This window comes from Billgrantia hypersalina, from assembly GCF_052584175.1.
Genome location: NZ_JBMIQI010000011.1, coordinates 168,808 through 392,045, shown reverse-complemented (window position 1 = coordinate 392,045; position 223,238 = coordinate 168,808). Strand labels below are relative to the sequence as shown.

The window sequence follows — 223,238 nt, the reverse complement described above, 5'->3', positions numbered from 1 at the left end:
GTAGGGAGACGCCATGTCCATGCGCACGTAACCCGGGGCCCGGTAACTGTAGCGAATGACCTCCTCGCCCCCGTCACCCTGGCTGCGCAGGGTGAGACGATAACTTCGCAGCGCATCGACGCGCGCGAGCGACGCGGCAACCGGGTCTTCCTCCACGGTACCGCTCATGGCAACCAGTAGCAGTGGCAGCATGCTGAGTCTCCTCGCCCATCCCTCTCTGAGCCTAGCAGGGCCACGGCGGCAGGCGAGGAGTGGTGCATGCTATCGTAATGGTATTTCCCACCATGGAGAGGACAGATGAAATACCTCGGTGCCCATGTGAGTGCCGCCGGCGGGCCCGACCAGGCCGTGCTCCGCGCCGTCGAGATCGGCGCCGACGCCTTCGCCCTGTTCACCAAGAACCAGCGCCAGTGGCGCGCCAAGCCCCTCGACGACGCTACCATCGAAGCCTTTCGCAGCGCCTGTCGGGAGCACGGCTTCGGCCCAGGGCAGATCCTCCCCCACGACAGTTACCTGATCAATCTCGGCCACCCGGACAAGGCGGGGCTGGAGAAGTCGCGCACCGCCTTCCTCGACGAGATGCAACGCTGCGAACAGCTCAACCTCAGCCTGCTCAATTTCCACCCGGGCAGTCATCTCAGAAAGATCAGCGAAAGCGAATGCCTGACTCGCATTGCCGACTCGATCAACCATGCCCTTGCCGAGACGCGTGGCGTCACGGCGGTGATAGAGAACACCGCCGGTCAAGGCACTAACCTGGGTTGGCGCTTCGAGCATCTGGCCGAGATCATCGAGCAGGTCGACGACAAGTCGCGGGTCGGCGTGTGCATCGACACTTGCCACGCCTTCGCTGCCGGCTACGACCTGCGCACTCCCGAGGCCTGCACCGCCACGCTCGACGAGTTCGGCAAGGTGGTCGGCTTCGAGTACTTGCGCGGCATGCACCTCAACGATGCCAAGAGCGAATACGCCAGCCGTGTCGACCGCCACCACAGCCTGGGCCAGGGCAATATCGGCCTCGATGCCTTCACCACCCTGATGCGCGACCCGCGCATCGACGACATCCCCCTGATATTGGAGACCATCGAACCCGAGATCTGGGCCGAGGAGATCGCATGGCTGCGCGCCCAGGCGGCAGGCGATTGAATGTACGCCGACAGGCAGGGGAGGTTGCACTCCCCTCTCCTTCCGGCCACTCAATCCAGCGCAACCGCTTGCGCATAGTCCCGGGCGGTACGCCCCTGGCGCAGCGTTTCGGCCCACCAGGCGAGCCTCGCCAGCAGGGTCCGCATCCCCCGCTCGTATCGGGCGGCCTGCAGCGGCTGGCCCTGCTCGTCGAACTGCTCCCAGGCGTTGGGGAACATCACCCCGTCGCGAATGCCTACCGCATGCAGCTCGGCAAAGACATTGCGCAGATGCTCCACCGCTCGTAGCCCGCCCGAGGCGCCACCGTAGGAGACGAAGGCCACCGGCTTGGCCTGCCACTGCGCCTTGTAGCCATCGATCAGCGTCTTGAGCGCAGCGGGATAAGAGTGGTTGTACTCGGGCGTGACCACCACGAAGGCATCCGCCTCGGCGAGGCGCTCGGCAAACGCCGAGGCAGCTTCTGCGGCGGGGTCGATTACTACTACGTCGAACGTCTCCCGACGCCGAATCTGGTTCACGGTCCACTGCCCGACGGTATCGCAGAACCGTCCTTCCCTCACGCTGCCATAGATCACGGCCACCTTGAGCGTATCGTGCATCGTCTGTCCTCCTTCGGTATGCGATGCCGTGACAATACGACCTCAAGCTAAGTTGAGGTCAAAAGGAAGCGTTTCGATGCCCTCGATAGGCTGCGGCTATTGTCAATCGCAACGAGACCCACCCGGCCAGGAGTCGGCGAAACAGACGACACCAGCTTATAGCGAAGCGTTAAAACTTAATCGCTGCCATTGGGTCAAAGCATTTGTCGGCCAGCGAGAAAGCTGCCACCCTCATTTCATCGGCCGCCTCTCGTAGGGACAGTGACGTCCCGAGGGTCGCCCCATCCACCCGCAGGAGGACATGCGCATGGGTATCATCGAATTGCTGACCGTGAGCGTGGCCGCAGTGGCGCTGTTGGCTGTGGCCTACGCCCGGAGCGAGAAGCAGAGGCACCCCGTTCGCAAGGAAGTGCGTATCGAGGATCATGAGCGCGAACCTTACCGGAATCGCAGGCGGCGCTAACCACCAACGCATGCAGATCGCAGCCCCCGGCGCCTCAGGCGCCGGGGGCTGATTCATTTGGACTCTGCCATACGGCCCTGCGCGCCCGGGCGAGTATCGTCGCTGGCGGATGGTGCCGAGGCAGGGAGAAGATGGCCGGGCCCGCGACGCAGCAGTTGCTGTACCTGCCACTTCTCCTCGGCGGGCAAGGTTTCCAGAAAATGCACTTCGCCGTTCTGCAGTACCGCCTCCGGCACGCCGTCGCGATAAAGGAGGCGATTGCCCGATACCGCCGGCAGGCGCGTGCCGGGTGCAAGGATGCCCACCAGATTGAGCGGATCGGCGGCGGAAACGGCTACACGGGTGCCGTCGGGCTCGTGCCGGCGCATGGCCTTGAGCGCGCCCACGGCTTCGGCCAGGGCAAACTGCTCACCGGCGAACTGCTGTACGAAGCGGCCGCCGCGAATCTCGCCCCGCGCCTCCAGCCGTCGATAGACGTAAAGCAGCTCGCGCCACGGCGGTAGCGCCGGCTCGCGCTCCAACACGCGGCGGAACACCACGCCGTAGCGCTCCAGCAGTATCCAGGCGATGTGCTCCAGGCTTTCGAGGTCGGTACTGATGCGGCGCTTCGCGACAGGCTCATCTCGTTCAGGTGCGGGCAGCCATGACCAGCGCCCGGCGGCATCCACCCCCGGTGCGTAACGCCGCCGCCGCCTACCGCTCGCGGCGATCGGCGGACGCTTGCTGGCCGGGGCGATCAGCGCGCGCAGGCCGGTGAAGCTGTCGGAAGTGACCAGGCCCCATGAAGCCAACTCACCCAGCGCCTCCTCGACTTGTGTGCGCAGCATGCGCGTGGGGCCGAGCAGGTCGGCGAAGAACATCGCTCCGCCGCCTTGCAGCGCCTCGAGGACACGGCGTGCGCCGCCGGAGAGCGGCAGCGCCTCGACATCCGGTGCCGGGGCGGCCTGCCGCCAGTCAGCCAGCGCCTGACGTTCGATGAGCGCCACCGGCGTATTGCGCAGCGGCCCCGGGCGCTGGCGCTCATCGCCTTCGGCAAGCCGCGGCGGCAGCAGGCGAAGCCAGATGAAGCGCCCGCTAGCGAGCAACTGATCGAGCATATGAGGGGTAAAGTCGGCCACCCGCGCCGGCAGTACCTCGCTCTCCCAGGCGCCTGCCGCCACCGGAAAGCCCTCCAGGCGCTCCACTGCCCCGGCCAGCGCCTCGGGGCCTTCAGTACGCTCGACGAGCCCGTGCCAGTCGAGCAGGAAACGCAGGTAGTGCTGGATGCTCACCGGTTCGATCTCGGCACGGCGGCGATCGATGGCGTAACGGTGCATGCGCGCCAGCAGGCGCCGCTCGCACCAAGCCACCTCGCTGCGGCCCAGGAACGCACCCTGCAGCACGAAGCCTTCCACTTCGAGAAGCGCCAGCGCGGCCATGGTGCGCTCCAGTGTGACGCCAAGGGGCGCAGCCAGGCTTGCCGCCGTGACCGGTCCCAGCGTTTCCAGGCGTGAGCGCACCAGTTCAAGCAACGCTTCGTCGGGGGTTGCCGGGCCCTCGCCCACGGCTTCAACAGGTGGCTCGAAGGGGGCCTCGGGATGGAGCGCCAGCAGCTCGCCCAACCGCTCCGCCGCCACCCACAGCGGCTCACCGCCGGGTGGTCTGATGACAGTGGTGCGCCGGGTGGCGGCAAGGGTGTCGAACCAGGGCCGCCAGTCGTCTTCGGTCTCGTGCTCAGCGATGAAGCCGCTCATGACCAGCGCGTCATGCAGCTCGTCGGCATCGCGCGGTACAGGCCAGGCCTCCTCGCGCACCCGGGCCACCACCTCGGGGGCGTAACGCGCTGAAGCCGCAGCATCGGCCACGTCGAGCATATCTCCGGTGCGCACGCTGAGGGTGCGCCGCTCCTCCTGGGCGCCGTCGTCGAGGAAGGCGTAGGGGCGTGCGTTGACCACCTCTTCCGACAGCGGCGAAGGCACCGCCAGGTCGCGCCCGCTGACGGCGATCTCGCCGGCTTCCAGGCGAGCCAGCAGCCGCTCCAGGGCGTCGATGTCCATGGCGTCGGTCAGGCAGTCATGCAGGGTCTGGTTGACCAGCGGGTGGTCGGGCAGCTCGCGTGCCCCGGCCAGGTTCTCGGCGCAGGCGAGCTGATCGGGGAACACCACCGAGAGCAGGTCCTCGGAATCCTGGCGCTGCAATTGCGGCGGTCGGCGCCTGCCATTGCGCGTGCGCGGCACGGCGAGCCCCACCGAGGCGTTCCAGCGCCAGCGCAGTCCGAACATCGGCGCGTCGAGTAGCGCCTGGATCAGCACCTCGCGCACCGTCTTGCTGTTGAGGTAGGTCCACACCTCGTCGAGGGGAAAGCTGTGGGTCGGGCCCAGCGACAGCACGATGCTGTCCTCCAGCGCCGCCGCCTGCAGCTCGAAGTTGAACTTGCGACAGAAACGCTTGCGCAGCGCCAGGCCCCAGGCGCGGTTGAGCTTGGAGCCGAACGGCGAGTGCAGCACCAGGTGCATGTCGCCGGCCTCGTCGAAGAAGCGCTCCAGCACCAGGTGCTGCTGGGAAGGGATAACGCCTAGCGCAGCCCGTGCCACGGCCAGATAGCGCACCAACTGCTCGGCCGCGGCGGGCACCAGGGCGTACTCGTTTTCCAGCCACGCTTGGGCATCGCTCTCGTCGCCCTCGGCCAGCTGCCGATCGATACCCTCACGCAGCCGCGACACCGCCTGCGAGAGCTCCGCGGTTCGCGCCGGCGCCTCGCCGAACCAGAACGGAATGCTCGGCGGTGCCCCGCGGGCATCCTCCACGAAGAGCTTGCCGGTGGCGAGCTTCAGGATGCGGTAGGCCTGGTTGCCGAGCTGGAAGATGTCGCCCGGCATACTCTCGAAGGCGAAGTCCTCGTTGACGGTACCGACACGAATCTCCTCGGGCTGCAGGATCACGTCGTAGTCGAAGTGGTCGGGAATCGCCCCGCCATTGGTCAGTGCCACCAGCCGCGCATTGCGTCGTGGGCGCAGGCGGCCGTTGACCCGGTCGCGGTGCAGGTAGGCGCCGCGCCGCCCGCGTCGGGTGGTGTAGCCGTCGGCGAGCATCTGCACCACGTTATCGAAGCTCTCCTGAGTCAGCGCGCGGTAAGGCCAGGCCGCCTTTATCCGCCCGAACAGTTCAGCCTCGTCGGTCTCCCCCGCCCCGGCAACCTCGGCGACGATCTGCTGGGCCAACACGTCGAGCGGCCCTTCGGGGATGTGTAGCCGGTCGAGCTCGCCTGCCTGCACCGCACCCATGAGGGCCGTGCATTCCACCAGGTCGTCGCGGGTCAGCGGGAACAGCCGCCCCTTGGGCACACGCCCCACCCCGTGGCCGGAGCGCCCCACGCGCTGCAGGAAAGCCGACATCGAGCGCGGCGAGCCGAGCTGACTGACCAGGTCCACCTCGCCGATGTCGATGCCGAGTTCCAGCGAGGCGGTGGCCACCAGCGCGCGCAACTCACCCTGCTTGAGACGCTGTTCCGCCGCCAGGCGGTGCTCGCGGGCCAGGCTACCGTGGTGCGAGGTCACCCACGCCTCGCCCAGGCGGTCGGCCAGATAGCGCGCCACCCGCTCGCAGACCCGCCGGGTATTGGCGAAGATCAGCGTAGTGCGATGCTCGCGCACCAGCGCCGCCAGGCGGTCGTAGACCTCCTCCCACACCTCGTTGGCCATGATCGCGGTAAGCGGCGAGCCGGTGACTTCGATGGCCAGGTCGCGCTCGCGTACGTGGCCGGTGTCAATGATGGTGCAGTCGGCGCCGCCAGCGAGAAATGCCGCCACCGCCTCGACCGGCTTCTGCGTCGCCGAGAGCCCGATGCGTTGTGGCGGCGTTGCCGTCAGCCCGGCCAGACGCTCCAGCGACAGCGCCAGGTGCGAGCCGCGCTTGGTACCGGCCACCGCATGGATCTCGTCGACGATCACCGTGCGCACGCTCGTCAGCATGCGACGCCCCGACTCGGACGTCAGCAACACGTAGAGCGATTCCGGCGTGGTGACCACAATATGCGGCGGGCGCTTGCGCATGCGCTCACGCTCCGACGACGAGGTATCGCCGGTGCGCACCCAGGCACGAATCTCTGGGGCTTCCTGACCCTCGGCCTTCAGCCCCTCGCCGATACCGGCGATGGGCAGCTGCAGGTTGCGCTGAATGTCGTTGGAAAGCGCGCGCAACGGCGACACGTAGAGCACCACCGTTTCATCGGACAGTTCGCTCTCGAGCCCGCGGCGCACCAGGGCATCGATGGCGGCAAGAAACGCTGCCAACGTCTTGCCCGAACCGGTTGGCGCGGCGATCAGCACGTGGCCGCCCGCGCCAATGGCCGGCCAGGCGCGCGCCTGGACCTCGGTGGGCGCACCGAGATCGCGTTCGAACCAGTCACTAACAGCGGGATGAAAGACATCGAGCGGCATGGGCGCTCCGGACTATCGCTTTCCTACAACGTAATCGAGGGACGGTCGAAACGCGATGATCTTCCCGGGGAGAGGTCACTTACAGCGACAAGAGCATGTCGCCGAGCTCACGTTTGAGCCACTGGATGAGCCGCTCGCTGCGCCGCCGGTCGCCACCTGAAGAATGCCACAGGCACAGCCGAGCGGGTGTCTCGACGAACCCCCACGGGGCAACGAGCCGCCCCATACGCAGGTCATCCTCGACCAACAGCCGGGGTGCGATCGCTATGCCCAACCCCGCCACCGCCGCCTCGATCAGATAATAGAGATGATCGAAGCCCTGCCCCTCGGCCAGCGCCCGGTCGAGACGCGCCTGATCGAGTGCCTGAGCGCCGGCCCACTGCGGCCAGGCCTGCGGCCGCGAGGCGGTATGCAGCAGCTTGGCGTTGAACAGCGTCGCCGGCTGCGCCGGATCGAATCGAGTGGCCAGCTGCGGGCTCGCTACCGCGCAGATGTGCTCCGCGGCCAGCTCGACCACCTCCACACCGGCCGGCCAAGGCGGTTCCGCAAAAGTCAGCGTCGCGCTGACCTCGTCCCTTCCAGGGGTAGCTTCGCTCTCGCTGGAGACGACATGCAGCTTGAGTTCGGGCAGTTCACGATTCAGATGATCGAGCCGGGGAATGAGCCAGCGTGCCAGGAGACTGCCCGGGCAGGCCAGGATGAATGGCGCCCCCTCGACGTCACGCTTCAACTGCGCGCAACTGTCTCGCAAGCGGGCAAATGCCTCGCCAACGCCGTGCTGTAGCCGCTCCCCGTGACTCGTGAGCTCCAGGCCTCGTCCCGCCTTGGCAAACAGCGCTACGCCGAAGTGTTCTTCCAGGCTACGCAGCTGACGACTGACCGCGCCGTGCGTCACGCTGAGTTCATGCGCAGCAGCCGTGACGCTGCCCAACCGCGCGGTGGCCTCGAAGGCGCGCAGGGCGCTGAGGGAAGGCATGGAATGAAGCATCGACCTGTGACTCTGGCTCACATATAGCAGCCATCATATCGATTTTCCGTGCCGCCTGTCTGCGCTAGCTTCGTCGAATGTTCCCTGACACTTCGAGGCTCTCCATGACCGACCCTTCGATGCTGCCCGATGCCCAAGGCATGTTCGGCCGCTTCGGCGGACGCTTCGTCCCCGAGACGCTGATGCCGCTGATTACCGAGCTTCAGACCGAATACGATACGGCCCGGCAGGACAGCGAATTTCAGCGCCAGCTCGCCTACTTCCAGCGCGATTACGTTGGCCGGCCCAGCCCGCTCTACCTGGCCGAGCGCCTGACCGAGCACTTTGGCGGCGCGAAAATCTATCTCAAACGCGAAGAGCTCAACCATACGGGCGCGCACAAGATCAACAGTTGCATCGGCCAGATCCTGCTCGCCAGGCGTATGGGAAAGACGCGCATCATTGCCGAAACGGGTGCCGGCATGCACGGCGTCGCCACCGCCACTGTCGCGGCACGCTTCGGCATGCCCTGTGTCGTCTACATGGGCTCGGCCGATATCGAACGCCAGCAACCCAACGTGTTCCGCATGAAGCTGCTTGGCGCCGAGGTCATCCCGGTCACCACGGGTACCGGCACGCTCAAGGATGCAATGAACGAGGCGCTGCGCGACTGGGTCACCCATATCGATGACACCTTCTACATCATCGGCACCGTGGCCGGGCCGCACCCCTATCCCGCCATGGTGCGTGACTTCCAGGCGGTGATCGGGCGCGAAACCCGCGCGCAGATCCTCGAGAAGGAGGGGCGTCTGCCCGACTCCCTCGTTGCCTGCATCGGCGGTGGCTCGAACTCCATGGGATTGTTCCACCCCTTTCTTGCCGACGAAACGGTCAAGATGGTCGGTGTCGAAGCCGGCGGGAAGGGCCTCGACACCGGCCTGCACGCGGCGAGCCTCATCGGCGGCGTACCCGGCGTACTGCATGGCAACCGCACCTACCTGCTGCAGGATGAGGATGGCCAGATCATCGATGCCCACTCGATATCCGCCGGGCTCGATTACCCCGGTATCGGCCCGGAACATGCCTGGCTGCATGAACGGGGACGCGTCGAGTACGTCTCGATCACCGACGACGAAGCGCTCGAGGCGTTCCAGAGCTGCTGCCGTCAGGAGGGAATCATCCCGGCACTGGAATCGGCCCACGCCCTGGCGGAGGTCGCCAAGCGCGCACCGACGTTGCCCGGCGACCATCTCATGGTGGTCAACCTGAGCGGACGTGGCGACAAGGACATGATGAGCGTCGCCCAGCGTCTCGGTGAGAATTTTCAATGAACGCCGCCAAGGAAATTCCCATGAATAACGCCACTCGCCTCGACCAGTGCTTTGCCGCGCTCGAGGCGGCCAAGAGGCCTGCCCTGGTGACCTACGTCACCGCTGGCGATCCCGACGTCGAGACCTCGCTTGAAATCCTGAAAGGACTGCCGGCGGCTGGCGCCGACATGATTGAGCTCGGTATGCCGTTCAGCGATCCCATGGCCGACGGCCCCACGATCCAGAAGGCAGCGCTACGCGCCCTCGAGGGCGGGCAGAACATGACCCGAACGCTCGAGCTGGTCCACGCCTTCCGCCGTCAGGATACGCAAACGCCGCTGGTGCTGATGGGCTATTACAACCCCATCCACCGCTACGGCGTGGCGCGCTTCCTGAAGGATGCCGCCCGCGCCGGTGTCGATGGCTTGATCGTCGTCGACCTGCCGCCCGAGCATAACGACGAGCTGTGCCTGCCCGCCAGGGAGCACGGTAGTGCCTTCATTCGCCTCGCCACGCCGACCACCGACGCCAAGCGGCTCCCCCGGGTGCTGGAGAGTGCCTCGGGCTTCCTGTATTGCGTTTCGGTGAATGGCATTACCGGTGGGCTCGCCCCGGCACTTCACGATGTCGAGCGCATGGTAGGCCGCCTACGCGAGCATAGCCGCTTGCCGATTGCCGTCGGCTTCGGCATTCGCAACGCCGAACAGGCGGCAGCGATCGGCCGGTTCAGCGACGCCGTGGTCGTCGGCTCGGCCCTGGTAGAGCGCATTGAAAGCGCCGAGACCCGGCGTGGCGCTGTTGAAGGGGTTCATGGCCTGGTGCGTGAACTGGCCGAAGGCATCCGTCGGATTAGCTGATGTGACGCGGCTCCGCAGCCAGTTTGGCTGCCATGCCGGCCAGTACGCCGCCCATGACGTAGCGCTGCACGGCCAACCAGGTGGGGCGCTGCTGGAACCAAGTGGCGATGCCCGCCGCCGACAAGGCAATCCCTAGGTTGACCGTGAAGCTCACGCCGATCTGGGTGAAGCCCAGCACCAGGCTCTGGAGAAAGACGGGGCCATGCTCGGGCGAGACGAACTGCGGGAAGATCGCCAGGTAGAAGACGGCGATCTTGGGGTTGAGCAAGTTGGTCAGAAAACCCATCAGGAACAGCTTGCGAGGCCGATCCACAGGAAGCGTGCGCGCCTCGAAGGGTGAACGCGCACCGGGCCTGACGGCCTGCCACGCCAGAAAGAGCAGGTACAAGGCACCGAGCCACTTGAGAATCTCGTAGGCCAGGGGGATGGCCAGGAATAGTGCGGTCAGACCGACGGCCGCCGCCAGCATGTGTACCAGGAAGCCGGCCAGCACACCAAAAAGTGAGATCACGCCCGCCGCTCTCCCCTGGCAGATCGAGCGCGAGATCAGGTAGATCATGTTCGGACCCGGCGTCAGCACCACGACCAGGGCGGCCATGGCGAAAAGCAGCAGATCGGAAAGCGGTATCACGGCGTTCTCCTTATCGAGCGGAGCATTCGGCTCCGGCTATTGCTCAGGCCGGCCGTCTGGCCAACAGCGCCCACACCCCGGCGGCCGAAAGCAGCGATCCGCCCGCCAGATGAAAGCCGCGCTGGGCACGCGGCGTGGACAACAGGCGACGGGCGGAAGCGGCAAAGAGGGCGTAGAGGGCGGCATTCAGCGTGGCCAGTGTGACAAAGGTCGCGGCCAGCACCCACAATTGCGGCGTGACCGGCATCTGCGGATTGAGAAACTGCGGCAGGAAGGCCACGAAGAACACGATGCCCTTCGGATTGAGCGCCGTGACCAAGTAAGTGTTGCCGAATAGCTTCCAGCGCGAGACGGCCTCCGGCGGAGTCAGCACGACGCTCGTACTCGCCCCGGCACGCAACAGCTTGATCCCCAGGTAGAGCAGGTAGAGACCCCCGACCCATTTGACCGCGGTAAACCAGAACGCCGAGGTGGCCAGCAGGGCACCCAAGCCCAGGAGTGACATCGCCAGGGCCGTGGAATCACCCAGGGCGACGGCGGCAACCAGCGGCAAATTGGCGCGCCGCCCCGAGGCCAGCGAGTAGCTCATCACGGTGAGGATCGTCGGCCCAGGAATCGCCAGCATCACGGCGGAAGCGGCCACGAAGGCCAGCCATAGCTCGATATTCATTTGCGTTGCCTCTCATTGGCGGGGCCGGATCGACGTCACGCGAGCTGTCATGCCGGCACATTTAACACGATGCCCGGTCCCGTCCTACCCGGCAAGTGCGAGCATGCGAACAGGCTCCACGGAGGACACTCAGCCCATAGCCCCCTGATTAGCAAAGGCCCCCCGCAGCCATTCGGCCACCCGTTCAAGGGCGGCGTGATCGGCGAAGCGGCCATGCCGAACCAGTTGATAGCGCAGCCCCGGCAGCCTTGGCCCTAAGGGCACCTGCAGCACGCCGCGTTCGAGCTCCGCCTTCACCAGGGTCAGGCTCAGCAACGCCACACCCTGGCCGGCGATGGCGGCCTGGATGGCATGGCTCTCGTCGGAGAAGGTCAGGCTCACTCCCAAGTCGACGATATTGAAACCCGCGGCTTGGCACCAGTGATGCCACGACGGCAGGCCCAGCGTGGAGCAGTGCCAGTCGAAGACGATATGTCGAACCGTCTTGAGGTCTTCATAACCGGTTAGCCCCAACTGCGGACTGGCTACCAGGGCAAAGCTGTCCTCGGCCAGCACTTCCGCCTCATGCTCCGGATAAGGTCCCATGCCGTAGCGAATCGCCAGCGAAGCACCGCGCGATAGATCCAGTGGCGCCTCGCTGGCGTGGATGCGCAGGTCGATATCGGGACACTGGGCATGAAAGTCGGCCAGCCGCGGCAACAGCCACTGGCTGGCGAAGGCCGAGGTGCAGGAGAGCGTGACACTGCCGCCATCGCCCTGCTCACGCAGCGCCTCGAGCGCGTCACCGAAGGCATCGAAGCCGCGATGCAGCACCGGGTAAAGACGCTCCGCCGCTGGCGTCGGCATCACCTGACGGATACGCCGCTCGAACAGGGCTACACCCAGCAACGCTTCCAGCTCGCGCACTTGATGGCTAATGGCCGCCGGTGTCACGGCCAGCTCCTCGGCGGCCTGCTTGAAGCTTTGGTGGCGCGCTGCTGCTTCGAAGGCGCGCAACTGGGAGAGCGGCAACGTGCGTCGGTTCACGGCATCTCCTCATGAAAATGCTTTCATGGACAAGCTCAGCTTTTTCATTCCACTAAAAATGTTCGTTTGTCAGCCTTTGCATCATGGACCGATCCTCTCTTCTACGCAGCATTCAAGTTGAATTTTTCTTGCCAGGAGACGTTCATGATCACACTACTGCATCTCGACGCCAGCGCCCGCCCCGGTCGTTCCGGAATCGATCCTCATGGCTCGCATTCCCGTCGCCTCAGTGCTTACTTCGTCGAGCAATGGCGACAGGCGCGCCCCGACGATCGCATTCTCTACCGCGACGTGGGACAGCACCCGCCACGCCCCGTGACCGGAGAGTGGATTCACGCCGCCTTCACCAAGCCGGTAGATCGCGAGCCCTGGATGCATGACATCCTGGCCGAGAGCGACGCCCTGGTCGACGAACTGCTGGAGGCCGATGTGATCGTCGCCGGCGTGCCGATGTACAACTTCGGCGTACCGGCTGGCTTCAAGGCGTATATCGACAATATCGTACGCGTCGGTCGCACCTTCGGCTTCGACCGCTCGCGTGCCGGCCTGCCCTACTGGCCGATGCTGACGGACATGCACAAGCGGCTGGTGGTGCTAAGCGCCCGGGGCGACTACGGCTACGAGCCGGGCGAACGCATGGCAGAGGCCAACCATGTCGAGCCACACATCCGCACCGTGTTCAGCTACCTAGGTATCGAGGACGTGCACGGTATCGCCGTGGAGTACGACGAGTTCGGCGACGAACGCCTGCAGCATTCGCTGGCCCAGGCCGAACGGCGTATCGGTTCTCTGGTAGCGGAACTGGCGGAAAGCCTAGCAATACCCGCTCGCCTTCCCGATCCTGCCTGATGAACCGCGTGCCGGCCCGCAGGTCGGCACGCAAGTGAGGCGTGTCACTATATATTGGCACCGCCGTCGATAGTGAACTCCGCCCCGGTCACCGAGCGCCCTTCGGGGCCTGCCAGCCAGGCCACCAGGCCGGCCACGTCGTCGGCTTCGTTATAGCGCGGAATGGCCATCAAGCTGCGCTGGGGGTCGGAGAGTTCGCCATCGGCCGGGTTCATGTCGGTATCGGTGGAGCCCGGATGCACGACATTGACGTTGATCCCGCGCGGCCCGAGATCCCTGGCCATGCCCTTGGTCAGCCCGACCAGGCCCGCCTTGCTCATGGCATACAGGCTGATGCCAGACCGGGGCACCCGCTGGGCGAGGTTGCTGCCGATGGTGATGATGCGTCCACCCGCCGGCAGATGTGCCGCTGCCGCCATCACCGCCACGGCCGGGGCACGCAAGTTGATCGCGATGGTGCGATCCAGCTCCTCCAGCGTGGCTTCTTCGATCGTCCCGCTCGGAAAGATTCCCGCATTGTTGACCAGAATATCGAGCCCGCCCAGTTCGGCTACCGTGCGTTCGACGGCGGCCTTAAGCGCCGCGTCGTCACGATTGTCGGCGCGAATGGCTATTGCCCGTCCGCCTGCTGAGGCGACTCCGTCCACCACCGACTGCGCCTGGGCCTCTCCGTTGACGTAGGTCACTGCCACGCTTGCCCCTTCCGCCGCCAGACGACGGGCAATGGCGGCACCGATGCCGCGGCTGCCACCGGTGACCATCGCCACCTTTCCGTTGAGTTGCTGCATGTCTCGCTCCAATTATGTAGTGAATGATACAAAAACAAGATGGCTAGACATCCGAGCGGTTGTCAAGATATTTTGTAGTCATCGATACAAAAAAGGAGTGCGACATGCCCCAGCGTGGCAGGCCCCGCCGCTTCGACAGGGAAGAAGCTCTGCGCCGAGCCATGGAGGTGTTCTGGACTCAGGGCTACGACAATGCCTCGCTCGCCGACCTGACCCGGGCCATGGGCATCAACGCGCCCAGCCTCTACGCCACCTTCGGCAGCAAGGAGGCGCTGTTCCAGGAAGCGGTGGAGCTCTATGTGAGCACGGAAGGCAGCGGTATCTGGGAGCAGGTGGAAACGGCACCGACGGCCCGCGCCGCCATCGAACAGGTACTGTGTGCTACGGCAGAAGCCTTCACCCGCGGCCTCGCTCCACGCGGCTGCATGATCGTGCTTGCCGCCCCGCAGATGCATGGTGCCAACCCTAAGGTCTGCGATGTCTTGAAAGCGCATCGTCAGGCCAACGGCTGCCTGCTGGAGCGGCGCCTCAAACGAGCCGTCGAGGAAGGCGAGCTACCCGCCTCGACGGAATGCCGGGCACTGGCCAACTACGTCGTCACCCTGCAGCACGGCATGTCGATCCAGGCCCGCGACGGCGCCTCGCGCGAAACACTGCTGGCGATCGCCGACTGCGCCATGGCGGGCTGGGACGCGCTTACCGGCTCTGCACAGAACGCCTAGTGCCTCAGCGGCACGGATACCTGATGCCCTCTTTGTGCCGTTCCCAGGGCGGCACAGGTTCCCATTGCTCGACGAGGAAATCGATAAAGGCCCGCACCCTCGGCGGCACTAGGCGGCGCTGCGGCATGACGGCATGAATGCCCGCTTCAGGAAGTGTGCAGTCCGGCAGAACCTGCTGCAGCCGACCGGCCCGCAGGTCATCGCATACATGCCAGATGGAGTGCTGCACGATGCCCAGCCCGGCCACCGCGGCGTCGCGCAGGAGTTCGCCCTGGCTGCAGCGGATGCGTCCGCTCACTTTGACAGTACACCGCTCACCGTTGGCATCCCTAAGGCGCCAGGTGCCAGTCTCCCCTTCCCCATCGGTCAATACCAGGCACTCATGTTGGGGCAGCTCCTCGGGGGTGCGCGGCGTGCCGTGGCGCTTCAGATAGGCGGGAGAGGCGCATAGCACCCGGCGATTCGTGGCCAAGCGGCGCGCCACCATGGTGGAATCGGTTAGCGAGCCGATGCGAATGGCCAGATCGAACCCCGACCCCACGATGTCCCGGCGTTGATCGTCCAGGTCGAGATCGAGACGTAGCCTGGGATACCGGCTCAAGAATCGGGGTAGCAGCGGTGAGACATAGAGGCGACCAAACGTGGGCGGCATCGTCAGGCGTAGGGTGCCGGTGACCTCGCGCGTCGATTGGTGCAGCCCGCTCATCAGCGCCTCGAGATCCTCCACTGCCTCCCGCCCCTGCTCGGCCAGGCTCCTTCCTTCTGGCGTCGGCCGCAGTTGCCGGGTGGTGCGTTGCAGTAGACGTACGCCGAGCTCCCGTTCGAGGCGCTTCAAGCGCTGGCTGGCGACGGCCGCGGAGATATCCAGACTGCGCGCCGCTTCACTGATCGACCCCAGGTCGAGGATACGCAGGAACAGCGAGAGGTCGTCGATTCGGCTCATTATCAATACTTCATTGAATGTCCTTGTCGTTTTAAGCCGGTTCACTTGAAAGCGCAACGCTCTATGCTTCGTCGGCCACCCATCGACAGGAGTTGAACATGGAATATCGCTTTCTCGGCCAATCGGGGTTCAAGGTGTCGTCACTCGGACTGGGCACGGGCACTTTCGGCGGCAAGGGTCCGCTGTTCAGTGCCTGGGGCAATACCGATGTCAAGGAGGCGGCCCGCCTCATCGACATCTGCCTCGAGGCCGGCGTCAATCTGTTCGATACCGCCGACGTCTACTCCGACGGCGCTTCCGAGTCGATTCTCGGGGCCGCCATCAAGGGCAGGCGCGATCGCGTCGTACTCTCCACCAAGCTGACGCTGCGCATGAGCGATGAGCCGAATGACGTCGGCGCCTCTCGTCATCATCTACTCAAGGCGACGGACCAGGCGCTGAAGCGGCTCGATACCGACCATATCGATATCCTTCAGCTGCATCACTTCGATGCGATGACCCCTGTGGAAAGCGTAATGGCGACGCTGGACGACCTGGTGCGCGTCGGCAAGGTGCGCTACCTCGGCGTCTCGAACTTTTCCGGCTGGCAGATCATGAAGTCACAGGCGGTAGCTGAACGCTACGGCTATTCCCGCTTCGTCGCCAACCAGGCCTACTATTCGCTGGTGGGGCGCGACTACGAGTGGGAGCTGATGCCGCTGGGGCAAGACCAGGGCCTGGGAGCGATCGTTTGGAGCCCGCTCGGGTGGGGGCGCCTGACCGGCAAGCTTCGACGCGGTCATGCGCTTCCCGACCACAGCCGGCTACATGAAACCGCCGGCTTCGCGCCGCCGGTGGACGACGAGCGCCTGTACCGGATCGTCGATACCCTCGACGGCATCGCCGAAGAGACGGGCAAGTCGATCCCGCAGGTTGCCATTAACTGGCTGCTCGGCCGCCCCACGGTCTCGAGCGTGCTGATCGGGGCGCGCAACGAGGCTCAACTGCGCGAGAACCTGGGCGCCAGTGGATGGCGGCTCGACGAGGAGCAGGCGAGGCGGCTCGATAACGCCAGTCGCGTGACGCCGCCTTATCCTTACTACCCTTACTGGAATGGCCAGTTCGCCGAGCGCAATCCTACGCCTGTCTGACCGTCGCTCAAGTCAAGCCATGAGGTGCCCACATGTCAGCGCTATCGATGACCCGCAAATGGCGTCGCCTGGATGAGCCGGGCCTGGAGGTTCTGCACGTTCAACCCGACAACGATGGCATTCTAGCCCTCTCCTCGGTCGTGCATGCAGGCGCCGAGGCCTTCGGCTTGTCCTATCTGTGGCAACTCGACCACGGTTGGCGTACCCATCGCCTGGAGCTTCACCTGGCAAGCCCCTCGGTAGCGACCCTGCAGATCGAGCGGAGTGACGAAGGCTGGTGGGTGAATGGCCAACTCCGCTCCGATCTCGCGAAATGCGATGAAATCGACCTATCGGCGACGCCATTCTGCAATACGCTGGCCATGCGACGGCTCCAGGGTTCGGGCGAGTTGACCACGCTCTACGTGGACTTGCCCTCCCTTCAGCTGTTGCCTTCTCGCCAGCGCTATACGGCTCTTGGCAAGAACCGCTGGCGATACACCGATCTGGGTATCGCCAAGGGTTTCGAGGCTGACCTGGAGGTCGACGACGCTCAGGTGGTCGTCACCTACGAGGGCCTGTTCGAGACGATCGACTAGCCGGCCGCTATGGTGTAGAGCAAGACGAACCACACCCATCCGCGGATTCACCGGGGGCGGTTTTACCTATTGCCCCGACATGGCGCAGGCTGACGATCGACACCACCGCCAACGCCAGGATGACGACGCCGCTCACCATGGCGGTCAGATTCAGCCCGGCCGTAAAGGCCTGCTGGGCTTCCCGCAGCAGCCCCACCGGAAGACGCTCACCAGCCGAAACGGTGGCCCATAGGCTCTCTCCTACGACGCCGGCTACATCGGCAGCGACGCCATCGGTCATCATCGCACTGACCTGCGCGCGATAGACGAAAGTGGCCAGGCTGCCCAGCATGGCCACACCCAGCGCCACACCCAGCTCCTGGACCATTTCCGACATGGCCGAGGCCGAGCCGGCCTTATCCGCCGGCGCCGCACCCACCACCAGGTCCGTACCCAGTGCGGCGATGGTGCCCAGGCCAAGATAGACCAGCGAGAACCCGGCTATCGCCACCCCTACCCCACTGGCATTCACTCCGACGGCTGCCAACAGCCAGTAGCCTACCGCCGAGAGCGCCAGCGCGGCCCCCACGACATAACCGGGACGGATACGCCGAGCAAGCAGCGGCGCCACGATACCCGCCAGCACCATCATCAGGGCCGGCGGCCCCATCCATAGCCCCGCCGCCAATGGCGAAAGACCGGCCACCAGTTGCAGGTACTGGGTCACCAGCAGCATGACGCCGGAAACACCGACAAGACCAACCAGCAACACGATCAGGGCTGCGCTGAAGGTGCGGCTTTCGAACAACCGCATGTCGAGCAGCGGGTCGGTCAGGCGCTGCTGGCGTCGTACGAAAGCGATCGTCAGCAGGCCACCCAGCAGCAGGGCCAATACGGGTACGGGCTCGAGCCCCGCCTTGGCCATTTCCTTGACGCCATAGACCGCCGGCAGCACGGCAGCTAGAGAGAGCAGTACGCTGGCGAAATCCAGCGGGCCGCTACGCGGGGCACGGTATTCCGGTAGCAGCAGCGGCGCCGCAATCAACAATACAGCCACCACGGGTACCGCCACCAGAAAGGCCGAGCCCCACCAGAAGCGCTCCAGCAGCAGGCCGCCCACTACCGGCCCCAGCGCCATCCCCAGCGCGAACATAGTGGCCCACACGCCGATGGCCAGGGCACGCTGACGTGCATCACCGAACATGTTGCTGATCAGCGCCAGGGTGGACGGCATCAACGTTGCACCGGCCACACCAAGCACCGCTCGGGCCGCAATCAGCATGGCCGCACTGGTGGAGTAGGCCGCCATCACCGAGGTGATGCCGAAAGCCAGGGCACCGATCGTCAACAGCCGACGGCGGCCGATGCGGTCGCCCAGCGTACCCATGGTGATCAGAAAGCCCGCAATCATGAAGCCGTAGGTATCCATGATCCACAGCGCCTGGGTACTGCTCGGCTGCAAGTCCGCCGCCAGGGCGGGCAGGGCCAGATAGAGAAGCGTGACGTCGAGGCCGAGTAGCGCAGTAGGCAACGCCAACACCGCCAGGCCGGCCCACTCCTTCATACCCGCCCGCTGCTGGACGTAATGTGAACTCGCAGCCTTCTCAATGGCAGAAGCCATGCCATACCTCCTGTTCCATAGGGTTGGCATGGTAGTCTTGGCGCAACTTGGTAGGGTTACAATATAGCCAGTTATCCTATTACTCGCGGTACTATCTAGCGATACTCTTTGGAGCCATCCCATGGCCGGACGCAGCCTCGACAGGACCCGCAGCGAGCTCACCGACTTCCTGATCCATCACCGCAACAAGCTGACGCCGGCCGATGTTGGCCTGCCTTCCACCGGGCGCAGGCGCACGCCAGGGCTGCGGCGGGAGGAAGTGGCCACCCTCGCCGGGGTAGGACTGACCTGGTACACCTGGTTCGAGCAGGGGCGCGACATCAACGTCTCGGAGAACTTTCTGCTCAGCGTCTCCAAGGCGCTCAAGCTTGACGACGCCGAATGCTGCCACCTTTTCCTGCTCGCCCATCGCCGCCCACCGCCGGTGGAAGCCTACCAGTGGCAGGAAATTCCGCCCCTGGTGCAGATGCTGATGGACGACATGCCAAGGCCCGCCTACGTGATGAACCTGCGCTGGGACGTCATCGCCTGGAACGCCGCTGCCGATGCCCTGCTTGGCTTCAGCGACAGGGAGCTCGGCGAGCGCAACATGATGCGCCTGCTGTTCGCCGATCCGGCACTGCGCAAGCGCCTCCCCGGATGGCGGCAAGACGCTTCTCGCCTGCTGGCCCAGTTCCGCTGCGACCTGGCCGCCGCCCCCGAGGACCCGGCCATGCAGGAATTGATCGATGCGCTCGCCAAGCTCTCACCGGATTTTCGCCGCTGGTGGAATCAGCCCAATCTTGAAGCCTACCGCTACGGCATCGGCACCATCCTCGACGCCGATTCGAATCCAAGGGAATACGAACACGCCACGCTGCTGGTGGACGAGCATCGTCACCTCAGGATGGTGGTTTATGTCGCCTCGGCCTGATCCCGCGATGGCCCGACATCATCGTGATCTCTACTCCAGCGCCGCCTGCTTCCTGCGCCGCTGCCCCAGCGCCCAGCCCAGCGAGGGCAGCACGAGCATTGCCGAGGCCCAAGCGCAGGCAGCAAAGCCGAAATGCAGGAAGATCGGCCGATAGAGCAACGCGCCAACAAAGACGCAGAGGTAGGTGATGGCACTATACAGCCCCATGATGGCACCGCGCTGATTGGGATCAAGCTCCCCCAGGCGGCGCAGGAGCAGGTTGAGGCCGACATGATTGCCCACCCCCCAGCCGAAGCAAAAAAGCAGCAGGAGCAGGGGAAGCATGGCCGCCGCCATCAAGCCGAGATAGATGAGAATCAAGCCGGCAAACGCGACGCACGCCACCGTGCTCATCGCATGACGATCGACCCAGCGACCCAAGGGAGCGGCTATGCCGAAACCGACACCGTAAACGGCGATGGCCAGCCCGGCGAAAGAGGCCGAAGCCTGCAGCGTTTCGCTGATATGCGGACCAAGATAGCTGTACAGGCCATAGAACGCCGTCATGAAGGCCGCCACATTGCCCAGCACGACGGGAACTCCGGAAACACGCAGCGCCGTGAGGGGCGACGTCGGCATGACGGCACGCACACTGCCCCACTCACGGCAGCGTGCCACGCCCGATGCCAGGATGAGGGACGCCATCGCCAGTGATGTAAAAACGGCGCGCCAGTGCACGATATCGGCCAGTACCGCCGACAGGCTGACACCCGCCACCAGACTCAGCGTCCAGCCGGTGAGCACGAAACTCAGGGTTTCGCTCTCGCGCCCCTTCACCGCCACCTGGGCGGCCAGCGTATAGACGGCCGGCAGCGCCACGCCCGCCGCCAGCCCGGCCAGCGCTTGGGCGCCAATCAGGACCACCAGTGACGGCGCGGTTCCCGCCAGCACCAGCGCCGCCGCCAGCACCAGCAGGGCTCGCACCAGTGCGCGCTCGGCGCCGATGCGGTCCGCCATCGATGCCAGGAAGAGCGCACTACAAGCCGTGGCCAGGCCGTAGAAGGCCGCCGCCGTCATCACATCGGCCGCGCTGTGACCAGAGAACGCCTCCGCCACCGAGGCGGCAATGGGACTCAGCGCCAGCGAATTGGCACCGATTACGGCAATGGCTGCAGTCAACAGAAGAAGGCGACGCGTAATCACGGCTAGCTCCATATGTGATTCAACACTAGCATTGAATAAAGGAATCTCATTCGGAGCAATCGCCAAAATGCCGAACCTGGAAAAAACAGAAGCCATTCGGGACAGGGGGCAGGAGACACGCCCGCTTGACGCCTTCGACCGAAAAATATTAGGTGAACTGGGAGTGGACGCCGGGCTCAGCTACGCCGAGCTGGGCAACCGCGTCGGGCTTTCGGCACCGGCCGTGCACGAGCGGGTCAAGCGGCTACGCGCCACAGGGCGCATCCGCGGCACGGTGGCGATGCTGGACGGCCCCGAGATGGGCAAGCCCTTCCTGGCCTTCGTGCATGTCGATTCCACGGGATGGGGCAAGACCAAGGAACTGTTGGCGCTCTCTGAGTTGCCTGAGGTCGAGGAGATCCATTCCGTCGCTGGCGACGCCTGCATGCTGCTCAAGGTTCGCTGCGCCAGCAGTCGAGCACTCGAGGGACTGCTCGCTCGGCTCTATGCCCTACCGTGCGTAAAAGCCACGCGCAGCTATGTCGTGCTGTCGACGTTCCTCGAGCGCACCCCGCAAGCGGGAATCACCGAAGCATTGGAGGAATCGGTGCACGAGTCGCCGACGAGTTCGTGATTTTTCTCCCGCTCGAGCAGGGCACGCTTTCTCTCGACGCCCCAGCGATAACCCGAGAGCCCCCCGTCGCTGCGCCCGACCCGGTGGCAGGGAATGGCCAGCGCAATGGAATTGGTGGCGCAGGCCCTGGCCACGGCACGCACCGACGTGGCAGAGCCGATACGCTCCGCCAACTCTGCATAACTGATCGTAGCGCCCACGGGAATCTCGACCAGCGCCTGCCAGACCCGCTGCTGAAAGGCAGTGCCACGAATATCCAGCGGCAGCGATAGCCCAAGGCCAGGCGCTTCGACGAAGCCCACCACCTGGGCCACCCAGGCATCGAAATCCTTGCCTCCGGGAATCAAGGTGGCGCTGACAAAACGATCCTGGAACTCCTGCAAGAGCTGCTCCGGATCGTTGCCCAGGGAAATGGCACAGATGCCCTTTTCGCTGGCCGCGACCAGAATCGTGCCTAGCGAGCATTCTCCCAGAGCAAAGCGAATCTCCATGCCCTCTCCTCCCGCACGGTAGCGCTTCGGCGTCATACCGAGCATCTGTGACGAAGCGGCATAGAAACGTCCGCTGGAGCTGAAGCCCGCCTCGTACATCGCCTCGGTCACCGTCTCGTTGCGCAACAGCTCGGCACGTACCCTCTCTGCGCGCCGCGCCACGGCATAGGCCTTGGGTGTCAGGCCCGTGATCGACTTGAATACGCGATGAAAATGGAAGCGGCTCAGCCCTGCGGCTTGCGCCAGTTCGTCGAGCGAAGGAAGTTCGTCGGAGGTTTCGATCAGCCGACAGGCACGGGCAACGCTCTCGGCATGGCGGCGAGTCAGGGAGAGTTCCTGAGGCCGGCAACGCTGGCAGGGACGATAGCCGGCCCGTTCGGCCGCCGTCGCATCGTCATGGAACTCGGCGTTTTCACGGCGCGGCCGGCGCGACGGGCAGGTGGGGCGGCAATAGATCCCGGTGGTACGCACCGCATAGACGAAAGCGTCGTCCGCTGCGGCGTCGCGGGCCAGCACCGCCGCCCATTTCGCTTCATCGGAATCGAAAGCGGCAAGTAATTCGCTCGTTGTCTCGCTCATGACGGGCCTCCACTGTGGATTCGGCGTTCACCATGAGTACAGGATGGCCCCCGAGCCTACCTGCCACACTCCGTCCCTTGCTTTCAAAGCGAACCCACCTCTTCACAACATTCGCAGCATAGCATTGCAAGTTTTTTCGATTCAGCGGCAATAAGCGGAGTGAGCCTGCCGGCTCCCTCCCTCAGGGTTCGACAAGGGGCCGCGATCGGTGTCCCCAGCCAACCTGGAGAGAGGATAACCCTATGAACACACTTGCCGGAAAAGTCGCCATCGTCACCGGGGCCAGTTCGGGCATCGGCCGTGCCGCCGCGCGTCTCTTCGCCAGCGCAGGCGCCAAGGTCGTAGTGAGCGCTCGCCGTCGGGACGAACTCGATGCGCTGGTCGAAGCCATCGCATGCGACGGTGGCATTGCCGTCGCCGTAAGCGGAGACGTGCGCGACGAGAGTTTGGCTGAGCGCCTGGTCGTCACCGCCATCGAGCGCTTCGGTGGGCTTGATATCGCCTTCAACAATGCCGGCGTCGTGGGGCCCATGGCACCCATACAGGATATGTCGCCGAGTGACTGGCACGATGTCATGGAGACCAATCTGACCGCCGCCTTCCTGGGCGCCAAATACCAAGTCCCCGCGCTGCTGCAGCGAGGTGGTGGCAGCCTGCTATTCACCTCGAGCTTCGTTGGCCATACTGTCGGTATGCCCGGCATGGCGGCCTATGCTGCCAGCAAGGCCGGCATCCTGGGCCTGGTGAAATGCCTTGCCGCCGAGCTCGGCGCCAACGGTATCCGCGCCAACGCGCTGCTACCTGGCGGCACCGATACGCCGGCCAGCATCACCAACTCCCCAGACGCCGGACCGGAAGTGCTGGCCTTCGTCGAGAAGCTGCACGCCCTCAAGCGCATGGCCACGCCGGAGGAAATCGCCCAGGCGGCGCTCTATCTGGCCAGCGATGGATCCAGCTTCGTCACCGGCACGGCAATGCTGGTCGATGGCGGCGTCTCCATCAATCGCACCTTATGACCGGAAAACGGCGCTGCCTGTCTGGCAGCGCCGTTGACGTTCGGGCAACCACCCACTCGCCCTGCTACCCTGCACACAATGCAGCGCCCCGGTAAGCGCTTACGAGATCGCCACCTGAAGCCAGCACGAGTAGTATCGGACGCGCATTACAACGACAACACGGAACCACCATGATCGCCGTCATCTTCGAAGTCATTCCCAAGTCCGGTCGCCGCGACCACTACCTCGATATTGCCGCCAGCCTTCGCCCGCTGCTCGATGAGATCGATGGCTTCATTTCCATCGAACGCTTCGAAAGCCTGACCCAGCCGGGCAAGATCCTCTCGCTCTCATTCTGGCGAGATGAAGAGGCCGTGGCCCAGTGGCGCCAGCTAGAACGCCACCGCGCGGCTCAGGCCCAAGGTCGCGAAGTGGTCTTCGACGACTACCGTCTGCGCGTCGCCACAGTGACGCGCGACTACGGCATGCACGAACGCGAGCAAGCGCCTGCCGACAGCCGCGAGCGCCACGACAGGACCTGACGAACAGCAGCAAAGTCAGCGCCCCGGTTAGCTTTTTCTAACCGCAAAAGCTCGACTGCACAGCTTTTCGATGCACGGCTAACGGGGTATGTGCTCGATATGGGCATGATCAACCAGGCTCCATTCGCCACTGTTGCGATATAGCCGTTTGGCCAGGCGCGGGTAGTCGACAGCGTCGTGCATCAGGCGCTGGCCCACCACCAGACACACCAGCGGCTCGTCGCCGTCGTTATACAAGTCGTGCGCCACACCATTGATGGGGAAGCCGATGAAATCGCCGGGAGCGATCGGTTGCCTGCGCTCGCCCAAGGTCGCCACGCCGGTACCGGAGAGCACGTAGAGGGCCTCCTCCTCGTAGCGATGACAGTGGTACTCGGTGGAGAAGTGGCCGGGCGGCACGCTGATCTGATGAATGCCGAGCTGGGTCATGCCCACGGCGTCGCCCAGCGACTTGTTGACGCGTACGGCATCGGCATTGAGGAAGTGCACCTTCCTTACGCCTTCCAGGGCTTCGATATCCTGTGACGATAGATACATACCGTTTCTCCTTCGTGTCGAGACGCCGCCGGGGCATCGCCCGATCTTAGCGTGCCCGGCGGCGTAGAGTTTCCTCGGCTTGTGCTTGTTTCACGCAGCCAGACGCGGCTCCAATTCCCCCAGGCTTACGTGCCCCTTGAAGTGGCCCCGTCCCACCGGCTGCTCGCCGCGTTCGATTGACTCGGCGAACTGTATGGCCGGGTCTTTCCTGAGTTTCGCCATATGCCGGGCCAGGTTCGGATAATCACTCTCGAGATCGAACAGCCGGTGGTACTCGGCCCAGCGTGCGATGCCGATGAAGTAGGCGTCCGCCATGCTATGCGCATCGCCCAGCAGCCACTCGCGCTCCGCCAACAGTCCATCGAGATGAGCACACCCTTTGGCAACCTGCTCACGCCCCAACCGGCGCAGCAATTCCTGCTCCACCCCCTTCAACCCTTGGGTTTCGTAGAGCGCCCACAAGGGATTGAAGGCTGAGAAGAAGTCGGTATTGAGATAGGCCAGCATCTGGTTCAGCCGGTCATACTCCCGGCTTCCCTGTTTGAAGCCTAGCCGCGTTTCGAGGTCGCCTGCTGCCAGGTGCTGCAGGATCGCCAGGCTCTCGCTGAGAGGCTCGCCATCCTCCAGCAACAGCGCCGGTGTCTGGAACAGCGGATTGACCTTGGCATAGAGCGGGTCCCAGGGCTGCTCCAGCATCTCGATGCGGCACAGGCGATAGGGCTTGCCCAGCCACTCGAGCGCCACGATCGAGCCGAACGAGCAGCCCTGCGGTACGCCATAGAAGAGAACGGGTTCCATTGTCTTGCTCCTTGCAGTGAGAAACGCCAGCGCCCTCTGCGCCTGGCCTCGCCAGCAAGGTAATGGCTATATAGGGCAAAACGGGTCCTATTTAAACGGGAGAATCCAACGTGGCCAATCCCACCGTTCGCATTCTGACATTGCTGGAACTGCTGCAGACCCACCGCCACCTGAGCGGCCGGGAGCTGGCCGACCGGCTGGGCATCGACCGCCGTACACTGCGGCGCGACATCCAGGCCCTGGAAGAGCTCGGCATTCCCGTCACCACCGAACGCGGACGGCACGGCGGCTATCATCTGATGCCGGGCTTCAAGCTGCCGCCGCTGATGTTCACCAGCGAAGAGGCACTGGCCGTCTCGCTGGGACTGCTCGCCGCCCAGGCACTGGGCATTGCCGAAACGGCCCCCGCGCTGGAAACCGCTCGGGCCAAGCTCGAGCGGATCATGCCCACCAGGTTGCAACGGCAGGCGCAGGCCCTGAGCGAGAGCGCCCGGCTGGAACTCCCTCCGGCGAAGGTGCCAGGCGATGAACGCCTGCTGGGTCTGTTCGCTACCGCTACCCAGGCACGCCAACGAGTCCGGCTCGACTACCGGGACGACCGGGACCAGCTTACCCAGCGTGTGCTCAACCCCTACGGCCTGGTTTATCGGGGCGGTCGCTGGTATGTCAGCGGCTGGTGCCATCTACGCCGTGATCTACGAAGTTTCCGCCTGGATCGAATTGCCAAGGCCACGCCGCTCCAGGCCAGCTTCGACAGGCCGGCAGACTTCGATCCGGCAGAGCATCTGGCACGAAGCATCGTCAGCCTGCCCCGTGCTACCGCCGTCAGCGTGCGCCTGCACACCGACGTTGCCCATGCCGTATCAGAGCTGGGCCGCAATATCGGCGTCTTCACGCCCGACGGAAGCGCCGTGATACTGCATGCCCGCACCGATAGCCTGACCTGGTTCGCTCGCCAGTTGGCTCACCAGCCCTTCGACTTCGATATCCTCGACCCACCGGAACTGTGCGACGCCCTCTTGGCGCAGGCTGCCCGGTTGCAACGGTTGGCAGCAAGAAAATAAATGAATGGGTGTCGAAATCGTCTACGTTGAATCGACGAAGGGAAGTAGAACCAACAACAATCCTCCAGGAGACCCACCATGCAGCTTTCCACCTACCTGATCTTCGACGGCAACTGCCGCGAGGCCTTCGAGTTCTATCAGCACTGCTTCGATGCCAAGCTCGAGGCCATGGCCACCTACGGCGAAATGCCTGACAGCGAAGGCATGGAAATCCCCGAGGAAGCGCGCAACCTTGTCATGCACGCCCGGCTGCGCATCGGCGACCAGACGCTGATGGCGTCGGACAACTCCCCCTGCAGCCCGGCGCCGTACGAGGGTATCAAGGGCGCGAGCATCGCGGTTGGCGTCGATTCGGTGCAGCAGGCCGAGCAGCTCTTCAATGCGCTAGCCGACAATGGCAGTGTGCATATGCCGCTCGAGGAAACTTTCTGGGCCCATCGCTTCGGCATGCTGGTGGATAAATTCGGTGTCGCCTGGATGATCAACTACGACAAGGAGCAGCAGGCCGCTGCCTAGCGCAGCACCGCTTCCCTCCTGAGCCGCTCGGCGAGCCGGTCGATGAAGGTCCTCACCTTGGCCGCCGGGCGGCGCCCTTCCCGATGTACGATGTGCACGGGCAACGGCGGCGCCTCGAATTCCTCGAGTACAGTGACCAGCTCGCCGCGTTCGAGCTGGGGAGCGATCTGATAGGAAAGCAGGCGGGTCACGCCCCAGCCTGCGGCCGCCGCCTGCACGGCGCCGTCGTTGACGTTGATGACCAGGCGCGGCGCCACCCGATACGACACCCCCTTTCCCTCGGCTTGCGGGAAGAAACTCCATTCCGGCTGCAACGAAATGCCGCTGGCCATGACGATACGATGCCGGCTAAGGTCGTGCGGGTGTACGGGCCGCCCATGTTGCGCAAAATACTCCGGTGAACCGCAAACCACACGCCTTACCTGCCCGACGCGCACGGCGCGTAGCGAGGAATCGGGCAAATCGCCAATTCGCACCGCTACATCGAACCCCTCGTCGACGAGGTTCACCACTCGGTCGAGGAGCACCGCATTGGCGTTGACCTCAGGATACTCATCCAGGTAATCCAGCAGCGTCGGCAGCACGAACAGCCTGCCGAACAATACCGGTGCGGTCACGTTGAGCTGTCCCCGTGGTGTGGCAGCGAGTCCTGCCGCAGACTCATCGGCTTCCTTTACGTCGTGCAGAATGCGCCGGCAGTCCTCGAGGTAGCGTGCGCCGGCTTCGGTCACCCGTACCACCCGGGTCGTACGCGTCAACAAGCGCACGCTCAGCCGCTCCTCCAGCTCGGCGATCGCTCGCGTCACCGTGGGCGGCGAAAGCCCCAGACGGCGCGCCGCCCCGGCAAAGCTTTGCGCCTCTGCCACGGCCACGTATACCGACATCAAGTGAAAGCGGTCCATGCATCCTTCCAAGTATTGAAACAGTCAATTGCATGCTACGGCGATTCTTTACCGAAAGGGAATACGGCAAGGTGACGTACGCAGCCTGTGCTGCGATCCGCTGAACCAGCGGCATACGAGCCAAGAGGAGCTTTTGCCATGAGCCGTATCAACGTCGTGACCCCGCATACCGCCGATCCCGAGCAGAAAGCACTGCTCGAGTCCGTTCAAGCCCAGCTCGGCATGGTGCCGAATTTCCTGAAGGTATTGGCCAACTCACCGGCAGCGCTGCAAGCTTTTCTCGGCCTGTATGGGATCGCTGACTCGGGCAGCCTCGACCTGCCGACACGGGAGCGCATCGCCCTGGCATTGGCACAACAGAACAGCTGCGAATATTGTCTTTCCGCCCACGCCACCCTGGGCCAGAGTGCGGGACTCTCGCCTCAGGAAATCGCCGCCAATCGCCGCGGCACCAGCCAGGACGCCAAGGCTGCCGCCGCCGTGTCCTTCGCCCGCGCCCTGGTCGAACATACGGGGGACGTCACCACGGCCGAGCTTCAGGCTGTCCGCAATGCCGGCTACGACGATGGCGAAATTGTCGAGATCATCACCCATGTCGGGCTGAACCTGCTGACCAACATCCTCGGCAAGGCCAGCCGCGTGGAGATCGACTTCGACCGGGTCGCCGTCGACTCGGTCGCCTGATCTCGAACCGCCCCGGCGCCGTTCAGTCCGAATGGCGCCCCATCGAGGAGCCCACCATGACACGCGCTTTCAAGACGATTGCCTATACGCCATCGGTCCGCGCCGCCCAGGCTCGCTACGGCAGCCGGGAAGCCACCAAGCCCATCGATGCCGCCTCGACCGAACGCGACACCCTGACCGAGCCGGTGCAAGCTTTCATCGCCGCGCAGGATCACTTCTTCATGGCCAGCGTCGGCGAAAACGGCTGGCCGTATGTGCAGCATCGTGGTGGGCCGCCAGGCTTTCTGAAGTGCCTCGACAATCACACCCTCGGCTTCGCCGATTTCGCCGGCAACCGACAATACATCAGCGCCGGCAATATCACGCATGACGATCGCGTGGTGCTGTTCCTGATCGACTATGCCAACCGGCGCCGGCTGAAGCTCTGGGGACGGGCGCGCATCGTTCAAGAAGGCGACGACCCGGTGACCATCGCCAGGCTCGAAGTCCCCACCTACCGCGCCCGAGTGGAAAGGGGCTTCATGATTTCCATCGAGGCGTTGGATTTCAACTGTCCGCAGCACATCACGCCGCGCTTCACCGAAGCGGAAGTCGCGGAGCGGTTCCTGCCCGCCGGCAGTCATGGTCCCGCTTTTTGAGGGCAATAAGCGGAGTGTGCCCGGCAATGGGAGCCGGCAAGTTGCCAAGACGGATAGCTTCGGAGGGAAACATCATGCTGAACAAGGTCGTGACTTGGCTGAAGAGAAGCCGGCAACGCGCTGCCGCACATCGCAACCAGGCCGCATTGTTGGAATGCGACTCCCGCATGCTGCGCGACATCGGGTTGTATCGCGAGCGTGGTCGGCTGATGCCGCTAAATGATCCCGACGACCGACACGCCTGACATTATGGATGTCGCTCGACGATTGAACGGCAGGCGCGATCTCTGGACAGCGGGTCCAACAAGCCAATAACCCAATCGCGCACGGCGGCGATGGCCGACTCCTCAAGCCGCTCGGGAGGGTAGACGAGCTGGAAGGGGGCAGCCTTGATTTCGGGGCCGAACGGCTGGACCAGGCGGCCCTGACGCAGCTCCTCCTCGATCAGGTACCGGCTCATCAGGGCTACGCCCTGCCCGTCCAGGGCAGCGGTGATGCCGTGGGTCTCGTCGGAGAACAACAAGCTGGCGCTGATATCGAGCCCTGGCACCTGGACCTGGCGCTGCCAGGCTGCCCAGTCCACCGGCGTGGGCGAAGAGAAGTGGAGCAGCGTATGGCGCACCAGTTCGGCGGGCTCACGCAGCTTTAGCGCTGGACTGCAGGCCGGCACGAAAACGTTGTCGAACAGCTTCTCGTTGACCAGCCCCGGCCAGGGTCCCTCACCATAGCGAATCGCCATATCGGCGGTGACACCATCCAGGGCGACCGCTTCGTGGGAGACCTGAATGCTCAGGTCGATCTGCGGATGCGCATCGCGCAGCAGGCACACCCAGGGCAGCAGCCAGCGCGCGGCGACGGCCGGCGTGGTGGAGAGCGTTACCGCCTGCCGCACCGGCGGCCGGCGCAGCTTGGCCACCGTCTCGGCGATGGTATCGAAGGAGTCGCTCAATACCGTCAACAGGGCCTGCCCCTGAGCCGTCAGTATCAACTGGCGCGGCCGTCGTACGAACAGGGTGACTCCCAGGCTCTCCTCGAGTTGGCGGATCTGATGGCTGATCGCCGTCGGCGTGACCGAGAGCTCCTCGGCCGCCCGCTTGGCGCTGAGATGCCGCGCCGCCGCCTCGAAGGCGCGCAGGGCGGAAAGGGAGGGCAGTCGTCGCGGCAACATGGCTGAATTTTATTTTCCATTAGTGAAAAAGAATTGTCGGTTGTCGACCCGCAACAATTGAGGCTTATATGAAACAAGCCGGCAAGCACGGCTGAGAACAATTCACCCAATTAATCCTACACCCAGCGAAGGAGAAAGCCCATGACACGTCTACTTCACCTCGATGCCAGCCCACGGCCCGGACGTGCCGGCACGCACGACCACGGCTCGCATAGCCGCCGCCTGACCCATCATTTCGTCTCCCGCTGGCAAGCGCTGGAGCCCGCTGTCGAGATCGTTTATCGCGACATCGGTGCCACCCCGCCGCCGCTGACCAGCGTCGAATGGATCGAAGCCGAATTCACCCCCGCTGAGCAAAAGACGGAATCGATGCAGGCCGCGCTTGCCGAAAGCAATGCGCTTGTCGATGAAGTCCTTCAGGCCGATATCCTGGTGCTCGGCGTGCCCATGTACAACTTCGGGCCGCCAGCCGCCTTCAAGGCCTGGATCGACAATATCGTTCGCATCGGCCGTACCGTCGATTTCGACATGGCGTACGGCGCCCACCCCTACGTGCCGCTGGAACACTACGTACCGCTGCTGGCCGACCGCCCCCGTCATGCGGTACTGCTCTCAGCACGCGGTGGATTCGGTTTCGATCGACAGGGCCCGCTAGCTGCCTTCAACCACCTGGAACCGAGCGTGCGCACCGCCTTGCAATTCATCGGCATCGGCGGCTTTCACGACATTGCCATTGAGAATCAAGAGGAAGGTGGCGAGGCGCTGACGGCCTCGACGAAAAGCGCCCTGGCGCGCATCGACCGGCTGGTCGAGGGCTTGCACGCCGAAGTGACTAGCGTTCCGCTGCCAGCATGAGGAGATCGTCTCGAAGCGCTCGGCCGCTTTGAAGCAGTTGAGCGCTCCGCTCCGCTCCTCTCCCAGCATGGTAAAGCGCTTGGGGAAAATACGGCTGAGCAAATTGATGATAGGTGGGTTCGCTCTTTCCGGGCTCGCTTCAGAGCAAGGTTGATCAGTCTGTTATTGAGCCACACGTAGCCTAACATACCCGTGTAGGCAGCCAGCTGAGTGTACTGAGCCAAGTGGGAGAGCGTGCTGGGCGGCACACCGTGGGTCATAGGCGAGAGGTCTTGTTAGTCAACACGGCATTGTGCTGTCACATGGCCAAGGGATATACATCACTGCGCATATAGAGTTACATGAAGACCCCATGATTCTCCGCTCTGATCGTTACCTGAGAAGTCTAGGCGAAACATGCATCTGTTTCTTGGCACTTTTTAGCCGTGATATACAGCTTGAGAGACCGCATTTTGGTAACCACGTATTATGAGAAAAGAAAATTATTACCTGTACCTTAGTTCAGGTGCAAAACATGCTTTACTAGGTTAAAACACTATTACAAATCCTGCAACAGTGACGCCATGTTATGAATAGCTACGATGTAGAGCTTTACAGATATTGCGAAACCCCCTCGAGAATTAAAAACACTTTGTACAAGCAAAGAAAAAGCCAATTTATAGATAGACTTAACTGGTCCATTGAAAGCTATAATGGAAGCGAAGCAGAATCCGACCAATTCGATACGAACGGAACATACTATCTGTTGATTAGAGACTCGGTTGACATACAGGGGAGTGTACGATTGCGTCCATCGCAACTTAAGAATTTGAGTAGCGTTCATTTTTCTTGGCTTACAGATAGCGTACGTGTTCGCAGCACCTACACTTGGGAAGCAAGTAGGTTTACAATCAATCCAATTTACAAAAAGTCGAGAAAGCATAAGAAATGATCAGGTATAGTTGATGACAGAACTATTTCTCTTTTTATTTTTATGCTCAGCTTCGCCCTCCAAAAAGAAATTAAAAATTATGAGGTAATAGTGAATAAACAAATGAAAAAAATACTCATGCTAGCTGGATGGGAGCTGGAGGTATTATCGACAGGAAAAACGGAAACAAAAGAAAAAATATACTACGGCTTGCTTCCATGTACAAAAGCATGCTACAAATCAATATCCTCTAAATACTATGCGAGCCAATCTACAAGCTAATCTTCGATTAACAGATTCATAGCCAAGGCCTTCGCGATCAGCTGCTTTGCATTGGCTGCATTAAGTTTTTTGGCCATGTTATTCATATGAAATTTTATAGTCCTTTCGGATACACCAAGAATGGCAGCAGTTTCCCAATATGTCTTCTCTTGTGAAACCCATAAAAGACACTCTTTCTCGCGAGAACTTAAGCGCACCGTGTTAAACTGCTGCACGTCTTGAGAAAAATAATTGTGCGCCATAATAGAGAGCAATCTCAACAAGAGACAATTTTGCGATATGCGCGCCTCAAAATCTGTATCGCTGCGGCCCACAGAAAGGTGGAGTGAACCAAAGCTGCACCCTGGATTATGCATGGGGATGGAATACCCTTTTTCAATACCATAGTCTTGAGCCAGCTCGAATATTTCCGACTTACTCTTTACATGCGCTGGTATATCTCCCCAAAAAAAAGGTAAGGAAGATCGAGATGAAAGTAGCATGACCGGATCAGCTCTATAATATTTCTCGTCTTTGTAAATATCTACCCAGGCACGATCATAATTTCCAAAAATATAAATATCGCTCACTTGCCCAAGAGATAGAGATGTGTAAACATAAGCATACTTATTCACACCGCAGCTCTGCAATATTTCTTCAAAGAGAGAAAAAAAATCAGATTTCTTAGTAATGCTATTTAACTGCTCAATTTCGTAAAGCATACACCCTCCTTTCCACAGTAGCATATCATCGCATGTATCCATATGGACAACAACTATGCCATCGAAGCTCGGCATAATAAATCTAAGCTGCTTAGGCTATAGCCTATGGTGCAGCCAATAGAATGAAAGAACATGACAAAGCTCTGTCTCTAGCCTTCCCAAGAAACGCCGCCTCAAGTCGGGGTGGAGCTCATCAATCCACTTTCCAAGCATCTCGACACGCGAATACCCCAGCGCCCTTGTGGTTCTGGTGAGGCAACGACCAAGGCTGAGTTAGCGATCAACCGCCCTTTGCTTCTGTTGGATCGAGCACTTCGGCTTAGGACGAGGTTTCTTCGACAGACCACCGGTTTCTAGGAGCACTACCATCGTCATAGGCTTTCCCTCATGGCACTCCAACTAGCGGACAGTTGCGGCCGCGCTTTTGCCGTACGTGATGTTGAGCTGCACAGCTCTCATGCGGTCTTTGGATAGTTGAGCTTTCTCCGATATAGCTCAAGACTCCGTCCGCACCATCTCTACGGACTTATAGCTCCGGCGCTGACATGGACGGGCCCGGCCTACAGATATCGCAGACTGCCAACGGGTGAGAACCCTAAGACGCGACAGCGCATCCTGCGGCTGTGAGGCTGCCAGATACGCAAGCGAACCCTGGGTTGCCCGCCTCTCGCCAGGAGTATGCCAGTGATCGCCTCATGCCGGTAATAGCGCTGAACCACCTATCCGAGACAAGGTTGGAGCGGCAAGGTTCGGCGAGCAAGCTTGCCGCGGAGCATGGACTGTCCACATGGAAGTACTTGGCTGCCATATATCATCAATTGACAACAAGACCTCAGAAGCTGTGCTGGACGAAGCCCTAATGAATCAATTAGGAACCCAGAACAAATTCACCGGGCTGTGGCGCTGACAACAGAAACTCAAGGGCGATTTCTAATATTAATTTCATGTTATCACTCATATACTAAGAATCATCCCAGTAAAACACAAAACAATATCTATGATAGCAATACCAATTCGCCTATCCTTTCGTCAACCTCCTCAATCGCTTACAGTCCAAAACAAAAAATTAGCGTCCTGCTGTCCATAAACTCTCATCCCACTGTACTATAGGACAGTTTTCTAAACATATCCAATTTGATATAAATGCATAAACAATAAGTGAAGCTAAAGCTATTGTCACGAATCAGGAAGGGGCAAAACAAAAATGAAGCCACAGGAGGATCCAAATGACAAAACCGCTTATTGACTTTTAACATCCACACCACGACCAACGTGTATTGACGAATATTATTTTAAAAATAAAACATGAAATTAAAAATCTATTTATTGCGCCCGAAACTCGGTTAAATAAATAAGTATAAATAACATAACTACGGATTGTTCAAATTATTTCATGAAGCTTATACAACGCATAAGCTCAAGGATGAAAAATGGAAACCTCTTCAAAATCCAGCCATACAAGAATCGGTTTGATCGGCGGTATCGGGTCTAGAGCCTCGATAGCTACATATAGCTTACTTATGGAGAAACTTTCTGAAGATTCGCGTGATGTTGTTATTGTCAACCTTCCGATTGAAAACATCTTCGAGTATATGTCAGATCAAATTATGGAGACTGTATATCATTCTGTAGAACAATTGGCAAATGTCGGGGCTAAGCTGATCGGCATTCCATGCAACACCATACACAAACATGCAGAAAAAATCTCCAAACAATGTTCGACACATGATGTGACTTTTGTTGATATAGTTAATGAGTCAGCATCAATGATACTAAAAAGGGGGTATAAAACTGCTGGAATAATCGGAACACCAATAGGCATAGATTTATACATGGCATCTTTAGAGTCAGCAGGAATAGAAGTATCAACACCGAGTTACCAGCAACAAGAAGTGGTCAATGACATCATTAGAATGGCGCTAACAGATGATTTTCATCAGAGCAAGGGACAAAGAAGAATAGAGTTAGAAAAAATTGCTACTGACTTTTTGTCAAGGGGAGCAGATTGTATCTTACTAGGATGCATAGAGCTCCCACTTTATTTCGAGAATGAGATTCCTGAAGGATATGTCTCAACTATTCATGCCCTAGTGAGTGGGCTGGTCGAACGTATACAAAATAGGGAGGATGTATGCGCGTAGGATTGTTATTCGGTGGCTGGTCTTATGAGGCTTTTTTGTCAGCGACACCAGCAATTGAGAAATCACTAGTTAGAAATGGGCATGAAGTTGTTTTGATTAACTGTGCCAACGAAATGTTACCCGCAATATTAAATGACAGCAAAATTGATGTAGCTTTTCTTTCTAGCCATGGATATTATCATGAAGATGGCAGACTGCAAAGTTTATGCGAATGGATCAACATGCCATATACAGGTGCAAACCATTTTGCTTCTGCATTATGTATGAACAAAGAGCTATTTAAGCATGCCGTCGAGAAATTCTCGACTTTCAAACCGCTGTACTTAAATATTAGTTCTTTAGAAGATTTAAATAATCCCGATATTGATCAAGTCCTCTCCCTAGGCAAAGCTATAATTAAACCACTTTTATCTGGTGCCTCGATAGGAATCAGAATAATAGAAAACAAATCTCAGCTTGAGCAGGGCCTAATAGAAGCGCTATCTAATTACGGCGAGTTTATTTTTGAACCTTTTATTGAAGCTGGGAGAGAGTACTCAGTTGTAGTACATGACCTACATGGCGAAGTTGAGGTTATGGATATTTGTGAGATATTAACTAACGGAGTTTTTTTTGACTTTGAAATGAAAAAACGGATATAAGGGAATAACAAAGGAAATTCCAGCAAAGCTCGATAATAAGTTAGAAAATGAGATGAAGGATCTATCTAAAACCATTTACGAAAGAATGGGAATTGACAGTGTGGCACGGGTAGACCTCATTGTTGATTCTTACAATAGAATCAATGTGCTAGAGGTAAATACGTTGCCAGGATTAATGCCTCAATCAGTGGTTCCAGCCGTGTTCGATAAGCAGGGTATGTGCTACGATCACCTAATTGAAATGATACTAATGCGATCCTTTTTGCCCAAAAGGTTTAATTCAATAAAATTATATGATAAACAGCCTGAACTGTCTAACGATGTTGTGATGTGAAATATGAGTTTTCCTCACGCAACAAGCTCTCAAATGAAATGCGCGAATTGTTAATGGTTCGGATCCTATCCATGTTCCGTCCGGCGTGGATCGGATCCGTCTCTAAACGTAAAAGCCCTTATACGGGAAAACAAGATGTATAGAAATACAATCACTGAATTATTAAGTGCCGGATGTTTTCAAGTGACACCCTAAACTCCCTGAAGGATTTAATAACTATAAATTCTTACCCAAAAATTGATTTAACCTTGAGATTGAAATGAAACGGATAACGTTTGGCAACTTTCTCTCAAAACATAATGTCAGCAGAGCCAAATTGACGAGTCTAAAAAAAATACTCATTCCTGGAATGCTTGTTGTGTTATGGGCTGGCAACTGGCCCGCCTCACAAATTGCACTTACTGAGATGCCACCTATTACCTTTCGGCTGGTGACACTTTGGGGTGGCGCCATGGTTATGGTAATTATTTGCTTTAAGGCAGACGAGAAAATTTTTGTCCCATTAAAAGAGTGGCCTCTTCTTTCTTTGCTAGCATTTTTAAATGTTGGGTTGTTCAACATACTGTCGGCATTTTCAATAGCCGTTCTGGAGGGTGGCCGAGCCGCGCTGATAGCTTTTACCATGCCAGTATGGGTTACCATTATCCAATTACTACTGGGTGAAAGGTATCCGACTTATCAACTAGTAGCACTGGGAGCGGGAATCGCTGGCATTTCTCTAATTACATATTCGGTACTTGTAGACCCTGGGTTTAGCGCAACTGCCGCAGGTCTCATGACAATTGCTGCCCTCTCATGGGCGACTGGCTCAGTTATGTTGGCTCGGAGTCACCTTACTGTAAACGGGAAAGCTTTGACCATGTGGATGTTGCTTATCAGTGGATTTATGACGATATTCCTGCTGCCAATTCAAACTCAGCCACTATTAAGCTTCCCGGCAGACACTAAGGGTTGGCTAGGACTTGCCTATGGCACCCTGATAGGCATGGCAGTATGTCAAGGTTTATGGTTCTATTTACTAGCACAGATCGAAACGGCTAGGGCTGCCCTAATCTTGCTTGCCATACCTCCGGTTGGCACACTATTGAGTTGGTATGTGCTTGGCGCGGCTCTAAGTGCTCTGGATGCGCTAGCCTTACTTTTGTTACTTATTTCAGCCTTACTGACTGTCGGGCTCGTAAAGCCAGCCAAAGCCTAGATCTCTTATACAGTCAATTTTGATAAAACCGCTCTTGAATTTGTCTGCCGGAGAGTAAGGCAAAGGAAGATCGACATGCTCATCAAACAAGTCCCCAGCACCGCTGCTCCTCTCAGGCTGCTGCTGGAAGCAGACCCTTCGATAGATACCATCAAGCGCTACCTCGAACACTCGACTTGCCATGTCGCGACACTCGAGGGGGAAAACGTCGGCACTTACGTTGTCCAGCCCATAGGCGAAGGCGTTCACGAACTCATGAACATTGCCGTCGCCCCGGCACACCAGCGCAAGGGCATCGGCAAGCGGTTACTGGATCACGCCGTCGCAACGGCTCGGGAAGCGGGTGCTCAGCGCCTCGAGCTTGGCACCGGCACTTTCGGTTACCAGCTCACGTTCTATCAGCGTGCGGGGTTCCGGGTCGTTGCCGTGGAGCGGGACTATTTCCTCGCTCACTACCACGAACCGATCTACGAGAATGGCATCCAGCACAAGGACAGGCTGCGGCTGGCTCTCGAGTATTAAGGCAGGAGGCCGCCACTCTCAAAGGCCGGTGGGGATATCCACATAGTTGACGATCATTTTTTCCTCATCGAACAACAGCACGCCATATCCGGGCGATTCATCACTGCGTAAAAGGCGCTCGGCCTGCATATCGAAAGCGAACTGCGTGTTGGTGCTCTTCAAGGTCGCGAAGGGATGGCCGAACCATCGGCCCGAAACGTTGCGGTGCACATGACCGCAGAAGAGATATATTGGCGCACGCCGTGTTTGTAGCAGCGCTTTTAGCCCCTCACTATCCAGCAGCCTCAGCCGATCGAGCGCAGGCACACCGACTTCCATCGGGGGGTGGTGCAGGAAGATTGCCACCGAGCGATCTGCTGCCGACTCGAGCTGAGCTGCCAGCCAGTCGAGCCGGAAGGAGCAGAGTTCGCCATGGTGCCCCTGGCCTGCCTGGGTATCGAGATAGATCAGGCGAGTCTCACCGATATCGTCGCCGCCCTGAACGAAGCCCCCTGCCATGGGTACATCAGGAAACGCCTCATGCAACGCAGTGCGATCGTCATGGTTGCCCACCAGTAACCGACAAGGTATAGGCAACGTTTCCAGCTCTTCGCGCAGCAGCGCATAGGCACCAGTATTGTTCAGGTGAACGAGATCGCCGGTCAGCACGAGCAGCTCCGCATCCGCATGTTTGTGGCGTATTTCGTCCAGGCAGTACCTGAACCGCCGCCAGGAGTCGGCTGATGCCGAAGCTGGCGGCATTTCAAGTTCGACGAGGTGAGGGTCCGTCAACCACAGCACTTTGTGCATGGTGTTACTCCGATGCCTGGGCCACCGCCGCCTTGTCCGTCAGCGGGTCGGCCTTGGCGCCGGCCGCCTCTCGGCGCTCCGAATAGCGATCCACCAATGTTTCGGCGTGGGGCCGCAGCAACAGGGTGAAGCGCACCAGCTCTTCCATCACGTCGACGATACGGTCGTAGAGCGGCGAGGGACGCATGCGCCCGGCCTCGTCGAACTCCTGGTAGGCCTTGGGCACGCTGGACTGGTTGGGGATGGTGAACATGCGCATCCAGCGCCCCAGCAGGCGCAGGGTGTTCACCGCATTGAACGACTGCGAGCCGCCGCTGACCTGCATCACCGCCAGGGTGCGCCCCTGGGTGGGCCGCACCGCGCCCATGCTCAGCGGCAAGTGATCGATCTGCGTCTTCATCACACCGGTGATCTGCCCATGGCGCTCGGGGCTGCACCACACCTGCCCCTCCGACCAGATGGCCAGCTCGCGCAGTTCACGCACGGCGGGGTGATCGTCGCCCGCCACCTGGTCCGGCAGCGGCAAGTCGGAGGGATCGAAGATCCGCGTCTCGGCGCCGAAATGACGTAACAGCCGCGCCGCCTCCTCCACCGCCAGCCGCGAGTAGGATCGCTCGCGCAGCGAGCCGTAGAGCAGCAGGATGCGCGGTGGATGGCCTAGCGGATCGGGCAGGCCCTGCCCGGGCCACTGGCGAGCGAAGCGCGCATCGAGCGCCGGCAAATGGTCGGGATCGTTCAGCGTGCGCAGTCTCATGTGGCAGTCCTCATGGAGCGGTGTTGAAGCACGTGCAGCGCCCCCAGGGCGGCGAGCCCCAGCGCGGCGGAAAAGAGTAGCGCCTGGGTACCGAAGCGCTCGATCAGCAGGGCAAAGGCCAGCGGTGCCAATGCCTGGCCGAAGCGCGCCGGCACCATCAGCACACCCTGGCGCAGCCCGTAGCCCTGCGGGCCGAAGATGGCCAACGGCAGCGTGCCCTTGGCGATGGTGAGAATGCCGTTGCCGGCGCCGTGCAGCAGTACGAACAGCGTGGCCAGCGGTGCCCCCAGCGTCATCATGCCAAGCGCGCCCAGGGGATGGGCGACCACGGCCAGCTTGGCCGAGAACAGCGGATGAAAGCGCTGCAACAGCGAAAACTCGAGCAGGCGAGCCGCCACCTGGGCCGGCCCCACCAGCGCCGCAGCGGCGATGGCCCCGGCCGGCGACAAGCCGGCGATCTGCAAAAGCCAAGGCAAGTGCGCTGCCATGCCGGTACTGACGAACCAGGTCACGGCGAAGACGAAGGCCAGCAGTGCCATGGGCAGCAGGGTCGATTCCGCTTCGCCGGTCGCGGACTCGGCGTGAGGAGCAGAGGGTTGAATGCCGAAGGGTATCAATAGGCGATTGAGCGGCAAGCCCAGCACGAGGTGCACTATCGCCCAGGTGAAGCAGGCGTTCTGCCAGCCGAATTCCGCATTGAGCCAACCCGTTATCGGCCAGCATACGGTGCTGGCAAAACCGGCCAGCAGGGTAATGCCGGTAATCGGGCCGCGCGCCCCGCGGCCGTAGAGCCCCGCCAGGGTCGAGAAGGCCGATTCGTACAATCCCATGCCCATGCCGACGCCGATCACCAGCCACCCGGCCCACAGCATCACGGGACCCGCGGCCAGCCCCAGCAGCACCAGGCCCATCGCGAAGACAAGGCTCGAAACCGTCAGCACGTCGCGCCCGCCGAAGCGGTCGATGCGCCGCCCTACCGCCGGCCCCAGCAGCGCCGACACCACCAGCGCCGAGGAGAACGCCGCGAATACCGTACCCGTAGACAAACCGAGATCCTGTGCCATGGGCACGGCCAGAATGGCCGGCAGGTAGTAGGTCGAGCCCCAGGCAAGCGTCTGGGAAACGCCCAAGGCAATGACCACTCGATTACGTGAGTTCATTGCATACCTCGGTCATCGAGGTATTCGGAGCTGAAAAAGCTCATTGCGCTCATCCCTTCCCCTCCTCCCGCTTCGACGAGGCCCCACTTGCCATGCGACGGCTCTCGACAATGCAATCCGTGGCCTCGAGCCAGGCATCCACCGCGACCTGGAAGGCGTCCCGCCCCTTGGCCGTCAGGGCATAGACCTTGCGCGAGCGGCCCTGCACCACCTCTGCGGTCGAACTCAGGTAGCCACCCGCCTCGAACTCGTTGAGCATCGGATAGACCGTTCCCTCCGACGGGCTGCAGCAGCCCTTGGTGCTCCGCTCCACGGCCTGCACCACTTCATAGCCGTGCATCGGCTTGCGATGCAGCACGCTGAGCACGAAGAATTTCGACAGCGACATTTTGATCGTGCCGCGCCAGTACGAAGGGTCGCTGTAGTCGGGGATCCTGCGGCCGGGGGCCGCTTCGGTTTTCGCCTTGGTCATGGCAGAAACGTATACCTCGATGATCGAGGCGTCAAGTGCATTGGCAATCACCCTATAATTTCCCTTGACCCTCACGCGACGTGAGCCTCCAGCCTGTATCTCGCCTGGACGAGAGGAGCCCTTGATGTTGTTACGTATCGGTGAACTGGCCAAGCGCAGCGGCCTTACCGTAAGAACCCTTCACCACTACGACGACATCGGTCTGCTCGTGCCGTCCACGCGCTCCGAAGCCGGCTATCGGCTGTACAGCCGTCGGGACATTGCGCGCCTGCACCATATTCAGGCGCTGCGTTCCCTGGGCATGTCGCTGGCCGACATTGGAGATCTACTGGGCCGGCCGGAACCGCCCCTGGCGAATATCGTCGAGCGACAGATCGGCATGCTGGAAGAGCGGATCGCGCAGCAGAACCGGCTGCGAGATCGCCTTCAGCGGCTGCATCGCCAGCTCGTCGACGCCGAAGAACCGGATCTGGCCGAATGGCTGAATACACTGGAGTTGATGACGATGTACGACCGATATTTCTCGCGTGACGAACTCGACCGCCTATCCCTTTATCAGGCCGATACCGATCGTCAGGCGGAGTGGAACGCCCTGATACAGCAGGCCGAAGACCTGCTGCAGCGAGGTGTCTCTCCTGCCACCGCCGAGGCTCGGGACCTGGCGACGCGCTGGATGGCCAAGCTCGAGCGAGACACCGCTGGGGATCCAACGCTGCTCGATAAGCTGAATATCATGCACGCCAACGAACCCAGGGCTCAGGAACAACTGGGTATCTCGACCCAAGTCTCGGATTACGTGCTGCAAGCCTTTGCCGAGAGTAAGCTGGTCATTTACCAACGGCATCTCTCGGATGAAGAGTTCGCATTCATGCGTGAGCGCTATCCGCAGTGTATGCAGGAATGGCCGCCGTTGATGGCCCGCCTGCGGCAGCAACTAGAGAAGGGCTCGGCCCCCGAGGATCCAGCCGTTCAACGGCTTGCCCAAGAATGGCTGGAGTTGCTGCGCCGTTTTGCCGGCGACGACCCGGCAACCCACCGCAAGATCCGCCAGGCCAACGAGCAAGAACCGGCACTGAAGGACAGCATCTGGATGGACGAACGCATGAAGGCATATCTGGAGCGGGCGATCGCCCACCTGACGTCGACTTGACCCACTCGCGGCCGGCGCCTTTGGCGCTGGCTGCATATCGTTCTCGTGCCCTACTACAGCTCACGCTTCCAGCCCTGGCCCACAAGATCCTTGCCCTTTTGCCAAACAAGTCAACGACGCCTGGCGCAGTGATTTCCCACTCTGTCGAATCCAGCCCCTTCAGGACGACTATCTCGTGCAGCAATAAATAACAGGAGAAGTCCTCATGTCAGCGCACGATGAAACATCCCACCCCGTCGTTCCCCGAGAAGAATGGCTCGCCGCCCGCAAGGAGCTACTGAAAAGGGAAAAGGCGCTCACCCGCTTGCGCGACGACCTGAACGCCAAGCGCCGCACCTTGCCGTGGGTGATAGTCGAGAAGGAGTACACCTTCGATACGCTCGAAGGCCGCAAGACCCTCGCCGAACTGTTCAAAGGGCGCAGCCAGTTGATCGTCCATCACTTCATGTTCGGCCCCGGCTGGGGAGCGGGCTGCATCGGTTGCTCCTTCACGGCCGACCACATCGAAGGCACACTGGTGCACCTCGAGAATCATGACGTCAGCCTAGTGCGAGTCTCGCGTGCTCCATTGGCCGAGATCGAAGCCTATCGCCAGCGCATGGGCTGGCAGGTGAAGTGGGTCTCCTCGCATGGCAGCGACTTCAACTACGATTATCAGGTCGCGTTCCGGCCCGAGGAGATCGCCAAGGGCGAGGTCACCTACAACTACGCCACGAGCAACGTCTCGATCGAGGATCTGAGCGGCCTCAGCGTGTTCTACCGCGATGCCAGCGGCGACATCTTCCATACCTATTCGATCTACGGACGCGGCGACGAACTCGTCGACAGCACCTATATGCTGCTCGACATGACGCCCAAGGGCCGTAACGAAACAGACCCATCGCAACCTGATGGACTGGGTGAAACGCCACGACGAGTACGAATTGGCAGATCAACCAAGAGCGTAATGCCGCTGCACGTGGCCCCAGATACCCCATAGCGCCGCTGAGCTATCGGAGCCCTCATAAATGGTATTGAAATGTCAAGATATGGCTTTGGGTTGCCTAAACACCATAACGATGAGGGTCAATGCCAGGAGGGTGGTGATTACCAACGTATAGCCGAAAGCGGCTTGAAACCCCTGGTTAAGAAGAGCCTCATCAGAAAAAGCTTGGAGAAAAACAATACCGACTGCCACCGTACCTAGTGCGTATCCTAACTCAAAACTGGTATTGAGCAAGCCCGAAGCGGACCCGACTTCGCCCTGAGAAACATTGCGCAAGCTGAGATAATTAATACTTGGTTGAACTAAGCCCATGCCAATTCCTGAAAGAATGGAACCAGGAATCAACCACCAGATATTGCTTTCGACTCCTCCCATTGCAACAACGATAAACAAGAAACCATACGCTAAAATCAACATGCTATTGCCTATCAGGATCAAGCGTTCGGTACGCTGCGAGACGAATTTCCCGACCCTCAGTGCTGTGACTGAAAAAGCCAACGCAAGAGGCATAAAGATAAGACCGGAGGTCAAAGCCGAATGACCAAAACCATCTTGAATGGTTAGTGGAAGAGCCAAGAAGAGAGCCGCATTGCTTGCATAAAATGCCAACGCCATGATATTGCCACGAACGAAGCTTCCGTTGCGAATAAGCGAAAGCGTGACCAGCGGTGTCAGCCCACTTGCTTCTCGAAGGCCTTGCCAGCGTATGAATACCCACATCATGATAGGAGATAGCATAATTCCCAGGGATGCCCACCACGGCCACCCCTGCTCCGCACCAAACGTTAGCGGAGCGACCACCAACATCAAGGTGAATGTCAGCAGAGCAACACCAATGAGGTCGAGTCCGGGCCTCGCCCCTGCAGGCGCCTTGCTTTCAGGGACAAAACGCCTAGCCACAGCCAGGGCTATCACGCCCACAGGCACATTGATGAGAAAGATAGTTCGCCATCCGAGGTCAAGCGGATCCAGTGCAATGAGAGCACCACCGGCCAACTGAGCACCAGTGGCCGCGACTCCTGAAACGAAAGCGAAGGCACCAAACGCCTTGCCGCGCCCCATATCATCAAAGCAGACCTGGATGATTGAAAAGACCTGAGGCATCATCAAACCGGCTCCAAGGCCCTGCGCGATGCGCATCGAAATGAGAGTATCGGCATTGGGCGCAAGGCTTGCGACAAGTGAAGCCATCGTAAACAGCAAAACTCCTCCCATAAAGACCCGCCGCCTACCATAGAGGTCACCAAGGCGACCGCCAGTGATCAACGTTAAGCCAAAGGTCAGATTGTAAGCGGCAAGGATGAGCTGTATATCGGCGGTACTGGCGCCAAGCTCTCCACGTATGGTTGGCGCGGCTACGACGACTATGAAGACATCGAGGATGGCCATGAAGGCCGCTGAGAGGATAACCCAAAGTCCCATCCATGGATTTTGCACGGTTGGCTGCTCAATAGTCATTGATGTCCGTTCCATTCGAATACTCCCGAATTGCCTGAACTCAAGCCTTAACGTATTCTTTCAGGAAGAGAGTAATAAGGTGTTTGTTATCAGGGAATAAAGTATCCCCCCATGGAGTACTACAACTGAAAGCTGAAGATAGATATCAACTTGCTCAGTTCCTCAAGAACCGACGAGCCAGGGTTAGCCCCGAGGATGTAGGACTTGCCTGGGGGAGTCGCAGACGCACGCCCGGCTTGCGGCGCGAGGAGGTTGCCCTGCTCGCTGATATTTCAGTGGAATGGTACAAGTGGCTAGAGCAGGCCCGTGACGTGAGGGCATCCGCGAAGACCTTGGAGCGGATCGGGGTCGCGTTGCGTCTCGAACCTACCGAGATACGCCACATGTTGCATCTCTCCGGGCACATGCCGGACGAAAATTCTTCACTTGCTGAAAGCGAGGGGGTAAGCAAACGGCTCCAGCGAGTCCTGGACGAACTATTGCCCTGCCCAGCCTATATCCACGGCAGACGGTGGGATGTGCTAGCGTGGAACGACGCCACTGAACTGGTTCTAGGAGACCTTCGTGCCCTAAAGGGTGTTGAGAGAAACTGCTTACATATGGGCTTGGTGGGGCCTGTCCGAAGCAGAATTCCAGACTGGGAAGAGCACGCCAAAGGGCTTATCGCAGCATTTCGAGCTGATTATGCGCGCCATCGAGACGTGTCATGGTTCGACGAACTTATATCGACTCTTTCGCACCAGAGCGCTGAATTCGCGAGCTGGTGGTCCGAACCCACGGTCCGCGGTTGGCAAGATGGAATCAAACTCTTTCTTCATCCACGTCTTGGAGAGCTCGCATTTGAATACTCAGGCTTTGACCTTGCCGACGAGCGGTTGAAAAACCTGCGCCTTGTTACCATGCTTCCTGCCGAAGGAACTGATACGCGCGCACGGCTCATTTCGGCTCTCCAGGATCAACACACTTGAAAACATCATCACACCTCTCTCTAAAATCCTGCTAGCAAAGCGAGCCTCCATAACGCCGCCGCACGTGGTCGAGATAGCCACCCGGCGTCAGCCCGGTCACAGCCTTGAAGTCGTGGATGAAGTGCGATTGGTCGAAGTAGCCCGCCGCCAAGGCGGTATCGGTCAGTGAGACGGCTGTCCCGCCCTGCTTGATCAGCTCGCGGCTATGGGCAACGCGCAGCAGCCGAGCATAGCGCTTTGGCGTGAGCCCCACGCGCTGTAGGAATAGCCTCTCCAGGCGGCGCTGGCCGAAGGGTAACTCTGCTGCCAGCTCGGCGATGCTGGCCTGGCCGTGGCGCAGCTGCAGCCAGTCCAGCGAAGCCGCCAGCGCCGGCTCCTCCTGCGCCCCGTGCCGCCACAATCGTTTCAGCAGATAGCGTTCGAGCAGCGCGATGCGCCCTGCCAGGTCGGGCCACTGCCATAGCTGCTCGTGCAGCGCCTCGAGCTGGAGCCGACGCAGGACGTCGCCTGGTATCAGCTCCGCCCCAGCCAGGCGGGATAACGCCTCGCCGACAAAGGTAAATCCCCTGCCAGGATGGAAACGCACGCCGAGCAGATCGAGATTCGCCTCTGTCTGCATTTGCGCCGTGCGCAGCTTGGGACCGTCGACCCAACAGGCGCCGGAGATGCTTTTACCGTCGCGTTCTAGCGACCCACCAAAGCTGAACAAGAGCCCCATGCCGCCGTCCGGATGCAGCAGCTCCACCCCCGATGCCTCGCTGCCGATCCGCCCCTTGGCCTGCCAGAAACACTGCACGTAGGGACGCAACGCCGCACAGGGGGCGAAGCGCTTCAGCGTCAGGCCGCCAAGTGCCGGCGAAGCAGGCCGAAAATCTCCAATGCCGCTGCTGTCGGCCCGGTCAGGCTTGAGGTCTTTTCTCATATTCGTAACCGTTCAACGAAAGGAAAGCGCGCCTGGAGGTAGCGTTGCCGCGGGCATCGCGGGCAAAAGCACCGAACTGATATCAGCAGAAAGTCGAACGATTCGCTGATTCTCGCTGTACAGTAGAGTCACCCATTTCTCAATTACTCATTCATCATACTAGCGGAGCAGCATATGGATACAACGCGGATACTGGTTGTCGGCGGCGGCGCCGGCGGGTTGGAACTGGTCACTCGCCTCGGCCGGCGCCTTGGGCGACGCGGCAAGGCCGATATCACACTGATAGACCGCAACAGCACACACATCTGGAAGCCGCTGCTCCACGAGGTCGCTACCGGGGCACTCGATTCCAGCATCGACGAGATTTCCTACCAAAGCCATGCCCAGCTCAACGGCTACCGCTTCCAACGCGGCACGCTCGAAGGTCTCGACCGCGAGGCCCGCCAACTGCGCCTGGCCCCGGTGCTCGACGATCATGGCTACGAGGTGCTGCCGGCGCGTACGCTGGACTACGACCTGCTGGTACTGGCATTGGGTAGCGTCAGCAACGACTTCGGCACTCCCGGTGTCGCCGAGCACTGCCATTTCCTCGACAGCCCAGCCCAGGCCGAGGCCTTCCGCCACGACATGCTCAATACCTTCCTGCGCTACAGCGATCCCGAGCGGCGCCAGCATCCGCGTTTAACCGTCGGCATTGTCGGTGCCGGCGCCACCGGCGTGGAGCTGGCGGCAGAGCTCTACGATGCCTCGCGCATGCTGCACAGCTATGGGTTCACCGAGATGGACAGCCGCCAACTCGAAGTGCACCTGATCGAAGCGGCCCCGGACGTGCTGCCGGCCCTGCCCGAGCGCATTCGCGGCGCCGTGCGTACCGAGCTGGAGCGCCTCGGCGTACAGGTACACACTGGCACTCGTGTGGTATGCGTGGAAGAAGGTGCCATCGCCACCGCCGATGAGCGGCGCATCGAGACGGATCTCAACGTATGGGCTGCGGGCATCAAGGCACCGGACATGCTGCACGAACTCGGGCTGACGCTGGAGCGCAACCAGCGGATCAAGGTCGAACCGACGCTACAGAGCGTCGACGACCCCAACATCTTCGCTTTCGGTGATTGCGCCAGTTGCCCGCAGCCGGACGGCAGCGTGGTACCGCCGCGGGCGCAGGCCGCCCATCAGCAGGCGCAGCGGCTTTACAAGAACCTGCTCGCCCGGATCGACAACGGCACGCTCAAGCCGTTCCGCTATCGCGATCGCGGCTCGCTCATCTCGTTGGCTCACTTCGAAGCGATCGGCAGCCTGATGCGTGGCGCCTCGGCACGTAGCCTGTTTATCGAGGGGCGTCTGGCCAAGTTCTTCTACGCCTCGCTCTATCGCATGCACCAGCGCGCCATCCACGGCACGGCCAAGACGGCACTTATTCTGCTCTCGGACGGACTCAACCGCTTCATCCGTCCACGCATGAAGCTGCACTGAGTCGGTACGTAGAAAAACTACAATGCCGCCGCTGGCAGTAAAGCTAGGGTGGGACTCCTACCTCCCTGGGAGACCCACCTGCTTACTAAGGTGTCTGACCATTTCTATAGCTTCCAAGCTGTAATCTCAGGTCCTGACGATACATGGCGCAGTATCGGACCGGGTACGATGGTCGAGCCACCAACTCCATAAAGCCACGGCAAGGCCGGAAAGTGTTACCAGTGCTGCCACCCAGCCCAGAGCAAGTAGTCCAAGGGATGTCTCGATCACGAAGCCGCCCAAGGCTGCACCGCCAGCATTACCGACATTGAAGGCTGCGATATTCGCCGCCGAGGCTAAGCTTGGCGCACCCTCTGCCGACTTCAAGACACGCATTTGGAGTGGCGGCACTGTACCAAAAGCCGCAGCACCCAAGAGAAAGACGGCGACCGCCATGAAAGCGTTTTGATGCTGGGCGACCGACAGAAAGGCTAGCACTATTGCCAAGAATCCCAAGGAGCCAACCACGGTTGGCATGAGTCGGCTATCAGCAAGTCGACCACCTACCAAGTTGCCAAGGATGAGACCGGCACCGAACAGGATCAACAATGGTCCTACTGAAGTTTCGGCAAAGCCCGTAACACGCGTCAGAATGGGAGCGATATAAGTAAAGACGGTGAAGACTCCCCCATAGCCGAGTACGGTCATCGCTAGACCCAGCCAAACTTGTTTGCGCTTGAGCGCACCTAGCTCCGCACGAAGCCCCTTATGTGATTCTTGCTTCGTTGCGGGCACGAGCAAGGCAGTAGCGATGAAGGCAACAATCGCAATGCCAGTAATGGCCCAAAAAGTTGCCCGCCAACCAAACGCCTGGCCAATATACGTTCCGAGAGGCACCCCTAGAATGTTTGCAAGCGTGGCGCCTGTAAACATGACGGCAATCGCAGACGCTTGCTTCTCCTTTGGTACCAGGCTCGTAGCCACCACCGCACCAACACCGAAAAAAGCGCCATGAGCGAAGGCAGTTACTATGCGCGCAGACATGAGGGTCCAATAATCCGGCGCGATCGCGCAGCTGAGATTTCCGAAGGTGAACAGCGCCGTCAGTCCAAGCAGTAGCTGCTTTCTAGGCAGGCCTGCCGTAAGTGCTGTCAGCAATGGCGCACCAACAACGACCCCCAAGGCGTAGCCTGTGATTAGGAGCCCAGCCGCTGAGATTGATACACCTAGGTCTCGGCCAACTTCCAGCAGTAGTCCCATAATAACGAATTCCGTCGTGCCGATACCGAACGCAGTGGTCGTCAAAGCGTAAAGAGCGATAGGAAGGCTGGAATTCTGCGATGCCATACTGAGATCCTCTCTTGTAAAGCTTGGCCCTCAGGAAAGGAGGGATTCGGCCCAAGCATGCTGCGAGAGAGGAGGATTGACTATATGGCACTTTGGAATAGCATATGTGAATTTCTTTCATAGATGGTAGCCCATGAACTACAGCAATCGCAGCGGCGAAATGGAAGTTTTCGTACGAGTTATCGAAGCGGGAAGTTTTTCCGCAGCGGCACGCGAATTGAGGCTCACCCCATCGGCCGTCAGCAAGTTGATTGCACGAATGGAAGTACGCCTTGGTATACGCCTTCTCACCCGCACCGCAAGGACCCTGGCACCGACACCAGAAGGGGAAGCCTATTATGAACGCAGCGTGCGCATCCTGGCTGATATGGATGAGGGAGACCGTGCCGCGACGGAAGGCACGGCACCCAGCGGCAGATTGCGCGTATACGCTTCAATCCCGTTCGGCAACAACCTGCTCGCGCCGCTGCTACCACGTTTCTTGGCTCAGTACCCCCGGATAAAGCTCGATCTCAGCTTTTCAGATGAAACAGCAAACTTGGTGGAAGAACGAGCCGATATTGCCATCCGCATGGGGCCTCTGCCGGACTCCGACCTGAGGGCGAGGCGGCTCGGCACGACTCGTCTTTGTATGGTCGCCTCACCCGACTATCTAGCGCAATACGGCACGCCGGCCAGGCCGGCCGACCTGGCGCTTCATAACTGTCTCAATTTTAACTTCCGGCGCACTATCGGACCGTGGCGTTTTGTCGAAGACAGAATCGATATGCCTATCACAGGCAATGCAGAAGCAAACAACGGCGAAACTGTACGTCAGCTCGTACTGGCAGGACTCGGCCTGGGCAGGTTAGCCGCATTCCATATCGCCGACGACATTGCTAGCGGCAGGCTCCTCCGGGTACTGGCCAATTATGATCCCAATCACACAGAAGACATCCATGTGGTTTATATCAACCGGCGTCACATGGCGGGTCGAATACGAGCCCTCATCGATTTCCTGATCGAAGAGGTCGGTCCAGTGCTTCGGGAAACGGAAGAGCGATGCAGCTTAAGAAAGATATGAAGCAGTCGATGGATTGGCTCATATTTCAGCTTCTTATCATAAGGAACCTCCCGTCGTACAAGACTGCTCATCACAGGGTATCTGAGACACCGAGCAGTCGGGTCGCTGTCATTCACCCAACGAACCCATACCTCTCGCTCATGCCACATGGTATTCCTACAAGATCACCTGCACGTCGAAAATCTACAATCCCACACTGAACGGTCGGGCTAGGGTGGGGCTCCCTTCACTTCAGGAGCCCCATCCATGCGCATGAACTACTACACTACCAGCCCCGACGGCCTCAAGGCTATGCTCGGCCTGCAGGGTTATGTCCATAAGACCGAGAAGAACGGCGAACTGGGCGATGGCCTGCTGGCGCTGGTCTATACCCGCGTTTCCCAGATCAACGGCTGCGCCTTTTGCATCGACATGCACACCAAGGACGCACGCAAGGCCGGCGAAACCGAGCAACGGCTATACGCATTGAGCGCTTGGCGAGAGACACCCTTCTATTCCGAGCGTGAACGTGCCGCCCTGGCATGGGCCGAGGCCAATACGCTGGTTGCCGGCAACGGCATCGACGACGCCCTGTTCGAAGCTACCCGTGAGCACTTCTCCGAAAAGGGCCTGGCCGACCTCACCCTGGCGATCTGCACCATCAATGCCTGGAACCGGTTGTCGATCAGCTTTGCCGCCGATGCCGGCAGCTACGAGCCTGATTGATGATCAGGCGTTGAGCCCCACCGCCTGCCCGGTCACGACGATACCGCCGGTCAGCGGGATGTCCACCTGCAGGCGGCTGGGCCGGCCCATCGCCTCGCCCTGAAGAATGATCAACTGGGCGGGCGCCTGGAGCAGCCCGGCATCGCGCAGGTAACCTCCCAGCGCCGCGGCCGCCGCACCGGTGGCCGGGTCTTCGACTACGCCGCCGACCGGGAACGGATCGCGGGCGTGGTAGCGCTCCGCACCCTCGCGCCACACCAGCTGCAGCGTGGTCAGGCCCTCGCGCTGCATCAGCGCCTTGAGCCGTGCGAAGTCGTAATCGAGCCGCTCGAGGCGTGCCTTCTCCTTGCACGCCAGCACCAGATGCCAAGCCCCGGCATAGGCTCGCGCCGGTGGAATATCGAGATCGAGCTCCTCCGCCTGCCAGCCGAGCAATTCGCGCACTTCCTGCACCAGTTCAGGTTCGGCGGGTCGAAACTCCGGCTTCACCGAGACCAGCGAGGCCTGCCATTCCCCTTCCACCTGGTTGACCGTGACCATTACCTCACCCACTGCGGTATCCAGCATGTAACTGCCGGCTCCGTCCAATTGGCCTAGCACCACCCCACTGGCTACCGTGGCATGGCCGCAGAAGCTCACCTCAGCCTCGGGGCTGTAATAACGCACCGTACGCCGCTCACCCTCCCCCGCTATAAAGGCAGTTTCGGAATAGCCCACCTCGGCGGCAATGCGCTGCATCTCCGCTGGCTCGGGCAATGACTCGCCCAGCCACACCCCGGCTGGGTTGCCGCCGCTAGGATCATCGGTAAAGGCAGCAAGGCGATAGAGGGTGCCGCTCATGGAAGTCTCCTTGGGTGCGATGCGCTCCCTACCATTTTGGGGCGACCCGGGGCGAACGCAATGGAGAGGCGTAACCTCGCCTTGCCGTGCCAAAGCGATTTCTTGAAACTACGCTCCTCAAAAGGAACTGGACCGTTAGGCAAAGGGAGTCGTGTTATGGCAGATCATCATTCGCCTCATGTCAGTGAGGATTCGCCTGGGGGCCCCGCGTCCGGTGGACGTTCCGCCAGGCTGACGTGGGGCTTGCGTGCCTTCGGGCTGCTCCTGGCACTGATTGTCTGGGTTGCCATGGGCAACGCTGATGGGCTCTCGTCGGATGCGCGATGGGTCGCCACGATCGCGACCCTGATGGCGGTCTGGTGGATGACGGAGGCGATACCGCTCTCGGCCACCGCCCTGCTGCCGATCGTGCTGATCCCGATGCTGACGGAGCGAACCGTCGGACAAACTACGGCGCCCTACGCCAGCTCCATCGTGTTTCTCTTCCTCGGTGGCTTCCTGATTGCCATCGCAATGGAAAAGTGGAATCTCCATCGCCGCATCGCCCTCTTGACGCTGGCTCGCGTCGGGGTCGAGCCAAGGCGGATCGTGCTCGGCATGATGCTTGCCACGGGGTTTCTGTCGATGTGGGTTTCCAATACCGCCACGACACTGATGATGCTGCCGATCGGGCTCTCCGTGCTTCGCCTGGTGGCAGAGCGCAGCGGCGAAACCACGGAAACGGCCGCCCCCGGCCAAGACCATCACCGGGCCGGCCACGTTGACTTCATTCATGACGAAAACATCCAACGGTTCGGACTCTGCCTGCTCCTTGCGATCGCCTGGTCGGCGAGTATGGGCGGTCTCGGTACCCTTCTGGGCAGTCCGCCTAATGCCATTGTCGCCGGCTACGCCGCCGACGAGCTGGGCCGCACCATTGGTTTTCTCGAATGGATGATACTCGGCATACCGCTGGCCTTTACCTTCATCCTGGTAGGCTGGGTGTTGATGACCCGCGTGCTCTACCGATTCAACATCGCGGAGATTCCCGGCGGCAAGGAGATGATCGACGGCGAGATCCGCAAGCTCGGCCCGCTCAGTCAGGGCGAAAAAATGGTGATGATGGTCTTCGGCTCGGCCGCGTTCCTGTGGGTCGTGCCCGGTGTACTGGCCAACATCCCGGGGGTGGGCGAGCGGTTGGGTCTGTTCGGTGAGCTCGACGATACCGCTATTGCCATTGCTGCCGGCATCGCAATGTTCATCCTGCCCGGTAGAGGCCGTAGCGAGATGGTGCTGAACTGGCAGGATGCCGAGGATGGGCTGCCCTGGGGCGTGCTGCTGCTGTTCGGCGGTGGCCTCAGCCTTGCCGGCGCAGTCGCGGCGAGCGGCCTGGACAGCTGGTTCGGGGAGCAGATCACCGGGCTGGAAGTGCTGCCGATCCTGCTTCTGGTCGCTGCGGTGGCCGCTCTCGTGCTCTTTCTCACCGAGGTGACCAGCAACACGGCGACGGCCGCGACCTTCATCCCCGTGCTCGGCGGGGTGGCGGTCGGTATCGGCGCCGACCCGATGACGCTGCTCATACCCGCGGCCTTCGCTGCAACCTGCGCCTTCATGCTGCCGGTCGGCACGCCGCCCAATGCCATCGTCTTCGGTACCGGTGCGGTTTCCATCGCCCAGATGGCGCGCGGCGGCGTCATTCTCAACATCATCGGGGTGATCCTGATCACCTTCTTCTGCTACCTGCTTGGCGGCTTTGCGCTTGGCCTGCAGTTCTGATGAGGAAGAGGGCAATCGCGATCCGCTCCGAGACGCCTACCTGATAGAGACATGAAAGCTGGCAGGCAATAACAACGGAGAAGGGAGGCGCCTGGCCTCCCTTTTTCATGTGCAAATCATCCCGCGTGCTGAGCGATCAACGCTCGCGATAGTTGAACTCTTGGCGGGTAAGCGCCCCGTCATGGTTTCGGTCCATGAACAAGAAAATTTCCGGCAGGGTACCCGCCTGAGCCTCTTCCCGTGAGAGCCGGCCGTCGCCGTCTCGGTCCAGCTGCTCGAAGCCATGCTGGGCGGAGTAGCTTGAAGAAGCTGCCGGCGGAATCGGCTCTTCTGCGCCCCTCTCGGCAAGGGCAATGCCAGAGGAAAGGGCAAGCGCCAGGAACAGTGCAGTTTTCTGGGTTCTCATGTCAGTCTCCCAATTCGTTGCGGTATGAGGGCGCACTCGCTCGTGAAATGTTCCGCGGGTGCCGACCCGATGGGTGTATTCTAGAGAACACCAATCACCTGACTAGCCCGCAAATTTCTAACTTTGCGTTTCGCTGGGGAAACGACTAATGTACGGCTGTCTCTCGCCGGTACCGATGCGATGCATGATCTAAACGACCTCTATTACTTCCATGCCGTGGTGACATATCACGGCTTTTCAGCCGCTTCGCGTCATATCGGCGTGCCCAAGGGAACCCTCAGCAAGCGCATCGCACGCCTAGAAGAACGGCTCAAGGTTCGCCTGCTGGAGCGTTCGACTCGTAAAATACGCACCACAGACGTAGGGCACGCCTTCTATGAGCACTGTCAGACCGTGCTCGCCGGCGCCGAAGCGGCGGAGACGGTAGCGGCGCAGGCATACGCGGAGCCCAACGGCGTCGTTCGGCTCAGCTGCCCGCAAGGTTTGATCCAGAACCTGATCGAAGAGGTTTTGCCGGCATTCATGAAGACCTACCCCAAGGTTCGGGTGCATATGCAGGTCTTCGACCGACGTGCCGACCTGATCGAAGATCGGCTCGATATCGCCATACGCGTTCGCAGCAAGCCGGATATGGCCGATTCCTCGCTGATCATGCGCCCGCTGGGCCAGAATCACCTGGTAATGGCGGTAAGCCCGGCCGTGCACGCCGCCTGCAAGCGGGGGCTTACCATTGATGAGCTCGCGCAGGTGCCGACGCTTTCGATGGGGAGCGATACGGACGAGGTTCGCTGGGAGCTGACGGGGCCGAACGACGAGACGCGCGTCATCAATCTGCGACCCCGACTCATGTGCAGCAACTTCGACATGCTGCTGGCGGCGGCGTGCCAGGGGCTGGGCGTGGCACAGCTTCCCATACACATCTGCCGCAGAAGCTTTGCCAAGGGGGAGCTGGTGCACGTACTGCCCGACTGGCGCTCACCCTTTGGCACGATTCAGGCAGTCTTCTCCTCGCGCAAGGGGCTCGTGCCCGCGGTGCGGGCCCTGATCGACTTCCTCGCCCAAGCCGTTCCCTGCAAGCTCTCGGTCGATGCCTGACGGGTAAGACGCTTACCTCTCTTTCCTCGGTAATGGAATGGAGAACTGAATACTTGTCGTCTATAAGAAAGAGTGTTCTCAGACATTCGTTTCTTAAGTTTGATGACTTATTGCGTCGAGAAAATAAAACCGCCGAATCGAGGTAAAGCATGAAGGTCACAAGAATCATGGCCAATACGCCGACTTCCGATATCAACGCGGCTGAAGCCTTCTACGGTGAGATTCTGGGCCTCGAACGATTGATGGATCACGGCTGGTTTCGAACTTACGGCTCGGACGAAAAGATGACGATTCAGGTGAGCTTCGGCACGGAGGGCGGCTCCGGCACGCCGGTGCCCGACCTCTCCATCGAAGTCGACGACCTCGAAACTGCCCTGGTACGCTGTCGAGAGGCGAACATACCCATCGAATACGGGCCTGCCAGCGAGCCCTGGGGCGTGAGGCGCTTCTACGTGCGTGATCCATTCGGCAAGTTGGTCAATATTCTGCAGCACGAGTGAATCAGAACGAGAAAAGCGGCTTTGCACCATGCATTTTTCATTCAGTCCTGCTCCGTCAACCTGGCGAACAGCGGCATCAGTAGCGCGAATAATTCCGCCTGAGAGGAGATATTGCACTTGGCATAAAGCTGACGGCGGAAGACCTTTACCGTCTGGGCACTGACATCCAGGTGCAAGCCGATGGAAAGCGAGGAGTGGCCGCGCAGGATGTAGAGGGCCACTTCCGCCTGGCGCGGGCTCAGCCGGATGCCATGCTCCTTTTCGAGCACTGCGCGCAGACGCTCTCCAAGCGGCGCCGGCGCCGCCTTGGCGGCACTTTCAGGACGATAGTCTCGCCAATGCGCCTCCAAAAGTGCACTGAGAGTCATCTCGTTTTGCCGCAGGGCCTGAAGTTCACGCTTGCCGAAAGGCTTGCCGCTGGAGCGATCCCTGCCGAAACAGGCGGTCAGCGTTACGTTCTCGGTAATGCTGGCGAAGATCGCTACTTCATCGAGTAGTGTGGTCTGCTTGTAGTAGTTGTTGTAGTAATGCGTGCGTCGGAAGTGATCCGGCGCCACGTCCATCAGTCGTCGCATTCCCCGCACGCTTCCCTTGAGGTGCTCGCGGTAGAAAGGATCCAGCAGGTAGGCACCACCCAGGTATTGATTGTCCATCGGAAGGTAAACCACTGGGTCCGTGAACTCGCGGTAGAGCACCGCTGGCCGCTGTTCACCGTGATAAGCAATGACGATCAGGTTGTCGAAAGCCGCCAGGCCTTTCACCAGGCACGAGAAGTATCGTGGCAGTTCTGGCGTCGCCAAGGCCTTGATGGCATTGGCCAGTATTTCGTCGCGTTCGCTGTGTGTCACCAATTCCACATCCGCTGGACCATACCACGCTGGGGTTATGTACCTTCCCGGGACCGGCCAATACGGTAATAAACCGAGCGGTGACCGAATGTCGCAGTCTAGCCGGGCCCTTCGAACGCCGGCAACTCGCGGGTGAGCCGTTCGCCTGTGGGGACAAGGCCCCGCACCTCATTGCGTCGTACCGGCCTGGTGAAAGCCCGGCGTCGGCGTCAACGTGTCCTGGAGACGGATCATGACGGAAAACAATATCAAACTGGAAAGAACACTATCCCTGAAGGCCGTGGTGCTGTTCGGCCTGGCCTACATGACCCCGCTGATCGTGCTGGGCACCTTCGGCGTGATCGCCAGCGCCAGCGAAGGTGCCGTACCCACCGCCTATCTCATTACCACGGTGGCCATGCTGTTTACGGCATACAGCTACGGCATCATGGCGCGTACTTATCCGGTTTCGGGCTCCGCCTATACCTATGCGCGCAAGGCTATCGACTCGCGGGTCGGCTTCATGGTGGGCTGGAGCGTACTGCTCGACTACTTCTTCCTGCCCATGGTGATCTGGCTGATCGGGGCCGCCTACCTGAATGCACGCTTCCCCGAAGTGCCGGGCTGGATCTTCCTGCTGGGCTTCATCGGCATTACCACCTTTCTCAACGTCTACGGCCTCAAGCTGGCCTCCAAGGTGAACTCGCTCTTGATGACGTTCCAGATACTCGTCATCGCCTTCTTCGTGCTGCTGTCGGTTCGGCATGTGCTCTCCACCGGCGGTGCCGAGGCGCTGTTCAGCCTGGGGCCGTTCGTCGGCGACGATGCCGGCTTCACAGCCATTGCCGCGGGCGCCGCGGTGGCGGCCTACGCCTTCCTCGGTTTCGACGCTGTCACCACCTTGACCGAAGAAACCATCGAGCCCAAGCGCAACATCCCCCGGGCCATCATGCTGACCGCCCTGATCGGCGGCGGCATCTACGTGCTGGTGGGTTACACCACCCAATTGGCGCATCCTGGCAGCAACTTCGCCAATGCCGACTCCGCCGCCTTCGAGATCGCCAGGATGATCGGCGCAGACCTGTTCGGGGCCATCTTCCTGGCCGGCATGGTGCTGGCACAGTTCACTTCCGGCCTGGCGGCCCAGGCCAGCGCCTCGCGCCTGCTGTTCGCCATGGGCCGCGACTCGGTGCTGCCGCGCAAGCTGTTCGGCGCCCTGCATCCGCGCTTCCATACCCCGGTGTTCAGCATCGCGCTGACCGGTGCCATCGGCATCGTGGCCTTGTTCCTCGACGTGCTATCGGCCGCCTCTTTCATCAACTTCGGCGCCTTCATCGCCTTCACCATGGTCAACCTCTCGGTCATCTTCCTGGTCAACCGGGATCCGGAGGCAAGGCGCCGATACGGTGTACTCAGGGGCATGGTGGTGCCGCTGATCGGCGCGCTGGTCAACCTCTGGCTGATGAGCAAACTGGATATCAACGCGGTGATCCTAGGGCTGATCTGGCTGTCGATCGGGCTGCTGCAGCTGATCAACCTGACGCATTTCTTCCGTCGCGAACCGCCCGAGGTCGACTTCGACGAATCGGAGCCCGAGCCGGCGCCCGCCTCGGTGGAAGCCAATCTGTAAATGGAGCGTTCCATGCCTAGATACTTGCCCGTCCTGGTCGTCCAGGAACCCTCACGACAGCCCGGCACGGACGCCGAGCTTCGTGACTTCGAGGCTGAGCTGGCCGTCTACCTGAGCGACTTCGGTGCCGAGTTCGAGCAGCCAAGAATGGTGGTCTATCCGGAGTTTTATCTCAGCGGATCCAGCGGCACGCCGGAGCAGCGCAGCGCCCAGCTGGAAGCCGCCGCCGAGCCGATCGACGGTCCGCGCAGCCGTCATTTGTCGCGCATCGCCCGCCATCTGGGTATTTGGCTGTTGCCGGGCACGGTCTGCGAACGGGGCGAAGATGGCCACCTGTACAACACCGCACCGGTTTACTCGCCCCAGGGCGAGCGTGTGGCCGCCTACCGCAAGTGCTTCCCCTGGCGCCCCTACGAGCCCTTCCAGCCGGGCAATCGCTTCGAGGTGTTCGATATCCCCGGGGTGGGCAGGATCGGCCTGGCCGTCTGCTACGACATCTGGTTTCCCGAAGTGGCGCGGCAACTGGCCTGGCTGGGGGCAGAAGTGATCGTCAACCAGGCCGCCACCTCCACCTGCGACCGTGCCCAGGAGCAGGTTCTGGTGCAAGCCAATGCCATCTTCAATCAGGTCTTCATGGTCAGCGCCAACGCGGCCACGCCGACGGGAGAAGGCCAAAGCCTGATCGTCGACCCCGAAGGCCAGGTCCGCACGCGCATGCCGGGGGCCACTTCAGGCATCCTCACCGACGTGCTGAATCTGGATGAGGTGGAGCGAGTGCGTACCTTCGGTACTGCGGGCCTGAATCGCATGTGGTCCCAGTTCCGGGATAGTGACCCGGTGCTGGAACTGCCCATGTACGAAGGGCAGATTGACCCGCGCCGGTGGCGACGGATGGGACACTGAACGAAGGTCAATAACAGCACGAGGAAGGTTCGCTTCTCGGTCTGTCACCTACCGGTTTGTAGCAGACCGAGCGCGAGCTGCCGGAACGCCTCGACGGCCTTCGGCAGAACGGAACGAGGATCGTCGGAGGCGGCGATCCACAGCGCGGCGTTGAGCGCCGCGCCATTGAACAGCCGGGCGGCAGCTTCCGCATCCACCGGCTTGGCCGTGCCCTCATCGATGAGTGCCTGGATGGTCTGGGTCGTCGTGAGAAGGCATGCGTTCTGGTTGGGCCATTGCGATGGGTCGCCGAGCACGGCCGGCCCGTCCAGCAGCATGATGCGCTGAATTTCGGGCTCCAGCGCCATCTCGATATAAGCGACACCTTCGTCGAGCAGCCCCTCCCATCGGCTGGGTGCCTGATGTTGGGCAGCTCGCATCCGTGCCACCATCTCGCTGTCGATCTGATCGACCACGGCCTGCAGCAAGCCTTTCTTGCCACCGAAGTTGTGGTAAAGCGCCCCACGCGTCAGCCCTGCCTCGGCAGTGATGTCATCCATCGATGCGGCCGCGTAGCCCTTGGCCGCGAACGCCTTCCGAGCGGCTCGAATGAGCTTGGCGCGGGTTTCCGCCATCATTTCCGCACGTTTCGTCGCCACTGCCCTCTCCTGGCTCAAACTCCCCTCATGCATCGCCAAGTGTCGCATGCCTGCACTTGCATACATAGCGTATGCCAATTGACATACGCACCGTATGTGCCAGTATTCACATACGCGGTGTATATCAATGCCGCTTCAACCGGAGCACAACGATGGCCAAACGCGATGCAGTCTTCCCTGCCGGCCGGCAGGCGCTGTACGAGATCAACCGCTACTCGGCGGCAATTCGCTCGGGCGATTTCCTGTTCGTCTCGGGCCAGGTCGGCAGCCGCGAGGACGGCTCTCCTGAACCCGAGTTCGACAAGCAGGTCCAGCTTGCCTTCGACAATCTTGCCGCCGTGCTCGACGCCGCCGGCTGTACCTTTGACGACATCGTCGACGTGACCACCTTTCACACCGACCCCGCCGCCCAGTGGGAAGCGATCGACAGAGTTCGAACAAAAGCAATCGGCGAGCCGCCCTACCCCAACTGGACGGCCGTAGGCGTGAACTGGCTGGCGGGGTTCGATTTCGAGATCAAGGTGATCGCGCGGATTCCGCAAGCGACAGCGTAATACCACAAGAGCACACCGCCGCCTAATCAACGGCGGTGTGCAACAACCGACATTGACCTCAACTTACCTTCAGGTCCTATGGTTCTTACATGCAGAGCGATGGAGGGTCTGACCTTGCGTTCGCTATGTAAAAAGTGATTTCAACCGTCAGCCAGGAGTCTACCCGTGGCCATGAGTTCCCCCATCTTCCGCGTCGACAAGTTTTCTGTACCTGAAGCCGCTCGCGAAGAATTCCTTAGAAGGGTCCACGATACCCATCAATTGCTACGACGCCAGCCAGGATTCATTAGAGATTCCCTTTTAGAGCAAGTGGCGGGCCCTGGAAGATTCAACATCGTGACGATAGCGGAATGGGAAAGCCAAGAGGCAATCGACACCGCCCGTATGGCAATCAACAAGGCTCACAGAGAAAGCGGTTTTGACCCGCAAGAAACGATGGCTCGACTGGGAATCGAAGCCGATATGGCCAATTATCAGCTTATCGAGCCCTGAGCTCGAGTCGATAATGCGTGACATCAGGACATGACAGGCTGAAGCGATGTTGCCCACCAGCATAGTAACGACACGACTTTCCCTCCGTCAGCCGCGCAGCTCAGACGCCTCCCGCCTTTTTCGCGCATATACCATGGATGCGGAAGTGACTCGCTACTTGGTGTGGCGCCCGCACAAAGCGATAACCGAAGCCGAGGCTTTCATTGCAACTTGCATCGAAGCCTGGGAAAACCGCACGCGTTTTCCTTACATCATCACGCTGACAAGCCATGAGCAAGAGCCCATCGGCATGGTAGAGGCACGCCCCAATGGCCATACGGTCGATATGGGATATGTCCTGGCGCGCCAATTCTGGGGGCAAGGCATCATGCGCGAAGCGTTGATCGAGCTGACCGAGCGCTGCCTGGCACTACCCGAATATTACCGGGTTCAGGCCACATGTGATGTCGAGAACCTAGCCTCCATTCGCCTACTGGAAAAAGCGGGCTTCTCGAGAGAAGGGCGACTCGAGCGATACGCCCTGCATCCGAATATCAGTCCAGAGCCCAGGGCATGCTTGATGTATGCCCGCTGCCGGTAGCTAGGCCATACTGCAGCGGATGGTGCGGCCAAGCCAGGCGAGACAACCAGGGAGCGGCTCATGGACGAAGACCTTGACCGGATGACCCGCGAACAGCTGATCGTGGAGACCAGGCGTCTTCGCCAGGGCATCCGCGAACACCGCGACTGCAGCCGGCACGACCTGTGCTGGCATCACCCGGACTTGTGGGAGCTGCTGCCCGACAAGACCGATCCGGTACCCGTGGTACCGGAATGGCCGGAATTCCTCAGGGGCTGCATCAAGTACCGACAGTCGCTGGACAAGCAACTGCCCAACGCACCGCGTACAGATGAACCATACGAAGAGTAAGCAACCTCGAGGCTACTGATAATGGCCGACGAATTCATCGATACTCCCCGCTCCCCTCTCGTGCTCGCCCCGGGAGCTGGCCGCACCTACCCAATGGGCCGTATTCCCGCCGTCTTCAAGGCCGATGGCAGCGAAACCGTCAACCGATACTCCATCTCGGACTAATGGCTCGAGTCCAACATGCCAGCCATCAGTCAGTGGTTCGTACAACACCCGCCCGGAAACACCGACAAGTGAGAATACTCGCGAACCGAGCCCTGACTGTCGGTGAACAGCACGACGGCCGGAAGGGGACCTTCGGCACTTACGGTGTGAAGACATGAGCGTCGATGGTGCCATCGGGGGCTGAGATTTCGATAACGCGAGACATGAGCAGGCGCCGGGTGTCGAGGGGAAACATCTCGTCAGGGTAAAAGACACCCAGGCGCATCTAAGCAGAGACAGGCCCCCTCGACGAGACGGGCGGGGCCGAAAGTGGCCCGGAGCGAATCCAAGCCGGCATTGACGGTCCTTTCTCCCCTGTTCGATATTGTACTGATCGGCCGGTCGATTCGGTGCGCCTGTGCTTGTCCGAAGCCTCCTGGGCAAGCTGCGTTCCCCTGCTTGCGAATCGTCCCGGCGTGCCGTCAACGAGGTTGGGCTGCCTTCGTGCCTGGCTCGAGTGAACCGGAGGATGACCATGAGACCCGGAAACGCCGGGATGAATACCAGGAGCGATTCGTGGCCCGTGGCGACGATTGCCATTGCCCAGTTGTTCGGCACGTCACTCTGGTTCAGCGCCAACAGCGCGGCGGACGACCTGATGCGCACCTGGCACGTGAGTGCAGCAGATATCGGCTGGCTGACCAGCTCGGTACAGGGTGGCTTCATCCTTGGCACGCTGGTCATGGCCCTTGGGGGCCTGGCGGATCGCTATCGCGCCAGCCGGATCTTCGTCTGCTGCGCGATGGCCGGCGCCCTGTTCAATGCCTGTTTCGCTCTGTACTCGGAGGGACTTGCCAGTGCCGTGGTGTTTCGCTTCCTGGTCGGCGTGTCGTTGGCGGGCATCTATCCGGTAGGCATGAAGTTGATCGTCAGCTGGGCGCCACAGCGCACCGGCCAGGCGTTGGCACAGCTGGTCGCCATGCTGACACTCGGCACGGCGCTGCCTCATGGGCTGCGGGAGGTGGGGGCCGCCCTCCCCTGGCAAATCATCATTCTCGCTTCGTCAGGGCTCGCTCTGCTGGGGGCGCTACTGATCCACTGGCTGGGGGATGGGCCTCACCTGCCGGACGCTCGCCAGCGCAAGGCGGCCGCCCATGCGACAACGAAGCGACGCGCGACTGTGCTCGATGCGTTCCGAATAAACCGGTTTCGGGCAGCCGCGTTGGGATACTTCGGCCACATGTGGGAACTGTACGCCTTCTGGACGGTAGTGCCGCTGCTGGTGTCGCAGACGGTTCTGGCCAGCGAGTACAGCGCGCTCGGCGTCTCCGGCATGGCGTTCGGCATCATCGGCGTCGGGGCGCTGGGCTGCGTGGTCGGCGGGCAGCTGTCTCGGCGGATCGGCAGTGCCAAGGTGGCGCTGGGCGCCCTGGCCTCTTCCGGCGTTTGCGCTGTGGTGTTTGCGCTGTTCTGGCAGAACCTGCCTGCCATCGCGCTGGGCCTGCTGCTGCTGGTGTGGGGTGCGACCGTCGTCGCGGATTCCCCCCAGTTTTCCGCCCTGTCGGCACAAGCCTGCCCACGGGAGCTGGTCGGGGCCGCGCTGGCCATTCAGAACTCCATCGGCTTTGCCATCACCGTCGTCTCTATTGCCGCTACCACGGCGCTGTTCGAGCACGTGGGCTTGAACGCCGCCTGGCTGCTCGTCCCTGGTCCGATCGTGGGCCTGCTCGGCTTCGCGTGGGCCTCCCGGCACGCCGTCGATGCGGGAGCCGCGCCACAGGGTACGCCGTAGCACGCAATGAGGCGGCATGTCCTACTCTGCCGGCCACCACCAGCCCTGCCAAATCACGGCGCATCCGGACATATCTAACTCAGCGTCTTACTCAGAAATTCCAGGAAGCGGTAGTCATTGGCGTAGGCGACGTTGATGCGCATGGCGGTGCCGTCGATGCCGTCGGGGCGCAGCGAGAAGATGGCGCCGGGGGCGATGAAGATGCCCTCCTCCGTGGCGCGTGTCGCCAGCTCGAGCGTATTGATGCCGGCGGGTAGCCGGGCCCACAGGTAGTAGCCGCCGCCGGGGCCGCTGACGTCGTCGATACCCACTTCCCCCAGTGCGCGCCGGGCACTGGCGCTGGCCTTGCTGACCCGCTCGCGCAGTTGCACCAGGTGGCGACGATAGCGCCCCTTGACGATCAGGTCGTGAATGATCGATTCGATGAAGGTGGAGGAGTTGACCACCGTGAGCATCTTGATGTCGGTGAGCGAGTGGATCAGCGCACGGCTTCCGGCGATATAACCCGAGCGTAGGCCGGTGGAGAGGGTTTTGGAGAAGGTGCCCACGTAGATGACGTTCTCCAGCCCATCCAGGGCGGCTAAGTGGGCGCTTCCCTGGGGCAGCAGGTCGGCGAACACGTCGTCCTCCACCAGTACCACGCCGTACTGCTCGGCGATCTTCAGCAACTGGTGCATGTTACTCAACGACATGCTGGTACCGGTGGGGTTGTGGGCGTTGGGCTGCAAAAAGAACAGCCTTGGCCGGTACTGCCTTACCTTGCGCTCGAACTCCTCCAGGTCGGGCCCTTCCGGGGTACGCGACACCCCCACCAGCTTGGCCCGTGCCAGGCGCAGCTTGCCGAACAGCGGGTAGTAGCCCGGCGTTTCCACCATCACGCTGTCGCCGGCATCGACGAAGTGGCGAATGATTAAATCGAAGGCGTGGTTGGCACCGAAGGTGAGCAGTATCTGTTCCTGGGCGGCGTGGATGGAGCGCCCGGCCAGTACCCTGGCGATGGCGTCGCGCAGCGGTTCGAAGCCCTGCGGCATGCCGTATTCGAAGTGCGCTTCCTGGTAGTCCGTTCCCCGCCGCTTCAGCGCGCGGGTCAGATCGAGCCCTCCCATCCAGGCTGCCGGGGCGCGGCCGTCGCCGGCACGAACCGCGAAGCTGCCGACCAGTTGCTCACGCAGCAGCGAAACGCTGTCGAGCGCCTCGCTCAGGCTCTCGCGCTCTTCCACCGTGGCCTGCGGCCGCGCCTGGGTGACGAAGAAGCCCGAGCCGTGTCGGGCCTGCAGTCGTCCCATGGCGACGAGCTGGTCGTAGGCATCGATGATGGTGTTCTTGGCCACGCCGAACTGCCGGGCCGCCTCGCGGATGGAGGCCACCTTGGCCCCGGGCGCCAGCCGGCCTTCGTCCATGGCCTTGAGCAGGCTTGTGGCGATCTGACCCGATTTGGACATATGCCTCTCACAGCGAGCTGTACCCTTCGATAGGACGGTACAGTACTTGGAACAATTCCACCAACTGTACCTTATGCTGTCGGTCCGTTTTGCCCGAAGCTGGCATCGCCGGCAACGGCTCATAACACCAATAACGACACAATCTGGAGTTACGCATGCCAGCCAAAGACAGGGCTTACCTGAATGTCTGGGACGACACGGTCTCTGGCAGGGATCTGCTCATCTCGCTTTCGCTAGCCACGCTGTTGAGCCTGGGCGGCTTTCTGCTCGCGCCGTGGCCGGCGCCCGGCCCGCTGGTGCTGGGCCTTTCCGGCGCCATTCTCGGCTTTTTCCTCAGCGCACTGCTGTTCCGGCCCAAGCGCCGCCTCGACATCGAAGAGGAGGCGTGAGCATGGACCCGATGCTGCTGTTGCAGATGCTGCTCGCCGCGGTGATCGCGGTGGTGGTCTATACCGCCATTGGCGTGGCCCCCGGCACTGACGAGACCGCCGTGCTGGCGCCCGTCACGCTGGCGCTGGTGGTGGCGGGTATTCCGCTGCCGGTGGTGCTGGCCTTCTTCATGGCGGCCATCGTGGCCAAGAAGCTAACCGATTCCATCCCGGTATCCGTCGCGGGGATACCTGGCGGCGTGATGTCGGCGCCCATGGTGGAACATGCTATGACGCTGAAGCGTGAGGGCCAGGCCACCCTGGCGATCCGCAAGATGGCCTCTGGCTCGGTGATCGGCACCCTGGTCGCGGTGCCGATCAGCCTGTTCCTCGCCTTCCTGCTCACGCCGCTGGCCGACGTGCTGGGCCAGTACGCCAGCCAGATCTTCTTCGGCGGCGCGGTGTTCCTGGCGCTGATGAGCCGCGAGAAGGTCATCAGCCTGGTCAGCATCGTGGTGCTGGCGGCGCTGATCCAGGCGCTGCGCCACTTCTACTGGGGCATGGGCGTGATTCCCGAAGGGCGCGTGGTGTTCATCTCGTTCTTCCTCGGTATCACCATCGGCCCGATGATGTTCAACCTGGCGCAGTTGCTGGTGAATCGCGAGCGCAAGGCCATGATGGTGGCCGAACCCAAGACGATCCAGATCAACAAGACGGAAGACGATCACAAGCTGCCCAACCCGTTCCGCATTCTCAGCCGCCAGGAAACGGCCTCCGCTGCCGCCAGCTCGGTATTGGGCTCGGTCACCTTCTTCATGAGCCCGGTGGGTATCACCATCTTCCTCGGCGAGGTGATGTCGAGCTGGGTGAAGGGTACCGTCGAGAAGGCCAGCCGGGCGCTCTCTTCCATGGACGCGGTCACGAACGCCGCCTATATCGCCGGCATCCTGATCCCACTGGCGGCGCTGGGCATTCCCATGAGCCCGATGGCCATCGGCCCTGGCAACGCCTTCTTCAACGCCCCACCGGTGCTGACCCTGGAGCAGAACGCCCATCATCTGATGAGCTTCTCGGAAATCGCCATCGCCAGCATCCTCGGTGCCGCCGTCGCGCTGCTGATCACCTACCCCATCGCGGTTCGCTACGCGCGCCAGATCTGTGTCTTCGTGTTCCGCCACATTCCCCATGAAGCCTTCCTCGCCATGTTCTTCGCCCTGGTGATGCTGCTGGCGTACATGGATGCCGGTCTGATGGGCATTCTCGGGGTGATGGTGCTGGCCCTCGTGGCCGGCCTGCTGAACCGCTGGGGCGTGAACTACGGCGTGCAGTTCATGACGCTCTATGCCGCCCCCTGGCTGATGGGGCTGCTGGCGTGAAGCTCTCATCCTCTCTTTCGTTTCATACGTTCTTACTGATCAGTGACAGGTATCGACATGGCTCATAGCACTTCCCGGATTGCCGGTTTCTACCAGCTCTCGCCCCAGGAGCGGCTCGCCAAGGTGGCCGAGATCGCCGGCCTCGACGACGCGGGTGTGGCTCACCTCGGCAACATGGGCAACGTCGACCCGGAGGCCGCCGACTCGATGATCGAGAACGTGATCGGCACCCTGAACATTCCGCTGGGCATCGCCACGAACCTGATCATCGATGGCGAGGAGCAGCTGGTGCCGATGGCCACGGAGGAGTCCTCGGTGGTGGCCGCGGTGTGCAACGCGGCGCGCCAGTGCCGCGATTCCGGCGGCTTCGTCACTGATGCCACTTCACCGGTGATGATCGCCCAGGTACAGCTCGTCGAGGTGCCCAACCCGGAGTTCGCCCGCATCAAGCTGCTCGAGGCGCGGGAGCGGATCAGGCAGATCTGCGACGCCACCGACCCCGTGCTGCTCAAGCACGGCGGCGGCTTCCGCGATCTCGAGGTGCGCGTGCTGGATGACATGCTGATCGTGCACCTGCTGGTGGACGTGCGCGATGCCATGGGTGCCAACGCGGTGAACTCCATGGCCGAGGCGGTCGCCCCGTCGCTGGCGGAGTGGAGCGGCGGCAAAAGCCGGCTGCGTATCCTCTCCAACCTGGCCGACCGGCGGCTGGTGCGGGCAAGGGCCATCTGGCGGCTGGACCAGATTGGTGGCGAGGAGGTGCGCGATGGCATGCTCTCGGCCTACCGCTTCGCCGATCTCGACCCCTACCGGGCAGCCACGCACAACAAGGGCATCATGAACGGCGTGAGCGCCGTGGTGCTGGCCACCGGCAACGACACCCGTGCGGTGGAGGCCGGCGCCCATGCGTTCGCCGCGCGCACGGGGCGCTACCGCTCGCTGACCCATTGGGAGCAAGACGCCGAAGGCAACCTCACCGGCACATTGGAGATGCCGATGCCGGTCGGCCTGATCGGCGGCGCCACCCGCTCGCACCCCACCGCACGCTACTGCCTGGAGATTCTCGGTGTCAGCCAGGCCGAGCGATTAGCGCGCATCATCGTGGCGGTGGGCCTGGCCCAGAACTTCGCCGCCATGAAGGCGCTGGCCACCACCGGTATCCAGAAGGGGCACATGGCGCTGCATGCCAAGAACATCGCCCTGATGGCCGGTGCCCAGGGCGACGAAGTGGCCGTCATCGCCGATATCCTGGTGAAGAAGGGCACCGTGCGGGTGGATGTTGCCGAACGTGAGCTGGCCAAGCTACGCCAGTCCTGAGTCGTACCTGACGCCTCACGCACCTGACGCCTGGCCGAGTCCTGCTTTACCAAGCGTCCCGTAAATCATGATTTCCACCATGCCAAAATGGAGTACGCTTAGCTCAGAGCCGGGCCAGAGGGAGCGAGCCGATGAAGCTGTGTGCCGTGCAGTACGCCTGCGTAACTGGCGAGTTCGAGCGCAACGTGGAACACCACGTCGAATACGTCGAGCTGGCGGCGGCCCACGACGCCGAGCTGATTCTGTTTCCCGAACTCTCGCTGACCGGCTACGAGCCTTCGAAGGCCAAGGCGCTCGCCACCCACGTGGAGGACCCACGGCTGGATGTGTTCCAGCGCCTGAGCGATACCCATGACATCGTGATCGCTGCCGGCTTGCCGCTGGTCACCTCTCGCAAGCCGCAGATCGGCATGGTGGTGTTCCAGCCTCATACGGGACGCCAGGCCTACGCCAAGCAGCGCCTGCACGACGACGAGCTGCCCTACTTCTCCCCCGGCGATCGGCCCATGGTGATCGAAACCCGCGAGCACCGCCTGGGACTGGCGATCTGCTACGAGTCGCTGCAGCCCGACCACGTCGCCACGGCGGCCAGCCAGGGGGCTGACGTCTACTTGTGCAGCGTGGCCAAACTGGCGCCAGGCATGGACGAAGCCTACGCCTACTATGCGACCTTCGCTCGCGAGCACGCCATGACGATTCTGATGGCCAACTGCGTTGGTCCCTGCGACGAGGCTGTCGGCGGGGGCCGCTCGGCGGCGTGGAACGATCGCGGCTCCTTCATCGCCGCGCTTGACGGCATGCAGGAAGCGATGCTGCAGCTCGACACTGCCACGCTGAGCACGCGCGTGCTGGCTCTCGCTTCATCGGCTGCGTAGGCGGCTAGCTTTCGACAGGCGTCCGGCCCGGTCGGACGCCTGTCGCTCTTCCCACTAGTTAAGGATCTCATCTCAATGCTGACATTGCTGTTGCTGTTGGTCGGTCTAGCGCTCTTGATCGCCGGCGCGGAAGGCCTGGTTCAGGGGGCCTCTCGTCTGGCGGCACGTATCGGAATCTCGCCACTGATCATTGGGTTGACCGTGGTGGCCTTCGGCACCAGCGCCCCGGAACTCGTCGTCAGCATCAAGGCGGCCCTCGACGACCAGGCGGGTATCGCCATCGGTAACGTGGTGGGCAGCAACATTTTCAACGTGCTGTTCATCCTCGGCATTTCGGCGCTGATCGTGCCGCTGGCGGTGGCCCAGCAGCTGATCCGCCTGGATATTCCGCTGATGATCGCCCTTTCGCTGACCGTGCTGTTGTTGGCGCTGGATGGCAGTATCGGACGGCTCGATGGCGGGCTGCTGTTCCTCGGCCTGGTCACCTATACCGGCTTCCTGCTGTGGCAGGGTAAGCGTCAGGTCGTTCCTGCCGAGCCTGAGGCCAGCGAGCAGAAGCGTCGCCACTGGGGCATCGATGTGGTGTTCGTCGCGGCCGGGCTCGCCATGCTGGTGGCCGGCTCTCGACTGTTCGTCGATTCGGCGGTCGTGATGGCGACTTGGCTCGGTGTCAGCGATCAAGTCATCGGCCTGACCGTTATCGCTGCCGGTACCTCGCTGCCCGAAGTCGTCACGTCGATCGTCGCGGCGCTGCGCGGCCAGCGCGATATCGCCATCGGCAACGTGGTCGGCAGCAACATTTTTAACCTGCTCGGCGTCCTCGGCGTGGCCGGGCTGATCGCCCCAACCGGCATTGCCGTGACCGACGCCATGCTCAGCCTCGATCTGCCAGTGATGGTCGCCGTGGCGGTTGCCTGCTTGCCGATCTGCTTCACCGCCAGCGCCATCAGCCGCTGGGAAGGTGCCGTGCTGATGAGCTATTACGTGGCCTATACCGCTTACCTGATCCTGGCTGCCACCCACCATGATGCCCTGGCGGGGTTCAGTACGCTGATGCTCTACTTCGTGCTGCCGATCACCGCTCTGACCCTTGCCGTGCTGGTGATGCCCGAACTGCGCCGAGGCCAGGGGCAAAGATGACCGTACCCAGACAGCCACTACGACGGCCCGGGCAGAGCGCTCTCAGCCCATATCCATCGCCGGCTTCGGTGAAACGCCCTGGGCCAGCGCGGCCACGCGCTCCGCGGCCTGGGCGCGCTGGAAGGCGTCGTGCGCTTGCAGCCGCTGCCAGTAATCGGCCACGGCGGGCTTGAAGCGCTCACTCAGGCCGATATAGCTCGCCAGCAGCAGGGCATAGCCCACCGATACGTCGGCAGCGGTGAAACGTCCGGCACAGAGAAAAGCATCGCGCTCGAGGCGCGGCTCCAGGGTACGCAGCCGGGATAGGAACCAGCGCGAGTAATCTTCCACCACCTGGGGCAGACGCCGTGCTTCGGGCTCGAAGCGGCCGTAGCGCAGCACCAGGGTCTGGGGGAAGGTAAGCGTCGCTTCGCCGAAGTGAAGAAGATTGAGGTAGTCGCCGTAGGCGGGCTCGCCCGGCGCCACCTCAAGGCCTGCCTCGGGATAGCGCCCGGCGAGATACTGGCAGATGGCGGCCGATTCGGTCATGCTCACTGCGCCGTCGAACAGCGCCGGTACCGTACCCAGCGGGTTGATTTCCAGAAAGGCCTCGTCGCGTACGCGGGGCGGAAAGGCATGCATCACCAGCTCATAGGGCGTGCCAATCTCCTCCAGCAGCCACAAGGGACGAAACGAGCGGGCGCTGACGCAGTGATGCAGTCTCATCATGGCTGGGCTCCTTGCGGTAGCTTCACTTGGGTGCTTTACAGGCTCGCGGCGGCTACGCGATGCTGGGCCGCCCTTGCTCGGGAGAACGTTACCTTGCCACGCCAGACGCTCGAGAAGTATCAGGTGTTGGTCTACTTGGCGGCGATAGGCATGGGCCTCGCCCTCGGCACGGCGCTCCCGGATCGGGTTGGCGTGCTGGAAACACTGCTGTGGCCGCTGCTTGGCACGCTGCTCTATGTCACCTTTACGCAAGTACCGCTGACGCAGCTGCACGGTGCCTGGCGCGATATTCGCTTTCTCGCCGCCGCCGTGCTGGGCAATTTCGTCCTGTTACCCCTTGTCGCCTGGGGCATGGCCAGTTTGTTTGGTCATGAGCCGTCTATTCGCCTGGGCATTCTGCTGGTACTGCTGGTGCCGTGCACGGATTGGTTCATTACCTTTTCCCATCTGGGCGGAGGCAAGACGCAGCATGCCATCGCCTTCACGCCGGTCAGTCTGCTGCTTCAGCTAATGCTACTGCCCTTGTACTTATGGCTGTTCCTGGACGCAGACCTGCTGGTTGCCGTGGTGCAAAAAGAACTGCTGCTCGCCTTTTCGTGGCTGATTTTTCTCCCCCTGTTGTTGGCCTTCATCACGGAAAAGTGGGCCCAAGGGAGACGCAACCGAGAACGGCGTGTCGAACGGCTGAGCTGGCTGCCGGTGCCAATTCTAGCCAGCGTGATTTTTTCCATTGCCGCCACCCAGGTCGGTGTCGTTACCGAGTCACTGCCCATGCTCGGTTGGCTATTGCTGATCTTCTCCCTTTTCCTGCTTGCCGCGGCGCTGCTCGCCCGTCTACTGGCCCATGTGTTCAAGCTTCCCGTCCCCCAGGGTCGCGTACTCGCTTTCAGCCTGGGCACGCGAAACTCCTTCGTCGTACTGCCGCTGGCGCTCTCTCTTCCCGCTTCTTACGAGCCGGCGGTTGTCACCATCGTATTTCAATCACTGATTGAACTCCTCGGCATGACGTTCTTCCTGTGGTGGGTACCACAGCGACTGTTTCCTTCCGCGGGATAAAAACCATACCCAGGCATCGATGGCCGAAACTGCCTGATAGCTATACTTTTCTCGTTCCGTATCGATTCGTTTCAACGCTAAACGGCACCGAACCAAAACAAGACAAGAAAGGTTCATCATGCTCTCATTACGGTCGATCGGATGGCTCCTCCTCGCCTTGCCTGTGGCGGCGAGTGCCGTCCTCAACGAGGCACCGCAAGCCGACGTGGCCATCCGCAAGGCAGAAGTGCTGGAGCAGGTTATAGCGCCCGACGTCAAGGTCAATGGACTCATTGAGACGCTGAGTGAAGAGGAAGTCGAGGCCGTCGACCCGCAGGGCAACGACCCGTTGGAAGAACCGCTCACCTGCCTGGCACGCTCGATCTATTGGGAGGCGAAGGGTGCACCGCGGCTGGATATGGAATCGGTGGCCAATGTCGTCATGAATCGCCTGGCCAGCGAGGAATTCCCCAACACCATTTGCGCCGTGGTGAAACAAGGCTTCGAACAGAGCCCCTGCCAATTCTCATGGTGGTGCGATGGCCGGCCCGACGAGGTGGTCGAAGGCGAGGCCTACGAAACCGTCAAGGAGGTAGCGCGCCAAGCGCTCAATCAGGAACTACCCGACCATACCGATGGGGCACTCTATTTTCACGACCGCACCGTTCACCCTCCCTGGGCAGATCGATTTTCGGTCAGCGCCGAGACCGAAGCTTTTATCTTTTATCGTCCCAGCCATGTTGCAGCGGAGTGATGCGAGGAGGTGAAGGTGTTTTTGCCCAATCAGGTGTTATTGACGATGCTACAAGCAAGGCTCGGTGCGGCTTGGTGGGCGTCTGGACGCGATTTGACTCACCTCGCCGCAAGGGCTCACCATGTACTTACACAACAAATACCAAAACACCCCTGAATATCACAATCTGAAACAAACAGGGCAGCTTTGGAGGTACGCACCCATGATCGTCTCACTGATCCCCAGCACCGTTTCCGTACCCGATACCCAGCACGAAAGGGATATCGAGACACTTCTCGACGGCCTGATGAGTGATGAAGGCCTTAGCCGACAAGAGCGTGACGAACTGCTCGACCTGTTGATTCTCGAGCGTGCCGAAATCAAGCGTCAGCTCAATCGCATCCGCGCTGAACGCGGCTGATCCCTATCGAACGCATTTGCCAGGTCTGCAGCGGCTCTGCCACTCTCGGTGTCAATTGACACTCATGACGCCAGCGAGACACGGAGAGCCGCACCATGTGTACCGCAAGGATCGCGGGCTGCCTGGCCTTGTTGCTGGGCAGCCTTCCCATCTTGGCCGATCAGGATCGGTCCGAGGCCATCGATCAGGCAGAAGCCCTGGAGCAGGCCGCCCGTCGTGGCGAAGCCCCACCTTCCCCGCTCACGCACGAGCAGGCCGAGGCCATCGATCCGTCAGGTCAGGCCGCACTGGACAATCCGCTCGGCTGCCTTTCACGAACGCTCTACTGGGAAGCCAAGGGCAAGACCGAAGCGGAGAAAGAGGCCGTGGCGAATGTCGTGCTGAATCGCCTCGAACACGAAGCGCATCCCGATACGATCTGCGAGGTGGTCACCGAAGGCTCCGAGCAGGGTGCCTGCCAGTTTTCCTGGTGGTGCGACGGCCGCACCGATGAAGTCACGGAAGAAGACGCCTTCGATACCGCCAGGAAGGTCGCCCGCCGGGCACTCAACCAGGAGCTGGACGATCGCACCCAAGGCGCTCGCTTCTTCCACGACCGCAGCGTCATGCCCGGCTGGAGCCAAGAATTCCGACAGACAGGCGAGACCGAACACTTTCTGCTGTATCGCCCTGAAGAATCATAGCCATCCGGCTCGGCGTGCTGCCAGTGCCGGGTTCAGTAGTCTCGAAACGCCGCCATCACATGCCCTACCAGCGTTTCGCAGGGTTGGCCGGCACCGGGCCGCTTGATCAACGTTAACTGATATTCCCCCAGCGGAGGCAACAGACTCGGATCGATGCGCCGCAACGGGGGCCGCACCAGGCTTTGCGGGAACGGGGAAACCGCCAGGTCGGCGATCATGGCGGCTTCCTGCCCGGCGCAGTGCTCACAGGAATAGGCGATACGGTAGCTCCGGCCGGCCCGATTCAGCGCTTCCAGCGCCATGCCGCGCCAGGCACACCCCTGGTGCGCCAGGGCCACCGGTAGCGGCGAGCGCTGGGCAGCCACGCCGCCTTCCCGCCCAGCCCACACCAGCGGCTCGCTGTGCACGATCTCGCCACGCATCTCCTGGCCCGGGTTGCCGGCCGTGATAAGTATCAGGTCTAGTTCGCCGGCGTCCAGCCGGTCGAGCATCTCCCGACTCTTACCCACCACCACGTCGACCTGAACCGCCGGATGCGAACGGGCGAACTGCGCCAGCACGCCGGGCAGGATGCGTGTGCCCACGTCGTCGGTGGTACCGAAGCCCAGCCGGCCCGATACGTCCGGCGCCAGGAATTGCGCGACGGCCTCCTCATTGAGCGAGAGCAGGCGTCGTCCATAGCCGAGCAGCACCTCGCCCTCCGGAGTCAGCCGCACTTGGCGAGCCTCGCGTACGAACAGCGCCTGGCCGAGCGTTTCTTCCAGTCGCTTGATCTGCATGCTAAGCGCTGAAGGAGTGCGAAACACCTGACGGGAGGCTTTGGTGAAGCTACCGCACTCGGCGATCGCGACGAAGCTGCGCAGCACGTCGGTATCGAGCAAGGGTATAGCAGCCTGGATGGCGGAAGCATGGGGAATGGCGGCGTGGGTCATGTCTCGACCTTTCAATTTATCTTAAAGGACAATGTAGACCTTTTCGTTTGATTGATGCAACAGGCCAGGCCAAGCTCTCCTGCAAGAGGTCGCGACCCTCCTTTCCTCAACTGAATTGACGCGGCACCGCCCACGGCGGCTGCCCGTCAGGAGGTGCGACATGAGCCAGCACGAACCGCTACGCCGGCCCCAGCCAGCCACCCGGAAACGCCCTGACCCACCGCCCCAGCCGGACTTCTACATGCCCGCCATGCCGCCGCTGAGGTTGATCCACGCGCTCGAGACCAAGTGGCAGGACTACCTGCGCCGGCGTCGCTTTCGCCAGCGCTTCCTGCCGCTACTTGCCTACGATGATCATATGCTTGAGGACATGGGCCACTGCCGCGACGACATCCTCTGGGCCTCGCGCCTGCCGCTGAGGGAAGATGCCGAACAGGCACTGATGCAGCGTCGGTCAATGCGCAAGGCGGCGCAGCAGAAGCGCCGACGCTTCTCCTCAGGTTCCCAGCGGCTCCCCTTCGGATGAGGTTTCCGCAAGCGTCTCGGCCCGTCGGAGCAGGAGGCGCTCCTGCTCCGGCGCCAGTTTCAACCCGAAGCGAGTGTGCAGCACTGCGGGGAGTGCCTCGGCAGCGATCCGGTACAGCTCCGGCTCACTCCCCGGCCGCAAGACTTTCAACTCCAGGTCGGTGAGTGCAAGGCGCACCTCCGCGCCATTGTGTTGCGCCACGATTCGGCGCACGAAGGGAGATGCCGGGTGATGGGACACGAGGTAGTTGTATTCAGCGAAGTCTGCACGGTAGTAAGGCTCGTCGCTGAACTGGTAGATGTTGAACCAGCCTGTGGGGCGCCTGTGGCGCAGCAGCCAGTGCCCCAGCGCGGTGCGCTCCAGGCGGTACTCCCAGAGGCCGTGACTCACCTCGTTGCCGGCCTCGAGCAGGATCGGTTCTCGCGGCCCGATATTGCCCACTCCGACATCGACCAGCCAGTCGCGACCTGCCACTTTCGCCACCAGCATCGTATGGCCGAGCGGCGTGATCGTGCGCTCGTCGTCACCCATCAACATTCTTGCGCTGCGCCCCTGAACCTTGAAACCCAGCCGATCCAGCACCGTGGCAAACAGCGTGTTCTGCTCATGGCAATAACCGCCGCGGCGACGACGTACCAGCTTGTCCTGAAGGCTTTCCAGATCGAGGCGAATCTCGCCGCCGGTGACGATCTCCAGATTCTCGAACGGCACCGCGGCGAGATGGGCCTGCTGAAGGGCACGCAACGTTTCCAGGCTAGGTGCCAGGTCACCGTGGTAACCGATACGGGACAGATAAGCCTCGAGATCGAGCACGGAGGCCTCCCACCGGGCAGACTCATGGAGCGGATGAGCGAACGTATCAGCCTGCATGAAAATTCTCCTTGTACCGAGCGGCCTATGGCCCGTGATGGATGTTTCAGTCCCAAGCAGGCTATTACCTCAAGCTAACTTCAGGTAAAGAGGTGAAATCTCGATCGTTCTGATAGCCAATGCCAATGTCAGGCTTGCCGCGAATATTATTCAACCAGCTGGTTGACAATACGCTCCTTCGCCACTATATAAACCAAATGGTTGAATATGACGCAACGATCCTGGACCGGGTGTTCCACGCCCTGGCCGACCCCACCCGCCGCTTGATGCTCGAGCGGCTGGCGGCCGGCGAGCGCAAGGTCGGCGAACTGGCCGCGCCGTTCGCCATCTCGCTGGCCGCCGTGTCCAAGCACGTGCGCGTGCTGGAGCAGGCGGGGCTGGTGGAGCGGCGCATCGAAGGGCGTGCTCACTATTGCCGTCTGCGGCCGGAGCCGCTGGCCGAGGCGGAGCAGTGGCTAAGCTTCTACGAAGGGTTCTGGAGCCAGCGCCTGAATACCTTGGAAGCGGCACTCAAGGCCGATCCCCGTGGCAAATCGGCGAAGGAGAGGCAAGATGGATGACAGCGGCTACGGCGAGAAGATGGCCGAAGACAGCATTCGCTTCGAACGCCTGCTGCCCGGCCCCATCGGACGGGTCTGGTCCTTCCTCACCGAATCCGACAAGCGCGGCCTGTGGCTCGCTCCTGGCACCATGGAACCGCGCCAGGGTGCCTCCTTCGCCCTGCACTTCCATAATACCGAGCTGACTCCCGACCGAACGCCGCCCTCCGAGCGCTTCCGCCAGTATGATGGCAGCTTCACGACGCCGCACCGGGTGCTGCGCTGCGAGCCGCCGCATCTACTGGCCTGGACCTGGGGCGGGGGCAGCGAAGCTCCCTCGGAAGTCTCTTTCGAGCTCAGCGAAGAGGGCGATCAGGTGCGCCTGGTCGTCACGCATCGTCGCCTCATCGACGACGATACCAGGGTCACCGTGGCCAGCGGCTGGCATACCCATCTCACCATCCTCGCGAACGTGCTGCAGGGACGCCGCCCCGTCCCCTTCTGGCCCACGTTCGAATGTCTGGAGGAGGAGTACCGATGGCGCATCATGTCACCCCACACCTGATGTTCGACGGCAACGCCGAGCGGGCCTTGATGTTCTATGTCTCGCTGTTCAAGCAAGCCGAGCTCGTGGGGCTCGAGCGCTATGGCCCCGGCGAGCCAGGCGCGGAAGGCAGCGTCAGGTTGGCCGAGTTCACCCTGGCGGGCCGGCGCTATTACTGCATCGACAGCCCGGTGAAGCATGACTTCACGTTTACACCGTCGTTGTCGCTATTCGTCGAATGCGAGGGCCCCGCAGAGTTCGAGCACCTGTACGAGCAGCTAGCGGCGGGTGGCGAGACACTGATGCCGCCCGATGACTACGGTTTCAGCTTTCGTTTCGCCTGGCTAAACGACCGCTTCGGCGTGTCGTGGCAGCTCAACCTGGCCTGATGAGGACAAGCCCCATGGGAACCTTGCCACTGCCCCCTATCGTGTCCGAAGCGGAGTGGCGCACCGCCTTGGCAGAACAGATCGAGCGCGAGAAGGCCCATACGCGCGAGCGCGACCGGTTGAGTGCCGCGCGCCGCCGCCTGCCGATGGTGGAAGTGAGGGCCGATTATGGCTTCGAGGGCCCACAGGGTCAGGCCGGCCTTCTGGACCTGTTCGAGGGACGCCGCCAGCTGATCGTCTACCATTTCATGTTCGGACCCGACTGGGAGGCCGGCTGCGACGGCTGCTCCTGGGTGGTGGACGCCATGACCCACCCCGCCCACCTGAACGCCCGGGATACCACCCTGGTGCTGGTCTCCCGGGCACCGCGGGAGAAGCTCGTAAGCTACCAGGCGCGTATGGGCTGGCAGCACCCGACGTGGTACTCGTCGCTCGGCAGCGACTTCAACCAGGACATGGGCGTGACGAGCTGTTGCGACGCCCCCGGCACCGACCGCGGCGAACGGCACGGTATCAGCGTCTTCCTGCGTGACGGTGACCGGGTCTTTCGCACCTACTTCAGTGGCAGGCGCGGCGTCGAATATCTCGGCAGCCTGTGGACCTACCTGGACCTGACGCCCTTCGGCCGCCAAGAAAGCTGGGAGGACTCTCCCCCGGGCTGGCCGCAGACGCCGCCCTACGAGTGGAACCGGCGACACGACGAGTACGATACCTGAGCCAACGCCACATTAAGTTGGCAAACGGCAACAACAAGAGGCGACCCATGACCATGAAGACCATCGGCCTGCTCGGCGGCATGAGCTGGGAATCCACCGCCAGCTACTACCGCGCACTCAACGAAGGCGTAAAGGCTGCCCTGGGCGGGTTGCATTCGGCCAAGCTGTGCCTGTACAGCGTCGACTTCGCCGAGATAGAACGGCTGCAGCATGCCGGCGACTGGGACGCCACCGCCGAGATCCTGAGCCGTGCCGCCCGCAGCGTAGAGGCCGGCGGTGCGGATTTCCTGATGATTGGCACCAACACCATGCACAAGGTTGCGCCACAGATCGCCGAGGCAGTCTCGATTCCCTTGCTGCATATCGCCGATGCCACGGCGCGGCGCCTGGCCGCCGACGGCATGCGCCGTGTCGGCCTGCTCGGTACCCGCTTCACCATGGAGCAGGATTTCTACAAGGGGCGTATCACCGAAAACTTCGGCATCGAGGTCATGGTGCCCGACGAGGCTCAGCGAGACCTCGTGCACGAAGTGATCTACACCGAGCTGTGCCAGGGAGAGGTGAAGGAGGCATCGCGGCAGCGCTACTTGGAGATCATCGCAACGCTACGCGAGCGGGGCGCCGAGGCGGTAATTCTCGGCTGCACCGAAATCGCCCTGCTGGTGCAGCAGCGCCATACCGAGGTGCCGCTCTACGACACCACGGCCATCCACGCCGAAGAGGCAGTGAAGTGGGCATTGGGAAAATGAGGGCAGGTAAAATTAGCGTACAGAAAGTCGACGAGCGAAGATCAGAGCTAGGCCCGTTCCCTACGGCCCAACGCACTTCCCACATCCATGTGGGTCGCAAGGCAAAAACCGGAGAAAAAGCGGAGTTTACGTTCTGTAAATGAGCATTATGATCCGGTTTTTAACGCCGTATGATCGAGCGCAGTCACTTTCTGTCAGGCGTAGGTATTGATCTGGGTCCCCACCATCCCCTCATTGGCCAGTTGCGGTGCGACCGACACCGAGGCCATCACGGCGGCGACCTGGTCCTTCTGCATGTCCAGGGCGTCCTTGTAGACCTCGAGCTGCACCTGCTGCGCGGCCTGGGCCTGCTGCATGACCAGCGATTGGCCTACGATGGCGTTGACGGCTGAATCCATGTTAATTGCTCCCTTTTATTTCTTCTGTTCAACCACGCTAACAGCCCATCGGGGCGATGGCAAAGAACGCAGCCCACCGAAGCGGGCCGCATTCTTTCGACAGCCCTCAGGCAGCGGCCAGCGGCCGGGTCTTGATGCCCGTCACAATCATCAACGCGGCCAGCAGCAGGACGGCAGCGCTGGCGGCGAATACGTTGAGGGCGCCACCCAGGTCGAAGATCAACCCGCCCACGGCAGCGCCGGTAGCAATCGCCATGTTGATGGCCGCCACCAGCAGGCCGCTCGCGCTCTCGGCCTCGTCCGGCACCGTGCGGGTGAGCCAGGTCGACCACGCCACGGGAATGGCGCCGAAGGCCATCCCCCACAACGCCACCAGCGCAGCATCGGTGGCCGGCGTACTCTCCAGCACCACCAGCGCCACCCCGAGCGCTCCCATCAATAGCGGCATCGCGATCATGGTGAGGCGCAGGCTGCGTTCCACCATCCAGCCACCCAGGTAATTGCCGAGGAAGTTGGCCACGCCGAAGCCCAGCAGAATGATGGCCACGCCGCTGACGCCCACACCGGTTACCGTTTCGAGGAACGGGCGAATGTAGGTGAAGAAGGCAAAGTGGCCCGTGAAGACCAGGGCCGCGGCCAGCATGCCCACGCCGACCCGGGGGCGCAACAGAACATCGAATAGGGTACGCAGGCGTGTCTGGCCACTCGGCGCCATGCGCGGCAAGGTGATGAACTGCACCACCAGTGCCAGTAGACCGAGCAGCGCGGCCATGCGGAACACGTCGCGCCAGCCGAGCAGGTCGCCGAAATAGCTGCCCAGTGGCGCGGCGGCAATGGTGGCCGCAGAAACCCCGCTGAACATGATCGAAAGCCCCCGCGGCACCAGGTTCTCGGGCACCAGGCGCATCATGGTGGCGATGGACATGGTCCAGAACCCGCCCAGGGCCAGCCCCAGCAGCACACGCCCGAACAGCAGTACCGTCAGGTTGGGGGCGAAGGCCACCAGCAGATTCGAGGCCACCAGCAACATCGAGAACCCCAGCAGGACGTGGCGCCGATCGATACGCCGGGTAGCGGTGGAGATCAGCAAGCTGGTCAGAAGCGCCACTGCCGCTGTGGCAGTCACGGCCTGGCCCGCCATGCCTTCCGTCACACCCAGATCCGCCGCCATCGGCGTCAGTAGGCTGGCGGGCAGAAACTCCGCCGTGACCAGCCCGAAGACGCCGAGGGCCATCGAAACGACTGCCCCCCAAGCGGGCTTGGCCCGCTGTGCCATCTCGTTCATCTCGTTCTCCTATCCTAGAGAAGCATTCATCAGGAACAAGAAGAGTAGAGCGGGCGATTCGGACGATCTATGCTAAAGGCTCTCGAATAATTGATCATTCATCCGAATCAGATACGAAATCGAAACGAGGACGCAAGATGCCCAAACCGGAACTGCCCGGCGACCTGGTCAGCGAGCTGCTGCTCGGCATGCGGCTTCGCGGTATCGCTTATCGCCGTATCCAGTTATCGCCCCCGCTGGGGGTCGAGTTCGGCAAGGTGGAGGGCTGGGCCCAGTTCCACTTCGTGGCGCGCGGTCCCGTCTACCTGCGCAGCCCAAGCGGCGGTATTCATGCCCTCGCTACAGGCGATGCGCTGCTGCTGCCGCGCGGTGGCGCCCATGCCTTGCTTTCCACGCCCGACCAGCCAGCACAGGACATCACGGCCTTTGAGAGCGCCAGGCTGTGCGAGGCGGTCAGCTCGATCCGCGCTTGTCCAAAGGGCTGCACGCTAGACGGCGCCCTGATCTTCAGCGGCTGCATGGAGTTCGACCTGGGCAGCATGCATGCCTTGGTTTCGCTGATGCCCGAGGTGATGTATGTCGGCACCCTGCTCGAGCGCCAGCCCGAGATCCTGCCCATGCTAGAGGCGATGGAGCGCGAGGCAAGCAGCGAACGGGCGGGCTTCGCTGCCATTCTGGCGCGGCTCGCCGACGTCATGGCGGCTTTCATCGTGCGCGGCTGGGTGGAGTGCGGTTGCGGCGATGCCACCGGCTGGATCGAGGCGTTGCGCGACCCGCGCCTGGGCCGGGTCATTGCCGCGCTCCACCGCGAACCGGGGCGCAACTGGACGGTGGCGGAACTCGCCGCCGAGATGGGCAGCTCGCGTTCGGTGTTCGCCGAACGCTTCCTGGCGGTAACCGGCATGACGCCGCACCGCTACGTCACTGAACTGCGCATGCGCCTGGCGGCCCAGTGGATCGGCAGGGAGCGTCAACCGATCGAGACGGTGGCCTATCGCCTGGGCTACGGCAGCGCAGCCGCCTTCAGCCGCGCCTTCAAGCGCGTTCACGGCTACCCGCCCGGGGCCCTGCGCCAGCAACGTGAAACAGGTGCAGCGGCTGCCACGCCGGCTTCCGCTGCACCTACACCCCAAACGGCCTAAAGATGCCTAACGATCAAACCAGGATATCGACGCCCCGGTGCCCTTCCTCGACGCCTTCCACCAGAATGACGTCGCCCATGGCGTTGGCGGTACGCAGCGGCAGAATGCGCCGGTAAGCATCGGAGCGATACCAGGCCCTGGCCTGCTCCAGGCTGGGGAAGCCGAGCATGATCGTGTCCCCCTGCCAGTGGCCTTCCAGCACCTCAGTGGGGCCGCCGTGGACCAGGTAGTGGCCGCCATAAGGCGCCAGGGTGGCATCGATCTTTTCCAGGTACTCGACGATTTCCGGCCCCATGGCGACGTCCTGCAGGCGGGCGATGGCGTAGGCGGTCATGGCAATGCTCCTTGTGGTGGGTTACCTCCACAGCTTCGCTCCGCTCGTGCGGCCTGGCGATTACCCGGGAGGTAATGGCCAGGCGTATCGCTTGGCGCTAATCTGAGCTCATGGACACGACCTCCCCCACCGTCGGGCAGATATTGAAGACGTGGCGCCAGCGGCGACGGCTGAGCCAGCTGGCACTTGCCACCGAAGCCGACATCTCCCAGCGCCATTTGAGCTTCGTCGAATCCGGGCGGGCCACACCCAGCCGGGAAATGCTGCTGCGCCTGGCAGAGCAGCTCGGCGTTCCCCTGCGCGAGCGAAACCGGATGCTGCTCGCCGCCGGTTTCGCCCCGGCCTTCGGCGAGCGTGGCATTGATGCACCTGGACTCGAGGCAGTCCGCAGCGTGATCGAACGGCTGCTGGCGAGTCACGCTCCCTACCCGGCGCTGGCCGTCGATCGCCATTGGCAACTGCTAATGGCCAACCGCCCGCTCGAGACGCTGCTCGCCGGCATCGCTCCGGCACTGCTCGAGCCGCCGATCAACGTGCTGCGGCTCTCGCTGCATCCCCAAGGGCTGGCGTCCCGTATTCGCAACTTCCGAGAGTGGCGCGGCCACATTCTCGAGCGTCTGGCCCGACAGGCCGACAGCACCGGCGACCCGGACCTCGCCTCGCTCGGCGAGGAACTGAAAGGCTATCCGGTACCACCCGGGGCACGTTCCCACCTGGCCAGTGTGCATTCGCGCCACGCCGGTATCGTCGTGCCGCTGGAACTGGCCCTGCCGGATGGCCGGGTGCTGTCATTGCTGAGTACCACCACGGTGTTTGGTACGCCGCTCGACATTAGCCTGGAAGAGCTGGCCATCGAGTCGTTCTTTCCCGCAGAAGCGACCACCCAGACAACATTGCAGCAGCTGGCCTCGGCAGCACCGCCTCGCTAATAGGCGAGGCAGATCTTGCCGAAGTGCCGCCCCGCCTCCTCATGGCGGAAGGCGTCGGCGATCTCCTCGAGCGGGAAGGTGCTGTCGATGATCGGGCGCACGCCGCTGGCCTCGATGCCGCGCACCATCTCCTGCTGGTGGATGCGGCTGCCGACGATGAGCCCCTGCAGGCGCGCCTGCTTGGCCATCAACTTGGCGGTGGGAACCTCGCCGCCGCGACCCGTCAGTACGCCGATCAGCGAGATGTGGCCGCCGATGCGCACGGCATCGATGGACTGCGGCAGGGTACCGGGGCCGCCGACCTCGATGACATGGTCGACACCCTTCCCGTCGGTCAGGGACTTCACCTTCTTGCCCCACTCCGGCTCGGCCTTGTAGTTGATGGTGTGGTCGGCGCCGAGCTGCTGCAGGCGCTCGATCTTGGCGTCGGATGACGACGTGGCAATCACTCGCGCCCCCATGGCCTTGGCGAACTGCAGGGCGAAGATCGAGACACCGCCGGTGCCCAGGGTCAGCACGGTGTCGCCGGCCTTGAGATTGCCGTCCACCACCAGGGCGCGCCAGGCTGTGAGGCCCGCCGTGGTCAGCGTGGCGGCCTCCTCGTGGCTGTACCCCACCGGAGCATGGGTGAACCAGGTGGCAGGGCGTACCACCTGCTCCCGCGCATAGCCATCGACGCCGTCGCCGGGCGTGGTCTTGAAATCCCCGACCCGCGCCGGGCCGTCGAGCCAGTAGGGGAAGAAGGTGGAAACCACCGAGTCGCCCACCGCGAACTCCTCGACCCCTTCACCGACGGCCTCGACCACGCCCGCGCCGTCGGACATGGGGATGCGCCCGTCCTCGGTCGGCATCTTGCCGGACACTACGCCGTAATCGTGGAAATTGAGCGAGCTGGCATGTACGCGTACGCGGATCTCGCCCGGCCCTGGCTCACCCGGCGCTTCCCCATCGACGATCTCCAGGTTGTCCAACCCACCGGGGCTGTGCAGCGTTACGACCTTCATCTCTGCCTCCTTACCTTTCAACGAGAGTGCCAAGAGGTTAGCCCAACATCCCACGGGAAGGGCAAGCGATGACTCGCCGCAGGAAGCCCACCAGCGCTTCTACCTGGACCATGCACGACGCCCAGTCGTCGCCGCCTCCCTCGAGATAGGCCCGTCTCGCCAACGTCATCGCAGCCCGGTGCTCCGGCGGCAGGCGCGCCAGGGCCCAGGCGGCAGCCACGTCCTTGGGCGCGACCTCCCCCGTTTCCCGGGTCATCCACATCCGCGCCAGAGTCAGCAGTACGTTACGCTCATCCCCTCGTAAACCGTCGATCAGGCCAGGCAGTGAATCGATGATAGCCCGTCGCAGGTCCGCCTCGGGTACCGGCGGAATCAGCTCCGTCAGCTCAGGCCCGTGCAGGGCCAGGCTCGCCTGCCTGGCGGTGGTCAATACGACGGCCAGGTCGGGGTCGGCTGCCGCTGGCGGAATGTGGCCCTGCTCGAAGTCTGACCGCAGCCATTCGCCATAGACCAGCTCGCTTCTCGGCGGATATTGCCAGGGCGCCAGCGCACGGCGACAGAGCACCGTCACTTCCAGCGGCCTGGGCGTGCCGTCGTCTTCAGGGCTGCCGGATACCTGCATCAGCGCCTCGACCAGGCGCCGTCGAGCCTGACCGGCGGGCGCCCGGCCAACGATTGCCAGCACATCCACGTCGCTGTTGGGGCGCAGGCCGCCAACGAGTGCCGAGCCGAACAGGTAAATGCCGATTACGGTCTCGCCAAGCTCGCGCAGCAGGATATCGCAAGCGGCCTCAGCTTCCTTCGGCAGCGTCTGCCCTGCTGCCCGTGAAGAGAATGTCATGACAACCTCCGTTCTGCCCATAGGCGATTCGCGGGTTACCGAGCGCCTGCAGCATGGGCCTTTTCGAACTTAACGAACCCTCGCGGCGCCGTTCATCATTAACTCGTCGAAAAGGTTGGAATCAATGCCGCTTGGCACCCCGCTTCGGTGTGACCTAGGGTTAAATGAGCTCCTTACGAATAGCCCCCTCGACCCTGACCACGAGTATTGCCATGGATGCGCACTCCTCACGAGGTATGGCCGGCTGGGCCGTCACCGTTCTTGCCTACGTTCTGCTGTTGCTCGGCCTGGCCATGGCGCTGGGGGGCGGTTACCTCGTCTACCTCGGCGGCACGCTCTATTTTCTCCTGGCCGGCATTGCCACGCTGGCGGCTTCCGTCATGCTCATGCTTGGTTTGCCCTCAGGAGTATGGCTCTATGCCGCCACCGTGGCGGGCACCTTCGTCTGGTCGCTATGGGAGATCGCGAGCAAGGGCTGGATGCCAGTCTGGCATATCGACCTGATGGCACGTACCGGGTTAATGGCAGTCCTGCTGGCTGTCGCCCTGCTGTTGCTGCCCGTGCTGTACCGCCGCGGTTTTTACCAGCCCACCCTGCCCTATGCCGGCCCGCTGCTCGGCGTGCTGATCCTGGTCGGCTACGCCGGCAGCGTGATATGGCTCGTCTTCGACTCCGGTCCCGACGACCCGACCACGGCGGCGGCCGAGGAGATCCACCAGCAGAGCGCTCCCGATTCAACCGACTGGGTCGCCTATGGCGGCACCAACCTGGCCCAGCGCTTTTCGGAGGCCGACCAGATCACGCCACACAACGCCGACCGGCTAGAGGTGGCCTGGGAGTTCCATACCGGCGACGAGCCGCCTAGCGACGCCGCCCCTTATGCCTTCCAGAACACCCCGTTGAAGGTCGGCGATAGCCTGTACGTCTGCACGCAGAGCAACCAGGTCTTCGCCCTCGACCCGGGCACCGGCGAGCCGCAGTGGCACTTCGACCCGGAAGTGGCGGAGGAAGCGCAAGAGCATGTCTTCTCGGCCGCCTGTCGCGCGGTGGCCTACTTCGAGGCCCCCGAGCCGGTGGAAGATTGCCCGCGCCGGCTGCTGCTGGGCACGCTGGACGGCCGCCTGATGGCATTGGACGCCGAGGACGGCACGCCATGCAGCGAATTCGGCGATAACGGCACGGTCGACTTGAAGGATCGCATGGATCCGCAGGCCCTGGGGCTGCTCTCCAACACCTCGGGGCCGACCGTCGTGAACGGCATGGTGGTGGTCGGCCACCAGGTCACCGATAACCAGCGCCGCGACGCCCCTTCCGGGGCAGTGCGCGCCTACGATGCGATCACTGGCGAATGGCAATGGACCTGGGACGCCGTATGGACCACGCCGGACAGCCAGCCTCCGGAGGACGAGGTCTATCCGCGCGGCACGCCCAACGTGTGGTCGGCCATCTCGGCCGACGAGGAGCTGGGCCTGGTGTACCTGCCTACCGGCAACCCCACCAACGACCAGTTCGGCGGCGACCGCCGCCCCGGCGACGAGGCGTTTACCGCCACGCTGGTGGCCGTGGAGGCCGACAGCGGCGAAGTACGCTGGAAATTCACCACAGTGCAGCACGACCTATGGGATTATGACCTGGGTGCCCAGCCGGCGCTGATCGACTTCCCTACGGAGGAGGGACCGCGCCCCGCCGTGGTTCAGGCCACCAAGTACGGCCAGGTATTCGTTTTCGACCGGGCCACCGGCGAGCCGCTGCTGCCCGTCGACGAGCGTCCGGTACCGCAGGGCACCATCGAGGGCGACTGGACGGCGGAGAGCCAGCGCTTCTCTCCGGGCATGCCCGACTTCGGCTCGCTGCCGGGACAGCCGGTAGAGGCGTTCACCGGCGCCCATACCTGGGGCACCACGCCCCTCGACCATCTCTACTGTCGCATCCAGTTCGAACGCATGCGCTACGAAGGCATGTTCACCCCGCCGACCCTCGATCATCCCGAGGGCATGCTGCAGTTCCCGGGTATTCTCGGCGGCATCAACTGGGGTAGCGCGGCCTTCGATCTCGAGAACGACCTGATGATCGTCAACAACAACCGAATGCCGTCGCGGGTGGCGCTCTACCCGCGCGAGGAAGCCGACGAGATGGAGAACATCGCGCCGATCGGCGAGGACGATGCCAGCTATATCGACCAGGAGGCACAGCCCATGCTCGGTGCACCGGTGGCCGCGGAGCGCGGTGCCTGGCTCTCGCCGCTCGACATGCCCTGCGCTGCACCGCCCTGGGGTTTTTTGAGCGCGACCGACCTGGGCAGTGGCGAGATCGTCTGGTCACGCCCGATCGGCACCAGCTTCGACCAGGGGCCCTGGGGGGTTCCCACGCGCCTGAAGATGACCGTAGGCGCGCCCACCAGTGCCGGCCCGGTCACTACCGCCGGCGGTGTGACCTTCATCGGCGCCACCATGGACGACTATATTCGCGGCTTCGACAACGCCACCGGCAATATGCTGTGGGAAGCGCGACTGCCCGCCGGGGGGCAGGCAACGCCGATGACCTACATGCACGAAGGTCGCCAATACGTCGTCATCGCCGCTGGCGGCGCCTTCCAGGCCGAGACTCGCCTGGGAGACAGCGTCATGGCTTATGCCCTGCCCGAGGAGCCAGAGGAGGAGTAGGCCGGCTCGCCTGCGAGGCGAGCCTCACTCGTGTTTATCGCCTCGGCCAAGAAAGCCATGAAGGTGCGGATACGCGTCACTCGGCGCAGGTCGGGGTGGGTCAGCAGCCACAGGTCGGTCGCGAGTTCGGGAATTGGCTCGCCGAGTCGTGCCAGGGCCGGCTCGGCATCGGCGAGATAGCAAGGCAGCACGGCACGACCCAGGCCGTCGCGGGCCGCGGCCAGCATGCCGAACATGGTATCGACGCGATAACGGCATGGCTCGTTTGCCCCTTGCTCGGCCATCCAGGCGTCGAGCGCCGCATAGCCCAGGTGACGGTCCGGTCCGACCCAGGCATCGTCGCCCTTCGCCGCGCCGCGCCGAACATAGGCGGCCTGGGCAATGACCCCGACCCGCCGCCCCACCAAGTGCTCCGGCGGCGACATCGAGGGGCGAATCGCCACATCGGCGTCGCGCTGGGAAAGATTGAACAACTGGTTGGAAACCGCCACCTCGAGAACGATATCCGGATGAGTGCGTTGGAAATCGGCAAAGATCGGCGACAGCAGCCCCATCAGCAGCGTATCGGTCGTGGTGACGCGAATCGTGCCGGAGAGACGCAAATCGCGCCCCACCACGCGCCGCTCGGCGCCCAGCACTTCGGCTTCGACACGGGCGGCGACCGCTGCCAGGTCCTCTCCCGCCGGCGTCGGTGCATAGCCTGAGCGCGAACGCTCGAACAGCGCCACGCCCAGGCGCCGTTCGATGGCATTCAGACGCCTGAATACCGTGGCATGGCTAGCCCCAAGCCGCCGTCCGGCGCCGGAGAGCGAGCCCGCCACGGCAATGGCTTGAATGACGCGCAGGTCGTCCCAGTGCAGCGACTGTTCGGTCACGTTCCCCCTCATCGACTCTCGGCAAGGCTTGTTTCCAGCCCCTGCTCAGAATTCGGTCACCACGGTCACGCCAACGCCCTGGAATTTGTCCATGTTCGTCAGCGCCTCGATCGACTGCTCAAGGTTGACCCTTTGGCCGACCAGCTTTTCGGGCGCCAGCTTCCCGGTCTGGATCATCTCGAGCATGGCGCCGTAGCGGTAGGCTTGCATGCCGTGGCTGCCCAATATTTCGAGTTCATTCGCAATGACCTTGCTCATCGGTATGGCCGGAGTACTGTGTTCGGCCAGCATGAGCCCGACCTGTACGTGCCTGCCACGCCTGCGCAGATTGCTGATCGAATTGAAACAGGTGCTGGGGTGCCCGAGCGCATCCAGCGACACGTGAGCACCGCCGCGCGTCAGGTCGATGACCGCCTCGGGAACACTTGCTACCTCGGAGGCATTGACGGTCGCGACCGCACCCAGTTCACGGGCCAGGTGGAGTCTGTCGTCCGCAATATCGATCGCCACGACGTTGGCGCCCACCGCATTGGCGATCATGATGGCGGACAGCCCGACCCCGCCGCAGCCGTGGACCGCCACCCATTGCCCTGCGAAGGCCTTGCCCTGGTCGACGACGGCGCGAAACGAAGTCGCGAAGCGACAGCCCAAGCTGGCTGCCGTGGCGAAGTCCAGCGTTTCCGGCAATGCCACCAAATTAATGTCAGCATGGTGAATGGCCACGTACTGGGCAAACGAGCCCCAGTGGGTGAAGCCAGGCTGGAACTGGTTATCGCAGACTTGGTGATTCCCCGAGTAGCATTCGGGACACGTGCCGCATCCACCGACGAAGGGGACGGTCACGCGATCCCCTATCTTCCATTTCCTCACGCCCTTGCCCACCGCCTCGACGACGCCCGCCAGTTCATGACCCGGCACATGGGGAAGCGGGATATCGGTGTCATGACCGACCCAGCCATGCCAGTCGCTGCGGCAAACCCCCGTTGCCATCACCTTGACCACGACGCCATGCGCTTCGGGGGTGGGATCGGGAACGTGCCGGATTTGCGGTGGAGCGGAAAAGGCCTCGTACACCACGGCTTTCATGCGAGTTCCTCTCTGGCAGACTGTTCAGTTATGCAAAGTCGGTTGTCATTTTTCGGGAATTTCGGATCGCCAGCGTACAGCATAGCCTGAAGACATGCACAGTACGCCAACGAACCGGAGCCCCGCCATGCATGCCCTGATCGTGTTCTGCCACCCCGAGTCCCATTCCTTCAACGGCGCCCTCAAGGACGTCGCCGTCGAGACCCTGCAGCGCCAGGGCTACAGCGTCGAGGTTTCCGACCTCTACGCCGAGGGTTTCGATCCGGTGGAAGGGCCGGCGCACTACGCCGAGCGGGCCGAGCCCGATACGTTCTTTCCGCTGACCGAGCAGCGTAGCGCCTTCGAGTGCGGCGCCCTGCCCGCCGACGTGAAGCGCGAGGTCGAGCGCCTGGAGCGCGCCGACTTGGTGATCCTGCAGTTTCCACTGTGGTGGCACGCCCAACCGGCCATGCTCAAGGGCTGGTTCGATCGGGTGTTCGTCTACGGCGGGCTCTACTCCGGCAGGATGCGCTACGACCGCGGCCGTTTTCCCGGCAAGCGCGCCATGCTCTCGGTGACGACCGGCGCCCCGGCGCCGACCTTCACCCGCCACGGCAGGAGCGGCCATATCGTGGCCTTGCTATGGCCGATCCACTACTCACTCTACTACCTCGGCGTCAGCGTGCTGCCGCCCCAGGTCACCTACGGCGTTCAGGGCGGCGGGCTGAGCTACCAGGACGAGGCGGCGTTTCGCAAGCGCCTGGAGGAGGAAAAGGCCGCCTGGTCACAGCGCCTGGAAGCACTCGACCACGAAACACCGATTCCCTTCGCCGGCTGGGATGATTGGGACGAACGGGGCGCGCTCAAGGAGGGCCACCCCGCGCGTTGGCAAGGGTGAGTCGGCCGGTTACCGCTGGGACAGGCGCTCGCGTAGTGGCTCGATTGCCACATCGCGCGGCTCGCCGTCGAAGTCGTCCCGGACCACTTCCTCCACACGTCGCTCGAGGTAATGCGCGGCACCATCGACCGCTTCAATGCGCTCGATATCTCCCAGCGACTCGATCAGCTGCGGCGTCAGGCGATCAAGCACTGGGCGCACCTCCTCGGCGAGATCGGGCGGGTCGGCGAAGGGCGAGCGCCCTTCCTGCAACCACTGGTGGTGCAGACGGCGCTGAACCTGCTTGCTGGCCTCGAACTGCTTTTCGAAGAAGCGGCGGGCGAAATCCTCGTCGACGCCGGCCGCTTCGGCATCTTCCGCGACCTGATCGAGAATTTCGGCTTCACGCTCCGGTGCCTCGATGGGCGCGCCGGAGTTCCACTTGGCCTGAGCCACCACTGGCGCCACGTCGAGCCGTTCGTCGATCAACACCAACATGCGGTCAATGGCCGCCTTATCCTCATCGGGCGGCTCCGGCGGCTGGGTCTGGCATCCCACCAGCAGCAGCATGATCAGCAGGAAAGGGCTCAATGGCCAGGCAGGTCGCCTACCGATGCTTGTCATCGATGTCTCCTCGTTTCGATGGATGGGGCAACGAAGGAGTGTGGCAGGAAATTGCGCCGCTGGCCTCCCCTTGGCAAGCCGGCTCTCAGGGCAAGTTAATCACAACAGGACTCAGCTGAGGCTCGCCTTCAGCCAGGCCTCGAAATCGTCCACTTCCAGGGGCCTGGCCATGTGGAACCCTTGCGCTTCGTGGCAACCCAGCAATTCCAGATAGTCGAGGGCCTGCTGCGTCTCCACGCCCTCGGCCACCACACGGTAGCCGAGGTCGTGCGCCATCCTCAGCATCGACTTGACCAGGATTCGGCTGCGTGGGCCCTCGTCGAGCCCCCTGATGAAACAGCGATCGAGCTTGACGATCTGTGCGGGAATGTCCTGCAAGTAGGCCAGGCTGCTGTAGCCGGTGCCGAAGTCGTCGATGGCGATACGAATGCCCGCCTGGCTCAGCGTGTCGAGCTGTTGCCAAGCGGCCCGCCCCTGGTCGAAAAGCGCGGTTTCCGTCAACTCCAGCTCGATGGCCGATTTCGGCAGGCCCGCCTGCTTCAGGCACGAGAGCAGGCGGGTGGTAAAATCCTCTTCGTCGAGATTGCAGGCCGAGACGTTGAGCGAGACGGTAAGGAACAGCCCCTGACGATGCCAGGACTGCGTCTGGGTGATCGAGGTATGCATCACCCACTCGGTGAGCGATCTGGCCAGCGGCGTATTCTCGATCAAGGGAATGAACTCGGTGGGCGAAACCTCGCCGAGTTCCGGATGGCACCAACGCAGCAGAGCCTCCGCGCCGAGACAGCGCCGTGTACTCAGCTCGATGCGAGGCTGATAGACAAGGCGCAGTTGATCGCTGGCCATGAGTGCAGCACGAAAATCGGAAAGCAGCCTGAAGCGTCGTCGATAAGCGGCATCCAACTCCTGGGAATAGACGCCCGCTCCGGCCTCGGTCTGGCGGGCATCCTGGCAGGCACTATGGGCGGTACGCAGGATATCGATAGCGGCCTCTTCTCCCCGCTGCAACGGCGCCACGCCGATGACCGGCCGCACCAGCACCGGCGCTTCACGAATGCACTCAAGCGACACAAGGGCCTGGCGCAGACGTAGCGCTTCCGCCAGCATTTCCTGCTCCTCGCCACCCTCCATCAGGTGGACGAACTGGCCTGGGCCGACACTGTAGAGCCGCCGCGTTTCACCCAACGCCTCCTGGAGGCCGCGTCCCGCGATCCGCACGATGTCGTCGAAGTAAGCGGGTCCCATGACCCGGTTCAAGGTGCTCACCTGGGCCACGTCGAGCACTTCGGTAAACAGGGCATAGCGCGGTTGACCGGAGGCGTCGCGGATCCTGTCTTCAAGGTCTTCTACGAACTGGCTACGATTCGGTAGCCCCGTGAGCGGATCGACACGGCCAATGGCGTGCTGCAGCTCGATCTGGGCCATGACCATGGCAGCCAGGTCTTGCAGTACCGCCAGGCCTTCCTCACTGATGTCGCGTGGCCGGGTATCCAGCACGCACATCGCCCCGAGGGTATAGCCCTCGGGGGTCTGCAGCGGGGCGCCAGCATAAAAGCGGATGCCTGACTGGGCCAACAGGCTGTCACGATAGGTTGGGGATTCGAGCAGATCGGGCACCACGAGCACCTGGGACTCGTCTGCCACCTCGCCGCAGCAGGCCTTGTAGCGAGGGATCTCCCAGTGTTCGACGCCTACCCGCGACTTGAACCACTGGCGGTCGGCGTCGGTCAGCGAAACCGCCGCGATGGGCATGCCGAAGAACTTGCTGGCCATGCGCGTGATGCGATCGAAGCTCTCGCTCGGCGGCGTGTCCAACAGGTTGAGCTGGCGCAGCGCATAAAGCCGCTCCTGCTCCTGGTCGCGAGTGTGAGGAATGGAAGGCATCGAGGGGTCCCTGCCAATTCGTGCCGGCGCCTCATCGGTCGGCGTTCCTTCGAGCCTAGTCAAATCCGGCTATCGCAACCATAACGTGGATCCCGCCGCTACCTGCCGGATCTGACGGCGCCGCCATTGGCCTCAACGCTCCCGCTGGGACTCCCGCCACTCCTCGGCCGCCTCCTCGACTCCGGGTTCATCACCCCGGTTGCGGGCTCCCTGGCGGTAGGCTTCCTCTTCGCGTACGTCATCGATAACGGACATCAGCTCGTGCATGTCCACGGTGCTGGTGTCATGTTCGAAGCAGCCCGTCAGCGGGCTCTCCGGGTGCAGCTCACCGGACTCATACAGCGCCCAGATTTCCTTGCCGTAATCGGTGGTAAGCAGCTCGGGAGCGAAGCGGCCGAAATAGCGGCGCATGTTGTCGACGTCCCGCTCGAACATCATCTCGGCGCTGTTGTTGCCGGCCGCATCCACCGCCTGGGGAAGGTCGATGATCACGGGGCCGTCGGCCGCCAGCAGCACGTTGAACTCGGAAAGGTCGCCGTGCACCAGGCCCGCGCACAGCATCTTCACTACGTCGCGGATGATCTTGGTGTAGTAATCGCGGGCCTGAACGGGACTCAGGGTCACGTCGTCCAGGCGCGGGGCGGTCAGCCCCTCGGCATCGCGGATCATCTCCATCAGCAGTACGCCGTCGATGAATCCGAAAGGCTGCGGTACCCGGACATCCGCCGCCGCCAGCCGGTAGAGCGCATCGACCTCGGCATTGAGCCAGGCCTGCTCCTGCTCCTTCTGGCCGTATTTCGTCTTCTTGGCCATGGCCCGTGAGCGGCGGCTGTTGCGCTCGCGGCGCCCCTCCTGGTACTGCACCGCCTGCTTGAAACTGCGCTGCTTCGCCTCCTTGAAGACCTTGGCGCAGCGACGCTCCCCGTGGGAACGCACGACGTAGACCTGGGCCTCCTTGCCGCTCATCAGCTGACTCTCGACTGATTCGATCAGGCCGTCGTCGATCAGTGGTTGCAATCGCTTGGGTACCTTCACCTATTCTCCTCTTCTCTTTTTCTGCGACCTACCAGCGGCCGATCAGCGGCTGACGCGCCGGGCGCGGAACGAGCGCCCCTTGAGTTTGCCGGTGCCGAGCTGGGCGAGGGCCACCTTGGCGACCTCGCGCTGTACGGCCACGTAGGCGCTGCGCTCCAGCACCTTGATCTTGCCGACCTGACCGCCAGCAATGCCGCCGTCGCCGGTCAAAGCGCCCAAGATATCGCCGGGACGCACCTTCTGCTTCTTGCCACCGTCGAGCTGCAGCGTGGCCATGGCCGGCTTGAGGGGCTCTCGAGCCAGCACGTCGCCCGGCGGCAGCGGCGCTTCCTCGAGCGGCTCGCCCAGGTATTCGGCCAGTCGCGCCAGCCGGTAAGTCTCCTGCTCGGTCACCAGGGTACAGGCCAGACCGGAGCCGCCGGCGCGTCCGGTACGCCCGACACGATGCACATGCACTTCGAGGTCACGGGCAATCTGGTAGTTGAACACCGCATCCAGCGCTTCGATGTCCAGCCCACGTGCCGCCACGTCGGTGGCCACCAGGATCGAGGCACTGTGGTTGGCGAACAGTATCAGGATACGGTCGCGGTCGCGCTGTTCCAGGTCGCCATGCAGCGCCAGGGCACTGAAGCCCGCCTGGCAAAGCGCATCGGCGACCTCCTGGGTCTCGCGCCGGGTATTGCAGAACACCACGCTGGAGCGCGGCCGATGATGCAGCAGCAACAGGCGCAGCGCGAAGAAGCGCTCCGCTTCGTCCGCCACCCGGTAGAAGCGCTGGCGGATGGTAGTGTGATCATGGGTTTCGGCCACCGCCACCTCGACCGGGTCGCGCATCATCCGCGCGGCAACGGGCCGGATGTCATCGCGATAGGTCGCGCTAAAAAGCAGCGTCTGGCGGCTGGCCGGCGTCTCGGCGACGATCGCTTCCATCGCCGCCTGAAATCCCATGTCGAGCATGCGGTCGGCTTCGTCCAGCACCAGGGTCTCGAGTGAACTCAGGTCGAGCGACCCCTTGCGCAGGTGCTCCTCTACCCGTCCCGGGGTGCCCACGACGACATGCGCGCCATGGGCCAGCGAGGCGAGCTGCGGGCCGAAGGGGGCCCCGCCGCACAGCGCCAGCACCTTGACGTTGGGCAGGGTGCGCGCCAGCCGCCGAATCTCGCCGGCGACCTGGTCGGCCAGCTCGCGAGTGGGGCAAAGCACCAGCGCCTGGACCCGGAAGCGCGTCACGACGAGGCGCGAGAGCAGCCCCAGGCCGAAGGCCGCGGTCTTGCCCGAGCCGGTTTTTGCCTGGGCAAGCACGTCGCGCTCCGCCAGCATCAGCGGCAGGCTCTGGGCCTGGATGGGCGTCATGCTGTGGTAGCCGAGCGAATCGAGATTGGCCAACAGCTCTGGCGCCAGCGGCAACGAGGCAAAGGCCTCAACGTTGGGAGAATCGGACACGAAATGAACCTGCGACAGAGTGAGGCGATTGCCGAGGCGGCAAGCAAACGAAGGGATGCCGGGAGGCATGAGCCGAGGGGATCAGAAGACAGGCAGAATAGCAGAAGTGTCGGGCGATGTCGTCCTGCCGACTGCGACAAGTCGTTGCAGGTCGCCATGGCCGCTAGCGCCGGCACGGCACGTGGCGCCATGCCAGCACATCACCCAGGCGTGCGGTAGCCTGGTCCGCCCCCGCTAGGAAGACGAAAGCGTGGGTTCGGTCGCCGCCTGCCGGGGCTCATCCATGCGCTCCTCCCAGCCGCCGGCCAACGCCCGGTAAAGTCCCACCAGCGCGGTGGCGGCACGCACGCTGCTCTGCACCAGGCCATCCTCGGCTTCCAGTCGCGAGCGCTCGGCGTCGATCACCTCGAGGAAATCGATCACCCCGACCTCGAAACGCACCCGTGCCTGGCGGGCCGCCTCGGCGCTGGCCTCAGCGGCCGCTTGCAGATGCTCGCGCTCGAGCAGCGCCTTGGCGTAGCGGGCAAACGCCGTCTCGGCCTCCTCAAGCGCCTGCAGCACGGTCTGCTCATAGCGCGCCAGGTTGGCTTCGGCATCAGCATCGGCCGCCGCCATGCGCGCCCGGACCCGGCCGCGGTCGAGGAACGACCAATCCACCCCCAGCGCCACCAGGCGGGTCTCGCTGTCGCGGCCGAAGAGATCGCCGGTGCTGGCGGCCTGGGTACCGAGCAGGCCGTTCAGGGTGAAGCGTGGGTAGAGGTCGGCAGTCGCCACGCCGATGCTGGCGGTGGCGGCGTGCAGCCGCCGCTCCGCCGCGGCGATATCGGGCCGTCGACGCAGTAGCTCACCAGGCAACCCGGTAGCCACCTTCTCGTGCAGTACCGGTAGCGGCGCGGGCGCCTCCAACCGGGCGATCAACGCCGCGGGCTCACGGCCGGTCAGTACCGCCAGGCGATGGGTGATGGCGGCGATCTCCCCTTCCAGCGTTGGAATGCGCGAGAGCGTGCTTTCCAGCTGCGCCCGGGCGCGTACGCTGTCGAATTCGGTGCCGCGCCCCGCCTCTAGCCTTGCATCGACCAACGCCAGCGATTCGCGCTGGTTGTCGGCGTTGGCTCGGGCCACGCGCAGCTGTTCCTGCAGGCCGCGCAGGCGCACGTACTGGTCGACCAGTTCACCGACGACGACCACCTGCATCGCGCGCACATCGGCGGCGGAGGCTTCCGCCTCGGCCTGCTGGGATTCCACGGCGCGCCGTACACGACCGAAGAAGTCGAGTTCCCACAGCGCCGCGACGCCGGCATCAAAGCTCTCGAAATCGCGCTGCGAACGCGTGGCTTCGGGCATCTGGTCGGCGCTGGCACGCTGATGGGCGGCACCCGCCTGGGCGGTGACGCTGGGCGCCAGCTCGCGGCGCGACTGGCGCAGCAGCGCCAGGCTGCGGTCGTGGCGTGCCAAGGCAATGCGCAGGTCGTGGTTGGCCTCGAAGGCCTCCTCGACCAGCTCGCTCAGCAGCGCATCGTCGAAACTGCGCCAGAACTCCCGCTCAGCGGCTTGCGTGGTGACGAGGTCCGGTTCGGCACGTACCAGGGCGGCGGGTTCGGGAAGAGCCGGCGCACGGTAGTCGGGTCCCACCGCACAGGCGGCCAGTGCCAGGATCAGCGGCAATAGTAGCAAATTACGCATGATAGGAGCTCTCCGTGGGCAGCGCTTCCGCGGGTTCGGCCCGGCCGCGCGTGGCCAGCTTGCGCAGGGCGACATAGAACACCGGGGTCAGGAACAGGCCGAACAAGGTCACGCCAAGCATGCCGGCAAACACCGCCGTGCCCAGCGCCTGGCGCACCTCGGCGCCAGCGCCCCCGGCCAGCATCAACGGCACCACCGCCGCAGTGAAGGTGATCGAGGTCATGATGATCGGACGCAGCCGCAGGCGGCACGCTTCCAGCGCCGCCTCGACGATGCCACGGCCCTGCATCTCCAGCTCGCGGGCGAACTCGACGATCAAAATGGCGTTCTTGCACGCCAGGCCGATCAGCACCACCAGACCGACCTGGACGAAAATATTGTTGTCTCCGCCGGTGAGCTTCACGCCGATCAGCGCCGAGAGCATGCACATCGGCACGATCAAGATGACGGCCAGCGGCAGCGTCCAGCTCTCGTAGAGCGCAGCCAGCGCCAGGAACACCAGCAGGATGGCGAGCGGGAACACCACCAGCGCCGCCCCGCCCTGGTTGACCTGTTGGTAGCTCAGGTCGGTCCATTCGAACGTCATGCCGGCGGGAAGCACGGCCGGAGCGAGGTGTTCGACCACGTCGATCGCCTGGCTCGAGGACAGGACGCGCGGGTCGGCCTCGCCCATCAGGTCGGCCGCCGGGTAGCCGTTGTAACGGATCACCGGGTCGGGGCCGAAGGACTGGTCGACGCGGATCATGCTGCCGATCGGCACCATCTCGCCATAGGCGTTGCGGGTACGCAGGCGTTCGATGTTGGCCACGTCCAGGCGGTAGTCGCCATCGGCCTGGGCGATGACCTGCCAGGTGCGGCCGAACCGGTTGAAGTCGTTGACATAGACCGAGCCAAGGTAGACCTGCAGGGTCTCGAACAGGTCGGTCAGCGCCACGCCCTGGGTCTTGGCCTTGACCCGGTCGACGTGCAGGTCGAGCTGCGGCACGTTGGATTGGTACGACGTGATCGGGTAGCCCATTCCCGGCGCCTGCATCAGCGCGCCGCTGAAGTCATCCACGGCCTGTTGCAGCTCGCCGTAGCCGAGCCCGGCACGATCCTGCACGAACAGCGAGAAACCCGAGCCCGAGCCGATACCGAGGATGGCCGGCGGGGTGAAAGCGAAGCTGAACGCCTCCTGCATGGCACCCAGCTTGCCGTTGAGCTCGCCGACGATCTCTTCGGCGCTGCGCGAACGCACCTCGAACGGATCGAGACCGAAGAATACCGTGCCGGTGTTGGGGGTATTGGTGAACTGCAGCGGGTTGAGCCCGGGGAAGGCCACCGCCGAACTTACCCCTTCGGTCTCCAGCGCCAGGTCTGTCATGTGCCGGATCACCGCCTCGGTGCGGTCGAGCGAGGCGCCTTCGGGCAGCTTGGCCCCGCCGATCAGGTACATCTTGTCCTGGGTGGGAATGAAGCCGCCCGGCACCAGCTGGAACATCACGCCGGTGCCCGCCAGCAACAGCGCATAGACGGCGAACACCGCGCCGCGCCGGCGAAGGCTGCGCGCCACGCCGTTCTGGTAACCCTTGGAGCTGGCATTGAAGAAGCGGTTGAAGGGACGAAACACCCAACCGAACAGCAAATCGATCAGTCGCGACAGCCGGTCCTTCGGTGCATCGTGGGGCTTGAGCAGCATTGCCGCGAGCGCCGGCGACAATGACAGCGAGTTGATCGCCGAGATGACCGTGGAGATGGCGATGGTCACCGCAAACTGGCGGTAGAACTGCCCTGTGACGCCCTCGAGAAAAGCCATCGGCACGAACACCGCGCACAGCACCACCGAAATAGCGATGATCGGCCCGCTCACCTCGCGCATGGCCTGGTGAGCCGCCGCCAGCGGAGCCAGCCCCTCCTCGATGTTACGCTCGACGTTCTCCACCACCACGATGGCGTCGTCGACCACGATCCCGATGGCCAGCACCAGGCCGAACAGGGTCAGGGTATTGATCGAGAAGCCGAGCAGGTAGAGCACGGCGAAGGTACCCACGATTGATACCGGCACCGCCAGCAGCGGAATCACCGAGGCACGCCAGGTCTGCAGGAACAGCGTGACCACCAGCACCACCAGCAGCACCGCCTCGAGCAGGGTCTTGATCACCGACTCGATGGAGTCGCGCACGAACACCGTGGGGTCGTAGACGATCTCGTACTCCACCCCATCGGGGAAGCGTTCGGCCAGCTCTTCCATCTTGTCGCGAACCGCATCGGAGAGCGCAATGGCGTTGGAGCCGGGCGCCTGAAAGATGCCGATGGCCACCGCCTGCTGGTTGTCGAGCAGCGCGCGCAGCGAATACTCGGCGGCGCCGAGCTCGATGCGCGCCACGTCGGAGAGATAGGTGATCTGGCCGTCGCTGCCGGCCTTGACCACGATGTCACCGAATTCTTCCTCGGTGGTCAGGCGCCCCTGGGCGTTGATCGAGACGAGGAAATCGGAGGTGGACGGAGTGGGTGGCGCGCCGAGCTGGCCGGCCGAGACCTGCACGTTCTGCTCACGGATCGCCGCGAGTACGTCGCCGGCCGTCAAGCCTCGGGCAGCGGCGCGGTCGGGGTCGATCCACACGCGCATGGCATAGTCACCAGCGCCGAACAGCATCGCCTGGCCCACGCCGGGCAGCCGGGCCAGTTCGTCACGCACGTGCAGTGCCGCGTAGTTGCGCAAGTAGGTACTGTCATAGCGGCCATCGGGCGAGATCAGCTGCGGCACCATGGTCAGATCGGGCGACTGCTTGTCGGTGGTCACCCCCTGGCGGCGTACCGCCTCGGGCAACCGCGCCAGCGCCTGGCTGACCCGATTCTGCACCTGCACCTGGGCCTCGTCCGGGTCGGTACCGGGGTGGAAGGTCAGCGTCATCGCCAGTACCCCGTCGGAGCCGGCCACCGACTTCATGTACATCAGATTCTCGACCCCGGTGATCGCCTCCTCCAGCGGCGTGGCCACCGTGTCGGCAATTTCCTTGGGGTTGGCGCCAGGATAGACCGCCCGTACCTGCACGGTCGGCGGCACCACGTCGGGGTATTCACTGACCGGCAGCAGCGGGATGGTAATCGCCCCGGCAATGAAGATAAGGATCGACAGCACCGCGGCGAAGATCGGCCGGTCGACGAAGAACTTGGCGAAATTCATGACAAGACTCCCTTCCGGGGCGGACGGTGAAGTCCGCCCCGAACACGTCGTTCAGGGGTTATGGTTATCCTTGGAGTCGGATTCGCTCAGCGCATCGCGGCATACTCGCCGGCCGTGCTACCCGAGCCGCGCATATCGACGCTCTCCGCCGCTACCGGCATGCCCGGGAAGAAGATGCGCTGGGCACCGCTCACCACCACCTGATCGCTCGGCTCGAGGCCGGCCGTCACCACCCTCAGCCCTTCGACCTTGCGCCCGAGTTGCACGTCGCGACGCATGGCCCGGCCCTCTTCGTCGACCACGTAGACGTACTTGCGATCCTGGTCGGTAAGTACTGCCTTGTCATCGATCAGCAAGGTATCTTCGGCGCTTCCCGCCAACAGCTGCACGCGGGCGTACATGCCGGGGGCGAAGCGCCCCTCGCTGTTGTCGAGCACGGCCCGGGTGAGGATGGTGCCGGCCTCGGCATCGAGCCGGTTGTCGACGAAGTCGACCACGCCGCGGTAGGGATAGCCCTCGTCACTGGCCAGGCCGACACGCACCGGCACGCCGCCATCGCGAAGGCTGGCCTGGCCGGCGCTGCGCGCCAGGGCGTCGTAGTGCAGGTAGGCCCGCTCGTCACTGTGGAAATGCACATGGACGCGATCCAGGGCGACGAGGCGGGTCAGCGGCGTGGCCTCGGAGACGAGGTTGCCCGCCGTGACCAGGGCCCTGCCAGCACGCCCGGAAATGGGTGCGCGGACCTCGGTGAACGCCATGTTGAGCCTGGCGGTCTCGGCACTGGCCTGGGCAGCGAGGATGTCGGCTTCCGCCGTGGCCGCCGCTGCCCGCCGCTGGTCAAGCTCCTCCCTGGAGATCGAGCGGCTCTGCGCCAGCGCTTCGGCACGAGCGGCCTCGCTGCGGGCCAGCTCGGCCCGGGCGCGGGCCCGCTGCAGCTCGGCCTCGGCCCGCTCCAGTTCGGCGCGGTAGGGGCGCGGGTCGATGGTGAACAGCACGTCGCCCTTCTCGATCTCCTGCCCTTCGGTGTAGTTGACGCTATCGATGTAGCCCGAGACGCGCGGGCGCAGGTCGACCGTCTCCACCGCTTCGATGCGGCCGGTGAAGGCATCCCACAGTTCTACATCCTCGACCAGCACCTGGGCCACGCTGACCTGGGGCGGTGGCGGACCCTGCTGAGCCCCCTCCTCCTGGTCGCCATCCGCCAGGCTATCGCAACCCGCCAGCACCATGAGTCCGGCAACCATGGCGGTAACCATGAGCGCTCGCCGGCCTTCTCGAATCGCGAACATCTTGTGGACGTTCATGTTTTCCCTCTCCCAAATACCCATTAGCGGTTTGCTGTGTCGTTCTTGATTCGCCGGCAAAGTACATCCAACGACTCATTTTTCTTAATTCTTCTTCCCTATCGTTATTGGTGTCGTTTGACGGCGTAATAAATCGACAACGGCAAACTTTGCCGAACGCCACCATATAGTGTTACCGGTCACTTGATTAGTCGGGTCGTTAGGGAAATACTGTCCCATTGGCGGGACAGTTTCCGTGCAGCCGTTCTCGTCTTCTTCGCAATTCCTTTCTCCCTCGACATGGCTTGCACGGCACAGGACAACAACCATGCTGCAAGACCTCAACGACGCCCTGATCTTTGCCAAGGTCGTGGAGCAAGGCAGTTTCATTGCCGCTGCCAAGCAGCTTCACCTTTCCAAGACCACCGTCAGCCGCCGGGTGCAGACTCTGGAACAACGCCTGGGAGCACGGCTGCTAAACCGCACCACCCGCAGGCTGAGCCTCACCGAGGCGGGCTCGATCTACTTCGACTATTGCAACCGCATCGCCCACGACCTGGGCGAGGCGGAAAAGGCCGTGCACCAGCTCGAGGAAAGTCCTCGCGGCTGGCTCAGGGTCACGGCGCCCTTCACCATGTGCACCGAGTTCACTTCGGTACTGATACGCGACTTCCGCCAGCTGCATCCCCAGGTGCGCATCGAGCTGGTGCTCTCCAATGAGCGCCTGGATCTGGTTGCCAACCAGATCGACGTGGCGCTGCGGGTAGGAGCCCTGCCGGACTCCAGCCTGGTCGCGCGCCCCCTGGCCCGCTTTCGCTCGTTCGTCTATGCCAGCGAGGCCTACCTCGCTCGCTACGGCGAACCCCGAGCCCCGTCGGACCTCGCCTCGCACCCGGTGCTGGCCAAGGCCATGGACCAGCGCGGTCAACGCTACGTCTGGCAGCTGTACAACAGCGCGAGCCAGGAAGCCGTCGAAGTGGAAGTCGATCCGGTGGCCATCGCCAACGACCCCTTCGCCCTGCGTGGCATGCTTGAAGATGGACAGGGCATCATGCTCGCCAACGAATTCGTCGTCTGCCTCGGTGCGGAAGCCACGCGGCCACGGCGCATCCTGGAGGGCTGGGAGGGCCCCGAGATCGAACTGAACGCCGTCTTCCCGGGAGGCAGCCTGATCTCACCCAAGGTACGAACCTTCGTCGACTTCGTGGTCACGCGCATGGAAATGCAGATGAGCGCTCCCAGCGATGCCTGGCAGCCACCGGTGCATGCCGCCGAGCCCGAGGAAGAGAAAGCGCTGGCCTAGGGCGGCACTCGCTCAGCTTTCCACCCCCAGCGGCCGGTCATGCTTGCGTTCTCCCTCTTCCTCGGTATCCAGCCCCAGGAAGCCGCCCGACTGGCGACGCCACAGCGAGGCGTAGAGGCCGTCGCGGGCCAGCAGCTCCTGGTGGGTGCCGCTCTCGACGATGCGTCCCTCGTCGATCACCACCAGCCGGTCGAGCATGGCGATGGTGGAGAGCCGATGGGCAATGGCGATCACCGTCTTGCCCACCATCAGCGCGTCGAGCTGCTCCTGGATAGCCGCCTCGACTTCGGAGTCGAGCGCCGAGGTGGCCTCGTCGAGCACCAGGATCGGCGCGTTCTTGAGCAATACCCTGGCGATGGCGATGCGCTGGCGCTGACCGCCCGAGAGCTTGACGCCTCGCTCGCCGACATGCGCGTCAAGGCCGCGGCGTCCCTGCGGATCGACCAGCTCGTCGATGAAAGTATCGGCATGGGCCCGGCGCACGGCCTCCATCACCTCGGCATCGGTCGCCTCGGGGCTGCCATAGCGAATGTTGTCGCGCACCGAACGATGCAGCAGCGAGGTATCCTGAGTGACCATGCCGATCTTGCGACGCAGCGACTCCTGGGTCACTTCGGCGATGTCCTGCCCGTCGATCAGGATGCGCCCGCCCTCCAGGTCATAGAAGCGCAGCAGCAGGTTGGCCAGGGTCGACTTGCCGGCGCCGGAGCGCCCGATCAGGCCGACCTTCTCGCCCGGCTCGATGGTCAGGCTCATGCCGTCGAAGACGCGTTTCTTCTCGCCTTCTGCCTCATCACCGGGGCGCGCATAGCCGAAGCGCAGCGCCTCGAAGCGTATTTCGCCGCGCGGTACGTGCAGCGTCGCCGCTCCTGGCAAGTCCTTCACTGCGGGTTCGCGAGCAATGGTGTTGATGCCGTCCTGTACCGTGCCGATGTTCTCGAACAGCCCCGCCACTTCCCACAGGATCCAGTTGGACATGAAGCGAATGCGCATTACCAGGGCGATGGCGACGGCAATGATGCCCAGCGACACGGCTTCCAGGTACCAGGCGCCGATGGCCACGGCCGCCACACCGGCCAGCAGCAGCGAGTTCAGCAGCGTCAGGCTCACGGTGAGCCCCGTGGCCAGGCGCATCTGGCGATGCACCGTGACCATGAACTGCTCCATGGCTTCGCGGGCGTAGGCCTGCTCGCGCTGGGTATCGGCGAACAGCTTGATGGTCTGGATGTTGCTGTAGCTGTCGACGATGCGGCCGGTCATCATCGCTCGGGCATCGGCCTGCTCCATGGAAACCCGGCGCAGCCGCGGCACATAGTGCCAGAGAATCGCCACGTAGCCGACGAGCCACAGCATCAGCGGAAGCATCAGCCAGGGCTCGGCCTGGCCCATAAGCAGCATGGCGCCAGCGAAGTAGACGAGCACGTAGACCATCAGATCCAGCAGCTTGGTGACCGTCTCGCGGATGGCCAGTGCCGTCTGCATCACCTTCTGCGAGACGCGCCCGGCGAACTCGTCCTGGTAGAAGGCCAGGCTCTGGCCAAGCATGTGCCGATGCGCCAGCCAGCGGCCGATCATCGGATAGTTGCCGAAGATGCCCTGGTGCATCACCAGAGACTGCATCAGCGTCAGCAGCGGCAGGCCTACCGCCACCAGAGCCCCCATACCGGCCAGGCGCCAACCGTACTCGGCGAAGAAATCTTCGCGCTCCGCGCGGGAGAGCCAATCCACCAACTCGCCCATGTAGCTGAAGAATACGACCTCGGCGGCCGAGACCAATGCCGTGAGCAGCGCCAGCATGGCCAGCAGCGGCAGCATCGGACGCGAGAAGTGCAGGATGAAGGCCAACAGCCCCTTGGGTGGCGTTCCGGCCTGCCCCGAAGGGTAGGGGTTCACCAATGTCTCGAAGTAGCGGAACATGACAACTCCATCGTCAAGGAAACTTAAGATCTATTCTCCTGAAAACCCTATTAGACTTTTCAAGCGAACTGACAGGATGAAGGCTAAAACCTGAACTTAAATTGAGGTCAAGCGTTAATGAAGTAAGGGAAGCAGGACACCATACAAACCTTCTTCACGCGAACGAAATCAATCTTGGTGATAGTCCTCATCAGCGCTTGTTATAAAACCGGGCAGAAGTAAAGAAATGGCGAACGAGGCCATGCATCATGACATGCGAGACACCCGACGAAACTTTGAAATCTCCTGAAGAGATATCCCGGCCACGCAGCAAGCCGGCTCCCCTCCCGCGTGACCTCAGCGTCGGCGAGGTCGCCAGGCGAAGCGGTCTGGCCGTTTCCGCCATCCACTTCTACGAGGCCAAGGGGTTGATCAAGAGCCGGCGCAACGCCGGCAACCAGCGTCGCTTCTCCCGTGACGTGCTGCGCCGCGTCGCGATCATCAAGGTCGCCCAGCGTACCGGCATCACCCTGGCCGAGATTCGTGCCGCCTTCGATACCCTGCCGGCGTCGCGAGCACCGACCGCCGCCGACTGGCAGCGTCTCTCGGCGAGCTGGCGGCATGCGCTCGACGAGCGGATCGGCCGGCTCACAAAACTGCGCGACCAGCTCGACCACTGTATCGGCTGCGGCTGCCTGTCGATGGAGGAGTGTCCGCTACGCAACCCCGGGGACACCCTGGCAGACGAAGGCGCAGGCCCGCGCCTGCTCGACCCCGATTGAACTATCGTTTAACCGTTCAGTTACGTTAAGGACGGGAGCTGCTATCTTGTGCTAAGCGCGCCTGGAGGGACCCGCCATGAACGATTCGCTGATTCTCTATACGAACCCCAAGTCACGCGGGCGAATCGCCCGCTGGATGCTGGAAGAAGTCGGCGCGCCTTATCGCACCGAAATCGTCGAGTTCGGCCCGGCCATGAAGTCGCCGGAATTTCTGGCCATCAATCCCATGGGCAAGGTGCCGGCCATACGACACGGCAGCGCGGTCGTGACCGAGTGCGCCGCTATCTGCGCCTACCTGGCCGACGCCTTTCCCGATGCCGGCCTGGCTCCGCCCCTCGCCGAACGCGACGCCTACTATCGCTGGCTGTTCTTCGCGGCCGGTCCGCTCGAGGCGGCCATGACGGACCGCGACCTGGGCATGGAGCCCAACGTCGACCAGCAGGGGCGTGTCGGCTACGGCACCATCGAAGCGGTACTGGAGACACTGGAAGTGGCCGTCAGCGAAAACGCTTTCATCGCCGGCCCCCGCTTCACCGCGGCTGACGTCTATCTCGGGGCGCACATCGGCTGGGGGCTGCAGTTCGGCGGGCTGGATCCCTGCCCCGCTTTTGCCGATTACTGGGCCCGTGTCAGCGATAGGGAGGCTTATCGGCGTGCCAGCACGCTCGATGACCAGATCGCACGTCAACGCCAGGCCGCTCTCTGAGCCTGGGCACGCCACCGGCACGCCCTAGCCGTGGTTGCGGGTCAGTGCGTATCGAAGGGCCGGGCCCATAGATCGTCCGGCTGATGGCGGCTGAGGATCTTCTCCGCTTCCGGCTTGGACTCGTCCGGAACGATCACCTTGACCTGGCCGGCCTCCTTGTCGAAATGGAGCTTCTCGCGCGGGAATCCTTGCGAAATCAGTTCGTCGTAGGCATTGGTGGCCTTCATGAGATCCTGATAGGTTGCCGTTACGGTCTGCGTCATGACCTTCTCCTTCCCGTTGCGGTGGCGACTGCGAGCCGCCAGGCTCGCTCCTTGCTTACCTCAGTATAGTGAACCTGGCGGCCAGGCTCAGGAAGCGCCGCACTCGGTCAACTGCCAGTCGTTGTCGGTAAGCGGTTCAGCCCCCTTTGGCGTGACCCGCACGGTATCGCTGAGCCCGATGCCCCACTGCCCCGGGACGCGCAGGCAGAGCGGCAGATGGAAGACCATGCCGGCCTCGAATTCGCGCCTCTGCCCTCGGGCGATATAGCCGCTGCCCTCGACCCAGCTGGGCGGAAACTGGGCGCCCACGGCATAGCCGAACACGCCCGAGAAGAACAGCCGCTCGGCATGGGGTTCAAGCACCGCCGATGCGGCGCGGGCAGCGTCGTCGAAGGTGGCGCCGGGTCGCATGGCTGCGGTCAACGCGTCGAAGACGTCGCGGCAGGCATCGCGCAGCGTCAGCATTTCGGCACTGGCCCGACCCGCCACGGCGGTCTTCATCATTGGCGCGGTATAACGCCGGTAGGCGGCGCCGAACTCGAGGAACACCGGCTCGTCGGGGGCGATGCGGTGACGCTGGTGGTTCAGGTGGATCACGCTGATGCGCCGGCCCGTCGTGACGATGGGCTGCATGCTCATGAATTCACTGCCGGCCGCCAGCATGGCCCGCGCACCTTCCGCGGCCACATCGCCGTCGGTCATGCCTGCCGCGATGACCCGCGTGGCCGCCTTGAGGCCCAGCGAGGTGATCCGGGCGCTCTCACGCAGGCAGGCGAGCTCCGCCTCGCTCTTGACGATGCGAATGCGGTCGAGCAGCTCTCCGCCATCGTCGCGGAAGCGTTCGACGCCCAGGCGCGCCTGTAGCTCACGCAGCACGCCATGTCGCAGCCCGGCCCCGTAAAGATCCAGGCCAATGGTGCGAAAGGGAGCCAGGGTCTCGGCCAAGGGCTCGATCACCTCGCCGATGCCCTCCCAGCGGTACCCCAGCAGTTCATCGACCCGCGCGGTGACCACGGCCGGGCCGGTCTCGATGGAGGGTACCTGAAGCACCAGCCGCTCGGCCGAACAGACCAGACAGGTATGCACCGACACCTCGAAGGTGTTGTAGCCGGTCAGGTAGTAGATGTCGGCAGGGTCGGTCAGCAGCAGGGCATCCAGGCCGGCCTCGCTCATGGCGCCACGCACACGGGCCAGGCGGGCATCGAATTCGCTGAGGGGAAAAGCCAGCTCGCTGGCCTCGAGCTTTGCCGCCAGGGCGTGGCGGTACTGGTGGTGATCCATGATGGCCTCCGGCAAAGGGGAACCTGCCGGTCAGTGTAGCCATGACGCGCATCATGTCAGCGAAAGCCGGGACGAAATAGGGCTGTTCCGAGAGTGGCCGGTTTCGTAGAATCCAGCCTCGTATCCGATTCGACAGGACAACGTTATGGGCAGGGCCTTTCAGAACCGCAAGGAATCCATGGCCAAGACGGCCGCCGCCAAGACCAAGGTGTACAGCAAGTACGGACGCGAGATCTACGTTTGCGCCAAGCAGGGCGGCACCGACCCCAACGGCAACCTGGCGCTGCGCGGGCTGATGGAGCGCGCCAAGAAGGACCAGGTGCCCAGCCACGTGATCGAGAAGGCGCTGGACAAGGCCAGCGGCGTAGGCGGAGAGGACTACTCGCCGGCCCGCTACGAGGGCTTCGGCCCGGGCAATTGCATGATCATCGTCGATTGTCTCACCGACAATCCCAATCGCACCTTCGGCGACGTGCGCGCCTGCTTCAACAAGGCCAAGAGCAAGCTCGGTACCCCGGGCAGCGTCAGCCACCTGTTTGACCACTGCGCCATCCTCTCCTTCGCCGGCAGTGACGAGGAAGCGACGCTGGAAGCGCTGATGGAAGCCGATGTCGATGTGACCGACATCGAGAACGAAGAAGGTCGCATCACGGTCTTCGCCCCGCACACCGAGTATGCGAAGACCAAGCAGGCGCTGATCGACGCCTTCGGTGAGATCGAGTTCGAGGTCGACGAGATCCAGTTCGTGCCTCAGACCACCACCACGATCGAGGGCGACGATGTCGCCATGTTCGAAAAGCTGCTCGACGCCCTCAACGATCTGGACGACGTACAGAACGTCTTTCACAACGCCGAAGTGGCATCCTGACGCAGCGCGCCGCGCCGGATTTCTCCGGCGCGGCGCATTCCTGGGTTGGACTCGAGAGGGTTCAACGGCCCTTGGTGGGCGATGATGAGCCACCGTTCGGCGGCTTGGAGCCGGGCGTGTTGGAGCCGCCCTTCCTGGCCGCTTCGCTACCGGGCTTCTGCGTATTGCCCGAATCGGTAGCGCCTGCCTTGGCATAACGCTCCTCGCTGGAGGGGTTCTCCACATAGCTGGAAGCATTCGACGACGAACCGCTCGTGTTCGAGCCGCTCATGGGCGAACCGCTGGACGGCGAACCGCTCATGGACGAACCGCTGGACGCCGAACCGCTTGCGGTCGAGCCGCTCATGGGGGAACCGCTGGACGGCGAACCGCTTGTGGTCGAGCTGCTCATGGGCGAACCGCTCGTCGATGAGGTGCTGGAGCGGCTCGACGAAGACGCATTCGAGGTCTGCGTCGAACGCGCCTCCTCCTTGACCCGCTCGGCAGTCTCGTGGATCTTCTCCTCGGCACGTTCGAGCTGTTCATGGCCGGCCTCTTCGGCGCGGTGCATGGCTCGGTTGCGTATTTCACCCAGATGGCGGTTTTCCATACGGGTCGGCGAGAACAGGCTGCCCAGCACCGCCCCCACGGCAACGCCCAGCGCACCCGCAACGAGCGGATGATCCTGTACGAAGTGGCTGGCTTGGGAGCCGGCTTCGCGTGCGCGATGGGTCATGGACTGCCCACCTTGCTGGGAGTGCATCCGATCGCCCATGTGCTGGGTGCGCTCGCGCATCTGGCCGCTGACGTGCTGGGCGCGCTCACGCACTTGGCTTCCCATGTGCTGGGCGCGCTCTTTCATGCTGCTGGCCATCTGCTGTGCCTTCTGGGTCATGCCACCTCCGTGGCCATGCGCTTCGTCGCCGTGCTGAGTCGTTGCGCCCAGCGCCGCCGGATCATGGCCCAGGGTCGTGGTGCCTGCCCCGCTGAAGGTTTCGCGGCTACCGCTACCTGGCATGTCATCCCCATTGGGCATGCGAGTGCTCGGCATGGTGCTGCCCGGGTAACCCCCTTGGTAGGCCGTATCCGATCCGTAGTCGTGGTGCGAATTGCGCTGCGCCAGAAGCAGCCAACCCAGGCCGATGCCGGTCACCATGACGGGTAGGGGATTTTCACGTATCGCTCTACCAATTGAAGTGAGAGCATTTTCGGCCCCGCCGTGACGTAGGTAATCATAGGTAGTATTCATAAGCTTTTGGGGAGAGAATCTCTCTTCGATTTCGTGAAGGGTTTCATCAAGACGCGCCCGCGTTTGATGAATCTCGTGTTCGATCTCGTCCGATGTGCGCCGGTCATCCTGCTGGCTCATTTAAGCTCCTCCTTGACTGCCTCTTCATGCTCTTGGGTCAGCTCCTTGTCACGACGCAAGCTGGCCATGGTGCGCGTCGGCATCAGGCTCTCCTTCTTGAGCTTATTGCGCCCTGCCTGCAGCATAATGAAGCCGATCACGACAACCACAACGCCCACGATCAGGGCGGAGAGCCAAGGTGTCGTTTCCGGAGGAAGTACAGTATTGAGACCAAAGACCGCAGCCGCTAGAAGTACAAGAAAACCGCTGAACAGCACTGCTCCGGCCGTGGCGATAGAGGCAATGGCTGTCAACATCTGGCTGGTCTTCTCGCTCATCTCGACCTTGGCCAGCTCGGACTCCTTGCGCACCAGGGCCGTCACTTCACGGGCCAATTCAGTGAACAGCGAGCCGATCGAAGCACTTTCCGTCCTGATTCTGTTATCCGCTTCCATGAGATTATGCCTCCCTTAGCGTTACCGACTTTGGCAAACTTCAACGGCGTGTCTCTGTACACTCAGTAGCGCGACGAATTGCCCTGGTTGTAGCGCGACGAGTCACCCTGGTTGTAGCGCGAGGATTCGCCTTGGTTGGAGCTACGCAAGAAGCGGGATAGCATGAAGCCTGCAGCAACCGCCCCCCCGAAGAACACAGCCGGGTGCTGACGGCTGTAATAGCGGGTCTGCTCCATCAGTGTGGAAAGATCACGCTCTCGCAGGGTCTGCGAGAAAGCATCAGAGCGCTTAGCCAATTCGTTGACGCAACCGGAGAAATAGGGCTGTTCCTGCTTGTCGAACTCGTCGGCCATCTTATGCAGTACCGTCGAGACTCTTTCCGCTTGGTCAGCCGCCGCGGCTTTCTGCCGGTCGAGCAGGCTCTCGGCCTGCTGGCGTGCGGCATCCCGCAGCTCATCCTTGGCTTCGCTCGCCTCTCGCTTGATCTCCTCACGGTTCAGTCCGTGATCGCGGCCGCCGCTGGCACCGGAGTTCGCAGAGCTCGCGGTTCCGGAATTGTCGCGGCTATGGGTATCGCTCATTACGCCACCTCCTTGTTTCGCCTTCTAACAAAGCACGCCAATACCAGCGTGACTTACCCATTCATGAATTTTTGGCTAACACTCGAAAAATAGTCCCCATGCCCCCGCTGTCAATGCAGGGCGGCCGCTTCACTTGAAAAGAGTTAAAACGCTGCAAAAAATAAAAATTAGGTAACGATTTGCCTCATTTAGACCAACAGAAAGATACGCAATCGAGCCATGTTTCTTGATGACCCGCTCAGGTATCGAATCCTGCTTTACTACGACTAAACCCATGAAACCGCACAGGCTCAAGACCATGAGGTTTCTTCAGGCCGAAAGAGCACACTTACTGCACCGCTTTCACCAGGCCATCGAGCAGCTCACGGATCTCGGCGGCATCCAGGGGCGGCTCCTGTAAATGCCCGATAGGCCTCCCATACGTCGGCTATGCCGGCCTCGAAGAGGCGCTCGCCGTGCTCCTCGCTGGCCAGGCTCGGGTCCGACCCCATGCGACCGTCGGGGAAGCGACGGCGGAACTCGTCGGCGTCGCACTGGGCGCTGCCGCGAGGAGCGATACGCGGCGACATGTCTACGTGCTTGATCGCCTCGGGACGGGCAAACCAGGAAAGCGACACCTCAGAGGCGGTGGCATGGGTGCCCTCGACATCGCCGTAGAGCGATTCGGCCAACTCGCGTACCCGTGGTCCGGCAAACCAGTTATTAGCGGTAAGGTGCAGCTCACCGGCAGGCTGGGAGCCGAAACGCATGCTGCGCTCGGTGTAGATTTCGGCAAAGGCCGCGCTCATGGTGCCTATGTTGCCGCCGTGTCCGTTGAGGAAGAAGACATGGGTGAAGCCATGCCGCGCGAGCGACGTGACGGTATCCCTCAGAACGGCGACAAGCGTACTGGGACGCAAGCTGATGGTGCCGGGAAAGGCCAGGTGGTGCTGAGCCATACCCAGGTTCTGGGTGGGAGCCACCAGGACGCCGTAACGTTCTCCGAGCGCCCAGGCGATGGTTTCGGGACAGATGGCATCGGTGCCCAGCAGGCCGTTGGGCCCATGTTGCTCGGTGGAGCCGATCGGCACGATGATGCCGGTTTCGCGTTGCAGGTAGGCCTCGACCTCCTGCCAGGTAGCATGTTGCAGCCGCATGTCGCCTCTCCTGGTCAGCCCTGGCCGCGATTGCGGTCGCAGCCCATCGTGCCCGCCTTGGCCCAGTTCTCGCCGTTCACCTCGCTGAAGAACACCTGCACGCTCTCGGCGGGGACCTCATACACCTCGACGAAGGCTTGGGTGATGCGGCGCGCCAGCTCGCGCTTCTGCGCCAGGTCACGCGGGAACTGCTGGACGGTCACAATGGGCATGTCGGCTCCTGTCGGTACATGGCAAGAAAAGGCTCATGTTCGACCCAAAGCGGCGCTACCGCAACTGCAACTAGTCGGGCTGCGGTACCGGTTCGCTGTACTCCATGCGTGACCATAAGCTGCCCTGCAGCAGGTCACACTCCTGCTGGCGCAGGAAGTCGGCCTGCTGGCGCGAACTGACGCCGCTCGCCGCCACGTTGATCTCGAGTTCGTGCGCCATGCCGATGACGGAGCGAATGATGGCCTGATGACGCGGGTTGTCGAGGCAATGATTGACGAACAGCGCATCGAGCTTGAGCGTATCGATGGGAAACAGGCTGAGATGGCCGAGGCTTGAGTGCCCGCTGCCGAAACCGTCGATAGCGAGCCGCACCCCCATCACCTTGAGTCGTTCGAGTACGCCAATCGCATGGTGAGGATCGCGCATCAGGCCGCCCTCGGTCAGCTCGATCTCGAGAAGTCCCGCCGGCAGTTGGCTCTGGGCGAGGGCCTCGCCGACACGCTCGACCAGGAGATCGCCCGCCATGCCCTCTGCCGGCACGCTGACGACCACTCTCAGCCCCGAGCCGGCTTCATGCCAGGACCGGGCATGGCGGCAGGCATTCGCCAGCACCCAGTGGCAGATATCCGCCAGCTGGCCGTTATCCCGGGCGGCGGGAAGCCACTTGGCCACCTCCAGCACACCAAAACGGGGCGAATGCCAGCGCGGCTGGGCCGATATCGCCACGACCTGGCCGCTGCGGGCGCAGAGCAGCGGTCGGTAGACAAGCGCCATTTCGCGCCGAACCAGCACGTCGCGGAGGTCACAACGCAGTTGGATGCGGTCGGGGCCTTCATCGAGAAGGTCCGGCGAGAAGACGCAGTATTGGGCGCTTCCCCGCGCTTGGGCCCTGCGCCTGGCCAGGTTGGCATGGCGCATCAGCTCGGTGACCGTGGTGCCGTGGTCGGGATACAGGGCGACACCGATACAGCAACTGGCCAAGAGGGTTTGCCCAGACAGCTCGAGCGGCCGACGGGTGCGTGCCAGGAGACGCTCGATGACGGGAATGACGTCGTCCATGCTCGTTACGCCAGGCAGCTCGGCCATCATCTCGTCGCTGTCCATCCGGCATACACTGCCCTGGTGGCCGAGGGCATCGCTGATGCGTTCCGCCATCCGTCTCAGGCAGGCATCGCCGATAGGGCGACCGAGAGAATGGTTGACCTCCTTCAGCCGATCGATGTCGATATGCAGAATGGCCACGCGCTTGTCCTGCGCAGCGGCCTGCACCAGAGACGCAGCCAACTGGCGCTCGCCCTGACGTCGAGTGGCCAGGCCAGTGACATCATCATGCCGGGCCGAGCCGGCCGAACCCTGAGATCGGCTGTGAAAGACGAGCTGGCGCATGAGACTCCCTTCCCCACATGAAGCTATAGACCCTATCGCAAGGGTTGATTCGAGTGGTCCCTTGAATCGACTGAATTCACGCCAGGCCGTTATCGTTATCGGTATTAAACACTCAGATACCACGCTGCCAGCCCACAGTCAAAAGTAACTTATATATTGTTTTTCCTTGTTTTACTTATGTTCGCTAGTAATGCATGTCTTTGTTCAATAACGACGTTTACGGTATGAATTAGCGAACAATATTTGTAACTTTAAGAAACGGCAGGTTTCATGACACCGATACGGTTTTTCAACAAGCATCAACGGTACTAGCCTACAAGGCAGCTCCTCCGGCCAAGAACGCATCAGATCCAGGATGCTGAGGGAAAGCACATCGATCAAGGAGACAACCATGCCAGCCAAATCGGAAGCTCAGCAAATGGCGGCCGGCGCCGCTCTTGCCGCCAAGCGCGGAGAGAAGAAGGTCAGCGAACTCGAAGGTGCGTCGAAGCAGATGTACGAATCCATGGACGAAAAGGAGCTCGAGAAAATGGCTTCGACCAGTCAGAACGACAAACCTGCCCATAACCGCAAGTCATGAGTCCGGTTTCCCGCATTGGCCGCTCCCGGCATCCTGCGTCTAGGCTTTAGTCATTCATGCCATTCATGCCATTCATGCCCAAACCAGGATGCCAGGGAGGCGGGAGATGCAGGCTCGGGACGTCGACATCGCCATCATCGGAGCCGGTACGGCCGGCCTGAGCGCCTGGCAGACCGCCAGGCAGTACAGTGACTCGGTGGTCCTTATCGAAGGTGGGGAGCCCGGCACGACCTGTGCCCGGGTAGGCTGCATGCCTTCCAAGCTGCTGATCGCAGCCGCCGACTCGGCTCACCATGCCCGCGAAGCGGCCGGTTTCGGCATCACGACGGGGCCTGTCGAAATCAACGGCGGCGAGGTCATGGCCCGTGTCAGGCGGCAACGCGATGCCTTCGTGGAAAACGTGCTCGAATCCATGCAGCGCATCGAGCCGCATAATTGCATCGAAGGGTATGCCCGCTTCGAGGCGCCGCATACGCTGCGCATTGGCAACGACCTGCGCTTGCACGCCCGCGCCATCGTGATCGCTACCGGCTCTCGCCCTCACTGGCCAGACGCCTTGGCTCCGGCCGGTGACCGCCTGCTCGACAGCGATGCGGTGTTCGACTGGCAAGACCTGCCGGACTCGGTTGCCGTTTTCGGCGCCGGCAGCGTCGGCCTTGAGCTCGGCCAGGCACTTGCCCGCCTGGGGGTGCGCCTGCGCCTATTCGGAAAAAGCGGCTCGCTCGGTCCCTTCAAGGAGACGGCGCTGCGCAAGTATGCCGAGCGCACCTTCAACGAAACGTTCTACCTCGACTCGTCTGCACAGGTCGAAGACATCGCGCGCAACGGCGCCCAGGTAGTGATCACTTTTATCGAGCGCGGTAGCGGTAGACGCCTGACCGAGCGCTTCGACTATCTACTGGCCGCTACCGGCAGGCGCCCCAATATCGACCGCCTCGACCTGGAAAACGCCGGCCTGGCGTTGGATGACAAGGGGATGCCCCATTACAACCGCTTCACCATGCAGTGCCGCGGCAACAGCGACCAGGGCGAAGCCGGGCATATCTTCATTGCCGGCGATTCAAGCCAGGAGCTGCCATTGCTGCATGAGGCGAACCAGCAGGGTCGCATCGCCGGGCATAACGCCGGGCGCTATCCCGAACGTCGTGCCGGTCGTCGCAGCACACCGCTGACGATTGCCTTCACCGACCCGCAGATGGCCACCGTCGGCCTGAGCCGCGATGAAGCGGCCAGCCGCTTCGGCTGCGACAACGTTGCCGAAGGCGGCGCCTGCTTCGAGGATCAGGGCCGGGCCGTGGTGATGCGCCAGAATCGTGGCCTGGTGCGGCTGTATGCCGAGCATGGCTCGGGGCTGTTTCTCGGTGCCGAGCTGTTCGGTCCGCAAATGGAGCATATCGCCCACCTGCTGGCCTGGGCGCTGGAGCAGAAGATGGGCGTCGAACGGATGCTGGAGATGCCCTTCTACCACCCGGTACTGGAAGAAGGGCTGCGCAGCGCACTTCGCGACCTCAGCAGCGCGCTGCTGCAGGGCCCCGCCATGACCGAGCGCTGCATGGAATACGGCCCTGGAGGGTAGCGAACCACGACCGGATTACGCTGAGGCCTGCACCCAGCGTGCCCGCCCCGCCTCCTTGGCCTGGTAAAGCGCCTGATCGGCATAGCTGTAGATCCGGTTGGCACTGGTGTCGTGCCCCTGGGCCACGAGGTAGAGCCCGGCAGAGACGGTCACGCTTGGGTGAGGCCCGGCAGGCGCCGGCTCGCCCATGGCTTCGATGGCGGCCAGCAGCCGGTCGGCCATCTCCGCAGCCTGTTCGGGCGTCTGGGTATGGAACACCACGCCGAACTCCTCGCCACCGAGGCGAAATATCACGTCCTCACGACGCGAAAAGACCTCGGTGGTGACGGCCGCGAGTCGCTTGAGCAACTCGTCGCCCTGGGGATGGCCGTGAAGATCGTTGTAGGCCTTGAAGCGGTCGACGTCGAATAGCAAAAAGGCCAACTGGCGGCCGTCGCTGTCTCGCCGGGCGAGTTCGCGCTCGAGCACTTCGATGAATGTGCGCCGATTGTAGAGTCCCGTCAGGGGGTCGTGGCTGGCCAGCTCGTTGAGCCGCGAGCTGGCAACGCGCAGCATGGTGATCGCCTGCTTGCGGTGGTGAACGTAGAGCGCCATCACGGCGGCCTGGAACAGCATTACCACGGTAATGGTCAGCGCGCCATCGAGCAGCATGGCGCTATCCCGCAGGTTGGGGCCATAGCCCGAGGAGAGCAGGATGTTGAGGCCCGCCGTCATCAGCAGCGTGCCGGCCAGGCCGCGGCGAATGTCGTCGAGCAGCAGGAAGGCCAGGGCGGGATAGATCAAGGGCAGGGTTAGTGTCAGCGGGTTCCCGGCGCGGGTAATCGAGAGCCCGAGCAGACACAGGAAGAGAAACGCGTGGGTGGCGTGCACCGCCCAGGAGACGGGCACCCCCATGCGCAGCCCGGCGACGACGCCTACCCCTATCACCAACCCGGTCGCATCGATGAGCAGGCGTCCTGGTGTAAGCTCCAGCACGCCGAAGAGAATCAGGACCAGGAACAGCGACCACACCAGCACGGCGGTCGTCTGCGTCAGATTGAGCAGGGTGATGCGCAAGTAGTCGGGGCAGCTCTCCGAGGTGCGTCCGCCCGATGTCATCAGGTTGCGCCAGAAGCGCTGGAGAAAACCCTTCGCACCCTTTGACGGATCGCTCTCGGCTGGGGAAGGGGGCTTCTCCACCAGGATCTGCTCTGGCCTGTTCATTCACTTCTCACCCGTATCGCTCTTTGCTCAGCGCGCTGAGCTGCGCCGAGATCGATACAGCGTACCGTAATGAAGCGTTAACAGGTTAATGCAAATGAGCCTGGCTCAATCCTCGAATTCCGCGAGCGCCTGCTCGCAGCCCATGCCGACCTGCTCGCCGGTACCCGGGTCGACCCAGGGCAGGATGGCAAGCGGTGGTGCCGCGATGGCCCCCAGCAGGGACAGTGCACCGCGTGCAAGCAATTCCTGAGTGATGACGTTCACCTCCGGATCGCGCAGCGAACCCTTCAGCTCCACCGGCGAGTTGCCGGTAAACAGGGTGGGGTCGAGGTTATGGCCCTGAAAGGCCATGTCCATCCGTTCCGTCTCCAGATTGATGGCGCCGGCCCCCTCGAAGTGGGCGATTTCCGTGGCCATGAAGAACTCCGCCAAGTCGACCAGGCCATCATCGGCCACGAACTGCACGTAGGTGCACTCCAACTGGACCTGCTCCTCCCCCGCCAGCGCTGCCACCAGAGCATTGGCCACGTTGAGCGGCAGCAGCTCGGCGGCGATGATGTCCAGCCAGCCCTGGGACATGGCGAGTTCCAGCTCGCCATCGAGCCCGGCCATGACCTCGTGCATGGAGCGGCCGGAATAGCGCAGCTCACCGCGCCCGCCGATCACGCCAAGCGTGTCCTGAGCCACCTCGGGCAGCCCGGCCTCGTCCAGCAGGGCATCGAGATTGACCTGGTCGAGCGCCAACTGCATGTCCCCATCCAGTGCCGCCTGGCGGGCATCCATCCTCCAGCTTGCCCTGACCTGTCCCCCGCCGAGCCCCAACTGCAGCGGATCGACCGTCATCACGCCCTGCTCCAGCTCCAGCGAGAGCGCCATATCCTCGAACGGCACATGCTCGGCCTGCACATTGGCCGCCTCGTATTCCACCACCATGTCGGTGTTACGCAGCGCCTCCAGGTCCCACTCCCGATCGGGGAAGAGCATCTCGGCGCGCTGCTCCTCCGCTTCCCACTCCTGCTGCTCGGCGGACTCCGTTTCATCCGGGCCTGTTTCCGGGGACATCCCGAACATCGGCAACAGGTCGTCCGACTCGAGCCGCTGCGACTCCAGAGTCGCCCATAGCTTGGGCTGTTCGCCGAAGCGGATGCGCACATCGCCCGCCACGTCGCTGTCGCCGAAGCCGCCTTCCAACCCATCGATGTTGAGCAGGTCGTCCCGGTAGCGAAGGTAGCCGCTGACCTCGTAGGGCGGCAGCTCCGGCAAGTTGAGGCCCGTCAGGTCGGTGAGCTCCGCCGGGCTCGGCCCCTCGAGACGCGCGCTGCCCTCCAGCGACTCGAGCGCGAAGGGTTGTACCGCGCTACCGTCGATCCACAACCGAGTCTCGCCGCTGGCCAGCTCGCCGGATACCGGATAGGCCTTGTCGGGATCCGTGAGGTCCAGCAACGGCCCCACCAAGAGGTCGAAGGCAAAGGGCTCCTGCTCGTAGCTGCCGTTACCGACAAGATGCACCCGCTGCCCCTCCACGCCCTCGGTGCGGGTGTCCGCGGTGAACGAGAGCGCAAGCCCCCAATGCGGGGCGCGGTAATCCAGCTCGGTATCCTCGAACAGCAACCCGCCGTCGACCACCCGGGTATTGAGGTTGCCGTCCAGCGTGCCCAGCGGCCCGAACCCGAGCGGCGCGAGCGCCGCGGTCAGGTCGATGCGATCCAGCTCCGCCTGCAGGTCGGCAACCAGGCGCTGCTCGTCCACCTCGAGCCAACCCTGTACGTTCAACGAGCGCGGCTGCTCCTCATCGAGCTGCTGCCGGGCCTGCAGGCGGGCGATGGAGAGCCGGCCCTCTTCGAGCGACGCGTCGACGGCCAGGTCATGCAGGGTCTGATCGGCATAGTGCAGGCGCCCGAGCGCCAAATCGAGTTCGCCCTCGAAGTCCTCCAGCCGCTCCAGCACCCGCGCCGCGCGCCTGTCCCACTCTTCCTGCTGTTGCGCTTCTTCCTGCGATTCGTCCTGTCGTGGCGCGTCCTGCGGCGAGGCGGTCTCGTCCTGCCCTTCCTCGAACAGCCCCCAGCGGTCGAGGTCGAGGGCATCGGCTTCGAGCTCGGCCGCAAACCAGGGGGTGTCACGCCCCAGGTCGAACGCCAGGCTGCCCTCGAGGTGGCTGTCGCCGATGCTCGCCTGGAGACCTTCGATACCGCCCTGCCATGCTTCCATGTCGAGGTGGAGCGCACCCTGGAACGCCACGCGATCCTCCTGAAGCCGTCCCTCGCCCTGCACGTCCAGGCGTTGCCCGGCCTCGGCAGCGTCCGCAGACCCGCCAGGCGCCTCGAAGCTCGCCTCGATCTCGATTCCCCGTGCCGTGTCCCGGTAGGCCAAGCGCCCCCGTTCGACGCTTGCCGCCTCGCTCTCGTCAGCCGCATCCAGCCGCCCCTGTACCTGCAACAGGCGCTCCTCGCCCTCGCCCAGCGGCTCCCGCGCATGGAATCGATCCAAGGCAAGCTCGCCTTCCTGCAGTGCCGCACGGAGTTCGACATCGTGAAATGCACGCTCGGCGACAAGCAGCCGGCCGATGGCCATGTCGACCTCGGCCTCGAAGGCGCGCAGCACTTCCAGCCGCTCCCTCAAGGGTCGATCGGCGTTGTCCTGGCCTTCGCGACGCGGCGCCTGGGCATCATCCGCCAGTAGCGCGCGCCAGCGATCCACGTCGAGGACATCGGCTTCGAGGTCGGCCTGCAGGCGCGGTACGTCGCGGCCCAGGTCCAGCGCGAGGTCGCCGCGCAGGCGACTTTCTCCGATGCGCCCCTGAAACGACTCGATGGCACCACGCCGCTCCTCCACCTCCAGGTGCACCACGCCCTGAAACGCGACGGCATCATCCTGTGCGCGACCCTCTCCACGGACATCCACGCTCAGCTCGTCGGCGCTCTCCCCGGGCGTGTCGAAGGCCAATTCGAGCTCGATGTCCCGGCCGGCATCACGCAGTACCAGCCGCCCCCGGTCGATATTGAAGGCCTTTGGCCATAGCGGGGTTTCCTCCTCCTCGGTGGGTTCCTCTTCGAGCAGGTCATCGATATTGGTCGTGCCGTCCTCACGACGCAGCAGGACGACCTCAGGGCGGTCGATACCGACCCGCTCCAACTCGATCCTTCCTCGCAGCAGAGCGCCCACGTCCAGGGTCACCGACAGTTCCTCGAGGCGGGCCATGGGGTCGTCGGCCCACGGCGCATTGGCAACACGCACCTCGTGGAGTCGAAGGGTCAGCGGCAATCCCCAGTCGATACCGTGATCGCCGATCGTCACCTTGCGCTCCAGCTGCTCACTGGCCTGATCCTCCAGCCAGCCACGAAACCAGGCGGATTCGAGAACCAGCGCTGCCACCAGCAGTAACAGCAGCAGTCCCCCCACCGCAACGGCGACCCAACGAGCTACCTTGTTCACTGTTCCATCCATGTATTCCGCACAGGTCGATTACCCTAACCTTGGACAGAGAGCGGGTATTGGTCCAATCCGAGATGAAACGTCCACGTACGGGTTGCTCACACTCGCTAACCTGCCCCAAGCGAGCAGAGCTTCTATGCTGAGATCATGGACGTCTCCACCGCTCAGGCGGAAGCAAGGAAAGACAACGGGATGTTCCCAGCCGGAACGGGAGGTTCGCATGAAAATCTACAAGCCGGAGTGGCGCTGCAATTTTACCGTCAACGAAGCTGCCCGAGAGGAGGCGAGTTGGCGCGAGAGATTCGCCTGGCGGTTGCGTCGATGGGCCGACAGGTTCGACAGAAAGGGGCGTACGGTGACGATCGAATGCCATATCGAGCCGGAAGTGACCGCGGAAGAGATCGACACCTGCCTGGTCAAGGGTTTCGAGGTGACTCACTCCCTGCTCAATCAACTGGCTCAGCAGGCCGCTTGCGAGGACATCATGCGCGACGCCAAGGCCGAACTCTACGAGCAGGGACCGCCACGCTGATCATGCCGACAATACCGGCCGGAAGCACGCCAAGGAGGCAACATGCAGGCACGCTACTTCGCCATTAGCGATTATCCGCAGGGATTGCCGCCCAGGGAGCTGTTCACGCTTCATCATCAGGATCTCCCCGAGCTAAAGGAAGACGAGGTTCGCATACGCAACACCTGGCTCTCGGTAGATCCGTATATGCGCGGCCGCATGAGCGGGATCAAAACCTATGTCGCCCCGTTCGAGCTCAACGCCCCCCTCGAAGGGGCCGCCATCGGCGAAGTGATCGAGTCGCGCCACGAACGCTTCAAGTCCGGCGACAAGGTACGACACATGGCGGGCTGGCGAGACATCGCCCAGCTCAAGGGCGACGTACTCGAGCCCCTGCCCGATATCGCCGTACCCGAGCAAGCCTACCTCGGGGTACTCGGCATGCCGGGGATGACGGCCTGGACGGGGCTGCATCGTATCGCCAACCTGCGCGAAGGCGACAACGTACTGGTCAGCGCCGCCAGCGGCGCCGTGGGTTCGCTCGCCGTCCAACTGGCCAAGGCGAAGGGGGGAACGGTGGTCGGCATCGCGGGCGCCGCGGACAAGCTCCAGTGGCTGGAGGAGCGCGGCATCCGGGCCGTGAGCTACAGGGACAAGGATACCCGCCAGCTCAGCGCCGATCTCGACGAAGCCTGCCCCGATGGCTTCGATGTCTATTTCGAGAACGTCGGCGGCATCTGTCTGGAAGCGGCACTCGACAATCTCAAGGTCGGCGCCCGCATCGCCGTGTGCGGGTTCATCTCGCGCTACAACGACGAGACCCAGGAGCAGGGCCCGAGCAACCTGGCCAACCTGCTGGTCAAGCGCGCCCGCATGCAGGGCTTCATCGTCGCCGATCACTGGACCGAGTATCCGCACTTCATCGAGGAGGTGGGCCCGCGGGTGGCACGGGGTGAAATCGACTACGAGGAAACCATCGAAGAGGGGTTGGAGCGCACACCCGATGCCTTCCTGAAACTCTTCGAAGGGGCCAACCGGGGCAAGATGCTGGTAAGGCTGTAAATCCTGGTAGGGGACTGTACATTCCGCTCCTGCTGTAACCGAAAGCCGGCCGTTGGTTACGCTACCCGCTTGGCTCGAGTCTAGCCGGCCTGACCGACAAGCGGCGCCACGCCTGTCGCCCCGACCCAAGCCCACAGCGGCGTTCAAACCGCTTCCATGCGTCCTGCAACATTCAAGTTTTCACCCTCCGCACCGATATAAGGGGTGAACACTCTCCTGAAGCTCGGCGCAACGGTAGGCCCCTTTAAAGGAACCGATATGGGCCGATCAAACGTAGCGAAACGGCACAGTCCGTGAAAGCTCGGTACAAGTTTGATATGCTGGGAGGGTAGTTTTCGTCAAAGAAGCGGAGCGAACATCACGATCGATCATTCATAATCCAAGCCAGTGCAGGAGGTACTCATGCGAGTCTACAAACCTGAATGGCAGTGCACGTTCAGCGTAAGCGAAGGATTCGAAGGCAAAACCGGTTGGCGTGAGCGCCTCGCCTGGTTCATCCGCAGCCTTGCAGACAAACTGGACGGCAGCGGCAGAACGATCAAGATCGACTACGAAGTCACTCCCACCGTCAGCCGTGATGACGTGGACACCTGCCTGGGCAAGGGTTTCGCCGTCACACAGAGCCTGCTGACCCAGCTCGCCCACCAAGCCGCGTGCGAAAACGTCATGCGCGAAGCCAAGGCCGAGCTGTTCGAGGAAGATTCACAGCCCTGAAATAAATCTTACTTGTAGCTACCTACGCCTCATCGGCCCTGCCGATGGGGCGTCTTGCTGTGGGGGCCTAGTCGACGATAAGAGTTACAAAAATTTTATGCTGCGACGCAACAAAGCCACCTATGCTGAGAATTGAGAATCCCGAGGAGGACCATCTCATGACTCAGGTACATCCGATCTCTACAGGCTATGATGACGAGGTCCTGCGAGTCTGGGGACATCAAGCCAGCCAACTTCAGGCTGCCTATGAGGCCGCCTGGTACTATCTTGAAGATGCAACCTGTGAAGCGCTCCGACACAGGCGCGAAGAAGAAGAATCGAGTCGTTAAACCTTTCATTGCGCCCGGTTGCAAATACAATAACGCTATTAAAACGACTTGTTCTCTCTGGCATTTTTTGTCTGATTCCTCGCCAGCCAATATGCTGGCTGCCAGACTTGACTGGGTCCGACGTGCCAGGCTCAGGGAGTGATCGTGTCAAAAGAGCGCCATCGCGCTATCGCGTATACCACGAGAATCGACGGGTTTACGGCCATGAGCCTGGCCTCGGATCGTGTCTTTCCGCGCCATTCCCATGACCAGTACGGCATCGGCCTCATCACCGCCGGTGGTCACCGCTCCTGGAGCGGTGCCGGCCAGGTGGATGCCGTGGCGGGCGACATCATCACGGTGAATCCCGGCGAGATCCACGACGGCGCCCCACTCTCCGGCGCCCAGCGCTCGTGGTACATGCTCTATTTCAACCCTGAACTGGTTCGACAGGTCATCGGCAGTGAAGCGTTCGTCGAACTGACCCGTCCGGCTCTCGACGACCCCCTCCTCTGCCGGCTCATGGGACAGCTGTTTCATCGCCTCACCACGACGCCAGGCGATATCCTGGGCCTTGAAGAGTGCTGTTCCCGGTTGCTCGGAGCGGCGTTCTCCCGCCATGGTTCGCAACGCCTCTCAGCCGACCCTGGCATACCGAGTGCCATCGTCAAGGTACGCCAACGCCTCGATGATATGCCGCACCGGACCGTTACCCTGGGCGAGTTAGCCGATATGGCGGGGCTGAGCCGCTATCGGCTGCTGCGCTGCTTTGCGCAGGCGCTGGGAATCACGCCCCACGCCTACCTGATACAGCGGCGAATCCAGCTGGCCAGGCGCTTGATAGCGGCAGGCGAGCCCTTGAGCCAAGCGGCCATCATTGCCGGTTTCTCCGACCAGAGCCACATGAGCCGGGCCTTCAGCCGCCAGTTCGGGCTCTCCCCAGGGCGCTACCGTCGCGCGCTCCACTCCTCCTGAGCTGCAATTTCATTCAAGATTCATCGGCTCGTTAGCGCCACGATGGCGTCGAAACGCTATCGGAGCCTGACCATGACCCCGGAATTCCTGCTCACCTCACTGCTAGTCGTCGCCTCCCCCGGCACCGGTGTGCTCTACACCCTCGCCACTGGCCTCGCACACGGCACGCGCGCCAGCACTCTGGCAGCGCTGGGCTGTACGTTTGGCATCGTGCCGCACATGCTCGCCGCCATCACCGGGCTGGCTTCGCTGTTGCACGCCAGTGCCACGGCCTTCCAACTGCTCAAGCTGGCGGGCGTCGCTTACCTGCTCGTCCTTGCCTGGAGCATGTTGCGAGCACGGGAAGGCGCGTTGCCCATTGCCGGGCCGACACCCCCGATGGCCAGTCGGCTGATCGTTACCGGCGTATTCGTTAACCTGCTCAATCCCAAGCTCACCCTATTCTTCTTCGCCTTCCTGCCGCAGTTCGTCGAGGCCGGGGATGCGCCGCTCGCACGAATGGCCGAGCTGAGCCTGGCCTTCATGCTCATGACGCTTGCGGTATTCATCGTCTACGGCGCCAGCGCTGCCGTTGTACGCCCACGGTTGCAGGCAAGCCCATCCGCACTGACCTGGCTGCGACGCGGGCTCGCGGTGGGCTTCCTTGCCATGGCGGTACGTCTGGCAATGGCGGAGCGTTAGCCTGGCTGCTACCGCTGCGCCTGGCTACGCTCAAAACTGGCCGCTGGCGTCAGCCGTGGCCCACGCCAACAACGAAGAAGCGAGACACGCCATGAACAAGACACTCCCCATCCTGGCCTGCCTGGCTGTGCTGGCCACCGACCCGGCTCAGGCCGGAGCGGACGAGAATGCACCCGAGTGGGACGATGCCCTGCTGGAAGCCGCCAGCCAGGTGACGCTCGGTCCGCGCCCGCTGTTTCTGGTCAATGACATGAGCGAGGAGACCGAGCGTGAGCGCGAACTCAAGGCCGAGCTGCTCGAATGCGCCGCCCAGCACACCGACTGGCAGCCATCGGATCTCGTCATCGGCCACCGCGGCGCGCCGCTGCAGTTTCCCGAGCATACCCTCGAAGGGTACCTGGCCGCGGTTCAGGGCGGTGCCGGAATCGTCGAATGCGACGTAACCTTTACCAGCGACAAGGAACTGGTATGCCGGCACTCCCAATGCGACCTGCACGCCACCACCAACATCGTCGAGACAGAACTCGCCGAGAAGTGCAGCGTACCTCCCGAGATCGACCCCGAGAGCGGCGAGCTGACCAACGCTGCCGAGATTCGCTGCTGTACCAGCGACATCTCGTTGGCCGAGTTTCGTTCACTGCGTGGCACCATGGAAGGTGCCAACCAGGAGGCAACCAGCCTGGAGGAGTACCTGGACGGAACGCCCGGCTGGCGCACCGACCTCTACGCCACCCGCGGCACCCTGATGAGCCATGCCGACACCATCGACTTGTTCAAGCGCCTTGACGTAAAGATGACCCCGGAGCTCAAGGCGCCCGAAGTGGAAATGCCGTTCGACGGCATGAGCCAGGAGGATTACGCGCAAAAGCTGGTCGACGAATACAAGCAGGCCGACGTGTCACCCGGCGACGTTTTCGCCCAGTCTTTCAGTCTCGAGGACGTGCTCTATTGGATCGAGAACGAACCGGAGTTCGGCGAACAGGCCGTTTTCCTGGACGGGCGCTACGAGGACGAAGCATTCGACCATACCGATCCTGACAGCTGGTCGCCGAGCATGGAGGAACTGGCGGAACGGGGGGTTCGTATCGTGGCGCCCCCCATGTGGATGCTCTTGGCCGCCAACCCCGACTTCGGTGAACAGGACAGCCGCATCGTGCCTTCAGCGTATGCCGAACGCGCTAAACAAGCAGGGCTGGAGCTGATCACATGGACCCTGGAGCGCTCGGGCCCGCTGGCCGAAGGGGGGCAGTGGTATCACCAGACGACGGAAGAAGCCATTCGGCGGGAGGGCGACAAGCTGATCACCCTCGACGCCCTGGTACGGGATGTCGGGGTCATCGGGGTCTTCAGCGACTGGCCCGCGACCGTGGGCTTCTATGCCAATTGCATCAGCACTGACTAGCCTTACGCCGGTGGCCAAGGCTGCCGGCGTAGCCAGCCCACTGGCCATCAGCTCGATGTCGTCGTGGCGGTAGTGAAATGCAGCGACACCACGCTCCACTGCCCGTCGAGCTTTTGCCACAGCTCACTGAAATAAAGGCCGGGACGCGCCAGGCCGTCACCGACGATCCGCCCCTGCCCATGGATCGACACCAGGTTGCCGTAAGGGAGCAGCTTCACCACGTCATCCTCGGCACGACAGCCTCGGGAAAACCACTGGTCTGCCGCCACAGCCTCGGCAATGTTACCGAGCTGGTCCAGCTTTCCCTGCAGCCCCGCCTCATTGATCACCACGAGATCGTCGCTCTCGATGTGATCCAGACGACCGACGTTGCCTTCGATATAGGCGGCGTACCACTGACGGCGGGTTTCCAGCAGTAGTGTCTCGTCCACATGTCCTCCATGTCACCCGCACTCTGACGGGATAGCCCCACCGTGAACTACAGCAGGCTTAGGAAAACATCCATACTAGACCAGCAACCTGGAAGCGCCATCAGACAAAAACGCCGAAACCTGTAAGCTATCGCCTACGCGGGAAGGCGGGCGTCACCGGGCCTGGAAGGCCCCGCGGATGCGGTCGGCATTCTCCGCCAATTCCTCGCTACTCGCCTGGGGCAACCCTTCCAGACGGATATCCTGCATGGCATCGATCGGTACCAGATGCAGATGGACGTGCGGAACCTCGAGCCCCACGATCATCATTCCTACTCGCTCACAGGGAAAGGCCCGCTTGAGCGCCTTGGCGAGTTGTTGCGACACGGCCATGAGATGCGCGCTCAAGTCCACCGGGAGGTCATCCCAGTGATCGATTTCCTCGCGGGGAATCACGAGCAGGTGGCCGGGCTTCATAGGGTTGAGCGTCATGATAGCGACGCATTGCTCATCGGACCAGACGAACTCGGCCGGTAACTCGCCATGAATGATGCGGGAAAAGATGCTTGCCATTGCGATACTCCCCAGACGAAAAACACCACGATGCCCCACCAGGCAGAGCCGTCAGTTTCGTCTCTAAAACGGCACCGGTCCACCCCACTGGCTCGCCAAATCCGCGCCGGGCACCATTTCCGGCTTGGCGCACCCGCTCGCCTGTTGCCCACCTGGCGCCAGTCCTCCATTTAGCCCTGTCGCCAAAAGCAGACGAATAAGCCAATGTTTTCATTGGCTATTAGCTCACCTGTAACGTTTGCGTCTCCCATTGGGAACACTTTGGCAGGTTCAAGTGGACCGAAACGACTTCACGAGTCATGCCCGGGCATGAATGTTTAGCGCACTTCGTTGATGAAAAAGAATTTTTTATAAACATGGCACTATTTTCGCTTAACCAAGGCATAGCGGTGCGTAGCCAGACATAGCGGTTTCGTACCCAGAGGCTCGCCAAGCCAGGACGGTTGCAGACGGGAAGGACCCCGACGAGCTTTACCTGCTTAACTGGCCGATGGCACGCTCTTGCGATGAGTTAGCACTATCCTTTAGTTCCCTGCGTACTTGGGCCGCTTTGCGGCCCTTTTTTTTCGCAACACCCGCAGGTGCCGAGGGACAGACCTGAAACAGCAGCCCAGCTACGAGACGAACGCCATGCGCACGAAGCCAAAGTCTCCACTGAGCAATATCCCGAGCCTGTTCGGTATCGCCCTGGCCGTTGCCTTGCTGCTCGATGCCACCCTTGCGTTCAATGGCCTGGTTCCCGAGCAGGCCAGCCTGTACCCCACCGCCGCCCGTTCCCTGGAAAAACTGGCTACCGATATTCTGCATAGCGGCATCGCCCTAGTCGCCTTTGCCGGCGGCATCGTGTTGGCGGTTTCGCTGGTTCTGCTTCCCATGCAACACGTCTATCGCGCCCGCGAAGCCCGGCTACTACAGGAGCGCAAGCGACTCGAAGCCTGCAATGCAAGGCTGGCCCGCCAGGCCGCCAGCGACGGTTTGCTGGGCATAGCCAATCGCCGCGAGTTCGAGCGCGTGCTGAAGATGGAGTGGCGGCGTGCGGCGCGGGAGCGTCAGCCGCTCAGCCTGCTGATGATCGACATCGATTGCTTCAAATGCTTCAACGACAGCTACGGCCACCAACGCGGTGATACCTGCCTGCGTGAAGTTGCCGGCATCCTGCGGGGCGCCGCCGCCCGGCCAGGCGACCTGGTGGCTCGCTATGGCGGAGAGGAGATGGTGGTGCTGATGCCTCATACCGGCACGGAAGGTGCCGAACGCATGGCCGAGCGCATCCATGCCATGCTGGCTGAGCGAGCCCTCCCCTTCCCCGACTCCCCGGTGGCCCCTCGTGTCACCGTCAGTATCGGCATTTCTTCGATGCTGCCCGTACGCGATGCCAACCGCAGCATCCTGGTCCAGCAGGCCGACGAGGGCCTCTACGCGGCCAAGGAGAGCGGACGCAACCGGACGGCGACGGTGCCGCACCTGCGCCCCATTCCTTCGCAGGGGGAAGCCCCGCTCCGCTCCGGCCACGCCCAGCGGGCGTGAGGCTGCCCGAGGTTTCGTGTCGCCAAGCCAGGCGAGACTGAACGACACGCAACCTTGCTGCCAACGTCGCCAAGCGTCTCCCATCGTGCTGCCTTCGTGGTTTACACGGTTGCCCTGTGTGCCTTCGGCAGGTACTATCCATAACGCTCACCGGCACCTCATCGATGAAAGCGATAACCGCCACACGACTACCCTGAGGTAATACCATGGGAGCTCTACCCAAGACATTGCTCGCTTATTGCCTGGCAGGTGCGTTCGCGGTACTCGCAGTCAACGCCACGGCGCACGAAGCCGAGGTCCAGGAGGAAGGCATCGCCTCCTTCTACAGCGACAGCTTGCAGGGCGCCATTACCGCCAGCGGCGAGCCATTCGATCAGCAGGCCCTGACCGCCGCCCACCCCAGCCTGCCCCTGGGCACCAAGGTGGTCGTTACCCGAGCGGACACCGGCCAGGAGGTCGAAGTGCTGATCAATGATCGTGGCCCCTACGTCAAAGGGCGCATCATCGATCTCTCCAAGCGCGCGGCACGCGAACTCGGCATGCTGAGACGTGGTGTCGCCCCCGTCATGGTCACTGCCATTCAGTAACCCGCTAGCCGCCTCGTACGCGTGAGTCTCTCTCCGAGCGACACGTTTCTCCCCTGTGCCTTCAGTTTGGCCCGCCCGGGCCGATATGACTCTCAAGCGACCAACCAGAGTCGCCGTGACGCTCTTTCGTAACCGAATGGCGCAGGGAGAAGAAACCAATGAACATGCTGCACGAGCCGGTAGAGTTGCTTGGCGAAATAGAGGAAGTGGCCACGAATGCGGCGCTGTGCAAGCGCCTCGTCATGGCCAAGACAAAACTGGATCGCCTGGAGCGGGACGGTACCTGCAAGGACCTGAGCGCACTCAGCGCTGCGCGGGTGGAATTCGCCCTCGCTTCGCGGGCGCTGGCCGACGCCCTGATCGCCCAGGAGCTGGCTGAGGAAGTTGACCTGTCTTGAATTTCCGCCCTTTAGCCAGGGGCCGACGTAGCCGGCCCCTGGCGATTTCGGTGCGCTCAGGGGCGTTCCGGCATCCATGACGCTGCAGTGCCCGTTGTGCTCCGCCACCCAGCATCAGCGCCAGCCCGGCGATGGCAAGGAAAAACAGGCTACCTGAAAAGAAATGTCCCCAGTTAGCCGGCTCCATGTCGCCGAAAGCGGAGAAGAGCAGCGCTGTCACGAGGGGAAAGACCATGACGATAGCCAGGCCAAACCCCAGCAGGAAGAGCACCGTTCCCAGTCGTTCCAACATAAGGCAACTCCATCACTGTTCGAGAGTTCTCCTACAGTGTATGCCTCATAGCGGATGGGTAATGCTATCGGCTCGATAGTTTCTCTTTATCCCTAGGAACGATCAGTCAGGAATCTCCGCCTCGACCAGCTTCGCCAGCAAGATGAGCGATTCCTGCCAGCCCAGGTAGCAGGCTTCGGCGGGTATCACGTCGGGCACGCCCTCTTGCACCAGGCGCAGCTCGGTCCCGCAGGAGATCTCCTCGAACGTGACGAGGATGTCCATGGTGCCGGGCAGGCCGGGGTCGTCGAAACGATCGGCATAGCGCAACCGCTCAGCGGGCACCAATTCGAGGAACTCGCCGCTGAACGCATGGCTCTGGCCGGAAGTGAAATTGGTGAAGGACATGCGATAGCCGCCTCCCACGCGAGCGTCCATTTCGTGAATGCTGCCGACAAATCCGTTGGGCGGCATCCACTTGACCATGGCGGCGGGGTCGATGAAGGCGCGGTATACCCGCTCGGGCGTGGCGCGCAGAATGCGATGAAGACGAATGGTACTGGGCATGCTCGTTCTCCTGATGATCACAATGGCCGGATGGCATCGTGTCATCGTGCGAGCGAGCGCATTTTCGACATCGTCGACGAAACCGTCATAGCCGATCGTTCACGAAGCGCCTCAGGTCCAGTGCGTTACGCGGCGCATGGGCCTTCTGATCGTTGTTGAAGAAGGCATAGACGTCGCACCCCTCGTGCAGCAGCTCAGCGACCCGGTTCGCCTCGGCCACCAGGTACTGGCGTGAATAGCTGCCGGCATAGTGGTGGCCGTGAAAGCGCAGGTAAGTCCAGTCGGTAGTGAACACGCGCGGGTGACGCTCCAGCATGTCGTGGAGGCACAGCGCGGCGCGGTGACCTCGCAGCACGTCGTACACCTCATCGTTCAGCCAGTCGGCGTCGCGCAGCTCGACAGCCCAGCGGTACGAATTGGGCGCTTCGGCCAGGAAGGCGTCCAGCCGCTCCGGTCGCGACTTCCAGTTAGGCGGCAACTGCACCAGTATCGGCCCCAGGTGCTCTCCCAGCCGCTGGGCCACCTCGAGGAATGCGTCGAGACTCTGCTCGGGATCCTTGAGACGCTTCATGTGGCTACCGTAGCGACTGAACTTCAGCGCGTATTCGAAACTAGAAGGCGCCGCCTCCTTCCACTTGTCGAAGGTAGCGGCCTGGGGCAGGTTGTAGAAGGTATTGTTGATTTCCACCGTATCGAACTGCTCGGCGTAGTAGCCGAACCACTCCTTCTGGGCCAGCACGCCCGGATAGAAGCGATCCTTCCAGTGGCGATACTGATAGCCGGACGTGCCGATGCGCAACCGGCCCTGCCGCTTGTTCTGCGTCGCCTGGCTCATGGGACTCTCCTTGCCGCGCAGAGGGATGTCCCTTCAGTGTGGCAGCTACACGGCACCCGTCACGCCGCGTGACGAACCCCAACTCATCGAGATAGCGCGATCAAAGCGCTCTACCTGCCAGCCCAGCAAGCCGGGACGGACCAGATACGGGGTCGCGTTAGCCAGCCGGGGGCCGTTGGGGGTACCGATCAGGTGGGTACGAATTACCCGGAACACGCCTGAGTGGGCCACGACCAGCGGCATCTCCTCGCTTGCCAGCACGCCGTTGAGCGCGGCCAGCACTCGCGCCTGGAAATCCGCCCAGCTCTCGCCACCGGGCGGTGTGGCCTCGTAGGGCGGCTGCTGCGCCAGCGGCAGTTGATCCAGCTGCCCCCAGTCGCGCTCGTCAAGCCCGCTCATCCGGGTAGCCTGCTGGCCGGGCACCGCCAGCTCGGCGGTGCGCCAGGCGCGTTGCAGCGTACTGGTCACGACCCGACTCCAGGGCCTTTCGAGCAGCGTAGCGGCACGCCTGGCCTGTGCCTCGCCGAGATCCGTCAGCGGCTCATCGCTACGCCCGCCGATACGCTGCTCACGATTCAGCCGGGTTTCGCCGTGGCGCATGAAAACGAAGGGTTTAGCCAGCAGCATCGCTGCTCTCCTCGGCTAGTGCCATGCCGCCCGGCGCCGTCAGGGAATCCTTCACTGCCTCCACCTGCCTGGTGAAGAGAGGAATGACTCGCTCGGCTCCCAAGCGATTGGTCAGCCACCGCATGTGCGACAACCGCAAGTGAACGTTCCAGCGCCGCCAGTCGACCTCGCCGCCCGCCCGCTGGCGCTGCCGCCGGGGCGTAAGATAGCCCGTATGCAGGATCCTGTGATCCGGCCAGTCTAGCGGGTCGTCATCGCGGTCTGCCACCAGCCATAGCGTCGGCGATGCCGGGCGCGCGGCGTCCAGCAGTCGGCGCACGGCGGCGTCATGCCCCTCGCGGCGCAGCGTCGAGGGGAGCCGCAACAGCTGCCCCAGCCCTTCGCGACAGGCATCGTCCAGGTTCCAGCCGAACCCCAGCCGCTCGGCCCGGGCCTCGAGCCAGAGCGCCATTTCCAATGCCCGGCCCGTTGGCGGAACCGGCAGCACACGCGGCTCGGCCAGGCACTGCGCAATGGCCATGCGGCATTCCGCCTGAGGCGTGTCGTAGACCCCATAAGAGGCGTCAAGCAGCGCAACGCGGGCAGGCGGCGGTTCGTCGAAGGGAAAAAGCTGCGATTCCAGGCAGGCATCGCCACTGTAGAACACCCCGCCCTCGCTGCCGATATGCAGCCACACACCGCCCAGCGAATGGCCTGCCTGGCCCGTGGTGACGGGTACGCCTGCGACCCGGCACTGGCCTCGCTCGGGCAGTGGGCGCCATTCGCGACCGCTCGGCAGGGCTGTCGCCACCACGTCGGTACAGTAGAGCGGCAGCTCCGCGGGAAGCGCCGACACGCCACCGATATGATCGAAGTGGTCGTGGCTGATCAGCACGGCGTCGACATCCAGCCCGCGAGCCCAGTCGGCGGACTGTCCCGGATGCAGCGCGCCACCGGCGTCAAGCAGCAGGCGCCTGCCCTGAGCCTCGACCAGGATGGCGGCAGGCGCCTTGTCACCCAACCCGCTGAGCACCTCGATGCGCAAGGTCATGCCTCGGGCTCCAGGCACCAGCCTTCGCGCAGGGTCAACGCCACCTGCTGCCCTTCGGCAAGCGCGACGTGGTGGTAGGCCAGCAGCGTTTCGCCGTCCGCCAGGCGCAGGTGCAGCTCGTAGCGTTCGCCGCGGAAGGTCACGCTCTCCACCCGCGCCGTCAAGGCGTGGGGGGAAGGCGCATCGGGCAGCACGGTCACGTTCTCAGGACGCACCAGCACCGGCTGGATGCGCTCAGAGGCAACGGCGCTGAGCCCGCGCATCAACGTCGTTTCTTCCAGACGCTGGCCCGGCCGACCGGCGGCCACGTTGAGCAGGCTGCCCTGGCCGATAAAGCCGGCGACCCAGGCGGTGCGCGGCCGGCGGTAGAGGGTCTCGGGCGCGGCCCACTGCTCCAGCCGGCCGTGGCGCATGACCGCGATCCGGTCCGCCAGCGCCATCGCCTCGCTCTGGTCATGGGTCACGTAGACCAAGGTGGCCCGGGTACGCCGATGAAACTCGCGAAAGCCCTGTTCCATCGAGGCGCGCAGATGACGGTCGAGGTTGGCCAGCGGCTCATCCAGCAGCACGACGTCGGGATCGGTGACGAGGCACCGCGCCAGCGCCACGCGCTGGCGCTGGCCACCGCTGAGCTCCTGCGGCGTACGCTGGGCGTAAGGCTCCAGGGCCACCATGGCCAGCGCCTTTGCCACCTGGCGCTGATACGCCTCGCCGCTCAAGCGGCGCAGCTTGAGGGGATAGCCGACGTTGTCGGCAACGCTCATGTGCGGCCACAGGGCGTAGGACTGAAACACCATGGCCATGTTGCGCTGCTCCGGCGGCACGTGCCGATCCCGGCTGGCCAGGGTACGCTCCCCCATCCGAATCTCGCCCTCGCTGAGCGACTCGAAGCCGGCCAGCATGCGCAGCATGGTGGTCTTGCCGCAGCCGCTGGGGCCGAGCAGAGCGACGAATTCCCCTGGTTCGATATCCAGGGAGAGCGCATCGACGGCCCGATGCTCGCCGAAGCGCTTGGTGACACGATCGATCATCAACCCTGCCATGGCACCACCCCCTTGGGCAGACGCGGCGCCAGCAGGCTCAAGCCAAGCATCAGCGCGGCCACCATCGCCACCACCAGCACGGAAACCGCGGCGGCCAGCACGCTCTCGCCGCCCTCGTCCAGATTGAAGATCAGCACGCCCAGGGTCTCGTTGCCCGCACTCCACAGCAGCGCCGAGACGGTCAATTCGTTGACCGCCAGCAGGAATACCAGCAGCCCGCCGGCGAACAGCGCCGGCGCCACCAGAGGCAGCACGATGTCGCCCAGGCGCCGCCAAGGGCCTGCCCCCGCCAGCTGGGCAGCCTCCTCCAGCGAGGGGTCAAGCTGGGAAAGGCCAGCTGCCACCGGCTTGAGGCACACCACCAGGAAACGCGCCAGATAGGCGACGAAGATCAAGCCCAGGGTGCCGTAGAGCGCCACATCGAGCAGCGGTATGGGACGCACAAAAAGAAGGATACAAGCCACTGCCAGCACCACGCCTGGCAGTGCATAGGGCAGTTCGATGGCACTCAGTGCCATGCCCTGCCAGCGTGGGGGCAAGCGTTGCAGTCGATAGGCCAGCGGCAGGCTGCACAGCATCAGCACCACGGCAGCACCGCCCGCCAGCCAGAGGCTGTTGCGCACCGCACGCCAGGTCGTTCCCTGGCGGCTTATCACCTCGTGGTAGGCGTTCAGGGTGACGGTTTCCCAGGTGAGCGGCACGCCCATGGCAGGCACCAGCGAACTCACCACTAGAGCCGCCAGCGGCGCGACGAGAATCGCCACCAACAGCGCCACCAGCAGAGCGGTGACGCCGCCGCGCCAACGTCCCAGCGAGAAGTCGTGGGCACGCCCGCCGTGCCCCACCAGGCCGAAGCGACTGCGGCCCATCCAGGCCTGCTGCAGTGCCACGCCGGCCAGCGCCAGGGCGCCGATCAGCAACGAGAGCGACGCCATCTCCGCCAGCACCCCGGTGCCGAAGCTGGCCATACGCTGATAGATAAGGGTCGGCAGCACGTAGTAGCCTGCCGGAATGCCTAGCATGGCGGGTATGCCGAAATTGCCCAGGCTCGAGATGAACGCCATGGCACCACCGGCGATCATGCCGCTACGGGTGATGGGCAGGATGATCTGCCCCCATACCTGAATCTGGCGCGCACCGCTGATACGCGCCGCCTCGACCAGTTCCCTGGGCAACGAGAGCAGGGAGGTGCGCAGCGCCAGGAACACCAGCGGTGCACTCTGGATGCCCAGCAGCAGCGCAATGCCCTGTGCCGAATAAAGCGGCTGTGGGCTGCCCAGCGGGGGCGCCATGCCCAGGCTCTTCAGCAGGGGGCTGGCGGGCCCGAAAAGCTGCAGCCAGCTGAGCGCGGTGACCTGCGGCGGAATCATCATCGGCAGCATGAAGCAGAACACCAGCCAGGCCTTGCCGCGAATATCGGTCAAGGTGATCACGAAGGCGAACAGGCTACCCAGCGCCAGCGCGATCAGCATGCCCAGCCCCGAGGTATAGAGGCTGCGCCACAGGGCCCGCCAAGTGGCCTCGGCTTGCAGCACCCGCCACAGCGGTGCCTCGCTGCCCTGGGCCAGGTCGCCCAGCGCTTCCATCAGCAAGCGCAGGCTGGGCGCGAGGCTGAGCACCACGATGCCGATCGTCAGCAGGGTGAGCAGCCAGCGGTGCTGGCTGCCTGCGGTGAGGCTCGGCGACATGATCAACTGCCGAACAGGTCGCTGAAGCGCTGCTTGAGTTCTTCCTCTCGCGCCAGAGCGGCCTCGATATCCAGCGGCATCAGCGCGATGCTGTCACGAGCGGGGAAGCCTTCCGGCGGGGTTACCTCGGGGTGAGCCGGGAGATACCCCTGCTGGCTGACCAGCTCCTGCCCCTCGCGGGAGAGTACGAAATCGACGAACTTCTGTGCCGCCTCGAGGTTGTCGGCTTCCTGCATGATGGCCACCGGCTCGGTCACTGCGCTCACGCCCTCCTCGGGAAAGACGAACGCCACCGGCGAGCCCTTGGCTGCCTCGCGAATCGGCAGGAAGTCCACCACGATGCCGTAGGGCTTGGTGCCCGCCGCCACCGCATTGAACACGCCGCCATTGCCGCCCTGGGCTTCGGTGCGGTTGGCCTGCAGCGCATCGTAGTAGTCTTCACCGAGTTCGGGGTGGGCACCGATCGCCGCCATGTGGATCAGCGCGGCACCGGAGTAGAGCGGGCTCGGCATGGTGACCTGCCCTTCGTATTGCGGCTGGGTGAGTTCCTGCCAGCTCTGCGGCTGATGCTCGGCGCCGGTGTTGTACACGATGCCGGTGGTGATCAGCTTGGTGCCGTAGTAGTAGCCTTCCGGGTCGTACAGCTCGGCGGCGTACGCTTCGCGCTCGGGGCTCAGGTAGGGCTGCAGGTGTCCCTCCTGCTTGAGCGACTCCAGGGTCATGCTGTCGGCAATCAGCAGCACATCGGGGTTGCTGACCCCGGCGGAAAGCTCGGAGCGCAGACGTGTCATCAGGCGGGTGGTGCCGTCGCGCACCCACTCCACCTCGATATCGGGATAGGCGGCCTGAAAGGCATCGACGGTCTGCTGGGCGTCGCTGTTGGGCTGGCTGGTGTATAGCACCAGCGTCTCGTTGCCAAGAACCGGCAAGGCCAGGCCGGCGAGGACAATCGAGACAGAAAGAGCGGTGAGTCCGGGGCGCTTCGACATGAGAGATATCTCCGATGAGTGAGCGCACTCACATTACCGCCATTGGCTTACAACTCGGTGACAACTCAGGCCTACGGTTTATCGCGCTTCAGCCGATAATAGTTGCGGGAGCGGTACGAGCAGGGAGTGAACGAGGGGATCGATCCCGCACGGGGTGGTGGAGAACGAGACATGAACGCGCCGGCAGCGTCGAGTGATCAAGCCGTGGTGGAAACCGAGCTCTCCCGCTCGGTGTTGGACGAGGGGCTATGCCGACGCCTGGCACTGGCCAAGATCAAGCTGGACCGGCTGGAACGCGATGTCGGCTCGAAGGATCAGGGCGCCCTATCCGCGTCCCGTATCGAGTTCGCGCTGGCTTCACGAGCGCTGGCCGATGCCTTGATAGCCCAGGGGTACGCGCAGCCGGAGCAGGAGTGGGCAACCGGGGCCGAACGGTAGGCTGGCCCTCTAGCCCTGTAGCCCCTTGGCGTAGAACGCCATGCTCTCGCTGCAGCGAAAGCCGAGTCCCTGGTAGAACCCGGCCGCGGGGATACCGCGGCTCGTGGCCAGGTACACCGCTCGTACGTCATGCGCGGCCAGCTCTCCCTCCAGAGTACGGTAGAGCGCCGAGCCGATGCCCTGACCCTGCCAGCGGCAATCGACGCACATCTCCCTGAGATAGAAGAGCTGGCCTGCCAGATAGGGTTCGCGATTACCCAGCAGGAAACCCACGACGTCGTCCCGGTCGTTCGTCATCAACACCCCCTCGAAGCCGGGAGAGTCGTGAAAGTGCCCCAGCCGCGCCAGGGCGCGTTCGTTGCTCCACGACTCGCTCCAGGGCTCCGAGGAGAAAACCTGCGCAAACAGCGAGGCGCAGGCCTCCAGGTCGCGGCACTCGAGTCGTCTGGGCGGCGTGTCCGGCCCCGTCACCTAGCGCTTGTCCTCGGTGTTGCGTTCGAAGTCGCTGGCATCGTGGCGCTCATGCAGCTGCTCTTCCGGCTCACCGAAGGTGCGGTTGACCATCCGCCCGCGCTTCACCGCCGGGCGGGCGTCGATTTCCCTTGCCCAGCGCTGCACGTGCTCGTACTCCTGTGCCTGCAGGAACTCCGCCGCCTCGTAGACCCGGTCGAGCACCAGCTGCCCGTACCAGGGCCAGGTGGCGATATCGGCGATGGTGTATTCATCACCCCCCAGGTAACGGGTTTCGGCCAGGCGGCGATCCAATACGTCGAGCTGACGCTTGGCCTCCATGGTAAAGCGGTCGATGGCGTACTCGATCTTGGTCGGCGCATAGGCGTAGAAGTGGCCGAAACCACCGCCCAGGTACGGTGCACTGCCCATCTGCCAGAACAGCCAGTTCAGCGTTTCGGTGCGCCCCGCCGGGTCGCGAGGCAGGAACTCGCCGAATTTCTCGGCCAGATAAAGCAGGATCGAACCGGACTCGAAAACCCGCGTCGGCGGCGTGGTGCTATGGTCCCTCAGCGCCGGGATCTTGGAGTTCGGATTGACCTCGACGAAGCCGCTGCCGAACTGATCCCCCTCGCCGATGCTAATCAGCCAGGCATCGTACTCGGCGTCGGCGTGACCCAGCGCCAACAGCTCCTCGAGCATGATGGCGGCCTTCACCCCGTTGGGCGTGGCCAGCGAATAGAGTTGCAGCGGGTGCTTGCCCACCGGCAGCGCTTTCTCGTGGGTGGGGCCGGCAACGGGCCGGTTGATGCTGGCGAACTGGCCGCCGCTCTCCTTCTCCCATTTCCATACCCTCGGCGGCACGTACTCGTTTTCCTGGCTCATGCAAGCTCCCTTACGCTAGTGACGAAGTCTCCGGCTCACCTTGGTGAGCGGGAGGCACGCAATAGCCACAAGATAGCGGGATAACGTTCGAGCTTCGAGCCAGGCATATCGCTGCCAACGATTACCGGGCGAAACAGAGTGAACCGCACGCATCTGCTAGGTTTGTGACATGGTTCATTGCCTGTCGCATCGATGCGCAACCCGCAAGGAGTCCTCATGGCCAACGACTGGCACGCCGACCCACTCATCTGGGGCCAAGGCCCACGTCTGCTCGAGGTCTTTCTGGAGCCGACCTGTCCCTTCTCGGTGAAGACCTTCCGCAAGCTGGACGACTTCCTGGCTCAGGCCGGAGAATCGCAGGTGCGGGTGCGAATCTGGTTGCACTCCCAGCCCTGGCATTTGCTCTCTCCCATCGTCATACGCGCCATCGCGGCTGCCTCCACCCTAGAGGGTGGCAAGGAGACGGCAAAGCGGGTCATGGCCGCCGTGGCCGACCATCGCGAAGCGTTCGTCTTCGAGAATCACAGCACCGGGCCGAACCGCGACGCCACGCCCAACGACATCCTCAAACGCCTGGAGCAGATCAGCGGCCTGTCGCTCATCCCGGCCTTCGAGCAGGAAGGCTTGGAAAGCGTGGTGAAGCATCACGCCAAGTACGCCCGCCAGAACGGTATCCATAGCACGCCGACCTTCATGGTCGACGGCCTGATTGACCCTGGCATGGGCAGTGGCGATGAAGTGTCGGAGTGGGTCAAACGATTATCCTGAGACTCAGCCCGCCCCATGAAAGCGCAAGTGCAACTCGCGTACTTGCTCCGCCAAGTCAGGCACCGGCCCCTCAACGATAACGTCCGGCGCGACCTCCTGAATGGGTAAAGGACGCACGGGAGGCGCCGGAACTCCCAGTTCACTAAGCCAGCGTGTCAGCTGCTCGGAGGAGCTGGCATAGACGATACGCCCCAGCCCGACCCAACCATGCGCCGCCGCACACATGGGGCAATGTTCGCCTGAGGTGTAAACGGTGGCGGCATGACGCGCTTCCGGGGTCATGTGGGTAGCTGCCCAGCGTGCCAGCGCGAATTCCGGGTGGCGGGTCCGGTCTCCGGAGGCCACGCGATTATGATCCTCGGCAAGAACTCGACCATCGCCATCGACAAGCACGGAGCCGAACGGTTCATCGCCCAGCTCGAGTGCTTCAGTGGCCAGCTCCACGCAGCGGCGAAGATGGCGCAGATCGTCAGTACTCAGCATGTCGCTCCCCTGTTCGCAACGAACTTTTCAGGCTTCGCCTGCCACCTCGTTGGATAGCAGCGTGCGGTGGGCCGCTTCGATGTCGTGTTGGCTGAAAACGGCGATGCCATGCTCTCGCAAGAGGGCAGTCGTCACTCCCACGCCGAACACTTTCGTGCCGGAAAAGTGCCCATCGTAGATAGAAGTGCTTCCGCAGGAGGGGCTGTGTTCCGTCAGCACCGCCACACGGATACCGTGCCGCTGACACATCGCCAGTGCCGTTTCCGCCCCGGATCGGAATGCGCTCGTCACATCTTGACCGCTTATCTCCAATACTCGCGCCTGTCCGTCGAGTACGTTGCGCCCATCTCCAGCGTAAATTTCCGCGGGCGGGCGTGGAATGCTCATATCAGCACTCACTTCAGGGCAAACCGACACCACGCGGCCCTCGCCAACCCAGCGCTCGAGGATAGTGGAGGTAATCGTCAGCGCCCCAGCATCATAGCGAACTCGATTGCCCAGCAAGCATGCACTGACCAGTACTTTTTGCACGTTCAGCCTCTACAGGCGCGAAAGGGATTAACGGCTCGAGGCGATCAGCGTGCCTCCCGCCCCCAGGAATAACCCACCGGTAGTCCGGTGAAACGTGCGCATCCGGCCGGGGCTATCGAACCAGCGACCCAGGCCCGAGCCCAGGGTGGCGTAAAGCGTCATTAGGGTCGTGTCGATGATCAGCCAGGTCAGCGCCAGAATGACGAACTGAATCAACTGCGGCTCGCCTAGGGTGATGAAATTGGGAAACAGGGCAGCGAAGAACAGCAGGTCCTTGGGATTGCCGATCCCCACCAGGAAACCCTGGCGAAACATGGCGGGTACGGACTGCCGATTAGACGGTCCCGCTTCGGGCGACGCGTCCATCGGTGAGCGGGGTACGGTCAACCAGGCCTGCAGCCCCAGGTAGATCAGGTAGGCGCCGCCGACCATCTTCAGGACGAAGAAAGCCGTTTCCGAGGTGGCCAGAATGGCGCCAAGGCCCAGGGCGGAAAGCGCCATCAGCACCAGCGACGCCATCCCCCCGCCCAAGACGGTCGCGAAGGCCCTGTGCCGCCCGAATCGCAGACCATGCGTGGTGCAGAGCAGTGCCACCGGCCCCGGGAAGAGGATCAGTGCCGTTATCACACCCACATAGGTTATCCAGGTCCACCACTCCACGGGCCATCTCCTTTTAGATTCACTATGTTCGCTTGTCGCCGACAGCAAAGCTCGAGCTTACCGCAAAGGGTTATTGCTGCGCCTGAGTAGACAGTTGCTTCCGAGGCGTTCGCAGTAGATATGCGAGGTGGAAAAAAGGCACCAGCAGCGGGCTGGCAAATACGCCCAAGGCAATGATGATCACCCATTCCGGCGAATCCCAGCCCGAGACGCGCAGGCAGAACAGTATCAGAGAAACGGCTACCAGCCCCGCCCCAACACAGGCCGCGCGCCACCACCAAGTGGACTGTTGCCGGCGCGCCAGGTAGATCGCCGCCACGCGCCATAACCCCACGATACCCAGAAACCCGGCGAATACGAAGAGCATGATAGCCAGTTCTTTCACGCCCCAGTAAAACCCTACCGTGCTCAGCAAGGCCAACCCGAAGAACAGGCAAAACAGGCTCACCGGCAAAGCCAGAACGAACATCTCGACGACAATCAGGATTCGGTGAATCAACTCCCCGTTCATGTTTCTTCCCGGTATGTTCTTTGGCTCAAACCACCCTGCGCAGCGCCTAGACATCATTTGCCACGATAAGAGAAAGGTTCCGAGTAATCTTGTCTACCGGCCAGTCCCACCAGGCGATGGACTGCAGTGTCTCGACAACCTCCGACGAAAAGCGCTGCTTGATAGGGCGAGCCGGGTTGCCGCCTACCACGGTATAGGGCGCCACGTCGTTTACCACCACCGAGCGCGACGACACGATGGCCCCATTGCCGATTTGCACTCCGGGCATGATGAGGGCGTCGTAGCCTATCCACACATCATGCCCTACGACCGTGTCTCCCTTGTAGGGGAGCTCGTGCATCTCCGGCATGACCTTTTCCCATCCGTTGCCGAAGATCTGGAATGGGTAGGTGGAGATCCCCGAGAGCTTGTGGTTTGCCCCGTTCATGATGAATTTCACCCCACGCGCAATGGCGCAGAATTTGCCGATGATCAGTTTGTCGCCAATGAACGGGTAATGGTAGAGCACGTTGCGCTCGAAGTTTTCCGAATCTTCCGGGTCGTCGTAGTAGGTGTAGTCGCCAATTACGATATTCGGGTTCTTGACCACGTTCTTGATAAAGCACACTTGGGGGAACCCTGCGATGGGATGCTGGGTAGTGGGGTCAGGTCCGTGCACTGGAGCCCTCCTTACAATTGGCGACTTCACCCCGATGATTCTGTTTTCGGCAGGGTTAATCAACTAGCTTCAGAAGCGAATACCCATCGCGGATGGCTGCCATGGCATATGACCGTAAAGATCTCGAGCCCGAACATCATCCCGATGCAGTGAAGGAGCGCTTGTCCCAGCCGCCGCAAGCAAGCACCGTCCCCGATGCGATACTCGGGGGCATCGATGGGTGCGTAACGACCTTCGCCGTCGTTTCAGGCGCATTTGGTGCTGGCTTCTCCGCTACGGTCGCGTTGGTGCTTGGTTTCGCCAATCTTCTTGCCGACGGCTTCAGCATGGCCGTCAGCAATTACGAGGCTTCCCAGGCGCAGCAGGAGCACATCGACAGCGTCACACGTAGCGAATATCACCATATTCAGCTCATCCCCGATGGGGAGAGAGAAGAAATACGCCAGATTTTCCGAGCGAAGGGCTTCGAGGGTGACTTGTTGGAAAGAGTGGTAGAAACCCTGACCGACAATCAAGACGTCTGGGTCGATACCATGCTCAAGGAGGAGCATTCCTTGCAGCCTGTCGGTCTGAATCCCCTGCGCGCCGCGCTAACGACCTTCCTTGCGTTTGTCATTGTCGGTGCCATGCCACTACTACCCTATGCGCTACCGGGTCTGGATGTCGTCACCCAGTTCCTGGCCAGCCTCTTTATCGCCGGTGTGATGTTCTTCGGTATCGGCATGCTCAAAAGCCTGGTCTACGAGCGACCGATGTTGCGCTCGGGGTTTCGTACCCTGTTGATGGGCGGCGCTGCCGCTGGCCTTGCCTTTCTCAGCGGGCACCTGGCACATGCACTGTTCGACCTTAGCTAGATCGTGGAAAACGCCGGCGCCTTCGAGCGTCATGATCAGTGAACCCCTATTACCGCTCCATCTCCCCGAGCAACTCCAGCTCGGCATCGTGCAGGGAAACGAGCAAGGGCTCGCCGCGCTCATTGACACGAAACTCCCCGTAGCGCGCGAGTTCGTAGCGCTCGGCATGGCCTTCCTGAAAGAAGAAGGCGTCGGTGGCAAAGCGCACGCGGCCGTTACGCATCCGGTAGCGTAGGCGCATTTCGTCGGCGGCGAGGGAAGCGTTGCTCGCGCCCAGGCGCTGGAAGTGCGCCACGCGCTGCGAATCCAGCCGCACGACGACATGCCCATCGGTGGCATGGGGCTCCCCGTTTTCGAAGCGCCGTTCAAACAACGCATCCTGGATCCGGTTGCCGATCACGAAGTTCAGCGCCATGTAGTCACCTTGCATCAGCGAGAGCGGGTCCACCGGCGCCAGCTCCAGGTAAACCACCTCGCCCTCGGCCAGGTGGCGCTCCTTGGCCCAGATGCTCCAGTTGACCAGCGCCAGGATCAGCACGGTGGCGACGACCACCACGAGCCTATTGAACTTGGCTGTCACGCTCATTGGCTCGCTCCCTCTCCCGCTTCGGCCCTTCCGTCGATTGGCCGCCAGCGGCGCAGCGCCCAGCGAATCGCCAGCAGCAGCCCGCCCAGGGCGAACAAGGTCAAGGCCTTGTGCAGCAGGCTCACCTCGAGCCAGTAGTAGTAATTCGCGATGGAAAGCAGCAACAGCAGCACTCCGCTCGCCATCACCAGCCGATGGCCGATGGCAAAGCCCAACAGCACCACCACGGCGCCCTGGATCAAGCCATGGGCTTGCAGGGAGAGCAGCAACAGGAGCGCCACCGCCCCATAGGCGGCCATGCGAACGCTCGGTTTCGTGGCCTGGGCATGGCGCAGGAAGAGCTGCCGGAGCAGCAGCAAGAGCGTCAGCGCACTCAGCGCCTCCCCGGCCCAGGGCTCCAGCCAGGCCAAGCCGGCACCGGAATCGTGACGCCAGCTGAGCAGCGGCTGAGCCAGGTAAGCCATGGCCTGGATGGTCACCAGGCCAAGCAGCAGGCCGAGGCCTAAGGCCTCCACTGACCGCACACGGTCCGGCCAACGAAACTCGTTGAGGAAGAGTAAGACCAGCGCCAACAGCACCAAGCCAATGGCCAGGGAGGGTACGGCGACGCCCTCGGCCAGGGCCAGAGTGAGTGCCAGGCTGGCGGCAAAAGCGGAAAAGGCACGATGCGTGAGACTCGGCATCGTCAGGGCCAGTGCAACCTGCAGCACCAGCAGCGACCACCAAAGGCCGACGGTCGTGCCCTCCAGCAGGGATGCCATTGCCCAGGCCACCAATAGTTGCCCCGCCAGGCTCGCGGCCAGCGCCAGGTGTGCCAGGAAGTCACTCCTGGCCTTCTGCAGCGCCATGAAAGCACCGGCAATCATGACCAGCCCCAGCGTCGCGGCGGCAATGCCGCTCTCGAGCACGAAGGCGACGCCCACGGCGATGAAGCTCAGCAGGAACACGGCAGCCAACCAGCCCGAAGCCGCCTGCAAGGCGCGCACGAACCAGGGCGTTTCGAGGGCTGGCGAGCCTTCGTCTTGCGTAACCTCGATACCGGCCTGGGCGAGCCTGTCCCTGAGCGTCATGACGCCATCTCCGCATGGAGGCGCTTGAGCCAGAACACAGCCCCAGCCCCAAGCGCCAGTACAAGCACGGCGAGGAAAAGCAGGCCTCCCGCTTCGCCCTGCATCAGCGAGTGCCTGGCGAAGAAGGCGGTGACGACGATGATGACCGACAGGCAGCCGCCCGCCAGCATGAACAGTTCCGGCCGCCAGTAGCGATAGACGGCGAAGAGCGCTGCCAGCCACAGCGGATACACGAGCAGCACCGGCGTGAACACCACAGGCTCGTCGAAGAGAAGCGTCAGCACCAGCAGCGTGAGCGGCACACCGCTGCCCAATGCCAACAAGCAAGGCGCCCAGCGTGCCGACAGCCATCGCCAGCGCCGCGCACCCAGCTCCCATAGGGCCAGCGCCACGGTATTGAGCGCGAACAGGCCCCACAGGGCGGAGCCATCATCGGCGAACACTACACCGAACGCCCCGCCCCAGGTACGGCAATAGAGCGCCAGGGCAACGTTGAGCAACCCCAGCCAGAGTACCCAGAGCGCATCGAAACGCGCGACTAGGGTCCAGGGCAGCATCAGCACGGCCTAGAAGAAGAACAGCTGCCAGGGATCGGCACCGGTCTGGTACACCTGGCCGAACAGTGCCAGCAAGACGCCCAGCAGCAGCGAAGCCGCCGTCAATGCCGCCCGGGCCACCGGGCCGCCCTCCTCGCTACACCAGTAGACGCCGATGGCCGCGACCAGGGCCGCCTGCACCAGCCCGAAGCGCAGCCAGCGTCCCATCTCGCTCCAGTTGTAGGCGATGAGAAAGAGTATCCCGCAAGCCAACACCAGGCTCCCCAGCCACAGCAGCAGACGATCGAGAAACACGCCCCAGGCCAGCCCGGAGGGATAAAGCCCCGACAGTGTCACGGCTTGCGACACCTGTTCGCGGGGTATCGCGCCGCGCTCGATCAATGCCGTCAGCTCACGGCGAATGGAGGCCATGTCGTTCCCCTGCGTAATGATTCACACGTGGTATCCGCTCATTATCGGACTATGCTTCAGAAACCGTTTCATTCCTGCTCATCAAGCGTTGAACTCCCTCACGGCTGGCATCGTGAGGCGGCAGGTGAGCCCAGGAACGGGGCGGCCGCGACCGTGGCGCTCGATCACCGAGGCCGCGGCCTGGCAAGGAGCAGAGCGGCTAACACAGCTCAGCCGCTCGCATTCCGGACATGATGTCCAAGGAGTCATACCATGTTGTCGCGTGACGTACTCAAACGCATCGGAGTGTTGGGAGTGGCGCTGGGCCTGGTTGCCAGCCCGTTCGCTTGGTCGACCGATAGCGACTCGGAAACGGATGCCACCGGTGAGCAGAGCGGTACCTCCACCATGACGGAAGGCGCCTCCGATACCGCGGGTTCTTCCGGATCGAGTGAGATGGATGCCGAGAAGGGAGACGAGTGGGACAAGGAGAAGGACAAGAAGCGCGAGAAGGACTCGGAAAGCGGCAGTGGCACTTCCGATAACGTGAGCAGCGACCCAGGGGCGCCGGGCGTAGAGGGAGGGCAAGGCACGCAAGGAGGCGAAGAGCCTGAGCCGAGCGACACCGACGATGCCCAGGAAACCGAAGATATGGAGACAGGCGAGAGCCAGACCTGAAATCGAGGAAACGGGAGACTGTCGGGCCCGGCCATTGCCGGGCCCTTTTCGTATCAACGCATCTCGCTGCGGGCCGGGCCATGGCCAAGCGAACTCACGCGGAAGACCCTTCGTCGGGATCGTTCGTTTCTGCCGACGAGCGGGCATCCACCCGCTTGCCCTTGGCAATATCGCGCTGGCTGAGCACCACCACATCCCTCGGCCACCACTCGGGATGTTCATCGCGGATGAAGGCCATCATCCTCTCGAGCACATTCATCTCCGCGACCCAGCCGGAGAAGGGGTCGGAGGCCATGAGATAACAGGTAACCGTCTGGGCCGTCTCGGTTTGCCCCGTCACGTAGCAGCACAGCTTGTGATGCTCGACGACGCTATCCTCCTCCTTGGCAAACTCCAGGAACTTCTCGCGGATGACAGTGATATCGGCGCTCAAGTGCAGCTTCATGTCGAAGTAGCGGTACATCTTGGCGCTCTTGACCGAAAGGTTCTCGAAGGGCTGGGAGACGAAGTAGGTCACCGGCACGATGAGGCGCCGCTCGTCCCAGCTTCTCAGCCGGATGAAGGTGTAGAAGATGCCTTCCACATAGCACCACTGCCCCTCGAACATCACCAGATCACCGATGCGGATGGGCTTCGCCAGCGACACCTGGAACGACGAGAGAATGTTGCCGAGCACCGCCTGGCCTGCGATACCCACCAGCACCGCCAATACGCTGGCCGAGGCCAGCAGCGTCATGCCCAACGTCTCGAACAGCTGGATCTGGCTCAGCACGTAGACCGAGACGGCGGTCACCGTGATCAGGATGATCACCCGGCGCAGTGCGTAGAGCGAGGTGAGCAGCTTGCGCTCGTCCTTGGGCTTGGTGTCGTCGATCTCGCCCACGATGCGCCGCGTCACCTTGAGCAGAATGGTGTCCACCAGGCGCAGCGCGATCGTGCCCACCCCCCAGGCGATGAGGAGGATCAGCAGTACGCGAATGAACGTGGTCGCCACGGCCGAGAAGGAGACCACGTAGTCGAGCAGCGCACGGGCCACGAACGCCATGGCGAGCAGCGCCACGGGCCCACCGATCTTGCCTGCGAAGATGCTCGGTGCGCCATTGGGGAACCACTTCGCCAGCAACCCGACCAGCGAGTAGACGCCCCACCCCACCAGGCCGATCAGCAGCAGGAAGATCGGGATGGTAATCCATTCCCAGACCTCGAGACGGCCGAAGGAGGTCTTGAGGCGCTCCGGTATGTACTCCTCCAGCAGCGAAGGGCCGTACTCCTGATAGAGCAAGGGGATCGACGACACGCTATCCGGCGTAATCAGCCAGACCGGCTCCTCATCGTCCTCTCGATAGCGGCCCAGGCGGATGTCATAGGCGTCGCCCTCGACCTCGAGGGTAGCCAACTCGATATCCCGGCGCGGCTCGCCAGTCAGGGGATGCTGGCCCGAAGGGTCTTCGATGGCGGCATCCTGCCTGCCGGAAAGATTGGAAACGTTGAGCCATTCGCCCCGCCTGAGCACCTCGACCAATTGCCGAGCCAACTCGGGGCCTCTCTGCTGCTGCTCCGCTTCGTCCAGGTCGGAAAGGTTGAGGACATGGGCCGCTGCCGCATAGTCATTCTCTTCGGCAAGCTCCATGAAACTGCGGATCGCTTCTCGCGGCGTCAGCCGCTTGACCTCGTCAGGTGGCTCGTCAAGCCCCTCGTTCAGCGAATCGACTTCGAACCACTGCTCCCTCTCCTCACTATCACTATCGCCATCGCTTTCACCGCCGTCATCCGCCATCTGCGCCATGCACAGGCCGGAAAAAAAGAGAAGCGCCACCGCCAGAAGCTGCGACAGCCGCCGTGAGCCGTTTGCCTTCATACCTGTCTTCCTGATCGCTGCCAGTCCGCTGCCGATTCCTTGCGGCAGTGCCGTGCCGCCCGGTAGGCCTATCCTCTTCACCCGGCGACACGGATCGTAAGTACTTGGGAGTACAGCTTAGCGGATGCCGCCCCGTCCAGCTCGGGAGAGTGCAGCTGGCCGAGGCATGAGAAAAATAAACCCGAAAGGCTTTGACCCAGGGCGGGCGGACGTGACACGGTGGGAAAGCTGGTAGCAAGCGGTAGGGTTTCAGAAGCGCTCGGATTCTTTCGGCAGTCTGGTATCGATCCTTGTTCTACCCGCGATACACCTGGGTAACCAGAAACATGACAAGGCGCCATGGCGCGAAAGGATTCTCAAATGACGACTGGTACAGTCAAGTGGTTCAACGATTCCAAGGGCTTCGGCTTCATCTCTCCGTCAGACGGCGGCGATGACGTGTTCGCCCACTTCTCCGAGATTCAGGCTGACGGCTTCAAGTCCCTGCAGGAAGGTCAAACCGTCGAATTCGACGTGACCCAGGGCAAGAAGGGCCTTCAGGCTTCGAACATCAAGCAGCTCGCCTGACCGAACGGTCACACGAGTTCCCGAACCCCTCGGTTCGGTACAGGGCCCGCTTCGGCGGGCCCTGTTGCGTTGCGCCCACTGCGAGGGATGGCGTTCCCAGGCAAACCAAAGCCCTGCAGTGGCTGCACTACGCGGCGGAAGCCGTTCCAAGAAAAGTTCCAGCAAAATTAAAAAATATAGCCTTTGACCCACGACGCCATGCATGACATCGTGTGCTCAGTTGGTAGGCAAGCAGCATAGTTTCAGTAGCGTTCGGATTCATTCGGCAGCCCTGTGATTAATTCTTGTTTTACCCGCTACTCATCTGGGTAACACCAGAAATATTGCAAGGCGCAAATAGCGCGAAGGAATTCGATTATGTCAACTGGCACAGTTAAGTGGTTCAACGACTCCAAAGGTTTCGGTTTCATTACTCCTACCGATGGTGGCGATGATCTCTTTGCCCACTTCTCCGAAATTCAGGCTGACGGCTTCAAGTCCCTGCAGGAAGGTCAGAGCGTCTCTTTTGACGTGACCCAGGGCAAGAAGGGCCTTCAGGCTTCGAACATCAAGCAAATCGCATAACTCAGGGTTTACGATTTTTCGAACCTCACGGTTCGATAGCAGGGCCCGCTTCGGCGGGCCCTGTTGCGTTAGAGCACCAGCGCCCTACCCCCCTTCGCATTTGCCACACGGAACCTTAGCCCCGGTTCGGCCTGCTCGGCAGTGAGCTGCCAGCCATGCGCCAAGGCAATCTCCTTGCAGATTGTCAGGCCGAGACCTGCGCCGTGGTCGCGTCGATGCGGTGCACGCCAGAAACGCTCGAATAGCATGGATAACTGTTCTGGCTCGACACCGGGGCCTTTGTCCCGCACGGTCAGCGTTTCGCCCTCGATCTCTACGCAAACGGTTGTCCTGGCGGGTGAGTGTTGGATGGCGTTTTCAAGCAAGTTTTTCAGCAGGGTAAAACAGGCAGCGTGGTCCGCCCGCCAGATCACGTCGCCGGCGGCACGCACTACCAGGCGTACATCGACAGCTTCCGCCATGCTATCCAGAAAGGAGACGACCTCGCGGGCAACCTCCTGCATCGGTACCTCAGCGAAGTGATAGTTGTACACCTCGCTCGTCTCCACCAGTAGCAGCAGCTGCTGCACCTGGCGGGTCATGTATTCGACGTCGCTCAATAGCGAGTCGTGTTCGTCCTTGCCATCCTCTCTCAACTCAATTTGAGCACGGATCAATGCGAGCGGTGTCTTCAACTCATGCGCCGCCTGGCCGAGAAACTCCTGCTGCACGCGATAGCCGCGTTCGAGACATTCCAGGGCACGATTGAAACTATCCACGAGAGGGGTAATCTCGGCGGGAACCACGTCTGACTTCAGCCGGGCGTCAATAGAGTGCGGAGAAATGGCCGCTGCAGACTCCGATACGTCTCGCAACGGTTTCAGGGTATAGCGCAAGGTGATAAACGCACATAAGCCGAAAGTGACGCATAGCACGAAGCCAAAAGCGGCAACACCCGCCACCACGAGCGGTAACGCAGCGCTATGAAGGAGATCCACTAATCGGGCGCTGGCGGCGAATTGCAGGTACCAGGTTCGCCCGGCATGCTCGAAGGACTCCGTGGCGCAGTAGAAGATGATCCCCTCGTGTTCGAAGGTGAAATTGTCGTGCCCCATCCAGAGATGATCGTCGGCCGGCCAGAACGCCTCCCCCATGCTCGAAAAGGCAGCCACGTTGCCGGCGTTATCCAGAATCCGATAAGCCGTTTCGCGCTGTGGGCCATCGAACAACCAGGCGAGATCTTCCAGGCGGCGCGAATCGATTCCCACCGGTCTACCCTCGCTGTCGTACTCGATATCGTTCACCAGCCCCTCAGCGGCATCGGCCAGGTCCATTCGCTTCAGTACATCGCTCTGAAGCAACACGAACGCCGCCAGCATGAGCAGCGTGATGCTGAGCACCATGCCAGTTACATAAGCCAGCAGAACCTTCAGGCTGATGCTATTCAGCGGCATCTTCGCGAAGCGCATATCCCAGCCCCCTGATGTTGACGATTCGTTGCCGCGAACCGATGGCGAGCAGCTTGCGTCGCAAGCGGTGCAGGGCAACATCCAGGGCGTTCGGCGTGACCGCCTCGCTCAGCCCCCAAGCCGCCGCTTCCAGCGCAGTACGACGGACGACTTCATCATGCTTGTGCAAGAGCAGCTGCATGATATGCAGCTCCGCCGGTGCAAGGGTGACGCTTTCGTTTCCCCTGCACAGAACCCCCGCTTCGGGACGCAGCGTCAGGTCGCCGTGACTGGGATCGAGCGGGTGAAACTCCACCGGGCGACGAAGCAGCGCGCGGACACGCGCCACCATCTCGTCCATGGCGAACGGCTTGGGCAAGTAGTCGTCGGCGCCGGCTTCGAGACCCTCCACCCGGTCATGCAGGGCATCGCGGGCCGTCAACACCAGGCAAGGCACACCAAGACCGGCCTTGCGCAGCTTCGGCAGCAGCGTGAGCCCATCCCCGTCCGGCAGCCCCCGGTCGAGCACCAGGGCCTGGTAGGGCATCTGCTGAATGGCAGCCCACGCCGTGTCGATGCGGTCGGCGATATCAGCGGCGATACCGGCGGCCACCAACCCTTGGCGCATCAGCCCCGCCAGTCGTTCGTGGTCCTCGACCAGGAGTATTCGGCTCATCAGAAGCGGTAAAGATAGCCAAGGTACACGCTATTAGTGGTCGAGCGATCCACCAGCGGACTGTCCTTGATCTCATCCGCCAGGCGCGTCACTTCGGCGCCCATGAGCACCGAGTGGTGCTGATCGAACATGTAGACACCACGCACTCCTGCCTCGATGTTGGTCGCGCTTTCCCCTGTATAGGCGGGGCGGCCGATACGTGCCTCACTGTCGCGAACGCCGAAGTAGTAATCGATCGTTTTAGCGTCCTGCCAGCTCGCGCCCACGTGCGGCGTAAGCAGGAAATGTTCTCCAAAGTACCAGGTTCTCTCCAGACCGACATTGATGAGTTGGCCCTTGCTATTGCCCGACACGTCGGCAAGCCATTCGGCACCGACATCAACAAAGTCATTGCCCCATTCCACCTTGGCACCCGCCCAGAAGCCATCCTTGCGCTCGCTCATGCCATCGAGGATATCAGCGTCGCTTTCTTCATAGCCGCTGCCGTCGTACTGGACGACGATACCGAAATCGAGCTCTTGGGAATCGCTGATATCGAGGCTCGGCAGCTTGAGTTCGATCTGCGGGCCAAAGAGATGAATGTAACGGTTCTCGACCTCAAGCAACGGCAGGGGCTGGTTGTCCCGATCCATACCTGCGTAGGGCTCCTGCTCGCTCATTACGCCGAGCCCCAGCCCCCAGGTCGTGGAGGACGACTCGGCGTCGTTCGGCTCTTGGGCCAGGGCCGCCGCCGAGGTGCAGAGGCCAACGGCGAGCACGGGAACGGCCGCCATGCGTAACACAGAAGCTTGGAAGATCGAGACAAGCGGGGATATTAGAGACATGAGCGTTTCTCGCGAGTTGTTAAAAGAAGCCCACTTTCGCAGCCGCCTACTTACCGAAAACTTACCGAAACACCCCTTCGATCCAAAGCACCAGTAAGTCTTCTGAAAGACGCCTTGCAGGAAAGTCTCGCCCCATGAGACGAGGACACCGCATGTTCCCAGCCACCGATGTCATTCCTGTTGACTTCATCCCCCGCCGGCGACGGGTGGCGGACACGAAGACTCTTCCTGGCCGCAAACCATCGCCGCTTGCGGCCTGGTGCGTCTTTGCCACCGCCGCGCTACTCGCCGGCTGTGCATCGACTCAGCCCGAAACCAAGCCCGGCAGCGCCATAGCGCCCGTTGCCGCGCAATGGCACGCTCCGTTGCCCCACGGCGGGCAGTTGGGGGATCTGAGCCGCTGGTGGGCGCAATTCGACGACCCCTTGATGCTGCGCCTCATCGAGGCCGGTCAGCAGGTCAGCCCGACAGTGGCGCAGGCGGCCGCGCGCATCGCCGATGCCCAGGCCGCACGCGTGGCGCAAAGCGCCGCCCTGCTGCCCTCGCTGGACGCCAGCGTGAGCGCGAGTCGCGGAAGACCGGACCTGGACACGCCGGTCGGCACCGAAACATCGGCAAGCTTGCAGCTCGGCTGGGAGCTGGACCTGTTCGGCGCAGGCCGTGCCGCTGCTGACGCCGCGCGTGCCCGGCTCGAATCCAGCCAGGCCGGTTGGCATGACGCCCGGGTGTCGGTCGCTGCCGAAATTGCCACGACCTACGTCGAGCTGCGTGCCTGCGAGGCCTTGGTCCAACAGGCCGAAATCGATACCCAATCGCGAGTGCAGACGGCGCAGGTCACCCGCCTGGCTGCGGACAAGGGCTTCCGTCCCCCGGCTGAGGCGGACCTGGCGAATGCCAGCGCAGCGCAAGGCAACGTAACGTTGATTCAGCAGCGTACGCAATGCGAACTTCTTATCAAGGCCCTGACGGCCCTTGCGTCCCAGGACGAGGCAGCGCTGCGGCGCATGCTCGATCCACGAACGGGCGTACTGCCACGGCCGGCCGAAATCAGTGTCACGACGATGCCGGCCGAGGTGCTGGCACAGCGGTGCCGAGTCGGATCAGGCGCGTGCGCAACGCTGGCCCCGGATAACGCTGGCCGGAAGCATCGGCACGACACGCATCGCCAGCGGGGGCATCAGCACCAATGGCAGCGTGTGGAGTATCGGCCCCGTGACGGTAACGCTGCCGCTGTTCGACGGCGGAACGCGACGCGCCAACGCGGAGGCGGCCCGCGCTCGCTACGGGGCCGCCACCACCGTTTATGCCGCCCGCCTGCGTGAAGCGATCCGCGATGTCGAGGAAGCCCTCGTCACACTGGACGGCACGGCGAAACGCAGCGAGGACGCGTCCATCGCCGCCGAGGGATTCGAACGCTCCTACCAAGCCATCGAAGCAAGCTACCACGCCGGTACCGCCAGCCTGTTCGAGCTCGAGGATTCACGCCGCAGCATGGTTGCCGCCCAGAGTGCGGCGATCGAACTGCAGCGTGAGCGAATCGTCGCCTGGATCCGGCTGTACCGCGCGCTAGGCGGCGACTGGCCAGCTACCGAACTCGAAGATGAATAAGCCTCGTTCGTTCACAGCCGCAGCGGTCATGGCGTTGGGCTCTGCCGCAGCGATCGCATGGGTCATGCAAGCCTCAGTAGGCAGGCAGATATCACTGGATATCAATGTGTCCATTTTCTTTAGCAGTCGAAAAGTTTGACTATCGAGCCGCCCGGAAAGGGAAGTGGTGGATAGTGTTCTTAACGGTAAAATTGTGACAGTGCCTTGAGCACCTCGCTCGACACCTGCGGTTGTAGCTCTACGTCCTTGAGTTCGTTCATGCGGTAATCATAAACCTCGAAAGTACCCGCTGGATCAACGACGACCTGATAATCTGGCATCAGGATGCCAAAGCCCATATAGCTACCGGATAGCATCCAATCACGAGACGGCTCGCTGTCCAGCAAGCTCTTGCCTAAGGTATAACGCTGGGGTGCCGATTCGCAGCCCAGAAGCTCTTCAAGCAGCGTCGGTGGAATATCGGCATGATGCGTTCGCCTTTCCAGTACACCGCCGGGCTGGCCCGCCAGGTGCATAACCAATGGAACCTGAACCTGCTCGGGGGTGTAATTGCTACCATGGCCCCAATAGTTCTTGCCGTGCTCGTTGAAAGACTCGCCGTGGTCAGAGGTGATGACAACCGCTGTGTTTTCGAGCTGCCCTCGGCTAGCCAAGTCATTAAGCACACGCCCCAGTTGCTCGTCCACGTAGCGTACTGCCGTACGGTAGCGATTCCAGTAGGGAGTGGGGTCAAACTCCGGTCCTAATGACATAGGGTTGATATTTTCCCAATACGGCGTGAAGCGAGGCGAATCGGGTGGATGGCTATAGCCATGCACCGCATCGTAGAAGAGGAAACCGAAGAATGGAGTCTCTTTTTTTATCTCGCTCTCTTTCGATATCCAAGCCAGCCAGTCATCTGTGATTTTTTGGTCTCGCTCCCAGGGAGCTCCCTGGGCGGGCTCTAGTGAAACATTCTTGAGCCCGGCGAAGACGTTACGATCGAAGGCTGGGCTTACCAGTGTCGCCGACGAAAGCACTTGGAAGCGATATTTAGCTGCCTTGAATTTTTCCATCAGTATGGGCGGTGTTTGGCTGGTGGTGAAGGCATCCCAGTAGGTGACGGGCAAACCATAGAAGAGGCTAAATACGCCGGCCTTGGTGGAGTTTCCACCACTAATATGCTCACTCGCACGATACCAGCCAGGTCGATCGGCATAGCGGCTGAGGTTGGGCATTACCTCGGGGTTTAGCATGTCGTGACGTAAGGCATCCACCACCACCAGTAGCAGGTTTTGAGATGAACCAGGCGGTTGACAGCTAAGAGACGCTTGCGGATAGGCAAGATCCTGATTACTGCTCTCCGTGATTTCGAGATCGACCCTATCGCGCACCGCTTGGGGATCTACCCACCCCTGCTTGACGAAGAAACGCTTGGCAGTCGCTGGATAAAACATTGGCACATGGCGTGACATGCTGGTGATATCGCGATCGTAATGGGCATCCGCCCAGGCATGCCAGCCGTGAACACCTGCTAAAGACAAGATGCTGAAAGCCAGCGCGGGGCCTACCAGGTTGCCCAAGGGGCGCTTCCGGAGCAGCCAACCCATACCGCTCTGTAATAACAGCATCAGTAGCACAACTCCGATGGCCAACATCCAGGCGACCCAAGAAAAACTAAATACGTCGCCGCCGGCGTTGAGCAACAGGTCGAGGATGAAGCCGGTTAAATGGAAGCGATACTGAGCGTATACGAAGGTGTCCAGAAGGAGCAGCAGTTGCAGGGCGCTCGCCCATAAGGTGGTCACCAGTCCCAGCCAAGGGCCGCGGAACAGGATAGCAAGCAGGAACAACGGCAAGGCCCCCAGCCACACCAGCAATGAGATGTGTCCGAGGAAAACAAGCAGCAGGTAGACCCCTTGCTCAATTCCTTCAGGCTGAATATAGCCGACATAGCGCAGCGAGATTAGCCAGGCAAGCAGCAGGTTGCCCAGGGTCCAGGCACCAAGCCAGCGCCAATGATCCGTAAGCGATCTCAGCATATTCATCATCGTGTTCCTTGCTTCGGCCGCGGGCCAGCCGCCTAGCGCAGTACAGCCGGATTCAGGCGGCGGTTCGCTCACGCTGCAGTTCAATCACGGCGCTGTGCGTGGCCACCATGCTGCGGCGTGCATCCGCGATCTCGGCTTATGGGACGAGAGTTTCCGGCAATGAGACTTTCAGAAGTCTTACCGATGGATCTGGCGGATGAGAGCAAGCGCACGGCCATCACCTTTAATGAGTGTAGGTGTCCGGCTTCAAGTGCTGCGGTAGTAGCTCGTGGATATGACTGGCTTTTGCATCGGCTGGCGAGCCAGCACGCCTTTCAGGTAGGCGTGCGGTTAATCACAATTCAGCTTGGCGGTCCGGATCAGGCTCATGATGTTGGCGGCGCGCTGGCCGCTACGTAGCGAGCCGGCGAACAGCCAGTTCGAGCGACCCAGCGCCCAAGGCCGAATCAGGTTCTCGATCCGATTGTTGTCCCGGTAAGACTTCCGAAAGACGCATTGCAGGAAACTCTCGTTCCATAAGGCGCGGATGCACGCCCGCGCTAGGCGGCTGGCCCGCGGTCGAAAACAAGGAACACGATGATGAATAAACCCTGCTCATTCGCAGTCGCCGCGGTCATGGCGGTGGGTATCGCCGCAGCAATCGCATGGGTCATGCATGCTTCCAGCAGCGCCGCGGACGTTGAAGCCAGCACGGTCGTGCAACCCGCACTGACCGTGGCCGTCACCACACCTCGCCCCGCCATGCTGCCCATCAGGATAGCCGCGAACGGAAACATCATGGCCTGGCAGGAGGCCAGTGTCGGCAGCGAGGCAAACGGACTGCGCCTGGCCAGCGTGGAGGTCAACGTTGGCGACGTGGTCCAGCGCGGCCAGGTCCTCGCCTCGTTCGCTTCCGATACGGTGAGCGCGGAACTCGCGCAAAGCCGCGCCGCGGTCGCCGAGGCCGAGGCGGCCCTCGCCGAAGCCGAGGACAACGCGCAGCGCGCCCGCGAGTTGCAAACGACAGGCGCGATGGCCACACAGCAGATATTCCAGTACATCACAGCGGAACGTACCGCGCGGGCCCGGCTGGAAGCGGCGCGAGCCGCCGAGAACACGCAGCAACTCCGCCTGGCCCAGGCCCAGGTGCTCGCCCCCGACGATGGGGTGATCTCGGCGCGCAGTGCCACGCTCGGCGCGGTGCTTCCCGCGGGCCAGGAACTGTTCCGCCTGATCCGGCGCGGTCGGCTGGAATGGCGGGCCGAGGTCGCCGCTTCCGACCTGGAGAAGCTGCAGCCCCATCAGGTCGCCAAGGTCACCTTGCCGGGAGGAAGCGAGCTGGAGGGCCGTGTGCGCATGGTCTCTCCGCTGGTGGACACCTCCACCGGCAATGGCATGGTCTATGTCGATCTGCCGGCAAGCGACGGCGCACGGGCGGGAATGTTCGCACGTGGCGAATTCGAGCTGGGAACGCGCCGGGCCCTGACCCTGCCACGCTCCGCGGTGCAACTGCGTGATGGCTTCGGCTACGTGCACCGTGTCGGCGAGGACGGCGTGGTAACGGAGGCGAAGGTAGCCCTCGGTCAATACGCAGGCGATCGAATCGAAATACTTTCCGGTCTCGATCCTGAGGCCCGCGTGGTCGCTTCGGGTGGCGCCTTCCTGGGCGACGGCGATCGTGTACGGGTCGAGCAGACGATAACGCTGTCAGGGAGACAGCCATGACCATCAATACCTCCTCCTGGGCGATTCGAAACCCTGCCCCTATCGTGATGCTCTTCCTGATGTTGACCCTGTGGGGGCTGATGTCCTTCAGAAGCCTATCCATCCAGGACCTGCCGGATGTGGACGTACCTATGGTGGCCGTCTCCGCCTCGCTACCGGGAGCCGCCCCCGCCCTGATGGAGAACGAGGTTGCCCGCAAGATCGAGAACACCATCGCCACGATTTCCGGCGTCAAGCACATCACCACCACGCTGACCGATGGGCACGCCGAAATCGGCGTCGAGTTCCGGCTGGAAAAAACCATTCAGGAGGCGATCGATGACGTACGCGATGCCGTCTCTCGTATACGCTCGGACCTGCCTGCCGAGCTGCGCGATCCAGTCATCGAGAAACGGAGCTTCTCCGATGACTCGCTGCTGCTCTATACCGTGGCCTCATCCCAGCTGGACGAAGAGGAACTCTCCTGGTTCGTGGACGACGGGATCGCCAAGGCCGTACTGGCCATACCGGGGGTGGGTGAGCTACGGCGGATCGGCGGTGTCGATCGCGAAGTCCGCGTGGAGCTGCAACCGGATAGTCTGCTGGCATTGAACACCACGACGTTCGACATCTCGCGCCAGCTGCGCCAGGCGCAGTTGGAAGCACCAGGGGGGCGAACGATTATCGGCGGTGCCGAACAGGCCGTACGCGTGCTCGCCAACGCCGAATCGGCGGCCGAACTGGCGACAATGGAACTGACACTCAGCGACGGGCGGCGCATTCGTCTCGACCAGGTCGCCACCGTTACCGATAGCGTGGCCGAGCGACGCTCGGCGGCATTTCTCGATGGGGCCCCCGTCGTCGGCTTCGAGATGACGCGGGCGCGAGGCTACGGTGAGGTCGATGTGGCCGAGGGTGTGCAGTCCGCCCTCGCCGCCTTGCAGGCGCAACATCCTCATGTCGAGATCCAGCAAGCCTTCGACTTCGTCGAGCCCGTACGGGAGAACTACCAGGGCTCCATGCAACTGCTGTTCGAGGGCATGCTGCTTGCCGTTCTGGTCGTGTTCTTCTTCCTGCGCGACTGGCGTGCCACGCTGATTGCTGCGGTGACGCTCCCGCTGTCGATCATTCCCACCTTCGCCCTCATGCACCTGATGGGCTTCTCGCTCAACATCGTGACCTTGCTGGCACTCTCGCTGGTGATCGGGGTACTGGTGGACGATGCCATCGTCGAGGTCGAGAATATCGAGCGCCATCTTCTGATGGGCAAGCCCTCACGCCGGGCCGCAATGGATGCCGCGGCGGAAATTGGCCTGGCCGTGGTCGCCACCTCCTTCACCTTGATTGCCGTTTTCCTGCCCACGGCATTCATGAGCGGCACGGTGGGAAGGTTCTTCGTCCAGTTCGGTTGGACCGCCTCCGTAGCAGTACTGTTCTCGCTGGTGGTGGCACGCCTTCTCACGCCCATGATGGCCGCTTACCTGCTGCGCAAACCCCGCCAGGGCCATCACGAACCGATGTGGGTGTCGCACTACCTGGTCGGCGCCAACTGGTGCCTGCGTCACCGCAAGACAACGCTCATCGCGGCGGCGGTATGCTTCGCCGGTGGCCTATGGCTGGCATCGATCCTGCCGGGCGCATTCCTTCCCCCGGAGGACAACTCTCAAACACAAGCGACGCTGACCCTGCCGCCCGGGAACACCCTGGCCGATGCGACGACGCTGGCCGAGCAAGCACGCGCAAGGCTGGAGGAGCATGACATGGTCACCCGCGTCTTTTCCGCCATCGGGGACACAGCGGCGGGTAACGATGCCGATGTAACCGAGGTGGTTCTGACAGTCGGCCTGGCAGACCGTGAAACTCGCGCGGGCATAAAGCTGCAAGCGATCGAGCAGCAACTGCGCGAGGCGCTCGCCACGCTTCCCGGCGTGCGAGCCCGGGTAGGAACCGACGATTCAGGAGACACTTACGAACTGGCATTGGCCGGCGAGGATAGCCGGGTGCTCGAGCAGCATGCCCGCCAGGTCGAGCAGGATCTTCGCGCCATTCCCGGCATCGGGGCCGTGAGTTCAGCGGCCAGCCTGGTCAGGCCCGAACTCATCGTACGCCCAGACTTCGCCCGCGCCGCCGACCTTGGCGTATCGGCGCTGGCCATCGCCGATACGCTGCGCATCGCCACGCTGGGCGACAATGCCGAGGACCTGCCGAAGCTGAACCTCAGTGAGCGCCAGGTGCCGGTGATGGTGCGCCTGGAGGATGCCGCGCGAGAAGACATCGCGACCCTCAGGCGGCTACCCGTTCCGGGTGCGAGGGGGATGGTGCCGCTCGAAAACGTGGCGTCTCTCGAATGGGGCAGCGGTCCTGCGGAAATCACCCGACACGATCGGCTACGCAACGTGAACTTCGAGGTCGTCCTGCAAGGGCGGCCCTTGGGCGAGATCGAGCAGATCGTGCAGGCACTGCCGAGCTTGCGTCAGCTGCCGCCGGGCATTCACCAGGCAGCAGCGGGCGATGCGGAAGAAATGGAGGAAGTTGCCACGGGGTTCGGTATCGCGATGCTGACTGGAGTTCTATGCATCTACCTGGTGCTGTTTTTGCTGTTCAAGAGTTTCATGCAGCCGGTCACGATTCTCGTGGCGCTGATGCTCTCCGTCCCAGGCGCTTTCCTGGCGCTGTTTGTCACCGGTTCGGCCCTGTCGCTTCCGGCGATGATCGGATTGATCATGCTGATGGGCATTGCCACGAAGAATTCGATCCTGCTGGTGGACTACATCATCATCGCGCGGCGAGACCACGGCCTGAATCGCTGGGATGCGATCATCGACGCCTGCCGCAAGCGTGTCCGTCCCATCGTGATGACGACGATCGCCATGGGGGCAGGCATGATGCCGGTCGCCCTGGGTTGGGCCGGAGACCCCAGCTTCCGGGCGCCCATGGCCTTCGTCGTGATCGGTGGGCTGATGACCTCGACGCTGCTGAGCCTGCTGGTCATCCCGGTGGTGTACAGCTACGTGGACGATGGTGTGCAGAAAGGAACGAAATGGGTCGCCAGACGCTCTGGACACTCAGCGTGGCAAACAGAGCAATAAGCGCAAAACACAGACAAGCCAGTTGCCAACGAGGGTACATCATCCAATGGACAGCTAGCTGTCTATCTCCTCACGAAAAAGCTGGTCAAGGCGCGTTGGGTATTGGTTAAGTAAGTCCTTGGTGACGGCGAAGTGCTCGGTATCCTCGAACGCAACCTCACTCACACCGGACTTATCGAAAAGAACCGGGGCCGGCGGCGATGCCTCCGGCCGAACATGACCGGCGCCGTTACCGTCAGGGTGCCGCGCGGTGTCGAACGGCAAACGGTGAAGCGGGCCGGCCAGCGCTTGAAGAAGCTTCCGCCATCTTACGACCTTTTCGGAAGAGCGACGCTCAGGACTTCGCCAGTTGAGAGCTGCCGGCATCTGCCCGGCACCCCCGCACCAGCCAGAAGCCCACCGCACCGGCGATCACCAGCATGGCACCGCAACCTGCTGCCAGCAGATAGGCCCCGGTAACCGCATCTTCGGCAACGCCGAAGCGCCCGGCCAGCGTCGCGAGCGACCCTGCATACTGCCACCACAAAAAGGCCCCCACTACGACACCGGTGATCATGGTCGCCACGGCGACCCACCGCGTCACCGCCGCCCAGCTGCGCTCGTTCTCCACGGGGTTGCAGTGTAGCAAGGCGAGATAGTCGCGCTCCGCCTTGCTGACGCTGCTAAGCGTAGAAGCAATCACGATCGCCACCAGCGCCGCCAGAGTGCTCAGCACTACCGGGTGGAGATAGACCGGCAGCGTGAACCAACCGGCCTGCACCATCAGCGACAGGAACAGGTTGCCGACGAACCCCACACCCAACCCCCAGGCCGCACCGGCAGCCGTGATCCTGCGGCTCCAGATGCTCATCAGCGCCACCGGCCCCCAGGAGGAGGCGAACAGCGTGGCGGCGAACCACACCACCGCCATCACCGCCGGCGGCTGGAAAAGCGCCAGCAACAACGCCACCAACCCGGCCGCCAGTACACCGATACGGCTCGCGCGCATGGCACCATGCTCGCTGCGCTTGGCGGGCAGGATGTCCTGGGCAAGACTGAAGCCGATGATCGACAGGAAGGTCGAGCAGGAGGAGAGCCCAGCGGCAAACACGCCGGTGAGAATGATCACCCCAAGCCAGGCCGGAAGCACATTGAGCGCCGCCCACACCATGGCACGCTCGCCGTCGAGTGTCGGGTCATAAAGGTTGATCGCCGCCCCGGTCATCATCATCAGGGCATAGAAGATCGCCAGCACCACTGCGGTGAGCATCGCCGAACGCATCACCACGTGCTCGTTACGCGCCATCAGATAGCGGCTCGACTGCCAGGGGCTGGCCGCCAGCACCGTGGCCCACACCAGCCCCAGCGTCAGCCCCCAGATGAGCGCCTCGCCGGGCGAGGAAAAGGTCGCCCCCTCGCCCTCGGTCACGCCGTGCCACAGGGCGATACCAGGCTTGTCGGTCTGCGTCAGCAGCCCTTCTATGACGCCAGACCAGCCGCCTAAATCGCTGATGATATAGAGCGAGCCCCCCACCGCTGCAATGGAGAAGATCACGAACATGATAGTGTCGGTGAGCACCACGCCCTGCGAGCCGGAGTAGAGAATAAAGCTCGTGTAGGTGAGCCACACCAGCACCAGTCCGGTCCAGTATGGGAGCCCCGTCAGCTCCTCGAACATGATGCCGGCCCCCTGCATAACGCCCAGCAGATAGGCGCCCAGGCCGAATACGGTGGTCAGCCCGGCAATCATCTGCACCCGCCTCGAGGCGAATCGCTTGCCGAAGAACTCGGGCACCGTCAACGCCTCGCTGCGGCGCAGGTAGCGGCCGAACACCATTGCGCCGAGCAGACAGCCGGCGGTGCTGACGGCGGCGAAGATCAGCATGACAAAGGGATAACCCTGATAAGCGAAGCCGGTCTCGCCCAGAAAGGCACTGGTACTCAGATAGCTGGCGACCAGGGTACCGAGAATCATCAGAGTGGGGGCGTTGCGTCCGGCGACCAGGTAGTCATCAAGATGCTTGACCCGACGGCCGGCAAGATTGCCGATGATGAAGTAGCCTACGAGGCTGAGCACGATGGCAGCGGTATAAACCATGACGGATTCCACCTGTTGTAGATATTTGCCTCCATGGTAAGCGCCAGCGCCGTAGGGAACGTCTTCATTGCGACCTACGCCGCAATCTGGACGACTCGCCACTGCGGTTATCTATCATCATCCACGAAAGGCTGCGCCCACTGTTCGCCGCTGGTTGGCATTCGACACCCACCCCATCTGAGCAATGCGCTCAGGGGCGAGCTCAGAAGCGACTGGCAACGCCGGTTACGCACCCAAGCCAACGAGGCATTGAATGACGAAGAAGATCGAAAGCCCGTGCGTCTCGGTATGCCAACTGAAAGGGGATCTGTGTATCGGTTGCGGCCGCACGGTGGAGGAGATTCGCCACTGGAAAGCCATGAAACGACCGGAAAAGATGAAAACGTTGAAGCGCGCCGAAGAGCGCCTGAAGACACTCCCGCGTGATTGACGGGCGGGTGATCGAAGCGAACCGCTCAGGGGCCGATATTTCTCAGGCATCATGGAACGGGTGGTGAAGCGGAAGGAGTTACCGGAATGGACGACATGATCAAACGGGCGGCGCTGTTCAGCCGGGCCGCCCATCAAGCCGTGGGGCAGCAGCGTAAGTACACCGGCGAGCCCTACTGGCACCACCCGATGAATGTCGCCGAGATGGTGTCAGCCGGGGAAGCGGCGACACCGGAGATGATCGCCGCCGCCCACCTGCACGACGTGCTCGAAGATACCGCCGTGACGGCGCTGGACATCGAGGCGTGCTTCGGCCAGCGGGTCGCAGCCTTGGTTCTGGAACTGACGGACCAGTTCATCGACCCCGAAATCGGCAACCGCGCGCACCGCAAGGCGCTGGAGCGCGACCGGCTGGCTCAAGTCTCCCCCGAGGCGCAGACCATCAAGTACGCCGACCTGATCGACAACGCCGGCAGCATCGTCTCTCGAGCGCCTGGCTTCGCCCGGGTCTACCTGGCCGAGAAGCGCCAGTTCCTGGAAGCGATGGAACGGGGCGACGAAGGACTGAGGTGCAGAGCTTGGAGCGTGTTGGCCCAAGGCGAGGCGAAGATCCACGGTGCTGCGAGATAGCCAGCGGTAGCCGGCCGAGTCTCATCGCTAACGCATGAGGTTACCGAGCGGCAATTCCTTCTGATCTACACTGTCCGGTAATGGCGCGGGCAAGCCATGAGACCGATTCGAAACAAAATTCCATGCTGCCCCATGGAAACGATTCAATATTCTGCTAACTGGCAAATACATAGGATTTTTACCTTTTTTTTCAGCACCTAGCCGATCATCTGGGAAGGACTGATAAACTCCGCGCATGACAGGCTCTGCCCCGCGGCGGAGCTTTTCGCATCCATCGGCAGGGAGACCCCTCATGGCCCGCAATATCCTCGTTCTTGGTGCCGGCATGGTCGGCGTATCCGTGGCCTGGCATCTGGTGCGTCGTGGGCATGACGTCACGCTGGTGGACCGCCGCGAGCCGGGGCTCGAGACCTCCTTCGGCAATGCCGGCATCATCCAGCGCGAGGCGGTGCGCCCCTACGCCTTCCCGCGCGATATCGGCACCCTGCTGCGGGTGCTGCCCAACCGCCAGGTGGACATCCGCTACCGCCCCACCGGCATGATGAGCGCGGCGGGCCCGCTGCTGGACTACTGGTTGAACTCGAGCGGTAAGCGCTACGAGCGCATCGTGCGCGAGTGGGCATCGCTGATCGTGCGCTGCCAGGATGCCCACGCGCCGATGATCGAGGCCGCCGGCGCCGAGGCGCTGGTGCGCAAGGGTGGCTGGCTGGAGCTTTACCGCACCCGCAAGGAGCTGGAGGAGCGCCAGAAAGAGGCCCAGGAGAACCACGAGCGCTTCGGAGTGGAATATGAGGTGCTGGACGCCGAGGCGCTCTACGCCAAGGAGCCGCACCTGGGCAAGGGGCTGATCGGGGCGATCCACTGGACGCAGCCCTGGATGGTCTCGGACCCGGGCGGCCTGGTGCAGGCCTATGCACGCAGCTTTGCCGAACAGGGCGGCCGTGTGATGAAGGCCAGCGTCGAGGACGTGCTCCAGGTCGAGGGCGGCTGGCAGGTCAAGACCAGCGAAGGCCCCCTGGAGGCAGAGGAAGTGGTGGTGGCCCTAGGGCCGTGGGCCGGTGAACTGCTGAGAAGGCAGGGCATGAAAGTGCCGCTGTTCGTGAAGCGCGGCTACCACATGCACTACTCCGCCGAAGGGGACGCCAAGCTCAACCACTGGGTGATGGACGCCGAGAAGGGCTTCCTGCTCGAACCGATGCGCGCCGGCATTCGTCTGACCACCGGCGCCGAGCTGGCCGACCTGGAATCGCCGCCCCAGTACCGGCAGCTGGCCGCCGCCGAGAAGGTGGCACGCAAGCTGTTTCCGCTGGGCAAGCGCCGTGACAGCCAGCCCTGGAAAGGCGCCCGCCCCTGCCTGCCCGACATGAAGCCGGTGATCGGCCCCGCCCCCGGCAAGGAGGGAATGTGGCTCGCCTTCGGCCACGGCCATCAGGGCTTTACCCTGGGCCCGGCCACCGGCGAACTGCTCGCCCAGATGATGGATGGCGAAGAACCCGCGGTGGACATGGCCCCGTTCCGCGTCGATCGCTTCTGAGTGTGAAGTAATACGAAAGCGGGCGCCACAAGGCGCCCGCTTTAACCTCCCCGCTCTACCTCATATTACCGATCGGTAATTTTTCCCTCAAATCAAGCCTTAATCATCCTCATAATTACCGACCGGTAATTATTCCATTGCGAATCGGTGAATCCGTACCTAGAATTACCGAACGGTAATCAGACGCAGGTTTTCATGCCTACCAACGACTCCCCTGTCCCCTTGGCCACTCCCATTCGCCACAGCGAAGACCTCGGCAAGCTGGTGCGTCAACTACGCACCGAGCAGGGGCTATTGCAGATCGACCTGGCCGGCCTCGCCGGCACCGGCAACCGCTTCATCGTCGACCTGGAGCGTGGCAAGCCAACCCTGCAGCTACAGAAGGTATTGGACGTATTGGACCTGATGGGGCTCGAGGTGGTGGTGCGGCCCAAGGGTGGCAAGCGCCATGGCGAGTGACGATACCCTGGAGGTTTACCACGGCGACCAATGCGTTGGCCGGCTCTATGACGCTCAACCGCTGCGCTTCGAGTATGCCCCCGAATGGCTGGAGCATCCCAGGGCCGAAAGCCTCTCGCCCGCGCTCTCGCTCACGCAGCAGGCACACGTTGGCGATGCGGTCCTGGCCTACTTCGAGAACCTGCTGCCGGAAGGCGACCTGCGTCGTCACCTGGAGTTACGCCACCACACCACTACCATTTTCGGGCTGCTAAAGGCCATCGGCGGCGATACGGCCAGCGGCTTCACCCTGTTGCCACCGGGCGAATCACCGGCTTCGCCGTACTATCGCCCCATCAGTTGGGAAGCGTTGGCGGAGCATCTGCAGCACAAGGAGCGAGGCCCGCTGCTATCGCAGCAAGGTGAAGAAGCGCGGATCTCATTGGCCGGAGCTCAGGACAAGCTACTGCTGATGGTGCTGGAAGATGGAAGCCCTGCCATACCGGAAGGGTCGGCACCTTCCAGCCATATTCTCAAGCCGGACATTCAGGGCTTGAGAGGTATATGGGCCACCGCCATCAACGAGACCTTCTGCATGCAGCTGGCCGCAGAACTCGAGCTCGAAGTGGCCGAAGCCAGCTACCAGCCAGATACCCACGCCTGCCTCGTGCGCCGCTACGACCGGGCTCCCGACGAGCAGGGCAAGCTAAGGCGCCTACACCAGCTCGACTTCTGCCAGCTCGCCGGCACCCCCTCGTCAATCAAATACGAAAGCGACGGCGGGCCCGGCCTGGCTCGGTGCCGCGAACTCCTACAGCAGGTTGGAACTCCGGCCAAGGATTTGCAGCGCCTGATCGCCTGGTTCTTCTTCAACCTGCTTATCGGCAACAACGACAGCCACGCCAAGAACCTCGCTATCCTCTATACCGACGAAGGCCCACGGTTGGCGCCGTTTTACGACCTGATGAGTACGACGCTCTACAGCGGCCTCTCACGCCGCTTCGCGTTTCGCATCAACGGTGAGGATCGCCCTGGCAGCATTGGGCGTTCTCACCTCGAAGCCCTGGCACGCTCGATGCGCTTCCAGCCGCGCTACTTCCTACGCCAAGGGCTCGAGCTTGCTGAACGTATGCCAGAGGCCATCGACAGCACCTTCGCCTCCCTGAACGCCGAAGCCCGCCAAGGCACCGAGCAAACGCTGCTGGAGAGGCTGCAGCAACGGCTGTTGAGCAACTGCCGAAAACTGCCGGAGCGGTGGTCAGCCTGATAAACTGCCCCGCCCGGTCGGTCACATTGCCCCACTAGCACGATCTCGGCCACCTGCAGGCCCCCGTAAATCGCTTGCCAGCGGGCATTGGCCCGCTGGCGCAACAGGGTGCTGTGCACCAGCGCCGCCCCCAGGGAACCAATGCCGATTTGCAGCGTACCGGCATCCTTCATCAAACAGCTGGCATAGAAGCCGATCAGGTGATCTGCCGACGAGATGGGAGTCTGGGGGCGCGCTGAACAGCGGGTAGTCGGTACCCGGATTATCCAACAGTAGGTCGAGCTCGGTACGCGCCACTGCCGCGTCATTGCCCATATACGGCAGGTGCTGATTGGTTTCCGCGACGCAAGCGGTGGCATAGGGCTGCGCGCGCAGCCGGGGTATCAGATCCAGGGTCAGGTCCGGGTTGCAGCTCAGGCTAACCATCTCGCCCCGCTCATCGGGTGCTACCAACTGACCGATCACATTAATACCCTGGGCCATCAAATCGTGCAGCGCGTGGGTGTAGTTGGTGCAGATATAGCGGCGCTGCTGGTCGGTATTGTTTTTCAGGTTGCCGGCCTGGAAAAAGAATTCCGACACCGTGACATTGTCCGGCAAGCGATTGGCCTGGGCATCCCGGGCATAGGCCAGCTCGGGGATGTCGCCGTACAGGCGCTCGACAAAAGGCCCCAGAAAACGCCGCTCCAGGGAAGAGCTGCCCGCCGGTGCCAGCAAAGAAAGAGCGGTGACGATATGCAGCTTGATCGTCGGGTCGCGCTGGGCACGGGCGTAGAGGGCGTTCACAAAACGCAGGGGTTTACCCAACCCCAGCGGCAGCCCAACACAATGTTCTTGCCCACGCGATCGATGAACTGATCCACGCACGCCTCAGCGTCCTGATAACTCACCGGCCCGGCCATAGACTGAACCCTCCTTGGCTTCGATACGCTTCAAGCTAACACAGGGTGACACGACTCCCCCTCCCATCGGGTGCGCGAGAGGCATCCGAGCCCGAGAAATATCTGGCATCCTGATGAGAAAGGGTGAAGCGGAGGGAGTTACTGGCAACGCCCAGTGGGCGCCGCCGAGTAAAGTGGCACGCAAGCTGTTCCCGCTGGGCAAGCGTCGCGACAGCCAGCCCTGGAAAGGCGCGCGGCCCGGCCCCCGGCAAGGACGGAATGTGGCTCGCCTTCGGCCACGGCCATCAGGGCTTCACCCTGGGCCCGGCCACCGGCGAACTGCTCGCCCAGATGATGGATGGCGAGGAACCCGCGGTGGATATGACCCCGTTCCGCGTCGATCGCTTCCGAAGGTGAGGTCACTACTTCACAACGAAAGCGGGCGCCCTTGAGGCGCCCGCTTTTTGCAACTTCGCGTACTGATAGGGTTCAACGCAGCGGTACACTCCACTCCCCCATGGCAACCATCTGTCGTCGCAGCGAAGAATTCAGCAAGTTGGTGGGTCATTTACGGGCCGAGCAAGGGGCTATAGATGAAGGGAACCGAACCTGACGGAGCTTGAGGTAGTGATGAGACGTAAGGGTGGCAGCCGACATGGCGAGTGACGCCCCACGTGTTTTACTGCGGCGACAAGAATTTCGGCTGGCTGCATGACACTCATCCTCTACGCTTCGAGTAAGCCTCGGCTTGACTGGAGGGCCTACTCCGTAATCTATGGCTGATATCATCGATGTACGAAATTACTTAATTAACCCTTCAACCGTAGACAGCGCAGTGCAAAAAGAGATAATCGAGAGATTCGTCAAGATTCATATGAAAACCAGGAACCAATTAGCATAAGGGATAGATGTGATAAACTCAGATAAAATCTAAGACCTGTTCGTTCTACTGAATGAAATGACACTGGCCAAGCATGGCGAAAGTGCCTTTTCACCCTCCAAGAAATTCCAGCTAGCCGAACACACACTAATTATCTCGTATCTTTTTTCTTTGATAATTCTTGTTGCGTTAATATTCTATACGAGGAAGTTCGACAGTTCGCCTCAAGCCAACCAGGCTGCCTTTGTACTTTACTTGATCAACATCGGGTTATCCATCGCCTACTTACTCACAATAATTTTCGGCATCACTCAAATTTTGTGGAAACAACGCAAAAACCCATACTCCGCGATCATGCAGCGGCTAAATCATGACCTGCACGGTGATTTGCCCTTTCTTTCTCAGCTACAGAAATTCGACATAAGCACTTTGCAATATGCGCTAATTCAATATCGACAAAGTTGGGGCATCTCAGAAAATCGTGTCTCCTTACTAGCTGGCAACCTTCGAAAGCTAGGACTTTTCCCTGCGCTAGCAGCCGCCTCAATCTCCGCATCTACATTAATGAAGGAAGGCACCAACTTCCCGCTCTGGCTACCCATAATTCTAGCAGCTGTCTTTTCAATTATTGGCTTCATCGCTCTAGGCCAGCGAGAGAGACCGCAGCAGGTGATTGAGCTGCTCGAATACGCGATAGAAATCTCAAAGGAAGTTGACAACTCTGAGCCCTCCGGAGATAAAGCCAAGGAGAACAACTATCATCAATGTTCGGGCCACGTAGGTTAAATAATCAAAGCAAGCGGCCCTGGCGGGGCCGCAACATGGAAGGGATGACACCCTATACCGTCTTCAAGAAAGGGCTCCCAAAAGCGACGAAGAAGGAACCCAGGAAAACGGCAGAAAATACTGCTTAACTATAGGGAGCCCACGGAGCTTGTATCAGGCGAATACTGCCACTGTACACTTAATTGCAGCTAGGAAATAGGAATTATTTATTCACTCGCATATCCTCCCGATACATGCCACATGAATACATGTCACCGCACGCCAGTTAAAACTCGACTACATATTCCCATAATTTTTTCAAACCCACGCCAGTTTCTTTTGCATACTCCTCGCATTCTGGAAGTATAACCGAAACCGAACTACTATATTTATTCCTGTCCCGTATCCAAAAAATAGCAAATGCCAATGCTTGCACTTTTGTGGCAAGAGGAGATAAATATAAATTAGCCTCTGGAGAATGCTGCTCAATGCTAGACACCATCTCATTTATCACGGATGCTGTAGAAAAAGGATCATTAGCAGGTGAAAAATACCTATTCACATCCCATAGCCTATCGAAAACAGCATCGCCGCTTTCAGAGGATCTTACCGCACTTTGCTGATACATATCAGGACTTAAGGAAGGAAAGGAAAAAAGCGGATAGATCTTAGAGCTATCCTTGTTATTTACCACTTCGCTAATCAGACGGTGATCGTACCCTACGCCCAAAATCAAGTATTCTTTTCCAGAGGCGTTATAACTCCCCCCCATCCCCATTACAGGTCTCACAACACCAGAGGTAACGGTACTAAATACCGTATCTTCTTGAGCAGAATAATATTGAGGCTCCGAGTACAAAACCTTTATCTCACGAACCCCCGCCATTGAAATCTTTGCCATCAAGAAAATAAGGGTGTGGCGCATAAAACCTGTAACGTCAAGGCATAAATCTTTATCTCTTATATCACCTAGCGCGAGAACCAAATCGTTAACTTGCTCCATTTCATTAAACGATTCAGGACTCACACAAACACAATCTTGCGGCATTTCTAGAGGCGTGAGCCTGTATTCAGGCTGAATAAACCATATCTTTCTTTTTGCTCGCACATTGTTATAAACTTCGCTTATTCTGTCGCTACCATTATATGAAGAAACAAAAACATCATAATTCAAAACCCCCTGCACTAAGGCAGCGGTTGATATTTTTCTTCTGTAGAAAAAGGAATAATCAGAAATCACGAAAAAAGATCCCCCTGCACTACATCTTCCTCAACTGTTTTAGCAAGCGTATTCCATTTCGTTTTATATTTTCTGAGCAGCGTATCAAAAGCATCTCTTTCATCCGGATCGAATATTGCATTCGCAATACTTTTATTTAACCCCAAGTCGCCTCTACGATAGATAGGCAACCCCCATCTCGGCGATAGCAGCGGATTAAGCTGTATCTTAGTTTTTATTTGATTACTATTTCTATCTGCCCTTCCAGATGCAACTTGAAATACAAAAGAATAATTTAATGCATTGTGCAAATTCTTTTTCGCAGCTTCATTAAGATCAGATGCAGAGAAGCTTACCGAAAGAGGGGAAACTTCTGGTATGTTTATCGAAAACCTTGCCGTTCTAAGTAGCTCAGCCAGTCTAGCCACAGCATCCCTAGCCTGATCAGAGGATCTTCCAAAATTTGTATCTGACTCAAACAAGAACTGTGCAGATTCTCTTGCTGCCTCTGTCTGCAACGATATAGGAAGCTTTTTCTCATCAAAGAAACCAATCCCCTTGAATTCTGCTATTGAATACAGCTTCCCTAATATTATAAGAAGATTCCTAAGATTTCCCGAGGACATCTGTACAAATGTATCAAACCCAGCATAAGGAACGCCCATTGAGCTTTTCGATTCACGACATAATTGTGCGAACAGGTCGTATGCGTAGTGGCTGTATGCTGTAGCGTAATAAGATTTTTTGCTCTTCTTTTCCTTAAGAAAAGAAAGCGCATCTTTTCTTATTCTTATAGCCAATGACTCTGCACTACTCGACCCTTTATATTTTTTAAAGAAAATTAGAATGTTTAGCTTCGCCAAAATAAACGGAAAGCCTTTTACTAGGTCCTCAAACACGTTTTCCGCAGGGATTTTATTAGTTATATCCTTACCAAGAAAGTGCTGGGCAATATTATGGGTATTAAAAAGAATATCACTTTCATTCAGATGAAGATTGGCCTTGCCCAATGCATCAGAAAATAAATTTTCTGATGAAATGCTTTCAAAAAGTTCAGATGGATCAAAGTCGCGCTCAAGAATATTATTTTTGCCTGCCACACCAGACGAACATAGTCTCTTAACAACAAACCTTTTTGAGAAATTAGAGAAATCTGAATATGACTGTAAAAAACGATCTAAGTATACGGTAGTAAACTCGGCACCTTCTCTATTTTCTTCCCCTTCAAAAAGGGTGGCCAAGGTTTTTCTCGAATACAATCTCCCTGTAACTCTAAAGCTGACCCCCCCCTCACCATAACGAATTAGAGAATTGACCACTTCCTGTTGTTTCTCTGAGAGGTTTTCTATCTCATCAATTAAATAAATTATAGGAAAATCAGCAAAGTCAGAATTCAAATGAACAACTGCTTTACTAACCGGTATACAAAGAGCCCCCAAAGAAAAGGGCACTTTAAGATCTAGCTCCCCTGTAAAGGCAACATTATTAATTGCCTCGTCTATTTCTCTTCTTTTTGTTATTACCCAGCTCAGAAACTCTTCGAGTGTTTCACAGGCATGAGCCACAGAGTCAGAAACATGTACTAAGGCTGAAGATAAAAAGGAAGAATCATTAAAATCTGACTGAGAGCTTTTCTTAATATCTACCAAGGACTCAACCAGGCCTTCAATTAGCCTAAGTTCAAGATATACTGAAAAAAGCTGTTGCCATTTCTCTCTAGTCCCGCTTGGAATCACTTCAAAGCGGGCTGCATCCAGACCTGTAGCTCGAATAAAAACAGCCAGAAAACCAAGTTCCTTTACAACTTTCAGGCTGCTGGTATCATTACTTCTCAACCTGACTGCAGGATAAGAATAATACCGTAGCAAATGTGTTTTCCCTGAACCTTTGCTGCCAAGTATATATTTCGATATTCTGGAGCGAGGTTCAATTATTACATTAACGACTTTATCACCAAGCTCAACCCAAAGCGAGTTGATTTGTTCATTCGTGTAATCTGAAGCCCTAACTAAAGAAAATGGATTTTCTATCATATCATCCTCTTTAATTCATAACTTATGATAGCGCAAGAAAACAGGCGACCATGGTATTTTGTGATTCTCACACCAAAACAAAGGAGGAGTATTATCAGGTGTGTTATGCGAGAAACCTAATAAAAGTTGTCCATCCTTGTACCCTAAGGGGTGATTTGGCCAAAGCTTCCTTCCGTAAGCAAGCGACATTTCCCGTAGAGCTTCCAAGTCAAACCACTCCGGAGATTTCGAAAAATATCTTGCGCCCGCACTAAAAGCTTTGTACGTATCGTCTAGCTCAAACATGCATGTCGCTTTTCCCGAAAAAAGATTATCTCCGTTTAACTTGTCAAGCCCTGTAGAAGTTGAAAATAAGGACAAAAATCGTATATCGATTTCTTTGTTTGACTCCTTTATTTTTTTAACATGATCCTGTAGATAAGAAGTTGCCTGCGTGCCAGAACCAACCACATCATCAAAAAAAACAAATCTAGTCACCCTGCCCTCTCTGGGAAAAACTTGAATAGAGTTTGTTTTTCTATCTGACTTGCTGTAGAAAGCGCCATAAAAGTCTGTAAATAAATCTTTGCTCAAACTATTAACTTGACGAAAGTAATATAGTAAATGAGCCCCGCTTTCAGAAGGATTTCCAACTCCTATGAACCTAGTCGAACAAAGTTCACGGAAATAAATTTCCTTGAGTCGTGGGTCGCTCGCTTCGAATCCATAATTCCTTCTAATTCTTTGGCATATAGGTGCTTGGAAATAATCTCTATATAGAGACTTTAGCATCTCACGGATAAGCCCCTTCCCAAAGTAAATAAATCTTGTCAGCAAGAACATTGCATATAATTTCTCTTCTTCTTGTGTCAATGTTTCTCCTTTGAAATTATTTAGCCATGACTCTATCTCTGCCCATTTTATTTCATGATCCCATGCAAAAAACGAGAGCTTTCTTAATTTTGTTTCTAATGTGGCTTTATCCATCCCCTACACCTTTTTAAAGACCAAAACACTTTCTCTGGTTATGATAGAAGCAGTTTTATTTCGCTTAGTCATCAATCCGCGAGATTTTATATCATCTAAAAGATGTAGTTCAATTTTCAGCCCAAGCTCATTCATGACGTTCAAGCAGAATTCATCATTCCGCAAAGGGTAACCGCATACTGTATTGTTTCCTATGACAATCACAGCTTTCCCCCCAGGGCTTAAAACCCTAGCAATTTCATACAAAGCCAATTTCATCTCATGTAGATATGTTTTGGTGATTTTTGCTCGGCTCAAGTTTATTTGAGCGATATCTGCCAGCATTGTCTCAAATTCATACCCAAGAGAAACTTGATAATTGCTATTTTCTTGTTTAGGGATGTGCTCTCTCCCTATTGTAGCACCCTCTAATCTAGATAATTCTTTCGGACTTGCCAAGCCTAACCAATTTATCGATAAACTGGATGCTCTTATGTATTTTTGAGCGCTACCATATGGTGGCGAAGTTATAATTAAATCAACTGACTCACTCGCTAACGGCTCGCAGTGATTAGCAGGGCAACACAAATTCCTGGCATCATTCCCTACAAATACAGCTACTTTTCGACTTGAGTTTATAGTATTCGCTTGAGAGATCCTGCTTAGATTTGACAAACAAATTCTCTCAAACTCATCAAAAACATTTGCTCTATCTAACCCTAAAATTCTCTCTTCAATTTTTTCTTTCTCTTTACTCGACAAGGAATCTTTTACTTTTAGCTTAACAGGAACAGAAATTCTTGGATCAGCATAACTTAGCTTCCGAGCAGCCGATGAAAAGCAAACTTCAAAAAAATCTTTAACCTCATTTTCAGTGTTCACCCTTATGGCCCTAAGTAAAATTTCCAGCCTCTTTTTTGTTCTAACAGAATACCAATGGGCCTCATTAACCACGTCAACAGATGGGGCTTTTCTGATTCTTCTTGCGGTTGTCATTATTAACTTCAAAGTTCTTCTTAAAACAGCCTCATCATAAGGATATGTTTTTACTTTGGTTATTAAACATGCCAACGGATTTGCATCGGCATACAATACATTTTTATTAGACAATGAGGCTTCTAAAGCTACGGTGCCAGAACCACTAAACGGATCCAAGACATTTGAGTAATTTTCAAAAAAACTCTCAACGTTTATAAAAAAAGAAGCTATGTTTGGTAGTAGCTTCGCTGGGTATGCATGAATTTGGTGCGTTAATTGATCACCTAACTTTACCCAGCTCACTAAACGCCTAAAATCAACCGTAATCGGCTTGCCTGCTTTACCATATTCAGTAAGCAATGAGTCGTAAAGAATCCCAGTGTTCAGCCCATTCTGGGTTAGAGGGGGGGGGCCAAAATTCAAGTGGCTGCCTCCTAGGCGCTCTGCTTATATGCAAACCAAGAACTTATGGATCTGGCACGCTACCGCCACGGGCGTCTTATGTAAAGACACCCATGACATTAACACGCCGCGTAGCAAAGAGCCTGACCTAAGACAGGCTCTTCTATAATTAACTATTCCCACTCAATCGTCGCCGGCGGCTTGCTGCTGACGTCATACGTCACGCGGGAGACGCCGCGGATCTCGTTGATGATTCGGTTGGAGACTTTCTCCAGCAGCTCATACGGCAGGTGGGCCCAGCGTGCAGTCATGAAGTCGATGGTTTCCACGGCGCGCAGGGCGATGACCCATTCGTAGCGGCGGCCGTCGCCGACCACGCCGACGGACTTGACCGGCAGGAACACGGCGAAGGCCTGGCTGGTCTTGTGGTACCAGTCGGCGTTGTGCAGTTCCTCGATGAAGATGGCGTCGGCTTCGCGCAGGATGTCGGCGTACTCCTTCTTCACTTCGCCGAGTATGCGCACGCCTAGGCCCGGCCCCGGGAAGGGGTGGCGGTACACCATATCGTAGGGCAGGCCGAGTTCCAGGCCGAGCTTGCGCACTTCGTCCTTGAACAGTTCGCGCAGCGGCTCGACCAGTTGCAGCTTCATGGTCTCGGGCAGGCCGCCGACGTTGTGGTGCGACTTGATCACGTGGGCCTTGCCGGTCTTGCTGGCGGCGGATTCGATCACGTCGGGGTAGATGGTGCCCTGGGCGAGGAAGTCGACGCCTTCGATCTTGCTGGCCTCTTCATCGAACACGTCGATGAAGGTGTTGCCGATGATCTTGCGCTTGGCTTCGGGGTCGTTCTCGCCTTTGAGCTTGCCGAGGAACAGGTCTTCGGCGTCCACGCGGATTACTTTCACGCCCATGTGGCGGGCGAAGGTTTCCATCACCTGGTCGCCTTCGTTCTTGCGCAGCAGGCCGTTGTCGACGAACACGCAGGTGAGCTGGTCGCCGATGGCTTTGTGCAGTAGCGCCGCGACTACCGAGGAGTCCACGCCGCCGGAGAGGCCGAGCAGCACGTGGCGGTCGCCGACCTGGTCGCGAACGCGGGCGATCTGATCTTCGATGATGCGGGCCGGGGTCCACAGCTTTTCGGCGCCACAGATGCCCACCACGAAGTGCTCGAGGATGCGCATGCCTTGCAGGGTGTGGGTCACCTCGGGGTGGAACTGTACGGCGTAGAAGCGCTTCTCCGGCCAGGTCATGGCGGCCACGGGGCAGCTGGGGGTGGAGGCGGTGACGGTGAAGGGCTCCGGCGCGCGGGCCACCTTGTCGCCGTGGCTCATCCACACGTCGAGCAGCGCCTTGCCGTCGTGGTCCACGTGGTCCTTGATGTCGCGGAACAGCTCGTCGCTGCCGTCGACCTTGACCTGGGCGTAGCCGAACTCCTGCTTGTTGGAGCCTTCCACCTCGCCGCCGAGCTGCACGGCCATGGTCTGCATGCCGTAGCAGATGCCCAGCACCGGCAGGCCCATCTCGAACACGCACTGCGGCGCCCGGGGCGAGCCGGCCGCCACGGTGGATTCCGGGCCACCGGAGAGAACGATGCCGTTGGGGGCGTACTCGCGGATCTCCTCCTCGGTGATGTCGAAGGCGCGCACTTCGGAATACACGCCGATCTCGCGGATGCGACGGGCGATCAGCTGGGTGTACTGGGAACCGAAGTCGAGGATGAGGATCTTGTGGGCGTGAATGTCGGTCATCGGGGCGTCTCTACTGGCAGCGTATGGCGGCGGGCCGGATGCAAAAGCGTGCGGCGGGATGATACCCGCCGCGTTTGTTACTTACGAGCTGGCGGTTAACCTGCTCTATAGTTAGGAGCCTCTTTCGTAATCTGCACATCATGAACATGCGATTCGGCGAAGCCGGCACCGGTGATCTGCACGAACTCCGGCTTGGTGCGCATCTCCTGGATGTTGGTGCAGCCGGTGTAGCCCATGGAGGCGCGCAGGCCGCCCATCAGCTGGTGCACGATGGCGCTCATCACGCCCTTGTAGGGCACGCGGCCTTCGATGCCTTCCGGTACCAGCTTCTCGGCGCCGGCGTCCTTGTCCTGGAAGTAGCGGTCGGCGCTGCCCTGGCTCTGGGCCATGGCACCCATGGAGCCCATGCCGCGGTAGGCCTTGTAGGTACGGCCCTGGAACAGCTCGACCTCGCCCGGGGCTTCCTCGGTACCGGCCAGCAAGCCACCCACCATCCCGGCGCTGGCACCGGCGGCGATGGCCTTGGCCAGGTCGCCGGAGAAGCGCACGCCGCCGTCGGCGATCAGCGGGATGTCGTATTCCTTGAGTGCCTCGGCCACGTTGGAAACCGCGGTGATCTGCGGCACGCCCACGCCTGCCACCACGCGGGTGGTGCAGATGGAGCCGGGCCCGATGCCCACCTTCACGCCGTCGGCGCCGGCTTCAGCCAGGGCGCGGGCAGCGGCGGCGGTGGCGATGTTGCCGCCGATCACCTGGATCTGCGGGAAGTGCTCCTTGACCCACGCCACGCGGTCGATCACGCCCTTGGAGTGGCCGTGGGCGGTGTCGACGATGATGGCGTCGACGCCGGCTTCGGCCAGGGCGGCCACACGGTCCGGCGTCTCGGGGCCAGTGCCCACCGCGGCGCCCACCAGCAGGCGGCCGTCGGCGTCCTTGGCGGCGTTGGGGAAGGTGCGCGCCTTTTCGATGTCCTGGAAGGTGACCAGGCCGCGCAGGTGGAACTGGTCGTCCACCACCAGCATCTTCTCGACCCGGTGCTCCTGCATCTTGGCCTTGATCACGTCGAGCCCGGTGCCCTCGGATACCGTCACCAGACGCTCGCGCGGGGTCATGATGTCGGTCACGCGGTCGCCGTGGTTGGGCTGGAAGCGCATGTCGCGCTCGGTCACGATCCCCACCAGGGTCTCGCCCTCCACCACCGGGAAGCCGGAGAAGCCGTACTCCTGGGCCATGCTCAGCAGGTCCTCGAGCTTGGCCTTGGGCCCCACGGTCACCGGGTCCTTGACGATCACGCTCTCGTGCTTCTTGACCTTGCGCACCTCGGCCGCCTGGGCGGTGATGCTCATGTTCTTGTGGATGATGCCGATGCCGCCTTCCTGGGCCATGGCGATGGCCAGGCGGGCTTCGGTCACGGTATCCATGGCGGCGGAGACGAGGGGGATGTTGAGGTAGAGGTCGCGGGACAGGCGGGTCCGCAGGCTGACGTCCTTGGGCAGGACTTCCGAGTAGCCGGGTACGAGTAATACGTCGTCGAACGTAAGAGCTTCTTGGGCCATACGTAACATAGTCGGCAACACCCAGTGCTGGTGGGGGAGGGAAAAGTTAATCGACCATTATAACGCCCGGCCCGAGGGGCGGGCAATGCGAGCCCGGCTTGCGGGAACTTGCGCGCGACCCTCGCATCACACTTTGAAACAGCCTGAAACCGAGTTTGACATACAGCGGCGGGTTCGTGATCTAGGTTGAAGGTATCGGCAGGTTCACCAGCGGAAAGGAGATCCGACATGAACTGGGACCAGATCGAAGGCAAGTGGAAGGAAATGAAGGGCAAGGCTCGCGCCAGTTGGGGCGAGCTGAGCGACGATGAGCTTGACCAGATCGGCGGCAAGAAGGATGAGCTGGTCGGCAAGCTACAGCAGCGATACGGCCTGGAGCGCGAAGAAGCCGAGCGCCAGGCCGACGAATGGGCTCGCCAGCAGCAGTAACGGGCGAGCCCGCTTATGCACGCAATCCTGCATCCAAGGAAAGGGAAAGGAGAGAGACCATGCAAAAGCGCCTATTGACTATCGCCGTAGCAGCCGTGACCGGTAGCCTCGCTTTCGGTACCCAGGCCGTGGCCCAAGAGGACGACGCCAAGGCGCCACAAGGCCTCTATTCCGCCGATGACATCATCGGTGCCGACGTTTATCACATCGACGACAACGAGGAAGACGTCGGTGATGTCGAAAACCTTCTGCTGGACGACGAAGGCAAGGTCAGCGCCGTGGTGGTGAACGCTGGCGGCCTGTGGGGCATCGGTGGCGACGAAGTCGTGGTCGGCATCGAGCACTTCTCCATGGAAACCGAGCGTGACGGCGACGATGTCACTCACCGCATCCTGGTCGATGCGACTGAAGACGAGCTCGAGAACTTCCCCGAGTACAACGACGAGTGGTTCAACGACGAGCGCAACCGCCGCATCGAAGAGAACCAGGGTCGCGAAAGCGTCTGGCAGACCACCGGAACCGCCGGCACCGGCGCCGTGGGCGACGACGGCGAGACGGCATTCCGCGAGGATGATGCCAGCGCCGAAGCCAACGCTGAGAGTGAAAACGGCGACGACGCCGGGGTTTCCGAGGAGGATGTGGTAGACGATTTCGAGTAAACGCGGAACGACCCTCCCCATGACGCTAACTTGCGCCGGCCATGCCGGCGCTTTTTTCGTCTCGCCCCCCAGGCGTGCCCACCGATCTGCGCATGCTAGAGTGTTCGTTTCGAGCCAGCTCGCTGGCGTCCACCCGTCCCAGGGAACGACGACTCATGCCCCCACCTACCGAAACCGCCCTTTCCGTCAGCGAGGTGAACCATCGCGCCCGGCTGTTGCTCGAGCAAGGTATTGGCGAAGTATGGGTGGAAGGCGAGCTGTCGGGGGTGTCGCGGCCGGCTTCGGGGCATGTCTATTTCACCCTGAAGGATGCTTCGGCACAGCTGCGCTGCGCGCTGTTTCGCACCCGCGCCCGCTTCGTGGCAGCGCCCATGCGCGACGGCGACCGGGTACGGGTTCGCGGCCGGGTGTCGCTGTTCGAGCCTCGCGGCGATTACCAGTTGATTGCCGAAGCGGTACAGCCGGCTGGCGAAGGCGAACTGCTCCTGGCCCTGGAGCGGCTCAAGCAGCGGCTCTCTGCCGAGGGCGTGTTCGCCAATGCGCGCCCCCTGCCCTGCCCGCCCCGCCACCTGCTGGTGTTGACCTCGCCCACCGGTGCAGCGATACGCGACGTGCTGGCGGTGCTCAAGGCGCGCTGGCCGCTGGCCCGGGTCACGCTGATCGCCGTGCCCGTGCAAGGGCGGGAGGCCGCGCCTGCGCTGATTGCCGCCCTGGGGCTGCTCAACCGCCAGCAGGCGCTGGACCCGAGCCGCGACGTGGTACTGATCACCCGAGGCGGCGGCAGCCTGGAGGATCTCTGGGCCTTCAACGACGAGCACCTGGCGCGCGCCATCTTCCATTCGCGCCTGCCGGTGATGTCGGCGGTGGGGCATGAAGTGGATACCACGCTATCCGACCTGGCCGCCGACGTACGCGCCCCCACCCCCTCCGCCGCGGCCGAGATGCTGGTGCCCGACAGGCACGACCTGGAGCGCCGCCTGGCCGGACTGGAACGCCAGCTCTGGCGCTGCACTCAGGCACGGTTGGAACGCGAGGGCCAACGGCTCGATCACCTGCGCGCCCGGCTTCGCCACCCCGGCGAGGTGCTCGTGCGCAAGCGAGGCACCCTCGAAGACCTGAACGCCCGCCTGCAGCGGGCCATGCAAGCGCGGTTGGGCACCGAGGTGCGGCAGTTGAGCCATCTGCAGCGACGCTTGACGGCATGCCATCCGGGCCGCGAGGTGGAGCGGGCCGAAACCCGGCTGGAACACGCCCGCGCCCGGCTCGGGCAGGCCATGCAGCGCGAGATCTCGCGTCGGCGGGAAAGCCTTTCCGGACTGGCGCGGCAACTGCAGGCGGTCAGCCCGCTGGCGGTACTGGGGCGCGGCTACGCCATTCTGCAGGATGACGCGGGCAAGGTGGTACGGCGAGCGAGCGACACCCAACCCGGCCAGGCGCTGACCGCCCGACTGGGTGAAGGCCGCCTGAAGGTGGAAGTGAAACGCCGCCTCAAATGAAAAAAGCGCCCTGTGCAGGCGCTCTCGAGGCAGCCCGGCGTGCGTCACTCCGGCTTGAAGGTACTCGGCTCCAGCTCGTGACGTGCCAGCAGCTTGTAGAAGTCGGTGCGGTTGCGCCCGGCGATCCGCGCCGCCTGGGTGACGTTACCCTCGGTGATCTTCAGCACCTTGACCAGGTAGCTGCGTTCGAAGCTGGCGCGAGCATCGTTGAAGGTAGGCAGCGCGCAGTCCTCGGCCGCCAGGGCCTGGGCCACCAGCGCCTCGGGGATCATCGGCGAGCGCGTCAGCGCCACGCACTGCTCCACCACGTTGACCAGCTGGCGTACGTTGCCCGGCCAGGCACTGGTGGCCAGCAAGTTGAGCGCTTCCGGCGAGAAACCCTTCACGAACGGCTTGTGCCGTGCCGCCGCCTGGGCCACCAGGTGGCGCGCCAGCAGCGGCACGTCCTCGGCGCGATCCTTGAGGGCCGGCAGCTTCAGGTTGACCACGTTGAGACGGTAGAAGAAGTCCTCGCGGAACTCGCCCTGATGCATCGCCTGGCTGAGGTCGCGGTGGGTGGCGGAGAGAATCCGCACATTGACCGGGATCGACTGGGTCGAGCCCAGCGGCCGGATCTGGCGCTCCTGCAGCGCACGCAGCAGCTTGACCTGCAACGGCAACGGCATGTCGCCGATCTCGTCGAGGAACAGGGTGCCGCCCTCGGCGGCCTGGAACAGGCCCTTGTGGTCGCTGACGGCACCGGTAAAGGCGCCCTTGGCGTGGCCGAAGAGTTCGCTTTCCAGCAGCTGCTCGGGCAACGCCCCACAGTTGATCGCCACGAACGGCTTGCTGGCGCGCGGGCTGGCATCGTGGATGGCCCGCGCCAGCAGCTCCTTGCCCGAACCTGAGGGGCCGGTGATCAATACGCTGACGTCGGAAGAGGCCACCATGCGCGCCTGCTCCAGCACCCGCTCCATCTCGGGACTACGGGTGATGATGCTGGCCCGCCAGGCGTCGCTGTCGTCGCCGCTGCCGGTCGGCGTGTGCGCCAGCGCCTCATCGATGGCGCTGAACAGCTCGTCGCGGTCCACCGGCTTGGTCAGGAAGCTGAACACCCCCTGCTGGGTGGCGTTCACGGCGTCGGGAATGGAGCCGTGGGCGGTCAGGATGATGACCGGCAGCCCCGGCACTTCGCGCTGGATCGCCTGGAACAGGGCAAGCCCGTCCATCTCGTCCATGCGCAGGTCGGAGAGCACGATGTCGGGGCGTTCGGCATCCAGCTTGCGCAGCGCCTCGGGGCCGCTCTCGGCCGTGGTCACCCGGAAGCCGCGACTCTCCAGGCGCATGCCCAGCAGACGCAACAGGCTTTCGTCATCATCGACCAGCAAAACATGGGCATTGCCAGACCTTGCACCCGACGTGCGTGCCGTTGGCCTGCGTGCCTCATTCCTGCGTGTTTCGGTCAATCGAGCCGCTTCCATCACGTCCTTCTCCCATCATCGCTCAGGGCGATTGTTGTCTCGAGTTCATGTTTCGCTCGATGGCGGTGAGCGCCTCGAGCTTCTCGGAGAGTTCGGCTTTCTCGCGCTGCAGGGAGGCCACTTGGGAACGCGCATTGTCACTCTGGCGGGCCAGCGAGCGCCGCCCCTCCAGCTCATTGCGCCAGTAGCGCAGCAACGGCTGGAGATCGGCCGGCGCCGCATGCGTATGCGTCTGGTAGAGGTCGGCGGCTTCCTGCCATTCTCGCTCGCTGCCCCAGGCCAGGGCCACGGCGCGAGCCAGGTTTCGCTCGGCCTCACTTCGGTCATGGGCCGAGTCGATCTCGGTCAGGGCCTGGCGACGCCACTCTCCATCGCCTCGCTGCGAAGCCAGGCCGAAGGCCACCCAGCTGGGCAGCAGGCAGGCTTCGCTATCGAAAGTCGGTTCCACTGCGTGACAGGATGCCGTGGACGGCACCTGCTGCTCCGTGTCGGAGGCGCCCTGCTCAGGCAGGTACTGGCAAGCGCCCAACAGCAGCGCCAAGCCACCGACACCGAGATTTGTTATGACCCTCATCGTTCTTCGCTCCTTGCGCTGAACCCCCCTGCAACGACGGGTTCTGTTTTTTCTTCTGTCAGGGGAAGTGCCTGACGCGGCAGCGTCAGACGAAAACATACGCTGAATTCCCTATCCTCGACCAGTGCCAGGCCGCCGCTCTGTATGCGGGCGCAGTCGGCGGCCACTGAGAGCCCGATGCCAGAGCCCTTGAGCGGCCCCTTGCGCCGCGAACGCCCTTGGTAGAAGGGCTCGAACAGCCGCGGCCGATCGTTCTCGGCGATCGGCTCGCCGGTGTTGGCCACGTCGAGGAACAGATGGTCGCGTCCGGCGTGGGCGCGAATCATCAGGTCGCCGCCGTCTTCACCGTAGGCAATGGCGTTGGAAACCAGGTTGTCGAGGATTCGCCCGACGGCCGTACGATCCACTACCCACTCCAGCGGGCCGTCGAAGGCGGTCACTCGCATCCCCTTGTGCTGCAGCGCCAGCCGATGCTTCGCCAGCGTGGTCTTCACCAGCGTGGCCAGGTCCACCCGCTCGAGCGTGATGCGCTGGTTGTGCTGCAGCAGGTTGTAGTCGAGCAGCTGTTCGATCAGCCGCTGCAGCTCGCGCCCGCTGGCGTCGATCAGCGTCAGGATCTCGCGCTGATGGGAGGTCAGGTCGCCGGCCACCCCGTCGGCCAGCAGCGCCGAGCCTTCGCGCACGCTGGCCAACGGCGTCTTGAGCTCATGGGACATATGGCGCAGGAACTGCTGCTTCTGCGCCTCCAGATCGCTGAGCCGGGTCGACAGCCAGTCGAGCCGGTCGCCGAGCTGGACCAGTTCGGCCGGCCCCTGGATGGTATCGCGGTCGTTGGTTTCCACGCCGCTGCCGATGCTGAGGATACGGCGTTCGAGCTGACGCACCGGGCGAATGATCAGCCAGCTGAACAGCAACATGAGCAGCAGGCTGGCCGATACCAGGGCGGTGGTCTGCAGCCACAATCGCGACTGCACGGCTTCGGCGCGGGCGCTGATCATCTCGATGCTGGCATCGATCTGGCGATTGGTGGCTCGTCGCATCGCCTCCACGTGCTCGGCGAACGGCACGAACAGCGCCAGCCACACGTCCAGCGCTTCCGGCTCCAGCTCGGGGAGCTGCGAAAGCAACAACAACTGCTCTTCCAGGGCCAGGACGTCGTGATCGCCGGGCAGGAAGAGGCGCTGTTCGGCCAACAGCTCGCGGAATTCGGCATGACGTTCGGCATAGAGGTCGAGCAGGCTTTCCTGCTCCAGCACCGCGTACTGGCGCGCACTGCGCTCCATCTCGACGGCGAGATTGCTCAGCACGCGGGCGCGCCGGCTCTCTTCGACCGCCTGACGTGCGCTGACATCGGCCAGCCGGGAGAGTTCGGACAAGGCCTGCCCCGCCTGGTACATCAGAATGCCCAACGGCAGCATTACCACCAGGAACGCCAACAGCACGAGTTGCAGTAATGAGCGCGGGCGCCAACGGCGCGAGACCCGTTTGGTCATGACCAGTGTTCTATTCAGGAGAGGGTATGAAACCACCATGGTACGTTCCTGAAGAGGATAACAGAGTTACACGCTCAACTGCCCCCGTTCGCTAATTCCACTGGCAAAAAAGAGGCCGGCAAGGTGCCGGCCCAAGTACGCAGGGAACTGAAGGGGTAGAAAATATGGGCATCGTTCGCCTGGTCGAGCCATGTCCCATACTTTCAGCGGGCCCGAGAGCCCCGAAGCCCCGCTTCCGACCCTTTGCTACCAGGAGCTGCCGGTGCGGCGAGCGGCGAACCGCTCTGCTTCGTTCCTAGGCGCCACCGCTACGTCGCTTCCGTCAGCGCTGGCCCGATATTCGATCCCCCGAAGGGGATGAGGCATCCTTGCCGGGGCATCCTTGCCCTTCTGGTACCTTTCCTTGCCTTCTGGCGGTACCCGTCTCATCGCAACCTAAGTTACACATCGCGGAGCGAACGCCAATCGTCTCGATTGCTCGGGTCGCACAGGGCATGGGGGGTGGTGGTCCCCGAGCCTCTCGACGATCCGAAGTGATTCGAGCCGTTTGAATCACTTCATCGTTGCTCGCTTAGTATAGTGCCAGTTACGTGCCAATATTCGATCTATTGTTTACAAATCAGAAAGTTAAAAACGGATTGCCACCGACACGCCTTCACCAACCGGAAAAAGGAGGAAAAAAACGGTATGCCAACCTCGCATTTCGTCACCGAATGGAGACACCGATTTCATCGTTACAAAGAATCGCATGGGAAAACATGAAGTTGCCGCGTTGCTTTTTTGAGACAACGCTTCAGGCTGCGTTGCCTCAAAGCGACAGCTGCCGCCTTCAGGGCGGTGCCTGAAGCGCGGCAGGGCGTCATGTGGGGGAGACAGGTGGGTTCAGCTCAAGGCCTTGACGAGGATCTTCGACTTGCGCGCGTGGTTGTAGGTATCGCGCCGCAGGGTAGGCAGCGACTCGATGTCCGAGGGGCGGAATCCATGCTCGACGAACCAGTGCGCGGTGTGGGTAGTCAGCACGAAAAGCGAAGCCAGCCCGAGCCGCCGCGCACGTCGCTCGATACCCGAGAGCAGCAGCGAGCCGCGCGCCCCGCCGCGATAGTCGACATGGATCGCCACGCAGGCCAGCTCGCCCATGTCGGCCTCGGCAAAGCGATGCAGCGCCGCACAGCCGATGATCATGCCGTCGCGCTCGATCACCAGGTAGTCGTCGATCTCGTGCTCCAGGCGCTCGCGCGAACGCGGCACCAGCATGCCGCGCCGTTCCAGCGGCTCGAGCAGCTCAAGCAGGCCGCCGATGTCGCCAAGTTCGGCCGGGCGCAGCTGCTCGTAGCGATGCCGGGTGATCATGGTGCCCACGCCGTCGCGCGTGAACAGCTCGCCCAGCAGGGCATCGTGGTCGTGCCACGACAGCAGGTGCGTGCGGGCCACGCCGTGGCGTGCGGCGGCACAGGCGGCTGCGATGTGGCGCGCGTGCTCGCTGCCCGGCTCGGCATGATTCAGCAGCGGTTCGGCCTCGTCGGGCGTCAGCTGACGCTGCATGGCGCCGTTCTCGTCATAGAGCCCAGCAGCCTCGCCCAGCAGGATCAGCTTGTCGGCGGCAAGGGCGGTGGCTGCATGCTGGGCCACTTCGGCGGCGTCCAGGTCGAACACTTCGCCGGTGCTGGAGAAACCCAACGGCGGCAGCAGTACCAGCGAACCGCGGTCGAGCAGGCCCTGTACGGCTGACACCCTTACCCGACGCACCTCACCGCTATGGTCGTAGTCGACCCCTTCGCGTACGCCCAGCGGCTTGGCCATGACCAGATTGCCGGAGACCGCCGTCAGCTCGACGCCGTGCAACGGCGTGTTCGGCAGCCCCAGGGACAGGCGCGCCTCCAGCCACAGGCGCTGCTCGGCGGCCACCCGCTCGACGCAGGCCATGATCGCCTCGTCCGCGACCCAGCGCCCCTGGTAGCGCTGCGGCTCGATACCCGCCGCGGCCAGCGCCACTTCCACCTGGGGGCGGATGCCGAATACCACCACCAGTTTCACACCGAGGGTGTGCAGCAGCGCCAGGTCCTGGATCAACTGCTCGCCTCGGCCTCGCGCCATGGCCTCGCCCTCGATCAAGATCACGAAGGTTCGGCCCCGATGCGCATTGATATAGGGGGAGGAATTGCGGAACCAGTCGACGAAGGGGAAACGAGTGTCCAAGGCCGCTCTCCGGCAGCAGATGAGAGAAAGTGCGTATCGGCTTCGACTATATCAGAGCATCGAAAACGGCGGCACCATGAAGGTGCCGCCGTGTACCGGTCAAAACTCAACCCGATTTACGTCGAGCGGCTCAGCCGAAAATACCCTTGAGCATGAAGAAGAACAGGATAGCCAGCCCCGCCCCGGCCGGCAGGGTGATCAGCCAGGACATAATGATGGTACCGATCACGCGCAGGTTGAGCGCCGCGATGCCGCGCGCCAGACCCACGCCGAGCACTGCGCCCACCAGGGTGTGGGTGGTCGAGATCGGCAGGCCCGTACCCGACGCCAGCACCACGGTCGTGGCAGCGGCAATGGTGGCCGCAAAACCGCGGCTCGGCGTCAGCTCGGTGATACCGGTGCCCACCGTGGCGATGACACGATGACCGTAGGTGGCCAGGCCCACCACAATGCCGCCGCCGCCCAGCACCAGCACCCACCAAGGCACCAGGGCAGCCGAATCGATGACGCCCTCGCTCTGCACCACGCTGATCACAGCTGCCAGCGGACCCACGGCGTTGGCCACGTCGTTGGAGCCGTGAGCGAATGCCATGGCACAGGCGGTAAAGATCATCAGCACGCCGAACACGCGTTCCACCCCGGTGAAGCCGAAATGATCCGCCTGACGATTGCTGGCTTGAACGCGCCGCTCCATCATGACGCCGATTACCATGACAATGAGGCCGAAGAGAATCGAGATGAGCGCGCTGACGCCAAAGTCAAGATCGAGACCGATATGCTTGAGGCCCTTCAGCAGGGTCACCATGGCGACGATGAAGCCGACCAGGAAGATATACATCGGCACGTAGCGCTTGGCCGCGGAGAACGGGTCCTGGGCCTCGAAGATCAGGTGCTGCAGCGATTTGAAGATCATGAAGGCAATGGAGCCCGCCAGCACCGGCGAGACGACCCAGCTGGCGGCGATCTGCCCCACCTTACCCCAGGCGACGGCCTCCATGCCCAAGCCGACGGCGCCGAAGCCGACGATGGCCCCAACGATGGAGTGCGTGGTGGATACCGGCCAGCCCTTGGCCGAGGCGATCAGCAGCCAGATGCCTGCCGCCAGCAGTGCCGACAGCATGCCGTAGACGAGCAGTTCGGGATTGTCGGCCAGCAGTGTCGGGGAAATGATACCGCCGCGGATGGTCGAGGTGACCTCACCACCGGCGAGCCAGGCACCAAGGAATTCGAACACCATGGCGATGATGATCGCCTGCTTGATCGTGATCGCCTTGGAGCCGACGGAGGTGCCCATGGCGTTGGCCACGTCGTTGGCACCCACACCCCAGGCCATGAAGAAGCCGAAGAGGCAAGCCAGGATGATGAAAGTAGTCGCGTGCTCTGCAATGATCGACATAGGGGACAGGATCCTATGTGGCTGTCAGGTAGAAAGAACGACGCCCGGGCATGTCGGTTCCGGGCTGAGGTGTTCTATCGGGCAGTGAGAATCTGGAGGCGGCTACCGACGCGCTCGGCGCGATCGGAGAGTTCGCCGACCCAGTCGATGATCTTGTAGAGGAAGACCACATCCACCGGCTTGAGCCGATCCTCGAGGTCGAAGAGCAAGCGGCGTATGGCGATCTGCTGCTGGTCGGCCTGTTGCTCTAGGATGTGCAACTCGCGGATGAGATTCTGCATCACATCGGAGACATGGCGGCCGAAGCCGGACTCCAGCAGGTCCTGGAGCTCCTCCAGCGCCTGGCGTGCCTGGACGACACACGCCACGGCGGTCTGCATGTAGTCGCGCATGGGCTGGGCCAGCTCGCTGGGCACCTGCATGCGTCGTCCGAGCATGATGCCGGTGATGTCGCGCACCTTGTTGGCGATCTTGTCCTGTACGCTAACCAGGTCGAGCAGGTCGGTGCGGGAAACGGGCAGGAAAAGGGTGTTGGGCAGGTTGAGGCGCAGCTCGGTCTTTAGACTGTCGGCCTCGTGCTCCAGCTGGGTGATGTTTTCACGGATCTTGGCGGCTTCGTCCCAGTCGCCCGTGAGCGAAGCCTCGAAGAAGGGCAGAAGCTGGTCGGCACACTCGTTGGCCTTGGCGATATGGGCCAGCAGAGGCTGAAACGGTGAGCGACCGAACATCGCCGAAAAAGGATTGGATGTGACCATGGCGTTGAATGCGCTTGTGAAATGGCGACCACAGTATAGAGAATGACTGCCTGTCACGTCATTGAAATATTGCCATCCCGAAGGGTTAGCAGGTAGACACATGAGCCACGAAATCGAGATGAAGCTGGCATTGGGCGAAAAAGGGCCGGAACGCCTGCTGCAGCATCCCTTCCTGCGTAGCGGCGTGGACGATGCCCAGCGTCTGGCCAACATCTACTTCGACACGCCCCAGGGCGAGCTGGAAGCGGCCCGCATGGCACTAAGGCTGCGCCGTCGCCGCGATGGTTGGGTGCAGACCCTCAAGGCCAGCGGCGAAGGTAGCGGCGGCTACAGCCGACGCCGCGAGTGGGAATGGCCGGTGCCTGGCGAGGAACTCGACCGTGTCGGGCTCGCCCAACTGCCCGCCATTGCCGCGTTGGGCACCGATGTGCTGGCGCGACTCGAGCCGCGCTTCGCCACGGATTTCGAGCGTCGCGCCTGGCACCTGGAGCTGGCCGAGGCTACCGTCGAGGTGGCGCTGGACCAGGGCGAGATTCGTGCCGGCGAACGCCGCGTGCCGATCCGCGAGCTGGAACTGGAACTCAAGGATGGCGACCCGCAGACGCTGTGGAGCCTGGCACTGTCGTTCGCCGAGACGATTCCCCTGCGCCCTGCCGACGCCAGCAAGGCCGCCCGCGGCAGCGCCCTCCTCACGGGCCGGTGGACGCTGCCGGAAGGCGAGAAAGAGAGCGAGCGGTTGCATCGTGCCGTGCTGGCATTGGACGCCCTCGCCGATACCGGCGAGGATAGCTGGAGAAATACGGCGCGGGAGACGCTGCACGCCATGGCCGAAAGTGGCAGCAGCGACGCCGGCCGGCTCGCCGCCATGCTCGAGCGCCGCGATTGGCTCAGCGCCGATTTCGGCCGTACGGCACTGCAACTGGCACATCGGCTGGCGGTATGAGCCGGACCCCGGCGTGTCGCGGTGTGAATACCTCCGACAATGCTCACCATGACGTAGGAATACGGCGCATGACCGAACCATTCAGACCGGCGGCCGAAGGCGTACGTACGCGCCTGTTCCAGATCATTTTCGAGTCGGATACGCCACTGGCCAAGGGCTTCGATATCCTTCTGATCATCACGATCCTGGCCAGCGTGCTGGTGGTCATGCTCAACACCGTCGATCACCTCAGCGCGTCGTATGGGGAATGGTTCTACTGGCTCGAATGGGGCTTTACTCTCGCTTTCACCATTGAGCTGCTGGTGCGCCTGATCATTCTCGAAAAGCCGCTGCGCTACCTGCGCAGCTTCTACGGTGCGATCGACGTGGTGGCGATACTTCCGACCTGGCTGATGCTGCTTCTGCCCGGCACTCAGATGTTGGTGATCGTGCGCCTGCTGCGGGTATTGCGCATTTTCCGCGTACTGCGCCTGATGCAGTTCGTCGGCGAGGGGCGTCTGCTGGTCGAGGCACTGGTGCGCAGCTGGCACCAGATCTTCCTGTTCCTGTTTACGGTTTTCCTGCTGGTGACCCTCTTCGCCTCGCTGGTCTACATGATCGAACCCGCCGAGGCCGGCTTCACCAGCATTCCCAAGGCTATCTACTGGGCCATCGTGACCCTGACCACGGTGGGCTACGGCGATATCGTTCCCGTGACGCCGATCGGCCAGGCGATCTCGACCCTGGTCATGCTGATCGGCTATTCGATCATCGCCGTGCCTACCGGGGTGTTCTCGGCGGAGGTGATCCGCTCGATTCGTGCCGACCGCTACTCCGAACAGGCCTGCCCCGGCTGCGGCCATGACCGTCACGAGAAGCGAGCGCTCTATTGCCTCAAGTGCGGCACCTGGCTGGACGAGGAAACCCCCGACCCGAGGAAGCGGCAGCGGGAGAGCGAATGAAGCGGCAGCCGAGCCGACTCACTCCTGGAACGGCGACAGGTCGCCGCGCCCTTCGCGCACGATGGTCGGCGGCAGCTCACGCAGGTCGATGACGCTGGTGGGCTCCAGGTGGCAGGCACCGCCGTCGATGATCAGATCCAGGTGGGTGCCGAAGCGCTCGCGGATCGCCTCCGGGTCGGTCATCGGCAATTCCTCGCCCACCGGAATCAGGGTCACGCTCATCAGCGGTTCGCCCAAGGCCTCGAGCAGCGCGTGGGTGATGCGGTGGTCGGGTACCCGCACGCCGATGGAGCGCCGTTTCGGGTGCAGTAGCAGGCGCGGCACCTCGGAGGTGGCGTTGAGTATGAAGGTGTAGGCGCCCGGCGTGTTGGCCTTGAGCAGGCGGAACACGCTGTTGTCCACCTTGGCGTAGGTGCCGATGTCGGAGAGATCGGAGCACATCAGGGTGAAGTTGTGCTTGTCGTCCAGCGAGCGCAGCCACTTGATCTTTTCGATCGCCTTCTTGTCGCCCAGATGGCAACCCAGGGCGTAGCCGGAATCGGTGGGGTAGGCCATCACTCCGCCCTGGCGGACGATCTGCGCCGCCTGGTCGATCAGGCGCTTCTGCGGATTTTCCGGGTGAATCTGGAAGAACTGACTCATCAATGGACTCCCTGTCGTCTAGGATTCGTGCTGCCCACTATAACGTGCCGGAGGCGGGCGCGTCGCAGCCCGCGGCGACGAAGCCGGCCAGGCGAGGGTGTGTCCATACCGGCGCTACGGCGGTTCGCGGCACCGGGCTCATGCTGCCCGGGGCCAGATGCCCACCGGGGAAGTGAAAATCGCTGCCGAGCGAAGCATAGAGCTCCCGCTCGGCCAGCTGGCGAGCCAGGTCGCGCGTGACATCAAGATTCTGGAACCCGCTGACCAGCTCGGCGGCCTGCCCGCCGGCCGCGGTGAAGTCGTCCAGCAACTGGCCGCGCTTGCGCCGGGTCAGGCCATAGCGCAACGGATGCGCCAGCACCGCCACGCCGCCGGCCGCCACGATCCAGCCCACCACTTCGGCCATGGCCGGCCAATGCGCCTTGACGTCGCCCGCCTTGCCGCTGCCCAGGTGCTTGCGAAACGCCGTGGCCACGTCGGGTACCAGCCCCGCGGCTACCAGTGCCCGGGCGAAGTCGGGTCGCCCCAGCGGGCGGTAGGGCCCGGCCTGCTCGCGGGCGCGGGCCAGGGCGTCGTCGAGCCCGAGCTTCTCCATGCGCTCGGCGATCACTTCGGCGCGGGCCTCGCGCGCCCGGGCCTGGGCTTCGAGGCCAGCGGCCAGCTCGCCCCTGGCTCCCTGCGGCAGCAGCCCCACGACATGAATGCCGACCCCCTGCCAGCGGGTCGAGAGTTCGGCCGCCGGCAACAGGCATACGCCCAGGCGGCCGGCCGCCTGGCCGGCCTCGGCCACGCCGGCCACGGTGTCGTGATCGGTCAACGCCATCAGCGCCACGCCGCGCGCGGCGCACAGGGCCACCACCTCGGCGGGCGGCAGGGCGCCGTCGGAGGCGGTGGAGTGCATGTGCAGGTCGACCCCGAGGGGGCCGGGATCGCCGTCGAAGCGCTCGGGCAAGCGGGGCATTGGCATGACGCGGGCAGGCAACTTTGTCAGAATGATGGCCCATGGTGCGCGTCCGGCGAGGGTCGGTCAACGCACGGTGGAGCCCGCGATGATACCGCTTGAGCGAGGAAACGCTGCGATGCTGTACGCAATCATCAGTGAAGACGTGAAGAATAGCCTGGAGCGCCGCCTGGCCGCCCGCCCCGACCACCTGGCCCGTCTGGAGAAGCTGCGCGACGAGGGTCGCCTGGTGCTGGCCGGCCCCCACCCGGGGGTGGATGCCGAGAATCCCGGCGATGCCGGTTTCAGCGGCAGCCTGGTGGTCGCCGAATTCGACAGCCTGGAAACCGCCCAGGCGTGGGCCGACGCCGACCCCTACATGATCGCCGGGGTCTACGCCAAGGTGGCGGTGAAGCCGTTCAAGAAGGTCCTTCCCTGATTCTCGCCCCACGCTGAGGCAGCGTTTATCCACAGGAGTTTTGCTCACAGCTTCTGTGGATAACGCTGTTGAAACGCCGCGGATGCCTTGCGCGATACGCCATGCCACGCCGCCGCGACGAAAACGGTCATTTTTTGAGCAGCCCTGCCAGAGCTGGAGAACCCCGTGTCCCTGCCCCATGCCACCTTGCCGCCGCTGGCCGGCCTCGAGCCTGCACGCCTCGACTGGCAGCGCGACGAGACCGGCGAGAGCGCCCCGCTCTCGACGCGCTTCGACGACGTCTATTTCTCTCGCCACGACGGCCGGGCCGAAACCGAACATGTCTTCGTTCAGGGCAACGGCCTGCCCGAGCGCTTTACCAGCTGGCAGGAGACACGCCCCTTCGTGATCGGCGAGACCGGCTTCGGCACCGGGCTCAACATGCTTTGCGCCTGGGCCTGCTTCGATGCCCACGCCCCGGCCGGCGCGCGGCTGCACCTGGTCTCCACCGAACGCTATCCGCTCACCCAGGGCGACCTGACCCATGCGCTTTCCGCCTGGCCCGACCTGGCCCCGCGCGCCGAGCGGCTGGTGCGCCAGTGGCCCGAGCCGGTGGCCGGCGTGCATCGGCTCTGGCTCGACGAGCGGGTCACGCTGGACCTCCACTTCGGCGACGCCGCCGAGCGGCTCGCCCTGCTCGAGGGACGGGTGGATGCCTGGTTCCTGGACGGCTTCGCCCCGGCCAAGAATCCCGAGATGTGGCGCCCTGAGCTGTTCGCCGCCATGGCGGCCCGTTCGCGGCCCGGGGCGACCTTCGCCACCTTCACTTGCGCGGGGGTGGTCAAGCGTGGGCTGGCCGAGGCCGGCTTCGCCTGGCGCAAGGTGCCGGGCTTCGGGCGCAAGCGCGAGATGCTCAGCGGCGAGATCGTCGCCCCTCCCGCCGATACCCGCCGGACACAAACGCCCTGGTTCCGCCCGCCGCCGGTGCGCCCGGCCGGCCACGTGGCAGTGATTGGCGCCGGCATTGCCGGTGCCAGCGTTGCCGCCGCCCTGGCCCGGCGCGGTGTCGCGGTAACGCTGATCGACCGTTTCGACCGCGCCGAACTGGGCGCCACCCACCTGCAGGGAGCGCTCTACGTCAAGCTCGCCGTGGAGACCAACCTGCAGAGCCGCGCATATATGGCAGGCCTGCTCCATAGCCGACGTTGGCTGGAATGCCTCGACCCCGGGCAGGAGCTGTGGCGAGCCAGTGGCGTGCTGCAGCTGGCCTTGAGCGACAAGGAGCGCCGGCGACAGAGCCGCTTTCTGGCCCACCATTCCCTGCCGGAGAGTGTGGTGCGCGGGCTCGACGCCGAGGCGGCCAGCGCCGCTGCAGGCATCAGGATCGATACGCCCGCGCTCGACTACCCCGGAGCCGCCTGGGTCAGGCCGCTCGAGCTCTGCGTGCGCCTGGCCCGTTCACCCGGTGTCTCGTTCCGCCGCGGCGAGGTGACGGCGCTGCATGGCGGTGAAACGGGCTGGACCCTGACCCTGGCCGATGGGACGTCGATCGCGGCTGACCAGATGGTGGTCGCCGCCGCCAGCGAAGCGGCCCGCTTCAGCCAGACCTCGGCACTGCCATTGCAGCCGGTGCGCGGCCAGGTCAGCCAGTTGGCGCTGCCCGAAGGCGCTCCGCCCCTGGGTCGCGTGGTGTGCGCCGGCGGTTACGTGCCACCGGCAGCGGATGGCGTGCTCAATTTCGGTGCCACCTTCGCCCCCGGCGACACCGACCTGGCCGAGCGCGAGGCCGATCACGCCGCCAACCTGGCGGAACTCGAGCGCGGGCTGCCCCATTTCGTGGCGGCGCTGCGCGAGACCGGTGCCGAGCTTTCGCCCGAGCGTCTCACCGGCCGCGTGGGCGTGCGTGCCGCCAGCCCCGACAAGTCGCCCTATGCCGGCCCGGTACCCGATGCCGAGGCCTGGCGCGAGGACTACGCCGCGCTGGCCAAGGACGCCACCCGGGTGCCGGACATAGCCGGACGCCATCATCCGGGGCTGTGGATCAGTGCCGCCCACGGCTCGCGCGGCCTGGCCAGTGCACCGCTGTGCGCCGAGCTGATCGCCTCGCGCATCTGCGACGAACCCCTGCCGCTGGAATGGCCGCTGGCGGACCACCTGCATCCGGGACGGCGTGTCATTCGCGACCTGGTCCAGGGCAAGTCGCCGGTTCGAACCGGGGCTACTTGGCAGCGACGACCGGCTGGCGGCAGCTGACGAAGCGTGGCCCCGGCCGGCCGAGGTAGTAACCCTGGCCGAAATCGATGCCCAGCGCCTCGACGGCGGCCAGTACGTCTCCGTCCTCGATGAATTCGGCAATGGTATTCACGCCAAGGCTTTGGGCCAGGGTGACGATGCTCTTGACGAACGCCATGTACTTCTCGTCGCTGAGCATGTTGCGAATGAATTCGCCCTCGATCTTGATCACGTCGATAGGGAACTGCTTGAGGTAGCGGAACGAGGAGTAGCCCGACCCGAAGTCATCGATGGCGAAGTTGAAGCCCTCGAGCTTGAGGTCGAGCACGAACTTCTCCAGCAGCTTGAGGTTGCTCACCGTCTCGCGCTCGGTCAGTTCGAAGACGATACGTTCCGGCAGGATGTCGTAGTCGATCGCCAGCTGATGGATGTGACCGATGAACTCGCCGATGATCAGCGACTTGGGCGAGAGATTGATGAACAGCATGCCCTCGTAGCCCTGCTCGCGGATCTGGGCGAAGGCCTTCTCGATCAGCTGGTAGTCCATCTTGTGTATCACGCCGATGCTTTCGGCGATGTCGATGAACTCGCCAGCCGGCACCAGGCGGTCGTCGAGCTGGATGCGCATCAGCAGCTCGTGGATGTGAACCTCGCCGGTGCGCACGTCGGCGATGGGCTGGAAGTAGGGCACGATGCGCTGCTCCTCCAGCGCGCTGAGCACCATCTGGTTCTTTTCGCCGACCTCGCGGAAGACCTCCGCCACCTCCTCCTGCTCCGGCAGGGCCACGCAGTTTTTCCCCTTGCGCTTGGCCTTGTACATCATGTTGTCTGCCAGCAGGAAGAGATCGTGGGGGTTGGCGGCATGGTTGGGGTAACTGGCGATGCCAATGGAAGTGGTCGCCCGCACCGTGCTGCCGTCGGGTGCGGTGAGTACCTGGCGGGATAGGTTTTCGGCGATGCGCAGCGCCACCGAATAGGCCTGCTGATCCTCGGTCTGGGGCAGGATCACGGTGAACTCGTCGCCGCCGTAGCGGGCCAGGAAGTCGCCGGGGCGCACCGAGTGGCTGAGGGTATCGGCCACGGCGCTCAGGAACTGGTCGCCGAAGGCGTGCCCATGGCGGTCGTTGACCGTCTTGAAGTTGTCGAGGTCGAGCATCAGCAGGCTGAAGTGGTCCTGGTGACGTGTCGCCCGGCCCACCTCGTAGACCAGCATGTCCTTGAAGATTCGCTGGTTGTGCAGGTTGGTCAGCGGGTCCCGGGTGGCATAGAACTCCAGGTCCTTGGTGTACTTGTAGATCGCCTTGACCGAGCCCACCAGGTTGAGCAGGGTCGACAGGATGCCGTCGATGACGATGTGGCGAATGGGATCCTGCACCAGGTCCGACTGCACGCCGATGCCGACGATACCGCCGATCTTGGGCGCTTCGAGCAGCAGCGACTTGGTCTGCAGGCGAATATCCTCCGGCGAGAGGTCCGCCACCGCCTCGTCGACGCCGGCAGCCATCACCGTATGATGCGACACCTTGAGTACGCTGCCCCCGGGCTGCCCTTCGTGCTTGTTCTCCAGCAACTGGGTCAGCAGCGCTTCGAAGGTGGCGCGGGTTTCGGGCGCCACCTCGCGGTACCAGAACACCTCCAGCTCGTAGCCCTCGTCCTCCACCTGGAAGATCGTCACCAGGGTATGGGCCTGAATGATGGTATTGATGTCGGCCAGCAACTCCTTGATGAACTCGCGCCAGTCGCGCACCACCTCCGACGTGATGATGAACTTGCTCAGCAGGCGAATCTCGAACTCCAGGATGTCCTTGTCCACTGCCACGTTCCGCAGCCGGTCGACCAGGGCATTGACGTGCTGCAGGGCATCGTTGAGTTCGTGGAAGCGCACCTTGGCGTCGCTGACGTCGAGCTTGCGGAAATCCTCTACGGAGTTGACCGCCTCCAGGCGCTCGCGAAACTGCTTGAGGGTGACCTGGATCCGCTCGGCGAAGAGCTTGGACATGCCCAGCGCCAGCATCAGGATGAACAGGGCGGCGACGATGAACAGGGCGAGGTAGTTGAACCGCATCTCGCGGCTGATCGGCGCCAGGTCGTGCTGGATGTCGATCACTCCCAGCACGTCGCCGGTGGCCGCATTCTGGTGGCAGGTCAGGCACTCGGCGCGCGCTACCAGGGGCATGATTCGCCGTACCGTACCGTCTTCGCGCCATACCCGCTCATTGCCCGACGCCAGGGCGGAACGGACGACGATGTCCATGGGCGGCTGTTCGATCTGCCCGAAGCGCTCCGAGACCCGCTCGCCGCGATAGAACGCGAAACGGTAGCCCGAGCCCTCGTGGGCGCGCCGGGTCTCCTCGATGAAGGCCACCATCTGCTCGCGGGTCCAGCCCTGGCGCATCACCTGCAACATGGCGTTGAAGCTCTGCCGCGCCAGGGTTTCCGAGGTCTGCTCGGCCTGGCGCGCGAGGATGTTCTCGTAGAGCAGCGAGGAGACTACGGAGACGCCGAGGAAGACGGTCAGCGAGGCGGAAAGAATCGCTACCAGCACGAATCCCTGAAGGGACTTCAAGCAGGTGAGAAAAGCGCGGGCGTAGGTCAGCATCACGGTACTCGGCAGAAGCGACGTAAGGCGCCAGCCCGTCCCTAGAGGAGCCGCCGTCAGCGGAAGTATGAGAAAACTCATTTTTGCCGCATGAGCCTTTTCAGCTCCTGACCTGGATCAATTTCCCGTTACATTCCCGCTTCGGCACAGCTGGACTTTGGTAGTGCAGTGCAGCACGGCGGTATTATCCGCCCTGGCCGAGGGGCGACAGCGACTAACCCTCCTCCTCGTCGTCGGCCAGATCGCGACCGAAGGCGCGCCACTGGGCCAGCGTCAATACCTCGGTGGTTTCGGTCTGCAGGTCGTGGGCGATGATCAGCTCTCCGCGCTCGAGCTGACGCTTGAGCTCAGCGACCCAGCCGCGCATGCCCTCGCCGGTGTCGGTGGTGTCGTAGCCCTGGCGGGTGACGAAGGTTTCCAGCAGGGCATCGAGGGTTTCCGCCGGCAGCATGCGGTAGGGCACCTCGATGAAGCGTCCGCTCATGCGTCGCCCCCCGCGTCGCCCGGCACGCCTTCACCGCGTTCCCAGGCGGCCAGACGCTCAAGGAAGGCGGCCTCGTCGAGTACCTCCACGCCGAGCTCCTGGGCCTTGGCCAGCTTGCTGCCGGCCGCTTCGCCGGCAACCACCGCCGCGGTCTTCTTCGATACGCTGCCGGCCACCTTGGCACCCAGCGCCTGCAGGCGCTCCTTGCCTTCGTCGCGGGTCATGCTCTCAAGTGTGCCGGTGAGCACCCAGGTCTGACCGGCCAGCGGCTGGGGACGTTCGCCTACGGTTTCCTCGGCCCAGGTCACGCCCTGCTGGCGCAGCGCCTCGATGGTCTCGCGATTGTGCTCCTGGCGGAAAAAGGTGTGCACGTGGGCAGCCACCACCGGGCCGACGTCCTCCACCGCCTCGAGTTCGGCCTGCTCGGCGGCCATCAGCGCATCCAGGGTGCCGAAGTGACGCGCCAGGTTGGCCGCCGTGGCCTCCCCGACCTCGCGGATACCCAGCGCGTAGATGAAGCGCGGCAGCGTCGTGTGCTTGGCCTTTTCCAGCGCTGCCACCAGCTTCTCGGAAGACTTCTTCGCCATGCGCGGAAGCTCAGCCAGGCGTTCGGCATCGAGCCGGAACAGGTCGGCCGGCGTCTTCACCCAGTCGAGCTCGACGAGCTGGTCGATGAGCTTCTCGCCCAGGCCGTCGATATCCATGGCCCGGCGCGAGGCGAAGTATTTAAGCGCCTCCTTGCGCTGGGCGGGGCAGTAGAGCCCACCGGAGCAGCGCGCCACTACCTCGCCTGCGAGACGCTCCACCTCGGAGTCGCAGACCGGACAGCGCTCGGGGAAGACGATCTCACGGGCGTCGTCGGGACGACGTTCCTCGAGCACCCTCACCACCTGGGGAATGACGTCGCCGGCCCGGCGAATCACCACAGTATCGCCGATCTTCACGCCGAGTCGGGCGATCTCGTCGGCATTGTGCAGGCTGGCATTCGACACGGTGACGCCGGCAACCGAAACCGGCTCGAGCCGCGCCACGGGGGTGATCGCTCCGGTACGCCCCACCTGAAACTCGACGTCGTTGAGCCGCGTGGTCTCCTCCTGGGCGGGAAACTTGAAGGCGATGGCCCAGCGCGGCGCGCGGGCGACGAAGCCCAGCTCGCGCTGCAGGCGCAGGTCGTCGACCTTGATCACCACGCCGTCGATATCGTAGCCGAGGCCGTCGCGCTGCTCGCCCAGCCTACGGCAGTAGTCGATCACACCCTGGCCGCCGGTGACGACATGAAGAAGGGTGCTGGTGCGAAAGCCGAACGTCTTGAGATGAGCCATCAGCTCGCTATGGCTGGCATCGCCCGGATCCGGCTCGATGCGCGCCACCTGATAGGCACTGAATTCCAGCGGGCGCTTGGCGGTGACGCCGGGGTCGAGTTGACGCAGGCTGCCCGCCGCAGCGTTGCGCGGGTTGGCAAAGACCTTGCCACCCTCCTCGCGCGCCCGGTCATTGAGGCGCTCGAAGCCGGCATGGCTCATGATCACTTCGCCGCGAACCTCGAGCAGATCGGGGGCATCGCCGCGCAGGCTGAGCGGGATCGAGCGCAGCGTACGCAGGTTGGAGGTGATGCCCTCGCCGGTACGGCCATCGCCCCGGGTCGCTCCGCTGATCAACACGCCCTGCTCGTAGACCAGCGACACGGCGGCGCCGTCGAGCTTGGGCTCGCAGCAGAAGCGGATCGCCTCGCCGTCGGTTTCCAGCCGCTCGGCCACGCGCCTGACGAAGGCCCGGAGCTCCTCCTCGCTCAGGGCATTGTCCAGCGACAGCATGGGGACCGCGTGCTCGACCTCGGGAAAGCCGGCGTCGGGCGGCGCCCCGACCCGCTGAGTCGGTGAATCGGGCGTCACCAGGTCGGGATAAGCCTGCTCCAGCTCCTGCAGGCGGCGCAGCTTGCGGTCGTACTCGGCATCGGTGAGCTGCGGTTCGTCGAGCACGTAGTAGCGATAGTTGGCATCGTCGAGTTCGGCGCGCAGTTTGGCGACTTCATCGCGAATCTTATGTTCAGGCTGGCTCATGCGGTTCCAAGTCTCGAAAGAGGGTCTCTCGCCGCCCCTCAACACGACAACCCCGTGATCGCTCACGGGGTTGTCGGGGCGGTGCGGCATGGCACTCGGTCAGGCGTCAATTCACCTGATAGCGATTGAGGCGGTTGCGGCGCTCGAACTCCTGCACCCGCTGACGTGCAAACTCCACCGTCTGCGCGGTCATTACGCTGCGGTTCTCGTCCTTCAGCTCTCCCCCCAGGTTGCGCACGATGACCATCGCGGTCTCGACCATCGCCTCGAAGGCAGCGGCGGTGTCCAGCGCCCCGGGGAGCGGCATCAACAGGGTAATGCCCGGGGTGCGGAACTCGTCCATCGCTTCGATCGGGAAAGTGCCCGGCTTGAGCACGTTGACCATCGAGAACTGCAGCTCGCTGTCGGGGTCCTCGGTCTCGAAGCGATGGAAGATGCCCATTTCGCTGCTGTAGCGCAGGCCGCAGGCCAGCATCAGGTTGAGTAGCGCCTCGCCTGAGAAACCCTCCTCGTCGCGCGAGAGCACGCTGATGACAATGATCTCGTCCGCCTGGCTCAGGGTATCCCGCGCCCGTTCGGCATTGACGTTGTGACGCAGCGCCCGGGCCAGCGTGGGATGGGCGCGCACCACGTCGTCCTCGTCGCTGACGGCGCCGGCCGCCGCGACTTCCGGTTCGGCCGGTTCGGCATGGGCGGGCTGTGCCATACGGGAACGCGGCGGAGCGAACAGGGGATCGTCGTCATCGGCCGACTCGATGGCCTCGGCTTGCAGGCGGCGGCGCTCGGCTTCCCTGGCGGCCTGAGCCTCGGCGGCCTCGCGGCGGCGCTCGGCTTCGCGTGCGGCCTTTTCGGCGCGCGCCTGATCGCGGCGTGCCTTCTCCTCGCGCTTCAGTTCACGGCGCTTGGCCAGGCGCTGCTGCATGGAGAGCCCGAAGCGCTGAACCGACTGGCCCATGCGCAGCGAACCGCTCTTGATCGAATCGCCCATGCCCTCGAGGTCGACCAGGCGGTAGCGCTCGTCCTCGTCGAGGTGCGCATCGTGATCGTCGGGGTCGGCGCTCAGCGGACCGGCTTCCGCACGGGGTGCATCTTCCACGGGAGCCGCCTCGTCGAGGGCGGAGAGCGTCGGCTCACGACGCGCTTCCGTCTCGTCCGCCTCACCCATCCGGAGGGTCGGCTCGGCCTGCGGCATCGCCGGCGTAACGGCCGGCTCGCTGGCCTGCCGTCCGGTCGCGGACGCCGGACTTTCCTCAACAGGAGGCTTAACCCTGGCATCGGCCGGCGCGGACTCATCGCGGCGTGGCGCGGCGGCTTCGCTAGCAGCCTTTAATGACGCTGCCCCTCGCGGGGTCGCCTCTACAGGGCGCCGTTCGCCGCTCGCCCCCGCCTCGGTAGCGGTACCAGGCGCGGCAGAGGCTGTTTCCGGCATGGCGGAGGCCGCCGGGCGGGGCGCGGCGGCGGCAACGGGTTCGCGATCCGGCGTGCCGGCTCTGGCGTCGGCACTGGCATCCTTCAGGCCAGCCAATACCCGCGAGGGGCCCGGATGCTCCTGGCGCTCGAGCTTGGGCTTCGTCGGTACCTGGCTATAGCTGGCAGGCTTGACGACACGGGCTCCCCCATTGGGCAATTCCCAATTGTCGCCGTCGTCGTCTTCAGCCGCTGCCTGGTGGCCATTGCTTGGGTTGTTGTTATCCCCTACCTGGTCCAGGCGGGGCACTCGGCGCTGGCGTTTGAGGCGACGCACGCCATCGATCACGATGAGCGTCACCAGGGCCAGCCCCAGAATGATCAGCCATTCTCTAAGTTCCATGGGTCGTATTGCCTATCACTAGGGCGCCATGCCGGATGGATGTTCGACAACAGCATAGCGCGATTGCCAAAAAAAGGGCCACTTTTTTTGTTTGTCAAGCCCCGGCATTATCGCTCAAGAGTCAAATCGACCCTGCGCCTTTCCCTGTCAATTCGCTTTTCCAATAAGCGGCATGACCGTGACGTGCCTTCTGATACCGCGTTTACTGCTCGCTTTCAAGCCCTCGTCAGGCTTCGGCAAGTGCCGCAGCCTCCTCTACTCCGACGGCTACCAAACGTGACACACCAGGCTCTTGCATGGTGACACCCATCAATCTTTCGGCAGCTTCCATGGCGATCTTGTTGTGCGTGATATAAATGAACTGCACCGACTCGGACATGTCTTTCACCAGCTTGGCATAGCGGCCGACGTTGGCATCATCGAGCGGTGCATCGACTTCGTCGAGCATGCAGAAAGGTGCCGGATTGAGCTGGAAGATGGCGAAGACAAGCGACAGGGCAGTCAACGCCTTTTCCCCACCGGAGAGAAGATGAATGGTGCTGTTCTTCTTGCCTGGGGGGCGTGCCATGATGGCCACGCCGGTATCGAGCAAATCCTCCCCGGTCAGCGTCAACCATGCGGTTCCACCCCCGAAGACTCGGGGAAAAAGCGACTGCAGACCCTGGTTGACTCGCTCGAACGTGTCGCGGAAGCGGGTCCGCGTTTCCTGGTCGATGCGTCGGATCGCCCGCTCCAGTGTCTCAAGCGCCTCATTGAGTTCCGACTGCTGGGCCTCGAGATAGTTGCGTCGCTCGGCCTGCTGGTCGTACTCCTCGATGGCCGCCAGGTTGATCGCCCCCAGCCGCCGCATGCGTTCACCGACTTCCTCGAGCCGGGTCTGCCAGGCCGATTCGGTGGCGTTGGGGTCGAGCTGCGACTCCAGCGCCGCGGCCTGGTGGCCGAGCTCGGCGAGCTGTTCGTCCTGGGTTTCGGCCTTGAGCGCCAGCGCCTGGACCTGCATGCGCGCTTCCTGCAGACGCTCGCGAATTCCCTCCAGATTGCGCTCGTGGCTCTGTCGCGCCAGCTCATCCTCACGCAGCCGTTCCACCAGTTCGGCGGCTCGCGCCTTGGCTTCATTGAGCGAGCGCTCGTCGCCCTCGCGCCGGTGCAGCAACTCGTCGAGCTTCTCGCGCTGCTCCTCGTCGGGCTCGCGCAACTGCTCCAACGTCTCTGTCAGTTCCTCGCAGCGGGACAGCAGACGCTCACGGGTGTCGCCGCTGCGCTCCTGCTGCTCGGCCAATCCGGCACGCTCGGTGGAGAGCCGCTGATGCTCCAGCGCAAGCTGCTGGGTCCGTTCCTGCAGCGGGCGTTGCCTCGCCCGTAGCGACGCCAAGCGCTCACGCGCTTCACTACGCGCACGCTCGAGCTGCTCGCGCCGTTCGGCCCCCTCCTCCAGCCTGGCCATGGCCTGCTGCCAGCGTTCGCGAGCCTCCTCGATGGTCAGCCGCGTCTCCTCGCGGGCCTCGTCGAGTCCCGCCAGTTCCTCGGCGAGCTCACCGGCACGCCCTTGCAGGTGCTCCAGACGACTGGCCAGGCCGCTGTCCTGCACGGCGAGCTGCTGCTGCTCGCCGGCCAGGCGCCGCTCCTCCTGGCGAATCGTCTCGAGTTCACGTTCGGCCTGTTCGGCGCGCTCGCGCTCGGCCTCGATCGCCTGGTCGCGCGAGGCCAGATGCGTTTCGATCGCGTCGAGCTCGGCGGCGGCCTCCTCGAAGCGGCGACGGCTGACCAGCAGCGCGTCGGGGCCGCCCCCCTGGCCGCGATGGCGCACCCAATCGCGCCCCAGCCATAGCCCGCCTGACGTGATGAGGCTTTCGCCCGCGGCCAGGCCGGCGCGCTCGGCCCAGGCCTGCTCGTCGCTCGCCACGCAGCGAATGGGCGCCAGCCACGCCGCGGCGGCCCCCGCACCGCGTACGCGAGCGGCCAGGCTCTGCGCGGGCGCTTCAACCTCGACCTGGGGAGCCAGCACGCTCAGTTCGGCGGGCGGCTCGGCACTTGCCGTGCGAAAGGCGTCGGGGGTCGCCAGGCGCGCCTTGAGCCAGGGCGCCAGTACCCAGGAGACGCTCGCTTCCCAGCCGGGCTCGACCTCGAGCGCTTCGCCCAGGCGCGGCAGCTCGCCCAGCTCGTGGGTTGCCAAGTGCTCGGTCAGGGTATCGTCGGGATCGTTGAGGGCCGCCTGGATCAGCGCCTCGAGGGACGCCAGCTCGCCTTGCAGGCCGCTTCGCCGGCTGCGCTCGGCCTCGCGTTCGCGCTCCAGCGTCGCGGCTGCCTCGCGAGCCTCCTCTCGGGCGGCCTGGAGGTGCTCGCGCCGCGCCTCGACTTCTTCCTGGGCCAGGCCGACTTCCGCCAGCCGCTCCTTCAGTTCGTCGCGCCTCGCGGTGAGTTCGGCCAGGTCGGGCAACTCCTGCTGCTGCTGGCGGCGGCGCTGGGCATCGGCCTCGAGTCGTGCCAGGCGATTCTCGAGTTCGCGCAGGCGGTCCTGGCTGCGCTCGGCCTCGCGGCTCTCTTCGCGCCAGCCCTCGCTGAACGTCTCGAAGGCCTGCTCGGCCTCCTCGGCACCGGGCTCGGCCTCCTCCAGCATCGCCTCGAGCTCGGCCAGTTGCTCGGCCACCTCCTCCTGCTCGGGTAACAGGGAGTCCAGCCGCTCGTCGAGCCGTGCCAGCCGCTCCCGGTCGTGTTCGCCCAGGCGGTCGAGTTCGACCAGCTCCTGGCGAGCGCTCTCCAGGTCGCGGGCCAACTGCCCTTCGCGGCTGCGGGCGTGCTCCAGGCTCTGCTCGAGCCGGGCGATGGCGCTGGACGTCTCGAAGAAACGCGCCTGGCGCGCCTCGAGGGTTTCGGCCAGGGCATCATGGTCGGCGCGCGCTTCCTCGAGGCGGGTCTCGCACTGGCGCAGGCCGAGCACCTCGCGCTCCACGGCGGTCTCCAGGTCGCGCACGCGGCTCTCCTCCTCGCGCTGACGGGCACGCAAGGCGCGGCCGCGCAGCAGCGCAAGCTCGCCCTTGAGCCGGTGCTCTTCCTCCTTGAGGGCCTGGTAGCGACGCGCCGCTTCGGCCTGGCGCCGGAGCCTTTCCAGCTGCTTGTCGAGCTCCTCGCGAATGTCCTCGAGGCGCTCGAGGTTCTCGCGGGTGCGGCGCATGCGGTTCTCGGTCTCGCGGCGGCGCTCCTTGTACTTGGAGATGCCCGCGGCCTCCTCGAGGGTGGCGCGCAGCTCTTCGGGGCGCGCCTCGATGAGACGCGAGATCATGCCCTGGCCGATGATGGCGTAGGAACGCGGGCCGAGGCCGGTCCCCAGGAAGAGATCGGCGATGTCGCGACGGCGGCACTTCTGGCCGTTGAAGAAGTAGCTGGACTGGCCGTCGCGGCTGACCTGACGCTTGACCGCGATCTCGGCGTACTGGGCGTAGACGCCGCCCATGGCACCGTCGCTGTTGTCGAAGCGCAGTTCGATGGCGGCCTGCCCCACCGGCTTGCGCGCGGTGGAGCCATTGAAGATGACGTCGGTCATCGATTCGCCGCGCAGGGTCTTGGCCGAGGATTCGCCCATGACCCAGCGCACGGCGTCGATGATATTCGACTTGCCGCAGCCGTTGGGGCCGACGATCGCGGTCATGTTGCCGTCGAAGGGCACCGTGACGGGGTCGACGAAGGATTTGAAGCCGCTCAGGCGGATCGAGGTGAGTCGCATCCGGCTATTCTATGACACGGTCGATCACGACCTCCACGGGCTCGCCTTCAACGTCGCCCACCGGCACGCCTTCCACATCGCCATACATGTCGCCCGGCTCGGGCGTGGCACCACCGCTCTTGGTCACGCGCACCAGCAGGCGCACTTCGCTGGCCTGGGACAGGCTCGCGGCATCGGACATGGCGTGGCGATCGTCGAGCGTGAGCGTGGTCGGCAGCTCACCGAGCGTCACCCTCGCCACCGCCAGCGGCGGCAGCTCTCCCTCCATGTCGCGGGCCACGACGAACACGCGGGTGTCGTCGTCGAGCAATCCCTGGAGCTCCTCGGCCAGGCTGACGTTCACCCGCACGCCCGGCCCCTGGGGAACGGCGGCTTCCTGCTCCTCGGGCGCGACGCCGAGACGCTGCTGGGCGACGCGAATGCCTTCCCGCAGCGCCTCGGCGGAACTCGAGTCGGACATGCCGGCGATGGCACGACGCCACTGGGAGATGGCCCGCTCATAGTCCCCCTCGTCAAAGGCGTGGACACCCAGCAGGCCAAGGATGGTGGGCTCTCGCGAGTCACGCTCGCGGACCTCGTCGACCAGCGCCTGGACCTCCCCGGTCAGGCGACGGTCGTTCATGAAGAACATCAGTTGCGCCTTCTGCGCCAGCAGCGAGGGGTGCCTGCCCTCGAGTTCGATCAGCCGGTCGAGCGCCTCGATGGCGGCTTCGCTCTGGCCCGAGTCGCGATAGAGCGTAAACAGGGAGGACCATACATCAGGATTGCCGGGCTGACGCCGGGCCTCCTGCTCGAGACGCTCCAGCAGGGCCGGCAGCGTATCGCTCTGCTGGAAGGCCTCGAACACACGCAGGTCGCCCTCGGCGCCTTCGTGCTGGTACCACAGCATGGCAGAGACCGTCAGCGCCACCGCCACGACGGGCACCGCGAAGCGACCGGCGGCAGGCGACTGCAGGGGCTTGCGCGTCAGGTTCTCGGTGTCCTCGAGCAGGCTGCGGTCGAGCTCCAGCCGGTCTTCGTCGAACTGTGACCGGTCGATGTCGCCGCGCTCCAGTGCCGCCTCCAGCGACGCCAGGCGACGCCGGTAGATCGCCACGTTCTGCTCGGCCGCCCGATCGTTGGCCTCGAAACTGGCCTGGGCATCGTGCACCAGGCGCGCACGCCGCATCGGCGCCACCAGCAGCCACAGCGCCGGCAGCAGCAGCAGGCCGAAGGATAGCCACAGCATGGTCATTGGCCGTTCCCCCGGTTGATCAACGCTTCCAGGCGCTGACGCTCGTGCTCGCTGAGAGCGCGAGACGAGGCGTTGCGCCGTGCCCGCACCAGAAGCATCACCAGGATGCCACCGGCCACGACCAGCACGGCGGGAAGCCCCCACAGCAGGTAGGTGCGGCCTTCCAGGCGCGGATTGTAGAGAATGTAGTCGCCGAAGCGCTGCACCATGTGGTCGCGAATCTCCATGTCCGAGCGACCGTCCTGCAGCAACTGGTAGACGCGGTCACGCATGTCGCCCGACACGGGCGCATCGGAGTCGTTGATCGCCTGGTTCTGACAGGTGGGGCAACGCATCGAGGCCGTCAGGCTCTCGTAGCGCTTCTCCAGCACCGGGTTGTCGAATTCACGCACTTCGATGGCGGCGGCCTGTGCCAGGCCGGCCGTCAGCATCAGCGCGGCGGCGGCGAGCATCCAGCGGATTACTGCCATTTTTCCACCTCCGGCAGGATGTGTTCACGTAGGTCGGACGGCGAAATGTAACCGGTATGGTGGTAACGAATGATGCCGTCGCGGTCGACCAGGAAGGATTCGGGAGCCCCGTAGACGCCCAGCTCGAAGGCGAGCTCGCCCTCGGGGTCGAAGATATTGACCTCGAACGGGTCGCCGAACTCCTCGAGGAAGCCCAGCGCCTTCTCGCGGGTGTCCTTCCAGTTGATACCGACCAGGCGCACGCCGCGATCGGCCAGGTCGAGCAGTTGCGGCATCTCGCGCTTGCACTCGGGACACCACTCCCCCCACACGTTGACCAGCGTGACCTCGCCGGGAATCAGCGATTCGTCGACGCGCCGTTCGGGGTCCTCCAGCGTGGTGAGTTGGAAGGCGGGGAAGGCACGTGCCTCCTCGACCAGCTTCGACTCGCGATGGAACGGGTTCAGCCCCAGCCCCAGGTAGAGAAACAGCAGCAGCAGCAGGAAGCCCAGCAGCGGCAGCATCAGCAACAGGCGACGCTTCATGCCATGGCCTCCCGGGTCGCGCTTTCGCTGGCCTTCTGTTCGGGGTCGCGCGAAGTGGCCAGGCGGCGATAGCGCCGGTCGACCACGGCCAGCACACCGCCGATCGCCATCAACAGCGCACCGAGCCACAGCCAGCGCACGAACGGCTTGTACTGCACGCGCATGGCCCAGCTGTTGTCGCCGAGGTCCTCGCCCATGGCCACGTAGAGGTCGCGGAACAGGCCGGGGCGCAGCGCCACTTGGCTCATGGGCATGCCACGGGCAATGTACATCCGCTTCTCCGGGTTCATGGTGAAGCTGCGCCGGCTGTCGCCACGACGTACCTCGATCTCGGCACCGTCGGCAAGGTAGTTGGGCCCGCGCCGGCTGGTCAGCTCGTTCATGGTGAAGGTGTAACCGGCCACCTCGACGCTGTCACCGGGAGACATGCGCACGTTGCGCTCGATCTCGAAGTTGGAGACGACCGCCACGCCGATGATGGTCACCGCCATGCCCAGGTGGCCGAGCTGCATGCCCCAGTAGGCCAGCGAAAGCTTCTTGAGACCGGCGCCGAACGACTCGGCATGACGTGTCTTGTCGTAGAGGTCGCGCAGCATCGGCAGTACGATCCACATCGCCGCCACCAGGCCGAGGGCGACCCAGACGTTCCACTCGCCACCGATGATGAATGGCATGACCGCCGCGATCACCAGCGCCGCGACGCCGGCGAGCCACAGCCGCTTGACCAGCAGGCGTGGGTCGGTCTGCTTCCAGCGCGCCGCCGGCCCCAGGCCCATGAACACGCACATGATGACGGTGAGCGGCACGAACAGGGCATTGAAGTACGGCGGGCCCACGCTGATCTTGCCCAGGTCGAGGGCATCGAGCAGCAGCGGGTAGACGGTACCCATCAGCACGGTGATGGTCATGATCACCAGCATGATGTTGTTGATCAGCAGCAGGGCGTCTCGCGACAGCCAGTTGAAGCGGGTGCGCTGGCTGACTCGCGGTGCACGCAGGGCAAAGATGAGCAACGACAGCCCCACGGTGATGCCCAGCAGTATGAGGATGAAGAAGCCGCGCGAGGGGTCGTTGGCAAAGGCGTGCACCGAGGTCAGCACGCCGGAGCGCACCAGGAAAGTGCCCAGCAGCGAGAGCGAGAAGGTGAAGATCGCCAGCAGCACGGTCCAGCTCTTGAACGCGCCGCGCTTCTCGGTGACTGCCAGCGAATGCATCAGTGCGGTACCGGTCAGCCACGGCAGCAGCGAGGCGTTCTCGACAGGATCCCAGAACCACCAGCCGCCCCAGCCCAGCTCGTAGTAGGCCCACCAGCTCCCCAGCGCGATGCCCACGGTGAGAAAGGCCCAGGCCAGGTTGGTCCAGGGCCGCGCCCAGCGGGTCCAGGCCGCGTCTAGACGGCCACCGAGCAGGGCGGCGATGGCGAACGCAAAAACCACCGAGAAGCCCACGTAGCCCATGTAGAGCATGGGCGGATGCAGGATCAGGCCGATGTCCTGCAGCAGGGGGTTGAGATCGGCGCCGTCGTTCGGCACGTTCGGCAGCAGGCGCTCAAAGGGGTTGGAGGTGACCAGCACGAAGGCCAGGAAACCGACGGCGACCAGGCCCAGCACGCCGACCACGCGTGCCACCATGTCACGCGGCAGCTCGCGAGAGAAACGCGCCGCCAGGTAGCTCCAGCCGGCGAGCATCAGGCTCCACAGCAGTACCGAGCCCTCGTGGTTACCCCATACCGCGCTGAACTTGTAGTACCAGGGCAGCATCGAGTTGGAGTTGTTGGCCACGTTGGCCACGCTGAAGTCGTCGAGCAGGTAGCTGGCTGTCAGACAGAGGTAGGCGATGACCACGAACAGGAACTGACCGGCGGCCATGGGGCGGGCATAGGCCATCCACAGCGGCCGGCGCAGGGCGGCGCCCGCCAGTGGCATCACGCCCTGCACCGCTGCCATCAGCAAGGCGATGACCAGGGCGAAATGGCCGATTTCAGGGATCAAACGAATGAACATGACGTCTCCGGATCAATTCTGGCGCGCACCTTCCTGCTCCTCGATTCGCTCGGCCACCTCGGCTGCCTTGGCCTGGTAGTCGGCGGGAGAGTAGCCGGCCGCCTCAAGCGCTTCGGACACTTCGGGAGGCATGTAGTTTTCATCGTGGCGCGCCAGCACTTGGTCGGCCTTGATGAAGCCGTCACGCTGCAACTGGCCCACCACCACCACGCCCTGTCCTTCGCGGAACAGGTCGGGCAGGATGCCGCTGTAGTGCACGCGCACGTCCTCGACATAGTCGGTCACGGTGAATTCGACGTCGAGGCTGTCGGGATTGCGCCGCACACTGCCCTCCTTGACCATGCCACCGGCGCGTAGCTGACGCTCGTAGGGCGCGTCGCCGGCCACGATCTGGATCGGGCTGAAGAACAGGTTGATGTTGGCCCGCAGGGCATAGAGCGTCAGCCCCACGGCTATCGCCGCCAGGGACACCAGGCCCAGGGCCATGAAGAGCTTCTGTTTACGTTTAGGCCTCATTGGTGCTTCCACCCCTGCTAGTTTGAATCGGTTGCGCCCCGCCGCTGTGTCCGGCCTGAAGGGCTTCACGGCGCACGCGACGCCGCAGCTGGCGCAGGACCTGGCGACGCTCGATGCGGGCATGCAGCACGGCGCCCAGCAGCAGCACGGCGGTCAGCCCCCAGGCCGACCAGACGTAGGGAGCGTGCCCGCCCATGGCGACAAGTTCGCTAAAGCTATCGAAAGCCATCAGTTCGTCTCCTCTGCCAGCTCGCGCACCCAGCGCTTGTTGGCTTCGCGGCGCAGGATCTCGCTGCGCGTGCGCATCAGGGTCAGGGCGATGAAGAAGCTGTAGAAGCCCAGCACCATGATCAGCAGCGGCAGCCACATCTCCATCGGCATGGCCGCCCGCCCGGTGACGGTAAAGGTGGCGGGCTGGTGCAGCGTGTACCACCAGTCCACCGAATACTTGATGATCGGAATATTGATGACCCCCACCATGGCCAGCACCGAGGCGGCGCGCGAGGCGCTGTCGCGGCTGGCGAAGGCACCGCGCAGGGCGATGACGCCGAGGTAGAGGAAGAGCAGGATCAGCATGGAGGTGAGGCGTGCATCCCACATCCACCAGGTCCCCCAGGTGGGTACGCCCCAGACCGCACCGGAGAACAGCGCGACGAAGGTCATGGCGGCGCCCAGCGGCGCCATCACGGTCGCCGCCATGTCGGCGATCTTGATCTTCCAGACCATGTAGACCAGGCCCGTCACCGCCAGGGAGACGAAGATCGATTGAGCAAGGAAGGCGGCCGGCACGTGCACGTAGATGATGCGGAAGCTGTTGCCCTGCTGGTAGTCGGCCGGCGCGAAGGCCAGCCCCCAGAGGGTGCCTGTCACGATCAGGATCAGCGCCGCCGCCCAGAACCAGGGCTGCAGGCGGGCGCTTATGGCATAGAACCACTTGGGGGAACGCAGCTTGTTAATGAAGGCCCACATGCCTCGTCAACCTCTCAACCGTTGATGCTGATGCGCAGCGATGCCGCGATGGCCAGCGGCGCCAGGATCAGGGCCAGCGCCAGCAGCGCGCCGAGAATCGCCAGATGCGCCAGTACGCCATCGCCGAAGATGGCCGCCTGGACGGCCCCGGCGCCGAAGATCAGTACCGGGATGTATAGGGGAAGCACCAGCAGCGACAGCAGCACGCCGCCGCGGGAGAGCCCCACCGTCAGCGCCGCTCCGATGGCACCAATCAGGCTGAGACTGGCACTGCCCAGTGCCAGTGAGATGGCCAATGCCCAGTAGCTGCCTGACGGCAGCGCCAGCATGATACCCAGCACAGGCGCCATTAGCGCCAGGGGCAGGCCGGTGAGCAGCCAGTGCACGACCACCTTGGCCAGGGCCAGCATCGCCAGCGGCTGAGGCGTCAGCAGCAGCTGCTCCAGCGAGCCGTCGTCGTAATCGGCGCGGAACAGGCTATCCAGCGACAGCAGGGCCGCCAGCAGCGCCGCTACCCACAGCAGGCCGGGGGCAATGGTTGCCAGCAGCGCAGGATCGGGGGAAATGCCGATCGGAAACAGGGTGATGACGATGGCGAAGAACACCAGGGGGTTCAGCACTTCGCTGCGCCGGCGCAGCAACAACACCAGGTCCCGTTTGAGCGTGGCCCACACTGCGACAGCGAGGCCGCCGTGAGGTTCCCCGCCAGCCACGGCCTGCGCCTTGCGCAGCGAACCTTCAGAGGCTGTCATCGCACCCTCCCCCGCCGAGGCGAACGCGTCTCAGCTCGTCGCACGGCGTGAGTTCGTGATGGGTGGTGACCAGCACGCAGCCACCGCGGCGGGCATGCTCGACCAGGCGCTGCTCCAGCGCCGCGACGCCGTCACGGTCGATGGCGGTGAAGGGCTCGTCGAGGACCCACAGCGGGCGCGGCGTAAGCACCAGGCGAGCCAGCGCCACGCGACGCTGCTGCCCGGCCGAGAGCTGGCCGGCCGGCACGTCTTCGAACCCGGCCAGGCCGAACGCCTCCAGCGCAGCGAAGCGTGCCTTTTCATCCGGCTTGTGGCCGGCCAGCGCCTGGTACCAGGCCAGGTTTTCCAGCGGCGTCAGTGCTGCCTTCACGCCCGGTGCGTGGCCCAGGTAGAGCAGGTTCGAGAGGAAGGACTCGCGGGCCTTACGCATCGGCCGTTCGTCCCAGTAAAGCTCGCCCTCGTAGTCCGCCAGCTGGCCGGAGAGTATCTTCAGCAGCGTGGTCTTGCCACTGCCGTTGGGGCCTTCCACGCGCACGATCTCGCCCGCGCGGATGTCCAGGTCAAGGCTCCGGAACAGCCAGCGGTCGTCACGCTCGCAGGCCAGGCTTTGCGCTTGCAGACGCAGGCTCAACGGCACTCTCCAGGAAGGCTGAAATTGCCGGAAATGCTACACGTAAAGCCTTTTTGCCGCTACCGACCGAGGTGCGTCACGGCGCCGCCCTTGCCCCAGATCAAGGCAGGATGACATCGGTAAAACTTGCCACTCGCCGACCGCTTGATATGATGCAAGGACCTGTACATTTCAACAGGGTCGTACCTAGGGGGGAAATGCCAATGCCAACGCCTTCCATGCAGTACCTTTACCGGCGCCCGAACCTGCCCATCGCCACATCCTGGGCCAGCGTCGACGCCAACGAGCTCGTCGAAGTGCCCCTGCTGGGGGACGTCTCGGCGGGCCTGCCCATCGAAGCCTGTCCCAGCGGCGGCGCCATTCATGCTCCCGCCTGCATGGTACGCCGCAACACCTACGCGCTGCGCGTGCGCGGCGACTCGATGATAGATTGCAACATCTTCGACGGCGACGTGATCATCATCGAGCGCCAGGAGAGCGCCGAGAACGGCGAAACTGCGGTCGTCCTCATCAACCAGCAGGAGGTCACGCTGAAGAAGCTCTACATCGAGAAGAATGGCGTGCGCCTGCAACCGGCCAACGAGAGCATGGCGCCCATCTACCTCAAGAACAGCGACATCCAGGTGCTCGGCATGGTGATGGGCGTGGTTCGCCAGCAGGAGCGCCACGAGCTGACCCACTGATGCGCTATCCGGTCCCCGACCTGGCGCCCGGCGCCTGGCGGGAAAGCACGCTCGAGGTGGAGAGGAGCCGCTTCATCGCCTGGCTCTGCCACGCCCCCGACGTGGCGGCCTTCGAGGCCCTGTTGGCCGAGGCTCGCCGCGCCCACCCCAATGCCAGCCACCACTGCAGTGCCTACATCGCCGGCCCGCCCGGCGAACAGAACGCCATTGGCTTCTCCGATGACGGCGAGCCCGGCGGCACCGCCGGACGCCCCATGTTCCAGGTATTGGAGGGCGCCGGACTGGGCCAGGTAGGCTGCGTGGTGACCCGTTATTTCGGCGGCACCAAGCTTGGCACCGGCGGCCTGGCCCGCGCCTATGCCCAGGCCGTGGCCCGGGGCCTCGCCGACCTGCCCCGGCGGGAGGCGATCGAACGCACCGCGCTCAGGATCCAGGTCGACTTCGCCGGCGAAGCCGAGGCCCGCGCCTGGCTGGAGAGCCGTGACGTCCTTGTCGATTCAGCCGATTATGGCAGCGAGGGCGTGGTGCTCAGCGTGGGCTGGCCCAGCGACGTCGCGGTCGACCTGGCTCCGCTGGAAGCCAGGCTGCGGGGGCGCCTGGCCCTGCTCGAAGCGTGGCCGCTGCGCTTATCGTCTTGCCTTTGCATTTGCATGGCGAAGAGCCGGTAAGGTAAACCATTGGCAGATTGCCCCTTCTGCCCTGCCGAATCAGGAGAACCCATGACGCCTCATGCCAAGGCGCCGCTAAGTGCCCTGTTCTGGGCTTTCACCCGCATTGGCCTGCTCGGCTTCGGCGGCGGTCCTGCGATGATCCCCCTGGTTCAGCAGGAAGTGGTCAAGCGGCATGCCTGGCTAACCGATGAGGAGTTCGCCGATATCCTGGCCATCGGCAACACCCTGCCCGGCCCCATCGCCACCAAGCTGCCCGGTTACATCGGGTACCGCGTCGCCGGTTTGGTGGGGTGCCTGATTGCCGTGACAGCCATCGTCCTGCCCATGGTTGTGGCGATGATCGCACTGCTGGGGGTTTTCAGCCGCTACCGGGACGTCGCCTGGATCCGGGGCATGGGGCAGGCAGTCGTTCCGGTGGTGATGGTGATGATGGCGCAGCTCACCTGGGATTTTTTCAGCAAGTCGCGCCTGGTGCTGGGCTGGGTGGCCAGCCTCGCCATGGCGGTGGCGGCGGGTGGGTTGATATACGGCATCGGCCTGCACCCGGGCTGGGTGATCGGCGCGCTGCTGCTGGCTGCCTTGCTGCAGCCACGCCGTTGGCGCCGGGAGGCGACGCCGTGATCTATGCACAGCTGTTTCTCGCCTTCTTCATCCCCAACATCATCGGCTATGGTGGCGGTCCGGCGATCATTCCGCTGATCGAGGCGGAGGTAGTCGGTCGTTACGGCTGGATGAACGCCCAGGAATTCGCCGAAACGCTGGCACTTGGCAACGCCCTGCCGAGCCCCATCGCCACCAAGATGGCCGGCTACGTGGGCTATGACGTGGCCGGCATCGGCGGCGCCCTGGTTGCCGTGCTCGCCACCGTGGTGCCGTCGCTGGTGCTGATGCTGGGCGCACTCGGGTTGTTGTATCGCTATCGCGATTCGCCGCGAGTCAAGCGAATGAGCCAGTGGGTGCGTCCTGTCATCGCCATGATGATGGCTTGGCTGACCTGGAGCTTTTTCAACGAAGGCGTGGACAAATCAGGGCTGCTGCATACGCTGCTGATCGGCGCCGCGGCGGCCATCGCCCTGGTTCGCTTTCGCACGCATCCCGCCTTCGTAGTGCTGGCCGCACTCGTCTACGGCGGGCTGTTTCTCGGCTGATCCGTCACCCCTCTTCTTGCAAGGAGCCTTCCATGCAGCATGACGCGCACTACTATCCCAACCCCTCGCGGCGCATGGCTACCTTCGGCAGCCGCGGCATGGTGGCCACCTCGCAGCCCCTGGGCGCACAGGTCGGCATGCAGATCCTGCAGCGGGGCGGCAACGCCGTGGATGCGGCTATTGCCACCGCCGCGGCGTTGACGATAGTGGAGCCGAGCTCGAACGGCCTGGGCAGCGATGCCTTTGCCATCGTCTGGGTCAACGGCAAGCTACATGGCTTGAATGCCAGCGGCCCGGCACCGCAGGCTGCGACCATCGAGGCGATAAAGACACTGGGCCATGAGCGTATGCCCCAGCACGGCCTGCTGCCGGTTACCGTGCCGGGGGCACCGGCCGCTTGGGCAATGCTTTCCGAGCGCTTCGGCAAGCTGCCCTTCGCCGACCTGCTGGCACCGGCCATCGCACTGGCAGAGGAGGGCTTCCCGGTCTCGCCGGTCGTCAATCAGATGTGGGAAGAGGCCTTCGTCAATTACCGCCGCTACGACGGTGCTGCGTTCCAGCCCTGGTTCGACACCTTCGCCCCGCATGGCCGCGCCCCGCGCGCCGGCGAACGCTGGGCGGCGCCGGACCACGCCCGCACACTGCGCGCCATTGCCGAGACCCATGCCCGGGCTTTCTACGAGGGCGAGCTGGCCGAGCGCATCGACGCCTTCTTCCGCGAGCATGGCGGCCTGCTGCGCCGCGAGGATCTCGCCGCCTTCCAGCCCGAGTGGGTCGACCCGATCAGCACCCGCTACCGCGGCCACGACGTCTGGGAGATTCCGCCGAACGGCAGCGGGCTGATTGCCCTACAGGCACTGGGCATGCTCGAGCGCCTGGGCGAGGAGGGACGCGACCCCATCGAGACCCTGCACCGCCGCATCGAGGCCACCAAGCTGGGTTATGTCGACGGCCTGCGATACGTCACCGAGCGCGACGCCATGGGCCCGAGCGTGGAAGAGTTGCTGGCCGACGACTACCTCCGGACCCGCGCGGGACTGATCGGCGAACGTGCGCTCGATCCACGGCACGGCAATCCCATTGCAGGCGGCACCGTCTACCTCGCCACCGCCGATGGCGAGGGCAACATGGTGTCGTTCATTCAGAGCAACTATATGGGCTTCGGCTCGGGTATCGTGGTGCCGGGTACCGGCATCAGCCTGCAGAACCGCGGCGCGTCGTTCTCGCTGGACCCGGACCATGCCAACGCCCTGGCGCCAGGCAAGCGCACCTACCACACCATCATCCCCGGCTTTATCACCCGCGACGGCGAGGCGGTGGGCCCGTTCGGCGTGATGGGCGGCTTCATGCAGCCACAGGGACACGTCCAGGTGGTCACTGCCATGCTGGATGACCACTTGAACCCCCAGGCGGCGCTCGACCTGCCGCGCTGGAAATGGATGCGGGGCAGGACCGTCGAGGTCGAACCGCACTTCCCCGACCACCTGGCCCAGGCGCTGGCGCGACGTGGCCACTACATCGTCAAGGCCGCCGATCCGATCAGCTTCGGCCGGGGCCAGGTGATCCTGCGCGACCGTGAAAGCGGCGTCCTATGTGGCGGCACCGAGCCGCGCACCGACGGCGCCGTGCTGGCCTGGTAGCAGGCCACGCCCTGCCGAACGCAAGCGGGCCCGGCGGCACTGCCGCCGGGCCCGCTTGCAAGGGCCTGCTGCTTCGCGTTCAGCCGAGGTACTTGATCATCACCCCGGCCGCCACCGCCGAGCCGATGACCCCGGCCACGTTGGGTCCCATGGCGTGCATCAGCAGGAAGTTGTGCGGGTTGGCCTCGAGCCCCACCCTGTTCGAGACCCGGGCCGCCATGGGCACCGCCGAAACGCCGGCCGAGCCGATCAGCGGATTGATCGGCATGTGGCTGACGAGGTTCATCAGCTTGGCCATCAGCACGCCGGCCGCCGTACCGATGCCGAAGGCCACGATGCCGAGCCCCAGGATGCCCAGCGTTTCCACCGCCAAGAAGCTTTCCGCCATCAGCTTGGAACCCACCGAGAGCCCCAGGAAGATGGTGACGATATTGATCAGCGCATTCTGGGCGGTATCCGAGAGGCGCTCGACCACGCCGCACTCGCGCATCAGGTTGCCGAAGCAGAACATGCCCAGCAGCGGCGCGGCATCGGGCAGGAATAGCGCCACCAGCAGCAGCAGCGACACCGGGAAGACGATCTTTTCGAGCTTCGACACCGGACGCAGCTGGGTCATGGCGATCTCGCGCTCCTTCTGCGTGGTCAGCAGGCGCATGATCGGCGGCTGGATCAGCGGCACCAGCGCCATGTAGGCATAGGCGGCCACGGCGATGGCCCCCAGCAGCTCCGGCGCCAGCACGCTCGAGACGTAGATCGAGGTGGGCCCGTCGGCGCCGCCGATGATGCCGATGGCGGCGGCCTGGTTGAGCGAGAAGTCCATCCAGCCGAGCGCCGAGAGCCCCACCGCCCCGAGCAGCGTGGCGAAGATGCCGAACTGCGCCGCCGCCCCCAGGAACAGCGTGCGCGGGTTGGCCAGCAGCGGACCGAAGTCGGTCATCGCTCCCACGCCCATGAAGATCACCAGCGGCGCGATGCCGGAGGCGATCGCCACGCTGTAGAACTGGTACAGCATGCCGTGGCTGTAGCCGGCGTCCATCGCCACGTCGTTGGCGGCACGGTAGGCCTGGGGCGTCAGGTCGGCGTGCAGCGCCGCACTGACGGCGTGCCGCCAGGCCTCGGGGGAAGCGCCGCTGGCCAGGTCGACACCGAGCACCGCCGCCAGCTGCTCCAGCACGCCGGGGCGGGCGAGGTGGGCGGCCTGCTCGGCCGCCGACAGCGCCAGCCCCGCCTCGGGGATGTTGGCGAGTATGCCACCGAAGCCGATCGGCACCAGCAGCAGCGGCTCGAATTTCTTGTAGATGGCGAGATAGAGCAGCACCAGGCCCATGACGATCATGACCGCCTGGCCCAGCGTCAGGTTGTAGAGGCCGGAACCCTCCCACAGGGTCAATAGCTTGTCCATTGGCAGACCCTTACAGCACGATCAGCGTATCGCCGACGGCGACGCTGTCGCCCTCGCCGACCTTGACCTCGGAGACGGTTCCGGCACTCGACGCGCGCACCTCGGTTTCCATCTTCATGGCCTCGAGGATGATCACCACGTCGCCCTCCTTGACGGTATCGCCCGGGCGCACGTTGACCTTGAAGATATTGCCGGCCAGCGGGGCGGTGATGGCCTCCCCCGTCGAGGGGGCCGACCCTTCGTCGTGCGAGACCTGTGGCGTCTCTCGGTTCGAGTGTGTCGCGCTGCCGCCCTGGACCTGGGTGATCTCCCCCCCCTCGGCGACCTCGACCACGTACTGCTTGCCGTTGACCTTGACCGTATAGGTCTCGGGGCCGGAAGGTGCCGTGGCCTGGGGGGCCGGCGCCTGGGCCTCGGCCTTAGCCGGCACCTTGGCGCCGGTCTCATCCTTGCCCGGCGCCTGGGGCGCCGGCTCGAAGGCATCGGGATTGTCGCGGTTCTTGAGAAACTTGAGCCCGATCTGCGGGAACAGCGCATAGGTCAGTACGTCGTCGACCTCGCGCTCGCCTTCCGCCAGACGAATACCCTCGTCACTCGCCTTCTCCCGGAGCTCGGCGGAGAGGCGCGCCATCTCGGGCTCGAGCAGGTCGGCAGGACGGCAGGTGATCGGTTCGCCACCCTCGAGCACGCGATCCTGCAGCGCCTTGTCGAAGGGTGCCGGGGCGGCACCGTACTCACCCTTCAGCAACGCCTGGACCTCCTTGGAGATCGATTTGTAGCGCTCCCCCATCATCACGTTCATGACCGCCTGGGTGCCGACGATCTGCGAGGTGGGCGTGACCAGCGGGATATAGCCCAGGTCCTCGCGTACGCGGGGAATCTCGGTCAGCACGTCATCGAGCTTGTCGCCGGCGCCCTGCTCCTTGAGCTGGCCTTCCATGTTGGTGAGCATGCCGCCCGGCACCTGGGCGATCAGGATGCGCGAGTCGATACCCCGCAACGACCCCTCGAAGGCGGCGTACTTCTTGCGCACCTCGCGGAAGTAGCCGGCGATATCCTCGAGCAGCTCGAGATCGAGGTTGGTGTCGCGGTCGGTGCCCTTGAGGATGGCCACCACCGATTCGGTCGGGCTGTGACCGTAGGTCATCGACATGGAGGAAATGGCCGTGTCGACGTTGTCGATGCCGGCCTCCACCGCCTTGACGATGGTCGCGGTGGAGAGGCCGGTCGTGGCGTGACAGTGAAGCTGGATCGGGATCGACAGCCGCTTCTTCAGCCGCGTGACCAGCTCATAGGCGTCGTAGGGCGCGAGCAGGCCGGCCATGTCCTTGATTGCCAGCGAGTCGGCGCCCATGTCGGCGATGGTTTCGGCAAGCTCCACCCAGCTGTCGAGCGTGTGCACCGGGCTTACGGTATAGGAGATGGTGCCTTGGGCGTGCCCATCCACGTCACGCACGGCCTTGATGGCCCGCTCCAGGTTGCGTGGGTCGTTCATGGCGTCGAAGACACGGAACACGTCGACGCCATTGGTCTTGGCACGCTCGACGAAGCGATCGACGACATCGTCGGCGTAGTGACGATAGCCCAGCAGGTTCTGGCCGCGCAGCAGCATCTGCTGCGGTGTGTTGGGCATGGCCTCCTTCAACGCCCGTATCCGCTCCCACGGATCCTCGCCGAGATAGCGGATACAGGCGTCGAAGGTGGCGCCGCCCCAGGACTCGAGCGACCAGAAGCCGACCCGATCGAGCTTCTCGGCGATCGGCAGCATGTCGTCGAGCCGCATGCGGGTGGCAAACAGTGACTGGTGGGCGTCGCGCAGAACGACGTCGGTAATGCCCAGCGGGCGTTTGGTCTCACTCATGACGATGACCCCGTGGATGGCATGTTATGTAGTAGTATGGGCAAGCGTTGCCGCGCCGATCAGCGACGTTGTCGGCGGCGGTAGCGATGTACGGCGGCGCTGATGACGGCCATCAACTCGGCGTCACCCGCCTGGTCAGAGGATGTCGAGGTCGGCACGGGGGCCGGGGGAACGGGAGATGGGGCCAGGCGACGCACCACGGCCGACATCAGGGTCGTGATCAGCACGAGGATCGTAAGAAAAACAAAAACGAAGCCCATACCTACGCCCATCAGGGCCAAGCCGTCAAGTAGCAGCTGCTCGTCCTGCATGTTCACCCTCCCCGATCCTTCGCGACTTGCTTACGAACTGCCGCCAACATGTCGCCAAGCGTAAAAAGTTGGCCCTATAAACTGCCCACACTATGGAGATAATGCAAGCGCCCTATGGTGGAAGCCAGCGTTGTTAATTTACTACAAGGCAGGATAGGCCTCGCCCCAATGGAGGGCGTGATCGATGCCCATACCCGCGATCTGCTTACCCGGCGACCCGGCTTCGATTGGACAGTGACGGAATTCGTCCGTGTCGTCGACGCCCGGCTCCCGCCACGCGTCTTTCTCCGCCACTGCCCCGAGCTGGACAGGTGTGTGACGACGCCCTCGGGCGTCCCGGTAGCACTGCAGCTGCTCGGCAGCGATCCGCCAGCGCTGGCTGCCAACGCCCTGCAGGCGCTGCGGCTCGGGGCTCGCGAGATCGACCTCAACTTCGGTTGCCCGGCCAAGCTCGTCAATCGCCACGATGGCGGCGCCTCGCTGCTGCGCGACCCGCGCCGCGTGCACGCCGCCGTGGTTGCTGTCTACGAGGCCGTGGGCAGCGAGATACCGGTCACGGCCAAGATCCGCCTCGGCTTTTCCCACCGCCGCCTGGCGCTGGACTGCGCCCAGGCAGCCGAGGCAGGCGGCGCCTCACGGCTGGTCGTACATGGCCGAACCCGCGACGAGGGCTATCGCCCTCCGGCCCACTGGGAGTGGATCGGCCGCATCCGCCGTCACCTGCGCATCCCGGTCGTTGCCAACGGCGACATCTGGAGCCTCGAGGACTACTGGAGGGCACGCACCCTGTCCGGCTGCCGCGACGTCATGCTGGGTCGCGGCGCGCTGGCAGACCCATGGCTGGCTCACCGCATTCGCCACTGGCTGGAAACCGGCGAGCAACTTCCCGCCACGCCCTGGCGGGAGCGCGCCGCCATCCTGATCGAGTTTGCTGCATTGCAGCGTACCACACTTCCCGAGCGCGTTGTCACCTCGCTCGTTAAGCAGTGGCTCAACCATATGCGTCATCGAGATGCCGAAGCCGCCCTGCGCTTTCAGGCGCTCAAGCGCATCACCGACCTCGATGCACTGCTGGCCGGCCTCTCTCCAGCGCCCTCACGCCAGCGACACCTGCCGCTCGCGCCCGCCTGACGGCCCCGCATGCCCCGTGGCAAAGCGCAGCGGACCAGAGGGAAGGAGGTAAAAAAAAGGTGCCCATCGCATTGCGAGGGCACCCAAACGATCGCGCGGCCGGCAACAATCCATGAATCCATGCCGGTTTCGCTAGTCGAGACACACGCTCCCACGCCGAGCGAAGAGAGCCTGCAAACAGAAGACCCGCCCTCTAGCGAGGACGGGTCGAAATCTGGCGCGCCCGGGAGGATTCGAACCTCCGACCACCTGATTCGTAGTCAGGTACTCTATCCAGCTGAGCTACGGGCGCTGACACAAGATAATAAATCTTGCTGATACCGATGCCTTCGTTTCGAATACGCCTTGAAATCCAACACGCCAGACCATGACAAAACAGTGCAAATGGTCACACTCGTCATGTTCGTGGCGCGCCCGGGAGGATTCGAACCTCCGACCACCTGATTCGTAGTCAGGTACTCTATCCAGCTGAGCTACGGGCGCATCATCACGCGTCGAACTACATCTCGCTTCGTGCTTAGGCAACATGTCGCATGGCGGAGAGGGAGGGATTCGAACCCTCGATGGGGCTATAAACCCCATACTCCCTTAGCAGGGGAGCGCCTTCAGCCACTCGGCCACCTCTCCCTCAACGACACGGCGCATATCCTATCGCCCCTGCGCCCCTTTGTCCAGCATATTCAGCTATTTGTTTCTCGGCACCGAAACCCGGCGCAGGGTCGGGCAACCGACTATGCGGAGCCGCCAGCGCCCCCTTCGTCGGATTTCTCGCGCTGAATGCGCTGGTAGATCTCTTCACGATGTACGGCGACATCCTTGGGTGCATTGACGCCAATGCGAACCTGGTTGCCCTTGACACCAAGGACGGTCACGGTGATGTCATCACCGATCATCAGCGTTTCTCCGACACGACGGGTCAGGATGAGCATGACTGATCTCCTTCTCAGACGACTTGCAACGGGATGCGCGTCGATCCCATCGACGCGAAGCTGCTGCTTCTATTATGTAACACTTTGTCTACTGTGCACTACCACCAACGCCACCATGCATCTTGGTAACGTTGAAGGGAAGCCGTACCGATTTCCGTCACAGTAGGCTTCCCGATGCAGCAACTCTTCCCCCAGCGTAGAAGAGGAGTCGCACTCGGTCGTCTGTAGCCTGTTAATTTTCTTGTAACTTCCCTATTCGCTTTCGATAGCGGTCTTATCCAGACCGAAAGCAGTGTGAAGGGAACGAACAGCGAGTTCCATCTGCTTCTCGTCGATAACGACCGATATTTTGATTTCCGAGGTGGAAACCATGCGAATATTGATGTTTTCGTCGGCCAGCACGCGGAACATCTTGGATGCCACGCCCGCATGAGAACGCATGCCGACGCCAACCAGCGAGACCTTGGCGATGTTGTCGTCGCCGTTGACTTCGCCACCCCCCAGGTCGGGAATCACCTGCTCCTCGAGGATCTTGAGCGTCTTCTTGTAGTCGCCCTTGGCCACGGTGAAGGTAAAGTCGGTGTAGTCGCCGGCCGGGGCCACGTTCTGCACGATCATGTCCACTTCGATATTGGCATCGGCGATCGGCCCGAGGATGCGCGAGGCCACGCCGGGCACGTCCGGGGTGTTGAGCAAGGTCAGCTTGGCCTCGTTGGCGGTGAAGGCGATACCTGAGATCAGCGGTTCTTCCATGGAGTCCTCGTCTTGGTCGGATTCAGCAACGATCAGGGTGC

At 62.6% G+C, this 223,238-nt stretch carries 220 protein-coding genes, 3 tRNA genes and 6 pseudogenes (2 of these 229 only partly in view); 107 read left to right on the top strand and 122 right to left on the bottom strand.

Annotated elements, in window-relative coordinates:
* Positions 1–192, bottom strand: partial view of a LolA family protein gene (locus tag ACOJCM_RS08935; protein ID WP_445211709.1) — the beginning only. It extends 432 nt beyond the left edge of the window; the window shows 192 of its 624 coding nt (coding positions 1–192); it begins with the start codon at positions 190–192; its stop codon lies off the left edge, out of view.
* Between the two features lie 105 nt (positions 193–297).
* Between ACOJCM_RS08935 and nfo the strand changes: the two genes are divergently transcribed.
* Positions 298–1,146, top strand: a complete 849-nt coding sequence (gene nfo / locus ACOJCM_RS08930; protein ID WP_445211708.1) for a deoxyribonuclease IV — start codon at positions 298–300, stop codon at positions 1,144–1,146.
* Between the two features lie 50 nt (positions 1,147–1,196).
* On the opposite strand, the gene ACOJCM_RS08925 is transcribed toward nfo, so the two are convergent.
* Positions 1,197–1,745: an NADPH-dependent FMN reductase gene (locus ACOJCM_RS08925; RefSeq protein ID WP_445211707.1), complete on the bottom strand. Its 549-nt coding sequence runs from the start codon at positions 1,743–1,745 to the stop codon at positions 1,197–1,199.
* Positions 1,746–2,052: 307 nt separating this feature from the next.
* Here ACOJCM_RS08925 and ACOJCM_RS08920 point away from each other — a divergent pair, with 307 nt between their 5' ends.
* On the top strand, positions 2,053–2,208 hold the full coding sequence (locus tag ACOJCM_RS08920; protein WP_445211706.1) for a hypothetical protein: 156 nt from the start codon (positions 2,053–2,055) through the stop codon (positions 2,206–2,208).
* A gap of 53 nt (positions 2,209–2,261) precedes the next feature.
* On the opposite strand, the gene ACOJCM_RS08915 is transcribed toward ACOJCM_RS08920, so the two are convergent.
* Both ACOJCM_RS08915 and ACOJCM_RS08910 read right to left on the bottom strand, forming a co-directional pair.
* Positions 2,262–6,626, bottom strand: coding sequence for a DEAD/DEAH box helicase (locus tag ACOJCM_RS08915; RefSeq protein WP_445211705.1), 4,365 nt, complete (start codon positions 6,624–6,626; stop codon positions 2,262–2,264).
* Positions 6,627–6,705: 79 nt separating this feature from the next.
* Positions 6,706–7,614 carry a LysR family transcriptional regulator gene (locus ACOJCM_RS08910; protein ID WP_445211704.1) on the bottom strand — a complete coding sequence of 303 codons (909 nt, stop codon included), beginning with the start codon at positions 7,612–7,614 and terminating at the stop codon, positions 6,706–6,708.
* Positions 7,615–7,718: 104 nt separating this feature from the next.
* On the opposite strand from ACOJCM_RS08910, the gene trpB reads away from it, so the two are divergent.
* Together trpB and trpA are read left to right on the top strand one after the other, a co-directional pair.
* A complete protein-coding gene (gene trpB, locus ACOJCM_RS08905) occupies positions 7,719–8,924 on the top strand; it encodes a tryptophan synthase subunit beta (protein WP_445211703.1) in 1,206 nt (401 codons plus the stop codon).
* Between the two features lie 20 nt (positions 8,925–8,944).
* Positions 8,945–9,760, top strand: a complete 816-nt coding sequence (trpA, locus tag ACOJCM_RS08900; protein ID WP_445211702.1) for a tryptophan synthase subunit alpha — start codon at positions 8,945–8,947, stop codon at positions 9,758–9,760.
* On the opposite strand, the gene ACOJCM_RS08895 is transcribed toward trpA, so the two are convergent.
* From ACOJCM_RS08895 to ACOJCM_RS08885, 3 genes are all read right to left on the bottom strand, one after another.
* Positions 9,753–10,391: a LysE family translocator gene (locus tag ACOJCM_RS08895; protein WP_445211701.1), complete on the bottom strand. Its 639-nt coding sequence runs from the start codon at positions 10,389–10,391 to the stop codon at positions 9,753–9,755. The two genes, trpA and ACOJCM_RS08895, sit on opposite strands and share 8 nt — an antisense overlap.
* A gap of 43 nt (positions 10,392–10,434) precedes the next feature.
* On the bottom strand, positions 10,435–11,061 hold the full coding sequence (locus tag ACOJCM_RS08890) for a LysE family translocator (RefSeq protein ID WP_445211700.1): 627 nt from the start codon (positions 11,059–11,061) through the stop codon (positions 10,435–10,437).
* A gap of 129 nt (positions 11,062–11,190) precedes the next feature.
* Positions 11,191–12,087, bottom strand: coding sequence for a LysR substrate-binding domain-containing protein (locus ACOJCM_RS08885; RefSeq protein WP_445211699.1), 897 nt, complete (start codon positions 12,085–12,087; stop codon positions 11,191–11,193).
* A 144-nt stretch (positions 12,088–12,231) separates the two neighbouring features.
* Here ACOJCM_RS08885 and ACOJCM_RS08880 point away from each other — a divergent pair, with 144 nt between their 5' ends.
* On the top strand, positions 12,232–12,936 hold the full coding sequence (locus ACOJCM_RS08880) for an FMN-dependent NADH-azoreductase (protein WP_445211698.1): 705 nt from the start codon (positions 12,232–12,234) through the stop codon (positions 12,934–12,936).
* 47 nt (positions 12,937–12,983) lie between these two features.
* On the opposite strand, the gene ACOJCM_RS08875 is transcribed toward ACOJCM_RS08880, so the two are convergent.
* Positions 12,984–13,724, bottom strand: a complete 741-nt coding sequence (locus ACOJCM_RS08875; RefSeq protein ID WP_445211697.1) for an SDR family NAD(P)-dependent oxidoreductase — start codon at positions 13,722–13,724, stop codon at positions 12,984–12,986.
* Positions 13,725–13,828: 104 nt separating this feature from the next.
* Between ACOJCM_RS08875 and ACOJCM_RS08870 the strand changes: the two genes are divergently transcribed.
* A complete protein-coding gene (locus ACOJCM_RS08870) occupies positions 13,829–14,446 on the top strand; it encodes a TetR/AcrR family transcriptional regulator (RefSeq protein ID WP_445211696.1) in 618 nt (205 codons plus the stop codon).
* 4 nt (positions 14,447–14,450) lie between these two features.
* Here the strand turns inward: ACOJCM_RS08870 and ACOJCM_RS08865 are convergent, their stop codons facing one another.
* Complete coding sequence (locus tag ACOJCM_RS08865; RefSeq protein ID WP_445211695.1) at positions 14,451–15,389, bottom strand: LysR family transcriptional regulator; 939 nt, start codon at positions 15,387–15,389, stop codon at positions 14,451–14,453.
* A gap of 98 nt (positions 15,390–15,487) precedes the next feature.
* Here ACOJCM_RS08865 and ACOJCM_RS08860 point away from each other — a divergent pair, with 98 nt between their 5' ends.
* Both ACOJCM_RS08860 and ACOJCM_RS08855 read left to right on the top strand, forming a co-directional pair.
* Positions 15,488–16,519 (top strand): aldo/keto reductase, encoded by a 1,032-nt coding sequence (locus ACOJCM_RS08860; protein WP_445211694.1) that lies wholly within the window; start codon positions 15,488–15,490, stop codon positions 16,517–16,519.
* Between the two features lie 32 nt (positions 16,520–16,551).
* Entirely contained in the window at positions 16,552–17,097 is a 546-nt protein-coding gene (locus ACOJCM_RS08855; protein ID WP_445211693.1) for a putative glycolipid-binding domain-containing protein, read from the top strand.
* A 7-nt stretch (positions 17,098–17,104) separates the two neighbouring features.
* On the opposite strand, the gene ACOJCM_RS08850 is transcribed toward ACOJCM_RS08855, so the two are convergent.
* Entirely contained in the window at positions 17,105–18,697 is a 1,593-nt protein-coding gene (locus tag ACOJCM_RS08850; protein WP_445211692.1) for an MFS transporter, read from the bottom strand.
* 121 nt (positions 18,698–18,818) lie between these two features.
* Here ACOJCM_RS08850 and ACOJCM_RS08845 point away from each other — a divergent pair, with 121 nt between their 5' ends.
* On the top strand, positions 18,819–19,610 hold the full coding sequence (locus tag ACOJCM_RS08845) for a helix-turn-helix transcriptional regulator (RefSeq protein ID WP_445211691.1): 792 nt from the start codon (positions 18,819–18,821) through the stop codon (positions 19,608–19,610).
* A gap of 30 nt (positions 19,611–19,640) precedes the next feature.
* On the opposite strand, the gene ACOJCM_RS08840 is transcribed toward ACOJCM_RS08845, so the two are convergent.
* A complete protein-coding gene (locus ACOJCM_RS08840; RefSeq protein WP_445211690.1) occupies positions 19,641–20,792 on the bottom strand; it encodes an MFS transporter in 1,152 nt (383 codons plus the stop codon).
* 67 nt (positions 20,793–20,859) lie between these two features.
* On the opposite strand from ACOJCM_RS08840, the gene ACOJCM_RS08835 reads away from it, so the two are divergent.
* Positions 20,860–21,405 carry an Lrp/AsnC family transcriptional regulator gene (locus ACOJCM_RS08835; protein WP_445211689.1) on the top strand — a complete coding sequence of 182 codons (546 nt, stop codon included), beginning with the start codon at positions 20,860–20,862 and terminating at the stop codon, positions 21,403–21,405.
* On the opposite strand, the gene ada is transcribed toward ACOJCM_RS08835, so the two are convergent.
* Complete coding sequence (gene ada / locus ACOJCM_RS08830; protein WP_445211688.1) at positions 21,309–22,475, bottom strand: bifunctional DNA-binding transcriptional regulator/O6-methylguanine-DNA methyltransferase Ada; 1,167 nt, start codon at positions 22,473–22,475, stop codon at positions 21,309–21,311. The genes ACOJCM_RS08835 and ada overlap by 97 nt on opposite strands.
* A 242-nt stretch (positions 22,476–22,717) precedes the next feature.
* On the opposite strand from ada, the gene ACOJCM_RS08825 reads away from it, so the two are divergent.
* Positions 22,718–23,491: an SDR family oxidoreductase gene (locus ACOJCM_RS08825; RefSeq protein ID WP_445211687.1), complete on the top strand. Its 774-nt coding sequence runs from the start codon at positions 22,718–22,720 to the stop codon at positions 23,489–23,491.
* Positions 23,492–23,661: 170 nt separating this feature from the next.
* Positions 23,662–24,012 (top strand): antibiotic biosynthesis monooxygenase family protein, encoded by a 351-nt coding sequence (locus ACOJCM_RS08820; RefSeq protein ID WP_445211686.1) that lies wholly within the window; start codon positions 23,662–23,664, stop codon positions 24,010–24,012.
* Between the two features lie 78 nt (positions 24,013–24,090).
* Here ACOJCM_RS08820 and ACOJCM_RS08815 read toward each other — a convergent pair whose 3' ends face one another.
* Together ACOJCM_RS08815 and ACOJCM_RS08810 are read right to left on the bottom strand one after the other, a co-directional pair.
* Positions 24,091–24,549: a cupin domain-containing protein gene (locus ACOJCM_RS08815; protein WP_445211685.1), complete on the bottom strand. Its 459-nt coding sequence runs from the start codon at positions 24,547–24,549 to the stop codon at positions 24,091–24,093.
* Between the two features lie 90 nt (positions 24,550–24,639).
* Positions 24,640–25,347 carry a glutathione S-transferase family protein gene (locus tag ACOJCM_RS08810; protein WP_445211684.1) on the bottom strand — a complete coding sequence of 236 codons (708 nt, stop codon included), beginning with the start codon at positions 25,345–25,347 and terminating at the stop codon, positions 24,640–24,642.
* A 110-nt stretch (positions 25,348–25,457) separates the two neighbouring features.
* On the opposite strand from ACOJCM_RS08810, the gene ACOJCM_RS08805 reads away from it, so the two are divergent.
* Together ACOJCM_RS08805 and ACOJCM_RS08800 are read left to right on the top strand one after the other, a co-directional pair.
* Entirely contained in the window at positions 25,458–26,411 is a 954-nt protein-coding gene (locus ACOJCM_RS08805; RefSeq protein WP_445211683.1) for a helix-turn-helix transcriptional regulator, read from the top strand.
* A 78-nt stretch (positions 26,412–26,489) separates the two neighbouring features.
* On the top strand, positions 26,490–26,927 hold the full coding sequence (locus ACOJCM_RS08800) for a VOC family protein (RefSeq protein ID WP_445211682.1): 438 nt from the start codon (positions 26,490–26,492) through the stop codon (positions 26,925–26,927).
* Here the strand turns inward: ACOJCM_RS08800 and ACOJCM_RS08795 are convergent.
* Entirely contained in the window at positions 26,924–27,829 is a 906-nt protein-coding gene (locus tag ACOJCM_RS08795) for a LysR family transcriptional regulator (protein WP_445211681.1), read from the bottom strand. The genes ACOJCM_RS08800 and ACOJCM_RS08795 overlap by 4 nt on opposite strands.
* A 138-nt stretch (positions 27,830–27,967) precedes the next feature.
* On the opposite strand from ACOJCM_RS08795, the gene ACOJCM_RS08790 reads away from it, so the two are divergent.
* The 3 genes from ACOJCM_RS08790 to ACOJCM_RS08780 all read left to right on the top strand — a co-directional run bounded on the left by ACOJCM_RS08790 (position 27,968) and on the right by ACOJCM_RS08780 (position 29,396).
* The gene (locus ACOJCM_RS08790) at positions 27,968–28,513 is read left to right on the top strand and encodes a carboxymuconolactone decarboxylase family protein (protein WP_445211680.1); all 546 of its coding nucleotides are present in this window, start codon (positions 27,968–27,970) and stop codon (positions 28,511–28,513) included.
* 56 nt (positions 28,514–28,569) lie between these two features.
* Entirely contained in the window at positions 28,570–29,151 is a 582-nt protein-coding gene (locus ACOJCM_RS08785) for a pyridoxamine 5'-phosphate oxidase family protein (RefSeq protein WP_445211679.1), read from the top strand.
* 74 nt (positions 29,152–29,225) lie between these two features.
* Positions 29,226–29,396 carry a hypothetical protein gene (locus ACOJCM_RS08780; protein ID WP_445211678.1) on the top strand — a complete coding sequence of 57 codons (171 nt, stop codon included), beginning with the start codon at positions 29,226–29,228 and terminating at the stop codon, positions 29,394–29,396.
* A gap of 2 nt (positions 29,397–29,398) precedes the next feature.
* Here the strand turns inward: ACOJCM_RS08780 and ACOJCM_RS08775 are convergent, their stop codons facing one another.
* On the bottom strand, positions 29,399–30,319 hold the full coding sequence (locus tag ACOJCM_RS08775; RefSeq protein WP_445211677.1) for a LysR substrate-binding domain-containing protein: 921 nt from the start codon (positions 30,317–30,319) through the stop codon (positions 29,399–29,401).
* A 141-nt stretch (positions 30,320–30,460) separates the two neighbouring features.
* Here ACOJCM_RS08775 and ACOJCM_RS08770 point away from each other — a divergent pair, with 141 nt between their 5' ends.
* Both ACOJCM_RS08770 and ACOJCM_RS08765 read left to right on the top strand, forming a co-directional pair.
* Positions 30,461–31,174, top strand: a complete 714-nt coding sequence (locus tag ACOJCM_RS08770; RefSeq protein WP_445211676.1) for an FMN-dependent NADH-azoreductase — start codon at positions 30,461–30,463, stop codon at positions 31,172–31,174.
* Between the two features lie 568 nt (positions 31,175–31,742).
* A pseudogene (locus ACOJCM_RS08765) lies at positions 31,743–32,366 on the top strand (acyl-homoserine-lactone synthase).
* Here ACOJCM_RS08765 and ACOJCM_RS08760 read toward each other — a convergent pair.
* On the bottom strand, positions 32,363–33,067 hold the full coding sequence (locus tag ACOJCM_RS08760) for a LuxR family transcriptional regulator (RefSeq protein ID WP_445211675.1): 705 nt from the start codon (positions 33,065–33,067) through the stop codon (positions 32,363–32,365). The pseudogene ACOJCM_RS08765 and the gene ACOJCM_RS08760 overlap by 4 nt on opposite strands.
* Positions 33,068–34,497: 1,430 nt before the next feature.
* Here ACOJCM_RS08760 and ACOJCM_RS08755 point away from each other — a divergent pair.
* The 5 genes from ACOJCM_RS08755 to ACOJCM_RS08735 all read left to right on the top strand — a co-directional run bounded on the left by ACOJCM_RS08755 (position 34,498) and on the right by ACOJCM_RS08735 (position 37,903).
* Entirely contained in the window at positions 34,498–35,208 is a 711-nt protein-coding gene (locus ACOJCM_RS08755) for an aspartate/glutamate racemase family protein (protein ID WP_445211674.1), read from the top strand.
* Positions 35,199–35,849, top strand: coding sequence for a D-alanine--D-alanine ligase family protein (locus ACOJCM_RS08750; RefSeq protein WP_445211673.1), 651 nt, complete (start codon positions 35,199–35,201; stop codon positions 35,847–35,849). Before ACOJCM_RS08755 ends, ACOJCM_RS08750 begins: the two co-directional genes overlap by 10 nt.
* Positions 35,850–35,853: 4 nt before the next feature.
* A complete protein-coding gene (locus tag ACOJCM_RS08745; protein WP_445212069.1) occupies positions 35,854–36,183 on the top strand; it encodes a hypothetical protein in 330 nt (109 codons plus the stop codon).
* Positions 36,184–36,442: 259 nt separating this feature from the next.
* Entirely contained in the window at positions 36,443–37,381 is a 939-nt protein-coding gene (locus ACOJCM_RS08740; protein ID WP_445211672.1) for a DMT family transporter, read from the top strand.
* Between the two features lie 75 nt (positions 37,382–37,456).
* Positions 37,457–37,903, top strand: a complete 447-nt coding sequence (locus ACOJCM_RS08735) for a GNAT family N-acetyltransferase (RefSeq protein WP_445211671.1) — start codon at positions 37,457–37,459, stop codon at positions 37,901–37,903.
* An 18-nt stretch (positions 37,904–37,921) separates the two neighbouring features.
* On the opposite strand, the gene ACOJCM_RS08730 is transcribed toward ACOJCM_RS08735, so the two are convergent.
* The 4 genes from ACOJCM_RS08730 to ACOJCM_RS08715 are packed head-to-tail and all read right to left on the bottom strand — an operon-like array spanning position 37,922 to position 41,129.
* Positions 37,922–38,692: a phosphodiesterase gene (locus ACOJCM_RS08730; RefSeq protein ID WP_445211670.1), complete on the bottom strand. Its 771-nt coding sequence runs from the start codon at positions 38,690–38,692 to the stop codon at positions 37,922–37,924.
* Between the two features lie 4 nt (positions 38,693–38,696).
* Complete coding sequence (arsH, locus tag ACOJCM_RS08725) at positions 38,697–39,446, bottom strand: arsenical resistance protein ArsH (protein ID WP_445211669.1); 750 nt, start codon at positions 39,444–39,446, stop codon at positions 38,697–38,699.
* Positions 39,443–40,606, bottom strand: coding sequence for an MFS transporter (locus ACOJCM_RS08720; RefSeq protein ID WP_445211668.1), 1,164 nt, complete (start codon positions 40,604–40,606; stop codon positions 39,443–39,445). Before ACOJCM_RS08720 ends, arsH begins: the two co-directional genes overlap by 4 nt.
* A 49-nt stretch (positions 40,607–40,655) precedes the next feature.
* A complete protein-coding gene (locus tag ACOJCM_RS08715; protein ID WP_445211667.1) occupies positions 40,656–41,129 on the bottom strand; it encodes a PadR family transcriptional regulator in 474 nt (157 codons plus the stop codon).
* A 73-nt stretch (positions 41,130–41,202) separates the two neighbouring features.
* Here ACOJCM_RS08715 and ACOJCM_RS08710 point away from each other — a divergent pair, with 73 nt between their 5' ends.
* A complete protein-coding gene (locus ACOJCM_RS08710) occupies positions 41,203–42,228 on the top strand; it encodes a MerR family transcriptional regulator (protein WP_445211666.1) in 1,026 nt (341 codons plus the stop codon).
* Between the two features lie 205 nt (positions 42,229–42,433).
* The gene (locus ACOJCM_RS08705; RefSeq protein ID WP_445211665.1) at positions 42,434–43,207 is read left to right on the top strand and encodes a DUF899 domain-containing protein; all 774 of its coding nucleotides are present in this window, start codon (positions 42,434–42,436) and stop codon (positions 43,205–43,207) included.
* A 42-nt stretch (positions 43,208–43,249) separates the two neighbouring features.
* On the opposite strand, the gene ACOJCM_RS08700 is transcribed toward ACOJCM_RS08705, so the two are convergent.
* Positions 43,250–44,686, bottom strand: coding sequence for an MFS transporter (locus ACOJCM_RS08700; protein WP_445211664.1), 1,437 nt, complete (start codon positions 44,684–44,686; stop codon positions 43,250–43,252).
* Positions 44,687–44,754: 68 nt separating this feature from the next.
* On the opposite strand from ACOJCM_RS08700, the pseudogene ACOJCM_RS08695 reads away from it, so the two are divergent.
* Positions 44,755–45,042: pseudogene (locus ACOJCM_RS08695) on the top strand (helix-turn-helix domain-containing protein); the annotation flags it as partial.
* Between the two features lie 12 nt (positions 45,043–45,054).
* Complete coding sequence (locus ACOJCM_RS08690) at positions 45,055–45,639, top strand: MmyB family transcriptional regulator (RefSeq protein WP_445212068.1); 585 nt, start codon at positions 45,055–45,057, stop codon at positions 45,637–45,639.
* Between the two features lie 31 nt (positions 45,640–45,670).
* On the opposite strand, the gene ACOJCM_RS08685 is transcribed toward ACOJCM_RS08690, so the two are convergent.
* A complete protein-coding gene (locus ACOJCM_RS08685; protein ID WP_445211663.1) occupies positions 45,671–46,561 on the bottom strand; it encodes a helix-turn-helix domain-containing protein in 891 nt (296 codons plus the stop codon).
* Positions 46,562–46,735: 174 nt separating this feature from the next.
* Here ACOJCM_RS08685 and ACOJCM_RS08680 point away from each other — a divergent pair, with 174 nt between their 5' ends.
* Positions 46,736–48,034 (top strand): NAD(P)/FAD-dependent oxidoreductase, encoded by a 1,299-nt coding sequence (locus tag ACOJCM_RS08680; protein ID WP_445211662.1) that lies wholly within the window; start codon positions 46,736–46,738, stop codon positions 48,032–48,034.
* 126 nt (positions 48,035–48,160) lie between these two features.
* On the opposite strand, the gene ACOJCM_RS08675 is transcribed toward ACOJCM_RS08680, so the two are convergent.
* A complete protein-coding gene (locus tag ACOJCM_RS08675; protein WP_445211661.1) occupies positions 48,161–49,360 on the bottom strand; it encodes an MFS transporter in 1,200 nt (399 codons plus the stop codon).
* 133 nt (positions 49,361–49,493) lie between these two features.
* Between ACOJCM_RS08675 and ACOJCM_RS08670 the strand changes: the two genes are divergently transcribed.
* Both ACOJCM_RS08670 and ACOJCM_RS08665 read left to right on the top strand, forming a co-directional pair.
* Positions 49,494–50,423, top strand: a complete 930-nt coding sequence (locus tag ACOJCM_RS08670; RefSeq protein ID WP_445211660.1) for a LysR family transcriptional regulator — start codon at positions 49,494–49,496, stop codon at positions 50,421–50,423.
* Positions 50,424–50,675: 252 nt separating this feature from the next.
* A complete protein-coding gene (locus tag ACOJCM_RS08665) occupies positions 50,676–51,128 on the top strand; it encodes a carboxymuconolactone decarboxylase family protein (RefSeq protein ID WP_445211659.1) in 453 nt (150 codons plus the stop codon).
* A 3-nt stretch (positions 51,129–51,131) separates the two neighbouring features.
* Here ACOJCM_RS08665 and ACOJCM_RS08660 read toward each other — a convergent pair whose 3' ends face one another.
* Positions 51,132–51,968, bottom strand: coding sequence for a PhzF family phenazine biosynthesis protein (locus ACOJCM_RS08660; RefSeq protein ID WP_445211658.1), 837 nt, complete (start codon positions 51,966–51,968; stop codon positions 51,132–51,134).
* 156 nt (positions 51,969–52,124) lie between these two features.
* Between ACOJCM_RS08660 and ACOJCM_RS08655 the strand changes: the two genes are divergently transcribed.
* Positions 52,125–53,723, top strand: a complete 1,599-nt coding sequence (locus ACOJCM_RS08655) for an SLC13 family permease (RefSeq protein WP_445211657.1) — start codon at positions 52,125–52,127, stop codon at positions 53,721–53,723.
* A 136-nt stretch (positions 53,724–53,859) separates the two neighbouring features.
* Here ACOJCM_RS08655 and ACOJCM_RS08650 read toward each other — a convergent pair whose 3' ends face one another.
* A complete protein-coding gene (locus ACOJCM_RS08650) occupies positions 53,860–54,129 on the bottom strand; it encodes a hypothetical protein (RefSeq protein ID WP_445211656.1) in 270 nt (89 codons plus the stop codon).
* Positions 54,130–54,309: 180 nt separating this feature from the next.
* Between ACOJCM_RS08650 and ACOJCM_RS08645 the strand changes: the two genes are divergently transcribed.
* Together ACOJCM_RS08645 and ACOJCM_RS08640 are read left to right on the top strand one after the other, a co-directional pair.
* Positions 54,310–55,224 carry a LysR family transcriptional regulator gene (locus ACOJCM_RS08645; protein WP_445211655.1) on the top strand — a complete coding sequence of 305 codons (915 nt, stop codon included), beginning with the start codon at positions 54,310–54,312 and terminating at the stop codon, positions 55,222–55,224.
* Between the two features lie 149 nt (positions 55,225–55,373).
* A complete protein-coding gene (locus ACOJCM_RS08640) occupies positions 55,374–55,724 on the top strand; it encodes a VOC family protein (RefSeq protein WP_445211654.1) in 351 nt (116 codons plus the stop codon).
* A gap of 41 nt (positions 55,725–55,765) precedes the next feature.
* Here the strand turns inward: ACOJCM_RS08640 and ACOJCM_RS08635 are convergent, their stop codons facing one another.
* The gene (locus tag ACOJCM_RS08635) at positions 55,766–56,572 is read right to left on the bottom strand and encodes a LuxR C-terminal-related transcriptional regulator (RefSeq protein ID WP_445211653.1); all 807 of its coding nucleotides are present in this window, start codon (positions 56,570–56,572) and stop codon (positions 55,766–55,768) included.
* A 232-nt stretch (positions 56,573–56,804) separates the two neighbouring features.
* Between ACOJCM_RS08635 and ACOJCM_RS08630 the strand changes: the two genes are divergently transcribed.
* Entirely contained in the window at positions 56,805–58,181 is a 1,377-nt protein-coding gene (locus ACOJCM_RS08630) for an APC family permease (RefSeq protein ID WP_445211652.1), read from the top strand.
* A gap of 12 nt (positions 58,182–58,193) precedes the next feature.
* Complete coding sequence (locus ACOJCM_RS08625; RefSeq protein WP_445211651.1) at positions 58,194–59,084, top strand: carbon-nitrogen hydrolase family protein; 891 nt, start codon at positions 58,194–58,196, stop codon at positions 59,082–59,084.
* A gap of 44 nt (positions 59,085–59,128) precedes the next feature.
* Here ACOJCM_RS08625 and ACOJCM_RS08620 read toward each other — a convergent pair whose 3' ends face one another.
* Complete coding sequence (locus ACOJCM_RS08620) at positions 59,129–59,722, bottom strand: TetR/AcrR family transcriptional regulator (protein WP_445211650.1); 594 nt, start codon at positions 59,720–59,722, stop codon at positions 59,129–59,131.
* A 152-nt stretch (positions 59,723–59,874) separates the two neighbouring features.
* Between ACOJCM_RS08620 and ACOJCM_RS08615 the strand changes: the two genes are divergently transcribed.
* From ACOJCM_RS08615 to ACOJCM_RS08590, 6 genes are all read left to right on the top strand, one after another.
* Positions 59,875–60,276, top strand: a complete 402-nt coding sequence (locus tag ACOJCM_RS08615) for a RidA family protein (protein WP_445211649.1) — start codon at positions 59,875–59,877, stop codon at positions 60,274–60,276.
* 171 nt (positions 60,277–60,447) lie between these two features.
* Positions 60,448–60,768, top strand: a complete 321-nt coding sequence (locus ACOJCM_RS08610) for an antibiotic biosynthesis monooxygenase family protein (RefSeq protein ID WP_445211648.1) — start codon at positions 60,448–60,450, stop codon at positions 60,766–60,768.
* A 46-nt stretch (positions 60,769–60,814) separates the two neighbouring features.
* Positions 60,815–61,348 carry a GNAT family N-acetyltransferase gene (locus tag ACOJCM_RS08605; protein WP_445211647.1) on the top strand — a complete coding sequence of 178 codons (534 nt, stop codon included), beginning with the start codon at positions 60,815–60,817 and terminating at the stop codon, positions 61,346–61,348.
* A 60-nt stretch (positions 61,349–61,408) separates the two neighbouring features.
* Entirely contained in the window at positions 61,409–61,678 is a 270-nt protein-coding gene (locus ACOJCM_RS08600) for a hypothetical protein (RefSeq protein ID WP_445211646.1), read from the top strand.
* Positions 61,679–61,699: 21 nt separating this feature from the next.
* Positions 61,700–61,843: a hypothetical protein gene (locus ACOJCM_RS08595; RefSeq protein ID WP_445211645.1), complete on the top strand. Its 144-nt coding sequence runs from the start codon at positions 61,700–61,702 to the stop codon at positions 61,841–61,843.
* Between the two features lie 562 nt (positions 61,844–62,405).
* Positions 62,406–63,614 carry an MFS transporter gene (locus tag ACOJCM_RS08590; protein ID WP_445211644.1) on the top strand — a complete coding sequence of 403 codons (1,209 nt, stop codon included), beginning with the start codon at positions 62,406–62,408 and terminating at the stop codon, positions 63,612–63,614.
* A gap of 74 nt (positions 63,615–63,688) precedes the next feature.
* Here the strand turns inward: ACOJCM_RS08590 and ACOJCM_RS08585 are convergent, their stop codons facing one another.
* Positions 63,689–65,056 (bottom strand): aminotransferase-like domain-containing protein, encoded by a 1,368-nt coding sequence (locus ACOJCM_RS08585; protein ID WP_445211643.1) that lies wholly within the window; start codon positions 65,054–65,056, stop codon positions 63,689–63,691.
* Between the two features lie 155 nt (positions 65,057–65,211).
* On the opposite strand from ACOJCM_RS08585, the gene ACOJCM_RS08580 reads away from it, so the two are divergent.
* The 5 genes from ACOJCM_RS08580 (at position 65,212) to ACOJCM_RS08560 (ending at position 70,132) form a co-directional block, all read left to right on the top strand.
* Positions 65,212–65,445 (top strand): hypothetical protein, encoded by a 234-nt coding sequence (locus ACOJCM_RS08580; protein ID WP_445211642.1) that lies wholly within the window; start codon positions 65,212–65,214, stop codon positions 65,443–65,445.
* Positions 65,446–65,447: 2 nt separating this feature from the next.
* Complete coding sequence (locus ACOJCM_RS08575; RefSeq protein ID WP_445211641.1) at positions 65,448–66,800, top strand: tripartite tricarboxylate transporter permease; 1,353 nt, start codon at positions 65,448–65,450, stop codon at positions 66,798–66,800.
* A 57-nt stretch (positions 66,801–66,857) separates the two neighbouring features.
* Entirely contained in the window at positions 66,858–68,117 is a 1,260-nt protein-coding gene (locus tag ACOJCM_RS08570; protein WP_445211640.1) for a hydroxymethylglutaryl-CoA reductase, degradative, read from the top strand.
* Positions 68,118–68,248: 131 nt separating this feature from the next.
* On the top strand, positions 68,249–68,992 hold the full coding sequence (locus ACOJCM_RS08565; RefSeq protein ID WP_445211639.1) for a carbon-nitrogen hydrolase family protein: 744 nt from the start codon (positions 68,249–68,251) through the stop codon (positions 68,990–68,992).
* A 75-nt stretch (positions 68,993–69,067) separates the two neighbouring features.
* Positions 69,068–70,132, top strand: coding sequence for a calcium/sodium antiporter (locus ACOJCM_RS08560; RefSeq protein ID WP_445211638.1), 1,065 nt, complete (start codon positions 69,068–69,070; stop codon positions 70,130–70,132).
* A 42-nt stretch (positions 70,133–70,174) separates the two neighbouring features.
* On the opposite strand, the gene ACOJCM_RS08555 is transcribed toward ACOJCM_RS08560, so the two are convergent.
* Positions 70,175–70,840: a glutathione S-transferase family protein gene (locus ACOJCM_RS08555; RefSeq protein WP_445211637.1), complete on the bottom strand. Its 666-nt coding sequence runs from the start codon at positions 70,838–70,840 to the stop codon at positions 70,175–70,177.
* Between the two features lie 93 nt (positions 70,841–70,933).
* On the opposite strand from ACOJCM_RS08555, the gene ACOJCM_RS08550 reads away from it, so the two are divergent.
* The 4 genes from ACOJCM_RS08550 (at position 70,934) to ACOJCM_RS08535 (ending at position 73,712) form a co-directional block, all read left to right on the top strand.
* Positions 70,934–71,896, top strand: coding sequence for an arsenic resistance protein (locus ACOJCM_RS08550; RefSeq protein ID WP_445211636.1), 963 nt, complete (start codon positions 70,934–70,936; stop codon positions 71,894–71,896).
* A 118-nt stretch (positions 71,897–72,014) separates the two neighbouring features.
* Entirely contained in the window at positions 72,015–72,629 is a 615-nt protein-coding gene (locus ACOJCM_RS08545) for a cell wall hydrolase (RefSeq protein WP_445211635.1), read from the top strand.
* Between the two features lie 202 nt (positions 72,630–72,831).
* Positions 72,832–73,029, top strand: a complete 198-nt coding sequence (locus ACOJCM_RS08540; RefSeq protein ID WP_445211634.1) for a hypothetical protein — start codon at positions 72,832–72,834, stop codon at positions 73,027–73,029.
* Between the two features lie 95 nt (positions 73,030–73,124).
* Positions 73,125–73,712 (top strand): cell wall hydrolase, encoded by a 588-nt coding sequence (locus tag ACOJCM_RS08535; protein ID WP_445211633.1) that lies wholly within the window; start codon positions 73,125–73,127, stop codon positions 73,710–73,712.
* Between the two features lie 32 nt (positions 73,713–73,744).
* On the opposite strand, the gene ACOJCM_RS08530 is transcribed toward ACOJCM_RS08535, so the two are convergent.
* A complete protein-coding gene (locus ACOJCM_RS08530; RefSeq protein ID WP_445211632.1) occupies positions 73,745–74,644 on the bottom strand; it encodes a LysR substrate-binding domain-containing protein in 900 nt (299 codons plus the stop codon).
* Positions 74,645–74,804: 160 nt separating this feature from the next.
* On the opposite strand from ACOJCM_RS08530, the gene ACOJCM_RS08525 reads away from it, so the two are divergent.
* Positions 74,805–75,170: a hypothetical protein gene (locus tag ACOJCM_RS08525; RefSeq protein ID WP_445211631.1), complete on the top strand. Its 366-nt coding sequence runs from the start codon at positions 74,805–74,807 to the stop codon at positions 75,168–75,170.
* Here ACOJCM_RS08525 and ACOJCM_RS08520 read toward each other — a convergent pair.
* Positions 75,141–76,040 (bottom strand): arylamine N-acetyltransferase family protein, encoded by a 900-nt coding sequence (locus ACOJCM_RS08520; RefSeq protein ID WP_445211630.1) that lies wholly within the window; start codon positions 76,038–76,040, stop codon positions 75,141–75,143. The genes ACOJCM_RS08525 and ACOJCM_RS08520 overlap by 30 nt on opposite strands.
* Positions 76,041–76,237: 197 nt before the next feature.
* Between ACOJCM_RS08520 and ACOJCM_RS08515 the strand changes: the two genes are divergently transcribed.
* Genes ACOJCM_RS08515 through ACOJCM_RS08495 form a run of 5 tightly spaced genes read left to right on the top strand, consistent with a single transcriptional unit; the run spans position 76,238 to position 78,977 of the window.
* The gene (locus ACOJCM_RS08515) at positions 76,238–76,600 is read left to right on the top strand and encodes an ArsR/SmtB family transcription factor (RefSeq protein ID WP_445211629.1); all 363 of its coding nucleotides are present in this window, start codon (positions 76,238–76,240) and stop codon (positions 76,598–76,600) included.
* Positions 76,593–77,144, top strand: a complete 552-nt coding sequence (locus tag ACOJCM_RS08510; RefSeq protein ID WP_445211628.1) for an SRPBCC family protein — start codon at positions 76,593–76,595, stop codon at positions 77,142–77,144. The genes ACOJCM_RS08515 and ACOJCM_RS08510 overlap by 8 nt, the downstream gene beginning before the upstream one ends.
* Positions 77,117–77,512: a VOC family protein gene (locus ACOJCM_RS08505; protein ID WP_445211627.1), complete on the top strand. Its 396-nt coding sequence runs from the start codon at positions 77,117–77,119 to the stop codon at positions 77,510–77,512. The genes ACOJCM_RS08510 and ACOJCM_RS08505 overlap by 28 nt, the downstream gene beginning before the upstream one ends.
* A gap of 14 nt (positions 77,513–77,526) precedes the next feature.
* Entirely contained in the window at positions 77,527–78,228 is a 702-nt protein-coding gene (locus ACOJCM_RS08500) for a DUF899 domain-containing protein (protein ID WP_445211626.1), read from the top strand.
* Between the two features lie 53 nt (positions 78,229–78,281).
* Positions 78,282–78,977, top strand: coding sequence for an aspartate/glutamate racemase family protein (locus ACOJCM_RS08495; RefSeq protein ID WP_445212067.1), 696 nt, complete (start codon positions 78,282–78,284; stop codon positions 78,975–78,977).
* Positions 78,978–79,171: 194 nt separating this feature from the next.
* On the opposite strand, the gene ACOJCM_RS08490 is transcribed toward ACOJCM_RS08495, so the two are convergent.
* Positions 79,172–79,375, bottom strand: coding sequence for a putative motility protein (locus ACOJCM_RS08490; protein ID WP_445211625.1), 204 nt, complete (start codon positions 79,373–79,375; stop codon positions 79,172–79,174).
* 106 nt (positions 79,376–79,481) lie between these two features.
* On the bottom strand, positions 79,482–80,660 hold the full coding sequence (locus tag ACOJCM_RS08485) for an MFS transporter (protein ID WP_445211624.1): 1,179 nt from the start codon (positions 80,658–80,660) through the stop codon (positions 79,482–79,484).
* A gap of 137 nt (positions 80,661–80,797) precedes the next feature.
* Here ACOJCM_RS08485 and ACOJCM_RS08480 point away from each other — a divergent pair, with 137 nt between their 5' ends.
* Positions 80,798–81,802: a cupin domain-containing protein gene (locus ACOJCM_RS08480; RefSeq protein WP_445211623.1), complete on the top strand. Its 1,005-nt coding sequence runs from the start codon at positions 80,798–80,800 to the stop codon at positions 81,800–81,802.
* Between the two features lie 13 nt (positions 81,803–81,815).
* Here ACOJCM_RS08480 and ACOJCM_RS08475 read toward each other — a convergent pair whose 3' ends face one another.
* The gene (locus tag ACOJCM_RS08475) at positions 81,816–82,136 is read right to left on the bottom strand and encodes a DUF1330 domain-containing protein (RefSeq protein WP_445211622.1); all 321 of its coding nucleotides are present in this window, start codon (positions 82,134–82,136) and stop codon (positions 81,816–81,818) included.
* A 110-nt stretch (positions 82,137–82,246) separates the two neighbouring features.
* Here ACOJCM_RS08475 and ACOJCM_RS08470 point away from each other — a divergent pair, with 110 nt between their 5' ends.
* Positions 82,247–83,065, top strand: a complete 819-nt coding sequence (locus tag ACOJCM_RS08470; protein WP_445211621.1) for a helix-turn-helix domain-containing protein — start codon at positions 82,247–82,249, stop codon at positions 83,063–83,065.
* Here ACOJCM_RS08470 and ACOJCM_RS08465 read toward each other — a convergent pair.
* Both ACOJCM_RS08465 and ACOJCM_RS08460 read right to left on the bottom strand, forming a co-directional pair.
* Positions 83,062–84,069: a zinc-dependent alcohol dehydrogenase family protein gene (locus ACOJCM_RS08465; protein WP_445211620.1), complete on the bottom strand. Its 1,008-nt coding sequence runs from the start codon at positions 84,067–84,069 to the stop codon at positions 83,062–83,064. The two genes, ACOJCM_RS08470 and ACOJCM_RS08465, sit on opposite strands and share 4 nt — an antisense overlap.
* Before the next feature lie 37 nt (positions 84,070–84,106).
* Positions 84,107–84,910 carry an aminoglycoside adenylyltransferase family protein gene (locus ACOJCM_RS08460; protein ID WP_445211619.1) on the bottom strand — a complete coding sequence of 268 codons (804 nt, stop codon included), beginning with the start codon at positions 84,908–84,910 and terminating at the stop codon, positions 84,107–84,109.
* A gap of 212 nt (positions 84,911–85,122) precedes the next feature.
* Here ACOJCM_RS08460 and ACOJCM_RS08455 point away from each other — a divergent pair, with 212 nt between their 5' ends.
* A complete protein-coding gene (locus ACOJCM_RS08455; protein ID WP_445211618.1) occupies positions 85,123–87,573 on the top strand; it encodes a membrane-bound PQQ-dependent dehydrogenase, glucose/quinate/shikimate family in 2,451 nt (816 codons plus the stop codon).
* Here the strand turns inward: ACOJCM_RS08455 and ACOJCM_RS08450 are convergent.
* Together ACOJCM_RS08450 and ACOJCM_RS08445 are read right to left on the bottom strand one after the other, a co-directional pair.
* Positions 87,540–88,448, bottom strand: a complete 909-nt coding sequence (locus ACOJCM_RS08450; protein WP_445211617.1) for a LysR family transcriptional regulator — start codon at positions 88,446–88,448, stop codon at positions 87,540–87,542. The genes ACOJCM_RS08455 and ACOJCM_RS08450 overlap by 34 nt on opposite strands.
* A 45-nt stretch (positions 88,449–88,493) precedes the next feature.
* On the bottom strand, positions 88,494–89,534 hold the full coding sequence (locus tag ACOJCM_RS08445; RefSeq protein ID WP_445211616.1) for a zinc-dependent alcohol dehydrogenase family protein: 1,041 nt from the start codon (positions 89,532–89,534) through the stop codon (positions 88,494–88,496).
* A 127-nt stretch (positions 89,535–89,661) separates the two neighbouring features.
* Between ACOJCM_RS08445 and ACOJCM_RS08440 the strand changes: the two genes are divergently transcribed.
* The gene (locus tag ACOJCM_RS08440) at positions 89,662–90,411 is read left to right on the top strand and encodes an NAD(P)H-dependent oxidoreductase (protein WP_445211615.1); all 750 of its coding nucleotides are present in this window, start codon (positions 89,662–89,664) and stop codon (positions 90,409–90,411) included.
* Between the two features lie 9 nt (positions 90,412–90,420).
* Here the strand turns inward: ACOJCM_RS08440 and aroQ are convergent, their stop codons facing one another.
* The 7 genes from aroQ to ACOJCM_RS08405 form a co-directional block, all read right to left on the bottom strand.
* The gene (gene aroQ, locus ACOJCM_RS08435; protein WP_445211614.1) at positions 90,421–91,014 is read right to left on the bottom strand and encodes a gamma subclass chorismate mutase AroQ; all 594 of its coding nucleotides are present in this window, start codon (positions 91,012–91,014) and stop codon (positions 90,421–90,423) included.
* A gap of 111 nt (positions 91,015–91,125) precedes the next feature.
* Positions 91,126–92,898 carry a sensor domain-containing phosphodiesterase gene (locus tag ACOJCM_RS08430; protein ID WP_445211613.1) on the bottom strand — a complete coding sequence of 591 codons (1,773 nt, stop codon included), beginning with the start codon at positions 92,896–92,898 and terminating at the stop codon, positions 91,126–91,128.
* 132 nt (positions 92,899–93,030) lie between these two features.
* Positions 93,031–93,933 (bottom strand): PA4780 family RIO1-like protein kinase, encoded by a 903-nt coding sequence (locus ACOJCM_RS08425; RefSeq protein WP_445211612.1) that lies wholly within the window; start codon positions 93,931–93,933, stop codon positions 93,031–93,033.
* A gap of 42 nt (positions 93,934–93,975) precedes the next feature.
* Entirely contained in the window at positions 93,976–95,376 is a 1,401-nt protein-coding gene (dbpA, locus tag ACOJCM_RS08420; RefSeq protein WP_445211611.1) for an ATP-dependent RNA helicase DbpA, read from the bottom strand.
* 234 nt (positions 95,377–95,610) lie between these two features.
* A complete protein-coding gene (locus ACOJCM_RS08415; RefSeq protein WP_445211610.1) occupies positions 95,611–97,059 on the bottom strand; it encodes an efflux transporter outer membrane subunit in 1,449 nt (482 codons plus the stop codon).
* A complete protein-coding gene (locus tag ACOJCM_RS08410) occupies positions 97,052–100,225 on the bottom strand; it encodes an efflux RND transporter permease subunit (protein ID WP_445211609.1) in 3,174 nt (1,057 codons plus the stop codon). The genes ACOJCM_RS08415 and ACOJCM_RS08410 overlap by 8 nt, the downstream gene beginning before the upstream one ends.
* Positions 100,226–100,311: 86 nt before the next feature.
* Positions 100,312–101,481, bottom strand: a complete 1,170-nt coding sequence (locus ACOJCM_RS08405; protein WP_445212066.1) for an efflux RND transporter periplasmic adaptor subunit — start codon at positions 101,479–101,481, stop codon at positions 100,312–100,314.
* A gap of 355 nt (positions 101,482–101,836) precedes the next feature.
* On the opposite strand from ACOJCM_RS08405, the gene ACOJCM_RS08400 reads away from it, so the two are divergent.
* Complete coding sequence (locus ACOJCM_RS08400; protein WP_445211608.1) at positions 101,837–102,811, top strand: LysR substrate-binding domain-containing protein; 975 nt, start codon at positions 101,837–101,839, stop codon at positions 102,809–102,811.
* A 12-nt stretch (positions 102,812–102,823) separates the two neighbouring features.
* Here ACOJCM_RS08400 and ACOJCM_RS08395 read toward each other — a convergent pair whose 3' ends face one another.
* A complete protein-coding gene (locus tag ACOJCM_RS08395) occupies positions 102,824–104,728 on the bottom strand; it encodes an ABC transporter ATP-binding protein (RefSeq protein ID WP_445211607.1) in 1,905 nt (634 codons plus the stop codon).
* A 248-nt stretch (positions 104,729–104,976) separates the two neighbouring features.
* Between ACOJCM_RS08395 and soxR the strand changes: the two genes are divergently transcribed.
* Both soxR and ACOJCM_RS08385 read left to right on the top strand, forming a co-directional pair.
* On the top strand, positions 104,977–105,489 hold the full coding sequence (gene soxR, locus ACOJCM_RS08390; RefSeq protein WP_445211606.1) for a redox-sensitive transcriptional activator SoxR: 513 nt from the start codon (positions 104,977–104,979) through the stop codon (positions 105,487–105,489).
* A 76-nt stretch (positions 105,490–105,565) separates the two neighbouring features.
* Positions 105,566–106,195, top strand: coding sequence for a glutathione S-transferase family protein (locus ACOJCM_RS08385; RefSeq protein ID WP_445211605.1), 630 nt, complete (start codon positions 105,566–105,568; stop codon positions 106,193–106,195).
* A 41-nt stretch (positions 106,196–106,236) separates the two neighbouring features.
* Here the strand turns inward: ACOJCM_RS08385 and ACOJCM_RS08380 are convergent, their stop codons facing one another.
* Positions 106,237–106,458 (bottom strand): hypothetical protein, encoded by a 222-nt coding sequence (locus ACOJCM_RS08380; RefSeq protein ID WP_445211604.1) that lies wholly within the window; start codon positions 106,456–106,458, stop codon positions 106,237–106,239.
* 87 nt (positions 106,459–106,545) lie between these two features.
* The gene (locus tag ACOJCM_RS08375; protein WP_445211603.1) at positions 106,546–107,739 is read right to left on the bottom strand and encodes a M24 family metallopeptidase; all 1,194 of its coding nucleotides are present in this window, start codon (positions 107,737–107,739) and stop codon (positions 106,546–106,548) included.
* A 145-nt stretch (positions 107,740–107,884) separates the two neighbouring features.
* Between ACOJCM_RS08375 and ACOJCM_RS08370 the strand changes: the two genes are divergently transcribed.
* Positions 107,885–108,607: a YebC/PmpR family DNA-binding transcriptional regulator gene (locus tag ACOJCM_RS08370; protein WP_445211602.1), complete on the top strand. Its 723-nt coding sequence runs from the start codon at positions 107,885–107,887 to the stop codon at positions 108,605–108,607.
* Positions 108,608–108,668: 61 nt separating this feature from the next.
* On the opposite strand, the gene ACOJCM_RS08365 is transcribed toward ACOJCM_RS08370, so the two are convergent.
* From ACOJCM_RS08365 to ACOJCM_RS08335, 7 genes and pseudogenes are all read right to left on the bottom strand, one after another.
* A complete protein-coding gene (locus tag ACOJCM_RS08365) occupies positions 108,669–109,742 on the bottom strand; it encodes a hypothetical protein (RefSeq protein WP_445212076.1) in 1,074 nt (357 codons plus the stop codon).
* A gap of 69 nt (positions 109,743–109,811) precedes the next feature.
* Positions 109,812–109,955 (bottom strand): annotated as a pseudogene (locus ACOJCM_RS08360) (DUF3618 domain-containing protein); the annotation flags it as partial.
* On the bottom strand, positions 109,952–110,389 hold the full coding sequence (locus ACOJCM_RS08355; protein ID WP_445211601.1) for a phage holin family protein: 438 nt from the start codon (positions 110,387–110,389) through the stop codon (positions 109,952–109,954). The gene ACOJCM_RS08355 and the pseudogene ACOJCM_RS08360, both read right to left, overlap by 4 nt.
* A 62-nt stretch (positions 110,390–110,451) precedes the next feature.
* On the bottom strand, positions 110,452–110,970 hold the full coding sequence (locus tag ACOJCM_RS08350; protein WP_445211600.1) for a hypothetical protein: 519 nt from the start codon (positions 110,968–110,970) through the stop codon (positions 110,452–110,454).
* 362 nt (positions 110,971–111,332) lie between these two features.
* Complete coding sequence (locus ACOJCM_RS08345; RefSeq protein ID WP_445211599.1) at positions 111,333–112,106, bottom strand: creatininase family protein; 774 nt, start codon at positions 112,104–112,106, stop codon at positions 111,333–111,335.
* Between the two features lie 14 nt (positions 112,107–112,120).
* Entirely contained in the window at positions 112,121–112,318 is a 198-nt protein-coding gene (locus tag ACOJCM_RS08340; RefSeq protein WP_445211598.1) for a tautomerase family protein, read from the bottom strand.
* A gap of 70 nt (positions 112,319–112,388) precedes the next feature.
* A complete protein-coding gene (locus ACOJCM_RS08335) occupies positions 112,389–113,705 on the bottom strand; it encodes a putative bifunctional diguanylate cyclase/phosphodiesterase (protein WP_445211597.1) in 1,317 nt (438 codons plus the stop codon).
* 391 nt (positions 113,706–114,096) lie between these two features.
* On the opposite strand from ACOJCM_RS08335, the gene ACOJCM_RS08330 reads away from it, so the two are divergent.
* Together ACOJCM_RS08330 and ACOJCM_RS08325 are read left to right on the top strand one after the other, a co-directional pair.
* Complete coding sequence (locus ACOJCM_RS08330; protein ID WP_445211596.1) at positions 114,097–114,285, top strand: DUF3008 family protein; 189 nt, start codon at positions 114,097–114,099, stop codon at positions 114,283–114,285.
* A gap of 106 nt (positions 114,286–114,391) precedes the next feature.
* Entirely contained in the window at positions 114,392–115,861 is a 1,470-nt protein-coding gene (locus ACOJCM_RS08325; protein WP_445211595.1) for a dihydrolipoyl dehydrogenase, read from the top strand.
* A gap of 15 nt (positions 115,862–115,876) precedes the next feature.
* Here the strand turns inward: ACOJCM_RS08325 and ACOJCM_RS08320 are convergent, their stop codons facing one another.
* Both ACOJCM_RS08320 and ACOJCM_RS08315 read right to left on the bottom strand, forming a co-directional pair.
* The gene (locus ACOJCM_RS08320) at positions 115,877–117,064 is read right to left on the bottom strand and encodes a diguanylate cyclase domain-containing protein (protein ID WP_445211594.1); all 1,188 of its coding nucleotides are present in this window, start codon (positions 117,062–117,064) and stop codon (positions 115,877–115,879) included.
* Positions 117,065–117,169: 105 nt separating this feature from the next.
* On the bottom strand, positions 117,170–120,496 hold the full coding sequence (locus ACOJCM_RS08315; protein ID WP_445211593.1) for an AsmA family protein: 3,327 nt from the start codon (positions 120,494–120,496) through the stop codon (positions 117,170–117,172).
* A 220-nt stretch (positions 120,497–120,716) separates the two neighbouring features.
* Between ACOJCM_RS08315 and ACOJCM_RS08310 the strand changes: the two genes are divergently transcribed.
* The 7 genes from ACOJCM_RS08310 (at position 120,717) to ACOJCM_RS08280 (ending at position 126,149) form a co-directional block, all read left to right on the top strand.
* Positions 120,717–121,028 (top strand): hypothetical protein, encoded by a 312-nt coding sequence (locus ACOJCM_RS08310; protein ID WP_445211592.1) that lies wholly within the window; start codon positions 120,717–120,719, stop codon positions 121,026–121,028.
* A gap of 42 nt (positions 121,029–121,070) precedes the next feature.
* Positions 121,071–122,069 carry an NADP-dependent oxidoreductase gene (locus tag ACOJCM_RS08305; RefSeq protein ID WP_445211591.1) on the top strand — a complete coding sequence of 333 codons (999 nt, stop codon included), beginning with the start codon at positions 121,071–121,073 and terminating at the stop codon, positions 122,067–122,069.
* Between the two features lie 402 nt (positions 122,070–122,471).
* Positions 122,472–122,783: a hypothetical protein gene (locus ACOJCM_RS08300; RefSeq protein WP_445211590.1), complete on the top strand. Its 312-nt coding sequence runs from the start codon at positions 122,472–122,474 to the stop codon at positions 122,781–122,783.
* Positions 122,784–122,941: 158 nt separating this feature from the next.
* Positions 122,942–123,112 (top strand): hypothetical protein, encoded by a 171-nt coding sequence (locus ACOJCM_RS08295; protein WP_445211589.1) that lies wholly within the window; start codon positions 122,942–122,944, stop codon positions 123,110–123,112.
* A 144-nt stretch (positions 123,113–123,256) separates the two neighbouring features.
* Positions 123,257–124,066, top strand: coding sequence for an AraC family transcriptional regulator (locus tag ACOJCM_RS08290; protein WP_445211588.1), 810 nt, complete (start codon positions 123,257–123,259; stop codon positions 124,064–124,066).
* Between the two features lie 72 nt (positions 124,067–124,138).
* The gene (locus tag ACOJCM_RS08285; RefSeq protein WP_445211587.1) at positions 124,139–124,747 is read left to right on the top strand and encodes a LysE family translocator; all 609 of its coding nucleotides are present in this window, start codon (positions 124,139–124,141) and stop codon (positions 124,745–124,747) included.
* Between the two features lie 91 nt (positions 124,748–124,838).
* Complete coding sequence (locus tag ACOJCM_RS08280; protein WP_445211586.1) at positions 124,839–126,149, top strand: glycerophosphodiester phosphodiesterase family protein; 1,311 nt, start codon at positions 124,839–124,841, stop codon at positions 126,147–126,149.
* Positions 126,150–126,196: 47 nt separating this feature from the next.
* Here ACOJCM_RS08280 and ACOJCM_RS08275 read toward each other — a convergent pair whose 3' ends face one another.
* Positions 126,197–126,580, bottom strand: coding sequence for a nuclear transport factor 2 family protein (locus tag ACOJCM_RS08275; RefSeq protein ID WP_445211585.1), 384 nt, complete (start codon positions 126,578–126,580; stop codon positions 126,197–126,199).
* A 153-nt stretch (positions 126,581–126,733) separates the two neighbouring features.
* Complete coding sequence (locus ACOJCM_RS08270; RefSeq protein ID WP_445211584.1) at positions 126,734–127,132, bottom strand: HIT family protein; 399 nt, start codon at positions 127,130–127,132, stop codon at positions 126,734–126,736.
* A gap of 630 nt (positions 127,133–127,762) precedes the next feature.
* Between ACOJCM_RS08270 and ACOJCM_RS08265 the strand changes: the two genes are divergently transcribed.
* The 3 genes from ACOJCM_RS08265 (at position 127,763) to ACOJCM_RS08255 (ending at position 129,644) form a co-directional block, all read left to right on the top strand.
* The gene (locus ACOJCM_RS08265) at positions 127,763–128,659 is read left to right on the top strand and encodes a diguanylate cyclase (protein ID WP_445211583.1); all 897 of its coding nucleotides are present in this window, start codon (positions 127,763–127,765) and stop codon (positions 128,657–128,659) included.
* A gap of 206 nt (positions 128,660–128,865) precedes the next feature.
* Entirely contained in the window at positions 128,866–129,246 is a 381-nt protein-coding gene (locus ACOJCM_RS08260; RefSeq protein WP_445211582.1) for a septal ring lytic transglycosylase RlpA family protein, read from the top strand.
* Between the two features lie 158 nt (positions 129,247–129,404).
* Positions 129,405–129,644 carry a hypothetical protein gene (locus ACOJCM_RS08255; RefSeq protein ID WP_445211581.1) on the top strand — a complete coding sequence of 80 codons (240 nt, stop codon included), beginning with the start codon at positions 129,405–129,407 and terminating at the stop codon, positions 129,642–129,644.
* A gap of 394 nt (positions 129,645–130,038) precedes the next feature.
* Here ACOJCM_RS08255 and ACOJCM_RS08250 read toward each other — a convergent pair whose 3' ends face one another.
* The 7 genes from ACOJCM_RS08250 to ACOJCM_RS08220 all read right to left on the bottom strand — a co-directional run bounded on the left by ACOJCM_RS08250 (position 130,039) and on the right by ACOJCM_RS08220 (position 136,694).
* On the bottom strand, positions 130,039–130,482 hold the full coding sequence (locus tag ACOJCM_RS08250) for an SRPBCC family protein (protein ID WP_445211580.1): 444 nt from the start codon (positions 130,480–130,482) through the stop codon (positions 130,039–130,041).
* Positions 130,483–130,567: 85 nt separating this feature from the next.
* Positions 130,568–131,317 carry a DUF72 domain-containing protein gene (locus ACOJCM_RS08245; protein ID WP_445211579.1) on the bottom strand — a complete coding sequence of 250 codons (750 nt, stop codon included), beginning with the start codon at positions 131,315–131,317 and terminating at the stop codon, positions 130,568–130,570.
* A 45-nt stretch (positions 131,318–131,362) separates the two neighbouring features.
* Positions 131,363–131,944 carry a histidine phosphatase family protein gene (locus ACOJCM_RS08240; RefSeq protein ID WP_445211578.1) on the bottom strand — a complete coding sequence of 194 codons (582 nt, stop codon included), beginning with the start codon at positions 131,942–131,944 and terminating at the stop codon, positions 131,363–131,365.
* Positions 131,931–132,974 (bottom strand): MBL fold metallo-hydrolase, encoded by a 1,044-nt coding sequence (locus ACOJCM_RS08235; RefSeq protein WP_445211577.1) that lies wholly within the window; start codon positions 132,972–132,974, stop codon positions 131,931–131,933. The genes ACOJCM_RS08240 and ACOJCM_RS08235 overlap by 14 nt, the downstream gene beginning before the upstream one ends.
* On the bottom strand, positions 132,971–134,017 hold the full coding sequence (locus ACOJCM_RS08230; protein WP_445211576.1) for an ABC transporter ATP-binding protein: 1,047 nt from the start codon (positions 134,015–134,017) through the stop codon (positions 132,971–132,973). Before ACOJCM_RS08230 ends, ACOJCM_RS08235 begins: the two co-directional genes overlap by 4 nt.
* On the bottom strand, positions 134,005–135,705 hold the full coding sequence (locus tag ACOJCM_RS08225) for an ABC transporter permease (protein WP_445211575.1): 1,701 nt from the start codon (positions 135,703–135,705) through the stop codon (positions 134,005–134,007). The genes ACOJCM_RS08230 and ACOJCM_RS08225 overlap by 13 nt, the downstream gene beginning before the upstream one ends.
* 2 nt (positions 135,706–135,707) lie before the next feature.
* A complete protein-coding gene (locus ACOJCM_RS08220; RefSeq protein WP_445211574.1) occupies positions 135,708–136,694 on the bottom strand; it encodes an ABC transporter substrate-binding protein in 987 nt (328 codons plus the stop codon).
* Positions 136,695–136,865: 171 nt separating this feature from the next.
* Here ACOJCM_RS08220 and ACOJCM_RS08215 point away from each other — a divergent pair, with 171 nt between their 5' ends.
* Entirely contained in the window at positions 136,866–137,132 is a 267-nt protein-coding gene (locus tag ACOJCM_RS08215; protein ID WP_445211573.1) for a hypothetical protein, read from the top strand.
* 9 nt (positions 137,133–137,141) lie between these two features.
* Here the strand turns inward: ACOJCM_RS08215 and ACOJCM_RS08210 are convergent, their stop codons facing one another.
* Positions 137,142–137,603, bottom strand: coding sequence for a GNAT family N-acetyltransferase (locus ACOJCM_RS08210; RefSeq protein WP_445211572.1), 462 nt, complete (start codon positions 137,601–137,603; stop codon positions 137,142–137,144).
* Positions 137,604–138,467, bottom strand: a complete 864-nt coding sequence (yghU, locus tag ACOJCM_RS08205; RefSeq protein ID WP_445211571.1) for a glutathione-dependent disulfide-bond oxidoreductase — start codon at positions 138,465–138,467, stop codon at positions 137,604–137,606.
* A 216-nt stretch (positions 138,468–138,683) separates the two neighbouring features.
* Here yghU and ACOJCM_RS08200 point away from each other — a divergent pair, with 216 nt between their 5' ends.
* Positions 138,684–139,235 carry a DsbA family protein gene (locus ACOJCM_RS08200; protein WP_445211570.1) on the top strand — a complete coding sequence of 184 codons (552 nt, stop codon included), beginning with the start codon at positions 138,684–138,686 and terminating at the stop codon, positions 139,233–139,235.
* 3 nt (positions 139,236–139,238) lie between these two features.
* On the opposite strand, the gene ACOJCM_RS08195 is transcribed toward ACOJCM_RS08200, so the two are convergent.
* From ACOJCM_RS08195 to ACOJCM_RS08175, 5 genes are all read right to left on the bottom strand, one after another.
* Positions 139,239–139,718, bottom strand: a complete 480-nt coding sequence (locus tag ACOJCM_RS08195; RefSeq protein ID WP_445211569.1) for a nucleoside deaminase — start codon at positions 139,716–139,718, stop codon at positions 139,239–139,241.
* A 27-nt stretch (positions 139,719–139,745) separates the two neighbouring features.
* Positions 139,746–140,249: a DUF523 domain-containing protein gene (locus ACOJCM_RS08190; protein ID WP_445211568.1), complete on the bottom strand. Its 504-nt coding sequence runs from the start codon at positions 140,247–140,249 to the stop codon at positions 139,746–139,748.
* A gap of 27 nt (positions 140,250–140,276) precedes the next feature.
* Positions 140,277–140,909, bottom strand: coding sequence for a LysE family translocator (locus tag ACOJCM_RS08185; RefSeq protein ID WP_445211567.1), 633 nt, complete (start codon positions 140,907–140,909; stop codon positions 140,277–140,279).
* Positions 140,910–140,979: 70 nt separating this feature from the next.
* Positions 140,980–141,420 (bottom strand): hypothetical protein, encoded by a 441-nt coding sequence (locus ACOJCM_RS08180; protein ID WP_445211566.1) that lies wholly within the window; start codon positions 141,418–141,420, stop codon positions 140,980–140,982.
* Positions 141,421–141,466: 46 nt separating this feature from the next.
* Positions 141,467–142,096 carry a Vat family streptogramin A O-acetyltransferase gene (locus ACOJCM_RS08175; protein ID WP_445212065.1) on the bottom strand — a complete coding sequence of 210 codons (630 nt, stop codon included), beginning with the start codon at positions 142,094–142,096 and terminating at the stop codon, positions 141,467–141,469.
* A gap of 83 nt (positions 142,097–142,179) precedes the next feature.
* Between ACOJCM_RS08175 and ACOJCM_RS08170 the strand changes: the two genes are divergently transcribed.
* Positions 142,180–142,932 (top strand): VIT1/CCC1 transporter family protein, encoded by a 753-nt coding sequence (locus ACOJCM_RS08170; RefSeq protein WP_445211565.1) that lies wholly within the window; start codon positions 142,180–142,182, stop codon positions 142,930–142,932.
* Positions 142,933–142,981: 49 nt separating this feature from the next.
* Here ACOJCM_RS08170 and ACOJCM_RS08165 read toward each other — a convergent pair whose 3' ends face one another.
* The 4 genes from ACOJCM_RS08165 to ACOJCM_RS08150 are packed head-to-tail and all read right to left on the bottom strand — an operon-like array spanning position 142,982 to position 145,556.
* Positions 142,982–143,518, bottom strand: a complete 537-nt coding sequence (locus ACOJCM_RS08165; RefSeq protein WP_445211564.1) for a GDYXXLXY domain-containing protein — start codon at positions 143,516–143,518, stop codon at positions 142,982–142,984.
* On the bottom strand, positions 143,515–144,588 hold the full coding sequence (locus tag ACOJCM_RS08160) for a DUF4401 domain-containing protein (RefSeq protein ID WP_445211563.1): 1,074 nt from the start codon (positions 144,586–144,588) through the stop codon (positions 143,515–143,517). Before ACOJCM_RS08160 ends, ACOJCM_RS08165 begins: the two co-directional genes overlap by 4 nt.
* Positions 144,585–145,145, bottom strand: coding sequence for a hypothetical protein (locus tag ACOJCM_RS08155; RefSeq protein ID WP_445211562.1), 561 nt, complete (start codon positions 145,143–145,145; stop codon positions 144,585–144,587). The genes ACOJCM_RS08160 and ACOJCM_RS08155 overlap by 4 nt, the downstream gene beginning before the upstream one ends.
* Positions 145,146–145,154: 9 nt before the next feature.
* Entirely contained in the window at positions 145,155–145,556 is a 402-nt protein-coding gene (locus tag ACOJCM_RS08150; RefSeq protein ID WP_445211561.1) for a DUF2157 domain-containing protein, read from the bottom strand.
* Positions 145,557–145,808: 252 nt separating this feature from the next.
* On the opposite strand from ACOJCM_RS08150, the gene ACOJCM_RS08145 reads away from it, so the two are divergent.
* Positions 145,809–146,213, top strand: a complete 405-nt coding sequence (locus ACOJCM_RS08145; protein ID WP_445211560.1) for a hypothetical protein — start codon at positions 145,809–145,811, stop codon at positions 146,211–146,213.
* Between the two features lie 94 nt (positions 146,214–146,307).
* On the opposite strand, the gene ACOJCM_RS08140 is transcribed toward ACOJCM_RS08145, so the two are convergent.
* On the bottom strand, positions 146,308–148,071 hold the full coding sequence (locus tag ACOJCM_RS08140) for a mechanosensitive ion channel family protein (RefSeq protein WP_445211559.1): 1,764 nt from the start codon (positions 148,069–148,071) through the stop codon (positions 146,308–146,310).
* 360 nt (positions 148,072–148,431) lie between these two features.
* On the opposite strand from ACOJCM_RS08140, the gene ACOJCM_RS08135 reads away from it, so the two are divergent.
* Positions 148,432–148,638, top strand: coding sequence for a cold-shock protein (locus ACOJCM_RS08135; protein ID WP_445211558.1), 207 nt, complete (start codon positions 148,432–148,434; stop codon positions 148,636–148,638).
* Between the two features lie 357 nt (positions 148,639–148,995).
* Positions 148,996–149,202 (top strand): cold-shock protein, encoded by a 207-nt coding sequence (locus ACOJCM_RS08130; RefSeq protein ID WP_445211557.1) that lies wholly within the window; start codon positions 148,996–148,998, stop codon positions 149,200–149,202.
* Positions 149,203–149,270: 68 nt separating this feature from the next.
* Here the strand turns inward: ACOJCM_RS08130 and ACOJCM_RS08125 are convergent, their stop codons facing one another.
* From ACOJCM_RS08125 to ACOJCM_RS08115, 3 genes are read right to left on the bottom strand one after another with little or no spacing between them, the layout of a single operon-like run.
* Positions 149,271–150,650, bottom strand: coding sequence for a sensor histidine kinase (locus ACOJCM_RS08125; RefSeq protein WP_445211556.1), 1,380 nt, complete (start codon positions 150,648–150,650; stop codon positions 149,271–149,273).
* Positions 150,622–151,305 carry a response regulator transcription factor gene (locus ACOJCM_RS08120; protein ID WP_445211555.1) on the bottom strand — a complete coding sequence of 228 codons (684 nt, stop codon included), beginning with the start codon at positions 151,303–151,305 and terminating at the stop codon, positions 150,622–150,624. Before ACOJCM_RS08120 ends, ACOJCM_RS08125 begins: the two co-directional genes overlap by 29 nt.
* A complete protein-coding gene (locus ACOJCM_RS08115) occupies positions 151,305–152,129 on the bottom strand; it encodes a MipA/OmpV family protein (RefSeq protein ID WP_445211554.1) in 825 nt (274 codons plus the stop codon). The genes ACOJCM_RS08120 and ACOJCM_RS08115 overlap by 1 nt, the downstream gene beginning before the upstream one ends.
* 134 nt (positions 152,130–152,263) lie before the next feature.
* Here ACOJCM_RS08115 and ACOJCM_RS08110 point away from each other — a divergent pair.
* Together ACOJCM_RS08110 and ACOJCM_RS08105 are read left to right on the top strand one after the other, a co-directional pair.
* Positions 152,264–153,082 (top strand): annotated as a pseudogene (locus ACOJCM_RS08110) (TolC family protein); the annotation flags it as partial.
* Positions 153,083–153,179: 97 nt separating this feature from the next.
* On the top strand, positions 153,180–153,737 hold the full coding sequence (locus ACOJCM_RS08105; protein WP_445211553.1) for a TolC family protein: 558 nt from the start codon (positions 153,180–153,182) through the stop codon (positions 153,735–153,737).
* 179 nt (positions 153,738–153,916) lie between these two features.
* Here ACOJCM_RS08105 and ACOJCM_RS08100 read toward each other — a convergent pair whose 3' ends face one another.
* Together ACOJCM_RS08100 and ACOJCM_RS08095 are read right to left on the bottom strand one after the other, a co-directional pair.
* Entirely contained in the window at positions 153,917–155,839 is a 1,923-nt protein-coding gene (locus ACOJCM_RS08100) for a DUF3413 domain-containing protein (protein ID WP_445211552.1), read from the bottom strand.
* Positions 155,840–155,990: 151 nt separating this feature from the next.
* Positions 155,991–156,238: pseudogene (locus ACOJCM_RS08095) on the bottom strand (transposase domain-containing protein); the annotation flags it as partial.
* A 108-nt stretch (positions 156,239–156,346) separates the two neighbouring features.
* On the opposite strand from ACOJCM_RS08095, the gene ACOJCM_RS08090 reads away from it, so the two are divergent.
* Positions 156,347–157,471 (top strand): efflux RND transporter periplasmic adaptor subunit, encoded by a 1,125-nt coding sequence (locus tag ACOJCM_RS08090; RefSeq protein ID WP_445211551.1) that lies wholly within the window; start codon positions 156,347–156,349, stop codon positions 157,469–157,471.
* Positions 157,468–160,539: an efflux RND transporter permease subunit gene (locus ACOJCM_RS08085; protein ID WP_445211550.1), complete on the top strand. Its 3,072-nt coding sequence runs from the start codon at positions 157,468–157,470 to the stop codon at positions 160,537–160,539. Before ACOJCM_RS08090 ends, ACOJCM_RS08085 begins: the two co-directional genes overlap by 4 nt.
* A 334-nt stretch (positions 160,540–160,873) precedes the next feature.
* Here ACOJCM_RS08085 and ACOJCM_RS08080 read toward each other — a convergent pair whose 3' ends face one another.
* The gene (locus ACOJCM_RS08080) at positions 160,874–162,616 is read right to left on the bottom strand and encodes a sodium:solute symporter family protein (protein WP_445211549.1); all 1,743 of its coding nucleotides are present in this window, start codon (positions 162,614–162,616) and stop codon (positions 160,874–160,876) included.
* A 253-nt stretch (positions 162,617–162,869) separates the two neighbouring features.
* Between ACOJCM_RS08080 and ACOJCM_RS08075 the strand changes: the two genes are divergently transcribed.
* The 5 genes from ACOJCM_RS08075 (at position 162,870) to ACOJCM_RS08055 (ending at position 166,914) form a co-directional block, all read left to right on the top strand.
* The gene (locus ACOJCM_RS08075) at positions 162,870–163,046 is read left to right on the top strand and encodes a DUF1289 domain-containing protein (protein WP_445211548.1); all 177 of its coding nucleotides are present in this window, start codon (positions 162,870–162,872) and stop codon (positions 163,044–163,046) included.
* 86 nt (positions 163,047–163,132) lie between these two features.
* Positions 163,133–163,675, top strand: a complete 543-nt coding sequence (locus ACOJCM_RS08070) for an HD domain-containing protein (protein ID WP_445211547.1) — start codon at positions 163,133–163,135, stop codon at positions 163,673–163,675.
* A 292-nt stretch (positions 163,676–163,967) separates the two neighbouring features.
* Positions 163,968–165,209, top strand: a complete 1,242-nt coding sequence (locus tag ACOJCM_RS08065) for an NAD(P)/FAD-dependent oxidoreductase (protein ID WP_445211546.1) — start codon at positions 163,968–163,970, stop codon at positions 165,207–165,209.
* Between the two features lie 195 nt (positions 165,210–165,404).
* The gene (locus ACOJCM_RS08060) at positions 165,405–165,668 is read left to right on the top strand and encodes a helix-turn-helix transcriptional regulator (protein ID WP_445211545.1); all 264 of its coding nucleotides are present in this window, start codon (positions 165,405–165,407) and stop codon (positions 165,666–165,668) included.
* Positions 165,658–166,914, top strand: coding sequence for a type II toxin-antitoxin system HipA family toxin (locus ACOJCM_RS08055; protein WP_445211544.1), 1,257 nt, complete (start codon positions 165,658–165,660; stop codon positions 166,912–166,914). The genes ACOJCM_RS08060 and ACOJCM_RS08055 overlap by 11 nt, the downstream gene beginning before the upstream one ends.
* Positions 166,915–166,935: 21 nt before the next feature.
* Here the strand turns inward: ACOJCM_RS08055 and ACOJCM_RS08050 are convergent, their stop codons facing one another.
* The gene (locus ACOJCM_RS08050; RefSeq protein ID WP_445211543.1) at positions 166,936–167,721 is read right to left on the bottom strand and encodes a hypothetical protein; all 786 of its coding nucleotides are present in this window, start codon (positions 167,719–167,721) and stop codon (positions 166,936–166,938) included.
* 247 nt (positions 167,722–167,968) lie between these two features.
* Between ACOJCM_RS08050 and ACOJCM_RS08045 the strand changes: the two are divergent.
* Both ACOJCM_RS08045 and ACOJCM_RS08040 read left to right on the top strand, forming a co-directional pair.
* Positions 167,969–168,212: pseudogene (locus ACOJCM_RS08045) on the top strand (FAD-dependent oxidoreductase); the annotation flags it as partial.
* A 541-nt stretch (positions 168,213–168,753) separates the two neighbouring features.
* Complete coding sequence (locus ACOJCM_RS08040; protein WP_445211542.1) at positions 168,754–169,461, top strand: hypothetical protein; 708 nt, start codon at positions 168,754–168,756, stop codon at positions 169,459–169,461.
* Between the two features lie 265 nt (positions 169,462–169,726).
* Here the strand turns inward: ACOJCM_RS08040 and ACOJCM_RS08035 are convergent, their stop codons facing one another.
* From ACOJCM_RS08035 to guaB, 6 genes are all read right to left on the bottom strand, one after another.
* Complete coding sequence (locus tag ACOJCM_RS08035; RefSeq protein ID WP_445211541.1) at positions 169,727–170,680, bottom strand: hypothetical protein; 954 nt, start codon at positions 170,678–170,680, stop codon at positions 169,727–169,729.
* Positions 170,677–172,692: an ORC-CDC6 family AAA ATPase gene (locus ACOJCM_RS08030; RefSeq protein WP_445211540.1), complete on the bottom strand. Its 2,016-nt coding sequence runs from the start codon at positions 172,690–172,692 to the stop codon at positions 170,677–170,679. The genes ACOJCM_RS08035 and ACOJCM_RS08030 overlap by 4 nt, the downstream gene beginning before the upstream one ends.
* A 15-nt stretch (positions 172,693–172,707) precedes the next feature.
* Positions 172,708–173,658, bottom strand: coding sequence for a phosphoribosyltransferase-like protein (locus ACOJCM_RS08025; protein WP_445211539.1), 951 nt, complete (start codon positions 173,656–173,658; stop codon positions 172,708–172,710).
* 3 nt (positions 173,659–173,661) lie between these two features.
* Positions 173,662–175,038, bottom strand: a complete 1,377-nt coding sequence (locus ACOJCM_RS08020) for a hypothetical protein (protein ID WP_445211538.1) — start codon at positions 175,036–175,038, stop codon at positions 173,662–173,664.
* A gap of 152 nt (positions 175,039–175,190) precedes the next feature.
* Positions 175,191–176,765 (bottom strand): glutamine-hydrolyzing GMP synthase, encoded by a 1,575-nt coding sequence (guaA, locus tag ACOJCM_RS08015; protein ID WP_445211537.1) that lies wholly within the window; start codon positions 176,763–176,765, stop codon positions 175,191–175,193.
* Between the two features lie 95 nt (positions 176,766–176,860).
* Complete coding sequence (guaB, locus tag ACOJCM_RS08010; RefSeq protein WP_445211536.1) at positions 176,861–178,330, bottom strand: IMP dehydrogenase; 1,470 nt, start codon at positions 178,328–178,330, stop codon at positions 176,861–176,863.
* A 219-nt stretch (positions 178,331–178,549) separates the two neighbouring features.
* Here guaB and ACOJCM_RS08005 point away from each other — a divergent pair, with 219 nt between their 5' ends.
* From ACOJCM_RS08005 to xseA, 3 genes are all read left to right on the top strand, one after another.
* Positions 178,550–178,750 (top strand): CsbD family protein, encoded by a 201-nt coding sequence (locus tag ACOJCM_RS08005; RefSeq protein ID WP_445211535.1) that lies wholly within the window; start codon positions 178,550–178,552, stop codon positions 178,748–178,750.
* Positions 178,751–178,809: 59 nt separating this feature from the next.
* The gene (locus ACOJCM_RS08000) at positions 178,810–179,409 is read left to right on the top strand and encodes a PRC-barrel domain-containing protein (protein ID WP_445211534.1); all 600 of its coding nucleotides are present in this window, start codon (positions 178,810–178,812) and stop codon (positions 179,407–179,409) included.
* Positions 179,410–179,564: 155 nt separating this feature from the next.
* Complete coding sequence (gene xseA, locus ACOJCM_RS07995) at positions 179,565–180,905, top strand: exodeoxyribonuclease VII large subunit (protein ID WP_445211533.1); 1,341 nt, start codon at positions 179,565–179,567, stop codon at positions 180,903–180,905.
* A gap of 44 nt (positions 180,906–180,949) precedes the next feature.
* On the opposite strand, the gene glrR is transcribed toward xseA, so the two are convergent.
* From glrR to ACOJCM_RS07965, 6 genes are all read right to left on the bottom strand, one after another.
* The gene (gene glrR, locus ACOJCM_RS07990) at positions 180,950–182,365 is read right to left on the bottom strand and encodes a two-component system response regulator GlrR (protein ID WP_445212064.1); all 1,416 of its coding nucleotides are present in this window, start codon (positions 182,363–182,365) and stop codon (positions 180,950–180,952) included.
* A gap of 22 nt (positions 182,366–182,387) precedes the next feature.
* The gene (locus tag ACOJCM_RS07985; protein WP_445211532.1) at positions 182,388–182,939 is read right to left on the bottom strand and encodes a hypothetical protein; all 552 of its coding nucleotides are present in this window, start codon (positions 182,937–182,939) and stop codon (positions 182,388–182,390) included.
* Positions 182,936–184,432 carry a sensor histidine kinase gene (locus tag ACOJCM_RS07980; RefSeq protein WP_445211531.1) on the bottom strand — a complete coding sequence of 499 codons (1,497 nt, stop codon included), beginning with the start codon at positions 184,430–184,432 and terminating at the stop codon, positions 182,936–182,938. Before ACOJCM_RS07980 ends, ACOJCM_RS07985 begins: the two co-directional genes overlap by 4 nt.
* An 882-nt stretch (positions 184,433–185,314) precedes the next feature.
* A complete protein-coding gene (argA, locus tag ACOJCM_RS07975; RefSeq protein WP_445211530.1) occupies positions 185,315–186,628 on the bottom strand; it encodes an amino-acid N-acetyltransferase in 1,314 nt (437 codons plus the stop codon).
* 130 nt (positions 186,629–186,758) lie between these two features.
* Positions 186,759–188,024 (bottom strand): inorganic phosphate transporter, encoded by a 1,266-nt coding sequence (locus ACOJCM_RS07970; protein ID WP_445211529.1) that lies wholly within the window; start codon positions 188,022–188,024, stop codon positions 186,759–186,761.
* 74 nt (positions 188,025–188,098) lie between these two features.
* Positions 188,099–188,779 carry a TIGR00153 family protein gene (locus tag ACOJCM_RS07965; protein WP_445211528.1) on the bottom strand — a complete coding sequence of 227 codons (681 nt, stop codon included), beginning with the start codon at positions 188,777–188,779 and terminating at the stop codon, positions 188,099–188,101.
* A gap of 100 nt (positions 188,780–188,879) precedes the next feature.
* Between ACOJCM_RS07965 and ACOJCM_RS07960 the strand changes: the two genes are divergently transcribed.
* Together ACOJCM_RS07960 and ACOJCM_RS07955 are read left to right on the top strand one after the other, a co-directional pair.
* Complete coding sequence (locus ACOJCM_RS07960; RefSeq protein ID WP_445211527.1) at positions 188,880–189,722, top strand: CYTH domain-containing protein; 843 nt, start codon at positions 188,880–188,882, stop codon at positions 189,720–189,722.
* A 68-nt stretch (positions 189,723–189,790) separates the two neighbouring features.
* A complete protein-coding gene (locus ACOJCM_RS07955) occupies positions 189,791–190,663 on the top strand; it encodes an ion transporter (protein ID WP_445211526.1) in 873 nt (290 codons plus the stop codon).
* A gap of 18 nt (positions 190,664–190,681) precedes the next feature.
* On the opposite strand, the gene ACOJCM_RS07950 is transcribed toward ACOJCM_RS07955, so the two are convergent.
* Positions 190,682–191,305: an L-threonylcarbamoyladenylate synthase gene (locus ACOJCM_RS07950; RefSeq protein ID WP_445211525.1), complete on the bottom strand. Its 624-nt coding sequence runs from the start codon at positions 191,303–191,305 to the stop codon at positions 190,682–190,684.
* 37 nt (positions 191,306–191,342) lie between these two features.
* Complete coding sequence (locus ACOJCM_RS07945; RefSeq protein ID WP_445211524.1) at positions 191,343–192,272, bottom strand: PHP domain-containing protein; 930 nt, start codon at positions 192,270–192,272, stop codon at positions 191,343–191,345.
* Positions 192,273–192,384: 112 nt separating this feature from the next.
* On the opposite strand from ACOJCM_RS07945, the gene ACOJCM_RS07940 reads away from it, so the two are divergent.
* Together ACOJCM_RS07940 and mnmC are read left to right on the top strand one after the other, a co-directional pair.
* Positions 192,385–192,684: a YciI family protein gene (locus tag ACOJCM_RS07940; protein WP_445211523.1), complete on the top strand. Its 300-nt coding sequence runs from the start codon at positions 192,385–192,387 to the stop codon at positions 192,682–192,684.
* Positions 192,685–192,849: 165 nt separating this feature from the next.
* Positions 192,850–194,916: a bifunctional tRNA (5-methylaminomethyl-2-thiouridine)(34)-methyltransferase MnmD/FAD-dependent 5-carboxymethylaminomethyl-2-thiouridine(34) oxidoreductase MnmC gene (gene mnmC, locus ACOJCM_RS07935; protein ID WP_445211522.1), complete on the top strand. Its 2,067-nt coding sequence runs from the start codon at positions 192,850–192,852 to the stop codon at positions 194,914–194,916.
* Here the strand turns inward: mnmC and ACOJCM_RS07930 are convergent.
* The 14 genes from ACOJCM_RS07930 to ccmA all read right to left on the bottom strand — a co-directional run bounded on the left by ACOJCM_RS07930 (position 194,882) and on the right by ccmA (position 212,668).
* The gene (locus tag ACOJCM_RS07930; protein WP_445211521.1) at positions 194,882–197,494 is read right to left on the bottom strand and encodes a putative bifunctional diguanylate cyclase/phosphodiesterase; all 2,613 of its coding nucleotides are present in this window, start codon (positions 197,492–197,494) and stop codon (positions 194,882–194,884) included. The two genes, mnmC and ACOJCM_RS07930, sit on opposite strands and share 35 nt — an antisense overlap.
* A 214-nt stretch (positions 197,495–197,708) precedes the next feature.
* Positions 197,709–197,978 (bottom strand): YheU family protein, encoded by a 270-nt coding sequence (locus ACOJCM_RS07925; RefSeq protein ID WP_445211520.1) that lies wholly within the window; start codon positions 197,976–197,978, stop codon positions 197,709–197,711.
* A complete protein-coding gene (ligA, locus tag ACOJCM_RS07920; RefSeq protein ID WP_445211519.1) occupies positions 197,975–200,038 on the bottom strand; it encodes an NAD-dependent DNA ligase LigA in 2,064 nt (687 codons plus the stop codon). Before ligA ends, ACOJCM_RS07925 begins: the two co-directional genes overlap by 4 nt.
* A 106-nt stretch (positions 200,039–200,144) precedes the next feature.
* Entirely contained in the window at positions 200,145–201,848 is a 1,704-nt protein-coding gene (gene zipA, locus ACOJCM_RS07915) for a cell division protein ZipA (RefSeq protein WP_445211518.1), read from the bottom strand.
* 226 nt (positions 201,849–202,074) lie between these two features.
* Positions 202,075–205,569 (bottom strand): chromosome segregation protein SMC, encoded by a 3,495-nt coding sequence (gene smc, locus ACOJCM_RS07910; protein ID WP_445211517.1) that lies wholly within the window; start codon positions 205,567–205,569, stop codon positions 202,075–202,077.
* Between the two features lie 4 nt (positions 205,570–205,573).
* Positions 205,574–206,803, bottom strand: coding sequence for a c-type cytochrome biogenesis protein CcmI (gene ccmI / locus ACOJCM_RS07905; protein ID WP_445211516.1), 1,230 nt, complete (start codon positions 206,801–206,803; stop codon positions 205,574–205,576).
* Positions 206,800–207,273 (bottom strand): cytochrome c-type biogenesis protein, encoded by a 474-nt coding sequence (locus ACOJCM_RS07900; RefSeq protein ID WP_445211515.1) that lies wholly within the window; start codon positions 207,271–207,273, stop codon positions 206,800–206,802. The genes ccmI and ACOJCM_RS07900 overlap by 4 nt, the downstream gene beginning before the upstream one ends.
* A complete protein-coding gene (locus tag ACOJCM_RS07895; RefSeq protein ID WP_445211514.1) occupies positions 207,264–207,797 on the bottom strand; it encodes a DsbE family thiol:disulfide interchange protein in 534 nt (177 codons plus the stop codon). Before ACOJCM_RS07895 ends, ACOJCM_RS07900 begins: the two co-directional genes overlap by 10 nt.
* Entirely contained in the window at positions 207,794–209,800 is a 2,007-nt protein-coding gene (locus ACOJCM_RS07890) for a heme lyase CcmF/NrfE family subunit (RefSeq protein WP_445211513.1), read from the bottom strand. Before ACOJCM_RS07890 ends, ACOJCM_RS07895 begins: the two co-directional genes overlap by 4 nt.
* Positions 209,801–209,812: 12 nt before the next feature.
* Positions 209,813–210,316, bottom strand: a complete 504-nt coding sequence (ccmE, locus tag ACOJCM_RS07885; protein WP_445211512.1) for a cytochrome c maturation protein CcmE — start codon at positions 210,314–210,316, stop codon at positions 209,813–209,815.
* Positions 210,306–210,545: a heme exporter protein CcmD gene (gene ccmD, locus ACOJCM_RS07880; RefSeq protein ID WP_445211511.1), complete on the bottom strand. Its 240-nt coding sequence runs from the start codon at positions 210,543–210,545 to the stop codon at positions 210,306–210,308. Before ccmD ends, ccmE begins: the two co-directional genes overlap by 11 nt.
* Entirely contained in the window at positions 210,545–211,285 is a 741-nt protein-coding gene (locus tag ACOJCM_RS07875; protein WP_445211510.1) for a heme ABC transporter permease, read from the bottom strand. The genes ccmD and ACOJCM_RS07875 overlap by 1 nt, the downstream gene beginning before the upstream one ends.
* 14 nt (positions 211,286–211,299) lie before the next feature.
* Entirely contained in the window at positions 211,300–212,037 is a 738-nt protein-coding gene (gene ccmB / locus ACOJCM_RS07870) for a heme exporter protein CcmB (RefSeq protein ID WP_445211509.1), read from the bottom strand.
* Positions 212,024–212,668 carry a cytochrome c biogenesis heme-transporting ATPase CcmA gene (gene ccmA, locus ACOJCM_RS07865; RefSeq protein ID WP_445211508.1) on the bottom strand — a complete coding sequence of 215 codons (645 nt, stop codon included), beginning with the start codon at positions 212,666–212,668 and terminating at the stop codon, positions 212,024–212,026. The genes ccmB and ccmA overlap by 14 nt, the downstream gene beginning before the upstream one ends.
* Positions 212,669–212,865: 197 nt before the next feature.
* Here ccmA and ACOJCM_RS07860 point away from each other — a divergent pair, with 197 nt between their 5' ends.
* The 5 genes from ACOJCM_RS07860 to ACOJCM_RS07840 are packed head-to-tail and all read left to right on the top strand — an operon-like array spanning position 212,866 to position 216,810.
* The gene (locus ACOJCM_RS07860; RefSeq protein WP_445211507.1) at positions 212,866–213,351 is read left to right on the top strand and encodes a LexA family protein; all 486 of its coding nucleotides are present in this window, start codon (positions 212,866–212,868) and stop codon (positions 213,349–213,351) included.
* Positions 213,351–214,019 carry an IMPACT family protein gene (locus ACOJCM_RS07855; protein WP_445211506.1) on the top strand — a complete coding sequence of 223 codons (669 nt, stop codon included), beginning with the start codon at positions 213,351–213,353 and terminating at the stop codon, positions 214,017–214,019. The genes ACOJCM_RS07860 and ACOJCM_RS07855 overlap by 1 nt, the downstream gene beginning before the upstream one ends.
* Positions 214,020–214,070: 51 nt before the next feature.
* Complete coding sequence (locus ACOJCM_RS07850; RefSeq protein WP_445211505.1) at positions 214,071–214,643, top strand: chromate transporter; 573 nt, start codon at positions 214,071–214,073, stop codon at positions 214,641–214,643.
* Entirely contained in the window at positions 214,640–215,170 is a 531-nt protein-coding gene (locus ACOJCM_RS07845; RefSeq protein ID WP_445211504.1) for a chromate transporter, read from the top strand. The genes ACOJCM_RS07850 and ACOJCM_RS07845 overlap by 4 nt, the downstream gene beginning before the upstream one ends.
* Positions 215,171–215,202: 32 nt before the next feature.
* The gene (locus tag ACOJCM_RS07840; protein ID WP_445211503.1) at positions 215,203–216,810 is read left to right on the top strand and encodes a gamma-glutamyltransferase family protein; all 1,608 of its coding nucleotides are present in this window, start codon (positions 215,203–215,205) and stop codon (positions 216,808–216,810) included.
* A 79-nt stretch (positions 216,811–216,889) separates the two neighbouring features.
* Here ACOJCM_RS07840 and ACOJCM_RS07835 read toward each other — a convergent pair whose 3' ends face one another.
* The 3 genes from ACOJCM_RS07835 to ACOJCM_RS07825 are packed head-to-tail and all read right to left on the bottom strand — an operon-like array spanning position 216,890 to position 220,384.
* Positions 216,890–218,212 carry a sodium ion-translocating decarboxylase subunit beta gene (locus ACOJCM_RS07835; protein WP_445211502.1) on the bottom strand — a complete coding sequence of 441 codons (1,323 nt, stop codon included), beginning with the start codon at positions 218,210–218,212 and terminating at the stop codon, positions 216,890–216,892.
* A gap of 10 nt (positions 218,213–218,222) precedes the next feature.
* Complete coding sequence (gene oadA / locus ACOJCM_RS07830) at positions 218,223–220,073, bottom strand: sodium-extruding oxaloacetate decarboxylase subunit alpha (RefSeq protein ID WP_445211501.1); 1,851 nt, start codon at positions 220,071–220,073, stop codon at positions 218,223–218,225.
* Between the two features lie 59 nt (positions 220,074–220,132).
* Positions 220,133–220,384, bottom strand: coding sequence for an OadG family protein (locus tag ACOJCM_RS07825; protein WP_445211500.1), 252 nt, complete (start codon positions 220,382–220,384; stop codon positions 220,133–220,135).
* Positions 220,385–220,552: 168 nt separating this feature from the next.
* Here ACOJCM_RS07825 and ACOJCM_RS07820 point away from each other — a divergent pair, with 168 nt between their 5' ends.
* Entirely contained in the window at positions 220,553–221,515 is a 963-nt protein-coding gene (locus ACOJCM_RS07820) for a tRNA dihydrouridine synthase (RefSeq protein WP_445211499.1), read from the top strand.
* Positions 221,516–221,730: 215 nt separating this feature from the next.
* Here ACOJCM_RS07820 and ACOJCM_RS07815 read toward each other — a convergent pair.
* The 5 genes from ACOJCM_RS07815 to ACOJCM_RS07795 form a co-directional block, all read right to left on the bottom strand.
* Positions 221,731–221,807: transfer RNA gene (locus ACOJCM_RS07815), tRNA-Arg, on the bottom strand.
* 114 nt (positions 221,808–221,921) lie between these two features.
* A tRNA-Arg gene (locus ACOJCM_RS07810) sits at positions 221,922–221,998 on the bottom strand.
* 51 nt (positions 221,999–222,049) lie between these two features.
* A tRNA-Ser gene (locus tag ACOJCM_RS07805) sits at positions 222,050–222,142 on the bottom strand.
* Between the two features lie 104 nt (positions 222,143–222,246).
* The gene (csrA, locus tag ACOJCM_RS07800) at positions 222,247–222,444 is read right to left on the bottom strand and encodes a carbon storage regulator CsrA (protein ID WP_445211498.1); all 198 of its coding nucleotides are present in this window, start codon (positions 222,442–222,444) and stop codon (positions 222,247–222,249) included.
* 252 nt (positions 222,445–222,696) lie between these two features.
* Positions 222,697–223,238: the 3' portion of an aspartate kinase gene (locus ACOJCM_RS07795; RefSeq protein WP_445211497.1), read on the bottom strand. It continues 709 nt past the right edge of the window; the window shows 542 of its 1,251 coding nt (coding positions 710–1,251); its start codon lies off the right edge, out of view — the gene reads right to left on this strand; the stop codon is at positions 222,697–222,699.

Bases quoted from the DNA above. Each gene is read 5' to 3' on its own strand.
- ACOJCM_RS08155 (WP_445211562.1), bottom strand. From the start codon at position 145,145: ATGCTGCCCTGGACCCTAGTCGCGCGTTTCGATGCGCTCTGGGTACTC.
- ACOJCM_RS08770 (WP_445211676.1), top strand. From the start codon at position 30,461: ATGACACGTCTACTTCACCTCGATGCCAGCCCACGGCCCGGACGTGCC.
- ACOJCM_RS08790 (WP_445211680.1), top strand. From the start codon at position 27,968: ATGAGCCGTATCAACGTCGTGACCCCGCATACCGCCGATCCCGAGCAG.
- ACOJCM_RS08880 (WP_445211698.1), top strand. From the start codon at position 12,232: ATGATCACACTACTGCATCTCGACGCCAGCGCCCGCCCCGGTCGTTCC.
- ACOJCM_RS08890 (WP_445211700.1), bottom strand. From the start codon at position 11,061: ATGAATATCGAGCTATGGCTGGCCTTCGTGGCCGCTTCCGCCGTGATG.
- ACOJCM_RS08500 (WP_445211626.1), top strand. From the start codon at position 77,527: ATGGGAACCTTGCCACTGCCCCCTATCGTGTCCGAAGCGGAGTGGCGC.
- ACOJCM_RS08160 (WP_445211563.1), bottom strand. From the start codon at position 144,588: ATGACGCTCAGGGACAGGCTCGCCCAGGCCGGTATCGAGGTTACGCAA.
- ACOJCM_RS08300 (WP_445211590.1), top strand. From the start codon at position 122,472: ATGCGAGTCTACAAACCTGAATGGCAGTGCACGTTCAGCGTAAGCGAA.
- ACOJCM_RS08030 (WP_445211540.1), bottom strand. From the start codon at position 172,692: ATGATAGAAAATCCATTTTCTTTAGTTAGGGCTTCAGATTACACGAAT.
- soxR (WP_445211606.1), top strand. From the start codon at position 104,977: ATGACATGCGAGACACCCGACGAAACTTTGAAATCTCCTGAAGAGATA.
- ACOJCM_RS08645 (WP_445211655.1), top strand. From the start codon at position 54,310: ATGCATGATCTAAACGACCTCTATTACTTCCATGCCGTGGTGACATAT.
- ACOJCM_RS08600 (WP_445211646.1), top strand. From the start codon at position 61,409: ATGGACGAAGACCTTGACCGGATGACCCGCGAACAGCTGATCGTGGAG.
- ACOJCM_RS08915 (WP_445211705.1), bottom strand. From the start codon at position 6,626: ATGCCGCTCGATGTCTTTCATCCCGCTGTTAGTGACTGGTTCGAACGC.
- xseA (WP_445211533.1), top strand. From the start codon at position 179,565: ATGCCCCCACCTACCGAAACCGCCCTTTCCGTCAGCGAGGTGAACCAT.
- ACOJCM_RS08825 (WP_445211687.1), top strand. From the start codon at position 22,718: ATGAACACACTTGCCGGAAAAGTCGCCATCGTCACCGGGGCCAGTTCG.
- yghU (WP_445211571.1), bottom strand. From the start codon at position 138,467: ATGAGCCAGGAAAACGAGTACGTGCCGCCGAGGGTATGGAAATGGGAG.
- ACOJCM_RS08925 (WP_445211707.1), bottom strand. From the start codon at position 1,745: ATGCACGATACGCTCAAGGTGGCCGTGATCTATGGCAGCGTGAGGGAA.
- ACOJCM_RS08610 (WP_445211648.1), top strand. From the start codon at position 60,448: ATGAGTTCCCCCATCTTCCGCGTCGACAAGTTTTCTGTACCTGAAGCC.
- ACOJCM_RS08760 (WP_445211675.1), bottom strand. From the start codon at position 33,067: ATGCTTTACGAAATTGAGCAGTTAAATAGCATTACTAAGAAATCTGAT.
- ACOJCM_RS08650 (WP_445211656.1), bottom strand. From the start codon at position 54,129: ATGAGAACCCAGAAAACTGCACTGTTCCTGGCGCTTGCCCTTTCCTCT.
- ACOJCM_RS08595 (WP_445211645.1), top strand. From the start codon at position 61,700: ATGGCCGACGAATTCATCGATACTCCCCGCTCCCCTCTCGTGCTCGCC.
- ACOJCM_RS08430 (WP_445211613.1), bottom strand. From the start codon at position 92,898: ATGCCTTCCATTCCTCACACTCGCGACCAGGAGCAGGAGCGGCTTTAT.
- ACOJCM_RS08440 (WP_445211615.1), top strand. From the start codon at position 89,662: ATGCATGCCCTGATCGTGTTCTGCCACCCCGAGTCCCATTCCTTCAAC.
- ACOJCM_RS08755 (WP_445211674.1), top strand. From the start codon at position 34,498: ATGGAAACCTCTTCAAAATCCAGCCATACAAGAATCGGTTTGATCGGC.
- csrA (WP_445211498.1), bottom strand. From the start codon at position 222,444: ATGCTCATCCTGACCCGTCGTGTCGGAGAAACGCTGATGATCGGTGAT.
- ada (WP_445211688.1), bottom strand. From the start codon at position 22,475: ATGAGCGAGACAACGAGCGAATTACTTGCCGCTTTCGATTCCGATGAA.
- ACOJCM_RS08480 (WP_445211623.1), top strand. From the start codon at position 80,798: ATGCCCAAACCGGAACTGCCCGGCGACCTGGTCAGCGAGCTGCTGCTC.
- zipA (WP_445211518.1), bottom strand. From the start codon at position 201,848: ATGGAACTTAGAGAATGGCTGATCATTCTGGGGCTGGCCCTGGTGACG.
- ACOJCM_RS08505 (WP_445211627.1), top strand. From the start codon at position 77,117: ATGGCGCATCATGTCACCCCACACCTGATGTTCGACGGCAACGCCGAG.
- ACOJCM_RS08145 (WP_445211560.1), top strand. From the start codon at position 145,809: ATGTTGTCGCGTGACGTACTCAAACGCATCGGAGTGTTGGGAGTGGCG.
- ACOJCM_RS07860 (WP_445211507.1), top strand. From the start codon at position 212,866: ATGCCAATGCCAACGCCTTCCATGCAGTACCTTTACCGGCGCCCGAAC.
- ACOJCM_RS08040 (WP_445211542.1), top strand. From the start codon at position 168,754: ATGACACTGGCCAAGCATGGCGAAAGTGCCTTTTCACCCTCCAAGAAA.
- ACOJCM_RS08370 (WP_445211602.1), top strand. From the start codon at position 107,885: ATGGGCAGGGCCTTTCAGAACCGCAAGGAATCCATGGCCAAGACGGCC.
- ACOJCM_RS08730 (WP_445211670.1), bottom strand. From the start codon at position 38,692: ATGCACAAAGTGCTGTGGTTGACGGACCCTCACCTCGTCGAACTTGAA.
- ACOJCM_RS08490 (WP_445211625.1), bottom strand. From the start codon at position 79,375: ATGGATTCAGCCGTCAACGCCATCGTAGGCCAATCGCTGGTCATGCAG.
- ACOJCM_RS08920 (WP_445211706.1), top strand. From the start codon at position 2,053: ATGGGTATCATCGAATTGCTGACCGTGAGCGTGGCCGCAGTGGCGCTG.
- ACOJCM_RS07840 (WP_445211503.1), top strand. From the start codon at position 215,203: ATGCAGCATGACGCGCACTACTATCCCAACCCCTCGCGGCGCATGGCT.
- ACOJCM_RS08560 (WP_445211638.1), top strand. From the start codon at position 69,068: ATGCTGACATTGCTGTTGCTGTTGGTCGGTCTAGCGCTCTTGATCGCC.
- ACOJCM_RS08385 (WP_445211605.1), top strand. From the start codon at position 105,566: ATGAACGATTCGCTGATTCTCTATACGAACCCCAAGTCACGCGGGCGA.
- ligA (WP_445211519.1), bottom strand. From the start codon at position 200,038: ATGAGCCAGCCTGAACATAAGATTCGCGATGAAGTCGCCAAACTGCGC.
- ACOJCM_RS08705 (WP_445211665.1), top strand. From the start codon at position 42,434: ATGTCAGCGCACGATGAAACATCCCACCCCGTCGTTCCCCGAGAAGAA.
- ACOJCM_RS07930 (WP_445211521.1), bottom strand. From the start codon at position 197,494: ATGCTGACCTACGCCCGCGCTTTTCTCACCTGCTTGAAGTCCCTTCAG.
- ACOJCM_RS08460 (WP_445211619.1), bottom strand. From the start codon at position 84,910: ATGACATTCTCTTCACGGGCAGCAGGGCAGACGCTGCCGAAGGAAGCT.
- ACOJCM_RS08680 (WP_445211662.1), top strand. From the start codon at position 46,736: ATGGATACAACGCGGATACTGGTTGTCGGCGGCGGCGCCGGCGGGTTG.
- ACOJCM_RS08690 (WP_445212068.1), top strand. From the start codon at position 45,055: ATGTTGCATCTCTCCGGGCACATGCCGGACGAAAATTCTTCACTTGCT.
- ACOJCM_RS08350 (WP_445211600.1), bottom strand. From the start codon at position 110,970: ATGAGCGATACCCATAGCCGCGACAATTCCGGAACCGCGAGCTCTGCG.
- ACOJCM_RS07855 (WP_445211506.1), top strand. From the start codon at position 213,351: ATGCGCTATCCGGTCCCCGACCTGGCGCCCGGCGCCTGGCGGGAAAGC.
- ACOJCM_RS08630 (WP_445211652.1), top strand. From the start codon at position 56,805: ATGACGGAAAACAATATCAAACTGGAAAGAACACTATCCCTGAAGGCC.
- ACOJCM_RS08640 (WP_445211654.1), top strand. From the start codon at position 55,374: ATGAAGGTCACAAGAATCATGGCCAATACGCCGACTTCCGATATCAAC.
- ACOJCM_RS08470 (WP_445211621.1), top strand. From the start codon at position 82,247: ATGGACACGACCTCCCCCACCGTCGGGCAGATATTGAAGACGTGGCGC.
- ACOJCM_RS08295 (WP_445211589.1), top strand. From the start codon at position 122,942: ATGACTCAGGTACATCCGATCTCTACAGGCTATGATGACGAGGTCCTG.
- ACOJCM_RS08070 (WP_445211547.1), top strand. From the start codon at position 163,133: ATGGACGACATGATCAAACGGGCGGCGCTGTTCAGCCGGGCCGCCCAT.
- ACOJCM_RS08320 (WP_445211594.1), bottom strand. From the start codon at position 117,064: ATGAACAGGCCAGAGCAGATCCTGGTGGAGAAGCCCCCTTCCCCAGCC.
- ACOJCM_RS08785 (WP_445211679.1), top strand. From the start codon at position 28,570: ATGACACGCGCTTTCAAGACGATTGCCTATACGCCATCGGTCCGCGCC.
- ACOJCM_RS08250 (WP_445211580.1), bottom strand. From the start codon at position 130,482: ATGCCCAGTACCATTCGTCTTCATCGCATTCTGCGCGCCACGCCCGAG.
- ACOJCM_RS08655 (WP_445211657.1), top strand. From the start codon at position 52,125: ATGGCAGATCATCATTCGCCTCATGTCAGTGAGGATTCGCCTGGGGGC.
- ACOJCM_RS08845 (WP_445211691.1), top strand. From the start codon at position 18,819: ATGGCCGGACGCAGCCTCGACAGGACCCGCAGCGAGCTCACCGACTTC.
- ACOJCM_RS07965 (WP_445211528.1), bottom strand. From the start codon at position 188,779: ATGGTCACATCCAATCCTTTTTCGGCGATGTTCGGTCGCTCACCGTTT.
- ACOJCM_RS08495 (WP_445212067.1), top strand. From the start codon at position 78,282: ATGAAGACCATCGGCCTGCTCGGCGGCATGAGCTGGGAATCCACCGCC.
- ACOJCM_RS08130 (WP_445211557.1), top strand. From the start codon at position 148,996: ATGTCAACTGGCACAGTTAAGTGGTTCAACGACTCCAAAGGTTTCGGT.
- ACOJCM_RS08345 (WP_445211599.1), bottom strand. From the start codon at position 112,106: ATGCGGCTGCAACATGCTACCTGGCAGGAGGTCGAGGCCTACCTGCAA.
- ACOJCM_RS08340 (WP_445211598.1), bottom strand. From the start codon at position 112,318: ATGCCCATTGTGACCGTCCAGCAGTTCCCGCGTGACCTGGCGCAGAAG.
- ACOJCM_RS08165 (WP_445211564.1), bottom strand. From the start codon at position 143,518: ATGAGCGTGACAGCCAAGTTCAATAGGCTCGTGGTGGTCGTCGCCACC.
- ACOJCM_RS08240 (WP_445211578.1), bottom strand. From the start codon at position 131,944: ATGCTGCTGGCTAAACCCTTCGTTTTCATGCGCCACGGCGAAACCCGG.
- ACOJCM_RS07895 (WP_445211514.1), bottom strand. From the start codon at position 207,797: ATGAAGCGTCGCCTGTTGCTGATGCTGCCGCTGCTGGGCTTCCTGCTG.
- ACOJCM_RS07825 (WP_445211500.1), bottom strand. From the start codon at position 220,384: ATGCAGGACGAGCAGCTGCTACTTGACGGCTTGGCCCTGATGGGCGTA.
- ACOJCM_RS07900 (WP_445211515.1), bottom strand. From the start codon at position 207,273: ATGGCAGTAATCCGCTGGATGCTCGCCGCCGCCGCGCTGATGCTGACG.
- ACOJCM_RS08465 (WP_445211620.1), bottom strand. From the start codon at position 84,069: ATGAAGGTCGTAACGCTGCACAGCCCCGGTGGGTTGGACAACCTGGAG.
- ACOJCM_RS07985 (WP_445211532.1), bottom strand. From the start codon at position 182,939: ATGAGGGTCATAACAAATCTCGGTGTCGGTGGCTTGGCGCTGCTGTTG.
- guaB (WP_445211536.1), bottom strand. From the start codon at position 178,330: ATGTTACGTATGGCCCAAGAAGCTCTTACGTTCGACGACGTATTACTC.
- ACOJCM_RS08510 (WP_445211628.1), top strand. From the start codon at position 76,593: ATGGATGACAGCGGCTACGGCGAGAAGATGGCCGAAGACAGCATTCGC.
- ACOJCM_RS07835 (WP_445211502.1), bottom strand. From the start codon at position 218,212: ATGGACAAGCTATTGACCCTGTGGGAGGGTTCCGGCCTCTACAACCTG.
- ACOJCM_RS08120 (WP_445211555.1), bottom strand. From the start codon at position 151,305: ATGAGCCGAATACTCCTGGTCGAGGACCACGAACGACTGGCGGGGCTG.
- ACOJCM_RS08565 (WP_445211639.1), top strand. From the start codon at position 68,249: ATGAAGCTGTGTGCCGTGCAGTACGCCTGCGTAACTGGCGAGTTCGAG.
- ACOJCM_RS08615 (WP_445211649.1), top strand. From the start codon at position 59,875: ATGGCCAAACGCGATGCAGTCTTCCCTGCCGGCCGGCAGGCGCTGTAC.
- ACOJCM_RS08685 (WP_445211663.1), bottom strand. From the start codon at position 46,561: ATGAGAAAAGACCTCAAGCCTGACCGGGCCGACAGCAGCGGCATTGGA.
- ACOJCM_RS08875 (WP_445211697.1), bottom strand. From the start codon at position 13,724: ATGCAGCAACTCAACGGAAAGGTGGCGATGGTCACCGGTGGCAGCCGC.
- ACOJCM_RS07940 (WP_445211523.1), top strand. From the start codon at position 192,385: ATGCTGTACGCAATCATCAGTGAAGACGTGAAGAATAGCCTGGAGCGC.
- ACOJCM_RS08330 (WP_445211596.1), top strand. From the start codon at position 114,097: ATGCCAGCCAAATCGGAAGCTCAGCAAATGGCGGCCGGCGCCGCTCTT.
- ACOJCM_RS08570 (WP_445211640.1), top strand. From the start codon at position 66,858: ATGGCTCATAGCACTTCCCGGATTGCCGGTTTCTACCAGCTCTCGCCC.
- ACOJCM_RS08775 (WP_445211677.1), bottom strand. From the start codon at position 30,319: ATGTTGCCGCGACGACTGCCCTCCCTTTCCGCCCTGCGCGCCTTCGAG.
- ACOJCM_RS08270 (WP_445211584.1), bottom strand. From the start codon at position 127,132: ATGGCAAGCATCTTTTCCCGCATCATTCATGGCGAGTTACCGGCCGAG.
- ccmB (WP_445211509.1), bottom strand. From the start codon at position 212,037: ATGACAGCCTCTGAAGGTTCGCTGCGCAAGGCGCAGGCCGTGGCTGGC.
- ACOJCM_RS08080 (WP_445211549.1), bottom strand. From the start codon at position 162,616: ATGGTTTATACCGCTGCCATCGTGCTCAGCCTCGTAGGCTACTTCATC.
- trpA (WP_445211702.1), top strand. From the start codon at position 8,945: ATGAATAACGCCACTCGCCTCGACCAGTGCTTTGCCGCGCTCGAGGCG.
- ACOJCM_RS08075 (WP_445211548.1), top strand. From the start codon at position 162,870: ATGACGAAGAAGATCGAAAGCCCGTGCGTCTCGGTATGCCAACTGAAA.
- ACOJCM_RS08090 (WP_445211551.1), top strand. From the start codon at position 156,347: ATGAATAAACCCTGCTCATTCGCAGTCGCCGCGGTCATGGCGGTGGGT.
- ACOJCM_RS08870 (WP_445211696.1), top strand. From the start codon at position 13,829: ATGCCCCAGCGTGGCAGGCCCCGCCGCTTCGACAGGGAAGAAGCTCTG.
- ACOJCM_RS08700 (WP_445211664.1), bottom strand. From the start codon at position 44,686: ATGGAACGGACATCAATGACTATTGAGCAGCCAACCGTGCAAAATCCA.
- ACOJCM_RS08580 (WP_445211642.1), top strand. From the start codon at position 65,212: ATGCCAGCCAAAGACAGGGCTTACCTGAATGTCTGGGACGACACGGTC.
- arsH (WP_445211669.1), bottom strand. From the start codon at position 39,446: ATGAGACTGCGCACGCTGAACGATCCCGACCATTTGCCGGCGCTCGAT.
- ACOJCM_RS08835 (WP_445211689.1), top strand. From the start codon at position 20,860: ATGCCGAACCTGGAAAAAACAGAAGCCATTCGGGACAGGGGGCAGGAG.
- ACOJCM_RS08815 (WP_445211685.1), bottom strand. From the start codon at position 24,549: ATGTATCTATCGTCACAGGATATCGAAGCCCTGGAAGGCGTAAGGAAG.
- ACOJCM_RS08380 (WP_445211604.1), bottom strand. From the start codon at position 106,458: ATGACGCAGACCGTAACGGCAACCTATCAGGATCTCATGAAGGCCACC.
- ACOJCM_RS08475 (WP_445211622.1), bottom strand. From the start codon at position 82,136: ATGACCGCCTACGCCATCGCCCGCCTGCAGGACGTCGCCATGGGGCCG.
- ACOJCM_RS08140 (WP_445211559.1), bottom strand. From the start codon at position 148,071: ATGAAGGCAAACGGCTCACGGCGGCTGTCGCAGCTTCTGGCGGTGGCG.
- ACOJCM_RS08260 (WP_445211582.1), top strand. From the start codon at position 128,866: ATGGGAGCTCTACCCAAGACATTGCTCGCTTATTGCCTGGCAGGTGCG.
- ACOJCM_RS08060 (WP_445211545.1), top strand. From the start codon at position 165,405: ATGCCTACCAACGACTCCCCTGTCCCCTTGGCCACTCCCATTCGCCAC.
- ACOJCM_RS08405 (WP_445212066.1), bottom strand. From the start codon at position 101,481: ATGGTTACCGCCATGGTTGCCGGACTCATGGTGCTGGCGGGTTGCGAT.
- ACOJCM_RS08720 (WP_445211668.1), bottom strand. From the start codon at position 40,606: ATGAACTCACGTAATCGAGTGGTCATTGCCTTGGGCGTTTCCCAGACG.
- ACOJCM_RS08540 (WP_445211634.1), top strand. From the start codon at position 72,832: ATGATCGTCTCACTGATCCCCAGCACCGTTTCCGTACCCGATACCCAG.
- oadA (WP_445211501.1), bottom strand. From the start codon at position 220,073: ATGAGTGAGACCAAACGCCCGCTGGGCATTACCGACGTCGTTCTGCGC.
- ACOJCM_RS08750 (WP_445211673.1), top strand. From the start codon at position 35,199: ATGCGCGTAGGATTGTTATTCGGTGGCTGGTCTTATGAGGCTTTTTTG.
- ACOJCM_RS08230 (WP_445211576.1), bottom strand. From the start codon at position 134,017: ATGGCAGGGTTGATGATCGATCGTGTCACCAAGCGCTTCGGCGAGCAT.
- ACOJCM_RS08325 (WP_445211595.1), top strand. From the start codon at position 114,392: ATGCAGGCTCGGGACGTCGACATCGCCATCATCGGAGCCGGTACGGCC.
- ACOJCM_RS08285 (WP_445211587.1), top strand. From the start codon at position 124,139: ATGACCCCGGAATTCCTGCTCACCTCACTGCTAGTCGTCGCCTCCCCC.
- ACOJCM_RS07960 (WP_445211527.1), top strand. From the start codon at position 188,880: ATGAGCCACGAAATCGAGATGAAGCTGGCATTGGGCGAAAAAGGGCCG.
- ACOJCM_RS08485 (WP_445211624.1), bottom strand. From the start codon at position 80,660: ATGAACGAGATGGCACAGCGGGCCAAGCCCGCTTGGGGGGCAGTCGTT.
- ACOJCM_RS08220 (WP_445211574.1), bottom strand. From the start codon at position 136,694: ATGTCGAAGCGCCCCGGACTCACCGCTCTTTCTGTCTCGATTGTCCTC.
- ACOJCM_RS08410 (WP_445211609.1), bottom strand. From the start codon at position 100,225: ATGAATTTCGCCAAGTTCTTCGTCGACCGGCCGATCTTCGCCGCGGTG.
- ACOJCM_RS08200 (WP_445211570.1), top strand. From the start codon at position 138,684: ATGGCCAACGACTGGCACGCCGACCCACTCATCTGGGGCCAAGGCCCA.
- ACOJCM_RS08180 (WP_445211566.1), bottom strand. From the start codon at position 141,420: ATGAACGGGGAGTTGATTCACCGAATCCTGATTGTCGTCGAGATGTTC.
- ACOJCM_RS08910 (WP_445211704.1), bottom strand. From the start codon at position 7,614: ATGCTTCATTCCATGCCTTCCCTCAGCGCCCTGCGCGCCTTCGAGGCC.
- ACOJCM_RS08355 (WP_445211601.1), bottom strand. From the start codon at position 110,389: ATGGAAGCGGATAACAGAATCAGGACGGAAAGTGCTTCGATCGGCTCG.
- ACOJCM_RS07890 (WP_445211513.1), bottom strand. From the start codon at position 209,800: ATGTTCATTCGTTTGATCCCTGAAATCGGCCATTTCGCCCTGGTCATC.
- ACOJCM_RS07850 (WP_445211505.1), top strand. From the start codon at position 214,071: ATGACGCCTCATGCCAAGGCGCCGCTAAGTGCCCTGTTCTGGGCTTTC.
- ACOJCM_RS08780 (WP_445211678.1), top strand. From the start codon at position 29,226: ATGCTGAACAAGGTCGTGACTTGGCTGAAGAGAAGCCGGCAACGCGCT.
- ACOJCM_RS08400 (WP_445211608.1), top strand. From the start codon at position 101,837: ATGCTGCAAGACCTCAACGACGCCCTGATCTTTGCCAAGGTCGTGGAG.
- ACOJCM_RS08810 (WP_445211684.1), bottom strand. From the start codon at position 25,347: ATGGAACCCGTTCTCTTCTATGGCGTACCGCAGGGCTGCTCGTTCGGC.
- ACOJCM_RS08115 (WP_445211554.1), bottom strand. From the start codon at position 152,129: ATGTCTCTAATATCCCCGCTTGTCTCGATCTTCCAAGCTTCTGTGTTA.
- ACOJCM_RS07925 (WP_445211520.1), bottom strand. From the start codon at position 197,978: ATGAGCGGACGCTTCATCGAGGTGCCCTACCGCATGCTGCCGGCGGAA.
- ACOJCM_RS08055 (WP_445211544.1), top strand. From the start codon at position 165,658: ATGGCGAGTGACGATACCCTGGAGGTTTACCACGGCGACCAATGCGTT.
- ACOJCM_RS08195 (WP_445211569.1), bottom strand. From the start codon at position 139,718: ATGCTGAGTACTGACGATCTGCGCCATCTTCGCCGCTGCGTGGAGCTG.
- ACOJCM_RS07820 (WP_445211499.1), top strand. From the start codon at position 220,553: ATGGAGGGCGTGATCGATGCCCATACCCGCGATCTGCTTACCCGGCGA.
- ACOJCM_RS08085 (WP_445211550.1), top strand. From the start codon at position 157,468: ATGACCATCAATACCTCCTCCTGGGCGATTCGAAACCCTGCCCCTATC.
- ACOJCM_RS08555 (WP_445211637.1), bottom strand. From the start codon at position 70,840: ATGATGAGACTGCATCACTGCGTCAGCGCCCGCTCGTTTCGTCCCTTG.
- trpB (WP_445211703.1), top strand. From the start codon at position 7,719: ATGACCGACCCTTCGATGCTGCCCGATGCCCAAGGCATGTTCGGCCGC.
- ACOJCM_RS08520 (WP_445211630.1), bottom strand. From the start codon at position 76,040: ATGCAGGCTGATACGTTCGCTCATCCGCTCCATGAGTCTGCCCGGTGG.
- aroQ (WP_445211614.1), bottom strand. From the start codon at position 91,014: ATGACAAGCATCGGTAGGCGACCTGCCTGGCCATTGAGCCCTTTCCTG.
- ACOJCM_RS07950 (WP_445211525.1), bottom strand. From the start codon at position 191,305: ATGAGTCAGTTCTTCCAGATTCACCCGGAAAATCCGCAGAAGCGCCTG.
- ACOJCM_RS08795 (WP_445211681.1), bottom strand. From the start codon at position 27,829: ATGGACCGCTTTCACTTGATGTCGGTATACGTGGCCGTGGCAGAGGCG.
- ACOJCM_RS07875 (WP_445211510.1), bottom strand. From the start codon at position 211,285: ATGTGGGCCTTCATTAACAAGCTGCGTTCCCCCAAGTGGTTCTATGCC.
- ACOJCM_RS08365 (WP_445212076.1), bottom strand. From the start codon at position 109,742: ATGGTGACCGGCATCGGCCTGGGTTGGCTGCTTCTGGCGCAGCGCAAT.
- ACOJCM_RS08445 (WP_445211616.1), bottom strand. From the start codon at position 89,534: ATGAAAGCCGTGGTGTACGAGGCCTTTTCCGCTCCACCGCAAATCCGG.
- ACOJCM_RS08225 (WP_445211575.1), bottom strand. From the start codon at position 135,705: ATGTCGCCGAGCCTCACCGCAGGCAGCCAGCACCGCTGGCTGCTCACC.
- ACOJCM_RS08025 (WP_445211539.1), bottom strand. From the start codon at position 173,658: ATGGATAAAGCCACATTAGAAACAAAATTAAGAAAGCTCTCGTTTTTT.
- ACOJCM_RS08215 (WP_445211573.1), top strand. From the start codon at position 136,866: ATGAACGCGCCGGCAGCGTCGAGTGATCAAGCCGTGGTGGAAACCGAG.
- ACOJCM_RS08605 (WP_445211647.1), top strand. From the start codon at position 60,815: ATGTTGCCCACCAGCATAGTAACGACACGACTTTCCCTCCGTCAGCCG.
- ACOJCM_RS08525 (WP_445211631.1), top strand. From the start codon at position 74,805: ATGAGCCAGCACGAACCGCTACGCCGGCCCCAGCCAGCCACCCGGAAA.
- ACOJCM_RS08245 (WP_445211579.1), bottom strand. From the start codon at position 131,317: ATGAGCCAGGCGACGCAGAACAAGCGGCAGGGCCGGTTGCGCATCGGC.
- ACOJCM_RS08395 (WP_445211607.1), bottom strand. From the start codon at position 104,728: ATGTTCCGCTACTTCGAGACATTGGTGAACCCCTACCCTTCGGGGCAG.
- ACOJCM_RS08170 (WP_445211565.1), top strand. From the start codon at position 142,180: ATGGCATATGACCGTAAAGATCTCGAGCCCGAACATCATCCCGATGCA.
- ACOJCM_RS08280 (WP_445211586.1), top strand. From the start codon at position 124,839: ATGAACAAGACACTCCCCATCCTGGCCTGCCTGGCTGTGCTGGCCACC.
- glrR (WP_445212064.1), bottom strand. From the start codon at position 182,365: ATGGAAGCGGCTCGATTGACCGAAACACGCAGGAATGAGGCACGCAGG.
- ACOJCM_RS08310 (WP_445211592.1), top strand. From the start codon at position 120,717: ATGAAAATCTACAAGCCGGAGTGGCGCTGCAATTTTACCGTCAACGAA.
- guaA (WP_445211537.1), bottom strand. From the start codon at position 176,765: ATGACCGACATTCACGCCCACAAGATCCTCATCCTCGACTTCGGTTCC.
- ACOJCM_RS08335 (WP_445211597.1), bottom strand. From the start codon at position 113,705: ATGCGCCAGCTCGTCTTTCACAGCCGATCTCAGGGTTCGGCCGGCTCG.
- ACOJCM_RS08585 (WP_445211643.1), bottom strand. From the start codon at position 65,056: ATGTCCAAATCGGGTCAGATCGCCACAAGCCTGCTCAAGGCCATGGAC.
- ccmD (WP_445211511.1), bottom strand. From the start codon at position 210,545: ATGGCTTTCGATAGCTTTAGCGAACTTGTCGCCATGGGCGGGCACGCT.
- ACOJCM_RS08305 (WP_445211591.1), top strand. From the start codon at position 121,071: ATGCAGGCACGCTACTTCGCCATTAGCGATTATCCGCAGGGATTGCCG.
- ACOJCM_RS08855 (WP_445211693.1), top strand. From the start codon at position 16,552: ATGTCAGCGCTATCGATGACCCGCAAATGGCGTCGCCTGGATGAGCCG.
- ACOJCM_RS08515 (WP_445211629.1), top strand. From the start codon at position 76,238: ATGGTTGAATATGACGCAACGATCCTGGACCGGGTGTTCCACGCCCTG.
- ACOJCM_RS08375 (WP_445211603.1), bottom strand. From the start codon at position 107,739: ATGGATCACCACCAGTACCGCCACGCCCTGGCGGCAAAGCTCGAGGCC.
- ACOJCM_RS08535 (WP_445211633.1), top strand. From the start codon at position 73,125: ATGTGTACCGCAAGGATCGCGGGCTGCCTGGCCTTGTTGCTGGGCAGC.
- ACOJCM_RS08135 (WP_445211558.1), top strand. From the start codon at position 148,432: ATGACGACTGGTACAGTCAAGTGGTTCAACGATTCCAAGGGCTTCGGC.
- smc (WP_445211517.1), bottom strand. From the start codon at position 205,569: ATGCGACTCACCTCGATCCGCCTGAGCGGCTTCAAATCCTTCGTCGAC.
- ACOJCM_RS08710 (WP_445211666.1), top strand. From the start codon at position 41,203: ATGTTGTTACGTATCGGTGAACTGGCCAAGCGCAGCGGCCTTACCGTA.
- ACOJCM_RS08665 (WP_445211659.1), top strand. From the start codon at position 50,676: ATGAACTACTACACTACCAGCCCCGACGGCCTCAAGGCTATGCTCGGC.
- ACOJCM_RS08670 (WP_445211660.1), top strand. From the start codon at position 49,494: ATGAACTACAGCAATCGCAGCGGCGAAATGGAAGTTTTCGTACGAGTT.
- ACOJCM_RS07980 (WP_445211531.1), bottom strand. From the start codon at position 184,432: ATGACCAAACGGGTCTCGCGCCGTTGGCGCCCGCGCTCATTACTGCAA.
- ACOJCM_RS07970 (WP_445211529.1), bottom strand. From the start codon at position 188,024: ATGTCGATCATTGCAGAGCACGCGACTACTTTCATCATCCTGGCTTGC.
- ACOJCM_RS08660 (WP_445211658.1), bottom strand. From the start codon at position 51,968: ATGAGCGGCACCCTCTATCGCCTTGCTGCCTTTACCGATGATCCTAGC.
- ACOJCM_RS08575 (WP_445211641.1), top strand. From the start codon at position 65,448: ATGGACCCGATGCTGCTGTTGCAGATGCTGCTCGCCGCGGTGATCGCG.
- ACOJCM_RS07955 (WP_445211526.1), top strand. From the start codon at position 189,791: ATGACCGAACCATTCAGACCGGCGGCCGAAGGCGTACGTACGCGCCTG.
- ACOJCM_RS08860 (WP_445211694.1), top strand. From the start codon at position 15,488: ATGGAATATCGCTTTCTCGGCCAATCGGGGTTCAAGGTGTCGTCACTC.
- ACOJCM_RS08265 (WP_445211583.1), top strand. From the start codon at position 127,763: ATGCGCACGAAGCCAAAGTCTCCACTGAGCAATATCCCGAGCCTGTTC.
- ACOJCM_RS08625 (WP_445211651.1), top strand. From the start codon at position 58,194: ATGCCTAGATACTTGCCCGTCCTGGTCGTCCAGGAACCCTCACGACAG.
- ACOJCM_RS08735 (WP_445211671.1), top strand. From the start codon at position 37,457: ATGCTCATCAAACAAGTCCCCAGCACCGCTGCTCCTCTCAGGCTGCTG.
- ACOJCM_RS08455 (WP_445211618.1), top strand. From the start codon at position 85,123: ATGGATGCGCACTCCTCACGAGGTATGGCCGGCTGGGCCGTCACCGTT.
- ACOJCM_RS08675 (WP_445211661.1), bottom strand. From the start codon at position 49,360: ATGGCATCGCAGAATTCCAGCCTTCCTATCGCTCTTTACGCTTTGACG.
- ACOJCM_RS08000 (WP_445211534.1), top strand. From the start codon at position 178,810: ATGCAAAAGCGCCTATTGACTATCGCCGTAGCAGCCGTGACCGGTAGC.
- ACOJCM_RS08740 (WP_445211672.1), top strand. From the start codon at position 36,443: ATGAAACGGATAACGTTTGGCAACTTTCTCTCAAAACATAATGTCAGC.
- ACOJCM_RS07945 (WP_445211524.1), bottom strand. From the start codon at position 192,272: ATGCCAATGCCCCGCTTGCCCGAGCGCTTCGACGGCGATCCCGGCCCC.
- nfo (WP_445211708.1), top strand. From the start codon at position 298: ATGAAATACCTCGGTGCCCATGTGAGTGCCGCCGGCGGGCCCGACCAG.
- ACOJCM_RS08255 (WP_445211581.1), top strand. From the start codon at position 129,405: ATGAACATGCTGCACGAGCCGGTAGAGTTGCTTGGCGAAATAGAGGAA.
- ACOJCM_RS08800 (WP_445211682.1), top strand. From the start codon at position 26,490: ATGCAGCTTTCCACCTACCTGATCTTCGACGGCAACTGCCGCGAGGCC.
- ACOJCM_RS08235 (WP_445211577.1), bottom strand. From the start codon at position 132,974: ATGACCTTGCGCATCGAGGTGCTCAGCGGGTTGGGTGACAAGGCGCCT.
- ACOJCM_RS08150 (WP_445211561.1), bottom strand. From the start codon at position 145,556: ATGGCCTCCATTCGCCGTGAGCTGACGGCATTGATCGAGCGCGGCGCG.
- ACOJCM_RS08545 (WP_445211635.1), top strand. From the start codon at position 72,015: ATGCTCTCATTACGGTCGATCGGATGGCTCCTCCTCGCCTTGCCTGTG.
- ACOJCM_RS08005 (WP_445211535.1), top strand. From the start codon at position 178,550: ATGAACTGGGACCAGATCGAAGGCAAGTGGAAGGAAATGAAGGGCAAG.
- ACOJCM_RS08065 (WP_445211546.1), top strand. From the start codon at position 163,968: ATGGCCCGCAATATCCTCGTTCTTGGTGCCGGCATGGTCGGCGTATCC.
- ccmI (WP_445211516.1), bottom strand. From the start codon at position 206,803: ATGACCATGCTGTGGCTATCCTTCGGCCTGCTGCTGCTGCCGGCGCTG.
- ACOJCM_RS08125 (WP_445211556.1), bottom strand. From the start codon at position 150,650: ATGCGCTTCGCGAAGATGCCGCTGAATAGCATCAGCCTGAAGGTTCTG.
- ACOJCM_RS08850 (WP_445211692.1), bottom strand. From the start codon at position 18,697: ATGGCTTCTGCCATTGAGAAGGCTGCGAGTTCACATTACGTCCAGCAG.
- ACOJCM_RS08820 (WP_445211686.1), top strand. From the start codon at position 23,662: ATGATCGCCGTCATCTTCGAAGTCATTCCCAAGTCCGGTCGCCGCGAC.
- ACOJCM_RS08530 (WP_445211632.1), bottom strand. From the start codon at position 74,644: ATGACCCACGCCGCCATTCCCCATGCTTCCGCCATCCAGGCTGCTATA.
- ACOJCM_RS08865 (WP_445211695.1), bottom strand. From the start codon at position 15,389: ATGAGCCGAATCGACGACCTCTCGCTGTTCCTGCGTATCCTCGACCTG.
- ACOJCM_RS08415 (WP_445211610.1), bottom strand. From the start codon at position 97,059: ATGCGTAATTTGCTACTATTGCCGCTGATCCTGGCACTGGCCGCCTGT.
- ccmE (WP_445211512.1), bottom strand. From the start codon at position 210,316: ATGAGGCCTAAACGTAAACAGAAGCTCTTCATGGCCCTGGGCCTGGTG.